This window comes from Exiguobacterium sp. SH4S7, assembly GCF_004336795.1.
Lineage (GTDB): Bacteria > Bacillota > Bacilli > Exiguobacteriales > Exiguobacteriaceae > Exiguobacterium > Exiguobacterium aurantiacum_A.
In genome coordinates this window covers 343,647-534,163 of record NZ_SJUT01000002.1, presented here as the reverse complement: position 1 = coordinate 534,163, position 190,517 = coordinate 343,647, and the positions used below count along the sequence as shown (strand labels likewise).

The window sequence follows — 190,517 nt, the reverse complement described above, 5'->3', positions numbered from 1 at the left end:
ATATCGTTCTACAACCATGATCGTCTCCAGAAACGACTAAACGGCTTGAGCCCTGTCGAATACAGGGCTCAAGCCGCCTAGGCTGGTTTTCATTATTTACCCTGTCTACTTGACGGGGAGCAGTTCAGAGCAATCGGGTCTCTTGCTGAACATACTCGAGCCTGTAGACACCGTCTGCAGGCTTTTAGGATACAAAAAAACCACTTTTGGCGGGGGACCAAAAGTGGCGTAAGCGTTATGTGATCCGTTCATCGGGGAAACGAACGAATCGGACGTGATGAACCCTAAAGATGTGCCTCGTTTCATGGGGAATGAAACGATGGGGCATCTTCGCTGAAGTAGGATGCTTGATGGACTAAGGGGGAACATCAGATGCATGCTATTCCAGCAACGGGAAACGAGTGGGGAAACTCGCTCATCACTTTTTTCTCGGGTGTGACAAGTTCAAAACGCGATTGGCTCGGGGAAGCCATTCGATCGCTACAGGTGTAACAAACGTTACAATACTGCTTGAACTCGATATGATGTTATCACGTCTGTGACTTGTCGACAAGTGTCGAATCCTCTGTTCACAAAATGTTCAAATTGTCAGAGGTATGTCCTCCAACATCGAACGAGCAGCGAACTGTCCTGAAAGCGTCACCATTGGGCTGCCGCCTCCAGGGTGGGTCGATCCACCCGCAAACCAGATGTTCGAGACGTCTTCCGAGCGCGAGGCCGGACGGAAAAACGCACCTTTTTTCGAGTTTGCTGACGTTCCGTACAACGAGCCGTAATACGCATAAAAATCACGCGTCAAGTCAAGCGGGGTCACGCGGCGGTGGAACAAGACGTCAGCGTCGTCCCAATCGACGCCGAATGTGCGCAGCCGTCGGCGGATCAAATGTTCATACGTCTCGGCATCGATGTCGGTCAAGTGGGCCGGAGCGTTGACGAGGATGAACAGATTGTCACCGGCCTCACCCATGGACGGGTCGGTGTAGGCCGAGTTCGAGATGTAGATCGTCGGTTCGTCGGCGTAGCGCTCTTCGTCGAACAAGGCACGGAACTCAGCCTCGTAATCGTCCGAGAAGTAGACGTTATGATGGGCGAGATTTAGACGTTTGTTCAGTCCGACCATCATGACGAAAGCAGAGACGGATGGCTCGACCGTATCCCGGGTCGGTACCGGGAACGATGGACGATGGACCGCATCGACGAGCCGAGGATATTGGGTCAACAGCTCCCCGTTCAAAAGGACGGCATCGCAAGACATGACTTCTTCATGGTCGATGACGACAGCATGCGCCTTACCGTTCATGACTTCAATCTTTGTGACTTCATGGCCGAGTCGGAACTCGACACCGAGCTCGCTCGCGCGTTTGGCGAAACCTTTGGCAATCGTCCAGTTCCCACCTTTGGCAAAATAGACGCCATCGTTCAGCTCGAGATGTGAGATCAAGGCGAACGTGCCGGGTGTGACGTAAGGGCTGCTGCCGATATACGTTGCGTAACGATCGAGTGCTTGGATGATGCGCGGATCTTTAAAATATTTTTTATGGAGCGCGTGCAAACTCTTAAGCGGATGGACCTTCATCATATCAGCCCAAAGACCTGTGTCGATTTTTGTGTCCATTCGAGTGAAGAAACGATTGTTGGCAATCTCAAATAGCTTTTCAGCCTCGTCCAAATACGCCGCCAATTGATTTTTGTCGGCTTTGTCACCGGTCAAGCGCCGGACTTCAGCTTCCATCTGTTCCCGTTCGGAGTGGAACGTGAACGTCGACCCGTCGGAGAAGTGATTGACCGTATGCGAGTCGAGTTTGACGAGTTCAAAATAATCCTCTGGGTTGGCCCCGCTGTTCCGGATGACGGAACGGAACACGTCCGGCATCGTGATCGTGTTTGGCCCGAAGTCGAAGCGGTGACCGTCCGTGATGATTGGCATGAGCTTACCACCGACGTGTTCATTTTTTTCGATGACGGTCACATCGTACCCGCGAGCCGCTAGTGTGACGGCGGCGCTCAGGCCTCCGAGACCGGCCCCGATAATAGCGATTTGTTTCATTGCAATGCGCCTCCTAACAATTTTCTAATGATACATCCGGCCTTTCCAAGTGATCGGCTTTCGTCTCCATTTTCGGACGACCGCGTTCGTGAGTAGGACGAGGTAGGCAACCAGACTGAACGGATGGAGCCAAAAATGGCGTCCGCCCGACTTCAAGTCGATTGCTAGCCGTGCGAACAAAACGAACAGGCTCGCTCCGAGCGATATCCAGTCTGGTCGGATGAGCAGGAAGATGAACGCCGATAACTGGACGCCGTAGTAAAGGGAAAAATAAAGGGCGATGCCCACTGCTTCATTCATTCCCTTGAATACGTTTTTTGAAAACCCGTTCCAGACTTCCTCGTTCGTCGCATACATATCGCACGTGATATAAGGCGAGACATTGACGAGCGACGTCACTTTTTTACGGCGCTTAAATTCGCGGCATAAATCGATATCATCAATCAGGGAGTCGTGGATCGAGGCGTGACCGCCGACTTCCTCATAACTAGTCCGTTCGACCAAGACGTTCATCCCGTTCGCGGCGGCGAAGGCGGGATGTCTCACTTTTCGCCAAAACAGCGGCAAGTGCTGGGCGATCAAGACGTGTTGCATCGGAATGAGCAGTTTACCGAGCCACGTCGGCGTCGGAAAGCGGGGGAAGCCGGATAAAAAGACGGCGCCTTCCCGGACGAGCGTTCCGTGCATGCGGCCGACGAAGCTCGGATCGATGGTCACATCGGCATCGAGAAACAATAAGTAAGGCTCACGGGTCTGCGTCGCCAATTGATGACAGGCGTGTACTTTTCCGGACCAACCGTCGGTGAGCGGCACACCGCGCAAGATCGTGAACCGGTCGTCCGAGGCGATTTCCCGCACGAGCGCGTCATACGTCCCGTCCTCAGAGCGATCCTCATATAAGTAGACGTGGCAGCCGGCGGTGAGGGCCGGCTTTAAACTGTTGATCAATTTTGGGACGTTCCGCTCTTCGTTGCGGAGCGGAATGCAAATCGCGGTCGGCGGCACCGGGATCGGGGCCGTGAGCGGACGAAGAAATGCCAAGTTGACTAACGTGAAGAGAAACATGAGTCCAGTGAGCACGAATAGGATCATCGTTGTCTCCTCCCGATGTTGAGCAAGTGCTCCGTCCAGTCGGCGAGCCCGCGTCGTGGCGGAAACAACGACATGTACCGGTCCGACTGGGCGATCACATCGGCGCGCGTGTCGTCATAGAGCTGTTCGAGCGCTGTGGCGAGCTCTTGCTTTTGCTCCCGGCGTGTCGTCGAGACGACGGTATGGGTCCGGAACCGGACGTAGACGACCGGGGACGCATGCGACGCGAACGCGTAGTAGATGGCACAAAGCCGGACCTCGGGTTTTGCGAGTAGCATCGTCGCACCGGCCCCGATCTCAAGCGGCCGGTGCTCTTGCGGGTATTCGCGGCCTTGCGGGAACACCCACACCGATTTCCCGACGGACAAAAGCTGATTGGCATAGTTGAGAGAAGCGCGAATGTCGGATAACTTCCCTTTTTTGATGGAAAAGGCGCCTAAGTGACGGAAGAACGGAAAGCGTCGCAATCCGTCCTCATCCATCAGGACGTGAACGTCGTGCCGTAAATAATACTCGTTCAACATGAGCAAGATAAGTCCGTCCCACCAAGAGCTGTGTGTGCTTAAAAAGAGGCCCGGCGTCGGAACGTCATCAGCCCGAACGTTGATCGTGTGAAAGAACGGTCGGATCTGACGTTCTTTGACGAACGTTGAAAAGATGTTACTGAACCATTTCTTTTTGTTCGCTTCGATCATGACGCAACCTCCGTTCCAAATAGATGACGCTTGCCGTTACAATACTTAGCACACCGATCCCATAAAGACCGGCGTTGACCGCGGTGACGCCGAACAAGGCGTGAAGCATGACGAACAAGTAGCGTCCGTGCATAAGTAAAGTCGGCTCTGCTTCGACTTCGAAGCGGTCGAGTAACCATGAGAAGATGAGCGACAGTCCGAACCATCCGACGAAGTTTTGCGTCGGGATGTCATAATAGAGACCATCATTGGCCCATTCCCAGTAGCCTTTCACGTTGGCTGCGACCGGATCGATCGCCATGTCTAACCAGACCGCCAAAAATGGGACGAGCCAGAGCGTCCGTCGCTTGAACGCGAACAGGCGGGCGACAGCGAAACTTGCGCCGATGACGGCGAGCCAGGCCGCGCCAATCGTGACGGGTACGCCGAACACGGTCGGACCGAACGCTTCGGCATAAATGTACTCGCTGAAAGGGAACCCGGTTTTGACACCGAGCGTCTCTACAGCGATCGAGCCGAAAAAGATGAACGGCACGATGAAACGTGCGTGACGGACCCCGTCGGCAATGACCCACCCTCCGATGAGGCCGGCGAGCCATAAGAAGACCGGGTTCGCCCATTCGAGCCAACTCGGCAGTAAATCAAAGCCGACGAGAACAACGCCGACGACGTACCAGACTAAAAATAATTTCCAAATCCATGGATACACTTTCATCAAATCACCTCACCTTCTATTCTAAAGAGGTTTTTGACATCCGTCTAATGAATGCATGCACAAAAAAAGAGCCCCTGCTAGAGGGACTCATCAATTCGCCATGCGCTTCCGTTTTTTCACAAATGAGAAAGCGATGAACAAGATGTAGAACGGGATGGCGATGAACCAAAATGTCGGCCATTCTTTCCACCGGGCGAACGTCATATACGTCAAATAGACGAGACTGAACGTGATGATGAACGAGTGACGCGGCAACGGCACGTCTTTAAAACTCGGAATACGAACCCGGCTCACCATGAGCAAGGCGAGACCGGTAAAGAAGATCGGGGTGAGCAGTTCGTTGACGCGGTCGCCAAACGTCGTCACGACGGCGAGCAATCCACCGGCTGCCGTGATCGGGACACCTGAGAAATAGCTGGCCGTGACGTTCGTCGCCGACAAGTTGAACCGGGCTAGGCGATAGGCGCCGAAGAGCGGGAATAGGGCGGCGAAGAAGAGCCCGTAGTTTCCGTAATCGATAAAGAACGTATAGTAAGCGAGCAGCGCCGGGGCGACGCCGAACGTGACGACGTCAGCGAGCGAATCAAGCTCTTTTCCGAAGTCACCGTCTACCCCGAGCATACGGGCGAGACGGCCGTCGAGGCTGTCGAGCATCATCGCGATGATGATCAGGAGTGTCGCATTCGAGAAATCGCCACGCGCGGCGTAGACGATGGCGAGGACGCCACAAAATAAGTTACCGAATGTAAATGAGTTAGGAACCCACGATCGGATTCGTTCTTTCCACATAGTATTTCCTCCATCTTTGTCATTGAGTGAACCAGCGGCCGTCCGTGAAGCGGATCAAGTCGTCCGGTGTTAATTCGATTTGATAGCCACGTTTTCCAGCCGAGATGATGATCTTGTCTTTTTGTTTCGCGCTGTCATGCAAGAAGACGGGGAAGCGCTTTTTCGCTCCGATCGGCGAGACGCCGCCGCGGATATAGCCGGTCAGCGCTTCAAGCTCTTTCATTGGGACGGGCGACGCTTTCTTCGTGCCCCACGCTTTAGCGGCCGCCTTTAAATCGATATCTAAATCTCCTGAGATGAGGAAGAAGGCGTACTTCCGTTGCTCGTTCTCGAGGCAAATCGTCTTATACAGTTGGTCGAGCGGCTTATCGAGTGATGCGGCGACATGTTTTGCGGAGACATCGGACTCATCCACTACATAAGAAAGATAAGTGAACGGGATGTTCCGTTGTTTTAATTGTCTTGCGGCATTCGTCAGTTGCACCAGTCCCACCCTTTCGTTGAACGACTCCCCTAAGAATAGCAAATAGTGGTAGCGTCGGGCAATCGAACTTGAAAAGTTTTGGTGTCAGGAAGGAAACAGAATGACCGATAGAGAAATGAATAGTGATTCATTTTTTTAAAGGGGGATTATTTCATGGAAACAATTCAAGTGGAACGGCACAACGGGGTAGGGTGGCTCAAATGGAACCGTCCGGAAAAATTGAACGCGCTGAACGAGACGTTGTTGCGCGAAGCGAGACAGGCGCTCGAACAACTTGAAGCCGACGAATCGGTCCGGGTCATCGTGCTGATCGGGGAAGGGCGCGCCTTCTCGTCCGGTCAAGACTTGACGATCGAGAGTGACGCCGATTATGGCACGTATTTAGAAGACGTCTACCATCCGCTCGTCCGGGCACTCTCGGATTGCCGGAAGCCAATCATTGCCGGCATCCACGGTGTCGTCGCTGGGGCAGGACTCAGTCTAGCGCTTGCGGCCGACGTTCGCCTCGTCGCCCGTTCGACGAAGTTCAGCTCGGCGTTCATCAAGATCGGCCTCGTCGCCGACGCCGGTGGGCCATATCATTTGCGTCGTTTGATGCGCCAAGACGTCGCGCTCGATTGGATGTGGAGCGGCAGCACGATCGACGCCGAACGGGCTGAGGCGTTCGGTCTCGTCACTGAACTCATCGAGGATGAGGCGTATCTTGCCCGTCTCACGGCCTACGCCGAGACGCTCGCGGCAAAATCACCGACGGCCGTACAAGGGATGAAGGCGCTCCTTCGCGAGTCATCGTTTGAAGATGGGCTCGCGCAAGAGATCCACTGGCAACGGGAATGCGGCAAGACCGAGGTGCATCAACGGGCGATGCAAGCATTTTTAAGTAAAAAATAAGGGAAGCGGTCGTGTTGACCGCTTCCCTTATTTGTTCAAGAGGATGGTTTGGCTTCGAACTGGAAGCCTTTTTGTTGCCATTTGCCGTACTTCCACCGTCGGAAAGCGAAGAAGCCGCGGAACCACTCGTCGAGCGAGAACGCAAGCCAAATCCCGAGCACACCAAGTCCCATTTGAATCCCGAACAAGTAGCTGAAGACGACGGCGACGCCCCACATCGAGGCGATCCCAATCATGACCGGGAAGCGGACGTCTCCGACCGACTTGAGTGACCCCATCAGAACGATGTTCATGGCGCGACCCGGCTCAAGAATGAGCGTCGCCCATAGGATCGGGATACCGACGGCGATGATGTCCGGGTTCGAGGTGAACAAGCCGAGCAAGGATTTCCCGAACACGGCGAGGCCGAGCGAGGCGACGAGCGAAGAGAACATGGCAATCTTCAACGTCCGGACTGCCCGGGTATACGCCTCCTTGAACCGCTTCCCGCCGACGTCGCGGGCAATCAATAGCTGTGTCCCTTGGGCGATGGCGACTGTGAACAAAAATGCGAGCATCGATAAGTTCATCACGTAGACGCGAGCAGCGAGGGAGGCGTCACCCATAGTCGCGATGAAGCCGGTGATGACAATTTGTGAAAACTGGTACGATAAGTTCTCTCCTGCCGAAGGAACACCGATTTGTAAGAGTGCCTTAATATCATCGCGTTTTGGACGAATCAACTCTTTGATCGGGAACCGCATCATGAGGCGTCGTTTGACGATCCAAAACAACAATACCATGGCCGACAAACGAGCGATGACGATGGCCCAGGCGACACCGGCGACACCCGTCACCGGGAGACCGAACCAGCCTGTCACGGCGAGCATGGCTCCTGCTGCCGTGATGACATCGATCAAAAGCGTCGCGAGCATGGCGTGTTTCGTCATGCCGTGGCTGCGTAACACCGCGCTGAGCGCCATGATGAGCGCTTCGGTGAAGAGCGATAAGCCGACGATCTGCAAGAACAACAAGCCGTAGTCGAACAGCTCATCCGACAGACCGAACAAGCGAAGGAACGTCTCGCCGAACAAGAAGACGACGACGACCATGACGACGCCGAGCCACATGTTCAAGCTGACGGCAGAGCGGGCAAAATCCCGGCTCTTCTTCATCCGACCGGCACCGATCGCCTGACCGATCAAAATCGTCGCACCGACCGAGGTGACGCTAAAGACGATCAAGAAAACGTTCAACAATTGGTTGGCGACGCCGACCGCTGAAGCGGCGGCATCGGAATACTGGGCGAGCATGAGCGTGGCGATGATCCCGGTCCCCATGTGGAGCGCGAGCTCGATGAAGATCGGCCACGAGATTTTAAATAGGCTGAGCTGTTCGGTGTCTTTGGTTGGCATGAATGTTCCCCTTTTGTTCAAAAATTCTTTATATGAAATATTTATCTTTTAAAAATTACAATGGTCATGTTACTCCTTTTGAAATGAAAAAGAAAGGGGGTTTTCTAAATTATTTCCAACAAAAATAACCACCCAAGCAAATGGGTGGTCAAACGCCGTCATTTTAGTTTCAGAATGGAAGTGCCATACGGTGCAAGTTCGATTTCAAGTGAGTCTACGTCCCGGTCGTTCAGTAAATCGTGGGCACCACCTGTATGCCAGAGCGGGTTGAGCGTAGACACCGTATCTGAGTTATTGAAGTAAATCAAATACGTCTCGTCTTTCGAGCTCCGTTCGACGATGAGGGCGTTGTCTTCATCGTCGACGAGGTTGAACCGGTACGATCCGCCGTTCGCGAGCACCGGGTGATCTTTGCGGAGCTGAATCAATTTCTGGACGAAGCGGAACAAGTTACGGTCTTCCTCGGCCTCGTCCCACGGCATGCAGCGGCGGCAGCCCGGATCTTGCTCGCCTTCGAGCCCGATCTCATCACCATAGTAAATACATGGGCTACCCGTATACGTGAGCATCGAAGTCATGAGGAGTTTGAACTTCCCTTTATGCCCTTTTGCCCGAGTGAGGGCCCGTGGGGTGTCATGAGAGTCGATCAAGTTGAACGTCACTTCGTTCACGTTCATCGTGTTCATCATCTCGACACGCGTCAACTCGTCCCGGAACTGTGACGCCGTCGTCCGATCGAGCGCGAAGTAGTTTAAGCTCGCGTTCGTGAACGGATAGTTCATGACCGCATCGAACTGGTCGCCTTGAAGCCACGGTTGGGCATCGTGCCAAATCTCACCGAGGATGTACGCTTCGGGGTTCGCTTCTTTTACAGTGCGACGGAAGTCACGCCAGAACGAGTGGTCGACCTCGTTCGCGACGTCTAAGCGCCAACCATCGATACCGAACTCTTCGACCCAATAACGGGCCACATCTAATAGATAAGCTTTCAACGCCGGGTGTTCGGTGTTGATCTTCGGCATGTTCTTCTCGAAAGCGAACGTATCGTAGTTCGGCTTCGGTGCCGTCTCGATCGGGAAGTCGCGGAGGTAGAACCAGTCGCGATACTCTGAATGAGGCCCGTTCTCGACGACGTCTAAGAACCAAGGATGGTTGTAGCCGACGTGATTGAATACCGCATCGAGCATGACTTTGATTCCGTTCTCATGAAGCAAGTCGACCAATTGTTTGAACTGCTCTTTCGTCCCGAACTGCGGGTCGATTTCCATATAATCGAGCGTGTCGTATTTATGGTTCGTCGTCGCTTTGAAGATCGGGCAGAAGTAAATGCCGGTGATCCCGAGTTCGACGATGTGGTCCATATGATCGATGATGCCTTGGAAGTCGCCACCGAAGAAGTTTGTGATCGTTGGCTCGGTGCTGTTCCAGGCGAGCGTCCCTTCAGGATCGAGTGACGCGTCTCCGTTCGCGAACCGGTCAGGGAAGATTTGATACCAGACCGTGTCTTTGACCCATGACGGGGCGTGGAAAATGTCGATCGGGTTGATGAACGGGACACAGAAGTAATAACCCGTATCGTCGAGCGGTTTATCTTCGAACCAGCCTTTTTCCGTATAGACGGCCGTCTCGTTGCCGTCATGGAGCCGGAACCCGTAACGGAGGCGACGGAACGGCGGCTTGATCGCGATGAACCAGTAGTCGTACTGGTCGTCGTGGCCGATTTGTTCCATTGGTGTCTCGAACGTGCGCCAGTAGCTCGGCTTGTCCGGGTCAAAGTTCCACATCGCCGGGTCTTCTGAATGCCAGTCGTATGGGTCGTTCCAAATTAAGTCAACAGATTGGATATCATTTCTTTTCGTATGAAACCGAATATGGATCGTTTCCCGGTCGTACTTATAAACGAAAGGGGACATGGCGCGATGATAAATAGCTTCTTTGATCAAGTGAAATCGTTCCTTTCTCGATTGGAGTTGTAACCATTTTACACTGTCTGTTCCGAAAAGAAATGACAGTTGCGAAAACGTTTGCTCAAGCAAAGGGTAATAAAGCGTTTACATTTTGTCAATCACTGTTCACGACAATTATTGAACAATTGAACGTATAAAAGTTAAAAAAGAGATAAATGGGATACCTACAAGAAAAAATCGAAAAAAAAAGTCTTGTAAAACGCTTACACAACTGTATAATAAAAATTGAGGTGAGGATGCAAACGTTTTCACTGAATGACTGATTTCGTAGCGGAGTTGATTAAAATCAGTCGTTCAGTACGTGTGCGCAAATCTGACCATACTAATTTCCTTGGGGAGGTTTTTCATCATGAAGATGAAAAAAATGGTAGCAGGACTTTCAACAGCAGTATTAGCATTCGGTGCACTTGCTGCATGTGGTGGCGGTACGGATAACGGTTCTACTAACGAAGGCGGTTCTACTAGCGAGAACAAGCCAGAAAAAATCGTAATTTGGGAAGATATTGAAAAGTCGGAAACGACGAAAGAAGTTGCAAAAGCGTTTGAAGAAGAACACGGCGTCGCAGTAGAAGTCGTCGAAGTTCAAATGACGGACCAAAAAGACAAGTTGGCGCTTGACGGCCCAGCTGGTAAAGGTCCAGATATCGTTCTCGTACCGCATGACCAAATCGGCACGATCGCTGACCAAGGTCACTTGGCACCGCTCGCTGACGAAGGTGCGCTCGAAGCGTTCACAGATGCTTCGAAATCGGCTGTCATGTTCGACGGACAAGCTTACGGCTATCCTAAATCAGTTGAAACACCAGTCCTCATGTACAACAAGGATTTGGTTTCAGAAGCTCCTGCGTCAATGGACGACCTTTACAAGTTGTCTACAGATCTTAAAGATAAAGGCGAGTACGGCTTCCTCGGTCTTTGGGATAACTTCTACTTCGCTCACGGTGTAGTTGCTGGCTTCGGCGGTTACGTCTTCAAAGAAGACGGCGGCGCGCTCGACCCAACCGACATCGGCTTGAACAACGAAGGCGCAGTCGAAGGATTCGACTACATCGGCAAATGGTACCAAGAAGGCCTCTTCCCTAAAGGATTGATCGGCGAGTCTGGTGGCCAAGCGATGGACCAACTCTTCACTGAGAAGAAAGCACACACAGTTATGAACGGACCTTGGGCTGTTGCTGGTTACGAAGATGCTGGCATCAATCTCGGAGCGGCGGCGATGCCGACACTTCCGAACGGTGAGCCAATCAAGACGTTCATGGGTGTGAAAACATATGCACTCTCTGCTTACACTGAGAACCAAGAGTGGGCTGAAATGTTCCTCGCAGAACTTACAAACGAAGAGAACGCATTGAAAATGTTTGAAGCATACAACGAGATCCCACCGGTAGCAGCACTCGAGTCGAATGAGACAATCACGGCGAACGAAGTTGCGAAAGCGGTATTCGATCAAGCGACAAATGCAATCCCAATGCCTAACATTCCTGAAATGGGACAAGTTTGGGAGCCAATGGCACAAGCGCTTCAGCTCGTAGCGACTGGCAAGCAAGATGCACAAAAATCAGCTGACGATGCTGTTAAAGTCATCGAGCAACAAATCCAAGCAAACAACCAATAAGGATGTGAAATGACGGGGTACGCCAAATGGCGTTCCCCCTCATTTTCTGAAATTGAGCAAACGCTTGCTCGATTGATTTGCTCAAATTGAAAGGAGAAATTGAGGATGGCTTCAATTCCGAACCCAAAAACACCGGAACAACGACCGGACAAACCGACCAATCATGCTCGGAACGCCGCATTACTCTCGATCATTCCGGGAGCGGGGCAGTTCTATAACAACCAACGTGCGAAGGCGATCGCGTTCTTTATCGTCATCATGTCTTATTTTGCAGTAAACTACGATCTGTTTTTCAAAGGGGCGGGCGCCGGACCTGGTGACCGTGGTGGCCTTTGGGGATTGATCACGCTTGGCGAAGTAGCAGGACCTCGTAACGACCACTCCATCTTCTTGATGGTAGAAGGTATTGTCGCAATAATCTTACTGTTCTTCGGTATCGCGTTCTACATTTGGAACATTCGTGACGCTTACCGAGTCGGTCGCATTCGTGATCAGCACCTAAACGTGCCAACGTTCCAAGTGCAACTTCGCAACTTGCGCGACCATGGATTCCCATACTTGATGTTGATCCCGTCGCTTATCTTGCTCGTCTTCACAGTCGTGTTGCCGCTGATCTTTACGTTCTTGATCGCGTTCACGAACTATCGTTACAACAACGCGCCACCGGCAAAACTCGTCGAGTGGATCGGGTTCGAAAACTTTACGCGCATCTTTGAAATCGACATTTGGCGCGACACGTTCGTCGGCGTTCTTGGTTGGACGCTCGTCTGGACGGTCGCTTCAACGGTCGGTGTCATCGCGATCGGGATTTTCCTTGCCGTTCTGTTGAACCAAGAAGGACTTCGGTTCCGTCGCTTGTTCCGTTCAATCTTGATCTTGTCATGGGCCGTACCAGCGTTCATCACGATCTTGATTTTCCGCTCGATGTTCAATGAGTCGTTCGGTGTGTTCAATACGACAATCCTGCCGGCCTTCGGTCTCGATCCGATTAACTGGATGACCGACCCGACAGCGACACGTAGTGCGCTCATCTTGATTCAATGGTGGCTCGGTTTCCCGTTCATCATGACGCTCATGACCGGTGTCTTGCAGTCGATCCCGGGTGACTTGTATGAAGCTGCGACGATTGACGGCGCGAACATCTTTGATAAGTTCCGTCTGATCACATTGCCGATGCTCTTGTTCGCAACAGCACCGATTCTCATCACGCAGTTCACGTTCAACTTTAACAACTTTAACATCATCTATCTCTTCAACGGTGGTGGGCCGGCTGTCCCAGGACAAACTGCCGGTGGTACCGACATCTTGATTTCATGGATTTACAAATTGTCGCTCGGGGCCAACCCGCAATACGGACTTGCGGCTGCGATCACGCTCATCTTGTCATTCTTCATCATGACACTAGCCGTCATCCAGTTCCGTCGGACAAAATCTTTCAAAGACGAGGATATGATCTGATATGAAAAAACAAAAACGAATCAATTTGGCGTTCTCTTATGTCATCTTGACGCTTGCGTCGATCATTATTCTCTATCCGATGCTTTGGGTAATGGGAACGTCATTTAACCCGGGTCGTACGATCACGTCGACGATCATCCCGTCAAACCCAACGCTCATTCACTACAAAAACTTGTTTGATCTAACAATTTCGGATTATAGTCTATGGTATGTGAATACGTTGAAGATCGCGTTCATCACGATGGCGCTCGCTGTAGTTTTAGTTACGATTACAGGTTATGTGTTCTCGCGTTATCGTTTCGTCGGACGGAAGAACTCGCTCATCTTGTTCCTCGTCTTGCAGATGGTCCCGCAATTCGTTGCCATCATCGCGATTTTTGTGTTACTCAACATGCTCGGCCTTCTTGATACGCATACAGCGCTGATCTTGCTGTACGCCGGTGGGGCGATTCCGATGAACACGTATCTGGCAAAAGGTTACTTCGATACGATTCCGAAGGAGCTCGATGAGGCTGCTCGGATGGATGGTGCCGGTCACCTCCGTATCTTCTGGCAAATCATTTTGCCGCTCGCGAAGCCAATTGTCGCAACGATCGCCTTGTTCAACTTTATGGGCCCGTTCAACGACTTTATCTTGGCATCGCTCGTCCTGCGTACACCTGAGAAGCAGACGCTAGCGGTTGGACTTTACAATATGATCTCGCGACAATTCGACAACAACTTTACGTTGTTCGCGGCAGGCGCCGTCCTTTCGGCCCTCCCGATTGTCCTCTTGTTCTTCATATTCCAACGTTACTTCGTCTCCGGTCTCACTGCTGGTGGTACGAAAGGTTAATACTCAAAAAGGGGGAAGCGATATGAGGCGAGGCGTCGTGCTCGTTCTCCTGTCGCTTCTTTTGTTTCCTACAGTCGTCGGAGCGAAAGAAGCAGCAACATGGGAACAAGAACGCATGTACTTTATTATGGTCGACCGGTTCGTTGACGGGAATCCTGACAACAACGACCAAGTCGACAAGGATGATCCAAAAGCGTTTCACGGAGGCGACATTCAAGGTGTGATCGAGAAGCTCGACTACATCGAATCGCTCGGATTTACGTCGATTTGGTTGACGCCGGTGTTTCAGAACATGCCGGACGGTTACCACGGCTACTGGATCAAAGATTTTTATGACATCGATCCCCAGTTCGGGACGAAAGAAGATTTGCAAGAACTCGTCGATGAGGCGCATAAGCGCGATATGAAAGTCATTCTTGACTTCGTCGTCAACCATGTTGGTCCGAAACATCCGTGGGTCGAGGAACGACCGGACTGGTTCCATGACGAGTTGCCGATCGTGCTTTGGCAAGACCAAGAGCAAGTCGAGACGCACTGGTTGTTCGACTTGCCGGACTTTAAAACGGAAGACCCGGAAGTGAAAGACTATTTGATCGACGCCGCTACTTATTGGATTGAAGAGACCGGCATCGATGGCTATCGACTCGATACGGTCCGCCACGTCGACAAACCGTTTTGGAAAGATTTTGTCGAAGCGGTGCGGGCGGTCGATCCTGACTTTTACTTGTTGGCCGAAGTGTTCGACCCGAATCCACAATACGTCGCCGAGTACGACAATTTAGGATTTAACAGCGTCACAAACTTTACGTTCTATGACCGCGTCTCGAAGACGATGACGCAAAAGCACGCCAACGTCGACGAGATCGACGTGGCGGCAAGCTACGCCGAGACGTTTTTCAACGATCCGAACCAAATGGCGACGTTCCTGGACAACCATGATGTCGAGCGGTTCATGCACGTCGCTGGACTTGGTGGAGCCGAGTCGGCAGAACGGCGACTTCGCCTAGCGCTGTTCACGCTCTATGCGTCGCCTGGTATGCCGATTTTATTCCAAGGGACAGAAAACGCGCAAACCGGTGGGGCCGATCCGGCCAACCGGGTGATGACGGATTTCCCAGGGAATGAAGAGTTACATGAATACGTCGCGACGATGAACCGGATGCGGGAAGACTATCCCGTCTTCGCCACTGGAGAGCAACGAATGATTGCCTCGAAAGACGGCATGGCCGTGTTCGAGCGTCGCGACGGCGATGAGGTCGCCTTGTACGCCATCAATATGAACGATGAGGATACAGAGATTGAATTCGAGGTAAGCGAAGTCGGTGAAGATCAACGGCTCCGCGGTCTCTTGTTCTCACAACTTGTCACGGAAAAACGTGGCACGTTCACTATCAAGCTCGCTGGCGAAAGCGCCAACGCCTATGTCGTCGAAGAATCGGAAGTGAACATGTGGACGATTGGTCTGCTCGTCGTCGCGATTCCGCTGTTCTTAACGGGTCTGGTCATGTGGAAGCGCCGCAAGAGCGTAAGCTGAATACCCTGTCGCAGGGAACAATGAATTAACGGAAGCAAGGGGGAGCACCATGCAAATCACGATCAAAGATGTCGCCAAACACGCCAACGTCGCACCGTCGACAGTGTCCCGCGTCATCGCCAACAGTCCGCGAATTAGCCAGAAAACGAAAGAACGTGTTCGTAGTTCGATGGAAGAACTCGGGTACCATCCGAACATCCATGCAAGAAGTCTCGCCAACCGCTCGACACAATCGATTGGTCTTGTCATGCCGAGTGCGGCGACGAAAATACTCCAAAATCCGTTCTTCCCGGAAGTGTTGCGCGGAATCAGTACGAAAGCCCATCAAAACGGTTATTCGTTGTACATGACGACCGGTGTGACCGAAGAAGAAGTGCTGTCGGGTGTCATCGAGATGGTCCAAGGTCGCCGGGTCGACGGTGTCATCGTCCTGTATTCACGCGAAGACGATAAAGTCGTCCAATATTTGCGCCAGACGAAGTTCCCGTTCGTCGTCGTCGGGAAGCCGTTCGGGGACGCCTCGTCGATCACGTACGTCGATACGGACAACTACTTGGCTGGCCGTGAAGTGACGAAGCACTTGTACAACCTCGGTCACCGCCGCATCGCCTTCATTGGCGGATCGGATAAATTGGCCGTCACTCAAGACCGTCGCAACGGGTACGCGACGGCGCTTATGGAAGCCGGGATCCCGGTACGGGAAGACTACATCGCTCGTGCCGAGTTCATGACGAAAGGCGGCGCTAAAGCGGTCCGGGAGTTGCTTCACGTCGATGAGCCACCGACGGCTGTCGTCGTCAGTGATGATATGATGGCGCTCGGTGTCATCAGCACGCTCAGTGAGATGGGTCTAAAAATCCCTGAAGACGTCGCTGTCGTCAGTTTCAATAACGTCTATATCGCCGAACATTCGAATCCGCCGCTCACGTCAGTCGAGATCAACATCTTCGGTCTCGGTTTCGAGGCGACGAACTGCCTGATCGAACAAATCGGCGATAGTGCACCACCGTACGGGAAACGTGTCATCGTCCCGCACTATTTAGTCGTCCGCCAGTCGTGTGGTCAAAAAAAGAATAGCCATGCGGCTGAATGAGTTGAAACCTTCCGTTTTCGTGCGGAAGGTTTTTTTGTGCGGATTCTGATTCATATAAAGGAAGAACGTTCAATCCGACAAAAGTCCTGGCGTTACAAACAGATTACAGTTGTGCGAGAAGCGGTTGAAAACAATGCGCGAGGGAACACTTATACTACCGGCAAAATAGCAATTCACGACAGAGTAGCCCGGCCAATAACCAAAAAATATAGAATTTGAAAGGGAGATACAATCATGGATAACAAACGTTACGTAGGGACTTACTATCAAGAAGCAGAGCTTGTTTCAAAAATTGATGAACTTCGCGCGGCGGGACACCGCGAGGACGACCTGTACGTTGTTGTAAAAGATAAATCGAACCTTTCGATGGTTCGCGGCGAAACGGATGCAGAAGTAAAAGAAACGAAAGCATCGTGGCTCGATCGCTTCTTCGGAGTCGCAGACGGCGGCGATGAAGTGCGCCACACGTTTGATAAACTCGGCTTCTCAGAAGAGGAGACGGCACGCCACCATCAAGATATCGAAAAAGGCGGCTTCGTCTTGTTATTAGATACAGACGACGGCGTCTTGGACAACGGTCGCAACGACACGTTCGAAGGCGGTCGCACGTCAGCGGGCTATGGTTCTGAAGGGAACGAGGCTGGAAACATGACGGCACGTGACCCGCTAACAGCGGCAGGAACGGGTGTCGGAGCAGCTGGCACTGGGCTTGACGCCACGGGAACGAATCATGATTCAACGCGTCACCATGACATGGACGAGGACATTCGTAACCGTACCGACTTGACGGACGAGCAAAAGCTTGAGCTTCACGAAGAGCGCCTCCAAATCAATAAAGAACGCGTTCAGACAGGTGAAGTCCGAGTCGAAAAAGAAGTCGTCGAGCATGAAGAGCGGGTCGACGTCGAAGTCGAGCGTGACGAAGTACACGTCGAACGACGTCAAGTCGACGGGGACCGTGAAGCGACGGGTCATTCGTTCGATGCGACGACAGATCGCGACGAGATTCGTGTGCCAGTCACAGAAGAGCGCGTCGATGTAACGAAGAAAGACGTCGTGGCCGAAGAAATTATCGTCGGCACAGACAAAGTGAAAGATACAGAGACGGTACGCGAGACGCTTCGTAAAGAAGAAGCCCATATCGAAGGCGAAAACAGCCATCAGAAACATGACGCTGACCATAAGCGTCGTGATGAGCGCGACCGGATCTAATTAGATGACCAAGCACCTCGACAAGGATGGCTCTCTCTGAGGGACCATCCTTTTTTTCGCCAATTCATCTTACAGGAGGAACGAATGTTATGAAACATGCCATCATCTCTGAAGTATTTGACCAGCCCGAGGTGTTGCTAAAGCGGACGGTCGATTTGAAGCAAGAAGGATATAAAGAAGAAGACATGTTCGTCTTCGTCAAACGAACTGAAACGGCTGACGCCATCCGACGCCATTCAAAACTATACGTACTCGTCGCGGATGAGCCGGATACGGTGGCGTCTCTCGTCACGTCAAGCGAACGCCCAATCGAGCGCTGGCTCGGCAGTATGCGGTTGACGCGCGAGCAGCGGGAACGATTCGTGGGTGAAGTCGAGCGAGGGCGGTTGTTCCTTTATGTCGATGCGGATCAAAACGAGGAGATGGCGGACATTAAACGATCGCCGCGCGCCTCTTCCAAGGAGCACGAAGAACAGACGCTTGAACTGCACGAGGAGCGACTCGCGGTTGAAAAAGAAACGGTGCAGACAGGTGAACTCGTCATCGACAAGCATGTAACCGAGACCGAACAGACGATTGAAGTACCGGTTCGGAGGGAACACTTACATGTAGAGCGCCATGCTGGTTCTGAAGATGTGATTGAAGACTACGACTTCGACAAACCCGGCATCCGGACGATTGACGAAGGGGACCAGCTACGTATCCAAGTCATCGAAGAGCGCGCCTTCATCGTCAAGCGTCCGGTCGTAGTCGAAGAGATCATCGTCCGCAAGCAAGTGGATGAAGATACGAAGACGGTCACCGAGACGCTCCGTAAAGAAGAAATCGATATTAGGCAAGTGGGACAAGGCAAGATCACGATCGAGGACAATCCAACATCTAGAAAGGATGATAAATGATGAGTAACAAACGATTTGTTGATACGTACAAAGACGAGGCGGCACTCGTCTCAAAAATTGATCAACTGAGCCAAGACGGGTACGACGAGAAAGACCTTTACGTCGTCGCGAGAGACGAGGATAACGTGTCGCTCGTCAAACGGAACACTGACGCGAAAGTCGAGGAAGCGAGCGCTTCTTGGATGCAGAAATTCGCGGGCGTCGCCGAAGGAGAACAGGAAGTGAAACGGGCGCTCCTCGATCTCGGTTTGGCTGATGACGACGTCAACAAAGCGTACGGGGACATTATGGACGGTGGGTATGCCCTCATTCTCGATGAGCCCGATACCGGATTCAACGATGGCGACAACCCGGCCTTTGAAGGTCATGAAGCGAACGCCGCCTTCGGTCGCGATTCAGACGTGTGATATAGACATACCTACTTTGGCCCAATGCGCCAGGGTAGGTTTTTTTTCGTTCCAAAAGTGACAAAAAAAGAATGAAAAACTTTTATGCAAACGATTGCATTCTCGGTGTAGTCGTGTAAAATGAGAGGTGAGATTAAAAATACAGCGCTTTCATAGACAAGCGGTTGCACGATTCGGTTGTCTACTGACAAGTAGCCTTGTAGAGAAAAAGGAGTGGCAGACAGATGAAACGATTGTTTGCAGTCGACGAATGGAAAGTAACGGAAGAAGGGCTTCACTCGAACGAGAACCGTCTCGCAGAATCGATCACCTCGCTCGGTAACGGGCACATGGGGATGCGCGGGAACTTTGAAGAAGATTATTCAAACGATACGCACCAAGGATTTTACGTGGCGGGCGTCTACTATCCCGACAAGACGCGTGTCGGTTGGTGGAAGAACGGATATCCGGAATACTTCGCCAAAGTATTGAACGCGACGAACGTGGCCGGCCTGCGTGTCGCCATCAACGGGACGCCTGTCGACTTGGCGAAGTGGGAAGTCAAAGGCTTCACACGCGAACTCGATATGCAGCGCGGTGTCCTCACGCGGACGTTCACGCTCGTGAACGGATCCGAGGAGACGAACGTCGAAGTCGTCCGCTTCTTCTCGATCGTCGACAAAGAGATTTTGGCGATTCGCTACAACGTCACGCCGGTGAACTATGAAGCGGAAATCGAATTCACTCCTTATCTAGACGGGGACGTCGTCAACGAAGACTCGAACTACGATGAGAAATTCTGGTTGCCGGTCGAACACGGCGTCGAAGAACGGTTCGGTTTCGTCACGACAAAAACGAAGAAACTTGATTGGCACGTCACGGCGTCGATGATCGCCGACGTCGAAGACGCACGCTGTGAAGTGCTCGATGCGACCGACCTCTACGTCGCTAACCGTTTCACGGTCAAAGCGGCAGCGGGTGAGACAGCAACGGCGTACAAGTACGTCTCGGTCGTCACGAACCGTGACCATGAAATTGACAATTTGCAAGGAGTCGGCATGCAGCGCGTCGAAGCCGCGTTCGAGAAAGGGTTCGAGACGCTCTTGGCGGAACAGACGGAAGCTTGGCTCGCCCGTTGGGAAAACGCGGACGTCCGCATCGACGGCGACGCGGAAGCGCAACAAGGCATCCGTTTCAACATCTTCAACATGTATCAAACGTATACGGGTGAAGACTCACGTCTCAACATCGGACCGAAAGGGTTCACGGGCGAGAAGTACGGTGGCGCCACGTATTGGGACACGGAAGCGTATTGCCTCCACTTCTACTTGGCGACGACGAAGCCGGAAGTGTCGTGGAACTTGCTCAAATATCGTCATAATCAATTGCCGCAAGCGAAAGAGAACTCGGTCAAAAACGTCGGGATGAAGGGCGCCTTGTATCCGATGGTGACGATGAACGGGGAAGAGTGCCACAACGAGTGGGAGATCACCCATGAAGAGATTCACCGTAACGGTGCGATCGCCCATGCGATCTTTAACTACACGAACTTCACGGGCGACAAGTCGTACCTAGGTCAATACGGACTTGAAGTATTGGTCGAGATCTCGCGTTACTGGGCTAGCCGCGTCAACTTTGTACCACACAAAGACGTGTACATGATCCTAGGCGTCACAGGTCCGAACGAATACGACAACAACGTCAACAACAACTGGTACACGAACTTGATCGCCGCTTGGACGCTCGAGTACACGCAAGAAGTGTACAACTACTTGAAAGAAGCAGAACCGGCACGACTCGACGAGTTGACAGCAACGCTCAACTTGACGGATGCGGAACTCGCGAAGTGGGCCGATATCCAAACGAAGATGTACTATCCGAAAGACGACCTCGTCCCGGACGTGTTTATGCAGCAAGACGGGTTCATGGATAAAGAACAGATCTTAGTGAAAGACCTCGATCCGAAACACTTGCCACTTAACCAAAATTGGTCGTGGGACCGCATCCTCCGCTCGAACTTTATCAAGCAGGCGGACGTGCTCCAAGGCCTGTACACGTTCAGCGACCGCTTCACGCTCGAGCAAAAACGTGCGAACTTCGACTTCTATGAGCCGCGCACGGTGCATGAGTCGAGCTTGTCGCCTTGTGTCTACTCGATCGTGGCAGCTGAAGTCGGTTATGAAGACAAAGCGGTCGAGCTGTACCAACGCTCAGCCCGACTCGACCTTGATAACTACAACAACGATACAGAAGACGGTCTTCACATCACATCGATGGTCGGTTCGTGGATGGCGATCGTCCACGGCTTCGCAGGAATGCGCGCCCTCGAGACCGAACTCACGTTCAGCCCGATGATCCCGAAAGATTGGGACGGTTACTCGTTCAACGTGCTCTGGCGCGGCCATCACTTGACGGTCACATCGACGCGTGAACAAGTGACGATCAAACAGACAAATGGAACGGACGTTACGATTCGTGTGTACGGAAACGCGGTAACGGTTCCAGCGAATGATTCAGTGACGATCGAGACAGTGAAAGCGTGACCAAACGTATCAGGTCAACAAGTCGGCTTCGGCCGGCTTGTTTTTTTGTGATACAGGCGGGCACATCGCAGTATTTTTGTTGTAGGCATGGCTTTGAATGTATGTTATCTTGATGCTTAGCTAATTTTGAAAGGGGAGACAGAACTTGACGGAATCCGTTAAAGAACACGCGCGCATCGGGATCGTTTCGATCATCGGGGGAGTGTTCGTTGCATTATCCATGACATTATTCTTAATCCCAGCGGGGGTTTACTCGACTGGGTTTACGGGCTTGGCCCAAATTTTCACGACCTTATTTGCCGGTACGCCGTTTGAGCTCGGTGAAGGCATTTGGTTCTTCATCTTGAACGTACCGCTCTTGATCGTCAGTTATTTTATGCTCGGAAAGAACATGATGATCCATACGTTGATCAGCGTCGCCTCGGTCACCTTGTTCATTCGCGTGCTTCCGCAAACACCTCTCCTCTCGGACGATCCGCTGTTGAACGCCGTATTCGGCGGGGTATTGCTCGCCATCGGGTCAGGCATCACGATTCGGTTCGGTGCCTCGACCGGAGGGTTTGATATCGTCGCCCTCATCCTAGCGAAGTTCACGAACAACTCGGTCGGCGTCTACTTGTTCCTCATGAACATGATGATCGCGCTTGGGGCCGGTGCTTTGTTCGGATGGCCGACGGCGCTGTATACGATCGTCTTCTTGTACGTGACGTCGAAAGTCATCGATGAGATTTACACGAATACGCAGCGGCAGACGCTCTTCATCGTCACGAATCATCCGGACGAAGTGACGCAAGAGTTGCACCAACACGTGTTCCGCGGCATCACACTCATGCCGTCGATCGGTACGTATTCGAAAGTCGAGAAAGCGACGCTTATGATGGTCGCCCAACGCCACGAAGTCCGTGAGATCACACGAATCTGCAAAGATGCCGATTCACACGTCTTTATTAACGTCGTTCCGACTGAAGACGTTGAAGGGGCGTTCCGACGCTAAACAATTTAGAAACGTCAAAAAACCCGCTGAACGGTTTTCAGCGGGTTTTTGTTATGATTTGATGCCAAATTTCTCTTCGAGGTAGATGGCGATGCCGTCATCCATGTTCGAAGCGGTCACTTCGTTGGCGACGACTTTGAGCTGGCTGATGGCGTTGCCCATCGCGACGCCCGTGCCGACGTAGTCGAGCATTTCGAGGTCGTTCTCTTCATCGCCGAAAGCGATGATGTTCTCACGGCTAATGTTCAAGTGCTTCGATACTTCGCGAAGGCCGAGCGCCTTCGATGTATTTTGGCTCATGACTTCGATCATATGCTCGGGCATGCGCCATTGACGGTTCAAGACGGCTTCAGCGTGCACTTTGTTCAAGCTGGCCCGGACGTTGTCGACGTGTTCTTTCGTCGCGTGGATCAAAAGCGACGTCGGCTCGTCTTGCAAGTGCTTGAGCAAGTCACCCGACGTGACGCTGAGTGCCCGTTCGGCGTAAGGACCGTAAAATTCTTGCGGATCTTTATGGAAATAGACGTGGTCGGTCACTTCGACGACGATGTTGTGTGCTTTCGTCTCCGATACTTCTTCGATGATGTCGTGTGCTGTTTTAAGTGGGATCGGACGGTGTGTGACCGCGTAGGACGTATCTTTCGGGTGATGGACGAGCGCTCCGTTGAAATTGATCAAAGGCGTCGTCAAGCCGAGTTGTTCATAATACATGATCGAGTGGCGATGGGGCCGTCCTGTTGCGATCATGACTTCATGGCCGGCATCACGAGCCGCTTGAAGAGCGCGGATGTTCCGTTCGCTGATCGTCTTGTCATCTCGTAACAACGTACCGTCTAAATCGACTGCGATTAAATAACGTGACATAAGTCATCCTCTTTTCTACATTGTGTACTATTTCTCTGACCGTACCATATTTCACGTTTCGACGGAAAGAATATACAATCGAGGTCGCATATTGTGCAGCAACAATGATATACTATTGTCGTATGGAATTTTATGAATCATCTGTGAGATGGAGGGGACTTTCGATGCGTTACTTAGTCACATTGTTCTGGGCGATCTTGCTTTCGAATACAGCAGTCTTTATCATTTCAGCTGTCGATGGCGTGACGTTCAATGCGGTGCTCGCAACAGCCTTTGGCGTGGTCATCACAATCTTTATCGCGCTCTTGGATACACTTAACCAAGACATGGGAATCAACGACGTCGCCCAAGAAAAGTAAGACGTCCACAACCAAACTGGCTCATATCCGAGTCAGTTCTTTTTATACACATTTAGGAGGGATCGACCATGAAAAACAGTGCCAAACGCGCCAACTTCATTACGTTCGCCATCATCGGTGCCATCATCGTGATCGGGATCGCGCTCTTATTCTTCTTGAATAATGCGAATGAAGAGACCGGCGTCAACGCCGTGTCAGCGAACGAGCTCGAACAGAAAATTGACGAAGAAGAAGAGGTCGTCGTCTATTTCTGGCAGACGGGTTGCGAATATTGTGAGCAAGTCAAACCGTATGTCGAACCACTCATCGAGGAGTATGACGCGGTCTCGATCAACTTGGCCGATCATGACGTCTGGACGACTTATGGCATTAACGGAACACCAACGATGATTCGTTTTAAAGACGGTCAAGAAACGGGTCGTGTCGAAGGGGCCGTCTCGGAACAACAATACGAAACGTTCTTTAAAAACGAGGAGGCCGCACAGTGATCAAAAGCCGCTTGTATCAGACGTTGTTTGAATTGAATGCGACACCGTTCATCGCCAAGCGGCTCCGTCAGTTCGCCGAGTCGAAAGCGAGCCGCGCGTTCATCCCGTCGTTCGCGAAAACGTATCAAATCGATATCGCTGAAGCGGCAGAGCCGATCGACGCCTATCCGAGTCTGCACGCCTTTTTCACGCGCCACTTGAAAGACGGGGCGCGCCCGATCGATGCAAACACGGACACGGTCGTATCACCGTGCGACGGACAACTGTCGATCGTGTCCGCCATAACAGACGAGAGTCGGTTTGAAGTGAAGGGGCAGTCGTATACGCTCGCCGAGATGCTCGGTTCACAGTCAGAGGCGAGACGGTATGCCGGCGGGACGGTTTGCGTGCTCTACTTGAGCCCGCGTGACTACCACCGTGTCCATGTCCCGCTCGCAGGCCGAGTGCTCAGCCATTACGAGCTCGGCGACCGTTCGGCGCCGGTGAATGAACTCGGTTTGACGGAGACGGTCCGCCCGTTGTCACGTAACTATCGCCGTGTCACACGCTTTGAGAGCGTGGCCGGACGTTACGAGCACATCATGGTCGGCGCTTTGAACGTCAATACAATCGAATGGACCCATGACGGCGAACGTGTCGATAAAGGGGCCGAGGTCGGTTACTTCTCGTTCGGCTCGACCGTCATCCTCTGTTTTGAGAAAGATCGTGTCGTCATCGACCCGGCGAAAATTGGTCCGGTCCGGCTCGGTGAAGTCATCGGTTCGATTCAATCGAACGCTTGACTGGTAAGTGAATAGACAACAATTTTCTGGCCGGTCAAACGAGACACTAGTCGTTTGGCCGGTTTTCGTATAACATAGAAGGGATATCAATACTTGTATAAGCTGTTGAATCGCTTTAGCTAATTGGAGGAATACAAACGTGTTTAATCGACTTTATCCGAAACAGTTCGTCGCGTCAGTATTTGACATCGACCTTGAAGACTTGAAAGACCGTGGTGTCCGCGTCATTTTGACGGACCTTGATAATACACTCGTGGCCTGGGACGTCCCGCACGCACCTGAGCTTCTTTTGCTATGGCTCGAGAAAGTGAAATCACATGGACTCGATGTCATCGTCGTCTCGAATAATAACGAGAACCGCGTGCGCACGTTTACGGAACCGCTCGGTCTTCATTATGTGGCGCGTGCGAAAAAACCGTTGCCGTCTGGGTTCAAGCAAGCACTTGCCAAGTACGGCTATTCAACCAAAGAAGCGATTTTCTTAGGCGATCAAATCTTCACCGACGTGCTCGGCGCCAATATGGCAGGCATTCACGTCGTTCACGTGCAGCCTGTCGTCAAGACGGACGGTCTCGTCACGAAGTTCAATCGCATGCTGGAGAAAGTCGTATTCGCGCATATGAAGCGTCGCGGGAAGTACGTGTTGATCACGAAAAAAGTGGAGGAAATCGCAGTCGATGCGAAGCGGGCCAAAGTGGCCGTCGCTGAAAAGATCGGCGAGGCGATGCACTCACGTTCAGAAGATTCACATAAAAAAGATAAATAAGGGCCTCGAACGCATAGGAAGAAGGAGGCTGTCTTGTACGGCGCGTAAGACGTCGGAATTAACGCTTCAGGAGTAGCGGCGAGGCGCTACGAAGAATGAAGAAGAGGAAACTTAAAGGACAGCACATACGAATATGGAAGAAACGAAACGTTATTGCGCCGGTTGCGGCGTTCTCATTCAAACAGAAGACCCGACAGCAGTCGGTTATGCACCAAAATCGGCACTGGATCGCGAGATCGTCATTTGCCAACGCTGCTTCAAATTGAAGCATTACAACCAGATCCAAGACGTCGAATTGACGGACGATGACTTCTTGCGCATCTTGAACGGGATCAGCGCCAAAGAAGCGCTCGTCATCAAAATCGTCGATATTTTTGATTTCAACGGAAGCTGGCTCCCGGGACTTCAACGTTCGGTCGGATCGAACGATGTCTTGTTAGTCGGGAACAAAGTCGATCTACTGCCGAAGTCGGTCAACCCGAACCGTATGGCGAACTGGATGAAGACCGAGGCGAAAGAACTTGGCTTGACGCCGGTCGATGTCCATTTGATCAGCGCTAAAAAAGGTCACGGCATCGACGAACTAGCAGAGAAGATCGAGTACTATCGCAAAGGGAAAGACGTCTACGTCGTCGGTTGTACGAATGTCGGGAAATCGACACTCATCAACCAAATCATCAAGCGCTTCGGTGCTGAAGATGAAGCGATTATCACCGTCAGTCATTTCCCGGGAACGACGCTCGACTTGATCGACGTCCCGCTCGACGATGATGCGAACCTGTACGATACGCCAGGGATCATCAACCGCCATCAAATGGCGCATTACGTCGACGCGCGCGATTTGAAGACGATCACACCTAAAAAAGAGATCAAGCCGCACGTGTTCCAATTGAACCCGCAGCAAACACTCTTCTTTGGTGGTCTGGCTCGTCTCGATTATCTGGAAGGCAATAAACGTTCATTCGTCGTCTACATGTCGAACGAGTTGAAGACACACCGGACGAAGCTCGACAAAGCAGATGAGCTTTATGAAAACCATATCGGCAAAATGCTTAACCCGCCGAACGAGAAGACGTTGCAATTGTTGCCGCCGCTCGTGCGTCATGAATTTAGTCTCCGTGACGGCGTCAAGACGGATATCGTCTTTAGCGGACTCGGTTGGGTCGCCATCCACGGAAAAGGTGGACGGATTGCCGCTTGGGCACCAAAAGGAGTCGTCGTCACATTACGCGAGGCGCTCGTATGAGACTGGCCGTCATCGGTCACCCAATCGCTCATTCGCTCTCTCCCTCCCTGCACGAGCAGTGGCTGAGAGCGTCTGGGCTTTTCGGGCGGTATGACGCGCTCGACGTCACAGCGGACGAGCTCGCCCCGTTGTTTCAGGCGATGCGGGACGGGGACTATGACGGGTTCAACGTCACGATCCCGTACAAGGAAGCGGTCATCCCGTTGTTAGACGACTTGGAGGATTCAGCCAAGTCGGCCGGTGCCGTCAACACCGTCTATAAGCGGGACGGCCGTTTGATCGGCGCGAACACGGACGGCGTCGGTCTTGTGACCGCACTCGACCCGTACACCGACTGGTCTGGTCGTGTGCTCGTCATCGGGGCGGGTGGAGCGGCCCGCGGGATCATCAGCGCGTTGCCGACCCGAAACGTCACGGTCACGAACCGGACGATCGACCGGGCCGAGCGTCTCGCGAAGACGTTCGGCATCGAGTCACAACCGCTCGGTGATGTCGACGTCGCCCGCTACGACGTCATCATCCAAACGACATCGGTCGGCATGGATGGAGTACAATCCCCGCTTCCGTTAAATGGATTACGACAAAACACCGTCATTTGTGATATCATATATCGTCCACTCGTCACACCGTTTTTAAGCGATGCCACAATCCGAGGCGGTAAAACCGTGAACGGGACTGCCATGTTCGTCGGGCAGGGAGCGTTGGCGTTCGAACGCTGGACAGGTGTGAAACCGGATCAAATTGTCGGAATGAAGTTAATTGAAAGCTTATTGGAGGAATAAAAATAATGTTATCAGGTAAACAAAAGCGATTTTTACGCGCCGAGGCACACAACCTCTCGGCCATCTACCAAGTCGGAAAAAACGGCGTCAGTGAAGCGATGTGCAAAGACATCGGCGATGCGCTCGAAAAGCGTGAACTGTTAAAAGTCCAAGTTCTTCAAAACTGTCTCGACACGCCGAAAGACGTGGCTGGAGAGTTGGCTGAAGGAACGAAGGCAGAAGTCGTTCAAGTCATTGGAAAAGTCATCGTCTTGTACAAACAGGCGAAAGAGAAAGAGAATCGCCAAATCAAGCTTCCATGAGTCGCATCGGGCTGATGGGGGGCACGTTCGACCCACCGCATCTCGGTCATCTGTTGATCGCCGAGCAGGCGAGAGAACAACTCGAGCTCGACGAGGTCTGGTTCTTACCGGCAGCGATCCCGCCCCATAAGGCCGGGTTCAGCCGGGCGGACGACCGGATCGAGATGACGCGGCGGGCCATCTCCGGTCACCCGGATTTTAAGCTCAACTTGATCGAGTTCGAACGAGCTGAACCGTCATACACGGTCGAGACGATGAAACGGTTGCGGGAACAGTATCCGGCTGACACGTTCTTCTTCTTGATCGGGGCCGATTCACTCGACGCGCTCGAGAAGTGGCACGACTATGAGACGCTGACTACGCTCGTCACGTTCGGTGCGGTCGCCCGGCCCGGGAGCCGCTACCGAATCCCGAGCCGAGCTGACGTCCGTACGATCGACATGCCGCAGCTTGAGATCTCGTCGACCGACATTCGGGAACGTGCGAAACGGAACAAGTCGATCACGTATCTCGTCCCATGTGAAGTCGAAACTTATATCAAGGAGCACGATTTGTATGACGTATGAACAGGCACAGGCATTGATTGAACGAACGTTGCCTGAGAAACGGTACATCCATACGCTCGGTGTCGTCGAGACGGCAGAACGTCTCGCCCGAACGTACGGAGAAGACGTAGACCAGGCCCGGCTCGCGGCAATGTTGCACGATTATGCGAAGTACCATGACCGTGACGAGATGCGTCAAATCGTCTTAGACGAGCATCTCGACCCGTTGTTGCTCGAGTTTGATGACGAACTGCTTCATGCGCCGGTCGGAGCGGTCTTGTTAGACCGCGCCTACGACCTCGACGCTGAAGTCATATCGGCCATCAAAAACCACACTACCGGCGAACCCGGCATGTCGCGCCTCGATCAAATTTTATTTGTCGCGGATGCGATTGAACCGAATCGTCGGTATCCCGGTGTCGACGTGTTGCGCGATTTGGCAGACGTTTCACTTGAAGCGGCCGTCGTCGCGACACTGCGCCATACGATTAACTATTTATTGAAGAAGTCGGTGCGGATTTTCCCGCAGACGATTACGACATATAACTATTATTTGAACACACCTTAGGAGGGTCTATATGACTGTAAAAGAAGAACTTGAATTGATTGTAAAAGCTGTTGACGATAAACGTGGGGAAGACATCGTCGTCCTCGACATGGAAGGTATCTCACCGATCGCCGATTATTTCGTCATCTGCCACGGTAACTCTGAGAAGCAAGTCGAAGCGATCGCACGTGAAATCAAAGACGTGGCGGGCGAGAACGATTTGCCGCTTAAAAAATTCGAAGGTATGGACTCGGCACGTTGGGTGCTCGCTGACCTCGAAAACGTCGTCGTCCACATCTTCCACCGTGACGACCGTGACTACTACAACCTTGAAAAATTATGGGCTGACGCGCCGCACGTCGACGTGGAAGTCGGCTAATGACGTACGAAGGGTTCGCCTACGTATACGATGAGTTGATGAAAGATGCCCCGTACGCGGATTGGGTCGCGTTCGTGCGGCGCCACGTCGCGGACGGTGCATCGCTTGCCGACGTCGGATGCGGGACGGGCTCAGCGACGATTCGGCTGGCCGAGCATTACGACACGATCGGTCTCGACTTATCTGAGTCAATGCTCGAAGTCGCCCAAGAGAAAGCGCTTGAAGCGGGCGTCACGCTGCCGCTCTGGCAACAAGACATGCGTGAGCTCGAACTGCCGGCTCCGGTCGATGCCGTGACGATCCTTTGTGACTCGCTTTGCTACCTTGCAGACGAGGCCGACGTCGTCGACACGTTCGAGGCGGTATATGAGCAACTGAAGCCGGGCGGGACGTTCATCTTTGACGTCCATTCACCGAACAAGATGGAGACGCTCTTCAACCAGAAGACGTACGCGTCGAACGGGGAAGACTGTTCTTACATCTGGTTCGCTGACCCGGGCGAGAAGCCGCTCTCGGTCATCCACGATTTGACGTTTTTCGTCGCGCTCGAGGATGGCACGTACGAACGCGTCGAAGAGACGCACGAGCAGCGGACGTATGAGCCAGGGCAGTATATGCAATGGCTCATCGGTGCCGGCTTCCACGTGAAATCGGTCACGGCCGACTTCACGGATCAAGCTCCGGGCCGAAACGCCGAACGAATTTTCTTCGTCGCCCAGAAATAAACGAGACCCCATCGCGAGAAGCGATGGGGTCTTTGTCATATGGAAAAATGTATGTACTTGTTCGATGAGACGCGGAAATGGGAATAAGTCCGTAGAGACATTTTACAGAAAGAAGGCACGTATCATGAAGCTGACACGAGGACGACTGTTAGAATTCGGATTCGTCTTGTTCATGGGGATTATTCTCATCACGTCCATCATTCAAGGAGCGTGGTTTAACGCGAGTGTCGCCGGGGCGGGGATCGTCTCGGGACTGATTCCGTTCATGTTGGAGAAAATATTTAAAACCGAGTTCGATGCCAAGATGAAAATCGCCTATATTATTTTCCTGTTCGCCTCGCAATATTTGGGTTCGATCGTCGGATTATACAGCAATGGATGGTGGGACACGTTTTTGCACGTGTTGAGCGGGATATTTTTGGCGTTTCTTGGTTTTGACTTCTTTAGTCGTCTCGATGAAGACACACGGCTCGAGATGCCGAAGCGCTTTCTCTTCGTTTACATCGTCGTCTTCTCGATGGCGGGCGCGGCGTTATGGGAGATGTATGAGTTCACGTCAGACATTGTGTTGCAGACGACGATGCAAGGGAACGGGAACGATGACACGATGGTTGATATAATTGCCGGATCGCTCGGAGGGATCATCGCTGCCTTATTGGTGACAGAAATCCATCGGAAAGAGCAGATTAAAAAGAAGAATGGAACCACCTAAAAATAATAGCGCTTACAAAACGTTCGAGACGTCTCGAGCGTTTTATTTGTAATAATTATTATCTTTTAATATTATTAATTTAGTAATAATGATTATTAAGAGGAGGCAATAATATGGATCAACATCGTCATCTAACTACTAACCAAGGCGTCCCAATCGGGGACAACTCCAACTCCATCACAGCCGGCCGCCGCGGCCCAACGCTTCTCGAAGATTATCAGCTAATTGAGAAACTCGCCCACTTTGACCGTGAGCGCGTGCCGGAGCGGGTCGTTCATGCCCGTGGTGCCGGAGCACACGGTGTCTTCAAAGTTAAAAATAGCATGAAACGATATACGAAAGCCAAGTTCTTGCAAGAAGTTGGCCAAGAAACACCAATTTTTGCCCGCTTCTCGACGGTCATCCACGGTCTCGGTTCACCGGAGACGCTTCGTGACCCGCGTGGATTCTCAGTCAAGTTCTACACCGAAGAAGGGAACTATGACTTCGTCGGAAACAACTTGCCGGTCTTCTTCATCCGTGATGCAATCAAATTCCCAGACGTGATCCACTCGCTCAAACCGGACCCACGGACGAACCTTCAAGACCCGGACCGTTTCTTCGACTTCATGTCGCTCACACCGGAATCGACGAGCATGCTCGTTCACTTGTTCAGTGATGAAGGCATCCCGGCGTCGTACCGTCATATGCGCGGTTCATCGGTCCATTCGTTCAAATGGGTAAACGAATTTGGGAACACGGTGTACATAAAGCTCCGTTGGGTTCCGAAGCAAGGTATTAAAAACTTGTCGATGGACGAAGCAGCCAAAGTGCAAGCGGAAGACTTCAACCATGCGACGCGCGACTTGTTCAACGCGATCGAAGAAGGCGACTTCCCGGAATGGGACCTTTACGTCCAAATCCTCGACCCGGCCGACATGGGCAACTTCGACTTCGACCCGCTCGATGCGACGAAAGACTGGTTCGAAGACGTCATCCCGTATCAACTCGTCGGCACGATGACGCTCAACAAGAACGTCGACAACTTCTTCGCCGAGACGGAATCGGTCGGGTTCAACCCGGGCGTGCTCGTCCCTGGGATTCAACCGTCTGAAGACAAGATGCTGCAAGGCCGTCTGTTCTCATACTCAGACACGCAACGTTACCGCATCGGGGCGAACTATCTCCAACTCCCGATCAACTGCCCGTTCGCGCAAGTAGCGAACAACCAACGTGACGGCGCGATGCCGTTCAAACAACAGACGAGCCCGGTCAACTACGAGCCGAACCGTTATGAGGACACACCGAAACCGGATGCGGCTTATATCGAAACCGAGCAACCGATCACAGGAGTAACGGGTCGTCAGAAAATCGAGAAGACGAACGACTTCGGGCAAGCGGGCGAAGTGTACCGCCGCTACTCGCAAGACGAGAAAGATGGTCTCGTGCGTAACTTGGTCGCCCACATTAAAGAAGTCCGTCATGAGAAGACGGTCCTTCTCTTGATCTGTAACTTCTACCGTGCCGACCGCGACCTCGGGGAACGCCTGTCGAAAGAATTGAACGTCGATATCACGCCGTTCTTGAGTCAAGTGACGGAATAAATCATCAGCAACAGAGATACCTAACCGTATCTCTGTTTTTTTGTTTACCGTGGATACTCTACGAAGTGCAAACGTGAGTGAAAGCCTCCAAAATTGTCGAGAGTCTTCCCGTATGCCAAGATAAGAAAAAAGGGGGAAGCTGCATGAATCAAATCATCGAGACATTACTGAACCACCGCTCCGTCCGCTCGTTCACGGACGAGACGCTGACCGACGAGCAGATCCGTCTCATCGTCGAGAGTGCCCAGCGCGCCTCGACGTCGAGCTTCATCCAGGCGTATTCGATTATCGGCGTGACCGACCCGGAGAAGAAGGCACGCCTCGCCGAGATTGCCGGCAATCAGCAGTACGTCGTCGACAACGGTCATTTCTTCGTCTTTTGTGCTGACCTTTACCGGCACGAACTGATCGGGCAACTGCAAGAAGCCGCCGTCAATCCGACGCTCGAGACCGATGAGAAGTTGCTCGTCGCCGTCATCGACGCCGCGCTCGCGTCACAGAATGCTGTCGTCGCCGCCGAATCGATGGGGTTGGGCATTTGTTACATAGGCGGGATCCGCAACGATATGTCGGCGGTCAAAGAGTTGCTCGGTTTGCCGGAGCGGGTGTTGCCGCTGTTCGGGCTCGCGGTCGGTGTCCCGGCGCACGTCGAGGATCAAAAACCGCGGCTCCCGCTCGAGCATATCTATCATGAGAACACGTACGACGCTGATCCGATTCAACTGAAGCAAGAGCTCACAGCTTACGACCAGACGATTCACGACTACTATGCGGCACGTGGATCGAACCAACGCAGCGATACATGGACGGGCCAGATGGGACGGATGTTGTCGAAGCCGACCCGGCTCGATGTGAAAGACTTCTTGAAGACGCAAGGCTATTTGAAGCAATGAAAAAACCGCCGGCTTGAACTACCCCATTAAAAGTTGGATTTTCATGTCCAACTTTTTTGGTTCAGTTCAACTGGCGGTTTTTAGTTGGTTTTGGTATCGAGCCACGCTTTATCGATCGCACCGAACTGCTTGGCGACGATGACACCATTTTCATCGAGCACATACGTCGTCGGCATCGCTTGGATCCGGTAGGCGTTCCCGACGGCACCGTCCTCATCGTAGACGACTTGGAACGCGTCTTCATAAGGCGCGACGAACGACCGCGCCTCGTCGACGTCACGTTCACTCGTCGTCGTGTTGACGGCAACGATCGTCACATCATCTTGCTCGCGGGCAAACTTGGCCATATCGGGCATCTCGGCCCGGCACGGCGGGCACCAAGACGCCCAAAAGTTGACGACGACACGCTCTCCGCGTAAGTCTTCTAAGTTAAGCGTCGTACCGTCCGTTCGTTTCAATTCAAAGTTAGGCGGAACTTGACCGATGTTCAGTCCTGCCGCTTGAGACGAGTCGGCAACGAGCGTGGGTGTCTCGTCCGGTAAGCTCGCGTTGATGATTGCGAGCGCGACGAGGGCACCGAGACCGGATTGGACGATGCGGCGTGACGGTTTGGCGACGTACCCGGCGAGTCCGACTAAAGCTGCGAACGGGATGAGCCACAGCAAATTCACCGTTGTCGTCGCATACGTGCTCACGAGCCAGATAGCAAACGCACCGACCGTCGTCCATAGCAAGGCACCGACCGATGGCGAGCGCATCCAGCGCCACGTCACAACGATTAAGCCTGCGATGAGCAGGGCAGTGTACAGATGGAGCGGTTGAGCGGTCGCGATAAACGGGAGCGTTCCGTACTTCGGCACGACGATCGTCACACCGAACCATAAAAGTAGGGCTGAAAATAGCCAATAGCCCCGAAGCCCGGGAGCAAGCCGGAAGACAAAAAATCCGATCGTTGCAATGGCGACGAGGATCGACCAGATACCGCCCGTCGCGTACAGCGATAGCGCCAAACTACCGGTCGAGGCGAGGCCGATGATGATGGCGCTCAGTTTCCAGGCGAGAAACCCGGCGAACCACGTCCCGAGGACGGCGTCGCGGTCTTTTTCCGTTAATCCGATTTTTTTGAAGCCGATGTAGAGACCGAGCAGACTGACCATGAAGACGAGCAGGTCGAGTCGCACGTTCAGTGGACCGATTGCAATCACGATATCCCTCCTAGAGAAAAAGCGCCCAAACGAGTGGGCGCTTTCTTTGTTTTTAGTATAGCATTAGCCGATTTGTTCTGCGTTGAGGACGGTCTTCATCGCAGCATAGCCACCGAGGATGTTTTGAATATCCTTGTAGCCGAGCGATTGAAGGACGCTCGCGGCCATACGTGAACGGACGCCTGACGCACAGTGGACGGCGATCGTCTTGTCTGTCGGTAGACCGTCGTGGTCACGCATGAGTTTACCGAGCAAGATGCGCTCTGCTTTCTCATAGTGACTCGCGTTCCATTCTGTCGCGTTGCGGACGTCAAGGACGAACACGTCGTTCTTCTCAGCTGATTCGATTGCTTGTTCAGCCGTCACGTCCGTGTACGTTTCTGTCAATAGTTCTTGACCGAGCTCTTCGACAGGGACGATGAAGCGGAGACGGTCTAGACCGATTGATTGAAGGTCTGTCTGCACTTCTTCGACGTCTTCCGCGCTCGCGATGAGCGTGATGTCTTTGTCGAAGTTAACGAGCCAGCCGGCCCATGAGACGAATTTTGTGTTGTAAGGGATGTTGATCGTCCCAGGGACGTGACCTTGCGCGAAGTCTTCTCCTCTACGTGTGTCGACGACTTGCGTCGCTTCGACGAGTGTGTCGAGACGGTCCGTGCCGACGACTTCTGGACGAGCGATCTCGTTCGTCACTTGGATGCCTTCTTTGTTCACTTTTTTCATCATCGCGAAGTAGTTCGGCGGTTCTGGTTGGTCTGTCGTCAACTCTTTGATGAATGCGTCTTTGTCCGTCATTTGGAGCGCCCAGTTCGTCGCTTTCTCATAACCGACCGTTGACGTTGGGATCGCGCCAAGCGCTTTCCCACAAGCGCTGCCGGCACCATGGCCAGGCCAGACTTGAACGAAGTCAGGGAGAGCCTTGAACTTGTTAAGCGAGTGGAACATTTGCTCGGCACCGATGGCCGTCGTTCCTTTCACGCCGGCCGCTTCTTCGAGCAGGTCAGGGCGTCCGATATCGCCGACGAAGACGAAGTCGCCTGTGAAAATACCCATCGGTTGCGTTTGGTTGCGGTCATAGAGCAAGAACGAGATGTGTTCCGGTGTGTGGCCTGGTGTGTGCATGACTTCGAGCGTGACGTTACCGACTTTGAACGTGTCGCCGTCTTTGACGAGTTTCGAGTCGATGTCTTTCGCGAACGCATATTTCCATGACGCGTCACCTTCATCTGACAAGTAGGCTGTCGAGCCAGTGCGTTTCGCAAGTTCGAGCGAACCTGAGACGAAGTCGGCGTGGATGTGTGTCTCAGCCGTCGCGACGATCGTCATGCCTTCTTTTTCAGCTTCTTGCAAGTACGGTGTGATGTTGCGAGCCGGGTCGATGACGACCGCTTCGCCGGTCATTTGGCAACCGACCATGTAAGATGCCTGTGCTAATTTTTGATCATAGAAATAACGTAATAACATATGATATACCCCCTAGAATAGTTGACTGTAAACGTTAGTTGTTGTGCTGCTTTATATTTAGAAGTGATTAAACCGTTTCGCCTGTCCAGCTCATCATGCCGCCGTCGACGTTGATGACGTCAAAGCCGAGTGAGTCGAGGTAAGCTGACGCGTTCATGCTGCGTCCGCCTGCCGCACAGATGACATGAATCGGTTTCGTGCGGTCGAGCTCATCGACTTTCGCACTGAAGTCAGACAACGGTACGTTTTTCGCTTGTTTGATGTGTCCGCCTGCAAATTCATCCGTTTCACGAACGTCGATCAAGTTGAGCGTTTCATCCGTGCTTAGCAATGTTTCTAATTCAGTCGTCGTAATCGTCTTCATGTGGTATTAATCCCCTTTTCTAATCAAGTTATGTTTAAAGTGAGTAACTTTCGTTGTTTTTAATATACCCCCTAAGGTATACTCAATGCAAGGAAAAGAATTGGAGGTCAAAAATTGCGTAAATTAACGATCATCTTATCGATTTTAGTGATTGTGACTGTCGGAATCGTAGTTTTCACTTCGAAAGAGGATGGAATCACCCAAATCGACGTCGAAACACTACAAAACAGATTGGAAAACGAAGAAATAACCTTGTTGGACGTCCGTGAACTAGAAGAATACGAGGGGGGGCATATCGAAGGAGCGGTGAACGCACCACTTTCTTCATTAAATGAAACCGAATTACCTTATGCGAAAGATGAACCGATCTATATCATTTGCCGCAGTGGCAATCGAAGCGCCCAGGCGGCCGAGTTGTTGCAGGATCGAGGTTATACGGAAATTTATGACGTCTCAGGCGGTATGATCGCTTGGGAACAGAAATAAAACTCACTTATCTAATAGGGTAGGAAACTGGAGGAGCTAGTATGGAGTTAGAGTTTATCATCACAATCTTTTTGATCGGCTTTATCGGATCATTCATCTCAGGGATGGTCGGGATCGGCGGGTCAATCATCAAATATCCGATGTTGTTGTACATTCCGCCGCTTCTTGGCTTCGCGGCGTTCAGCGCCCACGAAGTATCTGGGATCAGCGCGATTCAAGTGTTCTTCGCGACGATCGGTGGGATTTATGCGTATCGTAAAGGCGGCTATTTGAATAAACAACTCATCCTGTATATGGGTGTCGCCGTCTTGATTGGAAGTTTCATCGGGGGCTACGGCTCGACGCTGTTGTCGGAGAACTTGATCAACGTCGTCTATGCGGTCCTCGCGACGATTGCGACGATCATGATGTTCTTGCCGAAAGCGAACGTCGAAGACTTGCCGCTCGACCAAGTCACGTTCAATAAACTGATCGCGGCCAGTTCGGCGTTTATCGTCGGGATCGCAGCCGGGATCGTCGGAGCGGCCGGAGCGTTCATCTTGATGCCAATCATGCTCGTCGTGCTCCGTATCCCGACGAAGATGGCGATCGCGAGTTCGCTTGCGATCACGTTCATCTCATCGATCGGGTCGACAGCAGGTAAGATCATCACCGACCAAATCGTCTGGGAACCGGCTTTCGTCATGATTATCGCGAGTTTGATTGCGGCACCGATCGGGGCGAACATCGGGAAAAATATGAAGACAAAGTCGCTCCAGATGATTTTGGCGTTGCTCATTTTAGCGAGTACGGTCAAGATCTGGATGGACATCATCGGCTAAATGAATCGTGTTTCAAAGGCTATCGAGTTCACTCGATAGCCTTTTTTAGATGAAGATTGCAATGAAATTGTTAAGTTTATGTAGCATTGTAAACGTCAAAAAGTTGAATTAAGTTCAAAAGAACGTTAAAATACTCTTTATACGTCTGTACGTTTGTTAGTCGACGCACTAACTTACCATATGAAAATGACCTAAGGAGTGTTTGAATGAATCACACGAATCAATCGAACGGGAAATTAGAGCGGTTCCGTCACGCGGCAACCGACTCGTTCCGGACGCATCGCCTGTTTTGGATATTTACGATCCTGTTATGGACGAAGTCACTGATTGCGTATCAGTTCTTCTTTAACATGCCACCTGAGAACGCGGTCCAAGCGTTCATTCTGTTCATCAACCCGTTAAGTTTCACGTTGTTCTTGTTTGCCTTTAGTTTCTTCTTCGGAGGCAATAAACGGAAGTGGGCGCTATACGGTCTTTACACGGTGTCCTCGCTCATCTTGTTTGCGGATACAACCTACTACCGTGAGTTCACGGACTTCTTGACTGTGCCGTTATTGTTCCAATCGTCGAACCTAGAGACGTTATCGTCGTCATTCCTGTCGTTGCTTGAATGGAAAGACTTGCTTCTGTTAGGAGATCTCGTCGTGCTTCCGTTCTTGCTCTGGAAACTAAAAGAGACAGGCAAAGCGTCACAACGCCGCGTGTTGCTCACGTTCGGTGCAGCTGCCGCCGTGTTCGGCTTTAACCTTGTCCTCGCAGAGACGGAGCGCCCAGAACTGTTGACGCGTTCGTTCGACCGTGAACTGCTTGTTAAAAACTTAGGTACGTTCAACTTCCACGTCTATGACGCGATGCTTCAAACGAAGACATCGGCGCAAAAAGCGCTCGCGGACGGTTCTGAACTCGATGAAGTCGAGAACTACACGCGTCAGAACTATGCGGCGCCGGACCCGGACATGTTCGGGAAGTATAAAGGCAAGAACGTCATCGCCATCTCGCTCGAATCGACACAGAGCTTTACGCACAATATGAAAGCTTCGAACGGCGAGTACATCACGCCAAACTTGAACAAGTTGATCGACGAGTCTCACTTCTGGCCGAACTATTACCATACGACCGGTCAAGGGAAGACGTCGGACTCTGAGTTCGCGCTCGACAACTCGCTGTACGGATTGTCGCGTGGCGGCGTCTACTTCACGAACGCCGACAACGAATATGATGCGCTTCCTGGTGTCATCAAAGAAGACAACTACTATTCGGCGGTGTTCCACGCCAACAACAAATCGTTCTGGAACCGCGACCAGATGTATCAAAACATCGGCGTCGATGAGTTCTTTGATGAGAAGAGCTACGATTTAGGCGACCCGGCCAACATGACGGAATGGGGTCTCCTCGACGATGAATTCTTCTTACAGTCGGTACCGATGCTCGAAGAACTGCCGGAACCTTACTTCGCGAAGTTCATCACGCTGACGAACCATTTCCCGTTCACAATGCCGAGTGCGGACCATGAACTCGTTCCGAAATTCGAGACGAACTCGACGACGCTCAATAACTTCCCGCAAGCGCTCGCGTATCAAGACTACGCCCTCGGGTTGTTCATTGATGAGTTGAAAAAGAACGGGACATGGGACGATACGATCTTCGTCGTTTATGGTGACCATAACGGTATCTCGACGAACCATAACGCTGCCATGGCCGACTTGCTCGGAAAAGATGAGTTGACGCCATATGACGTGGCAAAACTCCAGTCTGTCCCGCTCGCGATTCATTTGCCTGGTCAAGGTCAAGGTGAAGTCCATGAGACGATCGGGAGCCACGTCGACTTGAACCCGACGATTCAACATTTGCTCGGGTTCGATACGTCTGATCAAATCGGATTCGGTAACGACTTGTTCGCGCCAGAACGCAACGATCGCGCCATCTTCCGTGACGGTACGATCGTGACAAGCGACTATTTGTTCACCCAGTCAACGTGTTATGACGCCGAGACAGGAGAAGTCGTCGATGACGCGAAAGTATGTACGCCACTTGAAGACGAGGCGAACAAAGTACTTGAGATGAACGATAAGATCATCTATTCGGACTTGCTTCGCTTTAAAGAAAATAACTAAACACTCGAGAGAAAAGATTTTAAAAATCTTTTCTCTCTTTTTTGTTGTCTGAAAAATAAATCGGCGGCGAAACCGGATTGACTATGGTGGAAATTAGGGTAGGTGAGGTAAGCGATTACATGATTGGTGTGAAGGGGAATACGAAGTCGAAACAGCGAGAGAAAGTGAAGAGAGAGAACGAAGTGTGTCGTTATAGTCTTATAAAAATGAACGAATCCGCTCGCAGATAGCTCGGAAAAAGTTGAGGCTCATCGGTTGCCATCGTGCTCATTCTCGGGTAACATCTGAGTTGTTGTGAAGTTATGAACGAACTGTGAATACGGCTCCTATAATTTAATTAAGTTGATTTCTGTGAGAGTCAGAAATCAATTTAAAAATTTTTATAGAGAGGTGTGTTCATTTGGAAAAATTGAATACGGTAAAACAAGAATGGCTCGGGAATCCCCGTGCTGAAGTAATGGCAGGGATCGTCGTGGCCCTTGCACTCATTCCGGAGGCAATCGCCTTCTCACTGATCGCTGGATTAAATCCGATGGTAGGACTATATGCGTCCTTTATCATCGCGATGGTCATTTCGATTACAGGAGGACGCCCCGCGATGATTTCGGCCGCGACGGGCGCGATGGTACTCCTTGTCGTCGATCTCGTAAAAGATTATGGACTTCAGTACTTGCTCGCTGCAGGGATACTAGCTGGTATTATCCAAATCGTGCTTGGTTTTCTTGGTATAGCTCGTTTAATGAAGTTCATCCCGCGTGCGGTTATGGTCGGCTTCGTTAACGCCCTTGCCATTTTGATCTTCCAAGCCCAGCTTCCGCAATTTGGAGGCGAGACGTGGATCATGTGGGCCATCGTTGCAGCATCGCTTGCAATCATCCTTCTGTTCCCGCGCATTACGTCAGCAATCCCGGCGCCGCTTGTCGCCATCGTGGCGATGACGTTGCTCGTGTTCTTTATGGGACTTGAGACGAAAACGATCGGAGATATGGGGACGATCACGGCAACGCTGCCGATGTTCCTCTTGCCGGACCTCCCGCTCACACTCGAGACACTTATGATCATCTTGCCTTATTCGTTCTCGCTCGCCTTTGTCGGTTTGATTGAGTCGCTATTGACGGCTCAAATCGTCGATGACATGACGGGTACAGATTCGAATAAGAACCGTGAATCAAAAGGTCAAGGGATCGCCAACATCATCGCTGGTTTCTTCGGTGCGATGCCAGGATGTGCGATGATCGGACAATCGGTCATCAACGTCTCGTCTGGAGCACGGGGTCGCTTGTCGACGTTCTCGGCAGGACTTGCGCTCCTCATCATGATCATGACGATGAGTAACATTTTAATGCTGATTCCAGTCGGGGCACTCGTCGGTGTCATGTTCTTCGTTGCCTATGCGACGTTCGACTGGGGCTCACTCAAAACGCTCAAGACAGGTCAAAAGACCGATTCGCTCGTCATGGTCACGACGGTACTCGCGACCGTGCTCACGCACGACTTGTCGATCGGTGTCATCACCGGAATCGTGACGGCCGCCGTCATCTTCGCCGCGAAAATTTCGCGTGTTGAGCTGAAGCGCCACCAAGACGGACACCGTGCACATTATGAAGTGAACGGACAGCTGTTCTTCGCGTCTACGTCTGACTTTGTCAACCAGTTCGATGTCGAAGCAGATGTCGAAGCAGACGTGAAACAAGTCAGTATCGACTTCGCCAACACCCATCTTTGGGACGATTCGGCCATCGGGGCCATCGATAAGGTCGTCTTCAAATATCGGACGGTTGGAATCGAACCAAAACTGTTAAACTTAAACAAAGATTCAGAGAAGCTGTTGAACACGCTGGCGCTCCATCTTCGTCAACAAGATGCGAACGTCGGCCACTAAAAGGGGGAACTTACAATGAGTAAAATCTTTCTAGCGATTGATGGTTCAGATCATTCGATGCGTGCCACCCAAAAAGCGGTCGAACTCGCCAAAGTGACATCATCTTCAATCGATGTCGTCCATGTCGTGTCACCGAAAGAATCAAAAGAAAGCGCCCTTCAATCGACGGGTAAAATCGATCTTGAAGTGAGACGGAAACAACGTCTTCAAGTGTTTTTCGATGCGATCACCGAAGCGGGCGTTTCGTACGAGTATATCGAACTCCGCGGCGAACCTGACGTTGAACTCGTCAACTACGCCAACCATGAACCGTATGAATTCGTGGTCGTCGGCTCGCGCGGCCTCAATACGTTCCAAGAGTTCGTATTGGGCAGTGTCAGCCACAAGCTTGCTAAACGTTCGTTGTCACCTGTGATCATCGTTCGTTAACAGACAGCGCCACGAGACTTTCGTGGCGCTTTTGCTGTATAGAAAAAGGAGGAGCTTATGACATTGAATTATACGGGAGAACGGGTCATCCCAGATCAAATGGACCCGCTGAACGGTATGTTACTTGAACATATTGCCCGTTATCATTTTTCATTGTTGTACATGGACGGGCGCGTGCTCGACTTTGCGAGCGGTGTCGGATATGGCAGTCAGTTGATTGCGAAAAATTTGAAGGGGCAAGTCGATGAGGTCGTCGCCCTCGATTTATCAGAAGAGACGACACGTTATGCACGAGGCCGATATTATCATCCGAACGTGACCTATGTCGTCGGGGATGTGCTCGATCGAACCTTACCCGAACAACTCGGCACGTTCGACTGTATCGTCAGTTTTGAGACAATCGAGCATGTGGACGATTTTGCAGGGTTCATGGCGAACGTTTGGGAGTTGCTTAAACCGGGTGGTACGCTCGTCTTGTCGACGCCGTTCGGTCAAGGAGTCGGTAAACCGACGAACGAGCCGTTTCACGTCCATCAATTTACAGAACAAGAGTTTACAGCGTTGTTCGATCGGTTCGCCTCGACCGAGTTCTATTACCAACGAGGTGTGCTCGTCGAACCGAAACGACTTGAGCGTCATTATCCGATCGGGATCGCTGTCGCTACAAAATAATAATTGAAAAGGCGATGGAAATAAAATCGTCTTACATAACAGAGGAAAAGGAGCAAGATGATGCGAAGACTTCGAAAACCATCCTACTACGGATGGTATATGGTCATGATCGCGGGCCTCGGTGTATTTTTCTCGGGTCCCGGTCAGACGTACTTTATCTCAGTTTTTATCGACCAATACATAACCGATTTTGGCTGGTCGCGTTCTGAAGTATCGAGCGTTTATTCGGCCGCGACGCTCGCCTCGGCCGCCTGTTTATTTTTCGTCGGTCGATTGATCGACCGCTTTGGGCAACGGGCGATGATGGTCATCGCCTCGATATTGCTGGCGGTCGCTTGTCTGTTCAACAGTTACGTCACGAACTTGACGATGCTCTTCTTCGGCATCTGGATGCTCCGCCTGTTCGGGCAAGGGTCGATGACGCTCATCCCGAACACGCTCGTCCCGCAGTGGTTCATCACGAAGCGTGGCCAGGCGCTCAGCTATATGGCAATCGGAGGGTTCTTGAGCTCGGCCGTCTTTCCGCCGCTCAACGTCTGGCTCGTCGGTTTGATCGGTTGGCAAACGACGTGGCAAGTGTGGGGACTGCTCGTGCTCGTCTTGTTCACACCGCTCGCTTATCGTTTCGTCCGCAACCGCCCAGAAGACATCGGACTTTTGCCGGACGGAGGGACGAATCCTCATCCGAGCAATAAATCGACGACGACACCGATTCATATCGACGTCGATTTCACGTTCCAAGAAGCGCTCAAGACACGTGCTTTTTGGCTGATCTTGTCGTGCATCGGCATCCCGGCGCTCGTCAACACAGCGATCACGTTCCACTTGATCTCAATTTTTGAAGAGCAGAGCCTACCACCGGTGACGGCCGCGATCGTTTTGAGCTTGATGGCGATCCTCGGCTTCCCGGTGACGTTCGTCGCGGGACGGATCATCGATGTCGTGAAAATCAATTATGTATTGATCGGTATTTTTGTGACCGAGATCATCTTTATGGTCATCCTGCAATATACGTCGACGTTCTCAATCGCGATGCTGTTCGGGGTGATCTGGGGCATCAGCAACGGCTTTGAGCGCATCGCTTTAAACTATGTTTGGCCGTACTACTTCGGTCGGGCCGCGCTCGGCAGCATCAGCGGCCTGGCGACGTCGGTCATGGTACTTGGCTCGGCGGTCGGACCGTTGCCGTTCGGGATCGCCTACGACTTGTTCGGCAACTACGAGTCGATCATTTGGTATTCGCTCGTCTTCCCGGTCATCGGCATCCTCGCCGCCTCATTCGCGGTCAAACCGACGCTCGTGCGCTAACCGAGTCGACGTTCGGCTCCGTTTAGTCGCCGGATCACGAAGGAAGCGGCGACGAGCACCGGCAATTCAATCAACGGCCCGATGACCAAGACGAGGGCGATGAGCGGCTCGTTCGGGAATGCGGTCGTCGCGATGGCGAGCGCGATCGGTGAATTCCGCGCGAGCGTCGTCATTTGTAGACTTGTCACGGCCGCGTCTTCACGCAACAGTTTCTTGCCGACACGGCGGCTTATGACAAAATTGACGATGAAAAATAATAGCAACGGTGCAATTAACAATCCGAGGATCGAGACGTGCTCGATCAAGAGCCGCCCTTGTGAGGCAAAGATCGACATGACGGCGAGACTTAACAAGATGATCGGCCATAAGCTGACGCGCGCGAGCCGCCGCAACTGGTTCGACTTGGCGAGAAAGTACCTCAGTCCAATCGCTGAGCCGAGCGGGATCGCTAAAACGGCTAGACTATGTAGGAACACCGAAACTGAGATCACGCTCGACGTCCCTGTCAAAACATAAAGATAGACCGGTAACAGCGCGAGTTGAAGTATAAGGTTGAGCGGCAAGATGCTGAGCGAGGCGACGACGTCGCCTTTCGCGAGACCGGTGAAGACGATATACCAATCGGTGCATGGCGTGACCATGAGCATGATGAACCCGATCCAAAGCGCCGGGTGGTCGGACAAGAAGACGCTCGCGAGTGCAAATGCGAAGACGGGTGTCCAGACGAAGTTGAGGACGAGACTCGTGATCGTGAACGTGCGGTTTGAAAACGAATGCCGGATTTGGGCGAACGGGATTTGAATGAACGTAAAGAATAGCATCGCCATAAGCAATGGAACGATCGCACCGTCCGCGATTCGACGCAGCGTCTCGATCGTCCCGAACGCGAGACCAGTCAAAACAGATAGAAGTATGAATATGGGGTATAATTTCTCGAATCGACTCAAAGGGCCACCTCTTTTCCATTAGCAAAAACGTACCACAAAAAAACCCGATGAACGAGTCATCGAGTGATGAAATAGTATAGCAGTCCGAGCGCCACGAATGAGACCGGGAATAGGACGATATACGTCCAAGACACGAGCGACCAGCTTTTCTTTTGGCTATAGTCTGATTTGTCTTTTCCGAGACCGACCATGATCGTGAAGACGAGGGCGATCAAGCAGACGACTAGCGATAATCCGATTGTGAGATACATCATACCACTTCCTTTAACGTTTCTATACCTAGAATACCGTATCATCAAACAAAAAAACCTCTGAAATGTTGGGATTGTGTGTCCGACAGTCAGAGGTTTTGTCACGTTCATAGAGAGGGGCAGGTTATTCCGCGAACGTCTTGCTGCGGAACATGAACGCCGTGATGATATAGAAGGCGATGATGTGGATCAACACGTAAAACGCTGAGAACCAAATCGTCACGTCCATCGTCTCCATGAAGCCTGGACTTTGATAATAAATGGACAAGTCCGTGTGCAAAAAGACGATCCATTTAGCAATGGCCGGCTTCCATGCGATGAGGAGGCCGCCGATCATCGTCGAGACGAAGTTCGCGAGTACGGTAAAACCGATGACGACACCGACCGATTTGAAGACGACCGAGAACATGAGCGTCAAGAAGATGACGAACACGCCGCTCGACACGCTGAGTAGGACGTTACGGAACTGTTCGAACGTCAAGTTCCCGTCAAGCGTCAAAGCGAAGCCATACGTCACAGCAAGGATGAACACGAACTGGGCGAGCATGATCAGGATTGCGGCAACGAGTTTCGACAGCAAGATCCGGTCACGGGAGTACGGACTCATGAGCAAGTGTTTCAACGTGTCGAACTTCAGTTCATTCCCGATCATCTCAGCGGTGAACACGATCGTGAAGATGCCGAGGAATGTCATCGCGGCCATCGTGGCATAGTTGACGAACGTTGTCGCATCTCCCGACTCGTTTCCACTCGTGACGATGACGTACGTTAAAATGATAATCCCGGTATACATGCCGAGGGCGATCAGCGGCTTGATCGTGCGCCGCCATTTCATAAACTCATTGGCTAGTAATGAACGCATTGTTCGTTCCTCCTTCTTTCTTCGTCACTTTGAGGAATTGATCCTCGAGCGTCTCGTACTTCATCCCGATTTGGAAGACGTTGATGTCTTGATTGATGAGTCGTTTCAATAGAACCGGGATATCCGTCTCAGGGCGGGGGACGAGGAACGTCTCAGCCGATTGCTGAACGATTTTCACATCGTCAAACAGCATGGCGGCCGCGTCGAGCGCCTCGTTCATTTGCTCGCGTGATACTTTACATAGAATGACGCCTTCTTCACGCGTCGTCCCGTCTTGGACCGATTTGATTTGACCGTGGTCGATGATTGCGAACCGGTCCGTGATCAGTTCCATCTCACTAAGTAAGTGGCTCGAGATCAAGATGGCGATGCCGCGGTGCTCGGCGAGGTGCCGTAAGTAGTTGCGCAGGTCGGCGATGCCGGCCGGGTCGAGCCCGTTCGTCGGCTCATCGAGAATGAGCACTTTCGGATTGTGGAGGAGCGCACGGGCGATCCCGAGCCGCTGCTTCATTCCGAGCGAGTACTGTTTGACTTTCATGTCGAGCTTCGATTCGAGCCCGACGAGTGCCCCAAGGGCGTTCAAGTCGACTTTTTTCAAATTGGGGATCAAATTCTTGGCGTGGATCAAGTTTTCTCGACCAGTCAAGTAAGGGTAGAACGCCGGGTTTTCGACGATGGCACCGATGCGACTGAGCGCCTCTTGGCGGTCGGTTGATACGTCGAACCCGTCGACGGTAACGGAGCCGTGCGTTGCCGGCATTAGACCGGTGATGATACGGATCGTCGTCGTCTTTCCGGCACCGTTCGGACCGAGGAAGCCGAAGATTTCGCCGGGCGTGACTTCGAAGCTGACGTTGGTCAGAACGTTCGTCTGGCCCAGTTTTTTGTGGACATTTTGGACGGATAACATGTTGTCACCTTGCTTTCGTTGAGATTTATTTCCAAGCTTGCTAACATTGTATACGACAAGACTGAAAGAAGGTTTCACCTTTTTTTGAAACAATTGAATCAAACGACAACTTTCACAATTAGTCGATAAGTAAAACTTATTGAATTAGTATGGACGAATTGTGAATTTGAAAGGGTCTTTCGACCTGGAAAGGTGTAGTATGAAGAAGAGAGTAAGAGGCAAGATTTGGCTCTTTTCACGGCCTGAATCAGATGGATGAACTGATTCGTGCGGCCTTAAAAAATGAAAGCGTTCACACATCGGGCGCATAGGAACGGACAGGGGGATTTATTCAATGGGAGAGTCGTCGAACGGTCGCGAGCAATCGCAAACATTTTATGGTCCAAACTTAGGCTACATCGTTGAATTGTACGAGCAATATTTGGAAGACAGAGAATCGGTCGATGCGGAGACGCGTCGTTACTTTGATGAGAACGGTTCACCCGAACAAGCGGTACCGGTCGCACCGGTCGCTTCATTTGATTTGGAGAAAATCGTGGCGGCGACTCGGCTCGTCAATGATATCCGGGCGCTCGGTCATAAAGCGGCTGATATTTATCCGCTCAAGGACCATCCGCGTGAGCACGGGTTGTTTGTGTTCGACCGTTACGGGTTGAACGAGTCAGACCTCGAGCAGATCCCGGCACACTTGCTGTCAGAAGACGTACCGAAGCCCGGCGCGAACGCACTTGAACTCGTCCGTCATTTACTCGACGTCTATACAGGGACGGTCGCCATCGAGTTGCGCCACTTGGATGATATGGAAGAGAAGCGCTGGATTCGCCGCCGCATCGAGCAAGGCGCATTGAAAGCCACGTATTCAAAAGAAGAGAGACTCGAATTGTTCGAGCGTTTAGCCGAGACGGAACTGTTTGAATCGTTCCTTCATAAGACGTACGTCGGACAAAAACGTTTCTCGATCGAAGGACTCGACAGCATGGTCCCGCTCCTTGACGCGATGGTCGGACGGCTCATCTCGAGCGGTTCGGAACACATCAACATCGGGATGGCACACCGTGGACGTTTGAACGTCCTCGCCCATGTGCTCGGTAAACCGTACGAAATGATCTTTGCCGAGTTCCAGCACGCACCGAATAAAGAACTCATTCCGTCAGAAGGTTCGATCGGCATCAACTTCGGCTGGTCGGGCGACGTGAAATACCATCTTGGACTCGATCGCCGCGTGTTAGATGAGAAGAAAGAAGTCCGCTTGAACCTCGCCAACAACCCGAGCCACCTTGAATTCGTCGGCTCGATTGTCGAAGGTTACACGCGTGCCGCGCAAGACGACCGCTCTGCAAAAGGGATGCCGGTCCAACACGATGACAAGGCTGCTTCGATCTTGATCCACGGGGACGCAGCGTTCCCAGGCCAAGGCATCGTCGCCGAGACGCTCAACATGACGAACTTGACGGGCTACCGGACAGGCGGCACAGTTCACGTCATCGCCAACAATACGATCGGCTTCACGACCGACCCGAGCGACTCGCGCTCGACACGTTATGCGAGCGATATCGCCAAAGGCTACGAGATCCCGGTCTTCCACGTCAACGCCGACGACCCGGAAGCGTGTGTCGCCGTCGCGAAATTGTGCAGCGAATACCGTGCCAAGTTCCATAAAGACATCCTTGTCGACTTGGTCGGCTACCGCCGCTATGGACACAACGAGATGGATGAGCCGATGAACACGAACCCGGTTCTATACAAAGCCATCAAAGAACATCAATCGGTCCGTCACGTCTATGCCGATCTTCTCGAAGCAGAAGGCGTCATGACGAAAGAAGACAAAGCGACGATCGAACAATCGATTGAAGATCGCTTGAAGTCAGCGCGCGACCTCGTCCCGGCTGAGGAAGAAGATGCGGACATCGTCTTGCCGGAAGCAGTCTATAAAGGATTCCCTTACGTCGATACGGCAGTCGAACGCGACTTGTTGCAACAGTTGAACGATGAGCTGCTCGTCTGGCCTGAAGGGTTCGGCTTGTTCCATAAGCTTCAAAAAGTACTCGACCGTCGTCGTGACGCGTTCGGGGATAACGGGAAGATCGACTGGGGCCATGCCGAGACGCTCGCCTACGCCTCGATCATCTCGGACGGGACACCGATCCGTTTGAGCGGTCAAGATTCAGAGCGCGGGACGTTCGCGCAACGTAACATCATGTTGAACGACGTCGAGACCGGCAAGAAATTCTCGCCACTCCACGAGTTGTCGACGGCGAAAGCCTCGTTCACGGTGCACAACAGCCCGCTCTCGGAAGGCTCGGTGCTCGGCTTTGAATACGGCTATAACGTGTTCGCACAAGATACGCTCGTGTTGTGGGAAGCGCAGTACGGTGACTTTGCCAACTCGGCCCAAGTCATGTTCGACCAGTTCATCTCGGCTGGTCGTGCGAAATGGGGTCAAAAATCGGGTCTCGTCATGCTGTTGCCGCACGGTTACGAAGGACAAGGTCCGGAGCACTCGAGCGCGCGGATGGAACGTTATTTGACGCTCGCCGGTGAAAAGAACTGGACGGTCGCTAATTTGTCGACGGCTGCCCAATACTTCCACATCTTGCGTCGTCAGGCGAAGATGCTTGGTACTGAGCAAATCCGACCGATGATCATCATGACACCGAAGAGCCTGCTTCGTCATCCACTTGCAGCCTCAACGGTCGAAGAGTTGTCAGATGGCAGCTTCTGCCCGATCGTCGAACAAACAGGTCTTGGCGAACAGCCGGACAAAGTCGAACGCCTCGTCTTCTGTTCAGGGAAGATGGCGATCGATCTGCAAGAAGCGACGATGAAGTCAGAGGAGTCACTCGACTTCCTCCACATCATCCGCGTCGAAGAAATCTATCCGTTCCCGGTCCGTGAGATTCGCGACGTCATCAGTCGCTACCCGAACGCCAAAGAGATCGTCTGGGTACAAGAAGAACCGAAAAACATGGGAGCTTGGACATATATCGAGCCGCGTCTTGAAGCGGTGACATCGAACCGTCTGAACGTCCGTTACATCGGCCGCCGTCGCCGGTCGAGCCCGGCTGAAGGAAATCCGACAGCACACAAACAAGAACAAGCACGCATCATCCGTGAAGCCTTATCCCGTGACGCCGTCTCAAGTGCGGCTGGAGCGAGCACATACCAAAAAGATCGTAAATAAGTTAAGGGGGAACTCATTGTGATCGAAATTAAAGTACCGGAATTAGCAGAGTCCATTACGGAAGGAACGGTCGCGTCATGGCTCAAGCAGCCAGGCGACCACGTTGAAAAAGGGGAGGCCATCGTCGAGCTCGAGACAGACAAAGTCAACATCGAAGTGCCGTCCGATGAGTCGGGAACGTTGGAAGAACAACTCGCCGGGGAAGGCGACACGGTCCAAGTCGGTCAAGTCATCGCCCGCTTAAGTTCAGGATCAGCCGGCGGCACGGCCGTCGCGACGAAGACGAAGACGGAAGCAGCGGCAGAAGCTGCTCCGGCTCCAGCCGAGACGAAAACAGAAGAAGTCGGCGAAGCGAAAAAAGTCGAGCGTCGTGAAGAGCACGTGGCAAGCCCAGGTAAAGGCCCGATCGCTACACCGGCGGCACGCAAGCTCGCTCGTGAGCGCGGGATCGACCTCTCGGCCGTTCAGACGAACGACCCGATCGGCCGCATCAACGTCCATGACGTGTCGAACCACAACGCAACACCGGCTCCAAAGCCAGAAGCACCGAAAGCACCGGCTGCGGCACCACAACCGGTCGCGAGCGGCAAAGACGAAGAGCGCATCAAGATGACGCGTCGTCGTCAAACGATCGCGAGCCGTCTCGTCGAAGTCCAACAGACGGCGGCGATGCTCACGACGTTCAACGAGATCGACATGACGGCGGTCATGGCGCTCCGGAAACGTCGCCAAGAGAAGTTCATTAAAGATAACGACGTCAAACTCGGCTTCATGTCGTTCTTCACGAAAGCGGCCGTCGCGGCTCTAAAACGGATGCCGTATCTGAACGCTGAGATTCAAGGCAACGAGATCGTCTTGAAGAAATATTACGACATCGGCATCGCCGTATCGGCACCGGACGGACTCGTCGTCCCGGTCGTCCGGGAAGCGGACCGTAAAAACTTTGGCGAGATCGAGAAGGATATCATCCATCTTGCCGACAAGGCGCGCAACAATAAGCTCGGGCTTAGCGACCTGACTGGCGGCACGTTCACGATCACGAACGGCGGCGTGTTCGGTTCACTCTTATCGACACCGATCTTGAACGGACCGCAAGTCGCTATCCTCGGAATGCACACGATCCAACTTCGTCCGATCGCGATCGACGCCGAGACGATTGAGAACCGTCCGATGATGTACGTGGCGCTCTCATACGACCACCGCATCGTCGACGGTCGTGAGGCCGTGACGTTCCTCAAACACATTAAAGATATGATTGAAGATCCAGAACAGTTGTTGTTCGAAGCGTAAAAAACAGGTCCATGTCGCAAGTGACATGGACCTTTCTTATGCAAGCAGCGTCTCATCGAGCGTGATCTGGTTCTTGCCGCTCGCTTTCGAGCGGTAGAGCGCCTGGTCGGCCCGTTCGATGGTGAGATGCGGCGGCGTGTTTGAATGCCAGAGCGCAGCGCCGATACTCACACCGACAGCAGCCGTCCCGCCGTCAAACGATACGGGTGCGGACAACGCGGCGATGGCATCTTCCCCGATCTGCTGGACGTCGCGGTCACTTCGGTTGTTTCGTTCGAACAGAAGGAAGAACTCATCTCCGCTCAATCGGACCGGGTATAGCCCTTCGAGAGGCAGTTGCTTCAGCCGGTCGGCGATCTCGACTAGCACTTCGTCGCCTGACGCGTGCCCGTACGTATCGTTGACTGCTTTAAAGCCGTCAAGGTCGATATAGAAGCAGATATAGTCGTTCGTTGTCAGTTGTGCGTCATTCAAGTACTGACGGAGCGCCGTCCGGTTGGCGAGACCGGTCAATACATCGTGGTTAGCGAGTGATTCGAAGCGGACCCGTTCGGTCTCTGAATTGGTCAGCGACGTGACGAGTGACTCAAGGGCGAACGCGAGCGACTCGATCTCATGGATGCCGGATTGATGCGGGAATGTCTTCGCTTTTCCTTGCTTCATGAGCGTCGCCGTCTCAGTGATTTTTTGCAGTGGCCGCGTCACGAACAAGGCGAGCAGCCAACCGAGCAGGGCGGTCACGATCGAGGCGACGAGACCGATCCATAAGATGTTGTTTTGCAGCGACGTGACGGGGGCGAACGCCACGTCGACCGGTTGCCGGACGACGACACTCCAGCCGAGACCGGCGTAGTCGTCGTACCCTTCTCCGATAGCGACACCGGTCAAGTATGACGTTCCATTTTCCCATGTCTCGACATGCCAACCGTCTTCGAGCGTCGTCGGGAGCGTTGTTCCGACGAGATGATCGGGACCGAGCAGCACGGTGTTGTCACGTCCACTGACGACGAACATGTCGGTATAGTCCGAGTGATGGTGCAACGTGCGGTTAAAGTGCTGGAGCACTTCTTCTCCCCATTCCCAGCTCAGGTGGGTCGCCAAGACGCCTTTAAATTCACCGTCGCGCACGATTGGGACGCTGATGTCGACGAATTGGAGAGGTTCTCCACTCGGATTGGGGAGTTTTTCAGCGAGGAGAACGGCCTCGTGGACGTCCCCGATGAACGGTTGTTGTTGCGCTTCCGAGAAGACCGGACGTTCGGCGATCGACATCCCTTCTAAAATCCCGTCCGTCGAGGCGGTGACAGTCCCCGATGCATCGGTCACCCCCATCCACGAGAAAGCAGGGATGTTCGTTTGGACCTCATCGAGAAGGGCCCGGCTTTCGCGCGGTTCGTTCAAGGCGTCGAGTCCTTGGAGCAATTGGACTTCCTGATAGCGCGACCACATATAAAAGTCGAGCTTATCGACGAGCTGGTGCGATGTCGTCGACAGACGTTCCCCGATCTCTTGTTCAAGCGACGCGGCTGAACGCTCGCTGATCGTATACGTTAAGGCGAGTGTTAGAATAAAGACGAGACTGGCAATGCTGAGTGCCAAGATTAACCCGAGGCGCATCGAGAACGATTTCATAAATAGTTCCTCCTACAATAAACATTCACTTTATTCATCGTCAAAATATGGACGACTTGAAGCAAAGTCGGTAATAAACAAGTCGATTTCGTGGAATCGGATAGCGCTTTCGCTATAATGAAAGACGAATCGATAAAAATAGAGGTGAGACGAATGAAACAAAATCAAGCATTGGTCGTCGGGACGCTCATCGCGGTCGCACTCATCGCGGTCGTGGTCGTTCTCTTGAACCGACCGGCCGAGCAGGCAGAGACGGCGGCGCCGGCTACGAGCGAGCACGTGCCGACAGACGGGCAACCGACGCTCGGGGAAGCGGACGCACCGGTCTCGGTCGTCGAGTTCGGGGACTACAAATGTCCGTCTTGTAAACAATGGGGCGAGACGATCTATCCGCAGCTAAAGGCGGACTATATCGATACGGGTGACGCGAGCTTCAGCTATATCAACGTCTTGTTCCACGGACAAGAGTCGATTTTGGCGTCACTCGCTTCAGAATCGGTCTATAAGCAAGACCCGGATGCGTTCTGGGACTTCCATAAGGCACTCTATGACGCGCAACCGGCGAGCCAGCAGCACGACGAGGCGTGGGTCACGGTCGAACGATTGAAGCAGATCGCAGGCGAGACGACGTCGGTCGACATGGCGAAGTTTGAAGACGACTTGAGTGAAAACTCGAGCGTGCTTGAACAGGTGAGTCTAGATGACGGATTCGTCAAAGAATACGGGGTCCAGTTCACGCCGTCGATCATGATCAACGGCGTCATGCTAGAAGACCCGTTCGACTATGAGGCGATCGAACGATTGATTGAACAAGGGGCACCATGAAGCAGTCGTTCTTGAGCCGCTACGGCTTGTATCTCGCTTGGCTCGTCGCGCTTACGGCGACGCTCGGCAGTTTATACTTCAGTGAGATTCGCGAGTTCGTCCCGTGCGAACTGTGCTGGATCCAACGTATCTTCATGTATCCACTCGTCTTCGTGCTCGGTATGGCTGTATTCACGAACGATCGTCAAGTGAAGAAATATGTATTGCCGCTAGCAATCGGCGGCGGTATGATTTCACTTTACCATTATCTCGTGCAAAAAGTACCCGGTTTTGCCGACATCAAACCGTGTGTCGAAGGCGTGCCGTGTAACGTGCAGTACATCAACTGGTTCGGCTTCGTGACGATCCCGTTCCTCGCGCTCACGGCGTTCACACTCATCACGCTATTATTGCTCAACATAAAAACGGACAAGTAAGGGGATGGAACGTTTGAAAAAATGGATGCTGATCGGGCTTATGAGTTTACTCACTGTGCTCGCCGCTTGCGGCAATGAGATCGAAGACCCGCTCAACTGGGAGATTGAATCGTTCGACTATATGAACCAGGACGAGGAGATGGTCAGTCTCGACGACTTGAAAGGGAAAGTGTGGATGGCCGACTTCGTGTTCACGAACTGTGAGACGGTTTGCCCACCGATGACGTACAACATGACGAAGCTGAATGAAGCGCTCATCGAAGAAGGCGTCGAGGACGTCCAGTTCGTGTCGTTCAGCGTCGATCCGACCGTCGACACACCGGATAAGATTAAACAGTTCATGTCCGGGTATGACTTGGCGCAAGCCGACTGGCAGTTCTTGACCGGCTATTCGCAAGACGAGATCGAGGCGTTCGCGCAACAGAACTTCAAGGCGCTCGTCCGCAAGCCCGACGAAGGCACGCAAGTCGATCACGCGACTTGGTTCTATCTCGTCGATCAAGACGGAAAAATCGTCAAGGCGTACCAAGGGTTCCAAGACGTACCGATCGAGGATATCGTCAACGATATTAAAATTTTACAGAAATCTTGAGGGCGACGCGATGTCGTCCTTTTTTGCGTATTCAAAAACAGGGGAATCCGGCATGTTGCCGTATAATAAGCAATAGAGGAGAGGATATTTTTGAAAAAAACACTACTCGTTTCATTGATGGGTTTGGCTGCTGTGACGGGTACAGCACTCACACAATATAAGCCGCTCGGACGCAAGCCAAAAGCGCTCCAGTCGCCGAATCTTGTCAACGGCAAGTTCCGCAATCAGCTTGAGACACCGATGCGGTTTTCAAGCGATGATATGATCTCGATGTCGAAAGAATTTTTGCATCCGGACTCGCTCCGGAAGCCGAGCGTTCGGTTGCCGGTCGTCCCGATCGACTTCACCGAGACACTTGGCTCGAGCTTCACCCGCATCTATTGGCTCGGCCATTCGGCGATGCTCGTTCAAATGGACGGCAAGACAATGCTCGTCGATCCGATGTTCGGCCGGAGTCCGTCACCGCTCCCGTTCGCGAAGAATGAACGGTTCAGCGAGGACTTGCCGTTCGAGCTCGACGATTTGCCGTCGATCGACGTCGTCTTGCTGACGCATGACCATTACGACCATTTGGACTATGCGACGATTCAAGCGATCAAAGACAAAGTCGCCATGTTCATCGTCCCGCTCGGCGTCGGCAGCCATTTGAAACGTTGGGGCGTCGGGGCAGAACGCATCGTCGAACGCGATTGGGGCGATACGTATCAGTTCGGGACGTGGACGTTCGTCTGTACACCGGCCCGTCACTTCTCGGGTCGTGCCCTCACCGACCGTAACGCGACGCTTTGGGCGTCATGGGTCGTCATCGGTGAGACGGACCGCTTGTTCTTTAGCGGCGACGGCGGTTACGGTCCTCACTTCAAAGACATCGGGGACGAGTACGGACCGTTTGATTTTGCGGCGCTCGAATGCGGGCAATACGATGAGCGGTGGCCGGACGTGCACATGCAGCCACGAGAGACGGCTCAGGCGTTCCGCGACGTGCGGGCCGATAAGATGTTGCCGATCCATTGGGGCGCATTCACGCTATCGTTCCACGCCTGGTACGACCCGGCCGAACAGATGACGCAGTTGTTGCCGCAAGAACACGTACTTACTCCGATGATCGGGGAACGGATCACGCTCGACGGACGCAACGACACAAACACGTGGTGGCGTGACATCGAGGACATGAACAAGCGCTGACCGAATTCGGTCAGCGCTTGTTTTGTTAGGACGAGATCCGTTCGGTCTCGTCCGTTTCGATATAAAGCTTGTGTTTCCGCGTATAGACGAGGAAGGAAGCGGTCATCGCGATTGAACTTACCCCGAACAAGACGACCATGAGCTGCAGACCGATCAAGTCGAGGAAGAAGCCGGTGACGAGCAGGACGACTTGAAAGACGATGCGGTCGAGCATGTTCCGGAACGAGAAGAAGCGTCCGTGATAGTCTTTCGGCATCCGCGTCTGGAAAATCGTCACCGCGGTCGGGAAGAAACAACCGACCGAGAAGCCGAACAAGACGAACGCTGCGATCGAGACGACTGGGATGTCGGCGAAGTACAGCATGAGCTGAGCGATCCCGATCAAAAACGAGAACGTGAACAAGATTGAGAATACGGAGAACTTCTCACCGATCCGTTTGATGACGAACGCGCCGACCATGAAGGCGATCCCTTCTGCCGTATAAATCCAGCCTTTGATCGCGGTCGAATCTTGCAGCTCGCTAATGTTGATGACGAGTAAGTTAAACCCGCCGATGAAGAGGAGCGGGATGAGCGTCATGACGAGCGTCATGAAGATGACCGGGATCGACTTGATGATCGGGAAGACGTCCTTGAATCCGCCTGACGACTTCGTATCGACTTTTCGGGCGGACGGTGTCGTCGTCTCGTCGATGTTCAAGAACCACGTCGCGACGGCGAGCAGCAAGTAGGCGACGAGCGAGAGCGCGTAGACGTCCCGCAGCGAGATGAGCGTGAGCAAGATGCCGGCGATGGCCGTTCCGATGACGCGTGATAACGTCGATACGTTCATATGGACCCCGTTCAAGGCGAGCAGCTCGCGTTCTTTAACGATGAGGGGGATCGCTGCTTGGAGCGCTGGGAAGTAAAACGCGGCCGACCCTTGCAGGAAGACGAGGAAGACGACCATCCACAGGACGCTTCCCGTCTCGATGGCGACGAACATGAAGAGAACGCTGAGCGCCCGGACGATGCTCGAGATGAGCATGATTTTCTTTTTGGAGCCTTGATCGGTGAGACGACCTGCGAGCGGTCCGATGGCGACGCCTGCGAGTAGGCCGCCTGCGAGGATGAGCGCTTTGACGAAGTCGGACGGGACTTTCTCCTGCATGAACTCCAAGTTGCCGATGATGCCGAGCCAAAGCCCGAGACCGGCGACGAACTCCCCGGTCAAGATGATCCAGACGTTCCGATTTTTCCACATATGTTAAGTCCTCGATTCTTATCAGTTAATAATAATTATGCTCGAGAATGATTCATTAAGCCACAAAAAAGAAGCCGAGATTCGACTTCTTCTCCCATTCATTGATTCATGCGAACTGATTATATAAACACTCTGATTTCGTAATACAATGTGTGTAAAGGAGGGTGATTGTATGGGAACGATATCTGTGCGACTCAATAAGGAAGACGAACTTCTCATTAGAGAGTATGCGAAAACAAAAAATCTTACCCTCTCTATGCTTGTTCGGGAAGCTGTCCTAGAACGAATAGAAGATGAATTAGACATAGTGCTTTATCATGAATCAATGAGTGCACATCAAGAACATTCTGAAGCAATTTCATTCGAGGCCATGCTAAAGGATTTGCAAACTTAGATTAAACCTAAAAAAGCATTCGTCCGTATTCAGACGAATGCTTCTCTGTCGTTCTTTTGAAGTCAAATATCGCAGTTATCATCCGTGCACGTCGCGCCACCCGAGAGCACTTGAAGCGTCGGTGCCGATTCGGCCCACGTCTTCTCAAGTACTTGCGTGAACGCCTCGGTCGGCTGGGCGCCGGAGACGCCGTACTTCCCGTCAAAGACGAAGAACGGGACACCGGTGATGCCGAGATCGCTCGCGCGTCTTTCTTCAGCACGAACCTCTTCCGTGTATACGTCTGAAGCGAGCACGTCTTTCACGGCGTCAGCATCGAGTCCGACGCTTGTCGCGATCTCGACGAGGACGTCGTGGTCGCCGATATGTTTCGCCTCGATGAAGTACGCTTTGAGGAGCGCTTCCGACAGTTCCTTCTCTTTACCGACCGTCTTCGCATAGTGCGTCAACCGGTGCGAGTCGAGCGTGCCGGTGACGACCATGTTGTCAAAGTCATAGTCGAGTCCGACCGATTGAGCTTGAGCGGCGACTTGGGCCGTCGTTGTTTTCGCCTGCTCGAGCGGCATGCTGTATTTCTTCGCGAGCACTTCATAAATCGAACGTGAATCGGTCGTCGGGGCGTTCGGGTCGAGTTCGAAGCTCTTAAACTCCACTTCGACCTTGTCCGCGTGTGGGAACTGTTCGAGTGCTTCTTCTAGACGGCGCTTGCCGATATAACAGAACGGACAGACGTAATCTGACCAAACTTCAATTTTCATAGTGAATCCCTCCTACAGTCAGTGTAGGATGTCTTGAAATTGAAGTAAATGAATGTGCTCACAAAAAAAGCCCTCACGAGGAGGACTTAAAAGACGTACCAGAACACGCAGACGAAGTGGGCGAAGCTGCCGAACAAGATGAACAAGTGGAACACCTCGTGGAAGCCCCAACCGCGCCAGTTGACGAACTTCGGCTTGAAGCCGTAGATGAGACCGCCGACCGTGTACATGAAGCCTCCGAGCAAGAGCCAAAAGATGCCGCCGTTGCCGATCACGCTATGGAGCGGTCCGATGAAGAAGACCGACAGCCAGCCCATACCGATGTAGAGAGCAGTCGACAAGAAGCGTGGGGCGTGGAACCAGACAAGTTTGAAGATGATGCCGAACAAGGCGAGGACGTGGACGATACCGAACAGCACCCAGCGCATCGGGCTTTCGAGCGCGAGCAGTGTGAGCGGGGCGTATGTCCCGGCGATCAAGGCGTAAATCATCGCATGATCGATTCGTCGGAAGAACGCGATGACTTTCGGCGAGGCGATGATGCTGTGGTACAAGCCAGACGACAGGTAAAGAAAGACGAGACTGATTCCGAACAAAATCGCCGCCATGATGGCGAGCGGTGAGCCGAGCAGTGACGCTTTCACCGTCATCGCGATCAAGGCGATGAAGGCGAGTACCGCTCCGGCGAGATGGGTCAGCGCGTTAATAGGTTCCCGAAAAATCGAATTCATGCAAAAACACTCCTTATGACGTCATGTAGTATCCATAACTACATGATAAGCGGTATGGGCAAGAAGAACAAGGTTTTTGTTTCGACAAACGACGATTGTCCGTATACTGAAAGTGAGGTGATTCGATGAAACCGAACGAGATTGTACGGACGGAAGGCACGCTCCCGAAAGCGGTATTGCCGACGATCGACTTATATATGGACCAAGTCATCCAACTGTTCGAGCAGCATTACGGCAAGATGAAACGTAATGAAGACGAGACGATTTTGACGAAGACGATGATCAACAACTACGCCAAAGGCAAGTTGTTCCATCCCGTCAAAAACAAGAAGTACACGAACGAGCATTTGATGCTACTAAGCCTGATTTACGAGATGAAAGGGCTGTTGTCGATCAACGACATCAAAGAGACGCTCCGTCCATTGAACGAATCGGACGAGGCGTTCTCGCTCGAAGACTTTTATGACGCCTATCAGGCTCAGAAAGAACAAAACTTGCAGGCGTTCGAGACGCAAGCCGAGACGCTGCTCGCGAACGTGAAAGCGACTGAAGCGAGTGAAATCCAACAGTCGCTCGCCATTGCCTCCGCGGTGCATATGAGCCACTTGTACCAACGGCTCGCCGAACGTTTGATTGACGAAAGTAAATAAAAATGTCCCCTAGACTCCGTTTGTAGTCTAGGGGACATTTTGTCATTTTAGATGTTCGCGTTCGAAGCGCTCACCTTTGTTGTACATTTTAACGACGAGAAGTGGTGCTAAATAACTGATGGTCACAAGAATGAAAAGCGTCCATAAGAGATTATAATCTAACATTAGACGCTCATACGTGAACGACAAAAACAAAATGACGGTGATATGAACTAACGGGTGGAGGTTCCTGAGCAAGGCGTTGAGCACACTACTGATGAATACAGTCAAAATCACGAGCATGAACAAGAAAAACGCAATCAACAACCACATGTAGTCCATACGTCACCACCAAGTTAATTATTGATGTACTTCTCGAACACGTCACCGAAATCTTTCCGGTTCCATTCGTGATAGTGGCCTTGGAGCCAGTCGAACGATTGTTGCGACAAGTCTTTGAACGTCGTCGCGACGTTCATGTCCCCTTGACGGAGGCCGCTCAGAACTGACACGGAATGCGTGAGCGACGCGTTGGCGAACTCGAGCATTTTCCGGCCTTCGCGTTGTTTCTCGGCGATGGCGAGGAGTGATTTGTACAAGTCTTTGACGTGCTCGATTTGCTTTTTGTTTACGTCGATCGAGTATGGCTTATCGCCGATCGTGAACTTGATCTCGACGTCTAAGTCGACCGTGCCGGCCGTCTCGAACATGACGTGTTGGAGCGGATGTTGCGCGTACGGATAACGATACAAGACGCGCTTCGAACTGATGGCGCTCGCGCCGTCGAGATGGATCATCGCGAGGTTCGTGAAGCAGTACTCATCCGATTTCGACTTGATCAAGAAGTAAATCTTCTCGTTGTCCTCATGTAAGACGTAATCGTCGGCATCGGCCTTGTCGAAGTCTTTCGGGTCGATGACTTCACCGATATCGCTAAAGCCTGTCAAATCAGAAGCTAGTTTTTTGAACATGTACAGTCTCTCCTCAGTAGTGGATTTTGTGCATCTCGACCGGGTCGGACCCGGTCCGCTCGTTCCGGTTGAGTCCGTCGATCGCTGCCATGTCTTCTTTCGTCAACGTGAAGTCGAATACCTGTATGTTTTCACGAATCCGACTCGGTGTGACCGATTTTGGAATGACGGCGACACCGTTTTGAAGATGCCAGCGCAAGATGACTTGGGCCGGGGACTTGCCGTACTTGCTCGCGATGTCGACGATCGTCGCATCCTCGAGCGCCTCACGACCTTTCATGAGCGGACTCCACGCTTGGATCTGGATGTCGTAGCGCTTGCAGTACGCGATCAATTCTTTTTGGGACAAGTATGGGTGGATCTCAACTTGATTCACCGCCGGTACGATCGCACACGATTGGATGATCTGTTCGAGGTGTTGAATCTCGAAGTTCGAGACGCCGATGGCCCGTACTTTGCCTTCCTCATACAACTGTTCGAGCGCTTTGTACGTCTCGACGAACTTACCGAAGCGCGGCATCGGCCAATGGATCAAGAACAAGTCGACATAGTCGAGACCGAGTCGGTCGAGGCTGTCTTGAAACGCCTGGAGCGCCTCGTCGTAGCCGTGAAACTCGTTCCACAGCTTCGTCGTCACGAAGATGTCTTCGCGCGGGACGCTCGACTCACGGATCGCCTGCCCGACGCTCTCTTCGTTCTGATAGATGGCGGCCGTGTCGATCAACCGGTAGCCGGCGTCGAGTGCCGCCTTGACCGTGTCGACCGTGACCGTCCCGTCTTCAACTTTGTACACGCCGAGCCCGAGCATCGGCAGTTTCACATCATTATTGAGTGTTGTCCATTCCATAATTTGATTCCCTCCCTCTCACATCTAACGTTACCGAAAATCACGACAAAGTGAAAGCGAAACCTACAGCCGAATGCTTTCTCCGTGCGCCTTAATCACGATTTGATCGCGTTCGAGTTTGGCCGCGGCGACGAGGCGGTCATACGGCTCCTCGACCGGCTCGTATGATAAGACGAACGTGTCCCAGTGCATCGGGAAGAACCGTTTCGCTCCGCTCTGTTTGAACATCGTCCACGCTTGCTCCGGGGTGCAGTGCGCTTCCTGGAACGAGTCCGGTTGATACGCACCGATCGGGAAGAAGGCGAGGTCGATCGGTTCTTTGCTCGCGAGCCCGTTGAACGCTTCGGTGTACGCCGTGTCGCCGGCGAACAGCATACGGACGCCTTTATATTTCAAGACGTAGCCGTTATAGCCCATATGTTTGTCCCACGGGAAGCGGTTGCCCCAATGCGCGACCGGGATCGCTTGGACGTTGAGTCCGTTCGCGAGTGTCAACTTGTCGTGGGGATGCATCTCGAGCGTCTGTAGGCTCGGATAGTGACGCAACAGTTTGCTCGTCCCCGGTGCCGAGATGACGACCGTGTCACGGGTGATGAGCCGCTTCAAACTTTTATGGTCGAAGTGGTCCATATGGGCGTGGCTGAGCAAGATGACGTCGACGTGACCGATCTCTTCGATCGAGAGGGCAGGGGCGGTATGCCGTTTCATGCCGAACGTGACGGGACCGACGTGGACACCGATCCGTTTTGAGAATACCGGGTCGGTCAAAATTTTGAGGCCGTACCAATGGATGAGCACGGTCGAGTGGCCGATCCACGTGGCGCTCACGCTCGTCTCGTCGAAAATGGACAAGTCCGGTTTGATCGGCGCCTCTTTAAAGTCAGGACGCGGTAACCGCTGTTTCAGTCGTGTATAAAAGAACGTGCCGACGCTTGCCAAGACAGCGCTCGGGACGAGTAAGTTGCGTAATTTCATGTGAGTCACCTCGTTATATAGGATAGCTTCATCTTAACGCTGACGACTAAGACATGCATCCGCCCATAGGCGTAGAAACGATGGGAGATTGTGGGTTTGCTGGTTGCGAATCCGCTTACATTTTGGTAAGGTGGCAGTAGATTAGGAAAGGAAGGTACCGCGTGCTATGAAAAAGTCACACTCACTCAACTGATGAAACGAATCATCACTGTTCGTCTGAACAGTCACGGGTGAAGTGTGTCCAATCTCAAGCTGCGGGGTGACCCTTTTTTTCCGCTTGACCGGAGATCTTCACACCATCGCTTTCTAGCGAATGGTGTTTTTTGTTTCATCGCGTATCGGACAAACAAGCGAGGTGAGACAACTATGTTATCTGTACATCAAGTCCGGTTCGACTACGACCAGCAACCGCTATTTGACAGCGTCTCGTTCGACGTGTCAACAGGCGAACGGGCCGTCTTGTTCGGCCAAAACGGGTCAGGGAAGACGACGTTGTTCAAATTGCTCGTCGGTAAACTGAGCCCTCAGGCCGGTCGAATCGAAGTAGCCGGAAAAGTCGGTGTCGTCGAACAGACCGTGTCCGTTGGGGATGGGACGACGCTCGCGTACGTCATGAAAGGTGACAGCGAACGGTTCCGTTTGTACGAAGAAGTCACATCAGGCGACACGGAGCGCGTGCTCGCGGTGTATGACGAGGCGATGGCGTGTGACGCTTTCGGACTCGAGGCCGAGGCGAACCAAGCGTTGAAACGAATCGGCATGGATGGAATGGGATTAAGACGGCTTTCTGACTTGAGCGGCGGCGAACAGACGCGGGCACAATTGGCCCGGCTCATGATGCGTCACGTCGACGTCGTCTTGCTCGACGAGCCGACGAATCATCTCGACGTCGACTCGATCGACTGGCTGACGCGCTGGGTGCGTGAGTTTCCGGGCACGGTGCTCGCCATCTCCCACGACCGCCAGTTCATCGATGACGTCGCAACGGTCATCCTTGAACTGAGTGACGGCGAGGTCGTCCGCTATCCGGGCAACTATAGCGCCTATAAGCAGCAAAAAGCCGAGGAACGGGTGCGTGACGAGCGGGCCCACGCGCGCTATGTGGCGCGCAAGTCGGAACTGCTCGATATGATCGTCCAGTACAAAGGCTGGCACTTGAAGGCGAAAGCGACGGCGAGCGTCCGCAGTCCTGGTGCTCAGAAAGGGGCGGCGAACCTTGCCGTCAAGATGAAAGCAAGGCAACGAAAACTCGATCAGCTCGAACAAGGGCGTCCCAACAAACCGAAAGACGCGGGGCGCGTTTCGGTCCGCTTCGAAGCGGAACCGCTTGAGGCGAAGACGTGGATCACGGTCGAGAACGTCGTGTTCGGGTATGACGAGCCGTTGTTCGAGCATCTTTCGTTCACGTTCAATCGAGGAGACCGCTTGTCGATCGTCGGACCGAACGGGAGCGGCAAGACGACGCTGTTGAAGCTGCTTTTAGGGCAGCTTCAGCCAAACGAGGGTGTTGTGCATCGCCATCCGAAACTGAAAATCGGCTACTTCTCACAGACGCTCGAGCGGTTGCCCGAGGATGGGACGCTGCTTGACGCACTATTATCCGCGAGCGACATTCCGGAGACGGAAGCGCGGACGCTCCTGGCCCATTTCTTGTTCCGTCGTGACGACGTCTATAAACCGATGCGTGAGGCGAGCATGGGCGAGAAGTGTCGGATCGCATTCCTCATCCTTTATTTCTCAGACGCAGACATGCTCGCGCTTGATGAACCGACGAACTATTTAGACGTCGCGACACGCGAACAAATCGAGGCGGCCTTATCGATCTACCGGGGCGGTCTCATCCTCATCTCGCACGACCGGACGTTCCATCAGCTGACGGACCGGACGATCGAGCTCGGCGAGACGGTGCGAATTTTAGAAGCCGGACAAGACACGCCCCCCATCGACGTCGAAGCGACGATTCAGACGCTCGAGGCGCTGACGAATGACGAACAAAAATTTGTTGACGAGGCAGGAAACGTGAAGCCGTTTGACGAATCGGAACAGATGAGACGAAACGAGTAGGAGTGGAGAATAATGAAGGAAGAAGTTCGGTCATCACGGGCCGCGTCAAGGAAACGAAAACGGTTGTTACGGTTAGCGACGGCGGTCTTGTTGATCGCTTCATTGATCGGTGTCATCGCGTTCGCGGCGTACATCGATTCGCAAAAGCAGACGGCACTGCCTGAGTCGGACAACATCTCGACGGAAGAAGTCGATAGCGGGACAGAGGCGGAACCTGAAGAGGAAGCGACTGAAGAAGAGCCGAGTGAGGACGTCGTCTACATCGCGACGCCGTACACGAAAGTGTATGCTGATGATCGTGTGACCGTTCTATATGAGGCGGATCTTGGAGACCGGTTCGAACGGCTCGAAGCCGTCAGTGGATTCGTCAAACTTCAGTTGAACGACCGGACGACCGGATGGGTGACGGAAGAGCGCGTGACCGAGGAAGCGACTAGCGTCTCGGACGATGAAGTGGAACAGGCGTGGCAAACGGTCGTGCCGACGGCTTCAGCGTCTGCTTTGGACTGGCTCGGACAAGACGTGGCGACGGTCCGATCGACACTCGGGGCACCGGCGTCCGTCCAGCGCGACCAAGTGAACGAGTACCACTTCTACAATGGCTTCTTTTTAATGGTGCGTGACCAACGAGTGAAAGCGATCGATTGGGACCGTCAGACGGCCGTGACGCCTGAACTTGAGGCGGCGAGCGCCCAAAGCGCGGGCAGTTGGTATGACGGGGAGACGCTTCAATTGAAGCTGTTCCCGTATAACGGGGTCATGCGGGTCCGAATTGAACAAAAGTAAATGCTGGCGTCGAGAGGGTGCATCCTGTCGGCGCTTCTTTTTTCGAATTCATTCAAACGAGCGTTTGAATGATAGGGGGAAAAGGGATATAATGAAGGGAGAGAGGAGCGATGACGCATGGGACAACATGATCATGGCCACGAAGGCCACCACCACACAACGAATCAACGAGCATTATTGCTAGCATTTCTGTTGATCGTCACGTTCATGGTCGTCGAAGTCATCGGCGGTCTGTGGACGAACAGCCTCGCGCTCTTATCGGACGCGGGGCACATGCTCGGCGACGCGGCAGCGCTCGGGCTCAGTTTCTTGGCGGTCCGGTTCGGCGCCCGGAAGGCGACACCGAACCAGACGTTCGGGTACCGCCGCTTTGAGATTTTGGCGGCGTTCGTCAACGGATTGACGCTCCTTGTCATCTCAGGTTATATCATCATCGAGGCGTATAAGCGCTTGTTCGCGCCACCAGAGATTTTAAGCGGCGGCATGCTCGCCATCGCCGTCATCGGGTTGCTCGTCAACGTGCTCGCGGCGTGGATCTTGATGCGTGGCGAGCGGGACAACTTGAACGTCCGGAGCGCGCTCCTGCACGTGTTCGGAGACTTGCTCGGATCGGTCGGGGCCATCACGGCGGCGCTGCTCATTCTAATGTTCGGGTGGACGCTCGCTGATCCGATCGCCAGTATGTTCGTCGCGCTCCTCATCTTGGTGAGCGGGTACCGCGTGACTCGGGACGCCGTCCATATTTTGACGGAAGGGGCGCCTGACAAAGTCGACGTCGTGGCGATGCAGCGTGACCTTGCGACCGTCGAAGGCGTCAAAGAAGTACATGACCTCCACGTCTGGTCGATCACGTCTGAGGAGTACGCCGTCACGTGCCACGTGTTGATCGATGAAGCGACAGATGATCAACGCGTGCTGCACGATGTGACGGAGCGGATGAAGCAGTACGGGTCGTTCGGTCGTTCGACCGTTCAAATCGAACGAGAGACGGCACACTGCGAGGAACGAACGATCTGGTAAACGCACGAGCGGTCCCTGACAAGAGTCGGGGACCGCTTTTGTTATGGTTTCAGCACGACTTTGACGCAGTCGTCGAGGTGGTCATTGAATATCTTGTAGGCGTCAGCGGCTTGTTCGAGCGGCAGGCGGTGGGTGATGATGTCGGTCGGGTCGAACTTCTTGTCGACGATCATCTGGAACAGCTCAGGCATGTAGTGGATGACCGGAGCTTGACCAGTCTTAAGCGTGACGTTGCGCGTGAAGAAGTCACCCATCGGAAACTGGTTATAGTTCATCGGGTAGACACCGGTCAATTGGACCGTACCGAACTTGCGGACAGCTTCTTTGGCGACTTTGATGGCGCTGAGCGTTCCGCCTTGGATCATCAGCTTTTGCTCGACTTTCTCGATCGGGGTTTTCTTCCCGTCGATGCCGACACAGTCGACGACGATATCGGCGCCGCCACCCGTGATTTCCCGGATGTATTTGCCGGTCTCGACCGGGTCTTTCAACAAAACGGTTTCGACGTTGTTTGAGAGTTTGGCTCGGTTCAATCGATAGATTTCCGGGTCGACAGCGATGACGCGTTTTGCGCCGCGCACCCAGGCGAGTTTTTGTGTCATCAAGCCGACAGGGCCCGACCCGAGAACGACGACCGTGTCACCGGCCTTCATCCCAGCGTTGTCCAAGCTCCACCATGCGGTCGGGATGACGTCGGAGAGGAACAACAGTGCCTCATCCTCGAGCTCGCACGACTCTGGGATGACGAGCGGCATGAAGTTACCATACGGTACTTTCAAATATTCGGCCTGACCACCCGGGTGGTTCCCGAACTGTTCAGTGTAACCGAACAGTCCGCCCGCATCTGTGTGCGGGGCGTGGTTCGAGTTGTCACACTGGCTCTCCATTTCATTCTCACAATAGAAGCAATGGCCGCAAGAGACGTTGAACGGTAAGACGACGCGATCGCCTTTTTTCACTTTGGTCACGTCTGGTCCGATGTCTTCGACGATACCCATCGGTTCGTGTCCGATGATAAACCCGTGCCGGGCCGGCATGTTGCCTTGGTAAATGTGAAGGTCAGACCCACAGATGGCCGTCGACGTGATCTTGACAATGATCTCTTCTCGGTTCTCGATTTCCGGGTCCGACACATCTTTCACTTCGATGTTTTTCGTCCCTTGATAAGTAACAGCACGCATACGTTGGTTACCTCCTTTTTTGAAAGACAGGTGAACGACGACATGGTTACTGTACCCGTATGGTGCGAGCATGAATCTACCCGCGAACGGGAATAGAAAAAAGGACTCACAAAGGAGTCCCAGTGCCCGCGATGTCGATGACGACGATCTCGGGTGGATTGAAGATACGCGGTACGCTGACTGTGTAGTTGAAGCCGCGGCCGATGATATGGGTGAACGAATCGTGTTCATACAGGCCGCCCGCATATTTTGGGAAGAAGCCTTGGTCAGGCGCGTAAAGCCCGTTCAATAGATAAGGGATACGGACCTGGCCGCCATGGGCGTGGCCCGACAAGACGAGGTCGAACGGAAGCTCGGCGTACGTCTCGACTTGTTCCGCCCGGTGGGACAAGAGCAGGCTGAACGTGTCGTCCGTTTCGACGTCGTCAAGTGCGGTCAAGACGTCTTGCTCCCAGTTCCCGTATATGTTTTCGGCGTACGTGCGAAGCGGGTCCTCGACGCCGCCGATGATGAGTTCGACTCCGTTAACGGTCACGGCCTCGGCTTCGTTCTCGAGCACGATCACACCAAACGAACGAAACACGTCTTTGACGTCGTGCCGGACGAAATCACTTGATTCATCAATTTCATGGTTGCCGGTGACGAAATACATCGGGGCGATTCCTTGTAGCCCTTCGATTAGTTCGAAAGCGGCGTCTGGCGAGCGGTATCGATCGAGCAAATCACCGGGAAGCGCGATCAGATCAGGTTGCTGCTCACGAACTTTTTCAATCAGATTTTTTTGGTCCTCACCATACGAATAGCCGTGCAAATCCGAGAGGAGGATGACGCGTAACGATTGACCAGTTTCGAGCTTATCGGTCGTCAGCTCGTACTCTCTAATCGTCAGCCCGTTGTAAAGGGCGGCGAACAGAAAGACGACCACGATGCCGAACGTGATGTACTTTCGTTTTCCTTTTAGCATCGTGTCGCCTCCTCGGTCGGATGTTTGTCTTTTCATTCTACTCTGTTAATAGGTGTGGACGCAAAAAAAAGCCCACTCATATTTGAGTGGGCAGGGGATTAGGCGACGTTTGTCGTCAATTTGACGTCGACGTTGCCGCGTGTCGCTTTCGAATACGGGCACACTTGGTGCGCTGCTTCGACGAGACGCTCAGCAGTTGCTTGGTCGACACCTTTGATTTCGACTTCGAGCTCGACCGAGATGAAGAAACCTTCGTCGTTCTGGTTAAGTGTGACGTGGCCAGTGACGCTCGTGCCATCTGTCTTGACGCGCTCTTTACCGATGACGAGGTTCAACGCGCTGCCGAAGCAAGCTGCGTATCCGGCTGCGAACAATTGCTCAGGGTTCGTCGACTCTTCTGCTTGTTTCGATCCTGGCATTGCGACGCTCAAGTCGATGACGCCGTCCGTAGATGTGACGCGACCTTCGCGGCCACCGAGAGCTGTTGCTGAAGCTGTGAATAGTGGTTTCATAATTAAATTCCTCCGTTTCGTTTTTAACAATTAAGTTGTGCACAATTTAATTATAGGGCAGTCAAACAGATATTCAAGTGATATGCTTGACCTAAGACTTTAGCCGGAGGAATTTATATGAAAAGTTCGTTAACATTAGAGCATCAGATTTGCTTTCAGCTCTACACCGCCTCAAAAGAATTGACACGTTTGTATCGGCCGATCTTAGAGCCGCTCAAACTCACATACAGCCAGTATTTGGTCATGCTCGTTTTATGGGAAGAAGATCACATCGATTTGAAACAGCTCGGGGAACGGTTGACGCTTGATTCGGGCACGCTGTCACCGCTCATCAAACGGTTGACCCAACTCGGGTACGTGGAGAAAATCCGGGCGACCGATGATGAGCGCCGGGTGTTGGTGTCGCTCACCGCATCGGGTAGCGCACTTCGTGAGCAGGCCGAGGACGTGCCGGTCAAAGTGAGTGGTATGCTAAATATAGACGAAGCGACTTATTTCGCTTATATGGAGATGCTCATCGATATCAAATCGCGTCTGCGTGAATTCGGTGAGCGACAGGGCTAGGTTCTCACGAAAGGAGACGATATGTTTCGTAAACTGTTTATTCTATTGATTGGGATTGGTCTATATACGGCTTGGAACTATGAGGTGCCGAACGTATCGGCGCCGACGAGCGTCCAGGTGAAGTCGACGGAAGTGGTGGAAGAGCGCGTCGCGACCGACGCTCCAAAGTTCGCGAGCCAATATGCCGGTCACGACTGGTATTTGCTCGAGAAAAATGGCGACCGGACGCTTGAGCTCGTCGATGAGGATGGTGCCAAAAAAGGGCAATACCAATTCGAGTCGGGCAGTACGTTCGAAGGGCTCGTCCTTGACCAGACGACACGACAACAAGTCGAGAACATCGGCTTCGACGAAGTGAAGTCTTACGATAAAGGGTTGAAACGTTACTTGATCCCGGACGATCCTTCGTTCTCGGTCTATGCGATGAACGGCAATTACGTCACGATGTTCTTTGACCAACATGACGAAGACAAGCTGAAAGGCATCCTTTCCGTTGAACGGAGCGTCGAGGAGTCGAGCGACGGTTATTATGGAGACGTCTCGGAAGAGAGCATCGTGTCTAACGAGGCGCTCATGCGCATGCTCATGAACTGGGACCGTCAAAAGTTTGGGTTATCCGCACTCGCTGACTATGAGCCGCTGCTTCCGGTCGTCCGGGCGCATAGTGAGAACATGGCGGTGAACAACTTCTTCAGCCACACCGACCCCGAAGGACGCGACCCGTTCGAACGGATGAATGAGGCCGGACTTGCCTACTCGCTCGCCGGGGAGAACTTGGCGATGGGACAGATGAGCGTCTTTCACGCTCACTGGGGACTGATGAACTCGCTCGGTCACCGCGAGAACATCTTAAAGCGAGACTTCACGCACGCCTCGGTCGGTCTTGTCTATAATGAAGACAACAGTCCATTCTATACGATCAACTTCATCACACCACGATAAAAGGATGGTCTACCCTAGAGGGGCGGACCATCCTTTTTAGCGGTCAGAGCAGGCGTTTCACCGCTCGCTCGATCTCGTCCGGTGTCGTCTGCGGTGAGAACCGTTCGATGACGTTGCCTTTCCGGTCGACTAGGAACTTCGTGAAGTTCCATTTGATCGCTTTCGAGCCGAGCAGGCCAGGTGCTTCTTTCGATAAGTATTGGAAGAGCGGGTGGGCGTCTTTGCCGTTGACGTCGACTTTCGAGAACATCGGGAACGTCACGCCGTAGTTCAATTGACAGAACTCGCTGATCTCTTCGTTCGAGCCCGGGTCTTGGTTGCCGAACTGGTTGCACGGGAAGCCAAGAATATGGAAACCTTGACCTTGATAGCGCTCAAATAGCTTTTCAAGGCCGTCTAATTGAGGTGTGAAGCCGCACTTGCTCGCCGTGTTGACGATCAAGAGGACGTCCCCCTCGTATTTGGATAAAGGCTGCAGCTTGCCGCTCATGTCGGCTGCTTCGTACTGATAGATCATCATCTGATTCCCCCTTTTTATGTTCATTATAGCAAGCCGTTCGATTGCGAACGACTTTGAACCGGTTGTCCGCAATCAAATTGTCACGAAACGATGAGGTCGCTGTTACAATGAAATCAAACGGAACCCGTATAATGAATCGTTGTAGAGAGGAAAGGTGTTATGTACATATTGAAAAATGAATTTATTTGGATCGCATTGATCCTGATCGGCTTGTTCGTCTCGAGTGCGACGCCGTACTCTGACCAAAGCATCGTCTCGCCGCTCGAACGCTTCGATTGGACGTGGGCCGAACCAGCCCTCTCGAACGTCGACTTCGACTATGCCGGCAGCCCGGTCTCGCTCGAAGACAAAGGAACCGTCGGCTTGATCGAATTTTTAATTCGGAAAGCGGCACACTTCACGGTCTTCTTCGTCTTAGGTGCGTTGTTCGTCAAAGCCGTGTCGCGGACGAGACTGAACGCGTGGCTCGTGTTGTTGTTCGCGTGGGCGCTCGCGAACACGGTCGCCATCTTTGATGAGTTTCATCAGAGTCTGACCCCGGAACGCACCCCGCTCATTCAAGACGTCGTATTAGACAGCTTCGGCGCTTGTTGCGGCGTCCTGCTCTTTGGTGGCTATTATCTGTTCGTGAGAAAACGTAATAAACACCAACGGAGAGGTTATGTATCGGTCAGGTAGATAAAAAATAGTATAGGTCATTATTTGAAAAGCGCTTTCATAAGGCGTTTTTCTTTTTTACTAAATTCATATTTTGTGACAATTTGTGGATTGAGCCCGTTAAATACCCACGTTTTATCGAGGATAAAACCTAAATCAGGTCAATGTAACGCGAATGAAATATAAGTGTAAAATAACTTTAGGTTTAGATTGCTATAATGAGTCACAGGGCGAGACGGATTCTCGCAAAACTATACAGAACTCATTCATCTATTATCCTATAGAAATTCACACGACTCAGCGGAGGTAAGCACATTGATTAACTTGAAGAAACTTGCAGCAACCGTCACTTTAGGCGCTCTTCTAATCAGCGGCACGACACCTGGTTTTGCAGCGTCACTTACAGACAAGCAAAAAAAGGTCCAACAGCAGCAACAAAAGAATAGCACTGAGCAGAGCAAAGCGAACTCTTCGATCCAATCACGCGAACAAGCGATCAGCAAAGAGCAGCAAGAAATCAACAAGCTAGACGCTGAACTCCAAGACGTCATCAACGACGTCGCACAAAAGAAAGCTGAGATTCGTGCTACGCAAGAAAAAATTGCCGCGCTTGAAAAACAAATCAAGCAGTATGAAGCAAAAATGAAAGCACAAGAAGAACTTATGAAAGAGCGCATGGCAACGATGCAAAAGAACGGCGGCGGGTCGATCGACTGGGCCGAGTTCATCTTCGGATCAAAAGACTTCGGTGACTTGCTTACTCGTATGATCACAGCAGGTACGATTCAAGAGAACGACAAGCAAATTTTTGAAGAGTACCAAGCGACGAAAGAAAAGCTTGCGACAGCACAGGCTGAATTGAAAGCCGAGCGCGACGCTCTCGTTAAACAAAAGCAAGAACTTGAAGCACGTAAAGCAGCGCTCGACAAGAAAATGAAAGAGCGGGCGGCTAAAGTCAAGAAGCTCAACGCTGAAAAAATCAAGTTCGAATCGAAATTGATGAGTTTGAAAGAAATGGAATCAACGCTCCAAGCACAAGAAGCTTCAATCAAGGCAGAAATCGAAGCACAACGTCGTGCGGCTGAAGAAGCGAAACGTAAAGCAGCGGCGGAAGCGGCAGCAGCTGCAGCAGCAGCGAAACAACAAAAGCAACAAGGTTCGTCAAGCAAGCCGAGCGCGTCAGCGGCAACGCCTGTAGCGGCGGCACCGGCAAGCGGCGGCATGTTCCAACGTCCTGCTAGCGGTCGTCTTACACAACCTTTTGGACCTGCAAGTGGTGTGAACGGTTATACGTTCCACAACGGTCTTGATATCGCGGCACCGGTCGGCACACCGATCTATGCAGCGCAAACAGGTACGGTCACGACGGCAGGATGGGGCGGCGCCTACGGGAACCACATCATCATCACGCACGTCTTGAACGGACAAGTTTGGACGACGGTCTACGCTCACTTGAGCTCGGTGTCGGTATCGGCTGGCCAACGTGTCTCGCAAGGTCAGAACATCGGCGGCATGGGTAGCACAGGTAACTCGACTGGTTCGCACTTGCACTTCGAGATTCACCGTGGCGGTTACTCGTACTCGTCTTCGAGCGCGGGTAGCACGGTCAACCCAGCTTCATTCTTCTAAACGTATACAAAAAGTGATCGACGAACGCGTCGATCACTTTTTTATTGCCCGATAAGCGATAAACGTCAGCAAGGCGGCCCCGATGACGCTCAGCAAGAGCGTGTCGAGATTCGGGTCGGCAAAGACGCTCATGCCACCGACGATCAGCATGTAGGCAACGATCGAGCCGACGAAGACGGTCGACACGACCGAACGGACTCGTTTCGGGATTTGCTTCCACCAGTTCCTCATAAAAATCGCCTCCACCTATTAGTATAGGGGAGGCGGGATGATTCATCTAGCGAGCCGAATCCACGAAGATTCCATGATCGGCCGGTAGCCGACTTCTTGATAAATCTTGTTTGATGTCGGGTTGGTCAAATCGGTGTAGAGCGTGCAGAACGATTTCGTTTCGAGCAATCGGCGACTGAGAGTAGCGACGAGACTGCGAGCGTATCCGTTTCCGCGTTTCGCAGGAGTCGTGTAAACGAAAGACACCGTGATGCCATTCAACGTCGGGCGGGAGCGCTTTGCGCACGAAACGGGTATGCCGTTGACTTCCCAGATGAAGGCGTCATCGTTATCAATCATTGAAGTGACGACAGCGACCATTCTTTCGTCATGTGATGGTTCGAGTCCCGAGTCTTGTTCAAAGGCACGGTACCACGTCTCTAAAAGAGGCTGGTCGGACTTGGTCGCCTGGCGCATCGACCCGCCGGCCAGAACGATGTCGTTGACGCGGTCTAATCGATAGAGCCCTTGCGACATGAACGTCGACGCTGCTTCATCCGTCCGTTTCTCCCACATGGCACCGAACGTCTCGGCATGTGTCTTTTCGGAGACGACTTCTGTGAACGGGATGTCTAGCTGTAGTAGAGCCGGGATGACAGCCGCGTGGATCGATGTTGCCTGAGACGTGTCGACGACGACGTAATTGAGCGGGTGCGGCGGTGTGACTTGCATGATGGCGAGGAGCTGTCCATCGTCCTCGACCGTCAACTGATGGTAGGTGTCGTATAGGTCTCGCTTAATATTTTCAAGGATGCCGATCATCAAGCTGTTCTCGGCCTCTTTTTTCAACAATTCCGACATGACGCGTTCCGAAAACGCGAACGGGTCGTTCCAAACTTTCACTTCCAAAGTCGACACCCTTTCTGTATATGTATGAAAAACGGGCAAACCGTGAGGCCTGCCCGTTGTCTAGCTCGTAACTCGTTAAGCGATGTCTTCGCGCGCTTTCGCGTCGTCGAGCAAGTTCGTGTTGCGTTTGAAGTAATGGACGATTTTGGCGATGGCGCCGTCACCTGTGACGTTCGTCGCCGTACCGAAGCTGTCTTGCGCCAAGTAGAGCGCGATGACGAGGCTTTGCATCGTCGCATCGAATCCGAGGATCGACCCGAACAATCCGAGTGATGCCATGACGGCCCCACCAGGAACACCTGGCGCCGCAATCATCGTCACGCCGAGGGCGAGGATGAACGGGAGGACGATCGCGTATGACATCGGCATGCCGTTCAAGTACATGAGGGCGACACCGACCGATGTGAGCGTGATCGTCGAGCCTGATAAGTGGATTGTCGCGCAGAGCGGGACGACGAAGTTGGCGACGCCTTCATCGACGTTGTTCAATTTTGCCTGACGAAGCGTGACCGGGATCGTCGCGGCTGACGACTGTGTGCCGATGGCTGTGAAGTAAGCCGGCATCATCGTCTTGAGCAGTTTGAACGGATTCTCTTTATTGAGCCCACCTGCGATTGAATATTGAATCATGAGCATCGTCGCGTGAAGGACGATGATCGTGACGAAGACGAGCGAGAACACCGACAAAATCTCGGCGACTTGACCGGCGTACGTCATGTTCATGAAAATTCCGGCGATGTGGATCGGCAAAAATGGAATGATGACTTTACTAATGAGTAGTTCGATAATATCGCGGAAGTCCATGGCGAGGTCGAGTGAGCGTTTGCTCTCGATCGCGGCGATCCCGATTCCGATGACGAACGCGAGAATGAGCGCCGTCATGACACCGAATACCGGTGGAATCTCAAACTCCATGAAACCTTTCAAGAGTGCTTCTTCTGGGTTTTCAGCTGATGCCGTGCTGCGTGCTAAGATCTGCGGGAACAGGTTGCTCGTCGCGAAGTAGGCGAGTGTACCGGCGACGATCGTCGATACGTAAGCAATCGCGGCCGTCAAGCCGACTAGTTTCCCGGCGCCTTTTCCAAGTTCCCCGATACCTGGAATGATGAAGGCGAGAATGATGAGCGGGATGGCGAAGCCTAAGAATTGTCCGAAGACCGTGTTGAACGTGACGAACGTCCGTACAATCCAGTTCTGGCTTTCTGGTACGATGCTACCGACTAATATCCCGAAAGCGATAGCGATGATGATGCGGCCTAGAAGACCAATCCTTAATTTCAAATAAATCATCCTTTCTAAATGTTTGAATTGTTGCTATTTTCGCACATTTCCCTGCGTGTTGCCAGCCTATCTTCGAATTTTAGTGAAGATTGACGTTTGACAACTTCTGAACAGGGTATCACAAAATGTTAGTGGGAAAAAGGAAGGGGTCTTCTCCTTTTCCTAATATACAAACGATGTTATGATTAATTTGGAACAGACGTAAAGGAGGGGTGACACGTGCAGGTACAACGAACAACGATTCACATTGCGGGGCAAGACTATACGATTGTTAGCGAGGAGTCAGCCGATCATGTGAGGGAAGTGGGCTTTCTCGTCGATAGTAAGATCCGCGAGATTCGTGAACAGTCCCCTCAGCTAGACGCTCGTCAGGCAGCGGTCCTCGCCGCCATCCAAATTGCGAGCGATCACGTCAAAATTAAACGAAATACGGGAGAATAAATCAATCCATGGTTACTCTACTTATACTGTTTTTCTTGTTTATCGGGATCATTAACGGCTTCCGCCGTGGAGCGATCCTCCAGCTCGGCCATTGGGTCGCGCTCATCATCAGTTTCTTTGTCGCCAACGCCTATTACCGGGATCTCGCCGAAGCGTTCAAACTTTGGATCCCATATCCGTCACAACTTGACGGGACGTTACCGGGCGGTGTGCTCGACTTGAACTCACTGTCAGGCATCGAGATGACATTCTATAACGTTTTTTGGTTCGTCATCTTGTTCCTGATCACGAAGCTCGTCTTGCATCTCATCTTGTCGATGCTCGACTTCTTGACGGACTTGCCGATCTTGCGCCAATTGAAAGGCATCATCGGTGCCGTGCTCGGATTCTTCGAGTCATACGTCATCACGTTCTTCATCCTTTGGGTGATTGCGTTCGTCCCGATGGCGGGCGTCCAAAATGCGGTCGACAACTCGTCGCTCGCGACGTTCATCATCCAGGATACGCCATACCTATCTGACTGGTTCTCGAATAAGATGCTGTGACACGACAGGCCGGAATGCAAGCAAGCGCTTGTGTCTCGGTCTTTTCTGTATGAAAAAGGGGGAAATACGATGAATAAAGTTGAGGCGATGATGCTGTTAGAGAAAATCGCGCAATATATGGAGATCAAGGGTGAGAACCCGTTCAAAATCAACGCGTTTCGTAAAGCGGCGACGGCGCTCGAGAACACCGAGCTCGAACTCGACGACATTGATGATTTGACGACGATCTCAGGTATCGGTAAAGGAACGGCAGCTGTACTCGAGGAATGGCGCCAGACGGGACGGAGCGAGGTGCTCGAGTCGCTCCAAGAAGAGATTCCGTACGGCTTGATGAAGCTGCTCAAAATTCAAGGGCTCGGCGGCAAGAAACTGGCTCAGCTAAGAGAGGTCGGCGTCGTCGACCTCGAGTCGCTCATCCGTGTATTGGAAGACGGCACGGCGTCAGAATTGCCGCGTTTCGGCACGAAGAGCGTCGAGAAGTTGCTCGCAGCAGCACGGAACTTGGAATCCCGTCCGGAACGCCTGTCGTACGCGATGATGCGCCCGGTCGTAGAAGAGATCAATACGGTGTTAGAAGGCGAGTCGCTCGTCCTCCGGCATTCGGTAGGGGGCAGTTTCCGCCGGGCCGAGGAGACGTGCAAAGACTTGGACTTCATCATCGCGACCGAGGAGCCTGTCGCTTTGCGCGACAAACTGCTCGCGCTCCCGTTCGTCAATGAAGTCATCGCAGCCGGTGAGACGAAAGTGTCGCTCGTCTTAGAGCGCGAGGAGATGGTGTCGGTCGACTTCCGGATGGTCGATCCCGGTGCTTTCGCGGCGACGCTCCACCACTTCACCGGCTCAAAAGACCATAACGTCCGCATGCGCCAACTCGCGAAAGCTAAGGGTGAGTCGATCTCCGAGTACGGGGTCGAGACCGCGGACGGCCTATGGCAGCCGGAGACGGAAGCGGAGCTGTTCGAACGCTACGGCCTCCCGTTCATCCCGCCGGAGCTACGGGCAGGGAATCTTGAGTTCGAGCACGACATCTCGAAGCTCGTCACGCTCGACGATATCAAGGCCGACGCGCATATGCACACGGTCTGGTCGGACGGGAAGTTGACGGTCGATGAGCTCGTCGCCGCGATGAAAGCGCGAGGTTACGAGTGGATCGCCATCACCGACCACGGCAAGTATATGTCGTTCGTCAATGGGTTGACCGAGGAACGATTAGAAGCGCAAGGGGAAGAGATCCTTGTCGCGGCGAAAAAACACGATATGCACGTCTTGCGCGGTGTCGAGATGGACATCCGCCCAGACGGGACGCTCGACTACGAGCCTGAGTTTTTAGCGACGCTCGACTACGTCGTCGCCTCGATCCATTCAAAGATGGACCAAGGTGTCGACGAGATCATGGCGCGGCTCGAGAACGCCTGCCGTTCGCCTTACGTCAACGTCATCGCCCATCCGACCGGACGCTTGATCGGACGTCGTGACGGCTACCCGATCGACGAGGAGCGCTTGATCGCCCTCGCGAAAGAGACAGGGACAGCGCTCGAACTGAACGCCAACCCGAACCGTCTCGATTTGACCGCCTCGACGCTGAAGAAAGCGAAGGCGGCCGGTGTCAAACTGATGGTAAACACCGACACCCACCACCCTGATATGATGGAAGATATGGCACTCGGCGTCTTGCACGCAAGAAAAGCCTATCTCGAACCGTCAGACATTATTAACTGCCTCACGTTCGAAGAAGCGACAGCGTTCTTCGACGCGAAGCGACAGAAAGGAACATGCTAGATGGATCACGCGTTACGCGTATTAGAATATGAAAAGTTACGTCAACAGCTCGCCGTGCATGCGGCCAGCTCGCTCGGGAAAAACCGGGCGCTCAACATGCAGCCTGACTACTCGTACGACCGGGTACTCGCCAACTTGAACGTCACGCGCGAGGCGACCGAGGTCGTCCGGCTCCGGGACCGTTTGCCGCTCGGCGGTCTCTCAGACGTCCGCGCCGAAGTGAAACGGGCCGCCATCGGCTCGGTGCTCTCGACGAGCGAACTGCTCGCCGTCGCCGCCGTCATGTACAGCGGCCGCCAAGTGAAAAACTTCTTTGAGAAGTTGCACGAGGACAACGAAGACATCCAAATCCCGCGCCTCGACGAATATGCCGAGCGCTTGACGAAGCTGATCGAGGTCGAGCAATCGATCCGTCACGCCATCGACGACCAAGGTACGGTCCAAGATTCGGCGAGCTCGCAACTGCGCGGTCTGCGGACGCAACTCCGCAGTTACGAAGGCAGTGTCCGCTCGCGGATCGACAACATCCTCCGCAACAACGCCAAGATGCTCTCAGACGCGATCGTCACGATCCGGAACGACCGCTTCGTCGTCCCGGTCAAGCAAGAGTATCGCCAAGCGTTCGGCGGGATCGTCCACGACCAGTCGGCGTCAGGGCAGACGCTCTTCATCGAGCCGCAAGCGATCGTCTCGATCAACAACGAGATCCAAGAAGTCCGCTTGAAAGAACGCTCGGAGATCGACCGCATCTTGACCGAACTGTCAAATCTCGTCGGCGGCGTAGCCGATTCCGTCGTGACAAACCTCGACGTCTTGGCCGAACTCGACTTCGTGTTCGCGAAAGTCGCGTACGGTCATCAACTGAAAGCGACGGAACCGAAGTTGAACGACGCCCGCGAGATCAAACTGAAGCAGGCGCGTCATCCGTTCATCCCGCAAGACGAGGTCGTCCCGATCACGGTCGAGCTCGGGGAAGACTTCACGTCGCTCGTCATCACCGGACCTAACACGGGTGGTAAGACGGTCACGCTCAAGACGATCGGGTTACTGCAACTGATGGTCCAGTCAGGTCTCTATGTCCCGGCCGAGTTCGGTACAGAGCTCTCGGTGTTCGACGCCGTCTACGCCGACATCGGTGACGAGCAGTCGATCGAGCAGAGCTTGTCGACGTTCAGCTCGCACATGACGAACATCGTCAGCATGCTCGACAAAGTCGACTTCATGTCGCTCGTCCTATTCGATGAGCTCGGTGCCGGGACCGACCCGCAAGAAGGGGCCGCGCTCGCCATCGCGATTCTTGATGAAGTGAAGCGGCGCGGGGCCCGCGTCGCGGCGACGACCCACTATTCCGAGTTGAAGGCGTATGCCTATAACCGAGAAGGTGTCGTCAACGCCTCGATGGAGTTCGATATCGAGTCGCTCAGCCCGACGTATCGTTTGTTGATCGGTGTGCCGGGACGCTCGAACGCGTTCGAGATCAGCCGACGCCTCGGTCTGTCCGAACAAGTGATCGATAAGGCACGGAGCCACGTCGGCACCGACGCCGAGTCGGTCGAATCGATGATCAACGAGCTCGAGTCGGCGAAACAACGCGCCGAGCAGCTCGAGCAAGAACTGATCGTGAAACGTCACGACTTCGAACAAGAGCAAGCGGCGTTCGAGGCGAAGATGAGTGAATTCGAGACCGAACGCGACACGATGTACGGCGAGGCCGAGGCTCGTGCCGAGAAGGCCGTCGAGAAGGCGAAGCGGGAAGCGAACGAAGTCATCGACCGGTTGAAGAAGCTACGCGCAGAAGGCATCGTCAAAGAGCACGAGATCATCGCCGCGAAGAAACAGCTCGAATCGGCGAAACCGACGCTCCAAGATAAAAAGATCCAAAAAGTGAAACAAAAAGCGCAACAAAAACGTACGTTCAGTAAAGGCGAAGAAGTGAAAGTGACGACGTTCAACCAAAAAGGGTATATCGTGAACCAGATCAACGACAACGAGTACAACGTCCAAGTCGGGATCATGAAAGTGAACGTCAAAGCGGACGACCTTCAAAAAGTCGGACCCTCGAAAGAACAAGGACTCCAGTCGAAAGGTAGCTCACTGAAGCGCCAGAGCTCGACGAAGTCGGAGCTTGATCTTCGCGGTGTTCGGGTCGAAGAGGGACTCTCGCGCCTAGACAAATATATCGACGAGGCGCTCGTGTCCGGATACGACAACGTCCGCATCATCCACGGGCTCGGTACGGGCGCGATGCGACAAGCGACGCAAGAGTATTTGAAAGGACATCGTCACGTGAAGAGTCAGCGCCCGGGTGGTATGGGTGAAGGTGGACTCGGGGTCACGGTCGTCGAATTGAAGTGAGGGACGCATGATGATGGGGAACGTAACGTTTGGCGTGATGCTCGAGTCGCTCGGATTGTACTCGATTGCCGGTCTGATGATCGTCGTCGGGCTCGCCATCTTCGAGATGACGACGCCGTACAGTAACTGGCGCGAGGTTCAAAAAGGGAATATCGCCGTCGCGCTCGCGACCGGGGGCAAGGTCGTCGGCCTGGCCAACATCTTCCGTGTCGTCGAGAGCCATCACGAGCGGATGGTCGACGTGTTGGTCGGAGGGAGCTTCGGCTTCTTCTTACTGCTCGTCACATATTGGTTGTTTGAATTTTTGACGCCGTCGCTCAAAGTGAACGAGGAGATCGGGAAAGGCAACATCGCGGTCGGCTTGCTCGCGTTCATGCTCTCGATCGGGGTCTCGCTCGTCGTCGGCGCGGCGTTGGTGAGGTGAAGACATGGTATACGAACGATTGGCAAAGATCCTCTTTATCGGGGCCGGGCTGTTTTTAGTGGCAGCGGTGCTGTGGTTTGTCTTTTATTGAGTGAAGGAGTGGAGTGTCCTACAGGGCACTCTATTTTTTTGATTTCGGATACCTTTAATATAAAACGTCTAGGTGAAAGGAAATTCTTTTACAATTTATACATAAAACGCTTTATACTAAAACTAGAATTTGGAATGACATATATATGAAGGTCATATATTAATCGTGAATGAAAAGATGAGGTGTAGACGATGTCGAACGGGTCAGAAGTGTTTGAGGTGTTGATGACGAACGCGGTGAAACTACCAGGGGTGAAAGTCGACCGCAAAGAGTTTTTAGATCAAAGTTTTAGTAGACATGTCCCAGCAAGTCAGTTGGCGGAGATTATGGAGAAAGGACCGATTGGAGCGAACGTTCCACTCGCGCTTATTAAAAAAATCGCGAAACGGAATATTGCTAACCAAACGATGAAGAGTTCGAGTGCGTCTTTCGCGGCGGGATTGCCTGGGGGGATCGGACTGGCTGCGACGATTCCTGCGGATACGGCACAGTTTTTTGGATTTTCGCTCCGCCTGGCGCAGGAAACAGGATACTTATACGGCTACGATGACTTTTGGGAGAATGGAGAACTTGACGTCGATCGAGTAAACGGGGACTTGGTCTTGTTCTTGGGCGTCATGTTCGGTGTCGGAGGCGCGACAGCCACGATTAAGGCGCTGTCCGCTCAACTGTCGAAACAGGCCTTGAAACAACTGCCGAAGAAAGCGTTGACGAAAACGGTATATTTTCCAATCATTAAAAAGATGTCAGCGATGATTGGTTTCAAGATGACGAAAGATACGTTCGCAAAAGGCGTGTCGAAGATGATCCCACTCGCAGGAGGTGTCATTTCGGGAGGACTCACCTTCTCTTCGATGACAAAGATGGGAAACCGTCTCCTGCATGCGCTTGAAGACAGCGTGAATATGACAGAAGAAGAACTAGTCGAGAGCTTTGCAGAAATGAAGCGAGAGCATTTTGACATCATCGAGGCTGAATTTGTGGAAATCGAGGCAGTTTTGCGCGAAGAAGGAATCTAATCAAAGGACGAGCGACGTGTGTGAACGTCGCTTTTTGTGAAAGCGGGGGAAACGTGTGGCAATCGATTTGGATTTTTTAATGTCGACTGAAGACTACGTGCTCGATACGGAGTCGTTTCAGATGAAGGGCGTCACCTATTATCCGCTCGAGTGGACTTGTTTCGGGGCAAGTGACGCGACGATGATTTTAACGGACGATGCCGACCGCGACCGCATTCTGATCCGTTTCGAGCAGTATGCGCTCTTCCTCGGGACGCTAGAAGAGCACGGGATGCCAGAAGATGGTCTCGCGAACAGGCATCCGATTGTGAAACTGAAGACATCCCGCTTCAGTGCGTTCGCCGCCGAACAGATGAAGACGGAACGGGTCAACACGGACCGAGGCGAGCTTTCCCATTACGTGATTCGGACGTTCGAGCAGGAGTTTCATGTGTTGGCCTACGAAGAGCCGACGGTGCTCGACTTAGGGAAAGTCGGGGACACCGGTGTCGTCGTGACAGAAGTCGACGAGGTGGATGAATTTTGAGACAAGACTATGCCGAGCGGGTAAAGAAGAGAGTAGGCAAGACATTATGGGGTGAAACGGAGGAGACGACATGAAATCGTACGAGATCGAATTCCACATGATCAATGATGAGGTGTTGACGCAAGTCGTCGAGGCAGATAGTCGCTATGCGGCACTTGAAGCCATTTATCAGTCGTTCCGGCATGCGTCGGATGGCTTTGTCCAGTTCGAGGACGAATGGATTATTTTCCTCGATCATGTCGTGTATGTGAAGGCGTTTGAGATTGTGGAGTAGGAGGCAGCTATGGTGAAACATAATAAGTTGGTCCGAGACCGTGTACCTGAACTGATCCGTGCGGACGGAAAACGAGTCATCGTCAAACAGTTGAATCAAGCCGAGCACTTTGAACAGGCACGCCTGAAGTTATATGAAGAACTGAAAGAGTATGAAGAGACGAATATCGATGAGGAATGTCTTGAAGAGCTAGCGGATATTCTTGAGCTCGCTTATGAGCTCGGTAAAATGCATGGGGCTTCGTTTGAAGAGATGAATGCGATTCGTGCAGAGAAGCGGGAGCGGAAGGGTGGATTTGAGAAGGGGTTATATTTGGAGGAAGTTCTGGAGTGACAAAAAATCACGCATCCGAAAAAGGATGCGTGATTTTTTAATTCATTGGCGGGACTTTAAGATGATGATGCTCTTGGTTGCTTAATTCCTCGGCATTTATTTTATATTGTCCTACCGCCAAACAATGTGCTTTCTTTAGACCTCTTAGATCTTCAAGTGAGACTGCGCCAATACGATTAGCAATCACTTTTAATTCGCTGTCAGCTGGTGCAAAGTAAATCTTTGTAGCGGCATTATCCAAAATCGCAAGTTCTTCTTTATCGAAGTTGCTGAACGATTGTGTGGCGAACCAAGCCGACCAACCGAACTTCCGACCTTCTCTTAAGATTTTCTCAGATGGAGAACCTTTACGGAAAGATAGGTTCTGCGCTTCATCCAAGATGACCGGCATCGGTCGGCTTTCTGAACCAGATAAAGAATAATACCATAAATCCCAAAGAATAAACTCTGCTAATAATTTTTTGATTTCATCTTGGTCATATCCCTCAAGTTGGATGACCGTCACTCCGTTGTTGTTGTCAAAAATCTTACTCCAATCGTTGTCCGATTCATAATCAAATGGATCCATATCGACCATTTGGGTGAGGCGGCTGATTACAGATTGGACTGTAGATTTTGAGGAAGTCTCGAGACTTTCTAACTCTTCGATGAGCAATTCCATTCGCATTTCTTCCCCATACTTCTCAATCCCGTTTTTCGTCGCCATATAAATGGCGTTTTTTTGTTGATCTCCTAAACCTCTGTAGACGGATGCGAATACGGCTGCCACTCTTGTGGCGACGGAAGTAATCTTTTCAGGTTCTTTCCGTCCGCTAATTTCTTTTTCCCGTCTCTTGAATGGGTTCAATGGGAATGACTCGTGGTATACGATGCGTTCCGTCAGTTTTGACCCCATACGATTTATAAATGTTTCATCGAGTTGCCCTAAAGTATAACTGTTTGAGTAGTCGATGACCAAAGCGGATTGATTCTGTTCAACCAATTGCAAGAGTAGGGACTGGACGAAGTACGTTTTTCCTTGACCGGATCGACCACCAATCAACAGATGTCTGTTTGACAAGCGCGAATGTCCATACTCCCAATAGTAGTTTTTATTAAATTCGCTACCTAATAACAATCTGATAGCATTAAAACTATTTCCTGTAGGTGTGACAGGATTGATTGATGGAATCACTGGTTGAGGTTCTGTTGTTTTTTTGCCGTTATCTGTTGAAACTTTCACAGCGACTTTTGCTCTATCTGTTTCGTCACTAACTTCTTTCGCGATTCGAAGTCTAGGCGTATGAGAAGAGGTCGCTTCATTTTTGATAGTAGACGTACTGCCTTTTTCTTTTTGTTTTGCATTAAGCGAGTCTAATGATTCTGTTAACACTTCATATCCATATTGTTCAGGTAATTCGAGAATAACGACCCCTTGGTTTCTCGAATGGCGAACAGAGTCCGAAGACTTCTTGAATGAAACGAGAACGCCATTTCCGAATTTCGCACGTTTCTCGTCGACAATTTCAAAATCATCGTTCATCAATCGGTCAATCAATGAAGCATCTAACCGATAGTCTTTGCTTGGCCAGATATCATTTTCCTGCATTTTTTGTGCGTTGTTGATAAAGAGTCTCGCAAAATAGTTGCGTAGGAATTTCGCATCAAACGTCATTAAGTCGAGCAAATGATCGTTTAAGCGAGCCTTCAGCTCTGAGATTTGTGAGATACCTTTTGTGATGACCGAGTTATCGTTCAATCCGATTTTAACTTCGACCGGGAAGAAGTGCACTTTCAAATCTGATTGATTGATTTCAAGACCAATCATCAATAAATCATCGCTACAGTTGCCTCTCCGTCCGATAGTCTTACCTGAAAATAATCCAGCTCGCTTACTCAATTTCACATTACCGGTTACTCGAACAACTTCTTCCATAGAGATTGGCACCCAGATTGTATTGTCTTCATTGAACAGTAACAGCGTTTCTTTAATCGCTGAAACAATGCTCATCTTCTCGCGCTTGTCGTACCCTCTCCCTTGAACAGCACGAAGTAACCATTCACCATTAAACGTATTGAAGGCTCGAATTGTTTCCTCGATTTGATTTTGAGTAGAGGTGACGCCTTGAGAACTGATGAATTCTTGGATGACATTGAAATATTGATCCGATTTGTCAGTAACAGTGATTGCGTCATATCCGTTCGTAGACGAGTACTGATCACTATAATGAATGATAATCAAATTGTCGGAAGACGACTTGAAGAAATCAAGCCCGACCGGCGGATCGATGAAGGTTACCCAATGAGAAGAACCGTAGATTTTTTCAAGCGCACCTTTATCAGCTACATCAATATGCATCGTCAACGAAACATTTTTCATGTATGAACTATGTCCGCCATCTTTCATGTTTGCTGTCAGTTCATTGTAATGATAGCCGAATCGTGTCATGAGACTTCGAGTAACGTCAGCTCCTGCAGTACCAAAGCCAACACGGTACCCGGTTTCATTGCTTTGGACTGAAGAAACGGTAGTAAACAGCCCGTCTAAATTCATGCTGCTGGCCAACTCACTCATTGGTTGACTAACGACCCGAGATTCGTTCCCCATCTTATAGAATGAGATATGGGCATAATGTACAGGGGCATCAAAATTTAACTTGCGATACAGGATAGACTGCTGGAGTAGATGCAATACTTCGTCTGGCTCAAATTCATGAATAGACAAATCAATCCCGAATTCGTCTTTGAATTGTTCGCCCGTTTCGATATCGTTCAATTTATCAAACGCACTCAAACCAGAAGCGTCTGGAATGTACAATGATACTTCTAATGACTTGACCGCATCCAGGGTCCCTTTAGAAGCAATTTGTTGTTTGAACCATGAAATAATTCCTTTTAAAATTTCGTCGTCGTTTGTTACGTTGATGACATTCACACAGAGTGGAGCGGAGTTCTGAATCGAGAATAAATAATCATAATGTTCAGTGAAGTGATTCATTTTATCTTCGACCACTTTTGCTAAATAAGAATTGGTTTCACCTACACTTACACGTTCTCGCAATGTGTATTCATGCCACTCTGGCAAAGGAGATTGATCTGTCGGTTTAAGAAGCATTTCATGCATATTAAATGCATATGGCACGGTGTAGCTTGCTTTCAATTTCTTTAAGATGTTCGAATCAATGTCTTCAGACCCTAAAGCTTCGTTCACTTGCCATTGGTATGCGATGTTCAGAGGAGAAAATGGCGTCAATAACAAGCCGTCGATTGTCTCGATTTGTCCTAAACGATATAAGTTTCGTTGTTGAATGGTCATCAGTGCCTGAGAAGGGATGTTCTCAATTTCAGTCAAATACTCGTTCACAAATGTATAAGCCGCAGCTTGTACCTCGGCATCATAGTACAACAATGAAGGAATTGTGCCTTTGTTTTTGACCGTATTTAAAAATCCGTTATAACTTTGCTCAACAGAAGTAGGAATATCTAGATGGATGTTTTCAAAAGAATCATCAGATAATTGTTTTCCATACCGTACGTGATTATCCAACCACTCCTGCTCCATTTTGAAATAGTTTCTGTCAACGGAACGCGTTGAATAGGTACGTTGACCGTTATGGATTGTTTTAAAGTCTGAATCAATCAAAAATGATGTTTCGTCTTTTCGTTTTCTCGTCCAAATGCTAAGTCCGTCTAAGGGCGTGGTTTTTAACATATCATCTTTAATAGAAAGAGGAATTTCGACGTCATTTAACATGATCGAGAATCGAATGCGTGACTCTCCTTCGTCTAAAACATTAAGCGGGAGATTGATTACATCATGTTGATCAACCTCTAACGCCTCAGGGGAGTCAATGGTGACTTCAAGGCTATCCCCCGTACCATCGCCAAGTTCTATCACATTGTGACCATCTAGAATCAAGCGGATAGCTTGCTGACTTTTAGATGTTGTATCAACCAAGTATCTTGTTTGATACGGTGTTAAAAATTCAGGTGTCAATGGTACTACAGCGATATTGAATAAATACGTGGTAGATGACTGACCTTCATGTTTATACCGGACTTTTGAAAAAGTGACTTGATTTGAATCGACTTCCACTGAAGTGATGAGTGAATAACCTGAACTTGTCGTATTCTTCGCACTCTTGTTGTCTAAAAATTGTTTTGATGTATAGCGGTCAAATGGGAGATGAATCTGAATATCATTAGCATTTTCTGGAGCAAAGAGGATAATATGCCAAGTACGCTGACCGGATTTTGTTTCAGATTGCGGCCGTCTCCAAAAATAATGCCCTGAAACTAATGAGCCGCTCACTTTAGCTGTCATTTTTTCCGAAACAAATTGAATGTCTCGATTCGATTTTGCTTTTTCCTCCCACTTTTTCAAGACATCATAATCCGTTTGTTGCCACGTATCTTCTTTTAATTTAGAGGCCCCATTATCAAATCGTTCTTCTAATTTTTCGCGCGAGTTACCTAATGTGAAATATCGCTCGACATCTTCGAACAGTTCATGGTTCTCTGATAAACGATTTTCGATTTGTTTATTAACTTTTTTCCAAGTAGAAGAACCGTATTTTTGTTCATCTCGTTCTCGGATGAGTGAAGATAGCTCTCCATCTTGAAAATATTGTAACGATGTATAATCTTCCATCGCTAAAGCGTCTTTATGAAGAAGGCCTAAAATATCAATGAAATCTAAGAATGAGCCATTCGTAATTTGTTTTTGATGATTGTGACGCTTTAAATAGTCTGAAACAATCATCTGTTCAGGTTTTGATAATTGACTGCTGGCCAATTGGTTATCTAAATGTTGAATGATTTTACTGATATGCAATGGACGTCCTTCAGAAGTTAAGTCGATACTACCTCCACGAATGGAGTCATTTAAATTATCAGTCAAGACTAAGAGAGAAGTATTCGCCCATTGACCAATCTGTTCACTCATCTCATTTCTTAACGTGACAAGGAAATCAATATCTGTATCGAAAGAGCTTGCCACGACTAATTTTCCAGATGAGAAGTTTAACGAAGTCGTGACGTAGTCCTCGTTCCCGAATGGGTGTTTGTACGTAAATATGTTTGCGACGTTTAATGCTGATAACGCGTCATACATCTCTTTGACATCTTGTTTCGACGGAAGATAGACGTAGTAACGATCCGTTCTTTTTTGCTTAATTTCGTTATCGAAGAAATTGAGCAATTGTTGCGTGATGAACTTATAAAATTGATTTGACATACTGTGCATCCCCACTATCGCTTTTCTTTTCAAGGTAATTCAATTTGTCCAGTAACCCGACAATTTCTTCTTTTGAATGGTGATCGAAGAATAATCCTCTTGCTTCAAGTTCGTGCCAAAGTTTGTTCAATTCAATCTTTTCTTGTTTGATTGAGCAAGCTACTAATGCCAAAAGTTGTTCCTGATTGATGGCGAGTAATGAACCTAATGATCCGCCATGCTTCTTATAAAACTTCAAAACAAAGGCCTCAAGAGCTGCCGGATATCGAGATTTTAGCTCTTTATTCAATCCAACCGAGACGGATTCAGCCAAGTCTCTGAATGCCTCGTCCAACGTTTTTGCGGAAGTGTATTTTGGTGTTTCGATTGCCTTGTATTTCGTATAAAAATTGTTCATCCAATCATAAAGTGATTGAACATAAGTATTTAAAGCTTCCTCGCCGTTTGACACCAATATTTCATTGAGGTGATGATAATATAGATTTTTTTTCGTTTGAAAAGCAGGTGTCTGACAAACGATATTTAATGCATGTTCATGTTTATAAAAGTCCTTTGCCTGTTCTTTTAACAATTTGTACCCATTCGTGTAACTGGTTCTCCAACGTGCCCCTTTTTCCCACTCCATCAAAAAGAAGAGCGGTATCATTTGTTCATGATCAAATTTAGTGAAGCGATTCGTTTGAAGAACTGTTTGAGAAATCATGATAAATGTATAGTGTACTAACAAGTGATTTAAGTTATCTAAAAAGAATTTTGGATTTTTAGATAGGTGAATCAAATCTTGTTTGAACTGTTCCTGTATATTCGGAAACAGACAAGAGTATGGACTTGTGAACGAACTTTCCTTTGAAAACTGGGTACTACGGAAAATTTGAGTCAATAAATCATTGTTGTCGTCATCAGAGAAGAGTGGTGAAAGTTCATCTTCGTTTCCTTCAATGAGGGTCCCATATACGTAGTTAATAAAATCAATCTGTCCGTTTCTTTCTTTTTTCTCACTTAACGTCAAAAGTGGTAATTGTGAAAGCCTTGAAACATCTGTTTCCTCAACTTTGCGTTGCTGACTCTGTAAAAAATGTTTGAACCATTCATTTGTTTCAGGTGAGTCGAACTTGCCGATAGACATAATCTGATTCATGTCCGTGCTGTTTTCTTCAGGAATAATAGGCTCATTGGAGAGTAGTCTTGCAAGTCCTCCGGTTATTGGCCAAAACCCGTTTTCAAACTTTGAGCGCTCAGGTTCACGAGTAGGTAAAGGTAAAACATACGTATCTTTACGTCGAGCATATCGATAACCTTTATTCTGAACTAAGAATGATTCAAGTCGTGACCAGTCTAGTGAATAGTCATTTAAATGTTGAACGTTAGTCATATTACTGTTTCACCTTCCTTACTTCAAACTTAGATTTGCTAAATTTCGGCTTAGTCAGTTCAACCATCGATCCATCATGTGTCGATACCAATAGAATCGATTTTGATTTATCAGTATATCGAATGAGTTCATCATAAAAATCGATAAATTGAACCGCGTCGCGCAAATCATTTCGGTTTGGACGATATCCGTCTTGTATTTTTACTAACAGACTATAGAGTTTATAGTCGAGATCGAATAAAATTTCTTTTCCGCCTACTTCAAAACCGATTCGAATAAATGGGCTAAAACGATAAAAATCTGAGTCTTTGTTTTCTGCACTTGCGAATAGACGTTCGTCTACAATCTCCTCAGCCTGAAACGGGTAGGCGACTCTATAATCATTATTCGCACCGTCGATATATAAATAATTTTCTCGTGGAGACCCGCGCCATAAGTAAATGACTTCTCGAATCAATTCAAATAATGATTCGATACTCTCTCCGTCACCGAGATAGTACGCCTTTAAATATTTCAAGAAATCTAGATAAGTGCGATCGGTTTCTTGTGGGTTCAATAGTGAATAACTTCGAATGAGGAACGACCCGAGTGCATTCATAGTATCTGTATTCTCCGGTGCATGATGAATGAATCGATAGATTTCTGCCATGTCACCTAAAGCATTTTTAGCAATATCTTGAGGCTGCTGTGCCAATACATATTTTGTAATCAATTGATCGAAGAAGTCGGTGCGGAACGAAACTGGATCAATTCGATGTAAAGCATTCAATATGATTGAACGATCCGGGTGACCAAAAATAAGGTTTGGGAGAGCTGCGTTCGGTTTATCTGGTTCAAGGCTTAAGTTTGATGGTGCAAGAATATCAAAAATGAAATTATAGAATGCTCGCGTTGAGATAATTAACTTTTCTTTCACCATTGTTTGGATGACGACATTTTCAACCGATTCTCTGACAGCCAAATTCGATAGAAAATCGTAATTGTCATGAATAATAGATTGGATGCCATTATTGACGTCTTCACAGTAAGCATCATAGAACGGATTGTCGTTCGACGTTAAGACCACTTTTTCTAAAATCTTCGAGAAGAACAAAGACTCGGCACCGTTTGTTCCTAAGCTATAAGTTTGGAAGCCGGCTATATTTAATAAGTGGAGTGACTTATTTGAATAGACAATGTGTTCTCCGTTCCCGAAAATGTCCGAGTCATCAATGAAGTTTCTGAGTGATTCGTATCGGTTTTCAGACGCTGCAAAGTTATAGAAGTTATGAAGAACTCCTAGGTTGATAGCAATCAGCAAATGTTTAGTTTCAGAATCCTGTTTATAAAAAGAAGATAGTACACTATCTAATGTTTCGATTGAGTTTTTTGATGGATCAAATGACTCGGTCGAATCGTTATGAATCCTGAAATCTTTGACCAAATGAGAATGTTTTTCTTTGATGTAGGCCAGTAAGTGACTCTTCCCATCTCCGACACTACCACTTAGCAAAATTAGTTGTGGTGTGGATTCATTGTCAATCGCCTCTAATGTTTCAATGAGAGAGTATTGAATCGGGCGATCGATATGCATATACTCCCGAAACTCCCCAAAGCTATCTGCATTGACGACCGATTCTTTCGAAGAAGATTGCAGCATACGCAGTTTATCTAGCAATTTGCTAGTTGTAGCGTCTCCATTAATATCTATAGAACTAACAATATCCTCGGTGACTGTATCTTTTTGGGCCAGGAGATTTTCTTTAGTGAATGAATCGTTCACGTTATCCTCTACAGTTGTGTCTTCAGGGATTGTTTCTTTGATTTCTTGAGTAGGTGGTTCTGAGAATGTAATGGGCTTTACTCTATGCTCTTCAGAGTCATCCAGTATTTCTTCTTTTGTGAAGACATCGCTGTCATAAAGTCCGGATGAATTCTCCGTCTCGTTGAGATATACTTCGCCTAAAGAGATCAATTTTTCAAAAGCTTCTAGAGTCTCAATTTTTAAAAGGTTACGCTTTGTATATAAGTCACTTAACTCTATGTAACGGTGAGCCCATTTTAACTCTTTCATCGATGCGTTTAGTTCGACCTTTAGTTTTTGCCAACCAAACTTGATGACGTGACGATCAAAGTATCGTTCAGATAGAGCTGGGCGCTTAGTGTTCTTTGCAAGCATATACATACGTTTTAAAGTTAAAGATTGGAAAATGCCGTCTAAGTAAACCATAGCCTCTGTAGGTGAATCAATCATCCACTTGTTGAATTCCTCATAAGTAAACTTTGTATCTTCCTCAGGAACTAGGTTCGTAACTAAAAAAGACCAGATTTTTTGGGTGTTCATTGTTAATCCCTTTCCTGTATAAAAATGATATTTTACAAACATTGTAACAAAATATAGAATCATAATCATCGATTCTGAGTGATTCCTTTGTAACCTTGTTAAATAATTTATATAGGGCGAAACGTAGGATGATTTATATCCTTTATTTATGTAAAATAAAGGATGAGGATTTGAAAAGGGGAGATTGCATGATCTATAACAAGTTGGTAAGGGATAAAATTCCTACAATCATTGAGCAGTCTGGGAAAATAGCAATACATAAAAAACTATCTAATGCTGAACATATGAAATTCGCAACTCATAAACTTCATGAAGAAATCAAAGAGTACGAGGAAACAAACATCGATGAAGAATCACTCGAAGAACTTGCCGACGTACTGGAACTTGTCTATACGCTCGGGAAGATGCACGGTGCGAGTTTTGAAGAATTAAATCGCATTCGTGAGGAGAAGCGCGAGAAGCGGGGCGGTTTCGAAAAAGGTATCTTCTTGGAAGAGGTCCTTGATCATGAGTGAGTTACGTCTGCACACCAGTCATTTACGAATTCCATTACAGAATCAAATCAACGCGGCGACTGAAATTTATATGGTCGTCGCGTTTGCACAAGTATCAGGTGTTCAAGAGATTGCGTCTTCACTTAAAAAGGCGGTCATGCGCGGTGCCCAAGTCCGGATTTTGATTGGGGATTACCTCTATTTGACGAACCCGGTTGCGCTCGAGATGCTCATGGAAATCGATGGGGTTGAGTTGCGACTTTATCGTTCGAATGGTCAATCGTTCCATCCGAAAGCCTATTTGTTCCGGACTGAAGAGAGCGGAACATTCTTTGTCGGCTCGTCGAACTTGTCGCACAGCGCCTTGAACCGTGGCGTCGAATGGAACGTCGAGATTCCGGCAAGCATCTCAGAGGACGTGTTCGAACAATCGGTCGATGCGTTCCACGAGCTGTTTTATAGTGAGTATGCTCAAATCATGAATCCAATCTCGTTACAGCCTTATCGCGAAGAATACGAAGCGAGACAAGAGCGGATGAATGAGATGGGCAAAGTAGCTGAGATGACTCCTGTCTACATCGAGGACGACACGATCACGCCGAACACCGTCCAAGATGCCGCCTTAAAGGCGTTACGTGAAACGATGGAAGAGGGCAGACAGAAAGCAATGCTCGTGCTCGCTACCGGTTTAGGGAAGACATATTTAAGTGCCTTCTTCGCACGACAGTTCAAACGAGTGCTCTTCATTGCCCATCAAAAAGAAATTCTGCTTCAAGCTGAGGATTCTTATAAGAAAGTCTCGGCTGAATGGAAAACGGGCTTATTGCTAGGTGGTGACTCGAGAGATGTGCAGTCAGCCGACGTGTTATTCGCTTCGATTCAAACGTTAGCCTCGAAACATCGGATGCAACAGTTCGCGCCTGATCAGTTCGATTTGATAATCGTCGACGAATTCCATCACTCGGCCGCACCATCCTATCACCGCGTCCTTGACTTTTTCGAGCCGAAGTTCTTGCTCGGATTGACGGCGACGCCGGACCGACTGGATGGGGGAGACGTTTACGCTCTCTGTGATGACAATGTCGCCTATCAAATGCACTTTACTGAAGCGATTGAAGAATCTTACTTAACACCGTTTCATTATGTCGGTATTTATGATGAAATCGATTATTCGCAAATTCGATTGATTAACGGCCGCCGTTATGACCAGGACGAACTATTGGCTGAACAGTTAAAGGAAAGTGTCGCTCAAAAAATCTTCGAAGCGTGGCAGATGCATCACCAGACGCGTGCGCTCGGATTCTGTTCTTCGGTCGCTCAAGCCGAATATTTAGCCGACTACTTCCGCCTCCAAGGCGTTCAAGCCGTCGCCTTACATAGCCAGACCGAATATGACCGAGCGGACGTCATCAAACAATTGAAGCAAGGACATCTTGATATCATCTTCGCGGTCAACTTGTTCAATGAAGGCGTAGACATTCCTGAAATCGATACGTTGTTGTTCTGCCGTCCGACCGAATCGTTGACGGTCTTCACGCAACAGATTGGTCGAGGACTCCGTTTGTTGAGCGGGAAGACGCATTGCACCATCATCGACTTGATCGGGAACTACAAGAACATCGACAAGAAGTTGGCGCTCTTGACGACAAAGCGACAACCAATTGTAAAAGAGCTTCCAACAAACGGGACCTTGCCCGATGGCTGTACCATCGAATTTGATTTACATGCCATCGATTTGTTGAAGCGGATGGTGACTCGATCTTCAACCCGCCAGCAGCAGTTAGAACGGAACTACTTCATGGTGAAAGAAGAGCTTGGAAGACGACCGAGTTATATGGAGTTGATTCAACGAGGCGAGTACTCGATGGACGCCTATCGCTCTCAATGGAAGAAAGACGGGGGCTACGTCGGTTTCTTGAATCGAATTAGTGAGTTGGGAGAGGAAGAAAGTCATCTGTTTGAAGGTGCGAAATCATTGTTAGTCGAAGTTGAATACACTGACATGACGAAGAGTTATAAGATGATTGTACTATCGATCATGTTGAACCGCGGGCTAGAAGGATGGCTCGGACTACTTTCAGCGAGCGAGGCAGCTCGGCCGTTTTATGACTTCATCAATGCAATCCCGTACCGTCAACAAATCGATGGGCAGACAAAAGACTTCCAATCACCGTTCCATCAGCAAAGAATCGAAAAGTTACTGTTACGGATGCCTTTTGATAAAATAGCGAAAGGACCGTTCTTCGTCTCAGAGGAATCGCTACATATCGAGCATAACGAAGCGTATGCTCATCCTTTGGTTTACGAATGGGTCAGTCAAATCGTTGAAGTTCGACTGCATCACTACTTCAGTCGGAAAGCTTCAGAGTGATTGGGAAAGGAGTCTTTAACTTGAAACGCGCACTACTTCGCAAAATCCAATTCGCCCTCCAGCATCACGGCGGGACGGCATCATTGAAAGAAATCTATGAATATATCGAGCGGTCGTACTATCAACTCGAGCTCGATCGCTACAAAGATTGGAAGGCTCACGTCAATAAACAGATTCGCGCCCATTCGAGCGATTCAGCCAGCTTCAATGGCAAAGATGACTTGTTTTATGCCACGGGAAATAAGGGCATCTGGGGCCTTCGCCAACCGAATACCTAACCGAAAGCGGAACCATTTCAGTTGGTTCCGCTTTCAAAGTTTACAATACGTCACACCCCCTTGTCACAGAATGTTCAATCCTGTAAACTTCGAAACAGTGTGAAAAAAATGTATAAGGGGTTACTTCATGGAAATCGTTCAGCAATTATCGCAAATGCAATTACTCAACCAATTCTGGTTACTTGTGGCCTTCATCATCCCGATGGTCATTTTATCACGGATGGTCGTGGCCGGTTCACGGTTCTCACCAATCCTCGTCATCGTCATCTTTGGCCTCGGTCTCGGCTTCGCTATGGTCGAGATGGGCATCGCGACTCCGGGTCTTCCTGAGTTCCCGCTCGTCGACTTCCTGTCGCGGACGACGATCATCGCGCTCGTCGTATCGTTCTTCGTCGGTGGGCAAGAGCTTCGTAAGATCTTAAGCAAGCAAGAGCTCGAGATGAAAGACATCGTCGTCCCATCTAAAGAAGAGATGTTCCTCGGAACAGGACGGACGCAGTTCATCTTCATCGTTCGTTCGTTCTTCTTGCTCGTCGGACTTGAAGGGTTCTTCCGCATGATGATCCAACCGGGAGCGGCAGAGGGCATCACGCTCTACTATCCGATCCTCGCGTTAATCGGTCTCGCGGCATCGTTCCTCTTGATCGACCATAAGGCACAGATCGACGACAAGCACGTTTATATGAAGAAGGGCTTGATCGAGACGGCGTTACTGCTCGTCATCTTGTTCATCTCGTACGCAATCGCCATGGCCGTTCAACCCGTCATCGCCTTGCCGCAAATCTTCTTTGCGATGCTTTTGTCATCAGCACTCGGTGCCATCTTCCAAAACTGGACGTACGGACCGACCGTCCGCGCGCTCTTGTTCGCCGGTATCCCGGTCGTGTTGGCGGCCAACTTCATGGTCGGTGGTTCGCGGATCGGTGACGCCTTCGCTATCGAAGGCATGAACTCGATTCTCGTCTACGGTTTCTTCGGTCAGTTGTTCTGGATGTTCGGTGGGATCGCGCTCCTCATGTGGTTCGCCCGCACGGGGCACATCCGTAACCTCGCACCAGGTATGGCCGGTTCGCTGTCGCACAGTGGTCTCACAGGTGCATGTACGGCCGGTGACTTCGGTCAAGTGGCGGCAAAACGTGCGCCGATCATGATCAACATCCCGTTCTTCGGTCACATCTTCGTGTTCTCGATCTTGGCAGTCAGTGCCGACAACGGGGCGCTTTGGATCTGGCCGACGGCGATCATCGTCTTGGTCGGTCTCGTCTTGACGGCACTCGCGCTTAAAAACTTGCGCGGTGCGAACGGTGAGGACTTCAAAGAAGTGAAGGCGCTCATGCAGTTCTCGTTCGGTTGGCAGATGATGGCCGTCTTCGGCGGTCTCGTCATCCTCAGCTTCAGCACGATCGCATTCGACTACACGACGATGGCGCAATCGTCAGCCATCTCACACTTTGGCCTCTTCGCAGCGGTCCAAGGTGGCATGTTCGGGACGGAAGCATCGCTTCTCATCCCGCTCATCTTCTCGATGCCATTCCTCGTGCATCCGATCGTGTTCTTCATGTTCGGGAAAGCACTCGACAACAACGGCGAGATGCCGCGCGTACCAGTTTACGCGATGGCGCTCATCGGTGTCGTCGGCGTATCGTTCGCCATTCTCGGTATATAATAAACAGCCGCTTCTACACACGTAGAAGCGGTTTTTGTATGACTGCTAGTCGGATAACGGTTGCCAATGGTAGGGATCATGCTAAAGAGCGTACAGAAAAACGGCCGACACGAGGTCGACCGTCTGCTGATTAGTTGACTTCCGTCACATGGAGCACCGGTTTCGCCGTCACGTAGTTGGCTACGTTTTGGGCGAAGGCGATCAAGTCCGGGTTTTGGTTGTGTTTTTCGATTGCCGCTTGGTCGGCCCAGTTCTCGATCATGACGAACCGGTTCTCTGACGTCGTCGACTGATAGAGCTCATAGCTCAAGCAACCGTCTTCTTGTTTCGACGAGTCGATGAGCTTGTTGATATCGGCTAAGAAGTTGTCAAATTCTGTTTCTTTCACATCAAAGATGGCGTTGACTAAGATCATGTTGAATTCCTCCGATTATTTAAAGTTTGTGATCGTTTCTGCGTCGAGACGGACCGATTGGTAGCCTGCTTCTGCCGCTTTACCGACCGAGAGAATCATGACCGGCACGTAACGGTCTTTGTCTAAACCGAATGCTTCTGCGAGCTGGTCTTTCTCAAACCCACCAATCGGGTTCGTGTCGTAACCGTGGGCACGGGCGACGAGCATGAACTGCATCGCAGCGAGACTTGAGTCGATTTTGACGATGTCGTTCATCTCTTGTTTCGACAAGTTTTTGTAGTAAGGAATGATAGCGTCGAGTTGTTGGTCGCGTACTTCTTGTGGCATCTTGCCTTCAGCGACGGCTTGATCGTAGATTGTTTCGCCGAGCTCGTAGCATTCCATGTCACCGAAGATGAGAAGCATCGCGGCCGATGTATCGTTTTGGCGAACGTTGAAGCGGATGAGCGGTTTGAGCGTCTCTTTTGCTTCCGGGCTCTCGACGACGACGAAGCGCCATGGTTGCATGTTGACTGACGACGGTGCCGTCGTCGCTTCTTGAATCATTTCGAGCATTTCGAGTTGTGGAATTTTGACCGTTTCGTCATAGACGCGAATCGACTTTCTGTCGAGCATTACGTCTGTTAATGTGTTGTTTTCAAATGTAGTTGCCATGGGTAATCTCCTCTTTCTCTGTTCAAATAGTATTTAGCTTTTGTAATAGGGCGGATAGCTGTTGCATCTCCGACTCCGATAATACTTTGGCGATCAAATGGTTCGTCTGATCATGGTTTTGTTCACAGTGCTGCAACTCGCGTGCCGCCGTCTCCGTCAAGCGGACGAACACTTCGCGATTGTTTGCGACGTTCCGCTCCCGCCTGACGTGGCCTTTCTCCTCGAGAATCTTCAAGTGACGGGTGATCGCCGCATTGTCGATCTTCATCTCTTGTTGGATCTCGCTTTGCGAGCAGACGCCTTTGTCGTTGACGATCATGAGCATCTCGTAGCGGGTCAGGCTGAAACCTGTCTCACGCTCGAACGATGTCGCGACGCGCTGGTCGGCGAGTTTGATTTGGTATAGCAACCGGCTCATCTCTCGTAGCTCCATTGCGTCCCACCTTTCATATTTGACTCGTCAATCATTGACAAGTCAAATGTTAGCAAGTCGACCGCTGTCTGTAAAGGAGAATGCTCAATAATATAAAATAGTGTTTAGAAAATTCATATATTATTGAGCACTTTCCATTCAAGACTCTAAAATTTTGTACAAGCCTTGAAGTAAAAATCAAATTTTTGAGCAGCATCGGATAAAGAGGCTAAAGCGTAGTATCCTTCTTTAGTTTTTTCAACGCATCCGATGAGAGGAGACGACAAAAAATTTAACATTTGTTCTATTTCAGTTACGTTAGGGATGGGATTAAAACTCGTATCTCTTTTTAAAAGTAAATAAATTTCTCGAGGTTGCATTATTCCTTCTGTAAGGGAATCATTGCTTTCTTCAAATAGACACTCCATTAAAATCCGCAATAATTTTCCGTCTCTAATAATTTTTTCTCGATCAGGAAGAATTAAATCAGCAGTCACCTCACCATTTTGTGAAAATATTTTTTTATATGAATCGGATCTTAAAGGAACTTCGACATGCATTTTTATCAATGTTTCTAAAGTTTCAATATCTAATAATGCAACTTGATGTTTTGTTGCTCTTTCAACTAAACGATCCCCTTGAAATTTATGTCCGATGATAAGTGAGAAATCAGCTTTATGCTTCTTTTTGTGATCTAAAATGGTATCGAAATTAATTTGTCCTTCAGTGACCCCACCGCTGTAATTAGATTTAGCATCGACAGCGACTTTATAGGAAAACTTTGGAGAAGTCGGAGCTTGGACAAGAACATCGGTTTTTCCAGAACCTCCAAGCCATTCAGATTTAAATCCTAGTACTTGGAAAGCTGAATTTAAAGCTTTTTCGAATCTACTTGGATTTACTGAGTCTTTTGAAGATATTCGTAGTTCATTCAAAAGGTCATCAACTTCTGAGTTGTTCTTACTAATAGAGTCAGTTGATTGAGGGTGCACAGCTTTATTTTTACTAAACGCTTTTAACTGCTTACATAGAAGTTCGCCGCGGTGTGTTAAACCGTAATGATTGTATCCTGTTTCTTGAATCAATTGTGCATTCTTTAAAATATGTAATCGTTTATTGATTTCGGTTGAATTCTCACTAGGGAAATTGAAAGAAACTTTTGAAATAATGGTTAAATCTTTAACACTTAAATCTTTCTTTTCTAACTCCAGTAATATCTCAAAAACAAAAGTCACCTTATCGTTGACGCAGAATGAGAAATCTAACTCGAAATTTTGCGAAGGAAATTGTTTGCCTAAGTTTGTAGTAGTAAACAAGGTTTTAGTTTGTCTTTCAATAAAATTAAAATTGATAAGTGTTGAAATAAACGCTCTGGTAGAAGATTCTGAAATACCGAAAGTGACTGAAGAATACTCCGATATTGTCGCAAAATCAGTAGGTGTATTCATCATTAAAAGGTAATCTAAAATTGTGTTATGCATGTCATGTACACTGCCGGGACAATACCCAAATCCATTTTTTCTTTCAGATAAATCAGTACTTTCATTGTTTAAAAAGTCAAGAGCCCAATCTGAAGCTGGAACTTCAGTTTCGTCAATGGTTTGGTCGGAGTAAATGATGATTTCCTCCGGTTTAACATAAGGTATAACGTTAATAAACTTAATTCCTTCTTCTGTCACTGAGTACTTTAATGAAAAATCTTCAAAAGTAATTAAATCAAAATCTCGCAACCATGCCAGTCTTGATTGAAGCTCTGATTTTGTTTTCCAGCTTAGCTTATATTCATTACTAGCTATTTCTTGAAGCTGTGTAGAAGTCAAAGGTCCATTTTGATATAGCATGCCAACGATTTCTGAAAAAAACTTAATATTTGCTGAGAGTATTGCGGCTAAATAAAAATTATTAGGTGAACTTAGCCATTTTTCACTGTCGCTTGTAAGAGACCAACCGTTAACTGTCTTTTTTAAAAATCCAGCGGGTCGTAATTTAATATACAGATTCTCTAACGTGTCCTGTCTGCTACTTCCTTCAATATTAACTAAATAGTTTGTAGGCGTATTCTCTTGAAAGTGATTAAGAATAGTTAATAAAGTATTAGGATAACCTTTTTCGCCTCTTGGAATATTAGGTATAGCGGAAACCTTAGTTTCCCAAGTTCTTGATGGCGGAATATTAGCAGGGTTCAAATTTATCATTAGTAAAACTCCCTTAATAAAATGTCATATATTCCTAAAATACAATAAAACTTGATGGAATAATAACTTTATTCGATTTTTGTCCCATCAAATCGGTATTCGCTGATGAACGTCGTCTTGTCAAACCCATACAGGCGGTCGTGGCGGTTCAAGTCGTCAATTGTTTGGAGTGAATTGAACGACGGGTCGCCAGATTGGGGTGTGCGTGACACGTTCAAATAACGCTCGGTGAAGTCGTCATCCTCGTTCGGTGTCCCGTCGAACGAGAAATGGATCGACTTCACATCGTCCTCGAGCAGACGGATGACGTCGAGCACGCGCTGTTTCTGTTCAGCGGTGTCGTTCCATGCTTCGTGCAGCATGACGGAGGCGCCTAAAAACGTCTCTGGATTCAGTTCGAAGATGGACGTCGGTTCAGGCTTTGTCGTCACGTCGCGCATTCGCACCGCGTCTTCCGGTACGTTCGCCCGGACCGTCTCTTCACGTGACAAGACGTTCGCGGTGACGAGTCGGTCGTGTAGCGTCGTCTCGGCTTCTTTCACCCAGTAGGCGGGCATCACATCGTCATGGATCGAGCCGTCCCCATACGTCCGTGCGGAATACGTCCCGCGAAGCGGTGTCGTCTCCAGTTTGAACGTCGCCTTGTATCCAGTCAGTTTCCAGTCCTGTGATACGTCGACATCGACACGCTCCCCGTACGTGTCATAGATGTAGTCTGTATAGCGCTCCGTCGCTTCGCTTCTCCCGTACATCGATCCGGCGACGAGCAAGCCGACTGCGCCAATTAACAACCTTTTCTTCATTTTCTGTTCACCTCTACTACAATGTACCCGAAAAGACCGAATCCCGTCTCGGTCCAAAGTCGTATTCTATTTATTCCCAATTCCCTGTAAACTGAAAATGCCCTCTAAGAACTATTGCTATTACGTGTACTAATACATATAATACACTTATACCACGTTTACAAGAGAGGGTGTGACCCATGTTATATAAGATCGATATGAAAAGTGCGGAACCTTTATATGAACAAATCGTCAATCAGACGAAAGCGCTCGTCATCCGCGGCATCTTACGACCGGGCGACAAAGTCATGTCGGTCCGTGAGCTCGCGACGGACCTCGTCATCAATCCGAACACCGTCAGCAAGGCGTATCAAGAGCTCGAGCGGCTCGGTTTGCTCGAGATGCATCGCGGGCGCGGGACGTTCGTCTCGATGGACTGGGTTGACCAAGACGCGTCACGCGCGCCGGTCGTCGCAGCCATCCAAAAGCTCGCTATCGATTGCCATTACGCAAACGTGTCGCTTAAAGAAGCGATGACGCTATTTGAGACAGAGTATAAGAAAGTAGGGGAGAACCATGCTGACAGTACAGCAACTGAGTAAGAGAATCGACCGCCAAACCGTGCTCGATGCAATCGACTTCTCGGTCAGACCAGGAGAGATCATCGCCCTCGTCGGTCGTAACGGGGCCGGCAAGACGACACTCCTCCGGACGATGGTCGGCATCATCCGACCGGACACCGGGGACGTCCGCTACGGGCCATCGAGCATTTTTGAGAAAGCTGAATTGAAGCGGGACGTCATCTTCGTTCCGGATTCAGCCGACGCGCTCAAACATTACACCGTCAACGAGGCGATGGATTTATACGCCTCGATCTATCCGTCGTTCGACCGGGCGGCGTTCACCGAGACGCTCACGCGCTACAACATCGGTAATAAAAAGATCCGTCAGTTGTCCAAAGGGCAGAAAGCGATGGTGACGCTGTCGCTCGCCTTCGCCGTCAAAGCGAGCTATTACCTGCTCGATGAGCCGACCGATGGACTCGATGTCGTCGCCAAGGCCGACGTCTTGAAACTAATGATCGCCCAAGTCGAGGCACGCAACTGCTCAATCATCGTCTCGAGCCACCAGCTGCACGAGCTCGAGCGGATCGCCGACCGCATCATCATGATCGAGAAGGGACGGGTCAAAGCAATCATGTCGCTCGAAGAGGCTCGTGAGTCGAGCGTCAAGCTGCAAGTCGTCTTCAACGACCAAGTACCGGTCGAACTGCTCGAACGAAAAGATATCGAAATCATCAACGTGACGGGACGCGTCGTCTTGTTCATGGCGAAAGAACGGACGCAAGAGCTCGACACGTTCGTCGACGCCCACGACCCGATGCTCGTCGAAGAGATCCCGATGTCGCTCGAAGACATTTTCCGGGTCCAATTAGGAGGTGAGGCAAGTGTCATTTAACGTGTTGTTGAAAAAAGATTGGAAACAAGTGTCGTTGTTATGGATTTTGCTCGTCTTCCTTGGGATTGTCGCGTACACGCTCCCGGTGTGGACACAAATGCAGTCGTTCGATGAACAAGTTCAGGACATTCAAATGAATCCGGACAAGTATGCCGAGTGGTTTAATGGTGATGCGTCGAACGCATCAGTTGAAGAGTTGTTCAACCCGCAATATAGTTACTGGATTGGCGATTTACAGACACTCATCCCGTATGTTGGAGTCATCTTTCTCTATATCATCTTCGGCTTCTTGATGGCGTCTGTCTTGATTGGCAGTGAACGCAACAGCCAAATGTCTGACTTTGCGATGTCCCTCCCGTTCAACCGGAACCAGTTGTACATATCGAAATGGTTGATTGGGACGAGCGGCATCGTCGTCTCGACACTCCTTGGTGGACCGCTCATGCTTTGGATGATCCATGCGTCACGCTATTCGTTCTTAATTGAAGGACATACGTTGAAAGTCGCAGCGCTCGTTGGTTTTATGCTATTGACCGGAATTGCTGTTTTCTCGTTGGCGTTATGGATGGGTTCGTTTGGCGGGGAGGCAATCTCGCAAGTGCTCTGGTCGGTCGTCGCACTATTGTTCCCTGTCGGCATCTTATTGCTGATTCAAGGATCGGTCATATCGTTCACTCAAAATACAGAGCGCGTATATAGTGTATTCGAACGTGCGATTGAAAGTGTGTTCTTGCGCGTGATTTCACCGCTTGCGAATGTAATTAACGTCGACACGTATAACTTATATACAGACAACAGCGTGTGGCAAGAGTTCCTAGCCGTTGCTCCATTAAGCGTACTTGCTTTTATTGTCCTATCGTTTGGACTCGGACTCCTTACATTCAACCGGGCCCCGCAAGAGAACAACGGCCGCTTCTTCATGTTCTCGAACTGGCTCTGGTTCGTTCACCTGATGATGGTGCTTTGTTTCGCCATGCTTGGTGGGATTATCTTAGCGAATATCGCGTATTCGACGAACAGCATCCTTTACGTCATCGGCTTCTTGATCGGCGGCTTCCTCGCCCACTTGCTCGCCAAACGCCTGCTCTACCGCTTCAACCTGCAACTCAAATCTTAAGGAGGACGTATCATGAAACGGTTCGGTCTGGTGCTCGTCGTATTACTGTTTGTACTTTCTGGGTGTAGTGATCCCTCGAAGCGGCCCCCGAGTGCCTTTCAATACGAGGGCACATACGTCGGCGATATCAACGCCGTCGTCGGGATCGCCAAGACGTTGCCGATGCACGACTGTTATAAGTCGATCGAGCTGCAGACGAAAAAACGTCCCTATGGGCTGACCGTCCGTTATCATGATCCGGAGATTGAGCGCATCGAGCAGGAGCGGCTTGCCATCCGTAACGCGGCGACGTATTTCACGCTCGTACAAAATACGGAGATCGTCCGTTTCGCGTTCCCGAACCGAACGTACGCGTTCTCTCGCCCCGAGATGGAGGCGTGGCTCGGGATCGACTTCTCGACGATCGAGAAAGAAGAAGAGTTGATTGCCCGCTTGGATGAAAAAATTGGGAATGAAGAGCAAACTGAAGCGTACTTCAGACGCGTCTAAAGTGTATGGATTTTTGAATCCATGCACTTTTTTTCGATATTTTCTGAAAATTATCGGGTAAAGGGTAGATGAAAGCGTTTTCTTAGCATTATAATGGAATTAACTGAATGACTATTCATTCTAAGGAGGAGAATCAATGGAAAAACCGTGGTTACAAGATTATCCAGCTGACATGCCTGAAACGATCGACTACGAGGTGAAACCACTCTATGAGGCACTCAGCCGCGCCGCTAAAGATTTCCCGGACCGGACCGCCGTCTCGTTCATCGGCAAGGATTTGACGTTTGCCCAAATCGATGATGCGGCCCACCGTTTGGCGACGATGTTGCAGTCGAGAGGGTTGCAAAAAGGGGACCGGGTCAGCCTGATGCTCCCGAACTGTCCACAGTACGTCATCTCGTTCTACGCCGTCCTGTATGCCGGTGGGACCGTCGTCCAGACGAACCCGCTCTACACCGAGCACGAGCTTGAAAACTTGATCACCGATTCCGGCGCGAAGATCGTCATCACGCTCGACCTCCTCTATCCGAAGTCGCTCCGGGTGAAAGAAAAGACGGACATTCAAACGATCATCACGACGAGTATCGCCGACTACCTGCCATTCCCGAAAAACAAGCTGTACCCGATCAAAGTGAAACGCGAGAACAATATCGTCATCGATACGACAGGTTCGGTCGCGTTCAAGGACTTCAAAAACTTTGGACCGGTCAAGCCGATCGAGATCGACCCGAAACAAGACGTCGCCGTGCTCCAATACACGGGCGGGACGACCGGGCTGCCGAAAGGGGTCATGCTGACACATTTCAACTTGACGGCGAACGTCGACCAAATTTCGAACTTCTTCTATAAATATAACCGCGGTGATGAGAAGCGCGTCTTGAGCGTCGTCCCGTTCTTCCACGTCTACGGCATGACATGCTGCCTCAACTTCGGGGTGGCGAACGGGTATGAACTCATTCTCGTGCCACGCTTTGACGTCACCGACGTCTTGAAGACGATCAACAAGAAGAAACCACACTTCTTCCCAGGAGCCCCGACGATGTATGTCGGCATCTTGAACGACCCGAAACTGAAAAAGTATGACTTGTCGTCGATCGAGGCATGTATCTCAGGATCGGCACCACTACCGGTCGAAGTGCAAGAACAGTTCGAAGACGTGACGGGCGGGCGCATCGTCGAAGGATACGGGTTGTCCGAGACGTCACCGGTGACGCATGCCAACTTCTTGTGGGATAAACGCATCGTCGGCTCGATTGGGGTGCCGTTATCCGATACTTCTGCTAAAATTGTAAAGGCAGACGGCGAGACATTGGCCGAAGTCGGTGAGATCGGCGAAGTGTTCCTGAATGGACCGCAAGTCATGAAAGGCTACTGGCAAAAACCAGAAGAGACGGCGGCCGTCTTGAAAGATGGATGGCTCGCGACCGGTGACCTCGGCTATATGGGCGAGGACGGGTTCTTCTATATCGTTGACCGGAAGAAAGACATGATCATCGCCGGCGGCTTCAACGTCTACCCGCGTGAGATCGAAGAAGTGCTGTACGAACATCCGGCCGTCAAGGAAGCGGTCTGTATCGGTGTCCCGGACCCTTACCGCGGTGAGACGGTCAAAGCGTTCATCGTCACGCGGGACGGGGTGAATGTGACCGAAGACGAGCTCGACAAGCATTGCCGTGAGAAGCTCGCGGCGTATAAAGTACCAAAGCTGTATGAATTCCGTGACGAGTTGCCGAAGACGTTCGTTGGTAAGATCCTGCGCCGCGTCCTCGTCGACGAAGAGAAGGCGAAACAAGTGAAACAAAGCAGTTGACACCTCTCTTTGACATGATAGAATAATAAATGAATGAACCATCATTCATTTTTCTGCAGCAATAAGGAGCATGGGTGTCTATGAAAAAGAATGTATCAAAAAGTGACCGCATTATCGATGCGGCAGTGAAAGTGATCGCGGACCATGGTTATCACGGTGCAAAGGTGACAGCCATCGCCAAAGAAGCTGGTGTCGCGGACGGAACGATTTATTTGTACTTCAAAAATAAGGAGCATCTGTTGATCGAACTGTTCCAGACGAAGATGGGCCTGTTCATCGACTACTCGAAGCAACAGATCGAGCAGGAGACGACGGCAGGCGACAAGCTGTACCAGTTGATTGAGTCGCATCTCAAGCAGCTGTCGGTCGACTACGACCTCGCCGTCGTGACGCAAATCGAGCTCAGACAGTCGAACTTGGCGCTCCGCCAAAAGATCAGTGAAGTGTTGAAGCCGTATTTGAACTTGATCGATGCGGTCGTCAAGCACGGCATCGAGACCGGGGAGTTTGACCAGGACCTCGACTACCGGCTGGCGCGACAAATGATTTTCGGCACGATCGATGAAGTGGTCACGAGTTGGATGGCGAGCGGCTTCAAGTACGACTTGATGTCGACGTTACCGAAAGTACACCATATGTTGAAAAAAGGGCTTGCTTAACCGTAAGCCCTCTCGCTAGCTCAAAAAATGAATGGAGATTCATGAATGATGGTGCGAACAACTTAAAGGGGGAACTACGATGAATATTTTTGTGTTGCTAAAACGTACGTTCGATACAGAAGAAGCGATCCAACTTGAGAACGGGGAGATTCAAGAAGACGGTGCCGAATTCATCATCAACCCATATGACGAGTATGCGGTCGAGGAAGCGATCCGCAAGCGTGACGATCTCGGGGGAGAAGTCACGGTCGTGACGGTCGGACCGGACGACGCGGACAAAGAACTACGGACAGCGCTCGCGATGGGTGTGGACAGAGCGGTCCGCATCTCGATCGAGGATGACGTCGAGGACGCGGATCACGTGACGATTTCGAAAGTGCTCGCCGCATATTTGAAAGACCAAGCACCAGACCTCATCTTCGCCGGTAACGTCGCCATCGACGGTGGTAGCGGACAAGTGGCGCCGCGCGTCGCCGAGCTGCTCGACATGAACTACGTGACGACGATCACGAAGCTCGACATCAACGGCACGACGGCGACGGTCACGCGTGACGTCGAGGGGGACACGGAAGTGATCGAAGTCAACCTGCCGCTCCTCGTGACGGCGCAACAAGGCTTGAACGAACCGCGCTATCCGAGCCTTCCAGGTATCATGAAAGCGAAGAAGAAGCCGCTCGAAGAACTCGATCTCTCAGACATCGACCTCGACGAAGACGAGATCGGAGCGAAGATCGAGACGATCAAACGGTTCTTGCCGGAAGAGAAGAAAGCGGGACGTATTCTTGAAGGGGACACGTCGACACAAGTGAGCGAGCTCGTTCAATTACTTCGCACGGAAGCCAAAGTCATTTAAGGGGGACATCACATATGAAAGCTTTAGTACTCGCAGAAGCGCGCGAAGGCGCGTTACGGAACGTATCATTTGAAGCGATCGCCGCGGCGAAGCAACTGACGGACGACGTGACGGCGGTCGTCATTGGGGATAACGTCAAAGCACTCGCGACTGAACTCGGGGAGCACGGCGCAGCGCGCGTCCTCGTCATCGAAGACGAGCGACTCAAACATTACACGCCGGACGGTTACGGCCAAGTACTCCGCCAAATCATCGACCAAGAAGGACCGGACATGATCGTCCTCGGTCACACCGCACTCGGAAAAGATATCGCACCGAAACTCGCGGCCCGTCTTGACGCCGGCCTCATCAGTGACGTCGTCTCGATCGAAGGCTCGGGACGAGACGCCGAATTCGTCCGTCCGATCTACTCGGGTAAAGCGTTCGAGAAAGTGAAATTCAAAGATTCGGTCATGTTCTTCACGATCCGTCCGAACAACATCGACGCACTTCCGCGTCAAGCGGGGGCGAGCGTGTCGGTCGAGACGCCGGCCGTCGAATTGAAAGATCTCGCCATGATCGTCAAAGAAGTCGTCCGTAAAGCGACCGGAAAAGTCGATCTCGCGGAAGCGAAAGTCATCGTCGCCGGAGGACGCGGCGTCAAGAGCGAGGACGGTTTTAAACCGCTCGAAGAGCTCGCTGAACTGCTCGGCGGCGCGGTCGGTGCTTCACGTGGAGCGTGTGACGCGGACTACTGCGACTACGCACTCCAAATCGGTCAGACGGGTAAAGTCGTCACGCCGGACCTTTATATCGCCTGCGGGATCTCCGGGGCAATCCAACACTTGGCCGGGATGAGCAACGCCAAAGTCATCGTCGCCATCAACAAGGACCCGGAAGCGAGCATTTTCAGCGTAGCCGACTACGGCATCGTCGGCGACTTGTTCGACGTCGTGCCGCTCTTGACTGAAGAGTTCCGAAAACACCTCGTCAATAGCTGATGGGCATAACGTTTGGGGAAAGTTACCCTCCGTGGTATACTCTGAACATGAAATGCAAGAGAGTTCTTAATTGAACTGTCTCATCTTACTGGGGAGGTATTTACCAAATGGCTATTAAACACGCAACGACTCAAACGTTCGAACAAGAAGTGAAAGAGGGCGTCGTCCTCGTCGATTTTTGGGCAGCATGGTGTGGACCGTGCCGCATGATCGCACCGGTTCTTGAAGAACTCGATCAAGAGATGGGCGACCAAGTCCAAATCGTTAAACTCGACGTTGACGAGAACCCAGAAGTAGCGGGCGCTTTCCAAATCCAAAGCATCCCGACACTCATGATGTTCAAAGACGGACAACCTGTCTCGAAAACAATGGGCTTCCAACCAAAAGAAGCGCTTAAAGAGTTTATCGCGTCAGCAAAATAATAAACGTACAGCCGATCGGGAGACCGATCGGCTGTTTTTTGTTGGCTTCGTTAGGGAACAAGGAGTTTAGTGAGCGAGCAAAGAATAAGATAGGTTAAGGTTTACCATCGATTCGGGAGCGGCAACACGTTTGAGAGAGCTTACATATGCTGTCCGCATCCAATTTTTTTTAGTCGTTTTTTGTCGACTCCCTTCATATTTAACAGTTCAGGTTTTTTTAACCATGGCTAGAAAAGTGAGAAGCTTTTATCATGGAAACAGCCTGAAAATTTACGCTATACTCATGAGGAAGACGTGATGGCGTCAAATGAACTTAATATTTGATGTCATCGTTGTAAGACTCTGTTCGAAGGAGGAATTTTCTTGTCGGTGTTACATTTCGCTATCTTATTGCCGCTCCTCGCGGCACCGTTCATCCCGTTTTTGTTTCGGGCGTTGAAACGGATCCATACGGGCTGGTTCGTACTAGTCGTCCCGGTACTCCTGTTCGTCTACTTCTTCCGCTTCATCGGAATCACGAGTGCGGGAGACGTCGTGAGCGAAACGGTCGAGTGGATGCCGTCGCTCGGGATCAACTTTACCGCTTACGTGGACGGGCTTGGACTACTGTTTGCCCTCCTCATTACAGGGATTGGGGCGCTCGTCGTCCTGTATTCGATTTACTACTTGAACAAAGATAAAGAGTCGCTCGGTCACTTTTATGTGTACTTGCTTCTCTTCATGGGTGCGATGCTCGGTGTCGTCCTCTCGGATAACATGGTCGTCATGTACATGTTCTGGGAACTCACATCGATTTCGTCGTTCCTGTTGATCGGGTATTGGTATGAGAAAGAACGCTCTCGCTACGGGGCACGCAAGTCGATGCTGATCACCGTGTTCGGTGGTCTGTCGATGCTCGGCGGGATCGTCATCTTGGAGTCGATCGTCGGATCGTTCAGCATCCGCGACATGGTCGCGAATCAGGCGCTTATCGCCGAAAGTCCGTTCTTCGTCGCCGCCATGATTTTGATTTTGCTTGGGGCGTTCACGAAGTCAGCGCAATTCCCGTTCCACATCTGGTTGCCGGACGCGATGGAAGCACCGACCCCGGTCAGTGCGTACTTGCACTCGGCGACGATGGTCAAGGCCGGGCTCTACTTGGTCGCCCGGATGAGTCCGGTGTTCCAAGAATCATCGCTCTGGCTATGGATCATCGCCTCGGTCGGGACGTTCACGTTGTTCTGGGGAGCCTTCAACGCCGTCAAACAGACGGACTTGAAAGGGATACTCGCGTTCTCGACGGTCAGTCAGCTCGGTCTCATCATGTCGCTGCTCGGCCTTGGCGCCGCGGCGCTTCACTATGACGGGATCGACGACAACATCTTCATGGTCGCGACGATCGCGGCCATCTTCCACTTGATCAACCACGCCACGTTCAAAGGGTCGTTGTTCATGATGGTCGGGATCGTCGACCACGAGACGGGAACACGTGACATCCGTAAGCTCGGCGGTCTCATGACCGTCATGCCGATCACGTTCACGATCGCCGTCATCGGCTCGTTGTCGATGGCAGGGTTACCGCCATTCAACGGCTTCCTCAGTAAAGAGATGTTCTTGAAGGCGACGACGAAAGTGTTCTCGATGGACTTCTTCGCGCTCGACACGATCGGGATCTTGATCCCTGTCGTCGCGTTCATCGCGAGCGTGTTCACGTTCATCTATAGCTTGATCATCTTTACACGGACGTTCATGGGGAAAGCCAAGTTCGACGAATTGCCGAAACAGCCGCACGAGGCACCAATCGGGATGCTCATCCCGCCGGCCATTTTAGCCATCCTCGTCGTCGTCCTCGGCTTCGTTCCGAACGTATTGTCGAACTCGCTCATCAAGCCTGCCGTCGAGTCGATCTATCCGACGCTCGTCGCGAGCGGGCAAGAGGTCAAAGTCGACATCTACTTCTGGCACGGACCGACTCCAGAGCTATTCATGACGCTCGGGATCATCGCCCTCGGGACGCTCATGTTCTTCATGATCAACAAGTGGATGGGGATCTACAACCATATCCCGAACCGGCTGACGCTGAACGGCATGTACGACGGGTCGCTCGTCTGGTCGAACAAAGCGGCTTATCGCTTTAAAGACAACTACATGACCGGCTTCATCCGGTCCTACTTGATCTACATCTTCCTGTTCTTATCAGGGATGCTGTTGTTCTCGATGTACTGGTTCGACTTGTTCAACTTCTCGTTCGGCGAGATGGAGGCTGTCGCGCCGTATGAATATGTGCTCGGGGCGGTCATCATTTTGGCGGCGCTCGCGATTCTGTTCATGGGCTCACGCCTGCCATCGATTATCTTGCTCGGGGTCATCGGCTATTCGGTCGCCTTGTTCTTCGTGTTCTTCGGTGCGCCGGACCTTGCCTTGACGCAGCTCGTCATCGAGACGGTATCGGTCGCCTTGTTCTTGCTCGTGTTCTATCACATGCCGGAGATCAGCCGCAAAGAAGTTCGTATCAAATTTAAAGTGGAGAACGCGATCGTGTCGGTCATCGTTGGGGTGACGGTCATGTTGCTCAGCTTCATGGCACTGTCGAACCGATCGTTGTCTTCGATCTCTGAGTATTATAAAGAGAACGTCTACGACTTAGCAGCCGGAAAGAACATGGTCAACGTCGTCCTTGTCGACTTCCGGGGCTTTGATACGCTGTTCGAGATCGTCGTCCTCGCCGTTGCGGCAATTGGGATCTATACGATGATCAAATTTAGAACGACAGAACGCACGAAAGGAGCAGATGAACATGAATCGGAAAAATGATCAAGTGAATGACGTCATCTTACAGACGGCCGCGGTGATCATCTTCTTCATCATCATCATGTTTTCAATCAACCTATTCTTCGCCGGGCACTATTCGCCAGGCGGCGGGTTTGTCGGTGGATTGATGACGGCTGCTGCTCTCGTGTTGTTACTGCTCGCGTTCGACTCGAAGACGCTTGCGAAAGTCTTACCGTTCGACTATCGGATCATGACGGCACTCGGTCTTGTCATTGCGATGCTAACATCGCTCCACAGCATCTTTTGGAATCGTCCGTTCCTGACACACGCTTATGACAAGTTCGATTTGCCGCTCCTTGGTGAACAGACGCTTCACACGGCCATCGCCTTTGACTTAGGCGTCTACCTTGTGGTCATCGGTGTGACGATGACGATCATTCAAACGATTGGAGAGAGTGAATAATGGAAATCTTCGTTAGCATCATCATCGGGGTACTGACGATGAGCGCGGTCTACATGATTCTCTCAAAGAGTTTGTTGCGCATCATCATCGGTACCGGCCTGCTCAGTCACGCAGCCCACTTGCTCGTCTTGACGATGGGTGGACTCAAGACGGGAGCGGCACCTGTCCTCGTCGACGGGGTCACGGAATATACTGACCCGCTACCGCAAGCGCTCGTCTTGACGGCGATCGTCATCAGCTTCGGTGTGACGGCGTTCTTCTTGGTACTCGCTTATCGGACGTACCAGGAGTTGACCACGGATAATATTGAGGAAATGAAAGGAACGGAATCGAATGATTAACTTACCGATCTTTCCGATTGTCATCCCTGCACTTGCGGCCGTCATCCTGATGTTCGCACCAAAACAGGTACGCCTACAACGTGTGATGGCACTCGGGGCTTTACTTGTCACGTTCGCGGTATCGGTGTTGCTCGTCTTCACCGTATCGCAAGACGGTATCTTGACCGTCAACCTCGGGAATTGGCCCGCACCGTTCGGAATCACGCTCGTCTCGGATATGTTGTCGGCGCTTCTCGTCACAACATCGACGTTGATCGTGTTCTTCATCGTCTGGTTTGCGACGCATTACTTCTCGGACGCTTATGAATCGAACTACGTGTACGTCGCGATGTTATTTTTACTCGTCGGTGTCAACGGCGCCTTCACGACGGGCGATATTTTCAACTTGTTCGTCTTCTTTGAAGTCTTCCTCATCTCTTCGTACGTCTTGATCGTACTCGGTGGGAAAGGTGTCCAGTTGCGCGAGTCGATCAAATACTTGCTCGTGAACGTCATCGCGTCGGCGCTGTTCGTCATGGCCGTCGCACTTCTTTACGGCGTCGTCGGGACGCTCAGTCTCGCTGACTTGGCACAGAAGATCCCGCTCGTCGAAAATCAAAACGTCATCACCGTCATCGGTGTCTTGTTCGTCATCGTCTTCGGTATGAAAGGGGCGCTCGTCCCGTTGCACTACTGGCTGCCTGGATCGTACGTCGTTGCCCCGACGCCGATCCTCGCTATGTTCGGTGCCTTGCTCACAAAAGTCGGCGTCTATTCGATCTTACGGACGTACACGCTCTTGTTCGACACAGGGTCGTTCATGCAGACGTTCTTGATCGTGCTCGCCGTGCTGACGATCGTCATCGGGATGACCGGGGCGATCGCCTATAACGATGTGAAGTTGATCATCATCTACAACATCATGATCGCGGTCGGCGTCATTCTTTACGGGATCGCCCTCAATACGCAGACGTCGCTCGAAGGGGCGCTCTACTATTTGATGCACGACATGCTCATCAAGGCCGCCTTGTTCATGCTCGTCGGGATGATGATCGGGATCACCGGTTCCGGTCAACTTCGCGACATGGGTGGATTGATCACCCGGTTCCCGCTGTTCGGATGGACGTTCTTCATCGCCGCGTTGTCACTCGCCGGCATTCCGCCGCTCAGTGGCTTCTTCGGTAAATTGTTGATCGTTCAAGGCGGGGTGGCCGACGGCGACTTGTTCGGCCCGCTTCTCATCTTGCTGTCGAGCTTGTTCGTTCTGTTCTCGGTTATTAAGATTTTCCTCTATGGGTTCTGGGGAGAAGAGAGACGTGTCTATGACGGTCCGCTCGTCCCGTATATGAACCGACTCATCGTGCCGACGTTGTTACTCGTCGCAGTGGCCGTCGCGTACGGATTCGGGGCCGAGGCGATGCATCCGTTCATTACCCAGGCAATCGAACCGCTCGTCGACCCGGAAATCTACATCGATGCCGTGATTAAGGAGTGATTTAGACATGGCTTACCAACTACTCATCAACTTTTTCTTGGCGTTCATCTGGATGTTCTTCTCCGGTACGTTCACGACGAGCGGGTTTCTCATCGGTTACTTGCTCGGACTGCTCGTCATCTTCATGATGCGGCGGTTCTTCAAATCTGAAGGTACGGGCTTTTACTTCACACGTGTGATCAAGCTGTTCAAGCTGTTCTTGATTTTTGCACGTGAGCTCGTCATGGCGAACTTCGAGGTGTTACGTCTCGTCTTGAGCCCGAAATTGAAGATTCAACCTGGTATCTTCCGATATGAAACGTCACTGCGCACGGGTTGGAAAATCAGCCTGTTGTCGATGCTGATCTCGCTCACACCAGGGACGCTCGTCGTCCAAGTCTCGAAAGATAATAAAATACTTTATATCCACGCACTCAACATGCCGGATAAAGAGGCGCTCAAACGCGACATCTACAATAACTTTGAATCAACCATTAAGGAGGCGACGGAATGAGCATATTAGATATTTTAATTTACATTGCGCTCGCCATTCTCTTGTTTGCCATGCTCGGCATGCTGTATCGGGTCATCAAAGGGCCGACGACCGCTGACCGTGTCATCGCGCTCGACTCGATCGGGATCGCGTTGATCTCGGTCGTCGCGCTATTGTCGATTTTGCTCGATACGACGATGTTCTTCGAGGTCATCCTTTTGCTCAGTATCCTCGCCTTCATCGGTACGGTGGCGTTCTCGAAATTCTTAGAGAGAGGGGAGATCATTCATCATGACCGCGACAACGATCTTTGATATATTGACTGGCGTTTTCACGATCATCGGGGTGTTCTTCACGGTCGTTGCGGCGATCGGCCTCATCCGTTTGCCAGACGTCTATTCGCGGACGCACGCGGCATCGAAGTCGGCGACGCTCGGCGTCATGTTCGTCTTGTTCGCGGCGGTGCTCCACGTCTGGGTCGACCAACGTATCTTCGATGCACGTCTCTTGCTCGGCTTGTTCTTCGTCTTGTTGACCGCACCGGTCGGCGGACACTTGCTCGCTCGGGCGGCTCACGCTAAAGGCGTCCCGCTCTGGGAGAAGTCGTTACAGGACGCGCTCAAAGAAGATAAGGAAAAAGGGATCGAATGACGAAAGGCTCTTCCATACGACATGGAAGAGCCTTTTTTTACATCAAGTGTGTCAAATCAGAGGCGGACGTCGGATAGGCGAACTCTAAGTGCTTAACGTGTTGATGGCTGATATTGTTTTGTATAATAAACGAGAACAAGTTGATGAGCTCGGGCGCGTGTTGCCCGATCAAGTGAGCGCCGATGACGCGGCCGTCTTTGCTGAGTAAGACGCGCGAGAAGGCGGTCGCGTCATTGACCCGTTCATACGTAAGAAAGTGGGACATGTCATTGTCCCTGCATTCATAGTCGATCCCGAGCGATTTCGCCTCGTCGACCGTCAGACCGACTTTGGCGATTGGCGGCGTCGTGAACACGACCGTCGGGGCCGGACGCTCCGGCAATGGACGTGTGTTGTTCCGCAACAGGTTAAGGGCGGCGATCCGTCCTTCTTGCCCGGCAAATGGAGTGAGCGCCGGGTTCGGACTTTTGGCGACGTCGCCGGCCGCATAGACGTTCGCGTTCGTCGTCTGTAAATAGTCATTGACGGTGATCCCGTCCTTGTCCGCCTCGATGCCAGCCGCATCCAACCGTAGCCGCTCGATGCTCGGGATACGACCCGTGGCGTTAAGGACGAGCCCTTCTAGGGTAGAGTCATCTGATAATGTCAAGATGTTCCCGTCGAGCTTGACGGGCTCGAGCCCGAACCGGACGTCGATGCCGATGTGGACCGTCTCATCGATGAGCCGCTTCACAATTTTTCGGTCGAACTGTTTAAGCGCCCGCGACCGGATGAGGAGTGTGACAGCGCTGCCGAACCGGCGGAGAATGTGCGCGAACTCGAACGCGATGTATCCGGCACCGACGATGGTGATCCGCTCGGGCACGTCCTCGAGGTCGAACACGTCGTCGCTCGTGATGGCGTCTTCACCGCCTGGGATGTCGAGCGGGCGCGGGAGTTGGCCGGTCGCGATCAAAAACTGATGCGCCGAGATCTCATGGCCTTCGATGACGATCGAGTCCTCATCGATAAAGTGGGGCTCGCCCTCGTATAAGTCGATGTCATCTTCTTTCCACTTGTGCATCTTCGTCGTCGGGATGGCGAAGCGGTATTCATCGACACGTCGCTTGAAGGCGTGCCAGTCGAGCGTGATGTCTCCTTTCACGCCGAGCGGTTTCATGCGTTCGACTTTGGCGATGAGTTCCGCCCCTTCCGCGAGCATCTTTTTCGGATCGCACCCGCGTTGCGGGCACGTCCCGCCGAACGTCCAATTCTCGACGATGGCAATCCGTTTACCGGCGTCGCGTAAAACGCTCGCGGCTTGACTCGCTGCCGAACCGCTGCCGATGATGATTACGTCATATCGTTTCATCAAAAACCCTCCCTCTGAGACTACACCAATTTTTTCCCGTCTTGGAGGAAGCTAAACTGAGGTGATAAAATTTGAGTCAAACTGACCACATTAAACATAAATTGGCGCTGCTCCCGGACGAACCGGGCTGTTACTTGCATAAGAACGAGTATGGCGAGATCGTCTACGTTGGGAAAGCGAAAAACTTAAAGAATCGCGTCCGCTCTTATTTTACTGGGGCACACGATATTAAAACGATGCGTCTCGTCGCCGAGATCCGTGACTTCGAATATATCGTCACGGCGAGCGAGCTCGAGGCACTCTTGCTCGAGATGACGCTCATTAAAAAACACGACCCGAAATACAACATCCGGTTGAAAGACGACAAATCGTATCCGTATATTAAAGTCACGAACGAGCCGTACCCGCGGCTGCTCACGACACGTAAGTTGAAACGGGACGGCGGCCATTACTTCGGGCCATATCCGAACGCCTACGCCGCCAACGAGACGAAACGGTTGCTCGACAAGCTGTATCCGCTCCGGAAATGTCAGCCGATGCCACGGAAGCTCTGTCTGTACTACCACATCGGCCAATGTCTCGGTCCTTGTGAACTCGCTGTCGACACCGACGAGCAGAAGTCGATCGTCCAAGAGATCCGCCGTTTCTTGAACGGGGAGACGAGCGAGACGCTCGCCAAGCTCCAAGTCGATATGCACCAGGCGGCCGAGGATATGCAGTTCGAGCGGGCGGCCGAGCTCCGCGATCAAATCCGGGCCGTCGAATCGATCATGAACAAACAGAACATGATCACGGCCGACCCGACGGCGCGCGACGTCTTCGGCTATACGCTCGACCGGGGCTGGATGTGCGTCCAAGTGTTCTATATGCGCGGCGGCAAGATGATCGAACGCGACGTCTCGTTGTTCCCGCTCCACGGGGAACCGTCAGAAGAACTCGAGAGCTTCGTCGTCCAGTTCTATGAGCAGAACGTGTTGCCGAAAGAAGTGCTCGTCCCAGAGCTTGTCCGGATCGACTTGTTAGTCGAGGCGCTCGGGACGAAAGTGATGCAACCGAAACGCGGGGCGAAACGACAGTTGCTCGAGCTCGCGACGAAGAACGCGGGCATCGCCTTGAACGAGAAGTTCGAACTGCTCGCGCGTGATGAAGAGCGGACATTGCTCGCGATGCGTGAGCTCGGTGAGGCGATCGGTATCCCGAACTTGTCGCGCGTTGACATCATCGATAACGCCAACATCCAAGGGGCTGACGCCGTCTCGGCGCTCGTCGTCTTCGAGGACGGCAAGCCGCTCAAGAAAGAATATCGGAAGTACAAGATCCGGACCGTCCAAGGACCAGACGATTACGAGACGATGCGCGAAGTCGTCCGTCGCCGTTTCCGGCGATTGTTGACCGAGGAGAAACGTCTGCCGGATCTTCTATTGATCGATGGGGGACTCGGCCAGTTGAACGCCGCCCTTGACGTGTTGCAGAATGAGTTCGGCCTCGATTTGCCGGTCGGATCGCTGAAGAAGGATGACCGCCACCGGACGAGCCAGCTTCTGTTCGGTGAAGGCGGCGGTGTCGTCGAATTGAACTCGCGGTCAAGCGCGTTCTATCTGTTGCAACGGATGCAAGACGAGGTTCACCGTTTCGCCATCACGTTCCACCGCAGCTTGCGGACGAAGAAGATGACGCAGTCGGTGCTCGACGATATCCCGGGTGTCGGACCGAAGCGGCGTCAGCAACTGATCCGTCATTTCGGGTCGATGAAACAGATCCGTCTCGCCTCGCTCGAACAGTTGAAGGAAGCAGGCCTGCCGGAGAAGTTGGCTGAGACCGTAATCCAATACGTCCATGAGGAGACAGATGAATGAGAAAGAGCCGATGCGACCGCATCGGCTCTTCTTATTCGTACGTATCTTTTTGGTCTAATTGGACGGTGATGTGGACGGCCTGACGCCCCGGGTCGGCATAGCCTTCGGCGACGCATTGGAAACGACCGGCAATCTGTTCGGCCAAAAATCCAGCCTCAAGCTGGTAATACCCGTTCGCTTTCGCTTGGGTCGCAGGCGGAGGAGTGAGTTCGAACACGAACTTGCTCTCTTTTTCTTTCACGAGCGTCAACTCTCCCCAACCGGCTTCCGAAAAGAACGCAGTCAGTTCTTCATTCGGCATCGTCGGGAATTTGCGGGCGACCCGTTTTCCGGACCAATAGATGACTTGGGCGTAATCGTCCCCAAGCAAATCTGTCAACACATAGTCGCGAAGCAGTTCGATCGCGAAAGTGGGTTGGCTCATCGTTTCCATCTTATTCCATCACTCCAATCTTTCTATACTATTATAACGACAAATTTGGATTTGGTCACCGGGTATTTTCTAAAAGAATGTGGGACAAATCGGCTAGGTTATCTTGTCATACAAATTTCACAAGAGTAGAATAGGAGACAGAAAGCTATATTTACATTTGAAAACGCTTTTATTTACAAAACGAGCCAAGGGCTCGTGAAAAGGGGGAACTAGAATGGCAGCGCGTCGTGACTATTTCAGTCGTAAAGTCCATTCGCTACTTGGGGTCATTCCTATCGGCCTGTTTTTGATCGTCCATTTGTCGGTCAACTACTATATCGTCGATGGGGTGGAATCGTTCAACAAGGCAGCAAAATTTATGGAGAGCTTACCGTACTTGTACTTCCTTGAAGTGACAATCATCGCTTTGCCGATGATTTTCCACGGTGTGTACGGCGTGTATTACGCCTTCCTCGGTTCGATCAACACGAACCGATACTCATACGCGCGGAACTGGATGTACATGATCCAACGCTTCACGGGCGTATTCCTCGTCATCTTCATCGCGTGGCACGTTTGGGAAACGCGCTTGGCGAAGTTGCGTGGCGTCGAGGTCAATGCGGAGATGATGCAAAACATCGTCGACAATCCGCTCATGCTCATCTTCTACATAGTCGGGATCCTCTCGGCTACGTTCCACTTCGCGAACGGTCTCTGGTCGTTTGCTATCACGTGGGGAATCACACAGTCGCCGCGTTCACAACACTTCATGAGCTACGTCTCTGGAGCCGTGTTCTTGGCACTATCTTTTGTCGGCATCCGTTCAATCTTGACGTTCGCGGGCATCTTGTAATAGGGGGAAATGTATATGGCAAATCAAAGTTTGATCGTCATCGGTGGCGGTCTAGCTGGACTCATGGCGACAATCAAGTCGGCAGAGATGGGTGTTCCGGTTAAACTATTCTCGCTTGTACCGGTCAAGCGTTCACATTCAGTTTGTGCTCAAGGCGGCATCAACGGAGCCGTCAACACGAAAGGGGAAGGGGATTCTACTTGGCAACACTTCGATGACACGGTTTACGGCGGGGACTTCCTTGCCAACCAACAGCCAGTCCAAAAGATGGCAGAAGCGGCACCGAAGATCATCCACATGTTCGACCGGATGGGCGTCATGTTCAACCGGACGCCAGAAGGTCTGCTCGACTTCCGCCGCTTCGGCGGCACGCTCTATCATCGGACGGCTTACGCCGGCGCGACGACAGGGCAACAGCTCTTGTACGCGCTAGACGAACAAGTCCGTCGCTTCGAGGCGCAAGGTCTTGTCGAGAAGTATGAGGGCTGGGAGTTTCTCCGTGCCATCGTCGACGAAACGGGTATCTGCCGCGGTGCGGTCTGTCAGGATTTACGCTCGATGGAAATTAAAGCGTTTCCATCGGATGCGGTCATCCTCGCGACAGGCGGCCCAGGTGTCATCTTCGGCAAATCGACGAACTCGGTCATCAACACAGGGCAAGCGGCCGGTGCGGTTTACCGCCAAGGTGCCGTCTACGCCAACGGGGAGTTCATCCAAATCCACCCGACGGCGATCCCAGGGGACGACAAGCTTCGGCTCATGAGTGAGTCGGCGCGTGGAGAAGGTGGACGTGTTTGGACATACAAAGACGGAAAACCTTGGTACTTCCTTGAAGAGAAGTATCCGGACTACGGAAACCTCGTACCGCGTGATATCGCGACACGTGAGATTTTCGAAGTCTGCGTCAACCAAAAGCTCGGCGTCAACGGCGAGAACATGGTCTATCTCGATTTGTCGCATAAAGATTCGAAAGAACTCGACATCAAGCTCGGCGGTATTCTTGAAATTTATGAGAAGTTCGTCGGCGACGATCCGCGTAAAGTACCGATGAAGATCTTCCCGGCCGTTCACTACTCGATGGGCGGACTATGGGTCGACTACGATCAAATGACGAACATCCCAGGGCTGTTCGCAGCCGGCGAGTGTGACTATTCGATGCACGGGGCGAACCGTCTCGGCGCGAACTCACTCTTGTCTGCCGTTTACGGCGGGATGGAGGCCGGTCCTGCGGCGGTCAACTATATGCGCGGTCTCGACCAAGCGACCGAGAGCGTGCCAGAAGCGCTCTTCAACTTCAACGAACGTGAAGAGATCGAGCGGTTCAATGACATTCTCGCGATGGAAGGTACGGAGAACGCCTACCAGATTCACCGGGAACTCGGCGAACTCATGACCGACAACGTCACGGTCGTTCGTTACAACGATAAGCTCGAAGCGACAGACTTGAAGCTACGCGAGCTACGTGAACGCTTCAACAACATCTCAGCGACCGATACGGCGCGCTGGAGCAACCAAGGTGCCTCGTTCATCCGTCAACTCGACCACATGCTCGACCTCGCGCGCGTCATCACGCTCGGCGCCCTTAAACGCGACGAGAGCCGTGGCGCTCATTACAAACCGGACTTCCCGGAACGGAATGACGAGTTGTTCATGAAGACGACGATGGCACGTTACAACGAAGGGGAAGTCGATATCTCGTTTGAAGAGATCGACGTTTCGTTAATCCCGCCACGTAAACGGGATTACTCGAAGAAAGGGGCGAAGACGAAATGACGACGCCGATGCAGTCTGAGCATAAAGATATTCGTTTTATCATCGAACGCCAGGACGGTCCGGATCAAGCGACCTACTCGGAAGAGTTCTCGGTCCCGTATCGTCCGAACATGAACGTCATCTCGGCGCTCATGGAGATCCGCCGCAACCCGGTCAACGCCGAAGGCAACAAGACGACACCGATCACCTGGGACATGAACTGTCTTGAGGAAGTGTGCGGCGCTTGTTCAATGATCATCAACGGTAAGCCGCGCCAGTCGTGTACGGCGCTCGTCGATAAACTCGAGCAGCCGATCCGCCTTGCTCCGATGAAGACGTTCCCGGTCATCCGTGATCTTCAAGTCGACCGTCAGCGCATGTTCGACGCTTTGAAAAAAGTGAAGGCGTGGGTACCGATCGATGGCACGTACGACCTCGGTCCAGGACCACGGATGCCAGAGAACAAACGTCAATGGGCGTATGAACTATCGAAATGTATGACGTGCGGTGTCTGCCTTGAGGCTTGCCCGAACGTCAACGACAAGTCGAACTTCATCGGCCCGGCCGCACTCTCACAAGTCCGTCTCTTCAACTCGCATCCGACCGGCGCTTTCCACGCGGAAGAACGTCTCGAAGCGCTAATGGAAGATGGAGGCATCATGCAGTGCGGAAACGCGCAAAACTGTGTCGAGGTTTGTCCGAAAGGCATTCCGCTCACGACGTCAATCGCCGCGATGAACCGTCAGACGACGCTTCACTCGTTCAAACAGTTCTTCGGCAGCGACAAAGGTCGTACCGGTTCTGCGGTCGAGGCGTAACGTTTGCCGATGTCAAAGTATTTTCGGGAACCCGGTTGGGAAACGCGTGTCAGGTCAGGAATCGAGCTCGACGTCAAAGTCCGCTTTTCGGAGTGCGACCCGTACGGCCATATGAATAACACGATCCCGTTCATCTATTTTGAGGATGCGCGGATCGAGCTACTCGAAACGACAGGATTTTCCTTGAAAGACGGTTTCGTCGTCGTGGCGGACGCCCAGTGCGATTACGTCCGACAAGTGATGCCGCGGCAACAGTTGAAGGTATATGCCAATGTCTTGACGGTCGGAAACACTTCATGTGATATTCATTACGGCGCATATGATGGAGATCAACTCATGTTCGCGGGCCGTACGAGCCTCGTGCATTTGTCAAAAACCGGTCGCCCGGCCGAATGGACTCCAGAATATAAAAATCGCTTGCAGAATTTTTGCGAATCCGCTATCATTTGATAATGAGTTCACAAACAAAAATTTCTGCCGGTTCGCCTGCAGAATTCAGATTTGAAGGGAGACTATCACGTCATGGAAAAAACATTCACAGTCGTTGCTGATTCAGGAATCCACGCTCGTCCAGCTACTCAGTTGGTCAACACAGCTTCTAAGTTCCAATCAGATATCAACCTTGAGTACAATGGTAAGACAGTTAACTTGAAGTCGATCATGGGTGTACTTTCACTCGGAATCGCTAAAGATTCAACAATCAAGATCACTGCAGCAGGTGACGATGCAGAAGAAGCGGTTAACACGCTCTCTGACATGCTCACTAGCGAAGGTCTTGCTCAGTAATTCGAGCAACGGACGAGGCGGCCAATCGGCTACCTCGTCTTTTTTGTTTGTCATGACACCGTTTCTTTTTTGGATACGGCTTTTTTGGTAAGATAGATGGGAATGGAAGTGATATTTATGAAACGAGCGATTGGAGTACTCGATTCAGGTGTTGGCGGCTTGACCGTGGTCAAAGAACTGATCCGCCAGCTGCCGAAAGAAGAAATCATCTATATCGGCGATACGGAGCGCTGTCCGTATGGGCCGCGCCCGCACGATGAGATTGAAGCATATACGTGGGAATTGATTGAATTCCTATTAGAAAAAGACGTTAAGATGATCGTCATCGCCTGCAACACGGCGACGGCCGTCGTCTTGAAAGAAGCGCGCAAACGCCTCAACATCCCGGTCATCGGTGTCATCGACCCGGGCGCCCGGGCCGCCGTCAAAGGCACGCGCAACAAACATATCGGTGTCATCGGCACGAAGATGACGGTCGAAAGCAATTCGTACGAGACGGCGCTCCGTCACGTCGCGGGCGAGATTGATGTCTATTCGCTCGCTTGCCCGCCGTTCGTGCCGCTCGTCGAAGCCGGCGAACTGAGCGGCGAACGCGTCCGGTCGATCGTCGCCGAGACAATCCTGCCGCTCCAAGCTTCGGAGATGGACACGCTCATCCTCGGGTGCACCCATTATCCGTTGCTAGCGCCGGTCATCCAAGACGTCGTCGGACCCGATGTCCATTTGATTTCGTCAGGTGATGAGACAGCGCTCGAAGTGGCAGCGATCCTTGATTTTAAAGAACTTGAGAACGATTTGGACACCATCCCGACGCATCAGTTTTATGCGACCGGGGATGTCGCCATCTTCAACCGATTGGCGACAGAATGGCTTGGCCAACCCGTGAAAGCGGAGAAAGTAGAGGTGTCTGGTGTCGATGCGTAACGAAAGACAACATGATGAACTGCGGACCGTTGAGATCATTCCGCACGTGAACAAACATGCCGAAGGCTCGGTCTTGATCTCGATCGGGGACACGAAAGTAATCTGTACGGCGACGGTCGAAGAACGCGTCCCGAACTTCCTGCGCGGGAAGAAGCAAGGCTGGATCAACGCCGAGTACGCGATGCTGCCACGGGCGACGGGCAACCGGACCGTCCGGGAATCCGTTCGCGGTAAGCAGACAGGACGGACGATGGAGATTCAACGGTTGATTTCGCGCTCGCTCCGTTCGGTCGTCGACTTGGAACGGCTCGGTGAACGGACGATCTGGATCGATTGTGACGTCATCCAAGCGGACGGTGGCACACGGACAGCGTCGATCACAGGCGGTTTTTGTGCGCTCGTGCTCGCGGTCGACGCGCTCATCCGTCAAGGCAAGCTCGGCGACACACCGATCAAAGAAGGCGTCGCCGCCATCTCGGTCGGTCGGACGAACGAGCTGTTGCTCGACTTGAACTATGAAGAAGACGCGGCGGCCGAAGTTGACATGAACGTCGTCATGACGGCGAGCGGACGCTTCGTCGAAGTGCAAGGCACGGGTGAAGAAGCGACGTTCACGCTGCAAGAAATGAATGAGATGCTACAGATGGCCCAAGGCGGGATCGAGACGCTGTTCAAAGCAGCAGAAGACGCGCTCGGTGCCTCATGGTGGTATGTCGGGGAACAAATGGAGGAAACGATATGAAACTGATTGTCGCGACACGCAACAAAGGGAAAGTGGTTGAAATCGAAGGGATGCTCACGCCGCTCGGATTTGAAGTCGAGTCGCTCTTGGACTATCCGGATGCACCGGAAACGGATGAGACGGGCACGACGTTCGAAGCGAACGCCGAACTGAAAGCGACCGAGGCGGCCCGTTACTTCGGACACGCCGTCCTCGCCGACGACTCGGGGCTTGAAGTCGATGCGCTCGACGGTGCCCCAGGCGTCCACTCGGCCCGCTTCGCCGGTCCTGAGAAGTCGGACGCGGCGAACAACGCGCTCCTGCTCGAGAAGTTGAACGGGGCGAACGATCGCTCGGCCCGCTTCGTCTGCGCGCTCTGCCTCGCCAAACCGACAGGCGAGACGTTGACCGTGCGCGGGACGATCGAAGGTACGATCGGCTATGCGCCCCACGGGGAAAATGGATTCGGGTACGACCCGCTCTTTATCGTCCCGTCGCTCCATAAGACGGCAGCAGAGCTCGAGCGTGACGAAAAGGCGGCGGTCAGTCACCGCGGTCAGGCGTTAAGAAAACTAGAGGCAGAAATCATTCCATTTATGAAAGGTTGAGGTGTATGCGTTTTCTCGTAGTCAGTGACAGTCACGGATTGACAGACGAACTATCGACCATCTTTACTCGGCATGAAACCGAGATTGAGGACGCGTTCCATTGCGGCGACTCCCAGCTCGCGCTCGTCGACGAGCACTTGCTGCCGTATCGGACCGTCCGCGGCAATTGCGATTTTGGGGGCGACTTGCCGCTCGAACGGATCGAAGCGACACCTGAAGGCACGGTTTTAATCGTCCACGGCCATCACCATGACGTGAAGTTCGATTTGAACCGGTTGCGTTATCGGGCCGAGGAAATCGGGGCGAACGTCGTCTTGTACGGTCACTCGCACGTGGCCGGGGCCGTCATCGAAGACGGGGTGCTCTACGTGAACCCGGGCTCGATCCGGATGCCGCGCGGACGCTCGGACAAGACGTACGCGTTGATCGACCTTGACGCCGGTCAGGCAGCGGTCCGGTTTTACCGGTCTGAGGACGGGACGCCCGTCGAAGATTTGGACTTGTCAGGACAACTTTGAACAAAACAGAAAGAACCAATTGACAGCAAAGCATTTTTCTATTATAGTTTTCTTGTCAATGTCCCAATAGCTCAGCTGGATAGAGCAACGCCCTTCAAGACAAATAGGAGCCTTTATAGGGAAACAGAAACCTATAGAGTGGACGACACTATATCGGTGAAGCCTTAACAGATCATGCTGATGGTAATACCGAGGAAACTTGTATCCTTTCGAGGTCAAGGTGGTTCAAAGGACTAAAGGGTCAGCCTTTAGAGGTAGAACCATTGAAGGAACAATTTGTTCGTGAGGTTCCGTAGAGACTACACGTGTCGCACCTGAAATGGTGAAGATATAGTCCAGACTACAAACAACATGCGTTGGTGGCGAAAGCCATGGTGGTAAGCTAAGGCGTCGGTCGGGGGTTCGAATCCCTCTTGGGACACTTCCATTTAAAATAGAGATAGCCTCCACGGAGGTTGTCTCTTTTTTCGTTTTCCGGGGTATTGATTGACAACGCAGCAATTCCTAAGGAAGATGGAGATGGATGGAAGAAAGGGTGTGTGAAGATGGAAAAAGAGCGGGAGTACCCGTTTCCAGGGAACTGGTCGCGGCTGCAGAAGATGATTCAAGAAGCGGACGCGGCCGGGGAGCGGCAACGGGTCGAGCCGATCCTATGGGATTGGTACGCAGCCGTCAAAGGCGATCAGTTTATTTTCATGGAAATTTTTCAATGTTTGATGGAGCGTCCGGAAGAGCCGGAAACGCTTGAAAAACTCGAAGAACTCGTCACGACGCAGATTCATGAGGCAGAAGAGCCGGCAGCCGGCGGGCTTCAAATTGCCCAGTACTACATCATGCGTGACCAACCTTTCGAGGCGGCACACTGGATCCATCAATATTTAGAGTGGCAAGACAAGGCCGATCAAGTGAACACCCAAGCTTACCAAGTGCTCCAAGTACTTAAGATGACCGAGTTTCCGGCGGCCATCGCCAAACTGAAACGGACGGTTCATCGTGGCAGTGTCGGGGAACAGATTGAACTGCTCGAGCACGTCCATTTCAATATCGATGACGTACTCGACAACGTATTGAAGGGACTGCTCCTTGAAGATCGCCCGAAATTGATGAAGCTGATCGTGCTCGAAAAAGCGTTCGAAGAACTGTCCGTCATCGAATGGGTCGACCTCGAAACGCATCATCGGCTGACGCAGGCAGAGGCACAAGTGAAGATGGACGAATGGGAGCATGTGGTCCACGATTTGCAGAAAGCCGTCAAAGGCGACGAAATCGCGACGCAACTGCTCATGAACTACATGTATACGCACTATCCGTTCACACCGGGTGAGGCATCTGAAATCGAAACAGCTGTCGTGAGAGCGAAAGCAGCGATCCTGAACGATGAAGAAACAGACGGGCTCGCGGCTGAAATTTTAGAGGCGGATATCCGTTTCACGCAAGCGTTTCTAGACTAAATCCTTGTGTGCAGTCACCGGATTTATGCTATAATACTGATTGTTGTACATTTTTGTACGGTATAGAAGAATAAACGAATTTGTTGGAGGGACTTAGCATGACAGCAAAATGGGAAAAAACATCAGGTAGCCAAGGCGTACTCACGTACGAAGCACCTGCAGAAGCATTCAATAAAGCAGTCGACGCAGCATTTAAAGATGTCGTCAAAAACTTGAACGTACCTGGCTTCCGTAAAGGGAAATTGCCACGTCCAATGTTCAACAAAATGTACGGAGAAGAAGCACTCTTCCAAGATGCGCTTGATATCCTCTACCGTGACACAATCCAATCTGCAGTCGAAGAAGCTGGTTTCGAACCAATGGCTCTCGAAAACATCGACGTTGATGGCACACTCGAAAAAGGTCAACCGGTTACTTTCAAAGTAACATTCGTGGTTGAACCAGAAGCTGAGCTCGGCGACTACAAAGGTCTCGAGTACGATGCTGTAGAAACGAACGTCACAGACGAAGAAGTCGCAGCAGAACTTGACGCCCTCAAAGAGCAAGGCGCAGAACTTGCTGTTAAAGAAGGCGCAGTCGAAAACGGCGATACAGCTGTCTTTGATTTCGCAGGTTTCGCTGAAGGCGAGCAATTCGAAGGTGGCACGGCTGAAAACTACACACTTGAAATCGGTTCAGGTCAATTCATTCCTGGATTCGAAGAGCAAATGGTAGGCATGACTGCTGGTGAAGAAAAAGACATCGAAGTAACATTCCCTGAAGAGTACCACGCTGACAACTTGGCGGGTAAACCAGCGACGTTCAAAGTCAAACTTCACGAAGTAAAAGCGAAGCAAGTTCCTGAGCTCGACGACGAGTTCGCAAAAGACATCGACGAGTCAGTAGCATCACTCGACGAGTTGAAAGCGAAAATTCGTGAGCGCTTAGAAGCTGCGAAGCAACAAGAAGCTGATGGCACGATGCGCGACCAACTCGTTGAGCAAGCAACTGCTAACGCGACAATCGACGTACCTGCAATCCTCATCGACCAAGAAGTAGACCGCATGGTTCAAGAGTTCGGTACTCGTGTATCTTCACAAGGCATCGACCTCAACATGTACTTCGAACTCACTGGCACAACAGAAGAAGCTATGCGTGAAGAGATGAAAGAGCAAGCTGAAGAGCGCGTTAAAGCTCGTCTCGTCTTGAAAGCAATCGCTGAAAAAGAAGCAATCGAAGTAACTGATGAAGATGCTGAGAAAGAACTCGAAGAAATGTCTAAACTCTACAACATCGCACCGGACCAACTCCGTACGATGCTCGCACCGCAAGGCGGAATCGAGACACTTAAAGGTGACCTCAAATTCCGTAAGGCGATCGACATCCTCGTTGAAACTGGTAAAGCGAAGTAATTAGATGAGATGAGGGCGACTGCCACGCAGTCGTCCTTTTTTCTGTAATGACACTTTGTATGTGTTAATCTTTGATGTCGCTATATGTTCATGCTACAATTATTGCAACGCAGAGATGTAAATGTTTTTTCGTGAGTGCTTTGCACCTGAAAATACAAATAGGCGATTTATCGCACTTACATCCATTTTCATTCAGAAGGGGTGTACCGAATGTTCAAATTTAACGAGGAAAAGGGACAACTTAAATGCTCGTTTTGCGGGAAATCGCAAGAACAAGTCCGTAAACTAGTCGCCGGTCCTGGCGTATACATTTGTGACGAATGTATTGAACTTTGCAATGAAATCGTTGAGGAAGAGCTCGGTGTCGAAGAAGAAGTCGAATTCAAAGACATTCCAAAACCACAAGAGATCCGTAACGTCCTTGACGAGTATGTCATCGGCCAAGACCGGGCGAAACGTGCGCTTTCGGTAGCTGTCTATAACCACTATAAACGCATCAACGCCGGTGGCCGTTCTGATGATGTCGAACTTTCGAAGTCGAACATCGTCATGATCGGACCAACTGGTAGCGGTAAAACGCTTCTCGCTCAGACGATGGCTCGCGTCTTGAACGTCCCGTTCGCAATCGCGGATGCGACGAGCTTGACGGAAGCCGGTTACGTCGGGGAAGACGTCGAGAACATCTTGCTCAAGCTGATCCAATCGGCTGACTACGACGTCGAAAAAGCTGAAAAAGGGATTATCTATATCGATGAAATCGATAAGATTGCCCGCAAGTCGGAAAACCCATCGATCACGCGTGACGTGTCTGGTGAAGGGGTCCAACAAGCCTTGCTCAAGATTCTTGAAGGGACGACTGCAAGCGTACCGCCACAAGGTGGACGGAAGCATCCGCATCAAGAGTTCATCCAAATCGATACGACGAACATTCTCTTCATCGTCGGCGGCGCATTCGCCGGCATCGAAGCGGTCGTCAAACGCCGCATCGGGAAGAAAGTCATCGGTTTCGGGAACGAACAAGAAAATCGCGAGATGACGCAAGAAGACTTGCTCGCCCGCGCATTGCCGGAAGACCTTCAAAAATTCGGCTTGATCCCTGAATTTATCGGACGTCTACCGGTCATGGCGACGCTCATGACACTCGACGAGTCAGCGCTCGTCGAAATCTTGACGAAGCCGAAAAACGCGCTCGTCCGTCAGTACGTGAAGATGCTCGAACTCGACGACGTCGAACTCACGTTCACAGACGAGTCGTTGATTGAAATTGCCAAACTTGCGATCAAACGTAAGACAGGTGCACGTGGTCTCCGCTCGATTATCGAAGAAATGATGCTCGATGTGATGTTCACCGTCCCATCGCGTGACGATATCGAGAAAGTCATCATTACAGACGAAACGATTACGGGTCTTGCCGGTCCGAAATATGTTCTCCGTGATGGTACTGTCGAACAGACAGGGGACAACCAAGAAACAGCTTAAAGTTCTTAACGAAAAAGGCTCAAACACTCGGCACAACCGAGTTTTGGGCCTTTTTGCACAGGAGGCGTTGTAATGGAACAATTACCAATTCTTCCTTTGCGTGGAGTTGTCGTTTATCCGCTGATCGGAGTGACGATCGACGTCGGGCGACCGCTCTCATTACGAGCACTCCTTGCCGCAAAGGAACACGAGACAGATTTGATTGTCGTCACACAAAAAGAGACAGGCAAAGAATCACCTGAACCGGAAGACCTTTACGCGATCGGGACGCGGGTCCACATCGCCAAGATGAGCGAACTGTCGAACGATACGGTACGGGTCCGCCTCGTCGGGAAAGAACGCGTCAAAATCAACGCCGTCGAAGCGACGAAAGACGGCTGGTTTGCTGACGTCGACTCGCTCGAACTCGTTGAAGGGGAAGAAGTCGAGCGGACGGCACTCGTGCGGCTCTTGAAAGAACAGTTCGGCAAACTCGTCGGGACGATCAAAGGCTTGTCACCGGACGAGCGTCGTCGGTTTGAGATGTACGAGCGGCTCGAATCGCTCACTGACTACATCTCATCGAAACTCGATGTCGATGTCGACATTCGCCAAGCGATGCTTGAAGAACCAGACGCGGTCAAACGCGGGCTCGAACTGCTCGAGATCATGACGCACGAAGTCGAGATCATCGAGCTCGAACAAGAGTTGCGTGAACGGACGAAGAAGACGATTGAACAAGCGCAAAAAGAGTATTACTTACGTGAACAGATGAAGACGATTCAACAAGAACTCGGGGACCAGTCGCAAGAGTCGGAACCGAACCGTCTCCTTGAGAAGCTCGAGGCGCTCGACTTGCCGGAAACGACACGGAAGAACGTCATGCGGGAAGCGGAACGGTTGAACGTCGTCCCGGCGACGTCACCTGAGTACGCGGTCATCCGCAACTACCTCGATTGGATCGTCTCGCTGCCGTGGGGAATTGAAACCGAAGATAAATTGGACGTCAAACATGCGGCCGGTGTCCTCGACGATGACCATTACGGGCTCGAATCGGTCAAAGACCGGATCCTCGAATACTTGGCGGTCCGTCAATTGACGAACTCGCTGCGTGGACCGATCCTTTGTCTCGCCGGACCTCCTGGGGTCGGGAAGACGTCGCTCGCCCGCTCGATCGCTTCGGCGCTCGAACGTAACTTCGTCCGCGTCTCGCTCGGCGGGGTGCGTGACGAGGCTGAGATTCGCGGTCACCGCCGGACGTATATCGGCGCGATGCCAGGCCGGATCATCCGTGGCTTGAAGCAAGCTGAAAGTAAGAACCCGGTGTTCTTGCTCGATGAGATCGACAAGATGGCGTCGGACTTCCGGGGCGACCCGGCTTCGGCCATGCTCGAAGTGCTCGACCCGGAACAGAACGTCTCGTTCTCGGACCATTACATCGAGGAGCCGTTCGACTTGTCGAACGTGCTGTTCATCGCGACGGCGAACGACGTCTCGCAAATTCCGGCCCCGCTCCTCGACCGGATGGAACTCATTCAAATCGGCGGCTACACGGAGCTCGAAAAAGTCGAGATCGCGAAACGCCACTTGATTCCGAAACAATATAAAGAACACGGCTTGAAAAAGAGCCAGCTCACGATTAAAGAAGACGCGCTCTATGAAGTCGTCCGCCGCTACACACGCGAGGCCGGCGTCCGCAACCTTGAGCGTGTCATCGGATCGCTTTGTCGGAAAGCGGCGAAACAGATCGCGATCGGCGAGAAGAAACGTGTCACCGTGTCGCTCAAAGTCCTAAGCGACTACCTCGGGAAACCGAAGTATCGTTACGGCAAAGGCGAGACGGAAGACTCGATCGGAGCGGTCACAGGCCTCGCTTACACGGCGTTCGGCGGTGATACGCTCACGATCGAAGTCGCGCTCGCACCGGGCAAAGGCAAGCTGCAGTTGACGGGGAAACTCGGCGACGTCATGCAGGAGTCGGCGCAGACGGCGTACAGTTACGTCCGCTCGAACGCGGAACGGTTCGGGATCGACCCGACGTTCTACGAGCGGCAAGACGTGCACATCCACGTCCCGGAAGGTGCCGTCCCGAAAGACGGGCCATCCGCGGGGATCACGATCGCGACGGCGCTCATCTCGGCCTTGACCGGGAAGAAAGTCCGGCGTGATATCGGGATGACCGGAGAGATCACGCTCCGTGGCCGTGTCCTGCCGATCGGTGGCTTGAAAGAAAAAGCGCTCGCCGCGCATCGGGCCGGACTCACGACCATCATCATCCCGAAAGACAATGAACGTGACATCGATGATATTCAAGACACCGTCCGTGAAAAACTGACGTTCGTCCCGGTCACGATGCTCGATCAAGTATTAGAAGTAGCATTTGGAGGAAAACAATGAAAATCAATAAAGCAGAATTTATTACGAGTGCTGTGGCGCCGGACCATTATCCGGTCCACGAGTTGCCAGAAGTCGCACTCGCCGGCCGTTCGAACGTCGGGAAATCGTCATTCATCAACAAGATCTGTCAGCGTAAAGCACTCGCCCGGACATCATCAAAACCGGGGAAGACGCAGACGCTGAACTTCTTCAACATCAATGACGAGATCATGTTCGTCGACGTCCCGGGCTACGGGTATGCCAAAGTTTCGAAGACCGAGCGTGAGAAGTGGGGCGTCATGATGGAGCAATACTTGACGTCGCAAAGCGCACTCAAAGGTGTCGTCCTCTTGGTCGATATCCGACACGAGCCGTCGGGTGATGACGTGACGATGTACAATTTCTTGAAACATTATGAGATTCCGGTCATCGTCGTCGCGACGAAGCTCGATAAGATCAAGAAAGCGCAGCGCCAGAAACATGAGGCGGCCGTGAAGCGGAAGCTTCAATTCGAATCGACTGACCGTTTCGTCTCTTTCTCGGCCGAGACGGCAGAAGGAAAAGACGAAGCGTGGAAAGCCATCTACGATTTGTTGACGGACGACGAGGGATAACCCCCTCGTCTTTTTGTTTTTAGGGTTACGTGAACGGGTAAGTATCGTATAATTGTCATATTGTATAGCAATACATTAATGAACGAGGTGGAAAGATGCAGAGAATGTTTGAAAGCAAATGGTATCGCTTCTTATTTTGGACGTTGACGATTTTCTTAGTGATCTTGGTCGGGACAGAGATTTCATTCGTGTTCGAACCGATCCAAGTCATATTGGCGCTCGTCACGGTACCGCTTATTATTTCAGGACTTTTCTTTTATTTTCTCGTTGGAGTCGTCGATTATTTAGAACGACGGTCCGGGAAACGTGGTATGTCAGTCGCAATCACGCTAACATCGCTTATCCTGATCATCACGCTCGTTTTCAGTATTCTCGGGCCCGTGCTCGTCGAACAAGTGACCGATCTCGTCAACGCGATGCCGAGCATCGCCAAAGAGTTGCAGCAACAAGCGTTCTCAGTGCGTGACTCGCTCATGCAAAACGAGTTCCTGTCGCGCTTCATGGCGGAAAACGATGACATGTTCACCGACTTGACCAACAATGTCACCACATACCTCGGTGATATTTTTGGCAATATTGCTTCTTCATTCGGCCAAGTCATCGGATTCATTACATCAGCTGTCATCACGATCGTCGTCATTCCGTTCATGTTGCTCTATATGCTGCTTGACGGGAAGCATTTGCCGGACTCGATCGTCAAGCTGTTGCCATCGAGCTATGAGAAAGAGACACGTAAAATTTTGAACGACATGCACACGACCGTTAAGAACTACGTGCACGCCCAACTGATCGTCGCGTTCTTCGTCGGGATCACGTCGCTCATCGGTCTTTGGATCGTCGGTGTCGACTACGCCATCTTGCTCGCACTCTTCATGATGGTGACGAACATCATCCCGTACGTCGGACCGTTCCTCGGGGCGGCACCGGCCGTCGTCGTCGCCTTCATCCAAGATCCGATCAAAGTGCTCTGGGTCATCCTCGTCATCATCATCGTCCAACAGATCGAGGCGAACGTCATCTCCCCGCTCATTCAAGGGAAAACGCTCAAAGTGCATCCGCTCACGATCATCATCGTCTTGCTCGTGGCCGGTAACCTGGCTGGGATCATCGGGATGTTGGTTGCGGTTCCGACGTATGCGGTGGCGAAAGTCGTCGTCAAAAACATCGTCCGCATCTATAAATTGAAAGAGCGACAACATTACCTCGAGTCGGAAGAAGAAGACAAGCCGGAAAGTACGATTATCACAGATTCATCGTCACTTAAATGACAAAACAAGTAGAAATGGCCAATTTGACCGTTTCTACTTTTTTTCGTCACAAAAAGTTCTTAAATTATTTCACGAAAATCGAACAGAAGATTATAGTTCCTAAATAAAAATTGTTATACTGTACGGTAGAGACGTAAAAAAGAAATGACAACCGCCACTGTGATTTTAGATGAGGGGAAGAGGTACATGCATATTGTCGTCGTTGGACTAAATAACAAGACAGCCCCTGTCGCGATTCGGGAGCAGTTCTCGTTTGGGGAGCAAGAAATCGTGGATGCGATGATTGCGCTCCGCGAAGAGAAAAGCATTTTTGAATCGGTTATTTTGTCGACCTGTAACCGTACCGAGCTATACGTCGTCACAGACCAGCTCCATACGGGTCGTTATTATACAAAACGTTTTTTAGCGAACTGGTTCGATCTTGAGATGGATCAGTTCACACCATACTTGTCGATCCGTGAAGGGGAGGAAGCGATTCGTCACTTGTTCCGTGTCACGTCGGGTCTCGACTCGATGATCATCGGGGAAACGCAGATTTTAGGACAAGTGAAGTCAAGCTTCTTCCGCGCCCAAGAGAACGGGACGACGGGGACAGTGTTTAATAAATTGTTCAAAGAAGCCGTGACGCTCGCCAAACGGGCCCATACTGACACGCAAATTGGGGAAATGTCTGTATCGGTCAGCTCGGCTGCGGTCGCGCTCGCCCAAGAGATGTACACGCGCCTCGATGACAAACAAGTTGTCGTCGTCGGTGCAGGTGAGACGGGTGAGCTGACAACGCTCAACTTGTTCGAAGCCGGCGCCAAACAAATTGCCGTCTTCAACCGGACTGAAAGTAAAGCGAAAGCGGTCGCTGCCAAGTTCAAAGGCCGAGCCCACTCGATCCGCGAGATCGCCTGTGGACTGCTCGATGCCGATATTTTGATCAGCTCGACCGGGGCCAAAGAAGCCGTTATCGCGTATGACGACGTCGCCGCAGCGCAATTGTTGCGTCGGGAACGTCCACTTCTTCTCATTGACATTGCCGTGCCGCGAGATATCGATCCAGCGGTCCGGTCGCTTCCGGGCGTCCGTTTGTTTGATGTCGATGACTTGAACGGGATCGTCAATAAAAACTTGGCAGCCCGTCTCGTCGAGGCAGAAAAGATTGAAGTGAAGATTGATGAGGCGATTCAAGAGTTCCAAGCATGGCTCGTCACGCTCGGTGTCGTGCCGATCATGAACGAGTTGCGCGAACGAGCGCTCCGCGTCCAAGAAGAGACGATGGAAAGTCTTGAGCGCAAGCTCGACCATCTGTCGGACCGGGACAAGAAAGTCATCGGCAAGCACATGAAGTCGATCATCAACCACATGCTGCGTGAACCGATCGACTACATTAAAGACGCGGCCGCTCAACCGGACGCGAACACGCGCATCGCCCAGTTCGTCGAAGCGTTCGCGCTAGACGTCGACGTTCCGACTGCGGACACAGAACCGGAAGAGCTAGAAGCGATGGCGGCTAAAGCACCACTTCGCGCGTTGATGCGCTAATACAAACCAAAAAGGCGGCGGATCTCGTCGCCTTTTTCTATGAAGGGGACTAAACATTATGCGTAAAATTATCGTCGGCTCACGCCGCTCACAACTCGCGATGACACAAACGAAATGGGTCATCGAACAATTGAAGCAAGCCGGGGCCCAGAACGAGTTCGAGATCAAAGAAATCGTGACGAAAGGTGACCAAATCGTCGACGTCCAACTGTCGAAAGTCGGCGGGAAAGGCTTGTTCGTCAAAGAGATCCAACAACAGATGCTCGCCGGTGACATCGATTTTGCCGTCCACAGCATGAAAGACGTCCCGGCCGAACTGCCGGAAGACCTCTTTATCAGCTGTATGCCAAAACGTGTCGACGCGCGTGACGTACTAATTTGCGAGAACGGCTACACGCTCGAGACGTTGCCGCAAGGCGCGGTCATCGGGACGAGCTCGCTCCGTCGCGGTGCACAGATGCTCGCAGCCCGTCCGGACTTCGAGATCCAATGGATTCGCGGCAACATCGACACGCGCTTGAAAAAACTCGATACCGAGAACTTCAACGCCATCTTGCTCGCGAAAGCGGGACTTGAGCGCATGGGTTGGACCGACCGCGTCAAGTTCGAAGCGCTCGACGCCGACATGATGGTACCGGCCGTCGGACAAGGTGTACTCGCGATCGAGAGCCGGAAAGACGACGCCGAAGTGACGCAGATTTTACAGCTCCTTCACGATGACGTGACGGCGAAAGCTGCGACGGCGGAGCGGACGTTCTTGAAGGCAATCGAAGGCAGCTGCCACGTACCGGTCGGCGGCTACGCGACGGTTGACGGGGACACGGTCACGCTCACCGGCTTGATCGCCTCGGTCGACGGCAAAGACGTGCTCCGTGTGACGAAAACGTCAACGGACGAAGTCGCGCTCGGTCAAGACGTCGCTGACGACTTGCTCGGACGTGGCGGACGCGAGATCCTCGCCTCGGTCAATGTGTGACGTCTGGTACACAGGGACAAAACGACTGACCGCTTCGCAACGGGCCTTGCTCGACGCGAGCGGTCTTTCCGTTCATCACGTCCCGATGATCGAGACACGGCTGACCGGGAAACCAACGCCAACTGATTCGTTCGACTGGCTCGTCGTCACGAGTCAAACCGCTGTCCCAGCGCTTCAAGACGTTCCTCGGGACATTCAAGTCGCTGCCGTCGGCGAGAAGACGCGGGACGCGCTCGAGGCAGAAGGATTCACCGTTTCGCTCATGCCGGAGACGTATACGGGCGAAGCGTTGTTCCGCGAGTTGGCGAACGTCGTCGGTGAGGATGACGTCGTCTTGTTCGCCCGTGGGGATTTGGCGAACACCGAGCATATGCGACAATTGCCGCATGTGTACGACTGGGTCGTCTATGAGACGGTCGAGAAAGCACTCACGGCCGATCAAGCGGCCGCGCTCGAACATGTCGAGGCGCTACTCGTGCTCAGTCCGTCCGCCGTCCACGCGCTCACGCCTTACCTCGAACGGTTCCACGGGACATGGTACGCCATCGGTGAAGTGACCGAGCGGGCTGTCCGAGAAGTTTCGACGTTACCGGTCCGAGTGCCTGAGTGTTATACTATGGATGCATTAATACAGTGTGTAGGGGGAGATTTTTCATGAACCAATTCGACCGTCACCGTCGTCTGCGCTCGTCGAAGTCGATGCGTGCACTCGTACGTGAAAACCATGTTCGGAAAGAAGATTTGATTTATCCGCTCTTCGTCGTCGAAGGGACAAATATTAAACGCGAAGTCAGCTCGATGCCTGGCGTCTTCAACTTCTCGCTCGATCGTCTCGAAGACGAGATCCGTGAGCTCGTCGACCTCGGGCTCGAGTCCGTTCTCTTGTTCGGTGTACCTGAGCATAAAGACCCGGAAGGCACGGAAGCATACCACGATCACGGCATCGTCCAAGAAGCGATCCGCAAAGTGAAAGAGTGGGCACCACAGCTCACGGTCATCGCCGACACGTGCCTCTGTGAATATACGTCGACGGGCCACTGTGGCATCGTGAAGAACGGTGACGTCGATAACGACGCGTCACTGCCGCTTCACGTCCAGACGGCGATCACGCAAGCGCAAGCGGGCGCAGACATCATCGCGCCGAGCTCGATGATGGACGGCTTCGTCGCCGCCATCCGCGAAGGGCTCGACCAAAACGGCTTCAGCCACATCCCGATCATGAGCTACGGCGTCAAATACGCATCGGCCTACTACGGACCGTTCCGTGACGCGGCGCAGTCGGCGCCTGGTGAAGGCGACCGCAAAGGCTATCAGATGGACCCGGCCAACCGTCGTGAGGCGTTCCGGGAATCACAGTCGGACGTCGAGCAAGGTGCCGACTTTATGATCGTCAAACCGGCGCTCGCGTTCATGGACATCATCCGCGACATGCGCGACTCGCTCGATATGCCGATCGTGGCGTATAACGTAAGCGGGGAGTACGCGATGATTAAAGCGGCGTCGATGAACGACTGGATCGATGAACAACGTATCGTCATGGAGACGATGGTCGGTTTCAAACGGGCCGGTGCCGATTTGATCGTCACGTATTTCGCAAAAGACGTCTGTCGCTATTTGGAAGGAGAATTCGCATGACATACAAACAAACTCGCTCAGAAGCAGCGTTCAAACAAGCGCTCCCACTCATGCCGGGCGGGGTCAACAGCCCGGTCCGTGCCTATAAATCGGTCGGGATGACGCCGATCTTTGCCGAACGCGGTGAAGGTTCACGTGTCTACGACATCGACGGCAACGAGTACATCGACTACGTCCTCTCATGGGGACCACTCATTCTCGGTCACCGCGACCCGGTCGTCATGAAAGCGATCCAAGATCAGGCTGAAAAAGGCTGGACGTTCGGGACACCGACAGAGCTCGAGACGAAGATGGCCGAGCTCGTCATCGACCGCGTCCCATCGATCGAGATGGTCCGCATGGTCAACTCCGGTACGGAAGCGACGATGGCGGCTCTCCGCCTCGCACGCGGCTATACGGGCAAGACGAAGATCTTGAAGTTTGAAGGCTGCTACCACGGCCACGGGGACTCGCTTCTCATCAAGGCCGGATCAGGTGTCGCGACACTCGGTCTTCCGGACTCACCGGGCGTCCCAAAAGACTTGGCGAGCCATACGCTCACCGTCCCATACAACGACCTCGACGCGCTTCGCATCGCGTTCGAGAAGCACGGCGACGACATCGCCGGTGTCATCGTCGAACCGGCTGCCGGCAACATGGGATTCGTCCCGCCGCAGCCAGGATTCCTCGAAGGACTGCGTGAGATCACGGAACAAAACGGCGCGCTCCTCATCTTTGACGAGGTCATGACCGGCTTCCGCGTCGGTTACAATTGCGCCCAAGGTTACTTTGGCGTAACGCCTGATCTTACGTGCCTCGGCAAAGTCATCGGCGGCGGCCTTCCGGTCGGCGCATACGGCGGCAAACGGGAGATCATGGAACACATCGCACCGCAAGGGCCGATCTACCAAGCAGGGACGCTTTCAGGCAACCCGCTCGCGATGATCGCCGGCTACACGACGCTGTCGCAACTCAAGCCTGAGCACTACGAGGAGTTCGAGCGCAAAGCCGACCGCCTCGCGGCAGGTTTCACGGCAGCGGCCGAGAAATATAACATCCCGCACGACACGAACCGGGCCGGCTCGATGTTCGGCTTCTTCTTCACGAACGAGAAAGTGACGAACTTCGAAAAGGCGAAAACGTCGAACCTCGACATGTTCCGCTCGTACTATCAGAAGATGGCGGCGCGTGGCGTGTTCTTGCCACCGTCACAGTTCGAAGGCTTGTTCTTGTCGACTGTGCATACGGACGAGGATATCGATGCGACGCTCGCCGCGGTCGATGCGACGTTCAAAGAGCTGCAACAAGAGTTTTCACTGTAATCTTGACTGAAACGTCTTCAATCGCTACAATTGTTTAACAGATACGTTTAAAAGCTATGATGAGGAATAGTACGCAACAACACTCCTTTCTAGAGACGCGGCCGCACGGTGCAAGGTCGCGAGGGAAGTGTGCGGAAGTCGCCTCGGAGCTGACCTTTTGAATCAAGTAGGAAGGTCCGGTCCATCGACCGTTATTCGATTTTGAGGGCGCCACGTGTTGGCGAACTAAGGTGGTACCGCGGAAGATACGGCTTCTTTCGTCCTTAGCGTTAAGGACGAGAGTAGCCGTTTTTTGTGTAGACAGATAGAGGAGGATTGGCACAATGACCAACGAAACAAACGAAATCAGCATGCCGACGAAGTACGACCCGAGTGCGACGGAAGCGAAATGGTACGACTATTGGATGGAGAACAACGTGTTCAAGGCGGACGAAGACGACTCGAAACAGCCTTACACGATCGTCATCCCGCCACCGAACGTCACAGGGAAACTTCACCTCGGACACGCGTGGGATACGACGCTCCAAGATCTACTCACGCGCTTGAAGCGCATGCAAGGCTATGACGTCCTCTGGCTCCCAGGGATGGACCACGCCGGTATCGCGACACAGGCAAAAGTTGAACAGAAGCTCCGTGAGGACGGCATCATGCGTTACGACCTCGGACGCGAGAAGTTCCTCGAGAAGACGTGGGAATGGAAAGACGAGTACGCCGACACGATCCGTGCCCAGTGGTCAAAACTCGGCCTCGGTCTCGACTACTCGCGTGAACGGTTCACACTCGACGCGGGACTCTCTAAAGCGGTCCAGGAAGTCTTCGTCCGTTTGTATGAAAAAGGCTTGATCTACCGCGGCGAATATATCGTCAACTGGGACCCGGCACAAAAGACGGCCGTCTCCGACATCGAAGTCATCTACCAAGAAGTCGAAGGCGCGTTCTACCATATGAAATATCCGCTCGCTGATGGCTCAGGTCACATCGAGATCGCGACGACGCGCCCAGAGACGATGCTCGGCGATACGGCCGTCGCCGTCAACCCGAAAGACGAGCGCTACGCGCACCTCGTCGGTAAGACAATCATGCTCCCGGTCATGAACCGTGAGATCCCAATCGTCGCGGACGACTATGTCGACGTCGAGTTCGGTACCGGTTGCGTGAAGATCACGCCGGCGCACGACCCGAACGACTTTGAAATCGGGAACCGTCACGAGCTTCCACGTATCCTCGTCATGGACGAGTCGGGGACGATGAACGAAAATGCTGGCAAGTACGAAGGGCTCGACCGCTTCGACTGCCGCAAGCAGCTCGTCAAAGACTTAGAAGCAGATGGCACGCTCGTCAAAATCGAGCCGCATACGCACTCGGTCGGTCACTCGGAACGTTCAGGCGCGGTCATCGAGCCGTACTTGTCGAAGCAATGGTTCGTCGATATGGAGCCACTCGCCAAAGCGGCGCTCGCAGCGCAAGGCAACGACGAGACGAAAGTCAACTTCGTCCCAGAGCGGTTCGAAGGCACGTACCTCCGCTGGATGGAAAACATCCGCGACTGGTGCATCAGCCGTCAACTTTGGTGGGGCCACCGCATCCCGGCTTGGTACCATAACGAGACAGGCGAAGTGTATGTAGGCAAAGAAGCGCCGGCTGACATTGAGAACTGGCATCAAGACGAAGACGTGCTCGACACGTGGTTCTCGTCAGCGCTCTGGCCGTTCTCGACGATGGGCTGGCCGGACACGGATTCAGCAGACTTCAAACGCTACTTCCCGACGAGCGCGCTCGTCACGGGTTACGACATCATCTTCTTCTGGGTATCGCGGATGATCTTCCAATCGCTCGAATTCACGGGCAAGCAGCCGTTCAACGACGTGCTCATCCACGGTCTGATCCGTGACTCAGAAGGCCGCAAGATGTCGAAATCGCTCGGTAACGGCGTCGACCCGATGGAAGTCATCGACCAGTACGGTGCCGACTCGCTCCGCTGGTTCCTGCTCACGGGCTCGACACCAGGGAACGATCTGCGCTTCTACTGGGAGAAAATCGAATCGACATGGAACTTCGCGAACAAGATTTGGAACGCGAGCCGCTTCGCCCTCATGAACATGGATGGGATGAAGTTTGAAGACATCGACCTCTCAGGTGAGAAGACGCTCGCCGACAAGTGGATCTTGACACGCTTGAACGACACGGTCGACCAAGTGACACGCCTCGTCGACAAGTACGAGTTCGGTGAAGCCGGTCGTTACTTGTACAACTTCATCTGGGAAGAGTTCTGTAACTGGTACATCGAGATGGCGAAACTCACGCTCTACGGTGAGGACGAAGCGGCGAAAGCGACGACACGTTCGGTGCTCGCGCATACGCTCGATTCGATCATGCGTCTCATGCATCCGTTCATGCCGTTCTTGACAGAGGAAATTTGGCAGCACTTGCCGCACGAAGGCGACTCGATCGTCCGTGCGAGCTATCCAACGCGTCGTGACGACCTCCACTATGCGGAGTCGGTACCGGCGTTCGAAGCGGTCATGAACGTCATCCGTTCAGTCCGTAACATCCGTTCGGAAGTGAACGCACCGATGTCGAAACCAATCCAATTGTTCATCGCGACGAGTGACGACACGACACAAGGCTACTTGAGCGAGAACGAAGCAACGATCGGCAAGTTCACGAACGCGACCGAACTCGAAATCGGTCGTGGCTTGACGGCACCGGACAAATCGATGTCAGCGATCATGACGGGCGCGGAGCTGTTCATCCCGCTTGCCGACCTCATCAACTTCGAGGAAGAGATCGCCCGTCTTGAAAAAGAAGTGACGAAGTACGAGAAAGAAGTCGAACGCGTGCAGAAGAAACTAGGTAACCCAGGTTTCACCGGCAAAGCACCGGCTCACGTTATCGACGAAGAGAAAGCGAAAGAAAAAGACTACCTCGACAAGCGTGACGCCGTGCGCGCGCGTCTTGAAGAGTTACGCAAGTAAGACATCAACCTTCTTTGGAGAATTGTTCTCCGAGGAAGGTTTTTTTGTCGTTTGGGAGAATTCTGGCATCTAAACGAGAAGAACCCCCGACGTCACGAACGACGTTTGGGGGTTCTTCGACGTAGCCATAAAACATAAAGTCCGATTCCCGTGATCCACAGGAAGTGCATGTAGAGCGAATCAGTCAGCCCGACTCGATACAAATGGACGAGATACACGGCATATAGGAATCCGGCGATGAGCATGATAGTGAAGTAGACGAGCCTCATGTGTCGTTCTCACCACTCCATTCAAGCTCATTCAAATGTTTCATGAACTGGAAAAACGAGACGATTAAGAAAAAGGCAGGCATAGACCAAATCCAACCACCATAAAACGGACCTTGCCACAGTTCTAGAGAAATCAGACAAGCGAAACCAAGCGAGATGAGTGAAGCAAGTAGTCGCATAGTAAACCTCCAGAGTGTCGTTTGTCTATAGTACGCATCCAAACGATAAAAGGTTCCCAAAAAAATCCATCCCGCAAAAGCGGAATGGATCACGTGCCACAAAACGTCTGATACGGATACGTCCGCTCTGGTCCCGGCGAGACGTAACGCCCGTAATCGGCTTCATAGTCATACGGTTTCCGCAACACGTCGAGCAAGGCGGTTGTTGGACCGAAGTCACCTCGTTCAGCTGACGTGATTGCCGCTTCGACGTGATGGTTGCGCGGGATGACGGCCGGATTGTGTTGGCGCATGAGTCGCGTCACATCTTCGTCCGGAAGAGCTTGTTCAGCGAGACGTTTGCGCCATGCCGAAAGCCAGGTCTTCCCATCGTCACGCGACGCGAACGGAAGTGACTCCGTTTCTCCTAGCGTGAGCACGCGGAACGTGTTCGTGAAGTCGGCCTCGGTCTCCATCATAAGTCGGAGCAATTCGTCTGTCAGCGCGTCATCGCCGTCTTTTCGGACGTAGAGACCGATCTTATGGGCGAGTCCGGTGAAGTACGCTTGTTTATAAATCTCCGTATAATCGTTCAACAGCTTGTTGGCGATATCGACGGCAGCTTCTTGCGTGTCGGCGAGCAGCGGCAACAGCGTCTCGGCGAGTCGGGCCAAGTTCCAAGATCCGATATACGGCTGGTTCGCGTAGGCGTAACGGCCCTCGCGGTCGATCGAGCTGAAGACGGTGTGCGGATGGTACGAGTCCATGAAGGCGCACGGACCGTAGTCGAGCCCTTCGCCGCTGATGAACGTGTTATCCGTGTTCATGACACCGTGGATGAAGCCGACGAGTTGCCAGTCGGCGATCAGTTTCGCCTGACGTTCGATGACGCGTCTGAGGAACGCCTCGTAGCGGTCGGGACGACCTTCAAGGTCCGGGTCGTGACGATGGATCGCATAGTCGGCGAGGGCGATAACGTCATCGATCGACCCGGCAGCAGCCGCATATTGGAACGTGCCGACGCGGATATGACTCGAGGCGACACGGGTCAAGACGGCACCGTGCTTCGGCCCTTGACGCATGACCGGCTCACCAGTCTTGACGACGGCAAGTGCCCGATTCGTCGGGATACCGAGCGCGTACATCGCTTCACTAATCAAATATTCGCGTACCATCGGCCCGATAGCGGCTCGGCCGTCACCACCTCGTGAGTATTCGGTCGGTCCTGAGCCTTTCAACTGCACGTCGACCCGTTTACCGTTCGCTGTGACGTGTTCCCCTAAGAAGAGGGCGCGTCCGTCACCGAGCATCGTGAAGTTGCCGAACTGATGCCCGGCGTACGCTTGCGAGAACGACGTGTCGGTCTGCCGGTTTCCGGACAGGAGCGCCACGTCTTCTTTCAATGCATCAATATCGAGTCCGAGTGTCTCGGCGAGGGGTTCATTCAATAAGACGAGTTCTGGTTTGTCGACCGGGTTGATCGGCCCACGGTCGTAAAACATGTCACGAAGTTCGACGTATGTCGCTTCAAAGTTCCAACCTGTGTCTTTCATCTGAATTCCTCCTATCTCTGTTCGCTTCGAGTATAGCACAGCCGATTCTCTGCGTAGGCCTTCGTGAATTTTGGTAAGATGGGAGGGAAGTGTTAGAACAGGGGTGGGTTAAAGATGGAGACAAGACAAGACGTATTTGAATGGCTGAACGGACAACTGCGGTTCGGGATCAAGCCTGGATTGAATCGAGTCGAGTGGATGCTCGAGACGCTACAAATTGACGAATTGCCGTCGATTCACGTGGCCGGGACGAACGGGAAGGGATCGACCGTCGCGTTTTTGCGGGCGATGGCAATCGCTGAAGGGTTGAACGTCGGGACGTTTATCTCGCCGTACATCATCCAGTTCGAGGAGCGGATCATGTTGAACGGCGAACCGATTCGCGAGGTTGATCTCGTCCGTATCGCGAACCGTGTCCGTGACCGTGCCCATGAGTCGCCTGAGACGTTGACCGAGTTTGAACTGCTGACGGTCATGGCGTGGCTGTACTTCCATGAACAGCAACCGGACCTCGTCATTTGGGAAGTCGGTCTCGGGGGACGGCTCGATTCGACGAACGTGTTGAAGCGACCGCTCGCGACGGTCGTGACATCTATCGGGCACGACCATCAAGGTATACTCGGCGATACGCTCGCAGAGATCGCCATGGAGAAGTTCGGCATCATGAAACGAGGTGTCCCGATGTTCCATAGTTTGGACGATGCGCAGTTGATCACGTTGCTCGAGCAACAAGGACGGACGATGGAGGCACCGGTGCATGCGGTCATGCCGCTCATCGAGTCGATCGAGGACGGGGCCGACACAACTGTTACATATGAAGGACTGCCTGCTGCGGCTCTCGGCTTGACGGGTCATCATCAAGCCTACAACGGAGCGTGCGCCGTCGCGGTCGCCCGTCATCTCGGATGGAAGACCGAGGCGATATTGATAGGGCTTGAGACGGCACAACATCCGGGGCGCTATGAGCTCATCTCAAAAGAGCCGCGGATCATTTTAGACGGGGCGCATAACGCGGAAGGCGTAGCGGCACTCTGTGAGCAACTTCGGCTAGAAGAAGATGTCACCGTGCTTGTCGCGACTCTTGCCGACAAGGACCGTGAAGCGATAATCAAATCGTTAGGGACGATCGCGACCGTTTATGAGACGACGTTCGACTTTCCGCGGGCACGGACGAAAGACAGTCTAATCGAGGACGGGGCCCGTTACGTCGAGTGGAAAGATTGGTTGGCGGAATGGGTACGTTCGCCGCGCTCGAAAACACTCGTCGTGACGGGATCGCTTTACTTTATTAGTGAAGTGAGAACACATTTGAAAAGAAACATTTACCAATGATCGAAGAAAGCTATGTATGTTTTTCCAAAGAGGTGGGATAATTAGTGGTAAACACTAAAATTGGGGAGGAACTCACGTTGCGTAAGTTCATGCAATATATCGCAGTTCTCGTCTTACTTATATCTATATTTCCACAGTACGTCAAAGCGAATACGACTGAGGTTCCATTGAACGTCTTGATTCTTAGGGATGCATTTAGTACCTCTAAAGTCGTGACAATTACTGAATACGATACTGCCGTCAAGACGTATCGCGATTCTTTAAATTTAGATTCGACGAAAATCAATGCGAAATTTATGACGATTAAAGAATTTAACGCTTCACGTTTTCCGATGAACGGTGCTTTTGACGCCGTCATGATTGGCAGTAGCCCACTCTCAGCAAAATATCAAACGGGAACGATTGGGAAGAGTGCGAATCACGATACGACAAGCCAACACAACGATTTAACGGCGCTAAAAGTCGACGAGTTGTTCGATTCGGTTGTCCGTATCGGCCTTCCGCTCTATATGCATGAAGATGCAGCAAACGGAGGTGCACAGTTAAAACGCTTAGCTTCGTTTACAAACGTGAATGTTTTTACTGAAAAAACCAATGCAAATATTGACCAAGAAATGGCGGCACAGTTGAAGTCGTTGACGGGTAGCAGACCACGCATGAAGACGGTCGATGTGCGATACAACAATCAAACACTCACGAATAATACGATTAAAGTGCAAGGCGGTGTCCGTGCCCCAATCAACTTTAATTATAACTTGGCTACTTCTCCAACGAGTTCGGCCATCATTGAGCTTTATATCGACTTTGATCATAATGACCGGTTTGCCACACAAGAGAAAGTGCTCGAAAAACAGGCTAAAACTTCAGATACAGTCGACTTCACACTTTCACGCCCGACGTTTAGCGGTCCTAAAAATTGGATGCTCGTCGTAAAAGATACGGTGACCGGACAAGCGGATTATAAGAGAGGTACGTTCATCTATCTAGATCAAAAAGTACAAGCGAATATTTTACAGTTAACAGCTGGGACGAGTACGAACGGACAGATTTCAAAAGATTTGTCAGACATGCTCGTCGATCCAGCCGGCAACTATGAATTTAACTTGACGAACGGGAACACAGATAACTTCGATAAAGGTTCTTATGATACAGCGTTAGCCGCGAACGATTATGACATGCTCATCTTCGGTTTCCAAGATTCATACAACATCTCAGGAAGTATGAGTGAGGCCGCGACAAGAAAAGTAAAACGATTCAGCGAGACAGGGCAAGGAGTCATGTTGACACATGACACTATTTTCCGGACAAATAGCGGCAACAGCGCAACTTCTGAATGGGAACGACAATTTGTTAACAGCGACCCGACTTTAAACATTTCGGGACAAAAAACGTATACAAACATGGGTTATGGTGCACCAGAACAGACAAGTCGAGCTATCAAAGTACAAGATGGTATTTTTACGACATATCCTTATAAATTGGATGATGCGCCAAAGAACATCTCAAATACGCATAATCAATATTTCACGCTTGATTTAAATGATCCCGATGTGACACCTTGGTACAATCTTTATTCGACGAGCGGAAATCGTATATACGGTGACGCCAACAACCATTATTATACGTACACGAAGAATAATTTCACCTATTCAGGCGCAGGACACACGAACAAATTTTCGCAGTCTGATGAGAAGAAAATCTTTATTAATACGATGTATCGAGCTTTTATCGGTGCGAATCATAAACCGTACAACGTGCTTGAGTCGGTGAGTGACCAATCGAACGCCTACACGACGGACGATATTAAAAATAACAAAATCGAAGTGACGGAAGGCCGAGATGTCAGTATTATGTGGCGTCCGAGCGATTATGACTTCCAAGATCAAACACTCACTTCAAAAATCAGCTATAACGGTCAAACGACGACATTCAATAACTTGAGAAACTATGAAGTGAAAGAATTCGTCATTCCGGCAAAAGATGTAATCGAAGGTGAGCCGATGCAAGTGTCGATTGAGACGACGGATCAACGGAATGCCAAAGTGACGGACTCGTTTACAATCAACGTGAAACGAGCAGAAGATGTGTCTGAGTTGATTGAAGTGACGCGCGCAATTACTCCTTCGACGATTAGTTTGTACGAGACAGGAACGATTAAGTATCAAATTGAGTATCCAGAGCAGTTCGATCGCTTATCGAATCAAAAAGGCGATAAGTTTCTTAGAGTAAACACGGCCACATTCTCAGAGAAACTTCCAAAAGAGCTCGAGATTGTTGCTGTACGTGGCACAGACGGAAAAGAGATCGCATTGAAAGACAAGCAATCGATTAACCTGGAGTTAGAGTTAGATCTGTATTATGAACGGAAAGGAAATAAAAATGTATTCTTATCTGACGAAAGCAGCAGCCGCTTTTTCACGTTCGAAGTGGACGTCCGTGCAGTACAAGCTGCGACTTCTTTGATTCATTTGAAAAAAACTGAAAATGAATTGAAGTCTGAGGTGGAGATATCTAAAAAGCAAGATCATCGCCTAGATAAGCATAATGAGTGGGACAAAGAGACGACGATTTCGTCTAAGTTTCCGGATCTATTCATCAATATCGGGGCACCGTTCGCCTTCAAAGCGAGTATTCCGGACGTGACGTTACAAATTGGAGCCGAACAGATTGTGAGTCCTGTCATTACCGACGCGAAAGGAAACAGTTTCTCAAATCCGAAGTGGAAGACATTGAAATGGGAAATTGTCGGCAATAACGGTATGGCGCAACTAAGTGGGTCGGGGAACAATGCGGTCATTAAAGGCTTGAAAACGGGAGACTCAACAATCCGATTGACGATTGATCCTGGTGAAGGGCGGCCGTTCGTCATCGCCGAGTCTAAGCTTAAAGTCATCAGTCCACCGGAACAGATTCAAATTAAATCAGAGAGCCTGTTTGTTGGTCAAACGTTGACGGTGACACCGACTGTTTTCCCGACAACGGCCCAGTATGACTCGATTCGTTATGAAACCGTCTCTGGAGACAGCGTCACCTTTGTCCAAAAAGGGACTGGGTTAGAAGTGAGCGGACTCAAGCCGGGTGTTACCACGATTAAAGCGAGTATTGATGCCAGTCCTTTGTTTAACAATTTAAATGTGAGAATGCCAGTGACGACATTTACGATTACAGTACTTGCACCAAGTCTGACACAGACACCAGACCAACTGGATTTATGGGTATGGAATAGCCTTGATCCAGACAAACGGGTAAATGACGTGGCAACGATTAACGTCGTATCGACACCGAACGTCGGGAAACAGCTGAAGTTAGTCGGGACAGTCCCGGCAGCTGTCGATGTGACAGCTACAGCAACAGGTTATACTATTCGTGCAAATTACGGATACGGACAAGGTGGAGTACTCACTCCGATTTCGTTACAAACGACATTTGAAGAAGCAACGTTGCGAAACGTTCTATCTAATCCGACAATCGTTCGGGTGAACGAATACCCGAACCAAATCCTTGCCCAAGACATGACGATCAATATCGGAGAAGGTACGGCTCCGAGATCTCCATCGCTTCAATTCTGGCCGACAACGTCTACGTGGCAAGATAGTCGATTGAACGTAGTGTCAGGACAGGAATATGTACAAGTTAGCAGTTCAGGCAAGCAACTAGTACCAGTCAAACCTGGTGTTGCGAAAGTAGAGGTCTATACAACATTGCCAGCCGGCCGCGACTTTATCCCGGTAAAAGATACGTTCTTTGTCCGAGTGATTCAGACGTCTGGTGACAATAAGGATGATCGTTATTAATAACGGAAAGTTGGAAATGCCGTGAAACGAAAATGGTTACTCGTATTACTTTCTTTGCTCATCATCGTTGCTGTATTCGCGATGTACAGATTGAACATGACGAATGCAAATCTCGATTCATTAAGCGGTGAAGAATTACAGGATGCGATTTCCTCGAAAAAGCAATTGACTGTCGAGGAAGTGAATTCGTTACAAGAACGAGGTGAATGGAGCGCGGTTGAACAAGCGCTTCGCACGAATAAAGTTCAACCGACACCTGAACTGTTCTCTCAAGCAATCCAACAAGGCACGCCAGAAGTCGTCACAGCATATTTACAGACAGACATCGATCCGTTTGCCGAAGTGAATGGTGAAGCGGTGCTGGCTACGTTATATGGAGAGAACGCTAACCGTGGCAAGTGGGAAATCGTTCATCAGGAACTAAAGGATGAGCGGTTGCTTCCCATCGCGGCGAACGCTTTAGACATGAAAGCAGTCCAGTCGTTACTTGGAAGCGGTGTAGCGATTCCGAGCGCAGACGAGGAGACGATTCTCTTCCAAGCGGTCCGTCATAATCAGGTTCCATTGATTGAACTGTTGATCGCGAACGGAGCGGTTTGGACAAGCGAGCATGAGCAACTGGCCAAAGACTTCCGCTCAGACTTAGTCATCGAATGGATGGGCCAGAACTAAGAAAAACCTCACCTGCAAAAAATGCAGGTGAGGTTTTTCTGTTGAACCGGTCACTTTAACTGAACAGGGTTGCTGACAAAGAATTGGAGTTGATTCGTGACGGGCAGTGTATTTAATTGATTGAAAACCGCATCGTTATAGGTCAGTTGCAACCGCGAATATTCGGGGCGGTGCTCTTGGATGTGGCTGTCAAAATACTGTTCCGCCGACAACTCGTCACTCTCCGAAAAGCGACCGCGGAATACGTTCAACTCAAGCGGACCTTTGCTGTAGAGCCCTCCTTTGATCTGTAAATCAGAGCCTACGGCGTACACTTGGGTCTTGTCTAAAGAATCACTATATAAGAAAGCCTGGAGCACAGTTGATTCTGCTTTGAATTCATTGATCCGGTTAAGTAGAATTTTCCCTTTTGACAGCAAAATGAGTGAGTTGAGCCCATCGGCAGTCAACGGTTGAATATTTGCCCGGTCAATGATGGTATCTCCGAGCACATAAACCGTCGATTCAAAAGAAACGGTTCCTTGAATTTTTAAATTGCCTCGTACGATCAACGGTCGTTCAATTGAGAGGTGGGTCAAAGAATCAATGACCACATCACCATCGAACAACAAAGGACGATCACTCTTTTTAATCGATTCCGTGATATACATCTGGTTATTTGTCAATTCGTCAGGGAGTGTAATGATCGTCGACTCAGTCAACCGATCATAGGCGGCTTTGTTTAAGTACGGACTTGGACGCTCGATGATTTGAGATCCGTCGTCAGTAATCACTTTGTCGATTTCAAATACATCATCTGTTTTCGGGATTGTCGGTGCTTCGAACACCGTTGCATCTACTGAATTCGTATAAGGGAGCTTTGTATCGAGTCGTCGATTCAAAAATTCAATGATGGAATAGTCATATTGGAATGCAGAGAACTGACTTGCCGCTGGACCGAAGTCTGGCAACTCATTTGCAACGTCATTTCCTGTGGTGAAATAGTTAGGTTGATTACAAATCAGACAGTCGGTTGGATTCGCTAAATCGATGCGTCCGTCTAAAAGAAAACGACTTGACGCTGAATTTTCAAGTTGTTCATCGTTACCGTTCAGCTGGTAATTCGCCGTTCGGTCAAACGCCAAAGGTCCACCTGAGAAGACGTTCCCTTTCACGGTCGGCATCCCGTTCACCGTCAATTGCTCGTCCGACCCGAGCACGTAATACAGGAAGGCGGGCAGAGCCGTCAAATAGAGGTCTTGCGTGTATTCGACCGACAGGAGCGGTTGCTCGGGATTTGTTTGCCGGCTCGCAACGACGTTCACTTGCAAAATCTTCGTAAATGGCGCGGTGTCGAGCAGGTTCGCGTCCGCATTCTCTTTTAATTGAATTGAATAGCTGATTTCACTGTCGCTCTCACTCGGAAGCCCGAGGAACGGTTCGTTTGAAACGAGTGCGCCTTGAACCGCGTCATTAAAAGCCGACTCCGACTCCATATGAGCCGGTACATCATTTGCGTCATGAAGAGGGAAACGATTTCGAACGTCCGCTGCAATCAGATTGAGCGCACTTTTTGCGTCTTCGTTCAGCTGCGTATCTTCTGTACGGATGACCGTCAGTTTATTCGTGACCAAGTTCACTTGCATGGCAGCGAGCGATAAGACGGCGAGCGCGGCCATCGTCACGAGGACGAGTACGAGCACATAGCCTTCTTCTCGTTTATGCATAAGTGGTGCCTCCTTTCTTCTCAAAATGGGATCGAGCTTTTAAACGTTTTAATGGAATCGGGATTTGCCTTTAACGATAGATTCATCTCGATTTCAATCAAGCCGCTCGTCATATAGTTCGGTCGCCGTGGATCATAGACCGGTTCAATCAGTTGAATTGAAATATCATCTAACAAGACGTTCGGGTTGCTCGGCACGTATGAATCTGCTGATAAGTTCAAGCTGATCGGTTCGTATCCGGCTTCCCGATAAATCATCCCAGTCGATGAGATGCGAGGTTCGGATAGTTGGTGGAATTGGTAGGTGTCATCTACTTCGGTGACGGCATCGAATTCACTCCGGTTGACCTCGGATAGGATGGACGTGACCAAATAGTCGGCTTCACTGCGCAGTTCGCTCGTTTCATTCGTCAATTGAAAACCGAGCGTGCCTGAAATGAAGGCAGTGATGATGACACCGCTTAAGATCGAGGCAACGACGACGGTCACAAGGAGCTCGACGAGCGTAAACCCTTCGGACGCTTTACTGAATGAGTTCACTTTCTGGGACAGCCGTTTCAGGGAACGGCTCACGTAACGTTGCATTCGAAATCACTCCTTTCAACGTGACAGGTGTTCGGAGTCGATCGGTCGTCACGGAAATCTTGACTTCGATTGTATTTGACGGCAGCGTTGACAATTGGGTGATGGTAGCGACGTACGTCTCACCATGGATCCGATAATCAGAACAAAAGTCACATTCTGAACTCACGCCGTTTCGATTCAACAGTTTATTCAAGTCAAGCGTTTCTTGAACAGCTGAGGCGCGTCGATCTAATGTATGCAGTGCGTTTTGAGCGACTTGGTTGGCGATGGTCGTACTCAGACTATCATTCGTCGTCTTCAGACTTTGGCTGAATATGTTTAACAAGGAGAACGAAACAATTGATAAAATGACGATCGACACGAGTACTTCGACGAGCGTAAAACCTTTTTCAGAACGGGCCAACGCATTGACCTCCTTTTCAAATATAATAAAATACTAGGAAAAAAGCGTATGATTTCCTAAATAAATGTTAATTTCTGTCCAATGCATATTATACTAAAGTTAGAGTACAAACGGATAGTAAATCGAAAGTCTCAGTTTTTTACATAGGGGGAATTGGAATGAAGCAATATGGGATGCACTTTTTCATCCTGACATGTCTTGTGTTGCTCGTGTCGTTACCGACGATCGGGCTCGTCAACTATCTCGACGCGTCAGCGAAGACAAGCGCTACATATAAAGACACACGTGTCGCCGGGATCGACATATCGGGGATGACGAAAGAAGAGGCGGTCGTCCGACTCGACAATGCCGTCAAAGACTTCACAAACGCACCGTTCACGGTCACGCTCGTCGACGGGACGGCGCTCGAAGTCGGCAAAGACGTCGTATCATTCAACATCGACGATACGCTTGAAGCCATATCTGAACCAGGGGACTATCCGCTCATCACAACAATCGATGAAGAGCGGATCGCTCCGTATTTAGAGAATCAACCCGTCACGATGACGATGGTGACCCCACCGCTCGTCGCCTCAGCGTCTAAGCTCGATTCGAACGTCGCCCTTGAGATGGTCGCAGAAGAGAACGAAGTCGTCGCGTCGATGACGATTAGTCCGACGCCGGCAATGCGCTCGGCGTTAGAACGGATGAACGGATTTGAAATGGATGCAGGCGACATGTTCAGCTTGAAGTCGTTCGGGGAAGATTTTGAAGCACTCACGCCGATCGGTTCGTCTCTCTATAAATTGTTTGCGGCGACTCCGTTCAAAGTGCTCGAGCGCGTCCCGCATGAAGTGCTTCCGAGCGGCATCGAGCTCGGCTACGACGTCAAAATCGATGCCGGCTCGAACTTCGCCGTCCAAAACACGGAACAATCACCTTACGCCATCATCGTCTTAGATGAAGGGAACGTGATGACGGTGCAACTGCTCGGGAAAGCGTTCGTCGGCGCGTACGAATCGCGGGTCGAAGAAGTCGCAAGCGTGCCGTACCAGAACGTGATCCGCTTCTCCCCATCACTCCCGGCCGGAAGTTCTTCGGTGACGCAATCCGGTCAAACTGGAGAGTCAGGGAAGTTGTATCGCATCCGTGTCACCGAGGCAGGCGAGACGCGTGAACTGTTGGGCTTTGACTTCTATGAGCCGGTACCGGAGATCGTGACGAAAAGTTCAGTCCCGCTACCGCCGCCTGAACCGGTTGAACCGATCATTCCGACGTTCCCGGATGAAACACTGGACGACGATCCGTTTAATGACGATATAGAAGATGATGGATTGAATGAATTTGAAGAGCAACCGCCGGTGGACGAGGATGTCCCGGCGTCTAGCGAGGAGGCAGTCGGATGATCGGATATGTAATACTGCTCGCCTTTTGGGTGCTGGCCACGTTGACGCTGTTTGCCTTGTCGATCCCATACGTACGGAAGCGCGAGACGAAACTCGTCGTGTCGGTACTTGTGGCCGTGTTATCGCTCGGTATGTATATGCTGTATGCGGAATCGCTTGAACGGACGTGGTGGGCTTGGCTCCTCATCGTCATCGGTTTAGCGGGCGGCGCAGCGTTGAGCGTCTTCATTGAACAGCGAGACGTCGAGCAGGAGGTACCTCAGAGGATGGTGAAGTAAGGTGAGACGAACGAAAAAACGATTGGGCGAGATGTTGATCGAGGCTGGATTGATTACGAACGAGCAACTCGACGAGGCGCTCGCCCAAAAGCGGCGAGGCGAAAAACTCGGCGATGCACTCATGCGGTTGCACTATTTGACCGAGACACAATTGATTCAAGTACTTCATGAACAACTGGACGTACCAATCATCGCATTATATTCGCAAGACATTAACGTGACCGTCACAAAACTCGTGCCAAAAGCGATTGCCCAAAAGCACGACATCATGCCGATTGAATTACAGGGGAACACGCTATTCGTTGCGACGGCGGATCCCCTTGATTTGATTGCGATCGATGACGTCCGGTTACAGACCGGGATGAATATTGAGGTTGGCATTGCGACGCGGGAACAAATTCGGAAGACGATCAGCCGGTATTACGAAATGGACGCCTCGCTCATCGAGATTTTAAAAGATGAGGCGCCGGAATTCGAACGGCAAGAGACGGCGTCACGTGACGACGCCCCGGTCATTCGGCTCGTCAACCAGTTGTTTTTGAGCGCGATCGATCAACGAGCATCGGATATCCATTTCGATCCACATGAGAAGCAACTACACGTCCGCTTTCGTGTCGACGGTGATTTACGGACAGAAGCGGTTTATCCAAAGAAAATTCAAAGCGTCATGCTGACGCGACTAAAAGTGATGAGTAATCTAGACATCACGGAAAGCCGGCTGCCCCAAGATGGACGGATCAAGTATACGCTGCGCGACCGCCCGTACGATTTCCGCGTCTCGACGCTCCCGACGATGTACGGCGAAAAGATCGTCATCCGGGTGCTCGATTCCTCACAAGGGTTGACCGACTTGACGAAACTCGGGTTCGGCGACCATAACGAGATGTTGTATCGCGACATGTTGAAGCGGCCGAACGGCATTATTTTGATCACAGGGCCGACCGGTTCGGGTAAATCGTCGACACTGTACGCATCGCTCAAAGAACTGAATGACGAGTCGAAGAACATCATCACGGTCGAAGATCCGGTCGAGTATCAACTTGACGGCATCAACCAAGTCCAAGTCAATGCGAAAGTGGGCCTCACGTTCGCCTCCGGTCTTCGCTCGATCCTCCGCCAAGACCCGAACATCGTCATGGTCGGGGAGATCCGGGATACCGAGACGGCCGAGATTGCGATTCGGGCCTCACTCACCGGACACTTGGTCTTATCGACGCTCCATACGAACTCGGCGATCAGCTCGATCACCCGCCTCGTCGATATGGGGGTCGAACCGTTCCTCGTCGCGGCTTCAACGTCCGGCCTCGTCGCCCAGCGCCTCGTCCGCCGCGTCTGTCGCGACTGTGGTCATGAGCAACCGGTCTCGAAACGGGAGCAAGAACTGTTCGACGCCGAACGTGTGACGATCACGCGCGTCATTCGCGGAAACGGGTGTGCGTCGTGTAACTTTACAGGCTATCGTGGGCGACTCGCCATCCATGAAGTCGTGCCGATTGATGAAGAGTTGCGTCGTTTGATCATGAACCAAGCGACCGAGGCCGAGATGGTCGAGCAAGCGAAACGAGCCGGTGCCCGGTTCTTGCTCGCCGACGGTCTCGAGAAAGTCGCGCAAGGTTTGACGACGACCGAGGAAATACTGAGAACAGTCATAACGGAGTGAACCTATGATCCATCAATCAATCGAAGCGATTTTAACGAAAGCGGTCGAACAACGTGCCTCAGACATTCATCTGACCGCCGGTTCGCCACCGATTTTCCGGATTGACGGCAGTCTGATCACGATGGGCGAGGAGAAAGTGCTCCCCGTCCACATCGAAGGATACTTACAGGAAATCATGACCGACGAGATGCGAGGCCGCCTCGAGATCCAACGCGACCTCGACTTCTCGTTCGGCGTGCCCCGCGTGTCGCGCTTTCGCGTCAACGCCTACTATCAACGTGGGACAATCGCCATCGCGTTTCGTTCCATTTCCGGGGAAATCCCGACGTTGAACGAACTCAATTTACCGCCGGTGCTCAAGCGGCTCATCGAGAAACCACACGGGTTGATCCTTGTGACCGGACCGACGGGGTCTGGGAAATCGACGACGCTCGCGGCGATGATCCATGAGATCAATCGGACGCAGCGAAAGCGCATCATCACGCTCGAAGACCCAATCGAATATTTACACACGCACGATCAGAGCATCGTCGACCAGCGGGAGATCGGCTCGGACGTCATGAAGTTCGTGAGCGGCCTGCGGGCGGCGCTCCGCCAAGACCCGGACGTCATCTTGCTCGGGGAGATGCGCGACTTAGAGACGATCTCGACGGCGATGACCGCCGCTGAGACCGGTCATCTCGTCATGGCGACGCTCCATACGTCGAGCGCGATGTCGACCGTCAGCAGGATCATCGACGCCTTCCCGGCCGAACAACAAGACCAAATCCGGACCCAACTCGCCAACGTATTGCTTGGGGTCGTCAGTCAGCGCCTGTTCCCGCGTGTCGACGTGCCGAAAGGTCGGGTCGCGGCGATGGAGATCATGATCGGGAACGCAGCCGTCGCCAACTTGATCCGGAACGAGAAGGAGTTTCAGCTCCCGACCGTCATCCAGACGAACCGGCAGAACGGGATGCAATCGATGGAAATGTCGATCGAACAGCTGATCCGTCAAGGGGTCATCAATCCAAGCGCCGTGCCAAGCGAAGAAATGAGGTGAGACTATGGCCATCTTTCAATACGAAGGAAAACTGCTGAACGGGAAGCGCAAGAAAGGGCGGATCACCGCCGTGTCGCTCCGGGAAGCCAAAGATAAACTTCGGCAAGAGTCGATTCTCGTCACCGACCTGTCCGAACTCGAGTCGACCGGGCTGAACACGGAAGTCAACTTATTGCCGGAACGCGTCAAGATCGAACATTTGATCATGTACGTCCGTCAGTTCGCCACGCTCATCCGGGCCGGCGTCCCAATTGTCCGGGCGACGTCGATTTTGCGCGTCCAGACGGAGTCGAAGCTGTTGAAGAAGACGCTCAGCCAAGTCGAGGACGACCTTCGAGAAGGGATCGCCTTCTCGGAAGCGATCAAAAAACATCCGCGCGTGTTCTCGAACTTCTTTAGCTCGATGGCGCTCGCGGGGGAGGCGAGCGGTAACTTAGAAGAAGCGCTCGACCAGATCGGGCTGCAGCTTCAGAAACAGTACGATATTAAACGTAAAGTCATCTCGGCGCTCACGTATCCGCTCGTCGTCTCGATTGTCGCGATCGGCGTCGTCGCTTTCCTGATGGTGAACGTCGTCCCGACGTTCGCGAGCATCTTCGGACAGCTCGGTGGTGAGCTCCCGCTCATCACCCGGATCGTCGTCGCCGTCTCGGACTTCGTCGCCGCCTATTGGTGGTTGCTGTTCGGTGGCGCGCTGCTCGGCGTCCTCCTGTTCTCATGGATGTTGAAGCGCGACAAGGAACGGTTCTTGATCGACGGGTTGTTACTGAAGATGCCGATTTTCGGGCCGATCGTCCTAAAGTCACAGATCGCGCTCTTGACACGAAGCTTGGCCGTCTTACTGCAAGCGGCCGTGCCGATCTTATCAGCAATCGAGATCACGGAGAAGATCGTCTCGAACCGAGTCATCCGAAAAGGGCTCGGGCAGGCGCGCAATATGATGGCGCAAGGAATCCCGCTCCACGAACCGCTCGAACGGAACCCGAACTTCCCGCCGCTCATGACACAAATGATTGCGGTCGGCGAAGAGAGCGGAGATTTAGATTCGATGTTGAACGAAGTCGCCGAATTTTATGAGACCGAGGTCGAGACGACGACAGACCGGTTGAAGTCGATCATCGAGCCGCTGTTGATCGTCGTGTTGGCCAGTATCGTCGGGGTCATCGTCATCGCCATCGTCGTCCCGATGTTCCAAATTTACGGCGACATCCAAAATCAGTAGGAAATTCTTAGTTTATGCATATAAACTACTTTTCAACTCCATATTTTGAATGTATAGTAAAATTGTACTACTTGTTTTAGTACTACGGTAATGAATCCAGCACAAAATACAGCAAAACACACAAAAGGGGAGAATCAGTCATGTTAGAAAAAATGAAAATGATTTGGCAAGATGCGAAACAATTAAAAGATGAGCGCGGGCTCACACTCGTCGAGTTACTCGTCGTCGTCGTTATTTTAGGAATCATCGCAGCCATCGCCGTCGTCGCGATCGGTGGGATTATTGAGAACTCGAAAAAGGATGCAATGGTTGCTGATGCGAAGCAGATGGTAAACGCTGCGAAGTTGTATGTTGCTTCAAATGAAGTACCAGATGGTAAAGTGATTAGATTTGTTGGAGCTCCAGTTGCTGGTGAAGAAAACGGCACTAACATGATTGACACGATGAAAGATCCTTTTGGTGCAACTTATGCAAATGGGATTGTTCTTGTAAAAAAAGATGCAAATAATAAATACACTTACAAAGTGTGGCTCGATGGTACGAAAGACATTGGGACTGCAGCTACAGATGCAGGAACAGTCGCTAGCGGCGATTTGAACAAAAGTAAGGTCTTATAATTTTATTTAATCTCCGGCTGGCGCTGGGCTCTCGCTCAGCCTAGCCGGTTTTCTATTTTTGGCATATACTTACAAGTAAGGAAGTGACCAATTTTGGTTGACCTCATTGGACTCATTTACAGCATCGTGCTCGGCATGATCATCACCTCGTTCACAAACGTCGTCGGGCTCCGCGTGCCACGCAAACAGTCGATCGTGTCGCCACGGTCGCATTGTCCGTCGTGCGGACACGTCTTGTCCGCTTGGGAACTCATCCCGGTGTTCGGTTACATATTGTTACGCGGCAAGTGCCGCGGCTGTGGCGGACGGATCGCGCCGACGTACCCGCTGTTCGAACTGCTCGGGGCGGTCGGTTACGGCTATAGCTTTTGGCTGTACGGATTCTCCGGGACGACGTTGCTCGCGTTCGTCTTCTTATCGACGCTACTCGCATTGGCGATGTCAGATTTGTCGACGATGCTCGTGCCGAACGTGATTCTTATGTTTGCGGCACCACTGCTGCTCGTCCTCGCTTATGCGTCCGGAGCCACGTGGTGGAGCCCGCTCGTCGGGGCCGCGCTCGGATTTTCTGTCCTCGCCACCGTTTTTTTCGTCTCAAAAGGGGGACTTGGGGCCGGCGATGTCAAACTGTTTACAGTGATCGGGCTCGTGCTCGGACCACGTGACGTATTGGTCGCCTTATTTTTAGCGAGCTTGATCGGAGCAGTCGTTGGACTGTTGCTCATCGGACTGAAACGGATCGGCCGCAAGCAACCGATCCCGTTCGTCCCGTCAATCGCACTCGGTACGATGCTGACGTTTTGGTTCAGCGAACGTTTTTTTGATTGGTATTTTGATTTGATGTAGGGGGAAACAAGCATGAGCCGGGCTATAGAAAAAGGAACGGTCGCGTACTTCTCGTTCGATGCGCTCAGCATCCACGGGGCCGTGATTAAACAAGGCGTCTTTAAACGAAGCGCTTCCGTCCAATTGGCGAAAGGTGCCTATGCGGAAGGTTTGATTCAAGACGAGAACGCGTTCGGACTCGCCTTTGACGAGTTGTGCCGTAAAATAAAAGTAAGAAAAGGGATGGTGTGCGCCGTCGATATGGCGGAGACGGAAGTGCTGTCCCGCAAAGTCGAGATTCCATCGAATATCCCGAAAGACGAGATCCGTGGCTATTTGTTCATGGAGATCGGCAGCTCGATCATCCTGCCGTTCGACGACGTCGCCTTCGACTACGAAGTGCTCGGCGAGACGGATATGAAGACCGAGGTCATGTTGCATGCCGTCTCGGTCGATTTGACGAAAGCGATCCGCGCCTACATGAAGAAACGCGGCTTCGCCTTGAAAAAAATCGTCCCGCGTCCGATCGCGATCGCGAACGGGGTGTCTCGACTCGAGACGCTCGACCCGCTCAAGTCGACGCTATTGTGGCACGTGACACCGTTCGCGCACCAACTGCTCGTCCTCGAGGAAGGGCAGGTCCGCTTCATCCGTGCCATCGAGAATGACTTATCGTATCGTGCCGACACGACAGACGGCATCGTTACATATACGTTCAACGGCTCAAACGAGGCGTTAGCGAATCGGACCGATGAATGGTTGAACGAACTCGCCCGTTTCCTCGATTTCTACCGTTACTCGCTCCGTACGGACGGACGGCCAATCGACGAACTGATCATCTCCGGGACGGTCCCTGAACTCGATGACCTCGTCCGGACGATCGAACTGGAATCGATGGTCCCGATCAAACGCATCGATGACCCGTTGCCGTTGTCGCACGCGACGCCGCTAACACATCAGATGTTGCCGCTTCTCGGGATGGCGACGCTCGACCGCGACCATGACGCCAACTTCATCAACGCGACCGACGTGACGCTGCGTTGGCCGATCGTCGCAAGTCTGGCCGCTTTATTGATCGGTGGCGGACTGACCGGCTATCTTTATTACGAAGTGAACGGGATCGAACAGGATAAAGCACAAGTCAACGAACAGTTACAGCTCGTCCGCATCTACCAGACCGAACAAGTGAACTCGAAAGGTCAACAAGTCATCTCGCTCGAGCAGACGGTGACCGCGCTGACGACTGAAGAGAAGCAGGCGGTCCCGGCGCTCCGTGCGCTGACCGAACAGCTGCCGCCGACAGGTTACGTCTTGACGTACAACTACGCCGACGGTTCGCTCATGAGCGTCCGGACCCAGTTTGAGACGTTACCTGACTTGAACGCGTTCCAACGAGCGTTGTTGAACGATCCACGGTTCGATAACGTCAAACTGCTCGGCGTGACGACCGAGACGAAAGCAGAAGCGGACCAAGACGCGGAAACGGATACGGGAACACCGGTTCTCAATGCGTCAGATGAGCCGCTCCCACGCTATATCGGAGAGTTTACGTTCACGTTCATCGATGCCGAACCTGAGACGCCTGAAGGCGAGACGGAACAACCCGAGGAAGATGAGGAGGTGGTGAGCGAATGAAACGTTCAACGATTTATTTGATCTTTACAATTTGTTTGTTCGCAGCCATCGTCGTCCCGTCGTACTTCGGCTACCAGTACTTTATCAACCAAGGTGAATTGAAGGCGCTCGAGCGCGAGCTGTCACTCGAACAGACGAAGCTCGAACTGTTGCGCCAAGAAGGCGAAGTCGTCGACGTCGCCGACTCGCAGCGCTTGCAGACACGTGTCCCGACGGAGCCGGCGCTCGATACGGTCGTCGAGACGCTATCGCAAGCGAGCCAGCTGTCTGACGTGCGCGTGACGAGCATCGCTTTCGCGGACGGGCTCATCGCCGAATCGGAAGTGCCGGAACCAATCGCCGAACCGGAACCGAACGATGTGAGCGCGACGGCCGAACCGGCTGAACCGGTCGAGATCACACCGGTCAACGCCTCGTCCGTCCGCTCGACGGTGTCGCTCCAAGCGGAGACGTATGAGGCGCTCGTCCTCTTCCTCGAGTCGGTCGAGTCGATGAACCGGATCCACATTTTGCGGACCGTCCAGTTCACGGGACCTGCCGAAACGGGTCCGAACACGACCGAACCGGCCGCACCGCTCGACTTCACGGTCGAACTCGATGCGTTTTACCGGCCCGACCTCGATCAACTCGTCCCGGACCGCTACGTGCCGACGCAGACGTTCCCACGAAAAGATATCCCGGTGTACGATTACACGACACCGTAAACGAGCGTCCCTTCGAAAAAGAAGGGGCGTTTTTTTTTGGCGTCTTGGATTGTGTTTGGGTGACGCTTTGCCTACAATCAACAGAGAAGCGTGAAACGGCAAGGAAGCCCGTTTCGAAAGTATGGAAGGAGTCGATACAATGAACACAACACAGAAACGTGTCATCCTCGCCTCGATGTCACCGCGGCGGACCGAGTTGTTGAAACAAGCCGGCATTTTGCACGAGGTGATCCCGTCAAACGTCATCGAAGGAACCGACGGACGTGAGCATCCGGACGAGTACGTCGGACGTCTCGCCCGTGAGAAAGCGATGGACGTCGCCCGAGACAACCGCGACGCGATTGTGATCGGGTCGGACACGGTCGTCGTCCTCGACGGAACGATTTTAGAGAAACCGAACGACCGCGATGACGCACGCCGGATGCTCAAGCACTTGTCAGGGGCGACCCATGAAGTGCTCACTGGCGTCAGCATCATCGGACCAGACCGGCACGACTTGTTCGTCACGACGACGCACGTCACGTTCATCGACATCCCGGAGTCTTGGCTCGACGGCTACCTCGATTCGTCGGAGCCGTATGACAAGGCCGGTGCCTACGGGATCCAAGGGTCGGGCGGTTTGTTCGTCGAACGGCTCGAAGGGGATTACTATAACGTCGTCGGCCTCCCGCTCCGGCCGCTCGTCGAGACGCTCGAGCGTCACGGGGTATCGCCGCGCTTTCTGTGAATGATGCGAGAGTAGGTGAAGGAATGACTATGGTGCTCGACCGAAGTGTTGAATCCGCTATTGCCAGACTGCTTCAAATCGGTGGACGGGGCGGGGACCCGCAGGCGACGGCCCGGCGGTTGTCAGATGTGTATCCGACGCTTCGGGCACTGTCACAGGCGTCCGTGCACGACCTCTGTCAAATCGAAGGGATGACGAAGAAGAAAGCCGAGCAGTTGCTCGCGGCGTTCACGATCGGCATCCGTTACGTCGAGGAGCCGAAAGTCGAGTCGCCGACGATCCGGTCGCCGCAGGACGCGTATGAACTGCTCCGTGATGAGCTCCGGCTACTTAATCAAGAACATTTCGTCTGTTTGTACTTAAACACGAAAAATCAATTGATCGCGCGCAAGACATTGTTCGTCGGCGGGTTAAATTCGTCGATCGTCCATCCGCGCGACGTCTTCCGCGAAGCGCTCAAGCTGTCGGCGGCGTGTTTTATTGCCGCGCATAACCATCCGAGCGGGGACGCGACGCCGAGCCGGGAAGACATCGAAGTGTCGGAGCGCTTGGTCGAAGCGGGCAACATCGTCGGGATCGCTTGCCTCGACCACGTCATTATCGGTGAGGATCATTATGTCAGTATGAAGCAACGTGGGTATATGAACGGGTGAAATTAGGAGACGTTTCCCATATCCCTCTTGAAGTTTGGTATACTAACGGACGAGGTGTTCGTATGGAGAAACTAGTTTGGATTGTTATGATTGGAATCGCGCTAGCCGCGAGTTTTGTTCCGCTCGAGCCGTTCGCGTTGTCGCTCGTCGTTTTCGCGTTGTTCGTCTTTGTGAGTATGGCGCTATTTCAACAGTTTTCAAAAGACGGGCATTGGCTTGACCGCTACCCGCCGCTCGTCGGCGTCGGTGTCGGAATTGTGTCGCTCATCGCCTACATCGGTCTGTTCATCGCCTGGGTAAATGCGTCAGGAGACAGTCAAGTGTGGCGTGTCATCCCGCAACTCATCTTCGTTTACGTCGGGATTTATTTGTTCACCGCGACGATGGCGAGCTTTTTGGCGGGTGCGACGCGCGAGCGACCGTCCCGTTTCTTTCGGCCGATCCTCATCTTTTCGGTCGTCTTTTATGCGGCAATGCTGTTGCTGCCGCTCCAACCCGGTCTTTAAATGATCGGTTCATCTAAGCAGACGCCTTCAGACGTCTGCTTTTTGATTTGCGTTTTTTTTGAAAAGCAGGCACACTAATATACGGTGGAACAGGACTGAGATGAAGGGGATTGTAAATAACCTGTAATCGATTGAACGTTTTCAAACATGATTTTTCCGTTATAATAATAATTAGTGTAACCAGGAGAGGGGCAGTACGTATGTTTCGTAGTTTTAACCGAGAAATCGGAATCGACCTTGGAACGGCAAATACGCTCGTTTATGTAAAAGGTCAAGGAATCGTTGTTCGTGAACCGTCCGTAGTGGCGTTCCGTACAGATACAGGTAGAATTGAGGCCGTAGGTAATCAGGCCAAAGATATGATTGGACGTACGCCGGGGAACGTCACGGCACGCCGTCCGATGAAAGATGGGGTTATCGCTGACTTCGAAACGACTGCAACGATGATCAAATATTTCATGGAGCAAGCACAAAAATCGAAGAGCGGGTTGTTCTCATCGAAGACGAACGTCATGATCTGTGTGCCAAGCGGCATCACGTCAGTTGAAAAACGTGCGGTTGAAGATGCGGCCAAGCAAGCAGGCGCTCGCGAAGCGTACACGATTGAAGAACCGTTCGCGGCAGCAATCGGCGCCGGTCTCCCAGTTTGGGAACCGACAGGCTCGATGGTCGTCGATATCGGTGGCGGTACGACCGAAGTCGCAGTGATCTCACTCGGCGGCATCGTGACAAGCCAGTCGATCCGTGTCGGTGGTGACGAAATGGATGACGCCATTATTCGTTACATTAAAAACAAATACAACCTCATGATCGGGGAACGTACGTCAGAAGCGCTCAAGATGGAAATCGGTTCGGCCCGCATCGACGAGTCGAACGAAAACGAAACGATGGAGATCCGCGGACGCGACCTCGTGACCGGTCTTCCGAAACAGATCGAAGTAGGGGCAGTTGAAGTGTGCGAGGCGCTTTCAGACACGGTAGACGCGATTCTAGCCGGTGTGAAACAAACGCTCGAACAAACACCGCCAGAACTCGCAGCCGACGTCATGGACCGCGGCATCGTCCTGACAGGCGGCGGCGCGCTCCTTAAAAACTTGGACGGTGTTATCTCTGATGAGACGCACATCCCGACACTCATTGCGGATGAACCGCTCGATTGCGTTGCGATCGGGACTGGAAAATCTCTTGAAATGATGGACGTCCTCCGTTCAAAATCAGGCATCTCGTCACGCCGATGAAAGGTGTTAAACGATGAGCCGGTTTGTACGCAATAAAAAGCTCATCATCACGCTGATCGGTATCATCTTATTTCTCGTCATTTTAGGAGTTTCGATTCGAGGACGGTCGGAATCCGCCTGGTACCAAGACGTCACGCGTGATGTGGTCGGAACGTTCCAACGAGTGTTCACGGTGCCGATCGGCTGGATGGATAGTACCGTGTCCTCGATTTCGAACGTCCGTGAAATTTATGAAGAGAACCGTGAATTGAAACAACATTTGACGAAATACGCCGAAGTGTCCGTCGAAGCTGACGACCTGCGCCGTGAGAACGAGGAGTTGCGTCAAATGGTCGCGGCGGGCGAAAGTTCGCTCCGTGACTTTGATTTGATTCCGGCCGAGGTCATCGGGCGCACGCCGAACGACTGGCAGCGCTATGTGACGATCAACGTCGGGCAAGAACGCGGCGTTGAAAAAGGCATGGCCGTGACTGCCGCTGGCGGCATGGTCGGACGCGTCATTCAAACAAGCGCCTATACGTCACAAGTTCAGCTCCTGAGCGACAACAACCGGACGAACAACGTCTCGGCGGTCGTCAAGGATGCGGACGGTAAAGCGGCGTACGGAACGATCGACGGCTTCGACAGCGAGACGAACGAACTCTTTTTCACAAAGGTTTCGAACAGCGTCAAGTTGAAAGAAGGCGAGATCGTCTCGACGTCAGGGCTCGGCGGACGTTATCCGGCCGGTCTCGTCATCGGTAAGGTGAAGTCGATCGAGACCGATGAATATGGCGTGTCTCAAGTTGCCCGCATCACGCCAGAGGCGGACTTCAATGAGTTCTCGCAAATGTTTGTCATCGATCGAACGCTAGACGAACCGTTTTTGACGGGTCCCGAGGAAGGAGGAGCAGCGGGTGAGTAACATGAAAGTGTTCATCGCCCTGTTCCTCCTCTTTCTTATTGAAGGGACATGGGCTGCCATCTTTTCATGGCACTACGCGACGCCGTTCGTGTATTTGACGTTGATTGGGTTAATGTACGTCGGTTTGTATGGCCGGTTTGAGTCGGCACTCGGATTCGGTCTCGTATTCGGGTTGTTGTATGACATCGTCTACACCGACTTGCTCGGAATTTACTTATTTACTTTTTCACTCATTCCTCTCTTAGTCAGCTTCGTGTTAAAATATATAGGTGAGAACTTCTTCTCGGTCGTCATCACGTTCACGTTCATGATCCTCGTCTTCTCCTTCGGGATTTACGGTATCATGGCAGCGGTCGGTGGGACGACGATGACCATACAAACACTATTAGTTGAACAGATTCCAGGGACGCTCGTCGTCAATGTGATCGCCGTCGCGATTCTTTATTATCCGATGACGCGATACGTGGCGGTGCGCCCTGTAGCGAAAAGAGGGTAGCCATGATGGAGCGTAAACGACACATTACGATAAAAGGACATCGCAACGGTATTGCAATCCACTTCAATCCACGGAGTGGCGTCGATGAGGTGCTCGGAGAGCTTGAGGCCACGTTACAAGAAATGGAGCCGCCCTCTGGGGAGATTGCACTCAAGTTGCACGCGGGTACTCGTTATTTGGACGAGGAGCTGTCACGTCAAATTCGTGAAGTCGTTGCTCGTCATGGCGTTTTTTATATCGAGGAGCTGTCGAGCGAGGTCATGTTGACCGAAGAGGCGAAGGCGACTTACGGGAAAAAGACGTTCCATTATCATAGCGGGACGATCCGCAGCGGGCAAGTGCTCTCATTTGAGGGTTCGGTGCTCATTATCGGCGACGTCAATCCGGGGTCTGAAGTTCGGGCGACAGGAAGTATCTATTGTTTAGGCACGATACGAGGAAATGTCCGGGCCGGTGTCGAAGGATGGGAAGACGCGGTCATTACCGCAAGTCTGTTGCATCCGCTGTTTCTAGCGATCGGTGAGCACGTGCTCACGCCAGACGACGATACCGAGATGCCAGAGATCGAGATGGGCTGCGCGTATCAGACGAATCATGGCATTGAAATGACGCGTCTCCGCCAAGTCATGACAGGGCTTAAAGACGCATATGCAATGGAATTACAGAGAGGGTGAGTTTGATGGAGCAAGTAGTAGAGCCTGTACATACAGCAAAAGAAGTGAAGAAAGGTCGGGCCATCGTCGTGACGTCGGGGAAAGGTGGCGTCGGCAAGACGACGACGACCGCTAACCTCGGGACGGGTCTCGCATTGTCCGGACACTCGGTCTGTCTCGTCGATACGGACATCGGTCTACGGAACTTGGATATCATCCTAGGACTCGACAACCGGAGCATCTATAACCTCGTCGACGTCATCAACGGGCAGTGCAAGTTGCCCCAAGCGCTCGTCCGTGACAAACGGTTCGAAGAGATGTATCTGCTGCCGGCGGCCCAGTCAAAAGACAAGACGTCGGTCCAACCGGAGCAAGTCAAAGAGATCATCGACCAGTTGAAGACGGAATATGATTTCGTCTTGATCGACTGCCCGGCTGGTATCGAGCAAGGGTTCATGAACGCCATCGCCGGCGCCGACGAGGCTATCGTCGTGACGACGCCTGAGAAGGCGGCCGTCCAAGACGCGGACCGCATCATCGGCATGCTCGAACAAGCGGAACACGTCGCGCCGCCTAAACTCATCGTCAACCGCGTGAAGAATCATCTCGTCGCATCGGGCGACATGCTCGACATCGATGACATCATGCGCATCCTGTCGATCGACCTGCTCGGCGTCGTCGTCGATGATGAAGAAGTCATCGCCGCGGCAAACCGAGGTGTCCCGGTGACGATGAACCCGGACAATAACGCCGGACAAGCGTATCGCAACATCACGCGCCGTATTCTCGGTGAGTCGGTGCCGCTCATGTCCATCCAGACGGACCAACAACCGACCGGATTTTGGGCACGACTCTTATTGAAGTTTGGAATGAAAAAAGCCTAAGGCAACGAAAGTTGCCTTTTTGTGTCGAAAGGAGTGCTCGTATGAAACTCATCTATGAACGGACCCCGTCGATCGAGCGGGCCATGCTCGTCGACGGCGAGCGTCTGCTTGAAGTCGAGGAGCGCTTTGTCGACCAGCTCTCGGTCGGGACGATCCTTGAAGCTGCGATCGAGCGGATCCATCCGTCACTCGGCGCCGCTTTCCTCGTCAACGGCGAGACAACGTTTTTCTTGCCGATCGCCGAGACGCTCCGGGCGCTCGCTGTCTACCCGGAAGTACTGGGCATCGGTCAGGCGGCCGTCGTCGGGGAGAAACGTCTCGTCCAAGTGACGAAAGAGGGCATCGGGGGTAAGCACCACAAAGTGACCGAGAACATTCGGTTCGGAGGGCGCTATCTCGTCTACTTCCCGTATGGACGGCGCCAGTTGTTCAGCCGTAAGCTCGACCTCGCTACGCAGGACCGGTTATCGAAAGTATTCACGCTCAATGAGGCGGAAGGTGTGTTGTTCCGGACCGAATCAGGACAAGCCAGTCCCGAGGCGCTTCGCGAGGAGCTGGCCTTGTTGCGGGCCCGGGCTGCTGACGTCGAGACGGCGCGCCGCGGTCAAGACGAACTGCTCTGTGAGCAGTTCGTCCGGCGCCATTCGGTCGAGTCGGTACTGTTGAACGATAAAGAGGCGCAAGAACGTTTGAAGCGGCTCGACGTCCCGGTCGAACGCCACGTCGGCAAAGGCCGGATGAAAGAAGCCGCGCGTTTAGACACAGCGATCGAGAAGCTCGAGAACCGTGTCGTCTGGCTCGAAGGCGGGTCTTACGTCTTGGTCGAACAAGTCGAGACGATGACCGTCATCGACGTCAACAGCGGCAAGAACGTCGCCGTCAAAGATAAAGGGCGCGCCGCCGACACGATCAATGAGGCGGCACTGTATGCGGTTATGGAACAGCTCCGCCTACGCAATATCGGCGGCATGGTCGTCATCGACTTTTTACGCGGGTCAAAAGACGGACAAGACCGACTTTTGAAACGAATGAAAGAACTCGGGGCCCGTGACCCACGTCGTGTCGAAGTGTACGGCTTCACACGGATGGGACTGTTCGAACTATCACGCGAGCGGACCGGACGTTCAATTCAAGACCGGATGACGTATAACGGTTCACCGTCAAAGCTGGCCGTGTTCTCACGGCTTGAGCGCACGCTCATGGAGCTAGACGGAAAACAGGAGGCGGTCGTACTGTCGCTGCCGGCGAAGTGGCAAGGCGGGGCCTGGGACGCGTCAGGTCTTCATGTGTTCTTTATAGAAGGAGAGCCCGACGTCGCTTTTCATGGTACACTCGAGGAATGTGAGAACTTCGTATCTCGTCATTGACAAGCTTCGCGCGAGAGTGGTAATATCTATAACGTTAGTTCGTTTGGAAGCACCCAAATGGCTACAACCGCACAGAACGGGTTGAAACGGTTTCGCCCTGCCCTGGATGGCGAGTCTGAGTTTAATAAGGAGGTGCACGTATATGTACGCAATCATCAAAACTGGTGGTAAGCAAATCAAAGTTGAAGCAGGTCAAGAGATCTACATCGAAAAACTCGATGCTGATGTCGAGGGTACTGTAGAATTCGGTGAAGTTCTTTTCGTTGGTGGTGACGATGTTAAAGTCGGAGCTCCATTCGTAGAGGGCGCTAAAGTAGTAGCAACTGTCGTTAAACACGGTCGCGCGAAAAAGATCACTGTCTTCAAAATGAAAGCTAAGAAAAACTACCGTCGTAAGCAAGGTCACCGTCAGCCTTACACGAAAGTTCGCATCGAGAAAATCGAAGCGTAATTTCTATGATTCGAGTAACGGTCAGACGAGACGAGACGAAGTCGATTCGTTCCGTCGAAGTGACAGGTCACGCCAACTTTGCTGAACCCGGTTCTGACTTAGTGTGTGCCGGCGTTTCCGCTATCATTTTTGGGGCGTATAACGCTGTTGAGGTACTCGCAGGCCAGTCGCTTCTTGTAGAAATGGCAGACAAAACAGAGGGTGGTTACTTTTATGTCGAGACATATCCTGAACTGTCACCGCAGGATATGACTCGCACCCAGCTGTTATTAGAAGGGATGCTCGTGCAACTAGACACGATCGCCCAAAGTTACGGTGATTATATCCAAATTGAACAATAGGAGGTGGACCTCATGTTACAATTGAACCTTCAGTTCTTCGCATCGAAAAAAGGAGTTGGATCGACTAAAAACGGTCGTGACTCGATTTCGAAACGCCTCGGCGCTAAACGCGCTGACGGACAGACAGTTTCAGCTGGATCGATTCTCTACCGTCAACGCGGTACGAAAATTCACCCAGGTGAAAACGTCGGCCGTGGTGGCGACGACACATTGTTTGCTAAAGTTGACGGCGTAGTACGCTTCGAGCGTCTTGGTCGCGACAAGAAACAAGTGAGCGTTTACCCAGTTGCGTAAGTAGAACCACGCAAAAGACTCTAGCCACTTATTTGGTTAGAGTCTTTTTTACTAGGAGAGGATCAAATGGACTCACAGGCAACGCTGAAATTATTATCGACCGTCCGTCACGAATGGATGAATCGGCTTCAGATGATCTCCTTGTATGCGGCGCTCGAGCCTGATAGACTCGAGGAGCTGTACGAACGTTATCGTCAGCACGCCGACGAGGAGAGTGCGCTCGTTCGCTTAAATATGCCGGCGACTAGTCTCGTCATCATACAGGCGAATTGGGAAGGGCGGTTGACCTATAAGGTATCGACCGACCGTGCGTCGTTGGACGACGCACGCGTGGCGGATAAACTTGTCCGTCTTCTGTCAGGAACGGATGGACCGATTCATGTGACGTTCACGGACGGACTGGCGGTTCGCGTCTTCGGCAACGTGCCGGGAGATGTGTTCACGTCAGACGAAGTGCACGAACAGACTGTAGAATGTTCTACGTTTCGTTTAAAAGGAGGGAATTAAATGTTTGTCGATCAGGTGAATATTTTTGTAAAAGCTGGAGACGGTGGTAAAGGAATGGTCGCGTTCCGTCGCGAGAAGTATGTTCCAGACGGTGGACCAGCAGGTGGTGACGGTGGTCACGGTGGCGACGTCGTCTTTGAAGTAGAAGAAGGATTACGGACGCTCGTTGATTTCCGCTTCTCGAAGAAGTTCATCGCCTATAACGGTGAAAAAGGAATGTCGAAAGGGATGCACGGACGTAAAGCGAAGCCGCTCGTCGTCAAAGTCCCGCCAGGCACAATCGTCTTCGATTCAGTGACGGATACTGTCATTGCCGACCTTACCGAGCACGGCCAACGGGCCACGATCGCTAAAGGCGGCCGCGGTGGACGCGGAAACTGTCGATTTGCGACACCGTCGAACCCGGCACCAGAAATCGCTGAAAACGGGGAACCAGGCCAAGAGCGCGAGTTGCGTCTTGAACTGAAACTCCTCGCCGACGTCGGTCTCGTCGGATTCCCGTCAGTCGGGAAATCGACGCTCTTGTCGGTCGTCTCATCGGCACGTCCGAAAATCGGAGCGTACCACTTCACGACGATCACACCGAACCTCGGTGTCGTCAAAACAGCTGACGACCGTGACTTCGTCATGGCCGACCTTCCTGGACTTATCGAAGGTGCGAGCCAAGGCGTCGGTCTCGGTCACCAGTTCTTGCGTCATATCGAACGGACGAAAGTCATCGTCCATATGATCGATATGAGTGGGATCGAAGGACGTGACCCGTTTGAAGACTACACGACGATCAACCGTGAGCTCGAGTCGTACAATTTACGTCTCCTCGAGCGTCCACAGATCGTCGTCGCCAACAAGATGGATATGCCGGATGCGCCAGAACTTCTTAAAGAGTTCCAACAGAAAGTCGGCGATGACGTCAAAGTCTTCCCGATTTCGGCACTCGCGAAAGAAGGACTTCGCAACTTGCTCATCGAAGTAGCTAATCTCGTCGACGCGACACCTGAATTCCCACTTGAAGAGCTCGAAGCGAAAACAGCCACACCACGTGTCGTCTATCGTTACGAGAAGGAAGAGAAAGGGTATCAGATTCATGTCGATGAGTACCAACGCTTCGTGATCACGGGGCCGCGCATCGAGAAACTATTCAAGATGACGAACTTCGATCACGATGACTCGATCAAACGATTCGCCCGTCAGATGCGTCAAATGGGCGTCGATGAGGACCTTCGTAAGCTAGGTGCTCAAGATGGCGACGTCGTTGCGATCTCTGATTTTGAATTCGAATTTGTCGAATAATTTTTTAAATAGGAAATGGAGTGTGAAGTAAACGTGGACCCTGTGCCCTCGTCTAGTTTAATTCTTTATGCAGTTTTGATTCTTTTGTCAGCTTTCTTCTCTTCAGCAGAGACCGCGCTCTCGAGCGTGAACCGCGTCCGGATGATCCGGATGAGCGAGGATGGGGATAAGCGTGCTAAGCGCGTCCTCCACCTCGTCGATCGGTTTGACGATACGCTCTCGACGATCCTCGTCGGGAACAACGTTGTCAACATCGGTTCAGCGACCGTCGCGACGGCGATTGCCACGTCAATTTTTACCGGTGGGACGGGGTTGTTGATCTCGACGTTCGCGACGACGGTGCTTATCTTGATCTTTGGTGAGATTTTGCCGAAGTCACTTGCAAAAGAGTTTGCAGAGAAGTATTCGCTCTTAATTAGCGGAACGCTCGTCTTCCTCGTCAAAGTGCTGAAACCGATCACGATTGTGTTCACCGGCCTCAAGCGCTTGACGCTTCGCATGATCGGGATGGCCGACAAAGAACCGTCGGTGACGGAAGAAGAGTTGAAAGTGCTCGTCGATATGGGTGAAGAAGAAGGAGTCCTCGGTGAGAAAGAAGCCGAACTGGTGCATAGCGCCTTCTCTTTCAACGACATCACCGTCGATGATGTGTTGACGCCGCGGATCGACATCCTCGCCGTCGACATCGACGATACGCTCGAAGAAATCAAAGACACGATCTTTAGCGGGGGGCATTCTCGTCTCCCGGTGTATAAAGACTCGATTGACAACGTCATCGGGGTGTTGTCGGAACGTGACTTCCTTCGCTCGATGATGCGAGATGAAGTGACAGATGTGCGGGCGCTCATCCGTCCGCTCACGTACGTGTCACCGCAGACAAAATTGATCGAACTGCTTCCAATTCTGCAGCAAAAACAATCACACATGGCTGTCGTCCTCGATGAGTTTGGTGGGACGGCTGGTCTCATCACGCTCGAGGATATGCTTGAAGAGCTCGTCGGCGATATTTGGGACGAGCACGACGAATCGATCGTCTACTTGAGACGGCTTCGAGACGGCGTATACGAGTGTATGGCCGACATGGACGTCGATCAGTTCGCTGACGAGATGGGGATTAAAGAACCTGAAGTAGATGCCAACACAATGGGTGGTTGGATCGTCGAGCTGCTCGGCGACATCCCAGAGAAAGGTGCGCGTGTCACGTATGACGACATGACGTTCACCGTTCTCCACGTCGAAAAACGACGCATTCGCAAACTGTTAGTCGAAACGAGTCAATCCGAATCGGCTGAACAGGCATAAGAAAAGGAGATCGCCACGTGGCGATCTCCTTTTTGTTTAGACGGTATGGTGGCGCTCGACGCGCTCGAGCAACTCGTAAGGACGAACCTTATAGATTGCGTGCGGGATGTACGTCGGGTCGATCGCATCAATGAGACGCATCTGGAAGTGGTCACGTTTGATGTAGTCCGACACGTTCGACGCATCGATCGGGAAGAAGCCGACCTCGTGTGTCTCGCCTGCTTGCGGACGAAGGTCGCCCGAGACGTAACGCCCATGGAACGAGACGCAGAGGACGCGTGACGACACGTTTTGATAGATCCCGATGATGCCGTCAATCTCGATGTCGGCCCCGGTCTCTTCTTTCACTTCACGATGGATTGCATCGATGATCGATTCGTGTTCTTCGACCTGTCCGCCCGGCATCTCGTACGTGTCGCTCCGGTGCGTGTTTTTGACGAGCAGCACCTCGCCGTCATCGTTCGTTATGTAGGCGGTCACGGAGACGATCGTGCGCGGCGGGGTGTAGTGTCCGGTCGGCATCATGAACTCTTCGCTCGACTTGATGTACAAGTCTTTCCCGAGACGGGCCCGCTTCTTCATCGCCTCGCGACGGAGTGCGCTCGAGCGGTAATCGCGTTCGACTTGTTCATAGTGCTCACGGTCGCGGTATTCCCAAAGTGCCATGACCTCGGTTTGGTCCTCGGTCACCCAACGGCCGACGAGCCGTGCGCCGTGCGATACCTGAATCGGATACAGGTATGTATGGAAAAACTCAGTGAATTCTTGCAAGCGTTCGGGACGGATCGTATACGTTTTTCGACGATGGAACATGAAAATTCCTCCTTTGACGGTTGCTGTCTCTGTGCTTTAGAAATAGATTGATTTCCTCACTATGACGTATTCGCCATACGTATCAGTTTACCCTCTATTTAAAAAAAGTCAGCCCGAACTTTTGTTCAGGCTGACTTTTTCATGAAGTTCGGATGTGAGCGGATATAGCGGGCGACAAAGAAGATGCCGATGCCGAGCCCGATATAAGGAAACAGGCCGTGTGTGTATTCGCCGATATATCGCCAATTACTGCCGAGCATCATGCCGACTTTGACGAAGACGAACGACCAGACCGCGAAGACGATCGTTGTCATCGTCAGGAATTTACGGAACGACAACCGCATCACGCCGGCGCTGATGGCGAACAATTGACGCCAAATCACGCTGAGGCAGACGATCCACGCCCCGTACTTCTCAAACCACGACTCGGCTTGAAGCTGTTTCTCCTGCTTGATCCGAAACGAGCGATACAATCGCAGGGCGACCGGTCGTCCGCCGTAGCGGCCAATCCCATACAATGCGACCTGGGTCACGACGAAAGCCGACCAAGCGAGCAAAAAGATGAACAGGAATGACGCGTCAAGGGAACCGACGAGATAACCGCCGTATGCGAGGACGAGCTCGTTTGGGATGACTTGGATGAAGATGCCGAGCGGGATACTGAAGACGCCGCATCCGGCCAAGAGTTGCTCGAGGAAGTGCCACATGACAGATCACTCCTTTCAATACGTAGTAGGGAATTTGTTCCATCCATCAGTATAACGGACAAACTAGGAAAGCAAAAGAAAAGATGTCACAAAGGCGTGACATCTTTTAGTCGAGTTCGGAAACGAGCACGCCGAGGCGCTCAAGTTCAGAGACGGCGGCATCGATCGCTTCCGCACTGTCGGCTTCGAGCGTGTGAATGTGCAGCCCACCCGTCAAATGGGACAGTGGGGCAGCCTGGTTGGCCTCGACGCGTTCGAGGAAGGCCCGGACGTCGCGCCGGCTCTTCACCATCAACTGACCAGTCAGCGACCCGTAGACGGGGTGATCGATGATGACGTCACGAATCGTGACACCTTCGTCGACGATGGCGTTCATCTCGGCTTCCATGTCCTCGGCTTCGTGCCGACAGACGATTTTTCGTGTGTAGGCGGACGGTGATGCCTCGCCGGGTAGATAGACATAGCCGCGGGCGGTCGCGACGATTTGGTGGCCTTTCGCCTTCAAGAGCGACAAGTCTTGGACGATGACTTGGCGGCTGACCGCGACGCGGCGGGCGAGCTCGGAACCGGTGATCGGTTCCGTACTCGCTTCAATCAATTCCAATAAAGTGCGCCGGCGTTCTTCACCGGCTAAACGTTTGTTCATGGTGTTCAACTCTCCTTGCTAAAGTGACGATGGCATCGGCGAGTGCCGCCGTGGCTTCGGCGGTTGTCTGTTCGCCGAAGGAAATTCGGACGAGCCCGTGGCAGGCGCTCGTCTCATAGCCGAGTGATTCGAGCATGCGGTTCGGTCCGTTTTGACCGGCCCGGCAAGCCGAGCCGGCCGACACTTGGAAGCCGAGTGCGTCGAGTTCGGTCATCCACCATTGGCCGTCTCGTTTGTCCGAGACGAATGAGAGGATGGCCGGACTTTGGTCGTCGAACTCGAGCCAGTCAACATGTGACGATGTCTTCTCTTTCAAGATAGCACGAAACGCTAAGAAATTTCTTTCGTGACGTGTCCGATTCTCGTGCCGATTGGTGAACGCCTTGACGAACGCAGAGATGCCGGGCACGTCAATCGTCCCGGGACGGATGCCGTACTGATGGTGACCCGGGTAGTAGGGTGGAGGCAATAGACGTTCCATATAGAGACCGCCGACTCCTTTCGGCCCGCCGACTTTATGGGCGCTGAACGAGTAAGCGTCGATCCCGTCGACCGAGACCGGTATTTTTCCGAGCGCTTGTACTCCGTCGATATGGAGCAGTACTTTCTTATATTTAAGTTTACAGAGGATGTTATGGAGCGGCAAAATCCAGCCGGTGTCCGAGTTGACGTGCTGAAACGTGACGAGTCCGATATCACGATCGAGCAAGTGGAGGAACTTGTCGTGGTCGAACTGGCCGTCTTTCAGCTTGAGGCGATGGACGATCACACCTTCAGCTTCCCACTCGTCGAGGAGGAGCGAGACCGAGTCGTGCTCTTGCCAGGACGTGATGACCTCGCTGCCTTTCATGCGTTTGCGCAGACTCGTCAGCGCGATGTAATTGCTTTCCGAGCCGCTCCCGGTAAACAACAGCTTCCCTCTCAGCATATCGAGACCGAGCGCCTGCTTGACGAGCCGGCGCGCCTCTGTCAAATAGTCCTCGGCTATGAACCCATGCGTATGAAGCGACGAGGGATTGCCGGGGACGCCTTTGGCCATGGCGACGTAATGGTCAAGGGCGGCTTGGGTCATCGGGTGTGTCGCCGCGTAGTCAAAGTAACCGTTCATCGAAGTATCCCCTTTTCTCATGTTGTCTTCTTCACAAAATTATGCGAAACTAGTTTACAAGTCAACATTACATATGAAATACAGGTGATATACAGATGTCTTTACAGTTAATACAAGTCGATGTTTTGATTATCGGGGCGGGGTTGGCCGGGGTCACGGTGGCACTCCATTTGCCGGAGACGTACCGCATCCTCCTCGTCTCAAAACGTGACGTGACCTCCTCGAACTCTGACCTCGCCCAAGGCGGGATCGCGAGTTCATATTTGGAGCCGTCGAGTCTCGATCACGCACACGATACGCTCGTCGCTTCCAAGATGACGGCGCAAGCGGACCGGGTCGTCACGCTCGTCGAGGACGGCCGTGGTGTCGTTTCAGAGATGGAGCGGTTCGGTGTCGTGTTCGACCGGGACGAGTCCGGGTATAAGATCGGCCGAGAAGGTGCCCACGGGAAACATCGGATCTACCACGTCGGTGGTGACGAGACGGGACGTCATGTGATGACCGCGTTACGAGAACGGCTCCCGCAAAACGTTGAAGTGATGGAACACGTCTTGATCGACGGACTGACAAAAACGGGCGGCCGAGTCGTCGGTGCGACCGGTTTCCAAGGTGACGAACGAATCCATATTCAAGCGGGCGCGGTCGTCTTGGCGACAGGTGGCATCGGCGGGCTCGTCGATTGGACGTCGAACTGTCGGGCCGTGACGGGGGATGGACTCGTCTTGGCGAGCGCTGCCGGTGCCGAACTTTCCAACTTGACCGAGATCCAGTTTCATCCGACACTGCTAGCGGTCGAGACGCCGCACCTCGTGACCGAGGCGCTGCGAGGTGCGGGCGCGGAACTCGTCGATGAGGACGGGTGTCACGTGATGCGGCACCATCCGCTAGGCAGTCTGGCGCCCCGTGATGAAGTGGCGGCCGTGCTCACGCGTCACTGCGGCCCGGTCTATCTCGATACGAGTCGCGTCAAAGACATTGCGGCCCGGTTCCCGAAATTGTGGGCGACGTGTCAGGCCGAACGGATCGACGTCGCTCGCATCCCGGTCCGGCCGGGTCTGCATTTTCATATGGGCGGGGTGCGAGTCGATGAAACCGGGTCGACGGGTGTGGCCGGGCTTTACGCGGTCGGTGAAGTCGCCGACACGGGTGTTCACGGGATGAACCGGTTGGCTTCTAATTCACTACTTGAATGCTGGGTGTTCGGAAAACGGGTCGCCGCATCGGTGCGACTTGAAGAAGGGCCGTTCACGGTGACTGAAGTGACCGCTTATGAGTTATCGAAGGAGGCGTTTCAAGCGTATCGTCGGCGATTAGGCAACTGGCTGACAATCTCGCCTGAGTTTGGAGAAATGAGAAGTTTCTTAGAAAATACCCAACAACTGGCACGGACGAAACACGTGACAAGACAATTGGCAGAACGAACATTACAACTTGAGGCGGGCCGGATTTTAGCACGCGCCTTTATGAGAACGGAGGAGTTCCATGAACAGAACGTTACTGCGCGAACAGCTCACACAATTTCTAAATGAGGATATCGGATTTGGAGACGCCTCGAGCGCGCTCATCGACCCGATCGACGTGGCGACAGCCGTCGTCACCGCCAAGGCGGACGGGGTCTTCTCCGGTGTTGACGTCGTGATGGAACTCGCGGCGATGCAACGGCTCGTCGTCGAACAGTGCCGTGACGATGGGACGGATTTGAAAAAAGGGGACGTCATGTTCGCTTTGCGCGGCAAGACGCGGACGATCCTCGAGACGGAACGGATACTGCTCAACCTTGTGCAACATATGTGCGGCATCGCCACGCTGACAAGGCGCTGTGTCGAGGCGCTCGCCGACCCATCGATCCGGGTCACCGACACACGGAAGACGACGCCGGGACTGCGGATGCTTGAAAAATACGCCGTCCGATGTGGTGGGGGATACAACCATCGGCTGCGTCTCGACGACGCCGTCATGATCAAAGACAACCATATTGCGGCACTCGGGGGCATCACGCGGGCCATCGAAACGGCGAGAACTCAAAACGGGCATACGACACCGATCGAAGTCGAGGTCGAGACGATCGAGCAGTTGCGTGAGGCAATCGCGGCAAGTCCTGACATCATCATGCTCGATAACCGGTCACCGGAAGAGTTGAAGGCGTGGGTTGCGCTCGTGCCGTCCCACATCACGACGGAAGCGTCGGGTGGGATCACTGTCGACACAATCGCCGCCTACCGCGGTACGGGCGTCGACGTCATCTCGGTCGGACAGTTGACGAATTCGGTGACGGCTCTCGATTGCAGCTTAAATCTTAAAGGAGGGGTCAAATATGCAGTTACTCGGAACGATGCCAGCACAATACGCTAATATGACGATCGAACAGATGGAAGCGCGGATCGAAGCCATTAAAGCACGGCTCGGCAGCCGGCTGTTTCTACCGGCACATCACTATCAAAAGGATGAGGTCGTCCAGTTCGCGGACGCGACCGGAGATTCGCTCCAGCTCGCACGACTCGCCGAACAAATGAATGGGGCCGAGTTTATTGTCTTTTGCGGCGTCCATTTCATGGCCGAGACGGCCGACATGCTGACACGCGACGACCAACTCGTCATCTTGCCGGACATGCGGGCCGGTTGTTCGATGGCGGATATGGCCGATATCGACCAGACCGAGATTGCTTGGGAGGAATTGACCGACTTGTTCGGTGACGACATCATCCCGATCACGTATGTCAATTCGACTGCAGCCATCAAGGCGTTCGTCGGAAAGAACGGCGGTGCGACCGTCACGTCGTCAAACGCACACGACATCGTCCGTTGGGCACTCGAGACTGGCGAACGGATTATGTTCTTGCCAGATCAACACTTAGGGCGCAACACGGCGTTTGATCTCGGTGTGCCGCTGGCGGCGATGGCCGTCTGGGACCCGCTTCGTGAGCGTCTCGACTACAAGGGCGACATCGAAGACGTACGGGTCATCCTCTGGAAAGGGCATTGTTCGGTCCACGAGAAGTTCAATGTCGCCCAAATCGAGGCGTTGCGGAAGCATGACCCGGAACGACGCATTATCGTCCATCCCGAGTGTACGTTTGACGTCGTGCAGGCGGCGGACGAGGCCGGGTCGACATCCTACATCATCGACCAGATCGAGGCGAGCGCTCCGGGGACGAAGTGGGCCGTCGGGACGGAGATGAACTTGGTCAATCGACTAGCAATGACGCATCCCGAGCAAGACATCGTCTCCCTCAACCCGTACATGTGTCCGTGTCTGACGATGAACCGCATCGATTTGCCGCATCTGTTGTGGGCGCTCGAGTCGCTCGAGACGGATCCGGTCAACATCATTCGTGTCGATGAGGAAACGACGAAATGGGCAACGCTCGCCCTCGAGCGGATGTTAGCGAGATAACGGACAGGCGATCGCCTGTCCTTTTTTCACGGCGTTTTCTATGGTACAATGAATGCAGTTTTCCTATGAAGAGGAGATAACAAAGTGATTGAATTCGTAAAAGGATCCGTCGCCTACGTGTGTGCGGAATATATAACGTTGGATGTTTCGGGCGTCGGCTACAAAGTACATGTGCCTAACCCGTTTTTTTATCGTGAACAAGACGAACATGTAATCGTGTTTACGCACCATTACGTCAGAGAAGATCAACAGACGCTGTACGGTTTCCGGTCACGCCGGGAGCGCGAACTGTTCAATAAACTGCTCGGCGTCAACGGCATCGGACCGAAAGGCGCGCTCGCCATCGTCGCCTCGGGCGACATGGACGCGTTGATTGACGCGATCGAGACCGAGAACGAGAAGTACTTGATGAAGTTCCCGGGCGTCGGCAAGAAGACGGCCAAACAAATGGCGCTCGATTTAAAAGGGAAGTTGTCAGAGCTCGCACCGGACTATGTGCCGAACACAGGCCTGTTCGCACAAGGCTCGTCAGAACTTGACGAAGCGTGTGAAGCGCTCGCCGCCCTCGGTTATTCGGAACGTGAGATCACACGTGTCCGCAAAGAACTGAATTCAGAAATATTGACGACAGACGCTTACATAAAGCGCGCCCTGCAATTGTTGTTGAAATAAGGAGGAACCTATGGACGAACGATTGTTGTCACAATCCCACCAACAGTATGAAGACTCTGAAGAGTGGAGCCTGCGTCCGCAACGGTTCGAGCAGTATATCGGACAAGAGAAGGCGAAAGGGAACTTATCCGTCTTTATCCAAGCGGCAAAAATGCGAAGCGAGACGCTCGACCACGTCCTCCTTTACGGGCCACCTGGTCTAGGGAAGACGACGCTCGCACAAATTATCGCCAACGAGATGGGTGTCGGCATCAAGACGACAGCTGGTCCCGCCATCGAACGCCCAGGTGACTTAGCAGCAATCCTGTCGACGCTCGAGCCGGGGGACGTCCTGTTTATTGACGAGATCCATCGGCTCAGCCGGACGATTGAAGAGATCCTGTATCCGGCGATGGAAGACTACTGCCTTGATATCGTCTACGGACAAGGCGAGATGGCGCGCAGCGTCCGCATCGACTTGCCGCCGTTCACGCTCGTCGGCGCGACGACACGGGCCGGCATGTTGTCGGCCCCGCTCCGTGACCGTTTCGGGGTGACGCTCAAGCTCGAGTATTACGAAGCGCACGAACTCGCGGCCATCGTCAGCCGGACGGCCCAGCTGTTCCGTCTGTCGATCTCACCGGAAGCGAGCGGCGCGATCGCCAAACGCGCACGCGGGACGCCACGGATCGCCAACCGGCTGTTGCGTCGTGTCCGTGACTTCGCGCAAGTGGAAGGGACGAAAGAAATCGACCCAGCCATGGCATCGAGTGCGCTCGATCGCCTGCACGTCGACGCCCTCGGGCTCGACGAGGTCGACCATCGGCTCTTGCGGGCCATGGTCGAACGGTTCGGCGGCGGTCCGGTCGGGCTCGAGACGCTCGCCGCGACAATCGGTGAAGACGCCCAGACGATCGAGGACGTCTACGAACCATACTTGTTACAACAAGGCTTCCTCCAGCGGACACCGCGAGGACGCATGATCACACAATACGCTAAGACGCATTTTGGATACGAAGAGGAGTAAATGATGCAAGATATTCAATTGAACGTAAACGACTATGATTTTGACTTGCCAGAAGAACTGATCGCCCAAGTCCCGCTCCTTGATCGGACGAGCTCACGTTTGCTCGTCCTCGACCGGGACACAGGTGACATCGAGCACCGCCACTTCCGTGACGTGCTCGACTATTTACAAGCAGGCGACGCGCTTGTCGTCAACGATTCACGTGTCTTGCCGGCCCGTCTGTTCGGGGCGAAGCAAGAGACGGGCGGCAAAGTCGAGCTGCTGCTCTTGAAGCAGACCGAAGATGACGTCTGGGAAGCGCTCGTCAAACCGGCGAAGAAAGTCCGCGTCGGCGCCATCGTCGAATTCGGGAACGGATTGCTCCGGGCCGAATGCGTCGAAGAGCTCCCGGAAGGCGGACGCCGCTTCAAGTTCGAGTATGACGGGATCTTCTATGAGATTTTAGACGAGCTCGGCACGATGCCGCTCCCGCCTTACATCCGCGAACAGCTTGACGACCAAGACCGCTACCAGACCGTCTACGCCCGCGAACGCGGCAGTGCGGCCGCACCGACGGCAGGTCTTCATTTCACAGAAGAATTGCTCGAGGCTGCCCAGGCGAAAGGGGTCAACTTGATCCCACTCACGCTTCACGTCGGGCTCGGGACGTTCCGCCCGGTCACGGCCGATACGATCGAAGAGCATACGATGCATAGCGAGTACTTTGAACTGTCCGAGCAATCGGCACGGGCGCTCCGTGACGTCCGCGCGAGCGGCGGCCGCGTCTTCGCGGTCGGAACGACGTCGACACGGACGCTCGAGACAATCATGCGCGATCACGGGGATTTCGTCGAGTCATCGGGCTGGACGGACATCTTTATTTACCCTGGCGTCGAGTTGAAGGCGATCGATGGACTGATCACGAACTTCCATCTGCCGAAGTCAACGCTCGTCATGCTCGTCTCGGCGTTCGCGTCACGCGACATCATCTTACACGCCTACCGAACCGCGGTGGAAAACGAATACCGCTTCTTCAGCTTTGGAGACGCGATGCTCATTACGAGGAAGGAAGAAAACAAATGACCAAACATGCAGTCACATACGAACACATCCACACGTGTAAACAATCAGGAGCGCGGCACGGGATCGTCCATACGCCGCACGGCTCGTTCGAGACGCCTGTCTTCATGCCGGTCGGCACGCAGGCGAGCGTCAAGACGATGGCACCTGAACAAGTGAAAGCGATGGGTGCGAACATCATCTTATCGAACACGTACCACCTATGGATTCGTCCCGGACACGAGGTCGTCAAGCAAGCGGGCGGACTTCACAAGTTCATGAACTGGGACGGCGCGATCTTGACGGACTCAGGCGGCTTCCAAGTGTTCTCACTCGCTGACCTGCGTAACATTCAAGAAGAAGGCGTCCATTTCCGTAACCATTTGAACGGGGACAAGTTGTTCTTGTCACCAGAGAAGGCGATGGAAATCCAAAACGCGCTCGGTGCGGACATCATGATGGCGTTCGATGAGTGCCCGCCGTTCCCGGCGACGCATGAATACATGAAGAAGTCGGTCGAGCGGACAAGCCGTTGGGCCGAACGTTGCCTCGCAGCGCACGAACGTCCGGAGGACCAAGCGCTGTTCGGCATCATCCAAGGTGGTGAGTACGAAGACCTTCGCCGTCAAAGCGCCGAGGACCTCGTCTCACTCGATTTCCCGGGTTATGCGGTCGGCGGTTTGTCGGTCGGCGAACCGAAAGACGTCATGTATCGGGCGCTCGAGTTCACGACACCGTTCATGCCGGAAGATAAGCCGCGCTACTTGATGGGCGTCGGATCACCGGATGCGTTGATCGAAGGTTCGATTCGCGGGATCGACATGTTCGACTGCGTCTTGCCGACACGGATCGCCCGTAACGGCACGCTCATGACGTCTAAAGGTCGCGTGACGATCAAACACGCCAAACATAAGACGGACTTTGGCCCAATCGATGAGAAGTGCGATTGCTATACGTGTAAGAACTATTCACGGGCATACGTGCACCATTTGATCCGTGCCGATGAGATGTTCGGTCTCCACCTTTGCTCGACGCATAACCTTCATTTCCTCGTGAATTTGATGGAACAAGTCCGTCAAGCGATCCGCGAAGACCGTCTGCTCGATTTCAAAGAAGAGTACTTCGAAGAATATGGATATAACAAACCGAACGCCAAGAATTTCTAATTCTCTGACAGCGATTATGTGACAACGAATCGGTTTCACGGTATAATGAACCTGATATTGAAGGAAAGGGTGAATTCTACAAATGGAAACTCTCGTAGCACTATTACCGATGATCCTTATTTTCGTCGTGTTCTACTTCTTGTTGATCCGTCCACAGACGAAGCGACAAAAGCAAGTACAAACGATGCAAAATGCGCTTGAGCGTGGCGATCATGTCGTGACGATTGGCGGCCTTCACGGTGTCGTCCATCAGATCGAAGACACAGAAGTCACATTGAAATGCGACCAAGCACTTCTCAAGTTCAATCGCAGTGCGATTGCTGAAGTGACGAAAAAAGGAAACTCTTCATTCGCTGAGTAAGCAAATGACGCCTGACCAGTATATGGTCAGGCGTTTTTTCGTGCGGGTAATAGGCGAGGAATGATACGACGAGCCCCTTCTTGACCGCCGTAAATGGCACGAGCGAACGGGCCGACGATCAAGTCGGCGTAAGCGCCAGTCATGTAGAAGTTGTCCGTCCAAGCGAGTGAGGCGTCGAGTACCGGTGTGCCGCATGGGGTGAGCGGTAAGTCGAGCTGCTCCATGAGCGGCCGTAAAAACGTCTCTTTCGGATGGAGCGGGCGGATCCCCGTGCAGCAGACGATCTCGTCAGACGGCAACGCAATCCCGTCGACGAATAACTGGTCACCGTCACGGACCGCTTCTCCAATGATGTGTCGAATTTTACCAAGTTGCACGAGCCGCTTCACTTTCAAGACGAGGTCGTTCGGGGACGTCCCAGGCTTTCGTTCTTGCTTGACGAAGTCACGTTTCTCAATCCAATTTTCTTCCAACTGATGAAAAGCGCGTAACCCCTTTGGACCCATGAAACTGCGGTCGGCGTCGAACTGGCTCACCTCGAGCGGGCGCTTCGTGACGAGCGTGACGTCATGGCCTTTACTATGACGCGATACCGTATAATGTAACGCCGTGATCCCGCCGCCGACGACGGTAACGTTCGATTGTTCCGGCTGATTGTTAGCTGAAAAGACGTGTCGGCATGTCGGGATGTCCGCAAAGCCCGGTAGATGCATCGAGCTCGATTGACCGGTCGAAACGATGACCGTCTCGGCGGTAATCCGTCGAGTCGATGTCGTCACTTCGTAGACGTTGCCGGACCGTTTAATCGAGGAGACGGGTTGATTGCCTAAAAAACGAGAATGAAGATTAAAGTCCGCAATCACTTGATCACAGTGATCGTTGAACAACGCTAAAGACGGCCGGCCGAACGTATCCTTGAAATGATAAGAGCCATAGTCGTTCGCCGCCGCGAACTGTTTCAACGCGTATGGATTAGACGATATATGATGGACGCGCGTCGAGCGCAAATGTGACATTTCAATATGAGCGGTTTGGGACTTCCAGTTCTTGAGTAGTTGATCGTGAGCGTCAATTAGCAGAAGCTCTTCTAACGCACCGCCTTGTTCTAAATAAGATACAGCGAGGGTCATACCGTGAACGCCGGCGCCGATGATTAATACCCGTGTTGACAGATCAGTCATGCTTCCACCTCTTAAATAGTAATAGTTACGATTTGTATCATAGGGTAAGTGTCTGCTTTTTGTCAAACTTCATCAATCCGTCGAATCATCGACCTCATTTCCAAAAATCAAATTGATTAGTGAAAACGTTTGCATTAATGTCAAGTTGAGAAGAAATTGGAAATGAGGAAACGGACATGGACGTTAAACGATTATTACAACCGATTAAAAAATGGCAAGGTTGGGCTCGCGTCAAACGACTGAAAGGACGTTCGTCGATCAAACGAACGAAAGGTCGTTCATCGATGCGACGGAAGATGGCGATCGCGCTCGTGCCGACAATCATTGCCTTGCTCCTCGTCGGTGCGCTCGGTTCTTATCAATTAAAAAATGCCACTGCTGAGTACGATCGGGTGTTGAACGAAGGTCTCCGTGACATGTTGATCGCCGAAGATTTGGCGTTGACCGTCACGGATGCCGAGCGCTACTTGAATTATTATTTACTCGTCTCGAACCCGAAGACGCTGATCAGTTTAGAAGCGTCGCAACAAAAGCGCGACGAATTGATGGATGCACTTAAAAAGTCTTCATCTGACGACAAAGTGCTCAGCTGGCTCGGGGATCTAGAGAAGTTTAATCAACATCTCGACACCGAGATGGCACGTGCCATCGAGCTGCGCCAACAACAAGATGAGATCGGATACAAGACGGTACTCAACACGAGCGTGACCCCGACGACCGATCGGGTCCGGATGACGGTCACCGATCTCGTCGCCCATCAAGCGGAGATGCTAGACGATGAGACGGCGGCGGTACAAGCAAACGCCGGCACCTCGATCGTCTGGATGATCATCATCAGTATCATCGGTGTCGCCATCGGGCTGTTGTCGCTCTATGCGCTCCAGAAACTGTTCTTAACACCGATCAACCGTCTCGTCCGTGAAGCACGAGTCGTCGCGGAAGGGGACTTGACCGGGGAGGACATCGCCGTCGAATCGAATGATGAGCTCGGTGATCTCGTGACGGCCTTTAACGAGATGAAACACAACCTCGTCGGGTTGATCCGCCAGGTCGGCGCGGCCTCGGATAAAGTGACGGCGTATTCGGAAGAGCTATACGCGAGCACGGACCACGTCGCGACGACGACCCAAGGCGTGGCTGGACTGTTCGAAGACATGAATATCGCGGCCCAAGTGTCGGCCAAGCGCGCCGAGGAAGGGACGTCTGGCGTCAATCAGGCCGTCACCGGCTTGAATCAAATCGCTGCCGCCTCACAAGGTGTGAATGAACAGACGATTCATACACTTGAGGCTGCGAGCGGCGGACTTGAGACGATTCAGTTGGCCGAGAGTCAGATGCAAGAGATTCAACGGGCCAACGATCTGACCCAACAGATGGTCGAACGTCTTTCGAACCAATCGCTTGAGATTGAAAAGATCACCCGGTCGATCACGGCCATCACCGAACAGACGAACTTGCTCGCTTTGAACGCCGCCATCGAGGCAGCGCGGGCCGGCGAGCACGGGAAAGGGTTCGCGGTCGTCGCCGCCGAAGTCCGTAAACTCGCCGAGGAGTCGAAACAATCGGCCAAGAAGATTCAAGCGGTCGTCGTCGATATCCAACGCGACACGAAACAAGTCGAGGCGGCGTTTGACGTGACGAGCGGTCACGTGACAAACGGCGTCGCCCAAATGGGTGAAGTCGCCGGGGCGTTCCGTGAAATCGTGTCGGTCATTCAAGAGACGTCGCGTCAGATGAGCGAAATTGCCGCGGCGACAGAGGAAGTCAGTGCGAATACGACCGAAGTCGCGGTCTCGGTCGAGGACATGTCGACGAACGCAGTTTCGACGCAACGCAGTGTCGAAGAAGCGGGGGCGAACGTGGAAGAACAGCTCGCCGCGATTCAAGAAATCAATGGCATCGCCGAGACGATGAGCCATATGTCGGTCGAGTTGAAAGATCTCGTCCACTTGTTCAAGACTTCTACACCGCATTGAAAAGGGGTTTAAGTGTGGACAATACGAGCGATTTAATCGGGATATTAGTAGACAAGACAGCAAATGATGCAGAAAGAGACGATGCTGCTATCGATTTGGGTTTTATTTCAAACAACGAAGCAGTAGAGATTGCATTGTTGACCGTCGCAAATGATGAAGGCACGGATGAGATGATTCGAGAAAGTTGTGGAGAATCTTTAGCACAAATTTGGATTGAAAATAATGTATTAAACCTTAAAAACATTTCATTGCTGACAGGAATCGCTTTTTTTGAAGCGCTAGAAATTTTTAAGAAGAAAAATTCTGAATGATGAGTAGAGAACAAAATCATCTTAAGTGAACTACTATCTATGAAATGAAAAGAGGTCATTGAGACGGATAATCCGTTTCAACGACCTCTTTATTGATAGGTGCATAGATTGACACATGTCTTCGTTACATTAAAAGGACGAGGCTCGCTGCCATGACCATCATTCCGGCGACCATGCCGTAAATCGAGTGATGGGCCCGGCCGTATTCACGGGCGGCCGGTAACAGTTCGTCGAGCGAGATGAATACCATGATTCCGCCGACGGATGCGAACAACAAACCGAAGATCGTATCGTTTAGGAATGGCATCAAAATCAAGAAGCCGACGATGGCACCGACCGGTTCCGCTAGACCTGACAGGAACGAGAGTTTTAACGCTTTCTTCCGCGAGCCGGTCGCGTAGTAAATCGGCACCGACACGGCAATCCCTTCCGGAATATTGTGCAAGGCGATGGCAATCGCGATGGCGATACCGACGGCCGGATCATCGAGCGCGGAGATGAACGTGGCCAGTCCTTCAGGGAAGTTATGAATCGTGATGGCGAGCGCCATGAACAGACCCATTTTGTGAAGCCGTTGCTTCGTCTCCTGATTTAGCGGAGCGGGCTCATCCTTAGTTGCGGTCGTGGCCAGTTCTTGAGACGATGGGTCGTTTTGCATCGTCTCGACGAATTTGACCTCATGAGGGTTTTCAGGGGAAGGGATCAACTTATCGATTAACGCAATCAGGAGCATCCCTCCAAAAAATGCGAGCACGGTATAAATTGTGCCGGCCTTTTCCCCGTGGGCACCGACGAGTTCGACAAGCGCTTTCGGGAAGATTTCAATGAACGAGACGTAAATCATGACCCCAGCCGAGAAGCCGAGCGAGATTGACAGAAAGGCTGTGTTCGTCCGCTTCGCGAAGAAGGCAATCATGCTTCCGATCCCGGTCGCGAGCCCAGCGAATAGTGTCAACAAAAAGGCGAAAA

188 protein-coding genes and 2 other annotated features (1 of these 190 only partly in view) are annotated in these 190,517 nt (G+C 52.0%); of the genes, 136 read left to right on the top strand and 52 right to left on the bottom strand.

What is annotated here, in order from left to right; all coding sequences use genetic code 11:
- Window positions 1-81, top strand: an 81-nt coding sequence (locus EVJ29_RS15685; protein ID WP_131440828.1) for an IS3 family transposase, incomplete at its 5' end; no start/stop codon positions are given.
- Between the two features lie 499 nt (window positions 82-580).
- Here EVJ29_RS15685 and EVJ29_RS06770 read toward each other — a convergent pair.
- The 6 genes from EVJ29_RS06770 to ybaK form a co-directional block, all read right to left on the bottom strand.
- On the bottom strand, window positions 581-2,047 hold the full coding sequence (locus EVJ29_RS06770) for a phytoene desaturase family protein (protein WP_131459106.1): 1,467 nt from the start codon (window positions 2,045-2,047) through the stop codon (window positions 581-583).
- 24 nt (window positions 2,048-2,071) lie between these two features.
- On the bottom strand, window positions 2,072-3,139 hold the full coding sequence (locus EVJ29_RS06765) for a glycosyltransferase (protein ID WP_131466133.1): 1,068 nt from the start codon (window positions 3,137-3,139) through the stop codon (window positions 2,072-2,074).
- The gene (locus tag EVJ29_RS06760; RefSeq protein ID WP_131466131.1) at window positions 3,136-3,834 is read right to left on the bottom strand and encodes a lysophospholipid acyltransferase family protein; all 699 of its coding nucleotides are present in this window, start codon (window positions 3,832-3,834) and stop codon (window positions 3,136-3,138) included. The genes EVJ29_RS06765 and EVJ29_RS06760 overlap by 4 nt, the downstream gene beginning before the upstream one ends.
- A complete protein-coding gene (locus EVJ29_RS06755) occupies window positions 3,800-4,549 on the bottom strand; it encodes a carotenoid biosynthesis protein (protein WP_131466129.1) in 750 nt (249 codons plus the stop codon). The genes EVJ29_RS06760 and EVJ29_RS06755 overlap by 35 nt, the downstream gene beginning before the upstream one ends.
- A gap of 90 nt (window positions 4,550-4,639) precedes the next feature.
- Window positions 4,640-5,338, bottom strand: a complete 699-nt coding sequence (gene pssA / locus EVJ29_RS06750; protein WP_016508135.1) for a CDP-diacylglycerol--serine O-phosphatidyltransferase — start codon at window positions 5,336-5,338, stop codon at window positions 4,640-4,642.
- 19 nt (window positions 5,339-5,357) lie between these two features.
- Window positions 5,358-5,822, bottom strand: a complete 465-nt coding sequence (ybaK, locus tag EVJ29_RS06745; protein WP_131504841.1) for a Cys-tRNA(Pro) deacylase — start codon at window positions 5,820-5,822, stop codon at window positions 5,358-5,360.
- Between the two features lie 153 nt (window positions 5,823-5,975).
- On the opposite strand from ybaK, the gene EVJ29_RS06740 reads away from it, so the two are divergent.
- On the top strand, window positions 5,976-6,713 hold the full coding sequence (locus EVJ29_RS06740; protein ID WP_131441577.1) for an enoyl-CoA hydratase/isomerase family protein: 738 nt from the start codon (window positions 5,976-5,978) through the stop codon (window positions 6,711-6,713).
- Window positions 6,714-6,748: 35 nt separating this feature from the next.
- Here EVJ29_RS06740 and EVJ29_RS06735 read toward each other — a convergent pair whose 3' ends face one another.
- Window positions 6,749-8,107, bottom strand: a complete 1,359-nt coding sequence (locus EVJ29_RS06735) for an MATE family efflux transporter (RefSeq protein ID WP_131466124.1) — start codon at window positions 8,105-8,107, stop codon at window positions 6,749-6,751.
- Window positions 8,108-8,265: 158 nt separating this feature from the next.
- Window positions 8,266-10,050, bottom strand: coding sequence for a glycoside hydrolase family 13 protein (locus EVJ29_RS06730; RefSeq protein ID WP_131504840.1), 1,785 nt, complete (start codon window positions 10,048-10,050; stop codon window positions 8,266-8,268).
- A 373-nt stretch (window positions 10,051-10,423) separates the two neighbouring features.
- Between EVJ29_RS06730 and EVJ29_RS06725 the strand changes: the two genes are divergently transcribed.
- From EVJ29_RS06725 to EVJ29_RS06680, 10 genes are all read left to right on the top strand, one after another.
- Window positions 10,424-11,689 (top strand): extracellular solute-binding protein, encoded by a 1,266-nt coding sequence (locus tag EVJ29_RS06725; protein ID WP_131489952.1) that lies wholly within the window; start codon window positions 10,424-10,426, stop codon window positions 11,687-11,689.
- 105 nt (window positions 11,690-11,794) lie between these two features.
- Entirely contained in the window at window positions 11,795-13,147 is a 1,353-nt protein-coding gene (locus EVJ29_RS06720; RefSeq protein ID WP_131466120.1) for a carbohydrate ABC transporter permease, read from the top strand.
- 1 nt (window position 13,148) lies between these two features.
- Window positions 13,149-13,982: a sugar ABC transporter permease gene (locus tag EVJ29_RS06715; protein ID WP_131466118.1), complete on the top strand. Its 834-nt coding sequence runs from the start codon at window positions 13,149-13,151 to the stop codon at window positions 13,980-13,982.
- 22 nt (window positions 13,983-14,004) lie between these two features.
- Window positions 14,005-15,516 carry an alpha-amylase family glycosyl hydrolase gene (locus EVJ29_RS06710; protein ID WP_131489951.1) on the top strand — a complete coding sequence of 504 codons (1,512 nt, stop codon included), beginning with the start codon at window positions 14,005-14,007 and terminating at the stop codon, window positions 15,514-15,516.
- 49 nt (window positions 15,517-15,565) lie between these two features.
- Entirely contained in the window at window positions 15,566-16,609 is a 1,044-nt protein-coding gene (locus EVJ29_RS06705; RefSeq protein ID WP_070327828.1) for a LacI family DNA-binding transcriptional regulator, read from the top strand.
- Window positions 16,610-16,843: 234 nt separating this feature from the next.
- Complete coding sequence (locus tag EVJ29_RS06700) at window positions 16,844-17,821, top strand: YsnF/AvaK domain-containing protein (protein WP_131466114.1); 978 nt, start codon at window positions 16,844-16,846, stop codon at window positions 17,819-17,821.
- 89 nt (window positions 17,822-17,910) lie between these two features.
- Window positions 17,911-18,720 carry a YsnF/AvaK domain-containing protein gene (locus tag EVJ29_RS06695; RefSeq protein ID WP_161567331.1) on the top strand — a complete coding sequence of 270 codons (810 nt, stop codon included), beginning with the start codon at window positions 17,911-17,913 and terminating at the stop codon, window positions 18,718-18,720.
- Window positions 18,720-19,127 carry a general stress protein gene (locus EVJ29_RS06690; RefSeq protein WP_233589621.1) on the top strand — a complete coding sequence of 136 codons (408 nt, stop codon included), beginning with the start codon at window positions 18,720-18,722 and terminating at the stop codon, window positions 19,125-19,127. The genes EVJ29_RS06695 and EVJ29_RS06690 overlap by 1 nt, the downstream gene beginning before the upstream one ends.
- A 224-nt stretch (window positions 19,128-19,351) precedes the next feature.
- Window positions 19,352-21,649, top strand: a complete 2,298-nt coding sequence (locus EVJ29_RS06685) for a glycoside hydrolase family 65 protein (protein ID WP_070327824.1) — start codon at window positions 19,352-19,354, stop codon at window positions 21,647-21,649.
- Between the two features lie 145 nt (window positions 21,650-21,794).
- The gene (locus EVJ29_RS06680) at window positions 21,795-22,643 is read left to right on the top strand and encodes a YitT family protein (RefSeq protein WP_131504838.1); all 849 of its coding nucleotides are present in this window, start codon (window positions 21,795-21,797) and stop codon (window positions 22,641-22,643) included.
- A 51-nt stretch (window positions 22,644-22,694) separates the two neighbouring features.
- Here the strand turns inward: EVJ29_RS06680 and EVJ29_RS06675 are convergent, their stop codons facing one another.
- The gene (locus tag EVJ29_RS06675; RefSeq protein WP_070327821.1) at window positions 22,695-23,507 is read right to left on the bottom strand and encodes a Cof-type HAD-IIB family hydrolase; all 813 of its coding nucleotides are present in this window, start codon (window positions 23,505-23,507) and stop codon (window positions 22,695-22,697) included.
- A gap of 164 nt (window positions 23,508-23,671) precedes the next feature.
- Here EVJ29_RS06675 and EVJ29_RS06670 point away from each other — a divergent pair, with 164 nt between their 5' ends.
- From EVJ29_RS06670 to nfsA, 14 genes are all read left to right on the top strand, one after another.
- Window positions 23,672-23,866, top strand: coding sequence for a YjzD family protein (locus EVJ29_RS06670; protein ID WP_070327820.1), 195 nt, complete (start codon window positions 23,672-23,674; stop codon window positions 23,864-23,866).
- A gap of 68 nt (window positions 23,867-23,934) precedes the next feature.
- Entirely contained in the window at window positions 23,935-24,354 is a 420-nt protein-coding gene (locus EVJ29_RS06665) for a thioredoxin family protein (protein WP_071399264.1), read from the top strand.
- Entirely contained in the window at window positions 24,351-25,136 is a 786-nt protein-coding gene (locus EVJ29_RS06660) for a phosphatidylserine decarboxylase (protein WP_083273994.1), read from the top strand. Before EVJ29_RS06665 ends, EVJ29_RS06660 begins: the two co-directional genes overlap by 4 nt.
- Window positions 25,137-25,275: 139 nt before the next feature.
- The gene (locus tag EVJ29_RS06655; protein WP_070327818.1) at window positions 25,276-25,902 is read left to right on the top strand and encodes a YqeG family HAD IIIA-type phosphatase; all 627 of its coding nucleotides are present in this window, start codon (window positions 25,276-25,278) and stop codon (window positions 25,900-25,902) included.
- Window positions 25,903-26,035: 133 nt separating this feature from the next.
- The gene (gene yqeH, locus EVJ29_RS06650) at window positions 26,036-27,148 is read left to right on the top strand and encodes a ribosome biogenesis GTPase YqeH (RefSeq protein ID WP_016508207.1); all 1,113 of its coding nucleotides are present in this window, start codon (window positions 26,036-26,038) and stop codon (window positions 27,146-27,148) included.
- Window positions 27,145-27,930, top strand: a complete 786-nt coding sequence (aroE, locus tag EVJ29_RS06645) for a shikimate dehydrogenase (RefSeq protein WP_071399265.1) — start codon at window positions 27,145-27,147, stop codon at window positions 27,928-27,930. Before yqeH ends, aroE begins: the two co-directional genes overlap by 4 nt.
- Before the next feature lie 5 nt (window positions 27,931-27,935).
- Window positions 27,936-28,232 (top strand): ribosome assembly RNA-binding protein YhbY, encoded by a 297-nt coding sequence (gene yhbY / locus EVJ29_RS06640; RefSeq protein WP_016508126.1) that lies wholly within the window; start codon window positions 27,936-27,938, stop codon window positions 28,230-28,232.
- A complete protein-coding gene (locus EVJ29_RS06635) occupies window positions 28,229-28,798 on the top strand; it encodes a nicotinate-nucleotide adenylyltransferase (RefSeq protein WP_070327816.1) in 570 nt (189 codons plus the stop codon). The genes yhbY and EVJ29_RS06635 overlap by 4 nt, the downstream gene beginning before the upstream one ends.
- Window positions 28,788-29,345, top strand: a complete 558-nt coding sequence (yqeK, locus tag EVJ29_RS06630) for a bis(5'-nucleosyl)-tetraphosphatase (symmetrical) YqeK (RefSeq protein WP_070327815.1) — start codon at window positions 28,788-28,790, stop codon at window positions 29,343-29,345. Before EVJ29_RS06635 ends, yqeK begins: the two co-directional genes overlap by 11 nt.
- Window positions 29,346-29,355: 10 nt before the next feature.
- Window positions 29,356-29,703: a ribosome silencing factor gene (gene rsfS, locus EVJ29_RS06625; protein WP_070327814.1), complete on the top strand. Its 348-nt coding sequence runs from the start codon at window positions 29,356-29,358 to the stop codon at window positions 29,701-29,703.
- Window positions 29,703-30,428: a class I SAM-dependent DNA methyltransferase gene (locus tag EVJ29_RS06620; protein ID WP_131489947.1), complete on the top strand. Its 726-nt coding sequence runs from the start codon at window positions 29,703-29,705 to the stop codon at window positions 30,426-30,428. Before rsfS ends, EVJ29_RS06620 begins: the two co-directional genes overlap by 1 nt.
- A 124-nt stretch (window positions 30,429-30,552) precedes the next feature.
- Window positions 30,553-31,140: a hypothetical protein gene (locus tag EVJ29_RS06615; protein ID WP_131441066.1), complete on the top strand. Its 588-nt coding sequence runs from the start codon at window positions 30,553-30,555 to the stop codon at window positions 31,138-31,140.
- Window positions 31,141-31,253: 113 nt separating this feature from the next.
- Complete coding sequence (locus tag EVJ29_RS06610; RefSeq protein WP_131504837.1) at window positions 31,254-32,723, top strand: catalase; 1,470 nt, start codon at window positions 31,254-31,256, stop codon at window positions 32,721-32,723.
- Between the two features lie 143 nt (window positions 32,724-32,866).
- The gene (nfsA, locus tag EVJ29_RS06605; protein WP_131504836.1) at window positions 32,867-33,616 is read left to right on the top strand and encodes an oxygen-insensitive NADPH nitroreductase; all 750 of its coding nucleotides are present in this window, start codon (window positions 32,867-32,869) and stop codon (window positions 33,614-33,616) included.
- An 80-nt stretch (window positions 33,617-33,696) separates the two neighbouring features.
- Here the strand turns inward: nfsA and EVJ29_RS06600 are convergent, their stop codons facing one another.
- The 3 genes from EVJ29_RS06600 to EVJ29_RS06590 form a co-directional block, all read right to left on the bottom strand.
- Complete coding sequence (locus EVJ29_RS06600; RefSeq protein ID WP_131504835.1) at window positions 33,697-34,821, bottom strand: TlpA family protein disulfide reductase; 1,125 nt, start codon at window positions 34,819-34,821, stop codon at window positions 33,697-33,699.
- A gap of 63 nt (window positions 34,822-34,884) precedes the next feature.
- Window positions 34,885-36,285 (bottom strand): MBL fold metallo-hydrolase, encoded by a 1,401-nt coding sequence (locus EVJ29_RS06595; protein WP_070327806.1) that lies wholly within the window; start codon window positions 36,283-36,285, stop codon window positions 34,885-34,887.
- Between the two features lie 67 nt (window positions 36,286-36,352).
- Window positions 36,353-36,649 carry a rhodanese-like domain-containing protein gene (locus EVJ29_RS06590; RefSeq protein ID WP_070327805.1) on the bottom strand — a complete coding sequence of 99 codons (297 nt, stop codon included), beginning with the start codon at window positions 36,647-36,649 and terminating at the stop codon, window positions 36,353-36,355.
- Between the two features lie 114 nt (window positions 36,650-36,763).
- On the opposite strand from EVJ29_RS06590, the gene EVJ29_RS06585 reads away from it, so the two are divergent.
- The 7 genes from EVJ29_RS06585 to EVJ29_RS06555 all read left to right on the top strand — a co-directional run bounded on the left by EVJ29_RS06585 (window position 36,764) and on the right by EVJ29_RS06555 (window position 44,361).
- Window positions 36,764-37,135, top strand: coding sequence for a rhodanese-like domain-containing protein (locus EVJ29_RS06585; protein ID WP_236633423.1), 372 nt, complete (start codon window positions 36,764-36,766; stop codon window positions 37,133-37,135).
- 41 nt (window positions 37,136-37,176) lie between these two features.
- Window positions 37,177-37,956: a sulfite exporter TauE/SafE family protein gene (locus EVJ29_RS06580; protein WP_016508199.1), complete on the top strand. Its 780-nt coding sequence runs from the start codon at window positions 37,177-37,179 to the stop codon at window positions 37,954-37,956.
- Window positions 37,957-38,162: 206 nt separating this feature from the next.
- Window positions 38,163-40,070 (top strand): LTA synthase family protein, encoded by a 1,908-nt coding sequence (locus tag EVJ29_RS06575; RefSeq protein ID WP_131504834.1) that lies wholly within the window; start codon window positions 38,163-38,165, stop codon window positions 40,068-40,070.
- 400 nt (window positions 40,071-40,470) lie between these two features.
- Entirely contained in the window at window positions 40,471-41,952 is a 1,482-nt protein-coding gene (locus EVJ29_RS06570) for a SulP family inorganic anion transporter (protein WP_131504833.1), read from the top strand.
- Between the two features lie 15 nt (window positions 41,953-41,967).
- Window positions 41,968-42,381, top strand: coding sequence for a universal stress protein (locus EVJ29_RS06565; protein ID WP_070327803.1), 414 nt, complete (start codon window positions 41,968-41,970; stop codon window positions 42,379-42,381).
- Between the two features lie 57 nt (window positions 42,382-42,438).
- The gene (locus EVJ29_RS06560; RefSeq protein ID WP_131504832.1) at window positions 42,439-43,053 is read left to right on the top strand and encodes a class I SAM-dependent methyltransferase; all 615 of its coding nucleotides are present in this window, start codon (window positions 42,439-42,441) and stop codon (window positions 43,051-43,053) included.
- A 57-nt stretch (window positions 43,054-43,110) separates the two neighbouring features.
- On the top strand, window positions 43,111-44,361 hold the full coding sequence (locus EVJ29_RS06555) for an MFS transporter (RefSeq protein ID WP_131504831.1): 1,251 nt from the start codon (window positions 43,111-43,113) through the stop codon (window positions 44,359-44,361).
- Here EVJ29_RS06555 and EVJ29_RS06550 read toward each other — a convergent pair.
- The 4 genes from EVJ29_RS06550 to EVJ29_RS06535 form a co-directional block, all read right to left on the bottom strand.
- Window positions 44,358-45,308 carry an arsenic resistance protein gene (locus EVJ29_RS06550; RefSeq protein ID WP_236633422.1) on the bottom strand — a complete coding sequence of 317 codons (951 nt, stop codon included), beginning with the start codon at window positions 45,306-45,308 and terminating at the stop codon, window positions 44,358-44,360. The two genes, EVJ29_RS06555 and EVJ29_RS06550, sit on opposite strands and share 4 nt — an antisense overlap.
- Before the next feature lie 56 nt (window positions 45,309-45,364).
- Window positions 45,365-45,559, bottom strand: a complete 195-nt coding sequence (locus tag EVJ29_RS06545; protein WP_236633421.1) for a hypothetical protein — start codon at window positions 45,557-45,559, stop codon at window positions 45,365-45,367.
- Between the two features lie 124 nt (window positions 45,560-45,683).
- A complete protein-coding gene (locus tag EVJ29_RS06540; protein WP_070327797.1) occupies window positions 45,684-46,421 on the bottom strand; it encodes an ABC transporter permease subunit in 738 nt (245 codons plus the stop codon).
- Window positions 46,399-47,331, bottom strand: a complete 933-nt coding sequence (locus EVJ29_RS06535; RefSeq protein ID WP_131465585.1) for an ABC transporter ATP-binding protein — start codon at window positions 47,329-47,331, stop codon at window positions 46,399-46,401. The genes EVJ29_RS06540 and EVJ29_RS06535 overlap by 23 nt, the downstream gene beginning before the upstream one ends.
- Window positions 47,332-47,665: 334 nt before the next feature.
- Between EVJ29_RS06535 and EVJ29_RS06530 the strand changes: the two genes are divergently transcribed.
- Complete coding sequence (locus EVJ29_RS06530; protein ID WP_131504830.1) at window positions 47,666-50,512, top strand: 2-oxoglutarate dehydrogenase E1 component; 2,847 nt, start codon at window positions 47,666-47,668, stop codon at window positions 50,510-50,512.
- An 18-nt stretch (window positions 50,513-50,530) separates the two neighbouring features.
- On the top strand, window positions 50,531-51,802 hold the full coding sequence (gene odhB / locus EVJ29_RS06525; RefSeq protein WP_131504829.1) for a 2-oxoglutarate dehydrogenase complex dihydrolipoyllysine-residue succinyltransferase: 1,272 nt from the start codon (window positions 50,531-50,533) through the stop codon (window positions 51,800-51,802).
- A 36-nt stretch (window positions 51,803-51,838) separates the two neighbouring features.
- Here odhB and EVJ29_RS06520 read toward each other — a convergent pair whose 3' ends face one another.
- Complete coding sequence (locus tag EVJ29_RS06520; RefSeq protein WP_131504828.1) at window positions 51,839-53,434, bottom strand: diguanylate cyclase domain-containing protein; 1,596 nt, start codon at window positions 53,432-53,434, stop codon at window positions 51,839-51,841.
- 153 nt (window positions 53,435-53,587) lie between these two features.
- Between EVJ29_RS06520 and EVJ29_RS06515 the strand changes: the two genes are divergently transcribed.
- The 4 genes from EVJ29_RS06515 (at window position 53,588) to EVJ29_RS06500 (ending at window position 56,452) form a co-directional block, all read left to right on the top strand.
- Window positions 53,588-54,259 (top strand): DsbA family protein, encoded by a 672-nt coding sequence (locus tag EVJ29_RS06515; protein WP_131465579.1) that lies wholly within the window; start codon window positions 53,588-53,590, stop codon window positions 54,257-54,259.
- Window positions 54,256-54,675: a disulfide oxidoreductase gene (locus EVJ29_RS06510; protein WP_070327791.1), complete on the top strand. Its 420-nt coding sequence runs from the start codon at window positions 54,256-54,258 to the stop codon at window positions 54,673-54,675. The genes EVJ29_RS06515 and EVJ29_RS06510 overlap by 4 nt, the downstream gene beginning before the upstream one ends.
- 4 nt (window positions 54,676-54,679) lie before the next feature.
- On the top strand, window positions 54,680-55,267 hold the full coding sequence (locus EVJ29_RS06505) for an SCO family protein (RefSeq protein ID WP_131465577.1): 588 nt from the start codon (window positions 54,680-54,682) through the stop codon (window positions 55,265-55,267).
- Between the two features lie 90 nt (window positions 55,268-55,357).
- Window positions 55,358-56,452 carry an MBL fold metallo-hydrolase gene (locus EVJ29_RS06500; protein WP_236633420.1) on the top strand — a complete coding sequence of 365 codons (1,095 nt, stop codon included), beginning with the start codon at window positions 55,358-55,360 and terminating at the stop codon, window positions 56,450-56,452.
- Between the two features lie 25 nt (window positions 56,453-56,477).
- Here EVJ29_RS06500 and EVJ29_RS06495 read toward each other — a convergent pair whose 3' ends face one another.
- Window positions 56,478-57,695, bottom strand: coding sequence for an MFS transporter (locus EVJ29_RS06495; protein ID WP_131465575.1), 1,218 nt, complete (start codon window positions 57,693-57,695; stop codon window positions 56,478-56,480).
- A gap of 172 nt (window positions 57,696-57,867) precedes the next feature.
- Between EVJ29_RS06495 and relB the strand changes: the two genes are divergently transcribed.
- Window positions 57,868-58,089, top strand: coding sequence for a type II toxin-antitoxin system RelB family antitoxin (relB, locus tag EVJ29_RS06490; RefSeq protein ID WP_131504827.1), 222 nt, complete (start codon window positions 57,868-57,870; stop codon window positions 58,087-58,089).
- 62 nt (window positions 58,090-58,151) lie between these two features.
- Here relB and EVJ29_RS06485 read toward each other — a convergent pair whose 3' ends face one another.
- Together EVJ29_RS06485 and trhA are read right to left on the bottom strand one after the other, a co-directional pair.
- Window positions 58,152-58,847, bottom strand: coding sequence for a DsbA family oxidoreductase (locus EVJ29_RS06485; protein WP_131465571.1), 696 nt, complete (start codon window positions 58,845-58,847; stop codon window positions 58,152-58,154).
- Between the two features lie 86 nt (window positions 58,848-58,933).
- On the bottom strand, window positions 58,934-59,578 hold the full coding sequence (trhA, locus tag EVJ29_RS06480; protein WP_070327786.1) for a PAQR family membrane homeostasis protein TrhA: 645 nt from the start codon (window positions 59,576-59,578) through the stop codon (window positions 58,934-58,936).
- Window positions 59,579-59,703: 125 nt separating this feature from the next.
- On the opposite strand from trhA, the gene EVJ29_RS06475 reads away from it, so the two are divergent.
- Window positions 59,704-60,228, top strand: a complete 525-nt coding sequence (locus tag EVJ29_RS06475; protein WP_131465569.1) for a DUF1836 domain-containing protein — start codon at window positions 59,704-59,706, stop codon at window positions 60,226-60,228.
- Window positions 60,229-60,270: 42 nt separating this feature from the next.
- Here the strand turns inward: EVJ29_RS06475 and EVJ29_RS06470 are convergent, their stop codons facing one another.
- From EVJ29_RS06470 to EVJ29_RS06455, 4 genes are all read right to left on the bottom strand, one after another.
- Window positions 60,271-60,549, bottom strand: coding sequence for a hypothetical protein (locus tag EVJ29_RS06470; RefSeq protein WP_131457522.1), 279 nt, complete (start codon window positions 60,547-60,549; stop codon window positions 60,271-60,273).
- A gap of 14 nt (window positions 60,550-60,563) precedes the next feature.
- Window positions 60,564-61,178, bottom strand: coding sequence for a PH domain-containing protein (locus EVJ29_RS06465; protein ID WP_131489934.1), 615 nt, complete (start codon window positions 61,176-61,178; stop codon window positions 60,564-60,566).
- Between the two features lie 13 nt (window positions 61,179-61,191).
- Window positions 61,192-62,025 carry an aldo/keto reductase gene (locus tag EVJ29_RS06460; protein WP_131457518.1) on the bottom strand — a complete coding sequence of 278 codons (834 nt, stop codon included), beginning with the start codon at window positions 62,023-62,025 and terminating at the stop codon, window positions 61,192-61,194.
- A gap of 63 nt (window positions 62,026-62,088) precedes the next feature.
- Window positions 62,089-63,000, bottom strand: coding sequence for an MBL fold metallo-hydrolase (locus EVJ29_RS06455; RefSeq protein ID WP_070327781.1), 912 nt, complete (start codon window positions 62,998-63,000; stop codon window positions 62,089-62,091).
- Window positions 63,001-63,366: 366 nt separating this feature from the next.
- Here EVJ29_RS06455 and abc-f point away from each other — a divergent pair, with 366 nt between their 5' ends.
- From abc-f to EVJ29_RS06440, 3 genes are all read left to right on the top strand, one after another.
- Window positions 63,367-65,064: a ribosomal protection-like ABC-F family protein gene (gene abc-f / locus EVJ29_RS06450; protein ID WP_131504826.1), complete on the top strand. Its 1,698-nt coding sequence runs from the start codon at window positions 63,367-63,369 to the stop codon at window positions 65,062-65,064.
- 12 nt (window positions 65,065-65,076) lie between these two features.
- Window positions 65,077-65,850, top strand: a complete 774-nt coding sequence (locus EVJ29_RS06445) for a hypothetical protein (RefSeq protein ID WP_131489932.1) — start codon at window positions 65,077-65,079, stop codon at window positions 65,848-65,850.
- Window positions 65,851-65,967: 117 nt separating this feature from the next.
- On the top strand, window positions 65,968-66,870 hold the full coding sequence (locus EVJ29_RS06440; RefSeq protein ID WP_131504825.1) for a cation diffusion facilitator family transporter: 903 nt from the start codon (window positions 65,968-65,970) through the stop codon (window positions 66,868-66,870).
- A 41-nt stretch (window positions 66,871-66,911) separates the two neighbouring features.
- Here EVJ29_RS06440 and EVJ29_RS06435 read toward each other — a convergent pair whose 3' ends face one another.
- The 3 genes from EVJ29_RS06435 to EVJ29_RS06425 form a co-directional block, all read right to left on the bottom strand.
- On the bottom strand, window positions 66,912-68,051 hold the full coding sequence (locus EVJ29_RS06435) for a zinc-dependent alcohol dehydrogenase (protein WP_131489930.1): 1,140 nt from the start codon (window positions 68,049-68,051) through the stop codon (window positions 66,912-66,914).
- A gap of 106 nt (window positions 68,052-68,157) precedes the next feature.
- On the bottom strand, window positions 68,158-69,015 hold the full coding sequence (locus EVJ29_RS06430; RefSeq protein WP_131504824.1) for a metallophosphoesterase: 858 nt from the start codon (window positions 69,013-69,015) through the stop codon (window positions 68,158-68,160).
- A gap of 98 nt (window positions 69,016-69,113) precedes the next feature.
- Window positions 69,114-69,527: an organic hydroperoxide resistance protein gene (locus EVJ29_RS06425; protein ID WP_083273990.1), complete on the bottom strand. Its 414-nt coding sequence runs from the start codon at window positions 69,525-69,527 to the stop codon at window positions 69,114-69,116.
- A gap of 117 nt (window positions 69,528-69,644) precedes the next feature.
- On the opposite strand from EVJ29_RS06425, the gene EVJ29_RS06420 reads away from it, so the two are divergent.
- Window positions 69,645-70,091: a MarR family winged helix-turn-helix transcriptional regulator gene (locus EVJ29_RS06420; protein WP_070327775.1), complete on the top strand. Its 447-nt coding sequence runs from the start codon at window positions 69,645-69,647 to the stop codon at window positions 70,089-70,091.
- A gap of 21 nt (window positions 70,092-70,112) precedes the next feature.
- On the top strand, window positions 70,113-71,033 hold the full coding sequence (locus EVJ29_RS06415; protein ID WP_131504823.1) for a CAP domain-containing protein: 921 nt from the start codon (window positions 70,113-70,115) through the stop codon (window positions 71,031-71,033).
- Window positions 71,034-71,076: 43 nt separating this feature from the next.
- On the opposite strand, the gene EVJ29_RS06410 is transcribed toward EVJ29_RS06415, so the two are convergent.
- On the bottom strand, window positions 71,077-71,553 hold the full coding sequence (locus EVJ29_RS06410; RefSeq protein ID WP_070327773.1) for a glutathione peroxidase: 477 nt from the start codon (window positions 71,551-71,553) through the stop codon (window positions 71,077-71,079).
- Between the two features lie 159 nt (window positions 71,554-71,712).
- Here EVJ29_RS06410 and EVJ29_RS06405 point away from each other — a divergent pair, with 159 nt between their 5' ends.
- Window positions 71,713-72,231, top strand: a complete 519-nt coding sequence (locus EVJ29_RS06405; RefSeq protein ID WP_131465557.1) for a VanZ family protein — start codon at window positions 71,713-71,715, stop codon at window positions 72,229-72,231.
- Between the two features lie 294 nt (window positions 72,232-72,525).
- Complete coding sequence (locus tag EVJ29_RS06400) at window positions 72,526-73,839, top strand: murein hydrolase activator EnvC family protein (RefSeq protein ID WP_131504822.1); 1,314 nt, start codon at window positions 72,526-72,528, stop codon at window positions 73,837-73,839.
- A 33-nt stretch (window positions 73,840-73,872) separates the two neighbouring features.
- Here EVJ29_RS06400 and EVJ29_RS06395 read toward each other — a convergent pair whose 3' ends face one another.
- The 3 genes from EVJ29_RS06395 to EVJ29_RS06385 all read right to left on the bottom strand — a co-directional run bounded on the left by EVJ29_RS06395 (window position 73,873) and on the right by EVJ29_RS06385 (window position 76,248).
- Window positions 73,873-74,070, bottom strand: a complete 198-nt coding sequence (locus EVJ29_RS06395) for a hypothetical protein (RefSeq protein ID WP_233589617.1) — start codon at window positions 74,068-74,070, stop codon at window positions 73,873-73,875.
- A gap of 42 nt (window positions 74,071-74,112) precedes the next feature.
- Window positions 74,113-74,952, bottom strand: a complete 840-nt coding sequence (locus EVJ29_RS06390) for a GNAT family N-acetyltransferase (RefSeq protein WP_236633425.1) — start codon at window positions 74,950-74,952, stop codon at window positions 74,113-74,115.
- An 81-nt stretch (window positions 74,953-75,033) separates the two neighbouring features.
- Complete coding sequence (locus EVJ29_RS06385; RefSeq protein WP_070327768.1) at window positions 75,034-76,248, bottom strand: dicarboxylate/amino acid:cation symporter; 1,215 nt, start codon at window positions 76,246-76,248, stop codon at window positions 75,034-75,036.
- A 210-nt stretch (window positions 76,249-76,458) separates the two neighbouring features.
- Between EVJ29_RS06385 and zapA the strand changes: the two genes are divergently transcribed.
- The 9 genes from zapA (at window position 76,459) to EVJ29_RS06340 (ending at window position 84,026) form a co-directional block, all read left to right on the top strand.
- Entirely contained in the window at window positions 76,459-76,680 is a 222-nt protein-coding gene (zapA, locus tag EVJ29_RS06380; protein ID WP_070327767.1) for a cell division protein ZapA, read from the top strand.
- Window positions 76,681-76,688: 8 nt separating this feature from the next.
- The gene (locus EVJ29_RS06375; protein WP_070327766.1) at window positions 76,689-77,225 is read left to right on the top strand and encodes a CvpA family protein; all 537 of its coding nucleotides are present in this window, start codon (window positions 76,689-76,691) and stop codon (window positions 77,223-77,225) included.
- Between the two features lie 69 nt (window positions 77,226-77,294).
- On the top strand, window positions 77,295-79,004 hold the full coding sequence (polX, locus tag EVJ29_RS06370; RefSeq protein WP_131504820.1) for a DNA polymerase/3'-5' exonuclease PolX: 1,710 nt from the start codon (window positions 77,295-77,297) through the stop codon (window positions 79,002-79,004).
- Window positions 79,005-81,359: an endonuclease MutS2 gene (locus EVJ29_RS06365; protein ID WP_131504819.1), complete on the top strand. Its 2,355-nt coding sequence runs from the start codon at window positions 79,005-79,007 to the stop codon at window positions 81,357-81,359.
- Between the two features lie 7 nt (window positions 81,360-81,366).
- The gene (locus EVJ29_RS06360; protein WP_083273989.1) at window positions 81,367-81,783 is read left to right on the top strand and encodes a DUF350 domain-containing protein; all 417 of its coding nucleotides are present in this window, start codon (window positions 81,367-81,369) and stop codon (window positions 81,781-81,783) included.
- A 282-nt stretch (window positions 81,784-82,065) separates the two neighbouring features.
- Window positions 82,066-82,893 (top strand): bacteriochlorophyll 4-vinyl reductase, encoded by an 828-nt coding sequence (locus tag EVJ29_RS06355; protein ID WP_070327763.1) that lies wholly within the window; start codon window positions 82,066-82,068, stop codon window positions 82,891-82,893.
- A gap of 55 nt (window positions 82,894-82,948) precedes the next feature.
- Window positions 82,949-83,419, top strand: coding sequence for a hypothetical protein (locus tag EVJ29_RS06350; RefSeq protein WP_131504818.1), 471 nt, complete (start codon window positions 82,949-82,951; stop codon window positions 83,417-83,419).
- A 70-nt stretch (window positions 83,420-83,489) separates the two neighbouring features.
- The gene (locus tag EVJ29_RS06345) at window positions 83,490-83,693 is read left to right on the top strand and encodes a hypothetical protein (RefSeq protein WP_070327761.1); all 204 of its coding nucleotides are present in this window, start codon (window positions 83,490-83,492) and stop codon (window positions 83,691-83,693) included.
- Between the two features lie 9 nt (window positions 83,694-83,702).
- Window positions 83,703-84,026 (top strand): nucleoside triphosphate pyrophosphohydrolase, encoded by a 324-nt coding sequence (locus EVJ29_RS06340; protein ID WP_070327760.1) that lies wholly within the window; start codon window positions 83,703-83,705, stop codon window positions 84,024-84,026.
- Between the two features lie 37 nt (window positions 84,027-84,063).
- Here EVJ29_RS06340 and dptH read toward each other — a convergent pair whose 3' ends face one another.
- The 3 genes from dptH to dptF are packed head-to-tail and all read right to left on the bottom strand — an operon-like array spanning window position 84,064 to window position 92,999.
- A complete protein-coding gene (gene dptH, locus EVJ29_RS06335; RefSeq protein ID WP_161567023.1) occupies window positions 84,064-89,241 on the bottom strand; it encodes a DNA phosphorothioation-dependent restriction protein DptH in 5,178 nt (1,725 codons plus the stop codon).
- On the bottom strand, window positions 89,222-90,613 hold the full coding sequence (gene dptG, locus EVJ29_RS06330; RefSeq protein ID WP_070327758.1) for a DNA phosphorothioation-dependent restriction protein DptG: 1,392 nt from the start codon (window positions 90,611-90,613) through the stop codon (window positions 89,222-89,224). Before dptG ends, dptH begins: the two co-directional genes overlap by 20 nt.
- Window position 90,614: 1 nt before the next feature.
- Complete coding sequence (gene dptF / locus EVJ29_RS06325; protein WP_161567330.1) at window positions 90,615-92,999, bottom strand: DNA phosphorothioation-dependent restriction protein DptF; 2,385 nt, start codon at window positions 92,997-92,999, stop codon at window positions 90,615-90,617.
- A gap of 221 nt (window positions 93,000-93,220) precedes the next feature.
- On the opposite strand from dptF, the gene EVJ29_RS06320 reads away from it, so the two are divergent.
- From EVJ29_RS06320 to EVJ29_RS06305, 4 genes are all read left to right on the top strand, one after another.
- On the top strand, window positions 93,221-93,451 hold the full coding sequence (locus EVJ29_RS06320) for a nucleoside triphosphate pyrophosphohydrolase (protein WP_330857357.1): 231 nt from the start codon (window positions 93,221-93,223) through the stop codon (window positions 93,449-93,451).
- Complete coding sequence (locus EVJ29_RS06315) at window positions 93,444-95,801, top strand: DEAD/DEAH box helicase family protein (protein ID WP_131504816.1); 2,358 nt, start codon at window positions 93,444-93,446, stop codon at window positions 95,799-95,801. The genes EVJ29_RS06320 and EVJ29_RS06315 overlap by 8 nt, the downstream gene beginning before the upstream one ends.
- A gap of 20 nt (window positions 95,802-95,821) precedes the next feature.
- Window positions 95,822-96,079 (top strand): hypothetical protein, encoded by a 258-nt coding sequence (locus tag EVJ29_RS06310; RefSeq protein ID WP_131504815.1) that lies wholly within the window; start codon window positions 95,822-95,824, stop codon window positions 96,077-96,079.
- Between the two features lie 127 nt (window positions 96,080-96,206).
- Window positions 96,207-97,745 carry a hypothetical protein gene (locus tag EVJ29_RS06305; protein WP_131489916.1) on the top strand — a complete coding sequence of 513 codons (1,539 nt, stop codon included), beginning with the start codon at window positions 96,207-96,209 and terminating at the stop codon, window positions 97,743-97,745.
- A gap of 130 nt (window positions 97,746-97,875) precedes the next feature.
- Here the strand turns inward: EVJ29_RS06305 and EVJ29_RS06300 are convergent, their stop codons facing one another.
- From EVJ29_RS06300 to EVJ29_RS06280, 5 genes are all read right to left on the bottom strand, one after another.
- Window positions 97,876-98,160, bottom strand: coding sequence for a putative quinol monooxygenase (locus tag EVJ29_RS06300; RefSeq protein ID WP_131504814.1), 285 nt, complete (start codon window positions 98,158-98,160; stop codon window positions 97,876-97,878).
- Window positions 98,161-98,175: 15 nt separating this feature from the next.
- Window positions 98,176-98,814 carry a nitroreductase family protein gene (locus EVJ29_RS06295; RefSeq protein WP_071399331.1) on the bottom strand — a complete coding sequence of 213 codons (639 nt, stop codon included), beginning with the start codon at window positions 98,812-98,814 and terminating at the stop codon, window positions 98,176-98,178.
- Window positions 98,815-98,836: 22 nt separating this feature from the next.
- Window positions 98,837-99,247 carry a MarR family winged helix-turn-helix transcriptional regulator gene (locus EVJ29_RS06290; RefSeq protein WP_131465523.1) on the bottom strand — a complete coding sequence of 137 codons (411 nt, stop codon included), beginning with the start codon at window positions 99,245-99,247 and terminating at the stop codon, window positions 98,837-98,839.
- A gap of 146 nt (window positions 99,248-99,393) precedes the next feature.
- Complete coding sequence (locus tag EVJ29_RS06285) at window positions 99,394-101,421, bottom strand: hypothetical protein (RefSeq protein ID WP_131504813.1); 2,028 nt, start codon at window positions 101,419-101,421, stop codon at window positions 99,394-99,396.
- 68 nt (window positions 101,422-101,489) lie between these two features.
- Window positions 101,490-102,224 (bottom strand): hypothetical protein, encoded by a 735-nt coding sequence (locus tag EVJ29_RS06280; RefSeq protein WP_131504812.1) that lies wholly within the window; start codon window positions 102,222-102,224, stop codon window positions 101,490-101,492.
- A gap of 179 nt (window positions 102,225-102,403) precedes the next feature.
- On the opposite strand from EVJ29_RS06280, the gene EVJ29_RS06275 reads away from it, so the two are divergent.
- The 16 genes from EVJ29_RS06275 (at window position 102,404) to mnhG (ending at window position 116,143) form a co-directional block, all read left to right on the top strand.
- On the top strand, window positions 102,404-102,805 hold the full coding sequence (locus EVJ29_RS06275) for a GntR family transcriptional regulator (protein ID WP_016510027.1): 402 nt from the start codon (window positions 102,404-102,406) through the stop codon (window positions 102,803-102,805).
- Window positions 102,780-103,661 carry an ABC transporter ATP-binding protein gene (locus tag EVJ29_RS06270; protein ID WP_070327748.1) on the top strand — a complete coding sequence of 294 codons (882 nt, stop codon included), beginning with the start codon at window positions 102,780-102,782 and terminating at the stop codon, window positions 103,659-103,661. Before EVJ29_RS06275 ends, EVJ29_RS06270 begins: the two co-directional genes overlap by 26 nt.
- Window positions 103,651-104,778, top strand: coding sequence for an ABC transporter permease subunit (locus EVJ29_RS06265; RefSeq protein WP_131489913.1), 1,128 nt, complete (start codon window positions 103,651-103,653; stop codon window positions 104,776-104,778). Before EVJ29_RS06270 ends, EVJ29_RS06265 begins: the two co-directional genes overlap by 11 nt.
- 12 nt (window positions 104,779-104,790) lie before the next feature.
- A complete protein-coding gene (locus EVJ29_RS06260) occupies window positions 104,791-105,267 on the top strand; it encodes a DUF4825 domain-containing protein (RefSeq protein WP_070327746.1) in 477 nt (158 codons plus the stop codon).
- 136 nt (window positions 105,268-105,403) lie between these two features.
- Window positions 105,404-107,077, top strand: a complete 1,674-nt coding sequence (locus EVJ29_RS06255) for an AMP-binding protein (RefSeq protein WP_070327745.1) — start codon at window positions 105,404-105,406, stop codon at window positions 107,075-107,077.
- Window positions 107,078-107,157: 80 nt separating this feature from the next.
- Window positions 107,158-107,736, top strand: coding sequence for a TetR/AcrR family transcriptional regulator (locus tag EVJ29_RS06250; protein WP_070327744.1), 579 nt, complete (start codon window positions 107,158-107,160; stop codon window positions 107,734-107,736).
- 79 nt (window positions 107,737-107,815) lie between these two features.
- The gene (locus tag EVJ29_RS06245) at window positions 107,816-108,589 is read left to right on the top strand and encodes an electron transfer flavoprotein subunit beta/FixA family protein (protein ID WP_070327743.1); all 774 of its coding nucleotides are present in this window, start codon (window positions 107,816-107,818) and stop codon (window positions 108,587-108,589) included.
- A gap of 14 nt (window positions 108,590-108,603) precedes the next feature.
- Window positions 108,604-109,569, top strand: coding sequence for an electron transfer flavoprotein subunit alpha/FixB family protein (locus EVJ29_RS06240; protein ID WP_131457438.1), 966 nt, complete (start codon window positions 108,604-108,606; stop codon window positions 109,567-109,569).
- 107 nt (window positions 109,570-109,676) lie between these two features.
- Complete coding sequence (trxA, locus tag EVJ29_RS06235) at window positions 109,677-109,991, top strand: thioredoxin (RefSeq protein ID WP_070327741.1); 315 nt, start codon at window positions 109,677-109,679, stop codon at window positions 109,989-109,991.
- A gap of 363 nt (window positions 109,992-110,354) precedes the next feature.
- Entirely contained in the window at window positions 110,355-112,784 is a 2,430-nt protein-coding gene (locus EVJ29_RS06230; protein ID WP_131465516.1) for a Na+/H+ antiporter subunit A, read from the top strand.
- Window positions 112,768-113,205 (top strand): Na(+)/H(+) antiporter subunit B, encoded by a 438-nt coding sequence (locus tag EVJ29_RS06225; protein WP_131489910.1) that lies wholly within the window; start codon window positions 112,768-112,770, stop codon window positions 113,203-113,205. The genes EVJ29_RS06230 and EVJ29_RS06225 overlap by 17 nt, the downstream gene beginning before the upstream one ends.
- Window positions 113,205-113,546, top strand: a complete 342-nt coding sequence (locus EVJ29_RS06220; RefSeq protein WP_071399343.1) for a Na(+)/H(+) antiporter subunit C — start codon at window positions 113,205-113,207, stop codon at window positions 113,544-113,546. The genes EVJ29_RS06225 and EVJ29_RS06220 overlap by 1 nt, the downstream gene beginning before the upstream one ends.
- A complete protein-coding gene (locus EVJ29_RS06215) occupies window positions 113,539-115,020 on the top strand; it encodes a Na+/H+ antiporter subunit D (RefSeq protein ID WP_131465515.1) in 1,482 nt (493 codons plus the stop codon). The genes EVJ29_RS06220 and EVJ29_RS06215 overlap by 8 nt, the downstream gene beginning before the upstream one ends.
- A gap of 7 nt (window positions 115,021-115,027) precedes the next feature.
- On the top strand, window positions 115,028-115,513 hold the full coding sequence (locus EVJ29_RS06210; protein ID WP_131465514.1) for a Na+/H+ antiporter subunit E: 486 nt from the start codon (window positions 115,028-115,030) through the stop codon (window positions 115,511-115,513).
- Window positions 115,510-115,806, top strand: a complete 297-nt coding sequence (locus EVJ29_RS06205; RefSeq protein WP_201738989.1) for a Na(+)/H(+) antiporter subunit F1 — start codon at window positions 115,510-115,512, stop codon at window positions 115,804-115,806. The genes EVJ29_RS06210 and EVJ29_RS06205 overlap by 4 nt, the downstream gene beginning before the upstream one ends.
- Window positions 115,784-116,143, top strand: a complete 360-nt coding sequence (gene mnhG, locus EVJ29_RS06200) for a monovalent cation/H(+) antiporter subunit G (protein ID WP_016510023.1) — start codon at window positions 115,784-115,786, stop codon at window positions 116,141-116,143. The genes EVJ29_RS06205 and mnhG overlap by 23 nt, the downstream gene beginning before the upstream one ends.
- Before the next feature lie 37 nt (window positions 116,144-116,180).
- On the opposite strand, the gene EVJ29_RS06195 is transcribed toward mnhG, so the two are convergent.
- Window positions 116,181-117,494, bottom strand: a complete 1,314-nt coding sequence (locus tag EVJ29_RS06195; RefSeq protein ID WP_131489909.1) for a dihydrolipoyl dehydrogenase family protein — start codon at window positions 117,492-117,494, stop codon at window positions 116,181-116,183.
- Between the two features lie 71 nt (window positions 117,495-117,565).
- Here EVJ29_RS06195 and uvrC point away from each other — a divergent pair, with 71 nt between their 5' ends.
- Window positions 117,566-119,350 carry an excinuclease ABC subunit UvrC gene (gene uvrC, locus EVJ29_RS06190; RefSeq protein WP_131504811.1) on the top strand — a complete coding sequence of 595 codons (1,785 nt, stop codon included), beginning with the start codon at window positions 117,566-117,568 and terminating at the stop codon, window positions 119,348-119,350.
- Between the two features lie 31 nt (window positions 119,351-119,381).
- On the opposite strand, the gene EVJ29_RS06185 is transcribed toward uvrC, so the two are convergent.
- Window positions 119,382-119,774 (bottom strand): YslB family protein, encoded by a 393-nt coding sequence (locus EVJ29_RS06185; protein WP_236633419.1) that lies wholly within the window; start codon window positions 119,772-119,774, stop codon window positions 119,382-119,384.
- Window positions 119,775-119,997: 223 nt separating this feature from the next.
- Here EVJ29_RS06185 and EVJ29_RS06180 point away from each other — a divergent pair, with 223 nt between their 5' ends.
- The 21 genes from EVJ29_RS06180 to EVJ29_RS06080 all read left to right on the top strand — a co-directional run bounded on the left by EVJ29_RS06180 (window position 119,998) and on the right by EVJ29_RS06080 (window position 143,717).
- Window positions 119,998-120,615, top strand: a complete 618-nt coding sequence (locus EVJ29_RS06180) for a succinate dehydrogenase cytochrome b558 subunit (RefSeq protein WP_071399350.1) — start codon at window positions 119,998-120,000, stop codon at window positions 120,613-120,615.
- Between the two features lie 15 nt (window positions 120,616-120,630).
- Window positions 120,631-122,388: a succinate dehydrogenase flavoprotein subunit gene (gene sdhA, locus EVJ29_RS06175; RefSeq protein WP_070327732.1), complete on the top strand. Its 1,758-nt coding sequence runs from the start codon at window positions 120,631-120,633 to the stop codon at window positions 122,386-122,388.
- 8 nt (window positions 122,389-122,396) lie between these two features.
- Window positions 122,397-123,185 carry a succinate dehydrogenase iron-sulfur subunit gene (gene sdhB / locus EVJ29_RS06170; RefSeq protein WP_173647397.1) on the top strand — a complete coding sequence of 263 codons (789 nt, stop codon included), beginning with the start codon at window positions 122,397-122,399 and terminating at the stop codon, window positions 123,183-123,185.
- 9 nt (window positions 123,186-123,194) lie between these two features.
- Complete coding sequence (locus EVJ29_RS06165) at window positions 123,195-123,635, top strand: acyl-CoA thioesterase (RefSeq protein ID WP_131465509.1); 441 nt, start codon at window positions 123,195-123,197, stop codon at window positions 123,633-123,635.
- 72 nt (window positions 123,636-123,707) lie between these two features.
- Window positions 123,708-123,971, top strand: coding sequence for a phosphocarrier protein HPr (locus tag EVJ29_RS06160; protein ID WP_021066838.1), 264 nt, complete (start codon window positions 123,708-123,710; stop codon window positions 123,969-123,971).
- A 117-nt stretch (window positions 123,972-124,088) separates the two neighbouring features.
- The gene (gene racE / locus EVJ29_RS06155; RefSeq protein ID WP_070327730.1) at window positions 124,089-124,895 is read left to right on the top strand and encodes a glutamate racemase; all 807 of its coding nucleotides are present in this window, start codon (window positions 124,089-124,091) and stop codon (window positions 124,893-124,895) included.
- Complete coding sequence (gene rph / locus EVJ29_RS06150) at window positions 124,888-125,637, top strand: ribonuclease PH (protein WP_070327729.1); 750 nt, start codon at window positions 124,888-124,890, stop codon at window positions 125,635-125,637. The genes racE and rph overlap by 8 nt, the downstream gene beginning before the upstream one ends.
- Complete coding sequence (locus EVJ29_RS06145) at window positions 125,634-126,224, top strand: XTP/dITP diphosphatase (RefSeq protein WP_071399354.1); 591 nt, start codon at window positions 125,634-125,636, stop codon at window positions 126,222-126,224. The genes rph and EVJ29_RS06145 overlap by 4 nt, the downstream gene beginning before the upstream one ends.
- 5 nt (window positions 126,225-126,229) lie before the next feature.
- On the top strand, window positions 126,230-126,742 hold the full coding sequence (locus tag EVJ29_RS06140; protein WP_070327727.1) for a metallophosphoesterase family protein: 513 nt from the start codon (window positions 126,230-126,232) through the stop codon (window positions 126,740-126,742).
- Between the two features lie 545 nt (window positions 126,743-127,287).
- Window positions 127,288-128,193: a hypothetical protein gene (locus EVJ29_RS06135; RefSeq protein ID WP_070327726.1), complete on the top strand. Its 906-nt coding sequence runs from the start codon at window positions 127,288-127,290 to the stop codon at window positions 128,191-128,193.
- Between the two features lie 98 nt (window positions 128,194-128,291).
- Window positions 128,292-129,584: a trigger factor gene (gene tig / locus EVJ29_RS06130; protein WP_070327725.1), complete on the top strand. Its 1,293-nt coding sequence runs from the start codon at window positions 128,292-128,294 to the stop codon at window positions 129,582-129,584.
- Between the two features lie 210 nt (window positions 129,585-129,794).
- Window positions 129,795-131,063: an ATP-dependent protease ATP-binding subunit ClpX gene (clpX, locus tag EVJ29_RS06125; protein ID WP_016508522.1), complete on the top strand. Its 1,269-nt coding sequence runs from the start codon at window positions 129,795-129,797 to the stop codon at window positions 131,061-131,063.
- Window positions 131,064-131,135: 72 nt separating this feature from the next.
- Window positions 131,136-133,439, top strand: coding sequence for an endopeptidase La (gene lon / locus EVJ29_RS06120; protein WP_070327724.1), 2,304 nt, complete (start codon window positions 131,136-131,138; stop codon window positions 133,437-133,439).
- A complete protein-coding gene (gene yihA, locus EVJ29_RS06115) occupies window positions 133,436-134,032 on the top strand; it encodes a ribosome biogenesis GTP-binding protein YihA/YsxC (RefSeq protein ID WP_071399358.1) in 597 nt (198 codons plus the stop codon). Before lon ends, yihA begins: the two co-directional genes overlap by 4 nt.
- A 95-nt stretch (window positions 134,033-134,127) precedes the next feature.
- Window positions 134,128-135,300, top strand: coding sequence for an AI-2E family transporter (locus tag EVJ29_RS06110; protein WP_236633418.1), 1,173 nt, complete (start codon window positions 134,128-134,130; stop codon window positions 135,298-135,300).
- Window positions 135,301-135,486: 186 nt separating this feature from the next.
- Window positions 135,487-136,830, top strand: a complete 1,344-nt coding sequence (hemA, locus tag EVJ29_RS06105; RefSeq protein ID WP_070327719.1) for a glutamyl-tRNA reductase — start codon at window positions 135,487-135,489, stop codon at window positions 136,828-136,830.
- Window positions 136,831-136,888: 58 nt separating this feature from the next.
- A complete protein-coding gene (hemC, locus tag EVJ29_RS06100; RefSeq protein ID WP_131440976.1) occupies window positions 136,889-137,806 on the top strand; it encodes a hydroxymethylbilane synthase in 918 nt (305 codons plus the stop codon).
- Window positions 137,799-138,464 (top strand): uroporphyrinogen-III synthase, encoded by a 666-nt coding sequence (locus tag EVJ29_RS06095; protein ID WP_131465503.1) that lies wholly within the window; start codon window positions 137,799-137,801, stop codon window positions 138,462-138,464. The genes hemC and EVJ29_RS06095 overlap by 8 nt, the downstream gene beginning before the upstream one ends.
- Window positions 138,461-139,441: a porphobilinogen synthase gene (gene hemB / locus EVJ29_RS06090; RefSeq protein ID WP_071399362.1), complete on the top strand. Its 981-nt coding sequence runs from the start codon at window positions 138,461-138,463 to the stop codon at window positions 139,439-139,441. Before EVJ29_RS06095 ends, hemB begins: the two co-directional genes overlap by 4 nt.
- Entirely contained in the window at window positions 139,438-140,742 is a 1,305-nt protein-coding gene (gene hemL / locus EVJ29_RS06085) for a glutamate-1-semialdehyde 2,1-aminomutase (RefSeq protein ID WP_070327715.1), read from the top strand. Before hemB ends, hemL begins: the two co-directional genes overlap by 4 nt.
- Window positions 140,743-140,789: 47 nt before the next feature.
- Window positions 140,790-141,010, top strand: a binding site (T-box leader).
- A 55-nt stretch (window positions 141,011-141,065) separates the two neighbouring features.
- A complete protein-coding gene (locus tag EVJ29_RS06080; protein WP_071399363.1) occupies window positions 141,066-143,717 on the top strand; it encodes a valine--tRNA ligase in 2,652 nt (883 codons plus the stop codon).
- A 265-nt stretch (window positions 143,718-143,982) separates the two neighbouring features.
- On the opposite strand, the gene EVJ29_RS06075 is transcribed toward EVJ29_RS06080, so the two are convergent.
- Both EVJ29_RS06075 and EVJ29_RS06070 read right to left on the bottom strand, forming a co-directional pair.
- The gene (locus EVJ29_RS06075; RefSeq protein ID WP_131469246.1) at window positions 143,983-144,165 is read right to left on the bottom strand and encodes a hypothetical protein; all 183 of its coding nucleotides are present in this window, start codon (window positions 144,163-144,165) and stop codon (window positions 143,983-143,985) included.
- Between the two features lie 89 nt (window positions 144,166-144,254).
- Window positions 144,255-145,697, bottom strand: coding sequence for a protein adenylyltransferase SelO (locus EVJ29_RS06070; protein ID WP_131504810.1), 1,443 nt, complete (start codon window positions 145,695-145,697; stop codon window positions 144,255-144,257).
- 114 nt (window positions 145,698-145,811) lie between these two features.
- Between EVJ29_RS06070 and EVJ29_RS06065 the strand changes: the two genes are divergently transcribed.
- The 3 genes from EVJ29_RS06065 (at window position 145,812) to EVJ29_RS06055 (ending at window position 151,495) form a co-directional block, all read left to right on the top strand.
- Window positions 145,812-147,029 (top strand): bifunctional folylpolyglutamate synthase/dihydrofolate synthase, encoded by a 1,218-nt coding sequence (locus EVJ29_RS06065; RefSeq protein ID WP_131504809.1) that lies wholly within the window; start codon window positions 145,812-145,814, stop codon window positions 147,027-147,029.
- A gap of 212 nt (window positions 147,030-147,241) precedes the next feature.
- On the top strand, window positions 147,242-150,823 hold the full coding sequence (locus EVJ29_RS06060; RefSeq protein ID WP_236633417.1) for a DUF5057 domain-containing protein: 3,582 nt from the start codon (window positions 147,242-147,244) through the stop codon (window positions 150,821-150,823).
- A gap of 21 nt (window positions 150,824-150,844) precedes the next feature.
- Complete coding sequence (locus EVJ29_RS06055) at window positions 150,845-151,495, top strand: ankyrin repeat domain-containing protein (RefSeq protein ID WP_131504808.1); 651 nt, start codon at window positions 150,845-150,847, stop codon at window positions 151,493-151,495.
- Window positions 151,496-151,545: 50 nt separating this feature from the next.
- Here EVJ29_RS06055 and EVJ29_RS06050 read toward each other — a convergent pair whose 3' ends face one another.
- The 3 genes from EVJ29_RS06050 to EVJ29_RS06040 are packed head-to-tail and all read right to left on the bottom strand — an operon-like array spanning window position 151,546 to window position 154,188.
- A complete protein-coding gene (locus tag EVJ29_RS06050; RefSeq protein ID WP_131504807.1) occupies window positions 151,546-153,201 on the bottom strand; it encodes a hypothetical protein in 1,656 nt (551 codons plus the stop codon).
- 20 nt (window positions 153,202-153,221) lie between these two features.
- On the bottom strand, window positions 153,222-153,785 hold the full coding sequence (locus tag EVJ29_RS06045; RefSeq protein ID WP_236633416.1) for a prepilin-type N-terminal cleavage/methylation domain-containing protein: 564 nt from the start codon (window positions 153,783-153,785) through the stop codon (window positions 153,222-153,224).
- The gene (locus EVJ29_RS06040; protein WP_131504806.1) at window positions 153,724-154,188 is read right to left on the bottom strand and encodes a type IV pilus modification PilV family protein; all 465 of its coding nucleotides are present in this window, start codon (window positions 154,186-154,188) and stop codon (window positions 153,724-153,726) included. The genes EVJ29_RS06045 and EVJ29_RS06040 overlap by 62 nt, the downstream gene beginning before the upstream one ends.
- Window positions 154,189-154,346: 158 nt before the next feature.
- Between EVJ29_RS06040 and EVJ29_RS06035 the strand changes: the two genes are divergently transcribed.
- The 24 genes from EVJ29_RS06035 to EVJ29_RS05920 all read left to right on the top strand — a co-directional run bounded on the left by EVJ29_RS06035 (window position 154,347) and on the right by EVJ29_RS05920 (window position 175,169).
- Complete coding sequence (locus EVJ29_RS06035) at window positions 154,347-155,573, top strand: G5 domain-containing protein (protein ID WP_236633415.1); 1,227 nt, start codon at window positions 154,347-154,349, stop codon at window positions 155,571-155,573.
- Window positions 155,570-155,851 (top strand): hypothetical protein, encoded by a 282-nt coding sequence (locus EVJ29_RS06030; protein ID WP_070327705.1) that lies wholly within the window; start codon window positions 155,570-155,572, stop codon window positions 155,849-155,851. The genes EVJ29_RS06035 and EVJ29_RS06030 overlap by 4 nt, the downstream gene beginning before the upstream one ends.
- 1 nt (window position 155,852) lies before the next feature.
- Complete coding sequence (locus EVJ29_RS06025) at window positions 155,853-157,511, top strand: GspE/PulE family protein (protein WP_131504805.1); 1,659 nt, start codon at window positions 155,853-155,855, stop codon at window positions 157,509-157,511.
- Between the two features lie 4 nt (window positions 157,512-157,515).
- Entirely contained in the window at window positions 157,516-158,553 is a 1,038-nt protein-coding gene (locus EVJ29_RS06020) for a type IV pilus twitching motility protein PilT (RefSeq protein ID WP_083273986.1), read from the top strand.
- A gap of 4 nt (window positions 158,554-158,557) precedes the next feature.
- Complete coding sequence (locus tag EVJ29_RS06015; protein ID WP_070327704.1) at window positions 158,558-159,775, top strand: type II secretion system F family protein; 1,218 nt, start codon at window positions 158,558-158,560, stop codon at window positions 159,773-159,775.
- Window positions 159,776-159,915: 140 nt separating this feature from the next.
- Window positions 159,916-160,392: a prepilin-type N-terminal cleavage/methylation domain-containing protein gene (locus tag EVJ29_RS06010; protein ID WP_131504804.1), complete on the top strand. Its 477-nt coding sequence runs from the start codon at window positions 159,916-159,918 to the stop codon at window positions 160,390-160,392.
- A 93-nt stretch (window positions 160,393-160,485) separates the two neighbouring features.
- Entirely contained in the window at window positions 160,486-161,238 is a 753-nt protein-coding gene (locus EVJ29_RS06005) for a prepilin peptidase (protein WP_131504803.1), read from the top strand.
- 12 nt (window positions 161,239-161,250) lie between these two features.
- Window positions 161,251-162,852 carry a pilus assembly protein PilM gene (pilM, locus tag EVJ29_RS06000; protein WP_131465481.1) on the top strand — a complete coding sequence of 534 codons (1,602 nt, stop codon included), beginning with the start codon at window positions 161,251-161,253 and terminating at the stop codon, window positions 162,850-162,852.
- A complete protein-coding gene (locus EVJ29_RS05995; protein WP_131489895.1) occupies window positions 162,849-163,556 on the top strand; it encodes a hypothetical protein in 708 nt (235 codons plus the stop codon). The genes pilM and EVJ29_RS05995 overlap by 4 nt, the downstream gene beginning before the upstream one ends.
- A gap of 139 nt (window positions 163,557-163,695) precedes the next feature.
- On the top strand, window positions 163,696-164,283 hold the full coding sequence (locus tag EVJ29_RS05990) for a Maf family protein (RefSeq protein ID WP_070327700.1): 588 nt from the start codon (window positions 163,696-163,698) through the stop codon (window positions 164,281-164,283).
- Between the two features lie 29 nt (window positions 164,284-164,312).
- Window positions 164,313-164,936 carry a RadC family protein gene (gene radC, locus EVJ29_RS05985; protein ID WP_236633414.1) on the top strand — a complete coding sequence of 208 codons (624 nt, stop codon included), beginning with the start codon at window positions 164,313-164,315 and terminating at the stop codon, window positions 164,934-164,936.
- 62 nt (window positions 164,937-164,998) lie between these two features.
- Complete coding sequence (locus EVJ29_RS05980) at window positions 164,999-165,442, top strand: hypothetical protein (RefSeq protein WP_236633413.1); 444 nt, start codon at window positions 164,999-165,001, stop codon at window positions 165,440-165,442.
- Window positions 165,443-165,642: 200 nt separating this feature from the next.
- Complete coding sequence (locus tag EVJ29_RS05975; protein WP_070327697.1) at window positions 165,643-166,680, top strand: rod shape-determining protein; 1,038 nt, start codon at window positions 165,643-165,645, stop codon at window positions 166,678-166,680.
- Window positions 166,681-166,693: 13 nt separating this feature from the next.
- Window positions 166,694-167,584 (top strand): rod shape-determining protein MreC, encoded by an 891-nt coding sequence (gene mreC, locus EVJ29_RS05970; RefSeq protein WP_131504801.1) that lies wholly within the window; start codon window positions 166,694-166,696, stop codon window positions 167,582-167,584.
- A 1-nt stretch (window position 167,585) separates the two neighbouring features.
- Complete coding sequence (mreD, locus tag EVJ29_RS05965; protein ID WP_131441070.1) at window positions 167,586-168,080, top strand: rod shape-determining protein MreD; 495 nt, start codon at window positions 167,586-167,588, stop codon at window positions 168,078-168,080.
- A 5-nt stretch (window positions 168,081-168,085) separates the two neighbouring features.
- A complete protein-coding gene (locus tag EVJ29_RS05960; protein ID WP_236633412.1) occupies window positions 168,086-168,754 on the top strand; it encodes a septum site-determining protein MinC in 669 nt (222 codons plus the stop codon).
- Window positions 168,755-168,759: 5 nt separating this feature from the next.
- A complete protein-coding gene (gene minD / locus EVJ29_RS05955; RefSeq protein WP_131468622.1) occupies window positions 168,760-169,617 on the top strand; it encodes a septum site-determining protein MinD in 858 nt (285 codons plus the stop codon).
- A 41-nt stretch (window positions 169,618-169,658) separates the two neighbouring features.
- The gene (locus tag EVJ29_RS05950; RefSeq protein ID WP_131458809.1) at window positions 169,659-170,984 is read left to right on the top strand and encodes a ribonuclease E/G; all 1,326 of its coding nucleotides are present in this window, start codon (window positions 169,659-169,661) and stop codon (window positions 170,982-170,984) included.
- A 55-nt stretch (window positions 170,985-171,039) separates the two neighbouring features.
- Window positions 171,040-171,111: a sequence feature (ribosomal protein L21 leader region), on the top strand.
- A gap of 15 nt (window positions 171,112-171,126) precedes the next feature.
- Window positions 171,127-171,435, top strand: a complete 309-nt coding sequence (gene rplU / locus EVJ29_RS05945; protein ID WP_070327691.1) for a 50S ribosomal protein L21 — start codon at window positions 171,127-171,129, stop codon at window positions 171,433-171,435.
- 5 nt (window positions 171,436-171,440) lie between these two features.
- On the top strand, window positions 171,441-171,776 hold the full coding sequence (locus EVJ29_RS05940) for a ribosomal-processing cysteine protease Prp (protein ID WP_131504800.1): 336 nt from the start codon (window positions 171,441-171,443) through the stop codon (window positions 171,774-171,776).
- Between the two features lie 12 nt (window positions 171,777-171,788).
- Complete coding sequence (rpmA, locus tag EVJ29_RS05935) at window positions 171,789-172,070, top strand: 50S ribosomal protein L27 (protein ID WP_016508537.1); 282 nt, start codon at window positions 171,789-171,791, stop codon at window positions 172,068-172,070.
- A 66-nt stretch (window positions 172,071-172,136) separates the two neighbouring features.
- Complete coding sequence (locus EVJ29_RS05930; RefSeq protein WP_070327689.1) at window positions 172,137-172,577, top strand: Spo0B domain-containing protein; 441 nt, start codon at window positions 172,137-172,139, stop codon at window positions 172,575-172,577.
- On the top strand, window positions 172,578-173,867 hold the full coding sequence (gene obgE, locus EVJ29_RS05925) for a GTPase ObgE (RefSeq protein WP_070327688.1): 1,290 nt from the start codon (window positions 172,578-172,580) through the stop codon (window positions 173,865-173,867).
- A 75-nt stretch (window positions 173,868-173,942) separates the two neighbouring features.
- A complete protein-coding gene (locus EVJ29_RS05920) occupies window positions 173,943-175,169 on the top strand; it encodes a hemolysin family protein (RefSeq protein ID WP_131504799.1) in 1,227 nt (408 codons plus the stop codon).
- A 36-nt stretch (window positions 175,170-175,205) separates the two neighbouring features.
- On the opposite strand, the gene EVJ29_RS05915 is transcribed toward EVJ29_RS05920, so the two are convergent.
- The 4 genes from EVJ29_RS05915 to EVJ29_RS05900 all read right to left on the bottom strand — a co-directional run bounded on the left by EVJ29_RS05915 (window position 175,206) and on the right by EVJ29_RS05900 (window position 178,443).
- Window positions 175,206-175,982 carry an NUDIX domain-containing protein gene (locus EVJ29_RS05915; protein ID WP_070327686.1) on the bottom strand — a complete coding sequence of 259 codons (777 nt, stop codon included), beginning with the start codon at window positions 175,980-175,982 and terminating at the stop codon, window positions 175,206-175,208.
- 125 nt (window positions 175,983-176,107) lie between these two features.
- Complete coding sequence (locus EVJ29_RS05910; RefSeq protein ID WP_071399444.1) at window positions 176,108-176,689, bottom strand: DedA family protein; 582 nt, start codon at window positions 176,687-176,689, stop codon at window positions 176,108-176,110.
- Window positions 176,690-176,795: 106 nt separating this feature from the next.
- Window positions 176,796-177,335: a transcription repressor NadR gene (locus EVJ29_RS05905; protein ID WP_131465469.1), complete on the bottom strand. Its 540-nt coding sequence runs from the start codon at window positions 177,333-177,335 to the stop codon at window positions 176,796-176,798.
- Window positions 177,313-178,443: a cysteine desulfurase family protein gene (locus EVJ29_RS05900; RefSeq protein ID WP_236633411.1), complete on the bottom strand. Its 1,131-nt coding sequence runs from the start codon at window positions 178,441-178,443 to the stop codon at window positions 177,313-177,315. Before EVJ29_RS05900 ends, EVJ29_RS05905 begins: the two co-directional genes overlap by 23 nt.
- A gap of 95 nt (window positions 178,444-178,538) precedes the next feature.
- Between EVJ29_RS05900 and EVJ29_RS05895 the strand changes: the two genes are divergently transcribed.
- From EVJ29_RS05895 to yajC, 8 genes are all read left to right on the top strand, one after another.
- Window positions 178,539-179,972 carry an L-aspartate oxidase gene (locus EVJ29_RS05895; RefSeq protein WP_236633410.1) on the top strand — a complete coding sequence of 478 codons (1,434 nt, stop codon included), beginning with the start codon at window positions 178,539-178,541 and terminating at the stop codon, window positions 179,970-179,972.
- Window positions 179,926-180,795 (top strand): carboxylating nicotinate-nucleotide diphosphorylase, encoded by an 870-nt coding sequence (gene nadC / locus EVJ29_RS05890; RefSeq protein WP_131465465.1) that lies wholly within the window; start codon window positions 179,926-179,928, stop codon window positions 180,793-180,795. The genes EVJ29_RS05895 and nadC overlap by 47 nt, the downstream gene beginning before the upstream one ends.
- Window positions 180,758-181,837, top strand: a complete 1,080-nt coding sequence (gene nadA, locus EVJ29_RS05885) for a quinolinate synthase NadA (RefSeq protein ID WP_131465463.1) — start codon at window positions 180,758-180,760, stop codon at window positions 181,835-181,837. Before nadC ends, nadA begins: the two co-directional genes overlap by 38 nt.
- Before the next feature lie 84 nt (window positions 181,838-181,921).
- A complete protein-coding gene (gene ruvA / locus EVJ29_RS05880; protein ID WP_070327680.1) occupies window positions 181,922-182,509 on the top strand; it encodes a Holliday junction branch migration protein RuvA in 588 nt (195 codons plus the stop codon).
- Window positions 182,510-182,519: 10 nt separating this feature from the next.
- Window positions 182,520-183,515, top strand: coding sequence for a Holliday junction branch migration DNA helicase RuvB (gene ruvB / locus EVJ29_RS05875; protein WP_071399448.1), 996 nt, complete (start codon window positions 182,520-182,522; stop codon window positions 183,513-183,515).
- 18 nt (window positions 183,516-183,533) lie between these two features.
- The gene (queA, locus tag EVJ29_RS05870; protein ID WP_083274023.1) at window positions 183,534-184,577 is read left to right on the top strand and encodes a tRNA preQ1(34) S-adenosylmethionine ribosyltransferase-isomerase QueA; all 1,044 of its coding nucleotides are present in this window, start codon (window positions 183,534-183,536) and stop codon (window positions 184,575-184,577) included.
- Entirely contained in the window at window positions 184,574-185,719 is a 1,146-nt protein-coding gene (gene tgt / locus EVJ29_RS05865) for a tRNA guanosine(34) transglycosylase Tgt (RefSeq protein WP_070327677.1), read from the top strand. Before queA ends, tgt begins: the two co-directional genes overlap by 4 nt.
- A gap of 82 nt (window positions 185,720-185,801) precedes the next feature.
- The gene (gene yajC / locus EVJ29_RS05860; RefSeq protein WP_070327676.1) at window positions 185,802-186,080 is read left to right on the top strand and encodes a preprotein translocase subunit YajC; all 279 of its coding nucleotides are present in this window, start codon (window positions 185,802-185,804) and stop codon (window positions 186,078-186,080) included.
- 26 nt (window positions 186,081-186,106) lie between these two features.
- Here the strand turns inward: yajC and EVJ29_RS05855 are convergent, their stop codons facing one another.
- On the bottom strand, window positions 186,107-187,261 hold the full coding sequence (locus EVJ29_RS05855; protein WP_131504798.1) for an FAD-dependent oxidoreductase: 1,155 nt from the start codon (window positions 187,259-187,261) through the stop codon (window positions 186,107-186,109).
- A gap of 176 nt (window positions 187,262-187,437) precedes the next feature.
- Here EVJ29_RS05855 and EVJ29_RS05850 point away from each other — a divergent pair, with 176 nt between their 5' ends.
- A complete protein-coding gene (locus tag EVJ29_RS05850; RefSeq protein WP_131504797.1) occupies window positions 187,438-189,237 on the top strand; it encodes a methyl-accepting chemotaxis protein in 1,800 nt (599 codons plus the stop codon).
- A gap of 14 nt (window positions 189,238-189,251) precedes the next feature.
- Complete coding sequence (locus EVJ29_RS05845) at window positions 189,252-189,548, top strand: hypothetical protein (RefSeq protein ID WP_131504796.1); 297 nt, start codon at window positions 189,252-189,254, stop codon at window positions 189,546-189,548.
- A gap of 124 nt (window positions 189,549-189,672) precedes the next feature.
- Here EVJ29_RS05845 and zupT read toward each other — a convergent pair whose 3' ends face one another.
- Window positions 189,673-190,517: the 3' portion of a zinc transporter ZupT gene (gene zupT, locus EVJ29_RS05840; protein ID WP_070327672.1), read on the bottom strand. 16 nt of this gene lie beyond the right edge of the window; 845 of the gene's 861 nt are visible here — the last part of the coding sequence; its start codon lies beyond the right edge, outside the window; it ends in the stop codon at window positions 189,673-189,675.

What these genes read in the sequence shown, in the direction of transcription:
- mreD (WP_131441070.1), top strand. Translation starts at nt 167,586, where the DNA reads ATGAAAGTGTTCATCGCCCTGTTCCTCCTCTTTCTTATTGAAGGGACA.
- hemL (WP_070327715.1), top strand. Translation starts at nt 139,438, where the DNA reads ATGACATACAAACAAACTCGCTCAGAAGCAGCGTTCAAACAAGCGCTC.
- minD (WP_131468622.1), top strand. Translation starts at nt 168,760, where the DNA reads ATGGAGCAAGTAGTAGAGCCTGTACATACAGCAAAAGAAGTGAAGAAA.
- EVJ29_RS05995 (WP_131489895.1), top strand. Translation starts at nt 162,849, where the DNA reads ATGAAACGTTCAACGATTTATTTGATCTTTACAATTTGTTTGTTCGCA.
- EVJ29_RS06675 (WP_070327821.1), bottom strand. Translation starts at nt 23,507, where the DNA reads ATGTCACGTTATTTAATCGCAGTCGATTTAGACGGTACGTTGTTACGA.
- EVJ29_RS06495 (WP_131465575.1), bottom strand. Translation starts at nt 57,695, where the DNA reads ATGTGGAAAAATCGGAACGTCTGGATCATCTTGACCGGGGAGTTCGTC.
- EVJ29_RS06465 (WP_131489934.1), bottom strand. Translation starts at nt 61,178, where the DNA reads ATGTTCAAAAAACTAGCTTCTGATTTGACAGGCTTTAGCGATATCGGT.
- EVJ29_RS06020 (WP_083273986.1), top strand. Translation starts at nt 157,516, where the DNA reads ATGATCCATCAATCAATCGAAGCGATTTTAACGAAAGCGGTCGAACAA.
- pssA (WP_016508135.1), bottom strand. Translation starts at nt 5,338, where the DNA reads ATGTGGAAAGAACGAATCCGATCGTGGGTTCCTAACTCATTTACATTC.
- EVJ29_RS06460 (WP_131457518.1), bottom strand. Translation starts at nt 62,025, where the DNA reads ATGGAATGGACAACACTCAATAATGATGTGAAACTGCCGATGCTCGGG.
- EVJ29_RS06270 (WP_070327748.1), top strand. Translation starts at nt 102,780, where the DNA reads ATGCTGACAGTACAGCAACTGAGTAAGAGAATCGACCGCCAAACCGTG.
- EVJ29_RS06110 (WP_236633418.1), top strand. Translation starts at nt 134,128, where the DNA reads ATGCAGAGAATGTTTGAAAGCAAATGGTATCGCTTCTTATTTTGGACG.
- EVJ29_RS06615 (WP_131441066.1), top strand. Translation starts at nt 30,553, where the DNA reads ATGAAGCTGACACGAGGACGACTGTTAGAATTCGGATTCGTCTTGTTC.
- EVJ29_RS06620 (WP_131489947.1), top strand. Translation starts at nt 29,703, where the DNA reads ATGACGTACGAAGGGTTCGCCTACGTATACGATGAGTTGATGAAAGAT.
- EVJ29_RS06070 (WP_131504810.1), bottom strand. Translation starts at nt 145,697, where the DNA reads ATGAAAGACACAGGTTGGAACTTTGAAGCGACATACGTCGAACTTCGT.
- EVJ29_RS06320 (WP_330857357.1), top strand. Translation starts at nt 93,221, where the DNA reads ATGAAATTCGCAACTCATAAACTTCATGAAGAAATCAAAGAGTACGAG.
- EVJ29_RS06475 (WP_131465569.1), top strand. Translation starts at nt 59,704, where the DNA reads ATGAAACCGAACGAGATTGTACGGACGGAAGGCACGCTCCCGAAAGCG.
- EVJ29_RS06515 (WP_131465579.1), top strand. Translation starts at nt 53,588, where the DNA reads ATGAAACAAAATCAAGCATTGGTCGTCGGGACGCTCATCGCGGTCGCA.
- EVJ29_RS06765 (WP_131466133.1), bottom strand. Translation starts at nt 3,139, where the DNA reads ATGATCCTATTCGTGCTCACTGGACTCATGTTTCTCTTCACGTTAGTC.
- EVJ29_RS06260 (WP_070327746.1), top strand. Translation starts at nt 104,791, where the DNA reads ATGAAACGGTTCGGTCTGGTGCTCGTCGTATTACTGTTTGTACTTTCT.
- racE (WP_070327730.1), top strand. Translation starts at nt 124,089, where the DNA reads ATGAAACGAGCGATTGGAGTACTCGATTCAGGTGTTGGCGGCTTGACC.
- EVJ29_RS06715 (WP_131466118.1), top strand. Translation starts at nt 13,149, where the DNA reads ATGAAAAAACAAAAACGAATCAATTTGGCGTTCTCTTATGTCATCTTG.
- EVJ29_RS06420 (WP_070327775.1), top strand. Translation starts at nt 69,645, where the DNA reads ATGAAAAGTTCGTTAACATTAGAGCATCAGATTTGCTTTCAGCTCTAC.
- EVJ29_RS05905 (WP_131465469.1), bottom strand. Translation starts at nt 177,335, where the DNA reads ATGAACAAACGTTTAGCCGGTGAAGAACGCCGGCGCACTTTATTGGAA.
- EVJ29_RS06580 (WP_016508199.1), top strand. Translation starts at nt 37,177, where the DNA reads ATGGAGTTAGAGTTTATCATCACAATCTTTTTGATCGGCTTTATCGGA.
- EVJ29_RS06290 (WP_131465523.1), bottom strand. Translation starts at nt 99,247, where the DNA reads ATGGAGCTACGAGAGATGAGCCGGTTGCTATACCAAATCAAACTCGCC.
- EVJ29_RS06740 (WP_131441577.1), top strand. Translation starts at nt 5,976, where the DNA reads ATGGAAACAATTCAAGTGGAACGGCACAACGGGGTAGGGTGGCTCAAA.
- EVJ29_RS06695 (WP_161567331.1), top strand. Translation starts at nt 17,911, where the DNA reads ATGAAACATGCCATCATCTCTGAAGTATTTGACCAGCCCGAGGTGTTG.
- EVJ29_RS06285 (WP_131504813.1), bottom strand. Translation starts at nt 101,421, where the DNA reads ATGATAAATTTGAACCCTGCTAATATTCCGCCATCAAGAACTTGGGAA.
- EVJ29_RS06455 (WP_070327781.1), bottom strand. Translation starts at nt 63,000, where the DNA reads ATGAAATTACGCAACTTACTCGTCCCGAGCGCTGTCTTGGCAAGCGTC.
- EVJ29_RS06670 (WP_070327820.1), top strand. Translation starts at nt 23,672, where the DNA reads ATGCGTTACTTAGTCACATTGTTCTGGGCGATCTTGCTTTCGAATACA.
- EVJ29_RS06760 (WP_131466131.1), bottom strand. Translation starts at nt 3,834, where the DNA reads ATGATCGAAGCGAACAAAAAGAAATGGTTCAGTAACATCTTTTCAACG.
- yqeK (WP_070327815.1), top strand. Translation starts at nt 28,788, where the DNA reads ATGACGTATGAACAGGCACAGGCATTGATTGAACGAACGTTGCCTGAG.
- yhbY (WP_016508126.1), top strand. Translation starts at nt 27,936, where the DNA reads ATGTTATCAGGTAAACAAAAGCGATTTTTACGCGCCGAGGCACACAAC.
- tig (WP_070327725.1), top strand. Translation starts at nt 128,292, where the DNA reads ATGACAGCAAAATGGGAAAAAACATCAGGTAGCCAAGGCGTACTCACG.
- EVJ29_RS06180 (WP_071399350.1), top strand. Translation starts at nt 119,998, where the DNA reads ATGGCAGCGCGTCGTGACTATTTCAGTCGTAAAGTCCATTCGCTACTT.
- EVJ29_RS06425 (WP_083273990.1), bottom strand. Translation starts at nt 69,527, where the DNA reads ATGAAACCACTATTCACAGCTTCAGCAACAGCTCTCGGTGGCCGCGAA.
- EVJ29_RS06705 (WP_070327828.1), top strand. Translation starts at nt 15,566, where the DNA reads ATGCAAATCACGATCAAAGATGTCGCCAAACACGCCAACGTCGCACCG.
- EVJ29_RS06735 (WP_131466124.1), bottom strand. Translation starts at nt 8,107, where the DNA reads ATGCCAACCAAAGACACCGAACAGCTCAGCCTATTTAAAATCTCGTGG.
- EVJ29_RS06610 (WP_131504837.1), top strand. Translation starts at nt 31,254, where the DNA reads ATGGATCAACATCGTCATCTAACTACTAACCAAGGCGTCCCAATCGGG.
- mreC (WP_131504801.1), top strand. Translation starts at nt 166,694, where the DNA reads ATGAGCCGGTTTGTACGCAATAAAAAGCTCATCATCACGCTGATCGGT.
- EVJ29_RS06240 (WP_131457438.1), top strand. Translation starts at nt 108,604, where the DNA reads ATGAAAGCTTTAGTACTCGCAGAAGCGCGCGAAGGCGCGTTACGGAAC.
- nadC (WP_131465465.1), top strand. Translation starts at nt 179,926, where the DNA reads ATGAACAGAACGTTACTGCGCGAACAGCTCACACAATTTCTAAATGAG.
- EVJ29_RS05950 (WP_131458809.1), top strand. Translation starts at nt 169,659, where the DNA reads ATGAAACTCATCTATGAACGGACCCCGTCGATCGAGCGGGCCATGCTC.
- mnhG (WP_016510023.1), top strand. Translation starts at nt 115,784, where the DNA reads ATGACCGCGACAACGATCTTTGATATATTGACTGGCGTTTTCACGATC.
- EVJ29_RS06220 (WP_071399343.1), top strand. Translation starts at nt 113,205, where the DNA reads ATGGAAATCTTCGTTAGCATCATCATCGGGGTACTGACGATGAGCGCG.
- polX (WP_131504820.1), top strand. Translation starts at nt 77,295, where the DNA reads ATGAATAAAGTTGAGGCGATGATGCTGTTAGAGAAAATCGCGCAATAT.
- EVJ29_RS06255 (WP_070327745.1), top strand. Translation starts at nt 105,404, where the DNA reads ATGGAAAAACCGTGGTTACAAGATTATCCAGCTGACATGCCTGAAACG.
- EVJ29_RS06535 (WP_131465585.1), bottom strand. Translation starts at nt 47,331, where the DNA reads ATGTTATCCGTCCAAAATGTCCACAAAAAACTGGGCCAGACGAACGTT.
- EVJ29_RS06470 (WP_131457522.1), bottom strand. Translation starts at nt 60,549, where the DNA reads ATGGACTACATGTGGTTGTTGATTGCGTTTTTCTTGTTCATGCTCGTG.
- EVJ29_RS05855 (WP_131504798.1), bottom strand. Translation starts at nt 187,261, where the DNA reads ATGACTGATCTGTCAACACGGGTATTAATCATCGGCGCCGGCGTTCAC.
- EVJ29_RS06050 (WP_131504807.1), bottom strand. Translation starts at nt 153,201, where the DNA reads ATGCATAAACGAGAAGAAGGCTATGTGCTCGTACTCGTCCTCGTGACG.
- EVJ29_RS06280 (WP_131504812.1), bottom strand. Translation starts at nt 102,224, where the DNA reads ATGAAGAAAAGGTTGTTAATTGGCGCAGTCGGCTTGCTCGTCGCCGGA.
- EVJ29_RS06045 (WP_236633416.1), bottom strand. Translation starts at nt 153,785, where the DNA reads ATGCAACGTTACGTGAGCCGTTCCCTGAAACGGCTGTCCCAGAAAGTG.
- relB (WP_131504827.1), top strand. Translation starts at nt 57,868, where the DNA reads ATGGGAACGATATCTGTGCGACTCAATAAGGAAGACGAACTTCTCATT.
- dptF (WP_161567330.1), bottom strand. Translation starts at nt 92,999, where the DNA reads ATGATTCTATATTTTGTTACAATGTTTGTAAAATATCATTTTTATACA.
- EVJ29_RS06315 (WP_131504816.1), top strand. Translation starts at nt 93,444, where the DNA reads ATGAGTGAGTTACGTCTGCACACCAGTCATTTACGAATTCCATTACAG.
- EVJ29_RS06145 (WP_071399354.1), top strand. Translation starts at nt 125,634, where the DNA reads ATGAAACTGATTGTCGCGACACGCAACAAAGGGAAAGTGGTTGAAATC.
- EVJ29_RS06510 (WP_070327791.1), top strand. Translation starts at nt 54,256, where the DNA reads ATGAAGCAGTCGTTCTTGAGCCGCTACGGCTTGTATCTCGCTTGGCTC.
- sdhA (WP_070327732.1), top strand. Translation starts at nt 120,631, where the DNA reads ATGGCAAATCAAAGTTTGATCGTCATCGGTGGCGGTCTAGCTGGACTC.
- EVJ29_RS05960 (WP_236633412.1), top strand. Translation starts at nt 168,086, where the DNA reads ATGGAGCGTAAACGACACATTACGATAAAAGGACATCGCAACGGTATT.
- EVJ29_RS06095 (WP_131465503.1), top strand. Translation starts at nt 137,799, where the DNA reads ATGTGTGACGTCTGGTACACAGGGACAAAACGACTGACCGCTTCGCAA.
- EVJ29_RS06755 (WP_131466129.1), bottom strand. Translation starts at nt 4,549, where the DNA reads ATGAAAGTGTATCCATGGATTTGGAAATTATTTTTAGTCTGGTACGTC.
- EVJ29_RS06685 (WP_070327824.1), top strand. Translation starts at nt 19,352, where the DNA reads ATGAAACGATTGTTTGCAGTCGACGAATGGAAAGTAACGGAAGAAGGG.
- EVJ29_RS06295 (WP_071399331.1), bottom strand. Translation starts at nt 98,814, where the DNA reads ATGGCAACTACATTTGAAAACAACACATTAACAGACGTAATGCTCGAC.
- EVJ29_RS06195 (WP_131489909.1), bottom strand. Translation starts at nt 117,494, where the DNA reads ATGAAACGATATGACGTAATCATCATCGGCAGCGGTTCGGCAGCGAGT.
- EVJ29_RS06435 (WP_131489930.1), bottom strand. Translation starts at nt 68,051, where the DNA reads ATGCGTGCTGTTACTTATCAAGGGACGAAAAACATCGAAGTGAAAGAT.
- EVJ29_RS06560 (WP_131504832.1), top strand. Translation starts at nt 42,439, where the DNA reads ATGACATTGAATTATACGGGAGAACGGGTCATCCCAGATCAAATGGAC.
- EVJ29_RS06160 (WP_021066838.1), top strand. Translation starts at nt 123,708, where the DNA reads ATGGAAAAAACATTCACAGTCGTTGCTGATTCAGGAATCCACGCTCGT.
- nadA (WP_131465463.1), top strand. Translation starts at nt 180,758, where the DNA reads ATGCAGTTACTCGGAACGATGCCAGCACAATACGCTAATATGACGATC.
- EVJ29_RS06415 (WP_131504823.1), top strand. Translation starts at nt 70,113, where the DNA reads ATGTTTCGTAAACTGTTTATTCTATTGATTGGGATTGGTCTATATACG.
- hemA (WP_070327719.1), top strand. Translation starts at nt 135,487, where the DNA reads ATGCATATTGTCGTCGTTGGACTAAATAACAAGACAGCCCCTGTCGCG.
- trxA (WP_070327741.1), top strand. Translation starts at nt 109,677, where the DNA reads ATGGCTATTAAACACGCAACGACTCAAACGTTCGAACAAGAAGTGAAA.
- EVJ29_RS06375 (WP_070327766.1), top strand. Translation starts at nt 76,689, where the DNA reads ATGGTTACTCTACTTATACTGTTTTTCTTGTTTATCGGGATCATTAAC.
- EVJ29_RS05990 (WP_070327700.1), top strand. Translation starts at nt 163,696, where the DNA reads ATGAACACAACACAGAAACGTGTCATCCTCGCCTCGATGTCACCGCGG.
- hemC (WP_131440976.1), top strand. Translation starts at nt 136,889, where the DNA reads ATGCGTAAAATTATCGTCGGCTCACGCCGCTCACAACTCGCGATGACA.
- EVJ29_RS05850 (WP_131504797.1), top strand. Translation starts at nt 187,438, where the DNA reads ATGGACGTTAAACGATTATTACAACCGATTAAAAAATGGCAAGGTTGG.
- trhA (WP_070327786.1), bottom strand. Translation starts at nt 59,578, where the DNA reads ATGAATTCGATTTTTCGGGAACCTATTAACGCGCTGACCCATCTCGCC.
- EVJ29_RS06250 (WP_070327744.1), top strand. Translation starts at nt 107,158, where the DNA reads ATGAAAAAGAATGTATCAAAAAGTGACCGCATTATCGATGCGGCAGTG.
- EVJ29_RS06355 (WP_070327763.1), top strand. Translation starts at nt 82,066, where the DNA reads ATGTCGAACGGGTCAGAAGTGTTTGAGGTGTTGATGACGAACGCGGTG.
- EVJ29_RS06140 (WP_070327727.1), top strand. Translation starts at nt 126,230, where the DNA reads ATGCGTTTTCTCGTAGTCAGTGACAGTCACGGATTGACAGACGAACTA.
- EVJ29_RS06665 (WP_071399264.1), top strand. Translation starts at nt 23,935, where the DNA reads ATGAAAAACAGTGCCAAACGCGCCAACTTCATTACGTTCGCCATCATC.
- EVJ29_RS06710 (WP_131489951.1), top strand. Translation starts at nt 14,005, where the DNA reads ATGAGGCGAGGCGTCGTGCTCGTTCTCCTGTCGCTTCTTTTGTTTCCT.
- EVJ29_RS06385 (WP_070327768.1), bottom strand. Translation starts at nt 76,248, where the DNA reads ATGATTTATTTGAAATTAAGGATTGGTCTTCTAGGCCGCATCATCATC.
- EVJ29_RS06215 (WP_131465515.1), top strand. Translation starts at nt 113,539, where the DNA reads ATGATTAACTTACCGATCTTTCCGATTGTCATCCCTGCACTTGCGGCC.
- ruvB (WP_071399448.1), top strand. Translation starts at nt 182,520, where the DNA reads ATGGACGAACGATTGTTGTCACAATCCCACCAACAGTATGAAGACTCT.
- EVJ29_RS06545 (WP_236633421.1), bottom strand. Translation starts at nt 45,559, where the DNA reads ATGTATCTCACAATCGGATTATCGCTAGTCGTCTGCTTGATCGCCCTC.
- EVJ29_RS06360 (WP_083273989.1), top strand. Translation starts at nt 81,367, where the DNA reads ATGATGATGGGGAACGTAACGTTTGGCGTGATGCTCGAGTCGCTCGGA.
- EVJ29_RS06530 (WP_131504830.1), top strand. Translation starts at nt 47,666, where the DNA reads ATGGGAGAGTCGTCGAACGGTCGCGAGCAATCGCAAACATTTTATGGT.
- dptG (WP_070327758.1), bottom strand. Translation starts at nt 90,613, where the DNA reads ATGACTAACGTTCAACATTTAAATGACTATTCACTAGACTGGTCACGA.
- rpmA (WP_016508537.1), top strand. Translation starts at nt 171,789, where the DNA reads ATGTTACAATTGAACCTTCAGTTCTTCGCATCGAAAAAAGGAGTTGGA.
- EVJ29_RS06340 (WP_070327760.1), top strand. Translation starts at nt 83,703, where the DNA reads ATGGTGAAACATAATAAGTTGGTCCGAGACCGTGTACCTGAACTGATC.
- EVJ29_RS06485 (WP_131465571.1), bottom strand. Translation starts at nt 58,847, where the DNA reads ATGAAAATTGAAGTTTGGTCAGATTACGTCTGTCCGTTCTGTTATATC.
- EVJ29_RS06430 (WP_131504824.1), bottom strand. Translation starts at nt 69,015, where the DNA reads ATGCTAAAAGGAAAACGAAAGTACATCACGTTCGGCATCGTGGTCGTC.
- EVJ29_RS06080 (WP_071399363.1), top strand. Translation starts at nt 141,066, where the DNA reads ATGACCAACGAAACAAACGAAATCAGCATGCCGACGAAGTACGACCCG.
- EVJ29_RS06210 (WP_131465514.1), top strand. Translation starts at nt 115,028, where the DNA reads ATGGCTTACCAACTACTCATCAACTTTTTCTTGGCGTTCATCTGGATG.
- EVJ29_RS05900 (WP_236633411.1), bottom strand. Translation starts at nt 178,443, where the DNA reads ATGAACGGTTACTTTGACTACGCGGCGACACACCCGATGACCCAAGCC.
- tgt (WP_070327677.1), top strand. Translation starts at nt 184,574, where the DNA reads ATGACCAAACATGCAGTCACATACGAACACATCCACACGTGTAAACAA.
- yqeH (WP_016508207.1), top strand. Translation starts at nt 26,036, where the DNA reads ATGGAAGAAACGAAACGTTATTGCGCCGGTTGCGGCGTTCTCATTCAA.
- yajC (WP_070327676.1), top strand. Translation starts at nt 185,802, where the DNA reads ATGGAAACTCTCGTAGCACTATTACCGATGATCCTTATTTTCGTCGTG.
- EVJ29_RS05915 (WP_070327686.1), bottom strand. Translation starts at nt 175,982, where the DNA reads ATGTTCCATCGTCGAAAAACGTATACGATCCGTCCCGAACGCTTGCAA.
- EVJ29_RS06410 (WP_070327773.1), bottom strand. Translation starts at nt 71,553, where the DNA reads ATGATGATCTATCAGTACGAAGCAGCCGACATGAGCGGCAAGCTGCAG.
- dptH (WP_161567023.1), bottom strand. Translation starts at nt 89,241, where the DNA reads ATGTCAAATCAATTTTATAAGTTCATCACGCAACAATTGCTCAATTTC.
- EVJ29_RS06345 (WP_070327761.1), top strand. Translation starts at nt 83,490, where the DNA reads ATGAAATCGTACGAGATCGAATTCCACATGATCAATGATGAGGTGTTG.
- EVJ29_RS06505 (WP_131465577.1), top strand. Translation starts at nt 54,680, where the DNA reads ATGGAACGTTTGAAAAAATGGATGCTGATCGGGCTTATGAGTTTACTC.
- EVJ29_RS06030 (WP_070327705.1), top strand. Translation starts at nt 155,570, where the DNA reads ATGATCGGATATGTAATACTGCTCGCCTTTTGGGTGCTGGCCACGTTG.
- EVJ29_RS06165 (WP_131465509.1), top strand. Translation starts at nt 123,195, where the DNA reads ATGTCAAAGTATTTTCGGGAACCCGGTTGGGAAACGCGTGTCAGGTCA.
- EVJ29_RS06015 (WP_070327704.1), top strand. Translation starts at nt 158,558, where the DNA reads ATGGCCATCTTTCAATACGAAGGAAAACTGCTGAACGGGAAGCGCAAG.
- abc-f (WP_131504826.1), top strand. Translation starts at nt 63,367, where the DNA reads ATGTTATCTGTACATCAAGTCCGGTTCGACTACGACCAGCAACCGCTA.
- hemB (WP_071399362.1), top strand. Translation starts at nt 138,461, where the DNA reads ATGAACCAATTCGACCGTCACCGTCGTCTGCGCTCGTCGAAGTCGATG.
- EVJ29_RS06595 (WP_070327806.1), bottom strand. Translation starts at nt 36,285, where the DNA reads ATGTTATTACGTTATTTCTATGATCAAAAATTAGCACAGGCATCTTAC.
- obgE (WP_070327688.1), top strand. Translation starts at nt 172,578, where the DNA reads ATGTTTGTCGATCAGGTGAATATTTTTGTAAAAGCTGGAGACGGTGGT.
- EVJ29_RS05940 (WP_131504800.1), top strand. Translation starts at nt 171,441, where the DNA reads ATGATTCGAGTAACGGTCAGACGAGACGAGACGAAGTCGATTCGTTCC.
- rph (WP_070327729.1), top strand. Translation starts at nt 124,888, where the DNA reads ATGCGTAACGAAAGACAACATGATGAACTGCGGACCGTTGAGATCATT.
- EVJ29_RS06010 (WP_131504804.1), top strand. Translation starts at nt 159,916, where the DNA reads ATGTTAGAAAAAATGAAAATGATTTGGCAAGATGCGAAACAATTAAAA.
- EVJ29_RS06395 (WP_233589617.1), bottom strand. Translation starts at nt 74,070, where the DNA reads ATGAGGAACTGGTGGAAGCAAATCCCGAAACGAGTCCGTTCGGTCGTG.
- EVJ29_RS05980 (WP_236633413.1), top strand. Translation starts at nt 164,999, where the DNA reads ATGGAGAAACTAGTTTGGATTGTTATGATTGGAATCGCGCTAGCCGCG.
- EVJ29_RS06405 (WP_131465557.1), top strand. Translation starts at nt 71,713, where the DNA reads ATGTACATATTGAAAAATGAATTTATTTGGATCGCATTGATCCTGATC.
- EVJ29_RS06770 (WP_131459106.1), bottom strand. Translation starts at nt 2,047, where the DNA reads ATGAAACAAATCGCTATTATCGGGGCCGGTCTCGGAGGCCTGAGCGCC.
- EVJ29_RS06590 (WP_070327805.1), bottom strand. Translation starts at nt 36,649, where the DNA reads ATGAAGACGATTACGACGACTGAATTAGAAACATTGCTAAGCACGGAT.
- EVJ29_RS06305 (WP_131489916.1), top strand. Translation starts at nt 96,207, where the DNA reads ATGGAAATCGTTCAGCAATTATCGCAAATGCAATTACTCAACCAATTC.
- EVJ29_RS06700 (WP_131466114.1), top strand. Translation starts at nt 16,844, where the DNA reads ATGGATAACAAACGTTACGTAGGGACTTACTATCAAGAAGCAGAGCTT.
- EVJ29_RS06245 (WP_070327743.1), top strand. Translation starts at nt 107,816, where the DNA reads ATGAATATTTTTGTGTTGCTAAAACGTACGTTCGATACAGAAGAAGCG.
- EVJ29_RS06275 (WP_016510027.1), top strand. Translation starts at nt 102,404, where the DNA reads ATGTTATATAAGATCGATATGAAAAGTGCGGAACCTTTATATGAACAA.
- radC (WP_236633414.1), top strand. Translation starts at nt 164,313, where the DNA reads ATGGTGCTCGACCGAAGTGTTGAATCCGCTATTGCCAGACTGCTTCAA.
- EVJ29_RS06075 (WP_131469246.1), bottom strand. Translation starts at nt 144,165, where the DNA reads ATGCGACTACTTGCTTCACTCATCTCGCTTGGTTTCGCTTGTCTGATT.
- EVJ29_RS06440 (WP_131504825.1), top strand. Translation starts at nt 65,968, where the DNA reads ATGGGACAACATGATCATGGCCACGAAGGCCACCACCACACAACGAAT.
- EVJ29_RS06690 (WP_233589621.1), top strand. Translation starts at nt 18,720, where the DNA reads ATGAGTAACAAACGATTTGTTGATACGTACAAAGACGAGGCGGCACTC.
- EVJ29_RS06720 (WP_131466120.1), top strand. Translation starts at nt 11,795, where the DNA reads ATGGCTTCAATTCCGAACCCAAAAACACCGGAACAACGACCGGACAAA.
- EVJ29_RS06065 (WP_131504809.1), top strand. Translation starts at nt 145,812, where the DNA reads ATGGAGACAAGACAAGACGTATTTGAATGGCTGAACGGACAACTGCGG.
- yihA (WP_071399358.1), top strand. Translation starts at nt 133,436, where the DNA reads ATGAAAATCAATAAAGCAGAATTTATTACGAGTGCTGTGGCGCCGGAC.
- aroE (WP_071399265.1), top strand. Translation starts at nt 27,145, where the DNA reads ATGAGACTGGCCGTCATCGGTCACCCAATCGCTCATTCGCTCTCTCCC.
- EVJ29_RS06135 (WP_070327726.1), top strand. Translation starts at nt 127,288, where the DNA reads ATGGAAAAAGAGCGGGAGTACCCGTTTCCAGGGAACTGGTCGCGGCTG.
- lon (WP_070327724.1), top strand. Translation starts at nt 131,136, where the DNA reads ATGGAACAATTACCAATTCTTCCTTTGCGTGGAGTTGTCGTTTATCCG.
- EVJ29_RS06575 (WP_131504834.1), top strand. Translation starts at nt 38,163, where the DNA reads ATGAATCACACGAATCAATCGAACGGGAAATTAGAGCGGTTCCGTCAC.
- EVJ29_RS05910 (WP_071399444.1), bottom strand. Translation starts at nt 176,689, where the DNA reads ATGTGGCACTTCCTCGAGCAACTCTTGGCCGGATGCGGCGTCTTCAGT.
- pilM (WP_131465481.1), top strand. Translation starts at nt 161,251, where the DNA reads ATGAGCCGGGCTATAGAAAAAGGAACGGTCGCGTACTTCTCGTTCGAT.
- EVJ29_RS06725 (WP_131489952.1), top strand. Translation starts at nt 10,424, where the DNA reads ATGAAGATGAAAAAAATGGTAGCAGGACTTTCAACAGCAGTATTAGCA.
- EVJ29_RS05930 (WP_070327689.1), top strand. Translation starts at nt 172,137, where the DNA reads ATGGACTCACAGGCAACGCTGAAATTATTATCGACCGTCCGTCACGAA.
- EVJ29_RS06035 (WP_236633415.1), top strand. Translation starts at nt 154,347, where the DNA reads ATGAAGCAATATGGGATGCACTTTTTCATCCTGACATGTCTTGTGTTG.
- EVJ29_RS06635 (WP_070327816.1), top strand. Translation starts at nt 28,229, where the DNA reads ATGAGTCGCATCGGGCTGATGGGGGGCACGTTCGACCCACCGCATCTC.
- sdhB (WP_173647397.1), top strand. Translation starts at nt 122,397, where the DNA reads ATGCAGTCTGAGCATAAAGATATTCGTTTTATCATCGAACGCCAGGAC.
- rsfS (WP_070327814.1), top strand. Translation starts at nt 29,356, where the DNA reads ATGACTGTAAAAGAAGAACTTGAATTGATTGTAAAAGCTGTTGACGAT.
- EVJ29_RS06445 (WP_131489932.1), top strand. Translation starts at nt 65,077, where the DNA reads ATGAAGGAAGAAGTTCGGTCATCACGGGCCGCGTCAAGGAAACGAAAA.
- EVJ29_RS05895 (WP_236633410.1), top strand. Translation starts at nt 178,539, where the DNA reads ATGTCTTTACAGTTAATACAAGTCGATGTTTTGATTATCGGGGCGGGG.
- EVJ29_RS06185 (WP_236633419.1), bottom strand. Translation starts at nt 119,774, where the DNA reads ATGAGCCAACCCACTTTCGCGATCGAACTGCTTCGCGACTATGTGTTG.
- EVJ29_RS06300 (WP_131504814.1), bottom strand. Translation starts at nt 98,160, where the DNA reads ATGATCTTAGTCAACGCCATCTTTGATGTGAAAGAAACAGAATTTGAC.
- EVJ29_RS06555 (WP_131504831.1), top strand. Translation starts at nt 43,111, where the DNA reads ATGATGCGAAGACTTCGAAAACCATCCTACTACGGATGGTATATGGTC.
- EVJ29_RS05975 (WP_070327697.1), top strand. Translation starts at nt 165,643, where the DNA reads ATGTTTCGTAGTTTTAACCGAGAAATCGGAATCGACCTTGGAACGGCA.
- nfsA (WP_131504836.1), top strand. Translation starts at nt 32,867, where the DNA reads ATGAATCAAATCATCGAGACATTACTGAACCACCGCTCCGTCCGCTCG.
- rplU (WP_070327691.1), top strand. Translation starts at nt 171,127, where the DNA reads ATGTACGCAATCATCAAAACTGGTGGTAAGCAAATCAAAGTTGAAGCA.
- EVJ29_RS06565 (WP_070327803.1), top strand. Translation starts at nt 41,968, where the DNA reads ATGAGTAAAATCTTTCTAGCGATTGATGGTTCAGATCATTCGATGCGT.
- EVJ29_RS06520 (WP_131504828.1), bottom strand. Translation starts at nt 53,434, where the DNA reads ATGAAATCGTTCTCGATGCGCCTCGGGTTAATCTTGGCACTCAGCATT.
- EVJ29_RS06205 (WP_201738989.1), top strand. Translation starts at nt 115,510, where the DNA reads ATGAGCATATTAGATATTTTAATTTACATTGCGCTCGCCATTCTCTTG.
- clpX (WP_016508522.1), top strand. Translation starts at nt 129,795, where the DNA reads ATGTTCAAATTTAACGAGGAAAAGGGACAACTTAAATGCTCGTTTTGC.
- EVJ29_RS06365 (WP_131504819.1), top strand. Translation starts at nt 79,005, where the DNA reads ATGGATCACGCGTTACGCGTATTAGAATATGAAAAGTTACGTCAACAG.
- EVJ29_RS06225 (WP_131489910.1), top strand. Translation starts at nt 112,768, where the DNA reads ATGAATCGGAAAAATGATCAAGTGAATGACGTCATCTTACAGACGGCC.
- EVJ29_RS06540 (WP_070327797.1), bottom strand. Translation starts at nt 46,421, where the DNA reads ATGCGTTCATTACTAGCCAATGAGTTTATGAAATGGCGGCGCACGATC.